Genomic DNA, 229,063 nt, shown 5'->3' with positions numbered 1-229,063 from the left:
GGCCTTGCGGGTGATCAGCCCGGCCAGGGGATAGCCGTTGCCCATCGGTTTGCCGAGGGTGACGATGTCCGGCACCACGTTGTGGGCCTGATGACCCCAGAGGTGATCGCCGGTGCGGCCGAAGCCGGATTGCACTTCATCGGCGATGAACAAACCGCCCGCCGCACGGATCAATTCAGCGGCTTTATTCACAAAACTGGCCGGTACACGCGGCAAGCCTTCATTGGCGAATAGCGTGTCGATCAGCAGCGCGGCGGGGCGAATGCCTTGGGCCTGCATCGAGGCGATGGCGGCTTTGATGTTGGCGGCATATTCCTCCGCCAGTTGCGCTTCGCTGGTGCCGGCCGGCGCGTGGTACAGGCACGGAATCGGCACGGCGCGGGCATGGGCGGCGAAGGGTTCGGGCGAGGGCAGCGCGGTGGTGACTTCGGCCAGCGAGGCCGAATTACCGTGGTAGTTGTAATCGCTGACGATGATGCCGGTGCCGCCGCTGGCAAAACGTGCCAGGCGCAGCGCCAGTTCGTTGGCTTCGCTGCCGGTGCAGGTGAACATCGCGGTATCGAGCGGCTCGGCAAAGGTCGCGGTCAGGCGTTCGGCGTAACGCACCACTTGCTCGTCGAGGTAGCGGGTGTGGATGTTCAGCGTCATCGCCTGACGGTGCATCGCTTCCACCACGTGTGGGTTGCAATGGCCGACACAGGGCACGTTGTTGTAGACGTCGAGGTAGCGCTGGCCGTCGACGTCGTACAGCCAGACGCCTTCACCGCGCACCAGGTGCAATGGCGTGTCGTAGAACAACGGTGAAGCGCTGCCAAGGACGCGATGGCGACGTTGCAGGAGCGTGTCTTCAGGCATGGTCCGGAACCTCGATGTCGGCGCTGCGGGCGGGCATCCGGGCGCGCAGCAGGAAGTTGAAAATGCACAGGACGAAAGTCACCACGAGGGCGATCAGCATCATCATGTCGAGTTGGAAGCAGGCGGCGATCACCATCAGCGTCAGGGCCAGGCCCAGCCAGGCAACCACGGTACCGCCGGCCAGACGGAACGGGCGCGGCAGATCCGGCTGGGTGCTTTTGATGCGCAGGTACGCGCCGAAAATGAACAGGTAGCAAACGTTGAGCAGCAGCACGACGGCGAGCATCACGGTGGCCGGGTCGACCGCGGACATGGGCAGGCCGATTACACCGATCAGCAGCAAGGCCGGGAACGGCGTGCCGCGCTTGCCGGTCTTGCCCAGCCACTGCGGGAACAGTCCATCGCGGGCCATGGCGAACAATTGGCGCGAAGCGGCGTAGATCAGCGAGAAGAACGTCGCGATCAAGCCGAACACCGCGCCGCAACCCACCACGTTGGCCAGCCAAGAGGCGTCGCCGTAGACGTTGGTGCTGGTCATCGCGGCGTACAGCGGATCGCCCGCCGAACCGACCAATTCGACGCCACCGGCGCCCGGTGCGCAGACCAACACCACTAACGCGGTCACCAGCAAGGTGCCGATGGCAGCGAGAATTCCCCGTGGCATGGTGCGGCCGGGGTTATGCGCTTCTTCTGCCGCCGAACCTGTTTGTTCGACCGTGATGAACAGCCAGATTGCGAACGGCACGCAGGCAAATATCCCGCCGAGGCTGACGGCTGGACCGGTAAGGGCTGCCGGCATCTTCAACAGGTTCGCCGTTTCGACGTGCGGCGCCATGGCCACGCCAAAGGTCAGCAATGCGCCGACCGCGATGACCCCGGCGATCATGGTCAGGCCCATGGCCTCTCCGACACCGCGCAGGTGGATGCCGATAATCACCGCGAACAAGGCGATTTTCACTGGCCAGCCACCGAGGCCGAAAATCGATTCGGTGTAGGCGCAAATAAAGGTGGCCGCCGCACCGGTGCCGATGGTCAGCGCTATCGCGCAGGCGACGCCGACCAGGTAACCCACGAACGGTCCGAAGGCGCTTTGTGCATAGACGAACACACCGCCGGCACTGGGTAATGCGGTCGACAATTCAGCGACGCACAACGCCAGCCCGCCGCACAGCAACGCCATTAGCACCGTGGCGATCAACATGTTCATCCAGCCGCCGGCCATCAGGCCGAAATTCCAGCCGGAGAACTGCCCGGCCACTACTAACGCAATTCCGAGGCCGGCAATCTTTGGCCAGCCCAACGCACTTTTCTTAAGCACAGAAGTCTCCCGCGACCCTGGGGTCGATTTGTTGTTTTTGGGGGTAGAAAAGGGGATCGGTTTTGATACTACGCGGGGGTGGGGACGGGGCTTGTTTGTGGGTATGCCAAGCGGTTGTTTGTGGATGCCAGAATGGGTGGGGTGAGGGTAGGGGGACCGCGATGGCGGCCTCAAATCGGAGTGCTGTTTAAAGGTGTTTAAGGATACTTCCTGAAAGCTACAACGCCTTGCGCCATTCCCTACGACTACGCCAGAATCCGCCGGCTTGTGCGCTTTGGACGCCCTCGGTAACTTGATTCCCGTCACTGATTCCCAGTGATCGGGTTTAGTAGCCCGAGGATATGAAGGCTGCACAAGCGTCTGTCAGACAGGTATTTCCATGCCTGTATTTGATGGTGGCTGTGCGCAGGGCGTCCTCGGACGCGCCGGCTTTGCCTTCGTTCTCCGGTCTACTAACCTGCGTACAGCCGCCACCCCTCGTATTAGTAGCGAGGCGTGGCTGCCCGATAAGGACGAAGGTAAATATGTTCAAGGTAACGCCATATCCGCCAGACACAGATCCGGCATCCCCCTACGAATCACTCGATTCAAAGAAGCTCCACGAAGCCGCCGAACGCGCCCTCGATCACTACCTCAACCCAGGCGCCATCAAATCCCCGGCGACCCGCAAACCCAGCACGATGTTCATGCTCGCACCGAATCTGCGGGACGAAGACCTGTTGGCCCACACCTGTGAAACATTGGCCCAGGCCAGTGTCATGACCAGCGACTTCGCGGGGTACCTGGAAGGGCCGCATCGGCATACGGCCATGGCGATCCAGCAGATCATCATGCTGGCCGAACTGGCGGCGAACCGGATGCTGGATAACGTTGAGGTGCCGAAGTAATACCCAGGCACTGCGTTATCGTTCATCGCGGGCTTGCCCGCGATGGCGGTGGGTCAGGCAACACCCATCTCAGATCCGAAAACTACCCACAAGTTGATTCAACCGATCCGCCTGCCGTTCCAGCTCAGTACACGCCCGCAACGTCGATTGCAGGTTTTCCACCCCTTGCTGATTCAGGGTGTTGATCTCGGTAATGTCGACATTCAACGCCTCAACCACCGACGTCTGCTCTTCTGTAGCGGCGGCCACCGACTGATTCACATTGTCGATCTCGCCAATCCGCTGCGTCACGCTGCTCAGGCGTTTACCGGCCAGGTTGGCGATGCTCACGCTTTCCTCGCTGTGCTGCTGGCTTTCGGTCATGGTGGTCACCGATTCGCGCGCGCCGATTTGCAGCTCTTCGATCATCTGCTGAATCTCCGCCGCCGAGGTCTGCGTACGCCCGGCGAGGCTGCGCACTTCATCGGCGACCACTGCAAAACCTCGTCCGGCTTCACCGGCACGGGCGGCTTCGATGGCGGCGTTGAGCGCCAATAAATTGGTTTGCTGCGAGATGCCCTTGATCACTTCGAGAATGTGCCCGATGTTTACGGTTTTGCCGTTGAGCACTTCGATATTGGCGCACGAGGTGCTGATTTTGCCGGACAGTTCGTTCATCACCTGGATCGTGCGCTCGACCACCTGACGCCCGTCCTCCGCTTGTTGCCGTGCGGCCGAAGCCTGTTGCGACGCATCGGAGGCGTTATGCGCAATTTCCTGCGCCGCAGCACCCAATTGATTGATCGCGGCGGCGACGCTGTTGGTGCGGGTCGATTGTTCGTCGAAATTGCTCAGCGACGAATTGGAGGCGAGCAGCACACGCTTGGCACCTTCGTTGACACCGAGTGCCGCCGAAGACACCTCGCGGATCGAATGATGAATACGTTCAACGAAGCGATTGAACGCCGTCGCCAATTGACCGATTTCATCGCGTGATTGCACCGACAGGCGCCGGGTCAAATCACCTTCGCCCAGAGAAATATCTTCCATCACTCGCGTGAGCAGTTGCAGCGGCCGGGTGATGCGAAACGCCGCATACCAGATCAGCATCAACCCCAGCAACGCCGAGCCACCGCCCAACAACAACTCCAGCGCGGTGCTTTGCACGCCTTGCGCGTCGAGTTCGTTTTGTAGCGTGGTCACCGGTGCCAGCAACACGTCTTGCGGCACACCGACCAGCACGCCCCACGGCGCCGCGCCCGCCATCGGCGCCAATGGTTCGAGGACGTTGATCTGCTGCTGATCGACAAACACCTTCGCTTGGCCCTGACGCAAGGCGTCCATCACCGGGGCATTGTCCAGCGGCTGCCCGAGGCGGCTGACGTCCTGGCTGTTGGCGGAAATCACCCCGCGCGGGCTGACGATGCTGATCTGCCCGTGACCATCGAACAGTTGATGGGCGCTGGCTTCGCTGTTGTGTTGCAGGGCGGCGAGGTTGATGTCGAGGCCGACCACGGCGATGACTTTGCCGTTGTCCATCAGCGGAAACGCGATGCTGGTCACCAGTTTGCGACTGCCGGATGCCTCGTCGAAATACGGCTCCAGCACGCAGGCCTGGCGGGTGTCGCGGGCGCAGGTATAGAACGCGTTGTACGGCGCGCCGCTGGGGCCGGGGGAGGTGTTGGCGAGCAGGGCTTCGTCACCGATCACCGCTTGCAGTTCGCCGGGTTTGCTTTGCACCCAGTACAGGGAAAAGCGGCCGGTCTCGTTGCTGCCGGTGTCCGCCTGATTGGCGAAAGCGGCGTCAGTGCCATCGAGGGCGTCGGGTTCGAAAATGACATAAAGCCCGAGCAGGTCGGGCTTGTCGATCAGGGCCTGGTGAAGCTGGGTGCTCAGCTCCTGGCGCAGTTGCGGCCGGGTCAGATGGCCCTGCTGTTGAAGTTGCCGCAAGTACAGCAAGTACCGTGACAAGCCTTGGCCGTATTCGTGAGTCTGCATGAAGGTGCGTTGCACCTGCATCGCCTGCACGGTGCCCAGCGCCTGCATGTGTTCCTTGGCGGCGTTGGCGAGCATGTCGCTGCTGGCCTTGGCCACTTGCTGGCTGCTTTGGTGGGTTTGATACAGCGACAAGCCCATCAGCAACCCCACCACCAACAACAGGCAGAGGCCGGCGAGCAGGGCGATCTTGCTCTGGATCGTCAGACATTTTGAGTGCATTGGAAACTCCGTTTCCGTTGAAAGGCCATGTACGCCTCAAGCCGGTCCCTGTCGCAACTGGCGAAGCCTGTGTCCGGCTGCTACAGGGATTGTGTTGGGCTTACAGACCTAGAACGTGGTGGCGAACACCACTTGGCTGTAGAGGTTTTTGTCGTTGTTACCCAACTGGGTGCCGCCTTGCTCGGCGCTCTTGTCCGGCTGGTACAGGCCGATCAGCGGCATCACCGTCAGGTGCTCGTTGACGTGCCATTCGGCGTACAGATCCACCTCGTGACCATCGGTGTTGCCGAGGTTGCGGGAGAGGGTGTCGTAGTTGAAATACATCGCGCCGACGTTGAGGTTCTCCAGTGGCGAGACTTTCAGCGTGACGTTCTGGATACGCGAGTTGCTGTTAAATGGACCGGCGTAGTTACCGGCCACCTCACCCTGGAACCAGGTGCCGTAACCGCGGCTGAAGCCATAGAACAAGGTGTCGTAGTTTTCCGAGAAGCGGCTGTAGCGATAGCCGACATACGGCGTCCAGATCGCATCGGAAAAGGTCCAGCCCGCTTCCAGGTACCAGGCGTCTTCGCTGCTGGTGTGCGGTTTGTCCTGCTTGGCGTATTCACCGGACAGGAACAGATTTTTCACCCCGGCATTGCCGGTCGCACGCAGGCTGTAGGTCTTCATGCCATCGCGTTCCAGCTGCAATGGCGAAGCGTATTGCTCGTCGATGTCGGTGGTGTCGATGTAGGTCAGGCCGACCGTGCCTTCTTCGGCCACATGTTCGAGGGTGCCGACGTACATTTCGGTCTTGGCCTGGGCGCGGTTATCGGACTTCAACCACATCAGGTCGCTGCGCCAGCCTTGCTTGCCACCGAGACGCAACACGGCGGTTTCGTCGAAGGCTTTACGCGCGGCGAGGTAGTAGGCGCCGCCGCGATTGAACTCGCCGTCGGCCAGGCCTTTGCCCATGTTCAGCGCGTCGCCATCGATCAGGAAGCCGTCGCCGACCACGATGTTCTGACGGCCGAAGGACAGGTCGATACCGTCATCCCCCATCGCTTTAAACAACTTGCCCGAGCGCCAGCCGAGGTAGGCGTCTTCGAACTTGGTGGTGCGTTCCGAACCGTCGCTGAAACCGGCGGCATCGCCATCGCCCCAGGTGCCGGAGCTGAGCATATTGCCGGCGCCATAAGCGGTGCCGAAGCCGGCCAGGCCTTTGTCGAAGCTCAGGCCGTACTTGATGTAACCCTCTTGCCAAGACGAAGAACCTTCACTGAGGCGGCCCGACAGTGCGTAGTTTTCCTGGCTGTGGAAGGCGCCGAAGACGGCTTCCAGCGTGGCGTTCAAATGACTGTCGTCATTGGCATAGAGTTCGTAGGCGTGGGCCTGGGTGGCACTGATCATCAGCGCGAGCGTCGAGAGACGAAGCAAGGGGGACTTGAGCATGGTGTGGCATCCATTCTTGTTCATGACCACAGGGTTGAGGTCTGTTTCGATACTAAGGCGCGGAACTTTTCCAGCCTTTTGTGTGGTTGCCAAAGAGTTGCCTGTGCTTGCCAAAATGCCCGGTTTGGCAGGCCAGCCAACACGACTGGCACGCAGGGCAAAACCTGCGCGTCACTGACCGCTGACAATCCGTCTCAACCCTGCTGTTGCTTCCCCTCACGGATTTTCAAGGTCGCTTCTTATGTTCACTTCGCAGAAATTCTCCCTCATCGGTGTGCTGACCCTGGCGCTGGCGCAAACCGTCGTCGCCGCTGACTGCGCACCGGATCAGGGCCACGGCGCCCAAGTCTTCGCCAATGAATGCGGGGTCTGCCACTCCGTGAGCAAAGGCATGGCCGGGATGATGGGGCCAAACCTGGCGGGCGTGGTCGGGCGCAAATCCGCTTCGCTCGAAGGCTTCAGCTACTCCCAGGCGATGCGCAGCAAAGACGTGACCTGGCAAGCCGAAACCATCACGCAGTTGATCACCCAACCTCAGGCCTACGTGCCTGGGACCTACATGCCCTACATGGGGCTGGCCTCCGCCGATGATCGTCAGGCGGTGGTCTGCTATCTCAAAGAACAACGCTGAACAGCCGGATTTTTCCGGGCTGACCCCCACGTTTGAATGACAGGTGAATTATGAGCAACGTTGAAATTCTGCCGCAGGTTGCTGCCTTCCTTGACCGCCGCCATGGCTGCTTTATCGATGGCCAATGGGTATTGGCCGATGGCCCGACCATTGCCGTGGTCAACCCGGCCACCGGGCAAACCCTGTGCGAAACCCTGGACGCGCCGCTGGACGTGGTTGAGCAGGCCGTGCAGTCGTCCCATAAAGCGTTCAAATCCGGCGTGTGGTCGGGCCTGCGGCCGGCCGATCGCGAACGCATCCTGCTGAATTTCACCACACTGGTTGAAGCCCACGCCGAAGAACTGGCTCAGCTCGAAACCCTGAGCCAGGGCAAGTCGATCAACATGGCCCGCGCCCTAGACTTGAACGCCACCGTGGAATTCATGCGCTACATGTCCGGCTGGGCGACCAAGATCGAAGGCCAGACCTTCGACGTGTCGATCCCGTTGCCGCCGGGCGCCAAGTTCACCGCGTTCACCAAGCGTGAGCCTGTCGGCGTGGTGGTCGGGATCGTGCCGTGGAACTTCCCGCTGCTGATCGCTGCCTGGAAACTGATGCCGGCGCTGGCCACCGGTTGCACCGTGATCATCAAGCCGGCCATGGAAACCCCGCTGACCGCCATGCGCCTCGCTGAGCTGGCGCTGGAGGCCGGCATTCCGGCCGGCGTGTTCAACGTCGTCACCGGTGGCGGCGCCTCGGTCGGCGGCGTGCTGACCGCGCATCCGCTGGTGAGCAAAGTGTCGTTCACCGGCTCCACCGCCGTCGGCAAAAGCGTTGGCGTGGCGTGCATGGAAAACATGACGCGCTTCTCGCTGGAACTGGGCGGCAAAAACCCGATGATCGTGTTGGCCGATGCCGACATCGAAAAAGCCGTGCAAGGCGCGATCCTCGGTGGCCTGCTGAACAATGGCCAGGTGTGTGCGGCGGCTTCGCGTTTCTATGTGCACCGCTCGATCCACGATCAATTTGTCGAAGCACTTGCCGCAGCGGTCTGCGCCATGCCGATCGGCGCGGGCATGAACTGCAATGCCGCGATCAACCCCCTGGTGTCGCGCAAACAGCAACAAAGCGTGCTCAATCACATCGAACTGGCCCGCCGCGAAGGTGCGCGCGTGGTGTCGGGCGGTGAGTTAGTGGAAGGCGAGGGCTTCTACGTGCAGCCGACCATTCTGGCCGACATCGACCACAGCATGGCCGTGGCCCGTGAAGAAGTGTTCGGCCCGGTGCTGGGCGTGATGCCATTCGATGATGAAGACGCGGTGATCGCGCTGGCCAACGACAACCGCTATGGCCTGGCCGCGAGCCTGTGGACCAACGACCTCGGCAAGGCGATGAACCTGGTGCCGCGTATTGAGGCCGGTACGGTGTGGGTTAACGCGCACGTGCTGCTGGACCCGGCGATGCCGTTTGGCGGGGTCAAGCAATCGGGCATGGGCCGTGAGTTCGGGCGTGCGGTGATTGAGGCGTATACCGAGTTGAAATCGGTGTGTATTGCGCACTGATTGAATGATTGAAGACGGCCCCTGCAACGGGGGCCGTTGGCTTGACTGCCTAACAGCGCCACTGGCGACGTGGAATCCATTGCTTCCGGTTAATAGGAAGCATTACTATTCACGCCCCATCCCCACAGCACACCGCAATGACCCCCAAGCTGCCCCGCAGACACGGCTTTTTCGAGCATTACGAAGAGTTGGTTGGCACCTGGACCCGTCGCCTGAGAAATCGTCAGCAGGCCGAGGATCTGGCCCACGACACCTTCGTGCGGGTGCTTGAGTCGAATTCGGCGGCGGTGGAGCAACCTCGGGCCTATTTGCACCAGACTGCGCGCAACATCGCGGTGGACGGTTATCGACGGGAGGATCGGCGTGGCGCCATGGAGTCGCAGGCGAATGATCTCAGCGTATCGTCGACCGGCGACCCGGAGCAGTACATGCAGGCGATCCAGTTGGCTGATTCGATCGAACGGGCGCTCGCCGAGCTGCCGCTCAATTGCCGCAAGGTGTTTGTGTGGCAGAAGATCGAAGGCCTGACCCAGGCTGAAATCGCCGAACGCCTGGGCCTGTCCAAGAACATGGTGGAGAAGTATATGATCCGCACGTTGCGGCACCTGCGCGACCGCCTCGACGGGTTGCAACCATGATCGGCAGCGCCTTCTCATCCCCAGGCCAACAGGACCTTCCATGATGGATACTCGTGATTGCGCGTGCGGGCATGCAACCGTTCGGGACGACGCGGCGCGCTGGTTTGTGCGGATGCAGGAACCGGCGGTGGATGTCGTCGAATACCGGCGCTTCGAGGCGTGGCTCGGCGAACACCCTCAACATCGAGAAGAATTCGAAGTCCTTCAAGGCTTGTGGGCGGCGGCTGACCTGGTGCCGGCTGCACGCTTGCAAGCTTTATGCGAAAACCCGCCGGCGCGACGCGCACGTCAGTCGTGGATGCGTTACGCGGTGGCCGCGAGTGTGGTGGCTGTGGCGCTGGGCCTGGGCTTGTTCAGCGGTTTGCATCACCCGGCGTCTTATACGGCGCAGTATTCCACTGGGTTAGGCGAGCGTCGTCATGTGGCGTTGCCCGACGGTTCGGTGATTGATATGAACAGCCGAAGCCGCATTCAGGTGCGCTTTGAAAAAGACCGGCGCGGCATCGAGCTGATTGAAGGCGAAGCGATGTTCAGCGTCGAGCACGACACCCGTCGGCCGTTTGTGGTTGATGCTGGCAACGGCCAGGTGACGGTCACCGGCACGCGTTTCGATGTGCGCCGCGATCTCAGCGAAACCCGGGTCGTGGTGGAGCAGGGCACGGTCAAGGTTCAGGGGCAGGGCGCCGATTTCGTCAACCTGACCGCCGGCCTCGGCACGCGCATTGATGCCCAAGGGACTGTCGCGACAGCCTACGCCGTCAACCCGGCAGAACTGACCGCGTGGCGCAGCGGCAAACTGGTGTTCAACAACGCCAGCCTCAGCGAGGTGGCGGCGCAAGTGTCGCGTTATCGCCAGAAGCCGCTCACCGTGGGCAGCGAAAAAGTCGGCAATCTGCGCCTGACCAGCGTGTTCAAATCCGACAACACTGACGCACTGCTCAAGGCCCTGCCGAGCATCCTGCCGGTGGCTGTGCGCACCCTCGACGACGGCAGTCAGGAAATAATCTCAAAATAAATTCAGGTTTTTTTCGCGTTCATCGTCTTCTTGTCCAACTGCAACTGGTTTGCATTAACAAACGCATTTGTTTGCGATCCACAGGACATTGTTCGACGTGAATAACACCTCTGCCAAAAACAAAAAATCCCATTGGTTGCCGCTGGCGCTCGCCTTGGCGGTCAACGCTGCGCTGCCTCAGGCGTTCGCCGCCGGTGGCATTCATATTCCGGCGCAGCCATTGGGCGAGGCCTTGAGTGAGTTGGGCCAGCAGTCTTCGTTGCAGGTTTTTTTCAGTCCTGATCTGGTCGCTGGCAAACAGGCTCCGGCCGTCGACGGCGACATCTCGCCGGAACAGGCTTTGCGCCAGTTGCTGCAAGGCAGCGGTCTGGACTACCAGATCAATGAAGGCTCGGTGACCCTGACGCCTGCAGCCACTGCCGCCGCCAACGGCCCGCTTGAACTGGGCATGACTGACATCAACGTGGTCGGCAATTGGCTCGGTGATGCCGACGCCGCCGTGGTGCAGAACCATCCCGGTGCGCGAACGGTGATTCGTCGCGAAGCGATGATCGAGCAGGGCGCGATGAACGTCGGTGATGTGCTCAAGCGTGTGCCGGGCGTGCAAGTGCAGGACGCCAACGGCACCGGCGGCAGCGATATTTCCCTGAACGTCGGCGTGCGCGGCCTGACTTCGCGCCTGTCGCCGCGCTCCACCGTGTTGATCGACGGCGTGCCGGCCGCGTTTGCGCCGTACGGCCAGCCGCAATTGTCGATGGCGCCGATTTCCTCGGGCAACCTCGACAGCATCGACGTGGTGCGTGGCGCCGGTTCCGTGCGTTACGGGCCGCAAAACGTCGGTGGCGTGATCAACTTCGTGACGCGCGCTATCCCGGAAAAAGCCACCGGTGAAATCGGCACCACCCTTGAAACTTCGCAGCACGGTGGCTGGAAACACATCGACACCGCGTTTGTCGGCGGCACGGCGGACAACGGCATCGGCATGGCGCTGTTGTATTCCGGCGTCAACGGCAACGGTTACCGCGAAAGCAACAACGGCAACGACATCGACGACGTGATCCTCAAGACCCATTGGGCGCCGACTGATGTCGACGATTTCAGCCTCAACTTTCACTACTACGACGCCAGTGCCGACATGCCCGGCGGCCTGACGCAGGCGCAATACGACGCCGACCCGTTCCAGTCCGTGCGCGACTACGACAACTTCAGCGGCCGCCGCAAGGACGTGTCGTTCAAGTGGGCGCGGCAGATTGACGACCGCACCCAGGCCGAGGTGCTGACGTACTACACCGACAGTTTTCGCGGCAGCAACATCGCCGCCCGTGACCAGAAAACCCTTAGCTCGTACCCGCGCACTTACTACACCTTCGGCATCGAGCCACGGGTGTCGCACCTGTTTGATGTAGGGCCGACCACACAGGAAGTCAGCGTCGGTTATCGCTACCTCAAAGAAGCGATGCACGAAGAATCGAGCCGTGTTGCGCTGGTGAACAATCAGCCGGTGCTGACGCCGGCCTCTGACGGCCATGTGTTCCAGGACCGGACTGGCGGCACTGAAGCCAACTCGGTGTACATCGACAACAAAATCGACGTCGGCAACTGGACCGTGACCCCGGGGATCCGCTTCGAACACATCAGCACTGACTGGCACGACCGTGCGGTGCTCGACACCGCCGGCAAGCGTGTACCGGAGAAAAACCGCAGCATTGAAAGCAACGAGCCGCTGCCGGCGCTGAGTGTGATGTATCACGTATCCGAAGAGTGGAAGCTGTTCGCCAACTACGAAACTTCGTTTGGCAGCCTGCAGTATTTCCAGCTCGGCCAAGGCGGCATCGGCGACAACACCGCCAATGGCCTGGAGCCGGAAAAAGCCAAGACCTACGAGGTCGGCACGCGTTACAACGATGGCGCATGGGGCGGGGAAATGACGCTGTTCTACATCGACTTCGATGACGAACTGCAATACATCAGCAATGACGTAGGCTGGACCAACCTCGGCGCGACCAAGCACCAGGGGCTGGAAGCGTCGGTGCATTACGACTTGGCCGCGCTGAACCCGATGCTCGATGGCCTGACCGCCAACGCCGGTTTTACCTATACTCGCGCGACTTATGAGGGTGAGATTCCCGGCTTCAAGGGCCGTGACCTGCCGTTCTACTCGCGTCAGGTGGCCACCGCCGGGTTGCGTTACGACATCAATCGCTGGACCTACAACCTCGATGCGTTTGCCCAGTCCAAGCAACGTTCGCCGGGCACCGGTGTGAACGCCGATGGCAGCTTCAACGGCAACTACATCACCGAAGGTTCGGCGGACGGTCAGTACGGCGACATTCCAGGTTACGTGACCTGGAACGCGCGCGGTGGCTATGACTTTGGTTCGCAATTGTCGAATCTGAAGCTGGGCGCCGGGGTGAAGAACATCTTCGACAAACAGTATTTCACCCGATCCAGCGACAACAACTCGGGGATGTATGTGGGGGCGCCGCGCACGTTCTTTGTGCAGGCCAGTGTGGGGTTCTAAAAACAAACCTGTGGCGAGGGGCCTACTGTGGCGAGGGGGCAAGCCCCCTCGTCACAATTCAGGCCCTCAGCACTTTGCCTCCAATGGCCACCGCCACCAGCAGCAGCGCCATCAACCCAAAGGCAAAACTCAAACTGCTGCCATGGGCGATAAACCCGATTAACGCCGGACCGGCGAGGATCCCCGCATAACCCAACGTGGTAATGGCCGGCACGGCGATGTGTTCGGGCATGACGGTCTGTTTGCCGACAGCGGTGTACAGCACCGGCACAATGTTGGAACACCCCGCACCCAACAACGCATACCCCACCAGCGCCATCTCCCAGGCCGGTACGAAGGTAGCCAATGCCAGGCCCGCTGCGGCCGTCAGACCACCGAACACCATCACCCGCGTGGAACCCAGACGTCGGACAATCCGGTCGCCGGTCAAGCGCCCGGCCGTCATGGTCAATGCAAACGCCGCATACCCCAGCCCCGCATACGCCGTGTCAATCCCGCGCTCCTGCGTCAAAAACACCGCACTCCAGTCGAGCGCCGCGCCTTCGGCGAGGAATACAATGAAGCACATTCCGCCAATAAACAGCACGATGCCGTGGGGCACCGCAAACGCCGGGCCGGTGCTTTCGCTGCCGTAAGGCAACAGGTGCGGCGCCGCTTTCAGCAGGGCCAGCAGCAGCACTGCAATCACCACCAACATCGCGCCCAGCGGTGAAATCCCGAGGCCGAGCAAGCCGCTGACCCCTGCGGCGCCGACGATCCCGCCGAGGCTGAACATCCCGTGAAACCCCGACATCATGTTCTTGCCGCTGGCCCGTTCGACGATCACCGCTTGCAGGTTCACCGTCGAATCCACCGTGCCCAGCCCGGCGCCAAACATGAACAACGTGGCGATCAACGCCGGCATTGACGACACCGTTGCCAGCAACGGCAAGGCCGCGCAGATCAGCAACGTCCCGCCCGCCGCCACGCGCCGGCAGCCGAAGCGTGACGCCAGCAACCCGGCCATCGGCATGGCCAGAATCGACCCGACCCCGAGGCACAACAGCAGCAGACCGAGCGTGCCTTCATCCAGCCCGGCCCTCGCCTTGGCGTACGGCACCAGCGGCGCCCAGGCGGCGATGCCGAGACCGGCGATGAAGAAGGCGATGCGGGTGGACATCTGCTCCAGACGGCCGGGAACAAATGAGGTTGGGGTCTTGAGGCTGGTCATATCAATCCTAGGCAAAAAACGTCGCGTCCCCAAAGGACACTGACTGATCCCGCGGGTTCTATCAGTGTCCGCAGCAATTCGCGGTGAGGCAGGTTCACATCCTTGCACAGGCTGTCGCGGTTTCGCGATATCGTCGACCAATTGATTGTTCAGACCGGAGGCGACATGACGCGGATTTACGATGCACGGGGCAATATTTATATCGTCGTGGCGCCCGAGGCTGTGCGCGATAGCGGGATCGATCTGCCTCAACGGGCTGACCTTGCCGCGCAAACCCGCGAGCAGTGGTCGGTTGCGGCCATCAAGGCATTTTGTGGCTGGACCCCCGGCACTCAGCCCCCCGGCAGCAAGGACCATCGCAGCGACGGTTTGCTGGTCGGGCCGTTTCAATCGGCGCCGCCCTATGACCTGCTGATCGTCAATACCGACGGCACCCTGGCCGAACGCAGTGGCAATGGGCTGACGATTTTCTCCCAGTCGCTCAGGGAGCAGGGCCTGATGCCGGAGGAGGGGGCGTGTCTGCTGCGGGTGCATCACGACAAGACGGACACGGTTTCGCCGGGGGAGACATCCGTGAAACCGGCGGAAGTCGATGGCGTGCAAGGGTTTTGGCTGGACCTGGGAAAGCCGACGTTCGGGCCGCAAGCCGTGGGCGCGCAGGGGGTTGAGGATGGGCTGTTGAACGGTCGGGACATCAGCCATGTCGCACCATTGTCGGCGCTGGACCCTGCCTGGAACCGCAGCCAGTTTGTGCGCGTCGGCAATCCGCATTGCGTGACGTTGGTGGCGGACGCTGCTGCGTTGCCGAGCAATGCGCAGATGCGCGAATCACCCTTGGCTGAAGGGTTGCTGCGGATTGCTTACGCCATGCCGGTCGGGGCCGGTGAGCCGTGCCCGGCGGGGGTGAATGTGCAGTGGGCGATGCTTGAATCCGAAGGCCGGGTCGTCGCGCGGGTGTTTGAGCGCGGGGAGGGGCCGACGGCGTCTTCGGGCACCAGCGCGAGTGCGGTGGCGTGTGCGGCGTGGCGGGTCGGTTGGGTTTCGGCGGGGGAGGTCAACGTGGTGATGCCGGGCGGTACGGCGCCGATTTTGCTGGAGGAAGTGGCGGGGGCGTTGAGTCGGGTCAGGTTGTTTGGTACGGCTCGGTTGAAGCGGTGAACTCAAGAAAGCTATCGCGGGAGCCACGCTCCCACATTTGGAATGCATTCCACTGTGGGAGCGTGGCTCCCGCGATGAGGCCATCAAAGTCGACGCAGTTTTCAACTCAGACCACTGAACTCCACCACCGGCATCGTCCGCTTCATCAGCAATTTGCCCTCGCGCACCGAATACAGCGGCAAACCCTGGCTGCGAATCACCTCGTAATCACTGTCCGCCGACAACACCAGCAAGTTCGCCGGCCGTCCCGCTTCCAGTCCATAACGTTCACCGAGGTTCATCGCCTTGGCACTGTTGTCCGTCACCAGGTCCAGCGCACTTTGCAGATTGCGATACCCGAGCATGTGGCAAATGTGCAGCCCGGCTTCGAGCACTCGCAGGATGTTGCCGTTGCCCAGTGGATACCACGGGTCCACGATCGAGTCCTGGCCGAAACACACGTTCATCCCGGCTTCAAGCAACTCGTTGACACGGGTCACGCCACGGCGTTTCGGGAAATTGTCGAAGCGTCCTTGCAGGTGAATGCTTTCCGTGGGGCAGGAGACAAAACTGATCCCCGAATGCCCGAGCAAGCGGAACAGTTTGGCGCAGTAGGCGTTGTCGTAAGAACCCATCGCCGTGGTGTGGCTGGCGGTGACCCGCGAACCCATGCCGCGGCTGCGCGCCTCTTCGGCCAATACTTCGAGGAAGCGTGAATGCGGGTCGTCGGTTTCGTCGCAATGCACGTCCACCAGGCAACCGGTGCGCTCGGCCAGGTCCATCAGGAATTTCACTGAACTGACGCCTTGATCACGGGTGTACTCGAAATGCGGAATGCCGCCGACCACATCGGCGCCCATACGGATGGCTTCCTCCATCAACTCGCGGCCATTGCGGTACGACTCGATACCTTCCTGCGGGAACGCGACGATTTGCAGGTCGATCAGGTGGCGGCTTTCCTCGCGCACCTCGAGCATCGCCTTGAGCGCGGTCAGCTGCGGGTCGGTGACGTCGACGTGGGTGCGCACATGCTGGATGCCGTGGGCGGCGAGGGTCTGGATGGTTTTCCTGGCGCGTGTTCTGGTGTCTTCCTCGGTGATCGTGACCTTGCGCTCGCCCCAGCACTCGATCCCTTCGAACAGCGTGCCGCTCATGTTCCAGCGCGGCTCGCCGGCGGTCAGGGTGGCGTCGAGGTGAATGTGCGGTTCGACGAAGGGCGGCACCACCAGGTTGCCACCGGCGTCCAGATCGTCGGGACCCAGGGTCGGGGCTTCGGTCTGTCGGGCGATGGTGCGGATCAGGCCGTTTTCCAGGTGCAACTCATGCAGGCCTTCTTGGTTGCGCAGGCGGGCGTTGATGATGTGCATGAGGCGAGTCCTTTGGGTTGATGACTCTAAATTAGCGCGGCAGTGGCGATCCTTGCCAGTGCCGCGTGACGAAACACAACACTGCCCTTGTAGGAGTGGGGTCATTGAGTCAGGGGCAGGAATCGCAGCAACGCCGCGACGATGGCCTCGGGCGCATCTTCCTGCACCAGATGCCCGGCATTGGGAATCGGATGAAACTGCGACCCGGGTATCAGCTGATGCAGCGCCCGGCCGCGTTCGATGGGGATCCACTGGTCGTCCTCGCCCCACAGAATCTGCACCGGGCACCGAATGCTCGGGTACAAACCTTGAGCCTCGCGGGTATAGCGCTCATCCATCTGCGCAATCTGCCGGTAGAACGCCGCTTGCCCCGGCTCCCCCAGCCACGGCCGCACGTAGGGCGCGAGTTCTGCTTCGGGGATGTCGCGTCTGATCGCCCCGCGAATGTAGGCAGGGACGATGGCTTGTTGAATGTAATCGGGTACGCCACTGAACGCCGCTTCATGCTGGCGCACATGCTGCACGAACGGTGAGCCCCACGGGGTCAGTGCCACGGGATCGATCAAGGTCAGGCTGCGGTAATCCTTGCCGTTCATCAAGTGCGTGCGCAGCGCGGTGGCACCGCCGAAATCGTGGGCCACCACGTCGGGCTGCTCGATGGCCCAGTGATCGAGCAAGCGCGCCAGCAACTCGTTCTGCACGCCCAGCGACACGTCTCCGTCGATCTTTTCGGATTGGCCATAGCCCAACAGGTCGAAGTAGTACACCCGGTGGGAGGCAATGAAGTGCGGGGCAATGCGATGCCACACATAAGAAGAGAAGGGCGTGCCATGCACGAACACCAGCGGCGGGCCGTCGCCGTGCACGGCGTAGTGAATCCGGTGCCCGTTGAAGCGGTATTGACGGTCCAGCAGCCAGTCAGCCATGCGCATGTCCTCTTGGGCGAGGCAAAAAGCATAGGCATAAAAAAGCCACCGCTGAAGGTGGCTTGATCATTCACTGACGAAACGCAGTTTTCCTTTGTAGGAGTGATATTACTCGCCGTGATAGATGCAGCCGCTGGTGCACGTCTCGTGGATGCGGATCGCGCTGAGTTCCGGCAACAGGGGCTTCAATTCATTCCAGATGAATTTGGCCAGCACTTCGCTGGTCGGGTTTTCCAGGCCGGGAATGTCGTTCAGGTAGTTGTGGTCCAGGCGCTCGTAGAGCGGCTTGAAGATCGCCTTGATTTCCGAGAAGTCACGGATCCAGCCGGTGTGCGGGTCAAGGTCGCCGCTCAAGTGGATCGCCACTTTGAACGAGTGACCGTGCAGGCGGCCGCATTTGTGGCCTTCCGGTACGTGGGGCAGGCGGTGGGCGGATTCGAACGTAAACTCTTTGAAGATTTCCACAGTGATTTCAGCTCTGTCAGGTGGCGATCGCCGCGGCGATGTGGGCAGGCGGCGAGTTTACCAGAGCTGCGGGCGAAACACTGACTAAAGGGTCAGCAAGCGCTCGCCGAGGCGACCATTGGCGGCCAGTTCGAGGAACTCATCACCCAGGCGACGGCTTTCATCCATGGTAGCGCGCCAGTATTTCTGCCGCGCCATCGCATCGCCCATGAAACGCTTGAAATCGTTACGGTCCGGCAGTTTTCCGTAGGGCAGGCGCGCCAGATACTCTTTTGACGGCGCCAGCAGCAGAACATCCTGCAAGCGTTCGGGACAGGCGCGGCGCCATGGCAAGGTCTTGTCGAACCACCCGGGAATCACCCGGTCGGTGAAATGCGGATAGAGCACGATGTCGTTGCCGCTGTAGGGCAGGTCGAGGTGATAGTCGAGCAGGCCGCCATCGCGGAATGTCCCCGCGCCGGCACCGGGCAAGTCGCGCACGCCTTCCATCACCATCGGGATTGAACCCGACGCCAGTAGCGCCTGGCGCAGGTTGTCGGCGTTCAGCGCAACAAAGCGTGAGGGGAAGTCATTCAGCGCATTGACCGGCGGGGCCAGCCGCGGGTCGTGGATGATCAGCCGTTCGAAATGCCGCGACAGTCGCGCGCGACCGCGCAGGTTGTCGGCGATCACTGATCCCAGCGCCAGCCCCAACCGGCCGCGATGATCGTCGGCCAGGTTACCGTGGCTTTTGACCACCATGATGTTCAGCCGGTAATTGGCGTTGTTCAGGATCGAGGCGTCGCGGCCGTCGAGCAATTCATCGAGCATGCGCTGCGAGCTCTGGCTGATCTGCGCCATGGTCACGCCCTTGGCGAAGTTCTGCTCGGTGTACAAATGCCCGAGGCGCCGGATGCCTTCGGCGGCGTCCGGCAGGCAGGCACTGGCGAAGCGCCAGGAACCGACCGAGGCGCCAATCAGCGAGCGTTCGCGGGGGGCGCCCGGTAACCATTCGCCAAACAACGCCAGGTCCAGACCTTGAATCCCCAACGCCTTAGGGCCGCCGGCGGCACCGGGCAGCGTGCCGACGTCGGCGGCGCTCAAGCCGTCTTTACGGATGCGCGCCAACGCACGCGGGCCGGCCTTGAAGGTCAGGGAGGGGAACTTGATGTGGATGGCGGTCATACCGGTCTCGATGGTTGGCAAGCGCAAGATTATAAACAGGCAACACGGTCATTGCAGGAGTGAGCCTGCAATGTCGTGTTGCCATCTTTCATGATGGCAATTCAGTTTCAATTAAGTTCAGCTCGCTAAGGTGCCCTTCGTAGGCAACGCATAAAAATACGGAGACACCCATGAAAATCCTGACTGCCCTGTCCGCCGCCTCGATCATTGCCATGACCGCCAGCCTCGCCCACGCCCGCGACCTCGGTCCCGACGAGGCCCTGAGGCTGCGCGACGCTGGTACCATTGTGTCTTTCGAGAAGCTCAACGCTACGGCTCTGACCGAACACCCCGGTTCGACGGTGATCCAGACCGAACTGGAAGAAGAGTATGGCAAGTACATCTATCAGGTTGAGCTGCGCGACCCACAGGGCATCGAGTGGGACCTGGAATTAGACGCCGTCAGCGGCCAGGTTCTCAAGGATCATCAGGATACGTAATGAAGGTGCGTTCATTTTCACGCATGGCGCTGGTGCTTCTGGCGTTTTGCTCGGCGGTTTTGGCCCGCGACCTCGACCAGGACGAAGCCCTGCGCCTGCGCCAGCAAGGGGTGATCCTGCCGCTGGAACAACTGCTGCAGCAGGCGCTGGATCGCTATCCCGGTTCCAAACTGCTGGAAGCCGAGCTAGAAGAAAAGCACGACGTCTACATTTATGAAGTCGAGTTGCTGACCGCCGAGGGCGTGGTCCGCGAGCTGGACATCGAGGCCGCCAGCGGCCATTTACTCAAAGACAAGGAAGACTGATCGATGCGATTGCTGCTGGTGGAAGACCACGTGCCGCTGGCCGACGAACTGATGGCCGGCCTCAATCGCCAGGGGTATGCGGTGGACTGGCTGGCCGACGGTCGCGATGCGGTCTATCAAGGCAGCAGCGAACCGTATGACTTGATCATCCTCGACCTCGGCCTGCCAGGTTTGTCGGGGCTTGAGGTGCTGAAGCAATGGCGCGATGGCAGTTTGTCAACGCCGGTGCTGATCCTCACCGCTCGCGACTCCTGGGCCGAGCGCATCGAAGGGCTCAAGGCCGGTGCCGACGATTACCTGACCAAGCCTTTCCACCCGGAAGAGTTGCACCTGCGAGTTCAGGGGTTGCTGCGCCGCTCCCACGGCCAGGCCAATCAACCGACGCTCAAGGCTGCCGGGCTGCACCTCGACGAAGGTCGTCAGTGCGTGACCCGCGATGGCGCCGACATTCAGCTGACCGCCGCCGAGTTTCGCCTGCTGCGTTATTTCATGCTGCATCCCGAACAGATCCTTTCCAAAAGCCACCTCGCCGAACACCTCTACGACGGTGAAACCGAGCGCGATTCCAACGTGCTGGAAGTTCACGTCAACCACCTGCGCCGCAAACTCGGCCGCAGCGTGATCGAAACCCGTCGCGGTCAGGGTTACCTGTTCGGCGGGACTGCTCAGTGAGGTCGATCCAGCGCCGCTTGAGCCTGGGACTGATCAGCGTCATGGTCGTCGTCGGCCTGGTGCTGGCGCAAACCAGCCTATGGCTGTTCGAAATGGGTTTGCAGCGCTACCTCGAAGCCGGGCTGCGCGACGACAGCGAAAACCTGCTGGTGGCGCTGGTCCGTGGCCCGCAAGGCTTGCAACTGGATGAGCGGCACCTGTCACCGGCCTATCAACGTCCGTTCTCCGGCCATTATTTCCGCATCGACTTCGACGATAACCACTGGCGCTCCCGTTCACTGTGGGATCAGGAGCTGCCACGGCTGGAGCATCCGGGCCTGCACAGCAACCTGCAATTGGGGCCGGAAGGGCAGCAGTTGCTGGTGTTGCGTTCCGACTATCGACGCCTGGGGCAGTCGATCTCCATCAGCGTCGCGCAGGATTACACCCCGGTGCGCGAGAGCTTCAAGCGCATGCAGCAAGTGGGCTTGGGATTGGGGCTGGCCGGATTGTTGCTGATTTTGCTGTTGCAACGCATCACCGTACGCCGCGCCTTGCGCCCGCTGGAAAAGGCCCGCGAACAGATCGCCCAGTTGCAACAAGGCCAGCGTTCGCAACTGGATGATCAGGTCCCGGTGGAACTTGAGCCGCTGGTGGCGCAGATCAACCATCTGCTCGCGCACACCGAAGACAGCCTCAAGCGTTCGCGCAATGCCTTGGGCAACCTCGGTCACGCCTTGAAAACTCCGTTGGCGGTGCTGTTGAGCCTGGCGTCCAGCGAAAGACTCGACGCTCATCCGGAATTGCGCAAGATCCTCAAGGCACAACTGGAACAGGTCCAGCAACGCCTCAACCGCGAACTCAACCGCGCCCGGTTGTCCGGCGACGCGCTGCCGGGGGCGTTGTTTGATTGTGATGAAGAACTGCCGGGGCTATTGGCGACGCTGAACATGATTCATGGCGAGCACCTGGCGCTCCGCTACCGCGCACCGGCCGGGATGCAGCTGCCCTGGGACCGTGAGGATTTGCTCGAGCTGCTCGGAAACTTGCTCGATAACGCCTGTAAATGGGCGGATGCCGAGGTTCGCTTGAGTGTGATCGAAGCGGCAGGTGGGTTTGAGTTGAGCGTGGAAGATGATGGGCCGGGGATCCCCGAGGACCAGCGGGCGCAAGTGTTCAGTCGCGGTACGCGGCTGGATGAACAGACGGATGGGCACGGGTTGGGGCTGGGGATTGTGCGCGACATTGTCGACATGTGGGGCGGGGTGCTGCAGCTGGACGAGAGCGAGTGGGGCGGGTTGAAGGTCGTGATCGAACTCCCCAAGCGCTAAGGCCAATCCAAAGCCCACCAAAGATCCCCTGTGGGAGCGAGCAGGCTCGCTCCCACATTTTGATCTTCGGCAGACGCAGTAACCGGGTCAGACGCGGAACTGATCCATCAAGCTCTGCTGCTGATTCGCCAGGCTGTTCAGCGACTGACTCACCCGCGCCGACTCATTGGCCTGCCCCGACAGCGATTCCGTCACGTCGCGAATCGTTGCCACGTTGTTGTTGATCTCCTCCGCCACGGCACTCTGTTCTTCCGCCGCTGAAGCAATCTGCAGGTTCATATCGCTGATCACCGTCACCGCATCGCCGATCTGACGCAATGCAGTCACGGCCTGGCTGACCTGCTCGACACTGCCCTGAGCCTGACGATGGCTGTTGTTCATCGAACCAACCACGTCCTGGGTGCCGCTCTGCAATTGCTCGATCACCAGGCGGGTTTCCTCGACCGACTCCTGAGTGCGGCGCGCCAGGTTGCGCACTTCATCGGCGACCACGGCAAAACCGCGTCCGGCTTCACCGGCACGGGCGGCTTCGATGGCGGCGTTGAGGGCCAACAGGTTGGTTTGCTCGGCAATCGCGCGAATCACTTCCAGCACCGAACCGATCTTCTCGCTGTTCGCCGCCAGCCCTTCGACTTGCACCATGGCCGCGCTCATGTCGGCGGCGAGGTGGTCGATGCTGGTGGTGGTCTGGTCGATCACGCTCAAACCGCGGCGCGTCGCCTGATCCGCGTCCTTGGCTGCCTGCGCGGCTTGGGCGGCGCTGCGGGCAACGTCCTGGGCGGTGGCGCTCATTTCGTGGGACGCGGTGGCGACCTGATCGACCTGACGGTATTGCTGTTCCATTCCGGCGCTGGTCTGGGTGGCGATGGCGGACGACTGGTCCGCCGTGCTGCGCGCGTCCTGCACCGAGCGTTTGACCTCGGCGATGATCGGTTGCAGCTTGTCGAGGAAACGGTTGAACCAGCCGGCCAACTGCCCCAGTTCGTCCTTTTTGTCATAGGCCAGGCGCCGGGTCAGGTCACCTTCGCCGCTGGCGATGTCTTCCAGCATGTGCGCCACGCCGAGAATCGGTTTGGTCACGCTGCGGGCCATCAGCCACACCAGCAACAGGCCGATCAACGCGGCCAGCCCGCCGAGGCTGAGCTCGATCAGGGTGCCAGCGGTGTTGCTGTCGTCGAGTTGGTTTTTCAATACCTCGGCCGGGCCAACCAGGACTTTTTCCGGCACGTCGAGCAACACGCCCCAGGACTTACCCCCAGGAATCGGCTGGAACGGCGCCAGCACTTTCAACTGGTGATCGTTGTGCAGGCTTTCGGTTTTACTGCTGCTGGCGAGCATGCGGATCAGCTCGGCACCGTTGGCCTTGTCCACGGTGTCCAGGCGCTGGCTGAGTTTGCTGGCGTCGGCGCTGTGGCCGGCGAGCAAACCGACCGGGCTGAGGATGCTGACATTGGTCTGGCCGTCATAGAGCTTCTTGCTCGCGCCCTGACTCATGGCTTGCAGGCTGTTGAGGTTGATGTCCACCGACAGCGAGGCGATCACTTTGCCGTTGACCGTCAGCGGGAACACGATGCTGGTCATCAGCACGTTCTGGCCGTCGATCACGTAGAAGTACGGTTCAATCACGCACGGTTTGAGCGAAGTGCGCGGGCAGGTGAACCAGGCGTTGGCCGGTTCGCCGCTGGGGCCGGTGCTGGTGTCGGCCATGTCACTTTCCGGCAGCGCCATGGAGGTGACCTTGCCCGGTGTCGGCTGCGACCAGTACAGGGCGAAACGGCCCTTGTCGTTGCTGCCCAGTTCCGCCTGGCCGGTGAACAGTTCGTCCTTGCCGTCCAGCGCATTGGCTTCGAACACCAGCGACAGGCCGAGCAGCTCCGGGTTGGCTTGCAGCGCCGACTTGACCTGGCGGGTCAGGTCTTCGCGCAGGTCGAAGGCGTCGAGAAAGCGCTTTTCCGCCTGATCGCGCAGGAACAGCACCTGACGCGAGAAGCCGTGGCCATATTGATAGGCGTCCATGAACTGCTGGCGAATCAGCAGGGCCTGGTTTTCGCCTTGGGATTCGATCCGCGCCTGGGCGGCTTCGGTGAGCATCTCCATGCTTGAGGCTTTCACCATCTCGGAGCTGTGCTCCATGCGGTACAGCGAAAGACCCACCAGCAGGGTCACGATGCCAGCCAGGCAAAGCCCGGCCAGCAGGGTGATTTTCCATTGGATGGAAAGTTGTCTGAGTGACATGGAGACGTCCTTTATTCGATAAATATCTGAGACTTTGCACTGTAGCGGCCGTGATCCGGCTTTCTTTATCCATGCGCTCAAATAAGACACGAAACAAAATGTGTAGAGGGATAGCGTTCGCTTTGACAAGCAATGGATGCTGCGGCACAGTGCGCGCCCTCTAATAAAACCCATTACTTAATCCGCTGGCGGCTCTTCGCAGACTGCCGGCTGAGCTCATTTCGCTTGCCTTGAGGTAACGATGATTAATGCTGTAATCGCCGCGGTCGGCATCATGCTGATCCTCAGCCTGTCCCGTGTGCACGTAGTGATCGCGCTGATTGTCGGTGCGCTGGTGGGTGGCCTGACCGGTGGCCTGGGCATCGACGCCACGCTCAAAGCCTTCAACAGCGGCCTCGGCGGCGGGGCGACGGTGGCGTTGTCCTATGCCTTGCTCGGCGCGTTCGCCGTGGCGATTGCCAAGTCCGGCATGGCCCATGCCCTGGCGGACAAGGCCCTGGCGATGGTCGATCGGCAGCACGCCAGCGGCGGCGGTCAGGTCAAGTGGCTGCTGATCGGTTTGCTGTGGGTGGTGGCCATCGCTTCGCAGAACATTCTGCCGATACATATCGCCTTTATCCCGCTGCTGGTGCCGCCGCTTTTATACGTGCTGACCAAGCTGCAACTGGATCGCCGGTTGATTGCCTGCGTCATGACCTTCGGTTTGATCACCCCGTACATGTTCCTGCCGGTGGGGTTCGGCAACATCTTTCTCAACGAGATTCTGCTGGCCAACGTCGCTCGTAGCGGTGTGGACATCAGCGGCATCAACGTCACCCACGCCATGGGCATCCCGGCGCTGGGCATGGTGTTCGGCCTGGCGGTGGCGTTTTTCAGCTACCGCAAGAAACGTGTCTACGACCTGGAAAAAATCGAGCAGGTCGAACAGGTCGCGGTGCAGTACAACCCGCTGAGCCTGATGGTGGCCGGCGTGGCCATCGTGGCCGCCTTCATTATTCAGTTGCTGCTGGACTCGATGATCATCGGCGCCTTGGCCGGGTTCCTGATTTTCTCGGTGTCGGGCATTGTGAAATGGCGTGAAACCGACGACCTGTTCACCGAAGGCATGAAGATGATGGCGATGATCGGCTTCATCATGATCGCCGCGTCAGGCTTTGCCGAAGTGATGAAAGCCACCGGCCAGGTACAGACGCTGGTGGAATCTTCGGCCTCGTGGATCAACCACAGCAAGGGCATCGGCGCGCTGCTGATGTTGCTGGTGGGCTTGCTGGTGACCATGGGCATCGGTTCGTCGTTCTCCACCGTGCCGATCCTGGCGGCGATTTTCGTGCCGCTGTGCGTGCAGCTGGGGTTCAGCCCGCTGGCCATTGTCTGCATCGTCGGCACGGCCGGCGCCTTGGGGGATGCCGGCTCGCCTGCCTCGGACTCGACGCTGGGCCCGACCTCGGGCTTGAACATCGACGGCCAGCACCACCACATCTGGGACACCGTGGTCCCGACGTTCCTGCATTACAACTTGCCGTTGCTGGCGTTTGGTTGGGTGGCGGCGATGGTTTTGTAAACACCACCGATCAACTGTAGGAGTGAGCCTGCTCGCGATCGCGGTATGTCTGTCACATAGATGTTGGATGTGCTGCCGTCATCGCGAACAGGCTCACTCCTACAAGGGACCTCATTGCCCCGGTAGCTCAACTTTTGGCCCGGCGTGCCGTTAAAGCTTTTAACCACGCCAACAAAACCAAAAGAGTGAACCGTCATGCGCATGAGCCTGAAGGCTAAAGTCCTGTCCCTTGCCGTTCTCCCGGTGTTGCTCTTTGCCCTGGTTATCAGCCTGACCACGCTGTTCGTGCTTCAGGAACAGGCGCACAAGGAAGTCGAGGAAACGCGCCAGCGCCTGCTCAACGACGCCAAGGCCACTCTGCAAAGCTACGTGGCCGTGGCCATTACCACCATCAAACCGCTCTACGACGCCGCCGCCCCCGGCGATGATGCGGCGCGGGCGCAGGTGATCAAGTTGCTGTCGAGTATCACCTATGGCAAGGAAGGCTACTTCTTCGGCTACGACTCCAATACGGTTCGCCTGTTCAAGGCCAACAGCCCCGAAGGCGTGGGCCAGAGCTTCAAGGACAACCGCGATCCGAACGGTGTCTACGTCAACCGCGACCTGGTGAAAGTCGCCAAGGACGGGACTCACTACCTGCAATACAGCTCGCCGCTGCCCGGCAACACCCAAGTGCTGGTGCCTAAACTGGGCTATACCGAATACCTGTCGAAGTGGGACATGGCGGTGGGTACGTCGGTCAACCTCGACGGCATCGAGGCGCAAGTCGCGTTGGTGGAAGCCAAGGTTCAGGAGCGCATGGAAGGCGTGCTGCTGAGCATCGTCGGGATTGCCGTGGTGGTGCTGTTGGTGATCGCGGCCGTCGGCCTGTTACTGGCCAACACCATCCTGCGCCCGCTGAACATGATGAAAGCCAACCTCGATGACATCGCGGCAGGCGAGGGTGATCTGACCCGTCGCCTGACCATCACCAGCCAGGACGAACTCGGTGAACTGGCCGGCTCGTTCAACCGCTTTGTCGACAAGATCCACAGCCTGGTGCGCCAGATCACCGAAATGACCACGCAACTGACCGGGCTGGTGAATCAGGTGTCCGATCAGGCCCAGCGCTCGGACCAGGCCATGGAGCGTCAGCGTCACGAAACCGATCAGGTTGCCACGGCGATCAACGAAATGTCGGCGGCAGCGCAAGAAGTGGCGAAAAGTGCGCAAAACGCGGCAGTGGCGGCGCAGCAGACCGACGAAGAAGGTCAGGCGGCCAAGCGTGTGGTCGCGGGCAGCATCGTCAAGATTCATGCACTGGTGGACGACATCCGCAGCAGCGGCGTGTCCCTGGACAGCCTGCAAAAAGACGTATCGTCGATTGTCAGCGTCCTCGGCGTGATCCGTTCGATTGCCGATCAGACCAACCTGTTGGCGCTCAACGCTGCGATTGAAGCGGCGCGCGCCGGTGAAGCAGGTCGTGGCTTTGCGGTGGTGGCCGATGAAGTGCGGGCGCTGGCCAGTCGCACGCAGATCAGCACCCAGGAAATCCAAAGCATGATTGACCGCTTGCAGGCCGGGACTCAATCAGCGGTGGAAGCCATGCGCCGTTCCAGCGAAGCCGGTGACGGCACGTCCGCCCAGGCCAACGAGGCGGGCGCCTCGCTGGACACCATGGCGCAGTTGATCGGCACCATCAACTCTATGAACGCGCAGATCGCCAGCGCTGCGGAAGAGCAGACGGCGGTGGCCGAAGAGATCAACCGCAGCGTGCATCAGATTGCGGTGGCCGTGGACAATGTGGCCGACGAAACCCAACTCGGCGCACAGACGTCGCGCAGCCTGGCGGACCTGGGCCAGCGCCTCGGCAAACTGGTTGGCCAGTTCCGTATCTAAGCCGTTACGCATTCCCTGTAGCAGCTGGCGCAGCGTGCGTTCGGCTGCTACAGCTTGTGTTGATGCTACGGTCTGTCCCAGTACGGCACCGCCCCAAAGCATTCAACAAAGAAATCAATCACCGTCCGCACCTTCACCGACAGCCGTCTGCTGCCCGGCCACAGCACTGCAATCTGCTGCGGCTCCAGGCTGTTGGATACCTGAAAGTCCCCCAGCACCGGCACCAGCGTGCCTTCGCGCACTGCCTCGCCAATCAGCCACGACGGAAACATCACCAACCCCAACCCTTGCTCCGCTGCTTGCACCAGGGTGTCGGCGTGGTTGCCGGTGATCGGCCCTTTGACCGAGTAGGGCGTCCAGTCCTGCTGATCCTTGCGGAAAAACCAGCGTTGCAGGCCGGTCGCGCCTTTGTAGGCCAGGCATTGATGCGCCGCGAGGTCTTCAGGGCGTTGCGGCGTGCCGTGGCGTTCGAGGTAGGCCGGGCTGGCGGCGACTTGAAAACGGTGCGGCGCGAGGATCCGTGCCTGCATGCTGGAGTCGTGCAGCGGGCCGATGCGAAACAGCAGGTCGGCGCCTTCCTGCAGTGGGTCGATGTAATGGTCGGTTTGCTGGATATCCAGTTGCAGCTTCGGATAGCGCTCGCACAATTGCCCCAGCCACGGCGTCAGGTGCCGTTGGCCGAACACCACCGGGGCGTTGATGCGCACCAGTCCGCTGGGTTCGCTTTGCTGTTCCTGCAAGGCTTGCTCGGCTTCTTCCAGTTGCACCAGCACCAGCCGCGCATGATGACCGAGCATGCGCCCGGCTTCGGTGGGCGTGACGGCGCGGGTATGGCGGTAGAGCAATTGTTGGTTAAGGGCTTGTTCCATCAATTGGATCTGCCGGGAAATCGAAGAGGGCGCCAAGCCCTCGCGCCGCGCCACTTCGGAAAAACTGCCGTGGTCGAGCACGGCGACAAACAGGCGAAGTGCCTTGAATCCGAGTTCGTTGAGACCGTGCATGGTTCATCCTGCTGTGCGGATTACGCAAAAGTGTTGTCAGGATGCTCCCATTTATCGCAAAGCTCTGCCACCGGATAATGCCGGCCATTGTTTCTACAGGCAGGTTTCCTTTATGCAAGCGTCTTCAATCGACACCGCGGTCACACCCGCGACCAAACCAGGGCTGCGGCTATTGCTGTTGCCGTTGGTGATCCTCGCGGGCATGGGCCTTTCCGTGGAGGCCGGCTTGCTCGGACCGCTCGGGGTTCGGGTCGGGCATTTATGGGCGACGTTGAGCATCTTCGGGGTCGGCTCGGCGATTCTGTTTTTGCTGCTGTTGTTCAGCGGCCCGCAACAAGGCCCGGCGTTGAACACCTTGCCACGCTGGCAGTTGATCGGCGGTTTTCTCGGGCCGATTTATGTGGTGGTGCTGACTCTGGCCACGCCGCACATCGGCATTGCGATGACCATGATCGCGATTCTCTGCGGGCAGGTCGGCAAAAGCGTACTGATCGATCACTTCGGCTGGTTCGGCGCGAGCCGCAAAAAGGTCAACGGTGAACGCTGGCTGGCGTTGCTGCTGATTGTCGTGGCACTTGTTCTGATCGCTCGGGGTTAATGATGAATCTGATTATTTTGTTGGCCGTGATCGTCGCGGCGGGTGCGGTGTTGAGTGTGCAGGCGGCGATCAATGGCCGTCTGGGCGAAACGGTGGGTGTGCTGCGCAGCAGTTTGCTGACCTTCGTGGTGGGCGCGGTGATCACCGGGCTGCTGATCCTGTTTTTCGAGCCGGCGCAGGCCGTGAGCTTGCTGGACGTGCCGAAATGGCAGCTCAGTGGCGCGCTGTTCGGCGTGGTGTACATGATGGTCATGGTCGGCGCGGTGCCCAAGGTCGGCACGGCGGTGGCGACCGTGGCGGTGATTGTCGGGCAACTGGGCATGGGCATGCTGATCGACAATTTCGGCTGGCTGGGTAATCCGGCCATCGATTTGTCGAACAGCCGGATCGTGGCAATGGTGTGCCTGGGGCTGGCGCTGGTGTTCATGTATCGCAGCAGCACCCGGCAGGCCTGACACAAACTCCTACACTGGTAAGACGGGCCGCGTGTGCGGCACCTCGACGACCACATCAATGGAGTCTGACTCATGATCAGCAGTGACAGTATCTGCGATTGTCCAAAATGCTCGTGCAAGCTGGGCGAGCATCCGATAGCGCGCCACGGTAAACACTATTGCTGCGAGGCCTGCGCCAAGCACCATGAACATGGCGAAGAATGCTCCAGCAAAGGCTGCAAGTGTGCTCACGAGAAGTAGTGCTAAAACCTGATCGGACACGCCGATCAGATCAGCCAAAGCGAACTTTGTAGCAGCTGGCGAAGCCTGCGTCCGGCTTCGCCAGCTGCTACATAGGGTGCCGTTTATTAACTCGCCGGCCGCCACTTCACATTCTCGACCCCGAATTTCTCCGCCATCGGTTTGCTGGTCTTTTGCACCTTCTCTCGGCCGAATCGCGGGATCCTGCCCACTCCGGCGTCGCAGCTTGCCCAATGCCAAGCCTCCGCGTTGTCCATCTTGTCCAGGCGGATGATGAATGACTTGGGGACGCCATGAAGGGTGTATTCAATGACGAATAGTTTTGCGTTGTTCATAAAGCCCGTATTCCTCCCTGTGGTAATAGAAGGATCATTGGGGTTACGGAAAATTCAGTCTTATTGTCAGACGGCGCCGGCCAGTGGCGACAAGGCCGTGGGCTGGTTACCATGCAAGACCTGAAAACCTCAATGATTGCTGCCCCATGGCCCTTGCCGCGCCCCCTGACCTGAGTGACACCGATGTGCCTGTGCAACCGCTGGCACGCACCTATCCGCGCGGCCTGTATATCGAGCCGCACGAGCATGTCTGGGGCCAATTGCTGTATGCGATGAGCGGGGTAATGTGGGTTGAAACGCCCCATGAGGCGCTGGTGGTGCCGCCGCAGCGGGCGGTATGGCTACCGCCGGGCATGCTTCACGGGATTCGTGTGGTTTCGGACTTGCAGATGCGCAACATCTACCTGCGGCCGTCCCTGGCCGCCACGCTGGACAACACGGTCCAGGTCATCGAAGTCGGCGGCTTGCTGCGTGAATTGATCGTCGGCTTGGTCGAACAGGGCAACGATGGTGCGTCTGAGTATTACGAAGCTCTGGTCGGCCTGGCGCTGTTGGAGCTTAGACGAGCCAGGCGCTCTCTGTTGAAAATCCCGTTGCCGGAGGGTTCCGACCGGCGCCTGATGAACCTCTGTCAGGCGGTCATGGCCGCGCCTTCGCTGGACATCCCGTTCGAACAACACGCTGAAAACGCCGGTGCCAGCGTGCGTACCCTGGCGCGGTTGTTCAAGGACGGTCTGGGCATGGGCTTCGCCGAGTGGCGACGGCAGGTGCAACTGGCGACGGCGGTGGCGGAGCTGATTCAGGGCGTGCCGGTCAGCTCAATCGCCCGCGAACTGGGTTATTCGCCGAGCAGCTTCAGCGACATGTTCCGCCGGGAACTGGGTGTCGCACCTTCACAATTTTCCAGCCATACCCAAACCTTGTAGCCGCTGGCGAAGCACTGGGATATGGGGGCGTTGGCCGAAATTCAGAAGCACTTGGCCGGTGCCCGCTGTCACCTCGCACTAGACTTTGGGCCTGTCTTCATTGCCCCGGAGTCCGCCATGAGCTACCTCATCTCGCTGGTCATCGGTCTGGGCGTCGGTTTGCTCTACGGCGCGCTGGACTTTCGTTCCCCCGCACCACCGGCCATCGCGCTGGTCGGGCTGCTCGGCATGCTGGCCGGTGAAAAGTTGTGGCCCATGGGCCGACAATTGGTCGCTGGCTGGATCTCCTGAACCGTTCATTTACTCCATGGAAACACTCATGAAAGCATTGCAGTTCGACAAAACCGGCGACCTTTCGGCCTTGCGCTACGTTGATGTGCCGACGCCCGTTCCCGGTGCCGATGAAGTGTTGGTGCAGATCAGGGCCGCCGGCCTCAACCCCAGCGACGTGAAGAATGTGCTGGGACGTTTTCCCTACACCACGTTGCCACGGATTCCCGGTCGGGATTTTGCCGGTGTCGTGGTGGAAGGTCCGCAGGCGTTGATTGGCCAGGAAGTCTGGGGCACCGGGCGTGAACTGGGGTTCTTTGCCGACGGCTCCCATGCGCAATTCGTCAAGCTGCCGTCCAACGGCGTGGCGCTCAAACCGACCCGCCTGAGTTTTGCCCAGGCCGCCAGCCTCGGCGTGCCCTACACCACCGCGTGGGATGCGTTGGAGCGCAGCCTGGTGACGGCGCAAACGCGCTTGTTGGTGATCGGTGGCGGGGCGGTGGGCAGCGCAGCGTTGGCGCTGGCCAAGGTACGCGGCGCCCAGGTGCTGGCGGCGGCGCGGCGACCGGAGCAGGTCAAGGAATTGCAGGCTCAGGGTTATCAGGCGCTGCAACTGGATAAGCCTGAGGACTTGGGTGCTCAGGTGAACGCCGTGTATCGCGGCGGTGCCGACGTTATTTTCGACACCACCGGGTTCTGGCTGCCGGCCTCGGTCGCGGCCCTGGCAACCTTCGGTCGCATCGCCATCATCGCCGCGCCGGTGGACGGCATGGTGCAACTGCCGGCCCTGGCGCTGTATCGCAAGGGCGGTTCGGTGGTGGGGATCAACTCGTTGCTGTATGGGGTTCAGGCGTGCGCGGCAATGCTTGATCAATTCGGCAGGTACTTTGATCAGGATTTGTTGCCGTTGCCCGAGGGCTTGTTTGAATCACCGCTGGCGGAAGGGCTGGAGCGGTATGCGGAAGTGAATCAGGGCAGCGGTGACAAGGTGATTCTGTTGCCATAACCGGCACTGATGCTGGTTGTGCCGGCCTCTTCGCGAGCAGGCTTACTCCTGCAACGGATCTGTGTCGAACACTGGATTTGTGTTCACTGAAGATCAAATGCAGGAGTGAACCTGTTCGCGATGGCTGTCTATCAGTACCTGCGATGCTCGTGCCTTGCTCCGGCCATGCTCTGCTAGAATCGGCCGCATTGATCCCACAAGGTGCACCCATGAGCGAGCCGATTCGTCTGACCCAATACAGCCACGGCGCAGGATGCGGTTGCAAAATCTCGCCCCAGGTTCTGGAAGTGATTCTGGCCGGTAGCGGGGCGCAGAACCTCGACCCCAAACTCTGGGTCGGCAATGCTTCACGCGATGACGCGGCGGTGTACGCCATTGATGAAGAACGCGGGGTCGTCTCGACCACGGATTTCTTCATGCCCATTGTCGACGATCCGTTCGACTTCGGCCGCATCGCCGCCACCAATGCCATCAGCGACATCTACGCCATGGGCGGCGATCCGCTGATGGCGATTGCGATTCTCGGCTGGCCGGTGAACGTGCTGGCTCCGGAGATTGCCCGTGAAGTGATTCGCGGCGGCCGCTCGGTCTGCGACGAGGCCGGGATTGCGCTGGCTGGTGGGCACTCCATCGATGCACCGGAGCCGATCTTTGGCCTGGCTGTGACCGGGCTGGTGGAAAAGCGCCACATGAAGCGCAATGACACGGCCACCGCTGGCTGCCTGCTCTATCTGACCAAGCCGCTGGGCATCGGCATCCTCACCACCGCCGAGAAGAAGGGCAAGTTGCGCACCGCCGACATCGGTCTGGCCCGCGACTGGATGTGCACCCTGAACAAACCCGGCAGCCGTTTCGGCAAGCTCGACGGCGTGACCGCGATGACTGACGTCACCGGGTTTGGTCTGCTGGGGCACCTGGTGGAAATGGCCGACGGCAGCCACCTGACCGCCCGCATCGAATACAACCGCGTGCCGCGTCTGCCGGGTGTCGAGTATTACCTCGAGCAAGGCTGCGTGCCGGGCGGGACGCTGCGCAATTTCGACAGTTACGCCAGCAAACTGGGACGACTCCAGGAACTGCACAAACGCGTGCTGTGCGATCCGCAGACCAGCGGTGGCCTGCTGATTGCGGTCACGCCTGAGGGCAATGAACGGTTCCTCGCGGTGGCGACCGAATTGGGCCTGAACCTGGAACCGATCGGTGAACTGGTTGAGCGACAGACACACGCGGTTGAGGTGTTTTGATGTCGATCGACTTCACCGATTACCGCGAGATCTTTCTTAACGACCGGCCGATGATGGATGCGCGCGCGCCGGTGGAGTTCATCAAGGGTTCATTTCCCGGCGTGGTCAACCTGCCGCTGATGAATGACAACGAGCGCCAACGCATTGGCACTTGCTACAAGCAACACGGGCAGCAGGCGGCCATCACGTTGGGGCATCAACTGGTGTCCGGCGAGATCAAGGCTGAGCGCGTCCAGGCCTGGGCCGATTTCGCCCGGGCGCACCCCGAGGGGTATCTGTATTGTTTCCGCGGCGGTTTGCGCTCGCAGATCGTCCAGCAGTGGCTCAAGGACGAGGCCGGCATTGACTATCCCCGGGTCGGTGGCGGCTACAAGGCGATGCGCACCTTCTTGCTCGACAGCCTCGATCAGGCCGTTACCCAATGCGATTTCGTCTTGCTGGGCGGCATGACCGGCACCGGCAAGACTGAGGTGCTGACGCAGTTGAGCAATGGGCTGGACCTTGAGGGCCACGCCAATCATCGCGGCTCCAGCTTCGGCAAGCGCGCGACCGGGCAGCCATCCAACATTGATTTCGAGAACCGTCTGGCGGTGGATGTTCTGAAAAAGCGCGCCCATGGAATCGAGCAGTTTGTGCTGGAAGACGAGAGCCGGGCGGTCGGCAGTTGCGCTTTGCCGTTGCCGCTGTATCAGGGCATGCAGCAGTTTCCGATGGTCTGGCTGGAAGACAGCCTTGAAGGGCGCGTCGAGCGGATTTTGCGCGACTACGTGGTAGACCTGTGTGCCGAATTCATTGGTGTGCATGGCGATGAGGGGGTTGCGCGGTTTTCCGAGCGCTTGCTGGAAAGCCTCAACAACGTGCAGAAACGCCTGGGTGGCGAACGCCATCGGCGGATGTTGGTGTTGATGGAAGAGGCCTTGGCGGAGCAGGGCCGAAGCGGCGCGGTGGACCTGCACCGGGGCTGGATCGAAGGATTGCTGCGCGAATATTACGACCCGATGTATGCGTTTCAGCGGGAGAAGAAAGGCGTGCGGATTGAGTTTGCGGGAGAGAAGGCGGCGGTTCTTGAGTACCTGCGGGAGCGGGTGAACCAGCAACATTAAGGTCGTTTTGGCCGGCCCTATCGCGAGTTTGCTCGCGATAGGGCCCTTGCAGGCGCCGAAGATCTTAGAGCAAAGCCGCCCCGATCAACCCGCTAACCACCCCGACCCCCATGGTCATCAGTGCCACACTCACCAGTACCCGCGCATCGAAATCCTTGCGTAGCATCAGCAGCGACGGCAGGCTGATGCTCGGCAGTGTCATCAGCAACGCCACGGCCGGAGCGGTGCCCATGCCCAGGGTCATCATGGTTTGTACGATCGGGATTTCCGCAGCGGTGGGAATCACAAACAACGTCCCGATGATCGCCAGCGGCACCAGCCAGAGCAGGCCGTTGGCCATGGCCCCGTCAATATGCGGAAACACCCAGACCCGCACTGCGCCCAGCACCATGACCGCCAGGATGTAGATCGGAATGGTGCTCCAGAACAATTGCCACAGGGTTTTACCCCAGCGCGTCAGGAACGGTTGCGTGTCCTTTTCACTGACTTCGGCGACCGCCTCGACAGCCGCTTCAGGCAGTGTTTCCGGACCGCTGATGCGCTGAGCGACCATCGACACCCCGAACACCAGCACAATCCCCGCGACCAGGCGCAACGCCGTGAACCCCCAACCCAGCACGAACCCCATGAACACCAGGGTTGCCGGGTTGAGTACCGGGTTGCCGATCCAGAAGGCCAGCGCCGCGCCGACCGAGACGTTTGAGCGACGCATGCTCGCGGCCACTGGCGCGGCGCAGCACGAGCACATCATCCCCGGCAGGGCGAACAGGCCGCCGCGCAAGGTCGACGCGAAGCTGGCGCGTCCGAACAGGCGCAGCAGCCAGTCCCGTGGAATCAACACTTGCAGCAGGGAGCCGAGAATCACCGCCAGTACGGCGGCTTTCCAGATCGCCAGGAAATACACCTTGGCGTAAGCCAGGGCAGCGGCCAGCGGCGCGGTTTGTTCGTCGTTGAGGATGGAGGCGCCGATGCTGTGGTTGTCAGCGGCGATGAAGGCTTTCAGGTAGTAGGGCGACCACTTGACGTAATAGAGGCCAATGCAGGCGACCAGAACGAACAGGGCGGGTTTCCACCAGAACGACCAACCCCGGGCGGGGACAGCTGCGGAAGAAAGTGACATGAAGTGAGTCCAGACAAAGGGGAGTTGGATACATGATAGCCCGCCACTTGTCGGCCGTGGTCTTCACTGCGTGTGGGAAGTTGCCGACCGCTTAGGTCGGACACGTCTGCGAGCCGTTATCCAGCCCTTGTTTGTAACTGTGGCTGACGAGGCTGGCCTTGCCGTTGTGCCAGGTCAGGGTCAGTACGTACACCGAATCGTAGTCACTGGACTCCCAGTCCTCGGTGATGTTCTGTTTCTTGCCGACCGCCTCTCCAGCGACTTTGTTGATCAACTCGGGCAGGTAGCCGTGGGACCAGGCGGTGTAGATGATGGAGTTGTGGTACTTGTCATGGAGCAGTTCGTCCGCCAGGTCGCTGGTGTCGTTGGCCGAGAACTCGATGTTGACCGGCAAGCCGAGCTTGATCGCGCTGGGGCTGATGGTCATCAGGGGACGGATGTAGCTGTAGGAATTGTCCAGTTCGCCTTCCTCGACATTGCGCGTCGGGTTGGCGGCAAACACGTAGTTGGCCTTGCCGAATTTTTCCGGCAACAAGGTGGCCAGGTTGATGGCGCGGTTGAGGCCCTGGCAATTGAGCTGGCCCAGACCGCCAGTGGGTTTTTCTGCGTGACGCAGGAACACCAGGGTCTGGGTGCCGTCCGCCGGCTGGGCGCGGCTTTCGCTGGACTCCAGCGACAAAAACAATGCGCTCGCCGCCAGCAGCGTCGGCAGGAAAATATACGCACGGTGTTTGAATCGTTTAGCGAATCTGGACAGGTTCATCATGTGAATAAGGGATCTTCAGCGCATTCAGTTAAGGCTGACAAACCTTTACACCGCCAGCTCCCAGCTTCGGGTGTTTTCCATGTCGTTGGGCCGGTCCGTGTTCGAAAGGGCATTGCTCAGAGTCCGCTGAGCCTGTTTGGTTCGATACCGGCGGGGTGCGCGGCACTTTATCGATAACCTTGAACGGGGTGCAGTCAAGGTTATCGACAAGATGTTGCGAAATTATGGACACCCTACACTTAGAGGCGCTGGCGAAGGCTGACATCTTTTGATCGTCATCATCAGCGGTTTCGATAACGCGAAAAGATCGCAACCTGCGGGCGCCAATCCTGGATTATGCTCAACGCTTTATTTGGCGATGGAGGCTACCGATGACCGATCTGTCTGCGTTCCCGATTACCCGAAAATGGCCGGCTCAATACCCCGACTGGATCCAGCTGTACTCCTTGCCGACCCCCAACGGCGTCAAGGTCTCGATCATGCTCGAAGAAATTGGACTGCCCTACGAGCCGCATCGGGTGGGCTTCGACACTCAGGATCAGATGTCCCCCGAGTTCTTGACGTTGAGCCCCAACAACAAGATCCCGGCGATCCTCGACCCCCATGGTCCCGAGGACAAACCCCTGCCATTGTTCGAGTCCGGGGCGATTCTGATTTACCTCGCCGACAAGAGCGGGCAACTGCTGGCGCAGGAATCGGCCGCGCGTTACGAGACGATTCAATGGCTGATGTTCCAGATGGGCGGCATCGGGCCGATGTTCGGCCAGGTGGGTTTCTTCAACAAGTTTGCCGGCAAGGACTACGAGGACAAACGCCCCCGCGACCGTTACGTCGAGGAAAGTAAACGGTTGTTAAAAGTTTTGGATGGACACCTTCAAGGGCGCGACTGGATCATGGGCGAGCGTTACACCATCGCCGACATCGCGACGTTTCCGTGGGTGCGCAATCTGATCGGCTTCTACGAGGCCGGCGATCTGGTGGGCATCAAAGACTTCAAGAACATCACGCGCGTGCTGGAGCGCTTTCTGGCGCGGCCGGCAGTGATGCGCGGCCTGGAAATTCCTAAATAGAATGTTTCACGAACAAGGAAGAGCATGCGTTCATTCGATTTCAAGCAAGTAGATGTCTTCAGCCGCGTCGCCCTCAAGGGCAACCCGTTGGCGGTGGTGTTCGGGGCCGACGCGCTCAGTGATGAACGCATGGCGGCATTCGCGACCTGGACCAACCTCAGTGAAACCACATTCGTTCTCGAGCCGCGCGATCCGCGGGCCGACTATCGCGTGCGGATCTTTACCACCCTGAATGAGTTACCCTTCGCCGGTCATCCGACCCTGGGCACTTGTCATGCCTGGCTTGAGGCGGGGGGCGTGCCCAAGGGCGAGGAGATCATTCAGGAGTGCGGCGTCGGGCTGGTGCGGGTCCGTCGACAAGGCGCGGAGCTGGCCTTCCTTGCGCCCCCCCTGATCAACGCCGGGCCGGTGGACGCCGAACTGGTGGAGCGCGTGCGACGCGGGCTCGGTCTGGAGGTCGGGGCGATTGTCCGGGCGCAGTGGGTGGATAACGGCGCCGGCTGGCTCGCGGTAATGCTCGCGGACCGCCAGCAAGTGCTGGACTTGCAACCGGATCACTCGCAGATGCTGGGCCTGGCGGTCGGCGTGATTGCACCGTGGAATCCCGAGCGTGATGGGGCTCAAGCGCAATTCGAAGTACGGGCCTTCATCTCCGGCGACGGCATGCCCGAAGATCCGGCCACCGGCAGTTTGAATGCCGGGATTGCGCAGTGGTTGCTTGCCGAGGGGCTGGCGCCAGCCTCCTATGTGGTCAGCCAGGGCCTGACGATGGGACGGGCGGGGCGGATTCAGGTGGATCAGGTCGGTGATGAAATCTGGATTGGTGGAGCGGTGGTGACCTGTATTTCTGGCACCCTGACGCTTTAACTTGCCCTGTAGCAACTGACGAGCCTGCTACTAGGGATGTGTTTCAGGTGGGGATTATTGCCGAGCCGGTAAGGGTTTGTTCCGCACCTGAGGTTTGTGCCCTGCGCCTTGCAGGGCATAAGCTTCACCCCCTACGACGTTAGTCTCATCCTCTGTTTTCAGGAATGCCCATGTCCAGCCAGTTCCCCGAAGCACGTCCACGCCGTCTGCGCCGCAATGCGAGCCTGCGCAGCCTGTTCCAGGAAACCGAGTTCAGCCTGAACGATCTGGTGCTGCCGATTTTCGTCGAGGAAGAAATCGACGACTTCGTGCCGATCAAAAGCATGCCCGGTGTGATGCGCATTCCGGAGTCGAAACTGGCCGGCGAGATCGAGCGCTACGCCCGCGCTGGCATCAAGTCGGTCATGACCTTCGGCGTGTCGCATCATCTGGACAGCAGCGGCAGCGACACCTGGAACGACAACGGGCTGGTTTCGCGCATGTCGCGGATCGCCAAGGATGCCGTGCCGGAAATGATCGTGATGTCCGACACCTGCTTCTGCGAATACACCGACCACGGCCATTGTGGCGTGATGCACAACCACGAAGTCGATAACGACCAGACCCTGATCAACCTTGGCAAGCAAGCCGTCGCCGCTGCTCGGGCCGGTGCCGATGTGATTGCCCCGTCGGCGGCCATGGACGGGCAGGTCCAGGCGATTCGCCGGGCGCTGGACGCCGCCGGTTTCAGCCAGACGGCGATCATGGCCTATTCGACCAAGTTCGCCTCGGCGCTCTACGGCCCGTTCCGTGAAGCCGGCGGCAGCGCGCTCAAGGGTGACCGCAAAAGCTATCAGATGAACCCGATGAACCGCCGCGAAGCAGTGCGCGAATCGCTGATGGACGAACAGGAAGGCGCGGATGCACTGATGGTCAAGCCGGCCGGCGCCTACCTCGACATCATCCGCGACATCCGCGAGGTATCGCGTTTGCCGCTGTCGGCGTATCAGGTCAGCGGCGAGTACGCGATGATCAAATTCGCCGCGCAAGCGGGGGTGATTGATGAGGACCGTGTGGTGCGCGAAAGCCTGGGAGCGATCAAGCGGGCGGGCGCGGATCTGATCTTCACCTACTTCGCGATGGACCTGGCGCTGGCCGGGATCTAAACCCAACACATAACCCTGCGGGAGCGAGCAAGCTCCCACAGTTGATTGGTGGAAACTTCAGGGCGTGCCGAAGTACGGCCGGATTCCATGATGGTTGAAGTACCGCTCAATCACCTTCGGATCGGAACACGTCTCGGCAATCGCCACATACGTATCCGGGCGCAGCAGATAAAACCCGTTACGCCCCAGCCCTGCTGCTTCAAACGCCGGTCGCCAGTCAAACACATGCAAGGGCAGATGATGCTCGATGCACCAGGCGATCATTTCGTCGCTGGTGTCGCCATACACGTGCACCTGCCAGGTCGGATTTCTCAACGAATCAAAGTTGTCGCCCTCGCCGTCATGCGCCCAGGGCAGACGATCGCCGCCGTGAACGTGCCCGGCAACGCCGGTGCTTAACGGCATGCCACGATAGTTGAGCGTGATCTGCGAGACCGTGCGAAACAGGAACTCGCGGGACGTTTCAAACGAGGCCATCTTCGGGATCAACAACGGTGCCAGTCGTGTCCTTAGCACGTCGGCCACGCGTCCCTCGGCGGTGACGAAACTGAACACCCGGTCGGTGGTCGCGACAAGTTTGCGCGCAAAGGCGATGCGCTCGGTTTCGTAGGTGTCGAGCAGTTTGGCCTCGGCACCGCCACTCAACACCGCCGCGAATTTCCACGCCAGGTTGATCGCATCGCCAATTCCGGTGTTCATGCCCTGACCACCGGCCGGGCTGTGAACGTGGGCCGCGTCGCCCAACAAAAAGGCGCGGCCGGTGCGAAAGTGATCGGCCACCCGGTGATGCACGCGATAAGTCGAGAACCAGTTCACCTGCTCGATCTGCACCTTCATGTGTTCGATGGCCCGGCTGCTGACGTCCTCGAAACGCAGGGTTTCAGCCCGGTCGGCGCGCTCGTCGCGCACGGTGCCGATCAACCGGGCACGCCCGCTGCCGGCGAGCGGAAACACGGCGAGGAAGTCCGCTTCATCAAGGTCCACATGCAATTCGCCATTGAAGGTCGGCCCGCTGGCTTGTACGTCGGCGACATAGAAAATCTGCTGGTAAGTCCCGCCTGGAAAACCGGTGTCCAGTGTCTTGCGCACAATTGACCTGGCGCCATCGCAACCCGCCAGATAACAGGCCTGGCAGGTTTCCTGTAGACCGTCGTGCAAGCGCAGTCGGGCAGTGATGCCATCGCCGGTTTCTTCGAAACTTTCCAGTTCGGTGTTGCGTTCAACGAGAATGCCGAACGCTTCAAGTCGTGCGATCAGCAGTCGTTCGTGCTCGTCCTGCGGGTAGATTTCGAGGAAGGCGTAGGGCGTCAGCCCCTCACCGACGCGGCTCAGGGGCAAACGCGCCACAGGTTCGCCCTTGACCCAGAAATTGGCTGCCGCCACGCGATGGCCGTTTTGCACCACGGCTTCGCTGAGGTCGAGCTGGCGATACAGCTCCAGCGTGCGCGCCTGGACTGCCAGCGCACGCGACGTGGTGCCGGGCGCCGACGTCTTGTCGATAATCCGCACACGGATCCCCAGTTTGCTCAACCACAGCGCCAGGACCAGTCCGGTCGGGCCGGCGCCGACGATCAGTACGTCGCTACGGTGCATGAGCCTGTCTCCTCGGTGACTGGCTCAAGTATGGTTCAGGCGCAGCCGGCCGGAAGGCTGACCGCCCAACGGAAAAAGGCCCCGCTGACATGACGATGGAACAGGGCGCGGCCGCAAGAGTCATAGCCTGCGCCATGCCATTGGTCGTATGGTTAACCCGGCTCAACGGATTTGATGGAGCACCATGCAAGCCAATCGATTGATCATGGGGGGCGCGGCGCTTTTGCTGCTGGCCGGTTGCGGCACTCAGCGCCCGCAGGAACTGCCCGCGCGCCCGCCCGCCGAGGTCAAGGCCGAAATCGTGCGTTTGCTGCCGGCCAAAACCACGGATCGCCAAGGATGGGCCACGGACATCTACGCCGCCTTCGCCGCCCAGAATATTTATCCGTCCACGCAAAACCTGTGTTCGGTGCTCGCCGTGACCGAGCAGGAATCCACCTTCCAGGTCGACCCGCCTGTGCCGGGCCTGGGCAAGATCGCCCGGGACGAAATCGACCGTCGCGCCGCTAAAGTCCACATCCCCAGCCTGTTGATCAGCGGCGCGCTGCAGGTGACATCACCCAACGGAAAAAGCTACAGCGACCGCCTCAACGCGGCGCGCAGTGAAAAGGAACTCAGCGCTATTTTCGATGATTTCATTGGCATGGTGCCCTTGGGCAAGACCCTGTTCGGTGGCTTCAATCCGGTACACACCGCCGGGCCGATGCAGGTCAGTATCGAGTTCGCCGAACAGCAGGCGAAAAACTATCCATACCCGGTGGAAGGCTCGATTCGCCATGAGGTATTCACTCGGCGCGGCGGCATGTACTTCGGCATCGCCCATTTGCTCGGTTATCCAGTGAGCTACACACAGCCGCTGTATCGCTTCGCTGATTTCAATGCCGGTTGGTACGCCAGCCGCAATGCGGCGTTTCAGAACGCGCTGAGCCGGGTGTCAGGCATCCCGTTGGCGCTGGATGGTGACTTGGTCCGGTATGACTCGATCATGCCCGGTACCACGGAAGTGGCGGTGCGCAGCCTTGGCAAGCCGTTGGGGATGCGCAATACGACCATTCGCAATCAGTTGGAAGAGGGCAAAAACCTGAAATTCGAAGAGACGGAACTCTACCAGCGAGTATTCGCGTTAGCCGATCAGGCCGAGGGCAGGGCATTGCCTCGTGCCGTGTTGCCGGGGATCGAACTGCAAAGCCCGAAGATCACCCGCAAGCTCACCACGGCATGGTTTGCCAAGCGCGTCGATGAGCGTTATCAGCGTTGCATGAAGCGGGCTGGCCAGTAACCCTGATAGAACGAGAGGCGTAAAAAAACCGGCGGGTCAGGCCGGTTTTTTCGTTGAGTACCGCAGTAAACCCCTGCATTTATGCAGCGCGGCTTTCGATCAGACGGTCGGAACCACCTTCGGCAACGCGGTTCTGCATCAGGCGATCGGAACCATCAGCGGCTACGCGGTTTTCCATCAAGTGATCCGAACCATCAGCGGCCACACGGTTCTCGATCAAACGATCCGAACCCCCTTCAGCTACACGGCTTTCAATCAGGCGATCCGAGCCGCCTTCAGCGACTACAGGTTGAGCAGAGGTTGCGGCAAAAGCGTTAACTGCAAAGACCGAGAAAGCGATAGCGATGAGGGTTTGGCGTTTCATGATGGTGTGCTCCGGGGTGTTTATGGGTTGGTATGGAGCAGATGTTACGCCGAGGATTTTTTATGAGAACTTCATTGATGTGATGGTGAACATCGACGGTATTGATAGCCCCTGTGAGTCGCCGCACGCGGACGTGATGGTTCAGTCGTCGGATGATGCGGGTGGGGCGGATCGACGCTTCTACACTGATTAGCTGGATCACCACGACCGGCAGGTGACGCCTCTAATGACCCCATTCCCGTTTCGCCAGGAGGCCGCACATGTATCAACTCTATGGACACCAGAATTCCGGCGCGGCGGCGATAGAAGCGGCGCTGGAGCTGTGTGAAATTCCTTATCGTTTCATCGACGTCGAGTTGTCCCCGGAGGCAGCCCAGGCACTGGAGAAGCTCAACCGGCTCAAGCAGATCCCGACGCTGCAACTGCCCGATGGCAGCATCCTGACCGAAAGTGCGGCGATCCTGATTCATCTCGGGCTGACCTTTCCCAAGTCGAACCTGTTGCCGACACTGGCCGCCGACCGCGATCAGGCGATCCGCGGCCTCACGTACATCGTCAGCAATTGCTACGCAGCCATCGGCATCATCGATTACCCCGAACGCTGGCTGGCCGAGACGGATGAGGCGTCCAGGCAAAACCTCATGGCCGGCGCCCGCGCGCGATTGCACTGGAGCTGGGAGCTGTTTGCCGATCAGTTTTCCGGCGAGCTGTATCTGGGGGATGAAACGCCGGGCGCACTGGATGTGCTGGCGGCGGTGGTGTCGCGGTGGGCTGGCAGCCGGGAGCATTTACGCATTGCCCGCCCCGGTTTTTCCGCGTGGCTGGAACGCATCGACCGGCACCCGACACTGGCACCGGTCTTCGCCCGGCATTGGCCAGTGTGAACACCGAATAACAACTGTAGGAGTGAGCCTGCTCGCGATTGCGGTGTATCCGTCAGCATATTCATTAACTGACATACCGCCATCGCGAGCAGGCTCACTTCTACATTTTGATCCAGGGTGTCTTCGGATTACTCGCCGCGAATGTACTGCTCCAGCTGGCGAATCAGCTCCGCCTGTTCGGCAATCGCTTCCTTGACCAGGTCTCCGATCGACAGCAAGCCAATCAACTTGCCGTTCTCCACCACCGGCAGGTGGCGCAGGCGTCGGTCGGACATGATGCCCAGGCAGGTGTCGACGGTTTGATGGGTGTCCACGGTGATCACCGGGGACACCATGATGTCGCGCACCGGCGTGCCCACCGAAGAACGGCCATGCAGCACCAGTTTGCGTGCGTAATCACGTTCACTGATGATGCCCAGCACCACGTCATTTTCCACCACCAGCAAGGCGCCGACGTTTTTCTCGGCCATCTTCATCAGCGCTTCCAGCACCATGTGATCAGGTTTGATCTGGTGCACTTCCTGATTCTTCTGATCTTTGAGCTTGAGCAGTTGGGCGACGGTTTTCATGGTGGCTTCTCGGGTGTTGTCGTTGTTCTTGAAGAATCGTAGACCCAAGCGCCGAGGGCAAGGGCGAAAGCGGCAGATAACACTCAAAAAACGCCATTCAGCGGTATTTTTTCGGTAAGCCGCGGGTAAACCGTATGAGAAAGTCGAAAGTGCCGCGCATGACGCGCTGCCCCTTGATGACGCGTAGAATTGCCGCCTGAATCAAAACGTGAGGTTGCAGTGGTGGATTTACAGCAGGGCTTCGTCCTGACCCGGCATTGGCGCGACACCCCGGCCGGCACGGAAGTCGAGTTCTGGCTGGCGACCGACAGCGGTCCCCGGCGCATCCGCCTGCCTCATCAACCGTCGGTGGCGTTCATTCCTGCCGCCCAGCGTGAACAGGCGCAAGAGGTGCTGCGCGGCGAGAAAAACGTCGAGCTCAAACCCTTGGCCCTGCTGGATTTCGAGCATCGCCCGGTGCTCGGCCTGTATTGCCAGCAGCACGGTCAGCTGATGCGCCTGGAAACCGCGCTGCGCAAGGCTGGCGTCGAGATGTTCGAGGGCGACGTTCGCCCGCCCGAGCGCTACATGATGGAACGGTTCATCACCGCGCCAGTGATCTTTGGTGGGTCGCCCGATGCGCAAGGCCTGCTGCTCGACGCGCAGATGAAACCCGACCCGAAATACCGGCCCAACCTGCGGCTGGTCTCGCTGGACATCGAAACCACCGAACAGGGCGAGTTGTATTCCATTGCCCTGGAAGGCTGCGGCGAGCGCCAGGTGTACATGCTCGGGCCGCCCAATGGCGACGCCAGTGCGGTGGATTTCCAGCTTGAATACTGCGACTCGCGAACCGTGCTGCTGAAAAAGCTCAACGAATGGTTTGCCCGCCACGACCCGGACGCGATCATCGGCTGGAACGTCGTGCAGTTCGACCTGCGCGTCCTCCACGAACACGCCCGACGCCTGGGCGTACCGCTCAAGCTTGGGCGCGGCGGCGAAGAGATGCAGTGGCGCGAACACGGCAGCCGCAACCATTACTTCGCGGCAGCCGCGGGGCGCCTGATCATCGACGGCATCGAATCCCTGCGCTCGGCAACCTGGAACTTCCCCTCGTTCAGCCTGGAGAACGTCGCGCAAACCTTGCTCGGTGAAGGCAAGGCGATCAGCACGCCGTACCAGCGCATGGACGAAATCAACCGCATGTTCGCCGAGGACAAACCGGCCCTCGCCACTTACAACCTCAAAGACTGTGAACTGGTCACACGGATTTTCGCCAAGACCGAACTGCTGACCTTCTTGCTGGAGCGGGCCAGCGTCACCGGTTTGCCGGCGGACCGCAGCGGTGGTTCGGTGGCGGCGTTCACTCACCTCTACATGCCGCTGATGCACCGCCAGGGCTTTGTGGCGCCGAACCTGGGCGGCAAGTCACCGCAGGCCAGCCCCGGCGGTTTTGTCATGGATTCGCAACCGGGTCTGTACGAATCAGTGCTAGTGCTCGACTACAAAAGCCTCTATCCGTCGATCATCCGCACTTTCCTGATCGACCCGGTGGGGCTGATCGAAGGTTTGCAGCATCCCGACGACAGTGACTCCGTACCGGGTTTTCGCGGGGCACGTTTTTCCAGAACCCGGCATTGCCTGCCGGCCATCGTCGCCCGGGTCGCCGAAGGCCGCGAAACCGCCAAGCGCGAACACAACGCGCCGCTGTCCCAGGCGCTGAAGATCATCATGAATGCCTTCTACGGCGTACTTGGCTCCAGCGGCTGCCGCTTCTTCGACACGCGCCTGGCGTCGTCGATTACCTTGCGTGGCCACGAAATCATGCTGCGCACCCGGCAGTTGATCGAAGCCCAAGGCCACACGGTGATCTACGGCGACACCGACTCCACCTTCGTCTGGCTGCGCCGCGCCCACGGTCAGGAGGAGGCCGCGCAGATCGGCCACGCGCTGGTGGACCACGTCAACCAGTGGTGGCGCGAACATGTGCACGCGGAATACGGGCTGGAAAGTGCCCTGGAATTACAGTTTGAAACCCACTACAAACGCTTTCTGATGCCAACCATCCGTGGTGCGGAGGAGGGCAGCAAGAAGCGCTACGCCGGCCTGGTTACCCGCGCCGATGGCACGGAGGAAATGGTCTACAAAGGCCTGGAAACCGTGCGCACCGACTGGTCGCCACTGGCCCGGCAATTCCAGCAGGAGCTGTACTCGCGGATCTTCCACCGCAAGCCGTATCAGGACTACGTGCGCGATTACGTGCAAAAGACCCTGGCCGGCGAGTTCGATGACCGCCTGATCTACCGCAAGCGCCTGCGTCGTACCCTCGACGACTATGAGCGCAACGTGCCGCCCCACGTGCGTGCCGCGCGCATCGCCGATGACTTCAACGACCGCCAGGGCCGTCCGCGTCAGTACCAGAACGGCGGCTGGATCAGCTACGTGATCACCGTCGCCGGCCCCGAGCCGCTGGAGATCCGCAACGCCCCGATCGACTACGACCATTACGTTACCCGGCAACTGCAACCGGTGGCAGATGCGATCCTGCCGTTTGTGGACGACGATTTCTCAACCTTGATTGGTGGGCAAATGGGCCTGTTTTAAGTCCAGCAATGAAAGCGTCCAGTCATCCCGGATGCCGTGGAAATACTGTTCCAGGGCCCGGTCAAAGAGGCTGTTGCCCGGGGCGACCTGGGCAAACAGCGTCATTGAGGAGTGGAACTTGAGGTCATCGGGATGACCGAAAATCTCGGCGATCGAGCGCTGTTTGATGTTCAGGACCAATTGCGTGCATGTACGCAATCGTGGACCCAGCAATGGATGCTGCAGATACGCCGCGGCTTCCTCTTCGGAGCGAATGGCAAAGTATCGGGACATTTCGCTGTCCCCCAACCCGGCAAGCTGCGGAAAGATGAACCACATCCAGTGACGGCGTTTTTGACCGGCACTCAGTTCTTCCTGAACCCACTCAAAGACCGGGTCTTGAGCCTGGACGAAACGTGGCAAGTTAAAAGCATCGAGCTGATCGGTGCTTCGCATGCAGAAACCCTCTGCCAATACGGCGATGGCTCAGACCATGGCCAATCGCTGTTTGTGTTGTGGCGCGTGAAACGCGTGGTCCAGCACCTCCAGATCCCCGGGTTCGAGCCGCACTTGCGCGGCTTGCGCATTCAATTGCACGTGTTCAGGTTTGACCGCTTTGGGGATGGCGATCACGCCGGGTTGCCGCAGGATCCATGCCAGCGCCACTTGAGCCGGTGTCACCCCGTGACGGGCGGCAATTTTTACCAGCGTCGGATGCGTCAGCATTTCACCGCCCTGACCGATAGGGCAGTACGCCATTAATGGCAGCTGGTGCTGTTGGCTCCAGGGCAGCAAATCAAATTCGATGCCGCGCTCCTCCAGGTTGTAGAGCACCTGATTGGTGGCGCAGGTTGATGAGTGAAGTTCGTGCAGGTCGTCCATGTCGAAATTGGACACACCCCAACGGCCAATCTTGCCGTCTTCACGCAGGCGTTCGAAGGCTTCGACGGTTTCCTCCAAGGGGTACTGGCCGCGCCAGTGCAGCAGATACAAATCGATGTAATCGGTTTTCAGGCGCCGCAGGCTGCGCTCGCACGCCTGGGGAATGCCTTGGCAACTGGCGTTGTGCGGGTAGACCTTGCTGACCACGAAAACCTGGTCACGCAGACCGCTGATGGCTTGCGCGACCACCTCCTCGGCGCCGCCTTCAGCGTACATTTCAGCGGTATCTATCAGCGTCATGCCCAACTCGATGCCTTGGCGCAGGGCTGAGACTTCTCTAGCGCGCGCCGAAGGATCTTCACCCATGTGCCAGGTGCCCTGGCCAATGACCGGTACGTTGACGCCGGCCAGTTCAAGGAACCGCATGAAAACCTCCTGTGCGCGACTCAGTGGATATTCAGTTGGCAGCAAAATAACCCGGTGGTTCCATGGCGCGCCACAATCCAGGCAAAAGCGAACACGACGAAATATCACCTTTGTGAAGGGGAAAGGCTTCGCTCATAGACCACCGGCACTGCACTTTTTTGGCATTGGTGGCTCTATGCTTGGGCAGCCGGCGGCGATCCCCACCGCTGGCCCATGCCCAAGTTCAAGAACCCATGGCTCGAGTGTTACCCCGTATCACCCCACCGATCAGCCGCCGTTGCTTGTTTCTGGCTGGCTTGGTGATGTTCTTTGTCAGCGGTTGCAGCCAGCAACAGGGCAATGACATCGTCAGCCAGTTCCGCGAAGGTCGTCCCCAGGAATTTCTGCAGACCAGCGTCGACCGCATGGCCACGCTGACGATGCGCGACAACCTCGACAGCCTCTATTTGCTGATGAGCAAGCTTTACCTGCGCAATCCCGAGGAACTGAAAAAATCCGGCTTCCTCGATGCCCGAACCGCCGGGAAGCAAGTGCGCATGGCCATCGAGCAGCAACAGCCATTGCCCACCCTCGGCGGCAAAAAAGACCTGGCGGCGCTCAGGTTTGCCATGAGCCCGGAGTTTCTCGGTGACCGGGTCGGTGCATTCATTTATGCCATCGGCAGCATGTTGGTGACCGCTCACGGCAATCGCCTGGAGTTCTACATGACGGACGCGATCAACCCGACGTTCGTCAACAACGCCGCGCGCAACATCGAGATCGCCACGTGGATTCTCAGCCAGCGGCAAAACAAACAAGGCGAACCATTGCTGTTCTCCAACGAGATCTCGGAGGAGGGCAGCAACCTGAGTTTCGCCGTGGAGTTCGGCAAGATCGTTGCCCGGCTGGATTTGCTGACGCAGATGCTCGACGAGCGCTACCGACGTATCGGCTTGAATTATGCGCAAAGCCTGCTGTTCCTGAATTTCCTGCCGGTGCAATAAACTACGACACAGCTTCCCCCGGGAAACGGGGGTTGTGGTGGCTTGGATATAACGATAGTTCGCATCGATATAAGTGGTTATAAGAAAAATCGCTATGCTGCGGGCCAGATTTCTTCTGTGGTCTTTGTGGACGTCTCAATGGATTTAGTGAACATCGGGTTGGTCGTTGCCGGGTTGGTGGTTGGCTTTATTGTCGGCATGACTGGCGTCGGTGGTGGGTCGTTGATGACCCCGATTCTGCTGTGGTTCGGCATCAACCCCGCGACGGCGGTCGGTACCGATTTGCTCTACGCGGCGATCACCAAATCCAGTGGCGTTCTGGTCCACAGGAAAAACAACAACATCGACTGGGCGATTACCGGCTGGCTGACCCTTGGCAGCGTGCCGGCGGTGGCGCTGACGCTGTGGTTCCTGAGCAGCTTGCACACCGCGCCTGAAACCATGAACGCCGTCATCAAGCAGGCACTGGGGTTCGTCCTGTTTGCCACGGCATTGGCGATTCTGTTCAAGAAGCGCTTGCTCGATTTCGCTCACAAACGCGCCGGTGGCAACTACAACCCCAGTGGCAAACGCCTCAACGGCATGACGGTGATCACCGGCCTGGTGCTGGGCACCATGGTTGCGCTGACGTCCATCGGTGCGGGCGCCCTGGGCACCGTGGCCCTGTTTATCCTGTATCCGCTGCTACCGACCCGTCGCCTCGTCGGTACCGAAATCGCCCACGCCGTGCCGTTGACCCTGGTCGCCGGGCTTGGCCATGCGAGCATGGGCAACATGGACTGGCACGTGCTGGGATTCTTGTTGATCGGCTCGTTGCCGGGGATCTGGTTGGGCAGTCATTTGACCGGCAAGATCTCTGATGAAGTGCTGCGTCCTTGCCTGGCGACGATGCTGGTGCTGATCGGTTACAAACTGGCGTTCTGACTCCAATCACCCCGCTGCTTATCTGCGATGAGATTAGCCCCGTCTGTTGCGCAATGACCGCCCTGACCTAAGCTTGGTTCAAGGCGAAACTCAATTGCGGTGCGTCACCCGGAACGAACGCCGCGATGCGCAATCATTAGAGCGTGGTTATCAAAAGGAGATGCGCATGCTCATCAGGTTTTTGACCCTGACAACCTTGCTGGCTTTCGCCGGTCCCTTGTTCGCAACCGACAGCGATTCACCCTTGGATATCGACAAAGGCCGGTCCCGGCCCTTGATTGTCATTGCGTCCAGCACCGTCGATCCGGTCTGGGTCGGGCTGAAAAAGTCACTGGACGACCCGGCCAACAAGGAGGGTATCGCCCAACGCAATATCCGGGTGTATAGCGTGCTGAATATGTTCGGCCAGCTCGACGGCAAGGACCTCGGTCAGCAGGACACCATGGCGCTGATTCGCTCGCTGAAACTCGGGGCGGGGGCGTTGCCCAAAGTGATCCTGATCGGCAAGGACGGCGAGAAGAAGCTTGAGAGTTCGGGGGCTGAGTCAAAATCGGTCGATTTGAAGAAAGTGTTCGACACCATCGATGCCCTGCCAGCAGCCGAAAAAGAAGCCACCGCGCCGCCGGTAGTGACCCCACCTGCCGAGGCCGAGCCGGTCAAAGGCGCTAAAGGCGCCAAGGCCACCAAGAATGGCAAACCCGCCAAACCAACCAAGCCCCCTGAAATGCCTGATGACTGACACCCCACCGACCCTGTAGCAGCTGGCGCAGCCTGCGTCCGGCTGCGCAACAGTCGTCAACCCTGAGTACTCCGTTGAACTTCACATGACTATCGCCGACATGTCGATGATCCACGCGGCCTTGGCGTAAGACTTCTCGGCCATGCCATTGCTGCTGATTGATACGGATGCGCCGGTGGATGTGTTGCATGACACGGCCGCTTATCGCATCGTAACGTGACCCAACGGCTGGAATCCCTCCCCATAGGAGAGGGGATGGGCCGTGATGCCTTGCTGTTGCAGGGTTTTGCCCGGGTGTTGGCGATTCCGCTGCGTGACGGTTGTGATTTGATGGACGTGATCGTACGACGATTGCAGTCGCAGTAACGACAATGGGCGATCTAACGATCGCCCATTTTTTGCGGGTGAAGTATCCGCCTTCACGGGCTTCGGAAATTTCCTTCAAGTTGTGTCGCACTTGATGAACTGGTGTCTGTCAGCGCGCACCGCTAGCCTTCATGGGAGTCCGCGACATTGAGGGACCCAAGGATGAAAACACCCGTGGAAACAAGGAACCTCGCCTGTGAAAAAGTTCAGCAAGCCTCAACCGCAAACCCCCACCGATGCGGATAATTCCGCGCCTGCGAAGGTGTGCGATAGCGCAGAAGTGGCGATTATTCCCCGCCCCAGGCGTGTTCCCTCGACCCGGCATATGTTCGCCGTTGTCCCCGGAGTCGACACACTGACCCTGCTCAAGCAAGCCAGTGAAACCCTCTCGTCCCTGAATGCCCTGCTTGAGAATTTCTCCGCAAAACTGGAAAGGCCGAACCGTGGCGAAATATTTTCGATTCAGCAGTTGGCGATGCTCGCCGAGTTATTGGTGACTCAGGCGTGGGACAACCTTGTCGCTGATGGGAATGTGTCTGTCGGCCAGCCGGAGACCCGGCATTAAACGGGCGTAAAAACGAAAATGGGTGACCTCAAAGGGTCACCCATTTTTCGTTTTGCAGCTGCTGCAAGGAATTGTGTGCTTGTCGGGTTATTCGCTCAGGGCACTCAGTATTGTGTGGGCGATTTTGATCCGCTCCGGGTTCGGGTAGTTTTTGTTGGCGAGGATCACGATGCCGATGTCCTTCGACGGCACAAACGCGACGTAAGCCCCAAAGCCCCCGGTTGAGCCGGTTTTGTTGAGCAGCACGTTTTGCGGTGGCTGCTGCGGCGGGTTCAACCACTTGACCTCGTGAGCTTCCATTGCCATCTCGGTCGAGTTGCCGGCGAGCAGTCGATCCAGTGTGAGCGGATAAGGGTAGAACTCCCAACCCAGCCCCTGTGTCATTTGACCGATCGTGTAATAACCGGTGTGAGTGGTGGCGATGGCTTGCTGCAATGACTTCTCCAGCCCTGCCGGTTTCATGTTCGCTTCAACATATCGAATCAGGTCCGAGGCACTGGTTTTCACGCCGTAGGCTTCGGAATCCAGTGCGCCTGGCCCGACACGTACCGGTTTGTCGTCCTTGTTGTAACCCTGAGCGTAAAGCCCCATCTGTGCCTGTGGGACCTTGAGGTAGGTGTGCTGGAGGCCCAGTTTTGGCAGCAAGGTTTCTTCCATCAGGTCATCGAACGGCTGGCCCATGCTGTGGGCGGCAAGATAACCGAACAGCCCTATGCTTGGGTTCGAATACAGGCGATGGGTGCCAGCAGGGTAAACCGGTGTCCATCGCTTGAAGTAATCGAGCATCGTGTCTGCATGGTCAGCGTCGTCGGGGAATTGCAGCGGCAACCCGCCAGCGGTGTAAGTGCCCAATTGCAACACACTGATATGATCGAACTCACTGCCTCGCAATGCCGGCAAAACGGTGCTGGCCGTATCGGACAGGGACAGTTTGCCGCTGGCCTGCGCATACCCGGCCAGCGTGGCGGCGAAGGTTTTACTGACCGAACCGATTTCGAACAAGGTGTCCTGGCTGACCGGTTTGCGATTCTCTTTAGAGGCCACGCCGTAATTAAAGTAATGCTGCTGACCGTTCTGGGTGATCGCGACGGCAAGGCCGGCGATGTTCTGTTGCTGAATCACGGGAGCGACGGCAGCGTTGACCATGGATTCGAGTTGTTGGTCGGACGGGGTCGCGGCAATACAGGGTGCCGCGCCGAAGATAAGGGCGAAAGCACCATAGGATGTAAGCCTTGGCAATTTGTTTGTGTACATGTCAGATCCACTCTTCATGAGTTGTGTTGATGGTAACCCGCTACACTCCATGCGCTCTTGCAAATCGGGTTACCTGATAGGCGAGCTAAATCTAGGCAGTACGCCTAGCGTCGACAAACGACGATATTTCGGGTGAGCCATTAGAAAAACTATGGAGTTGGCATGATTCGTCCTCACTTGCCGCTGAATGCGTTGCGCGCTTTCGAGGCCTCCGCACGCCATTTGAGTTTTACTCGGGCGGCGGTGGAGTTGTTCGTTACGCCTGCGGCGGTGAGTCATCAAGTCAAAAGCCTTGAAGCCCAACTCAACGTAACACTGTTCAAACGCTTGCCACGCGGGTTGATGCTGACCAGTGAGGGTGAAACCTTGCTGCCGGTCCTGCGCGAGTCGTTTGACCGAATCGCTGAAACGCTTGAGCGGTTCGAAGGCGGGCACTATCGGGATGTGTTGACTGTCGGGGCGGTGGGTACGTTCGCGGTCGGGTGGTTATTGCCGCGGCTGGCGGACTTCCAGGAGAAACATCCGTTCATAGATTTACGGCTGTCGACCCATAACAATCGGGTGGACGTGGCCGCTGAAGGGCTGGATTACGCCATTCGCTTTGGCGCTGGTGCCTGGCACGGAATTGAAGCGCTGCGGTTGATGGAAGCGCCGCTGTCGGTGCTGTGCGTTCCCGAACTGGCCCGGCAGTTAAGCGAGCCTGAGGATCTTTTGAAACAGACGTTGTTACGTTCCTACCGGACAGACGAGTGGCCCGAGTGGTTTCTGGCTTGCGGGTTGCCGCCCAACACGGCACCCACCAGGAATATTGTGTTCGACTCTTCGCTGGCGATGATGGAAGCCGCGCTTCAAGGTGCCGGCATTGCATTGGCGCCGCCGCTGATGTTTTCCCGTCAACTGGCGGCGGGTGCCATCGAGCAACCGTTCGCCATCGGCATCACCACCGGCAGTTACTGGCTTACCCGCTTGCAATCCCGCCCCGAAACGGCGGCGATGACGGCGTTCAAGGAGTGGCTACTGCAAGCGTGCGAAACGCCACCCTTGCAGGAGTGAGCCTGCTCGCGATAGCGGAGTGTCAGGCGGCATCAATGTTGAATGTGCCGGCCTCTTCGTCGGAACGCCGCCCAAAGCAGGCTCACCCCTGCAAGGAGTACAGCGGCAGAAGTCAGCGCACCAGGCACGGCCGTTTGTTATCGAATTTCCAGCCGGGGATCAGAAACTGCATCGCCACGCTGTCATCTCGCGCCCCCAGTCCCATGCCTTTGTACAGTTCATGGGCCTTGGCCAACTGGTCCATGTCCAATTCAACCCCTAGCCCCGGTTTCTTCGGCACCTGCACGCAACCGCCGACGATTTGCAGCGGGGCTTTGGTCAAGCGCTGGCCGTCCTGCCAGATCCAGTGGGTGTCGATGGCGGTGATTTCACCCGGCGCGGCCGCCGCGACGTGGGTGAACATTGCCAGCGAAATATCGAAGTGGTTGTTTGAGTGCGAACCCCAGGTCAGGCCCCATTCATGGCACATCTGCGCCACGCGAACCGAACCCTGCATGGTCCAGAAATGCGGATCGGCCAGCGGAATGTCCACCGATTGCAACTGAATGGCGTGGCCCATTTCCCGCCAGTCGGTGGCGATCATGTTGGTTGCGGTTTTCAGTCCGGTGGCACGGCGGAACTCGGCCATGACCTCACGGCCCGAGTAACCGTTTTCCGCGCCGCACGGGTCTTCGGCGTAGGCCAGAACGCGGTGCTGATCGCGGCACAAGCGAATGGCTTCCTTGAGTGACCATGCGCCATTCGGATCGAGCGTAATGCGCGCATCCGGAAAACGTTCAGCCAGCGCAGTAACCGCTTCGATTTCCTCATCACCACCGAGCACGCCACCCTTGAGCTTGAAGTCCTTGAAACCGTAGCGGGCGTGAGCGGCTTCAGCCAGACGAACCACCGCGTCAGCGGTCATGGCTTGCTCATGACGCACACGGAACCAGTCATTATCGGCGTCCGGTTCGCTGCGGTAGGCCAGGTCGGTTTGATGGTGATCACCCACGTAAAACAGGTAACCGAGCATCTTCACTTCGTCACGTTGCTGGCCTTCGCCGAGCAGGGCGGCGACCGGTACGTCCAGATGCTGGCCGAGCAGGTCGAGCAGGGCGGCCTCAAGCCCCGTGACGGCGTGAATGGTGATCCGCAGGTCGAACGTCTGCAAACCGCGCCCGCCGGCGTCGCGATCGGCAAAGGCCTGGCGCACCTGGTTGAGAATCTTCTGATACGTGCCGATCGGGCTGCCAACCACCAGCGCGCGGGCGTCTTCCAGTGTCTGGCGAATACGCTCGCCACCCGGGACTTCACCGACGCCGGTGTGGCCGGCGTTGTCCTTGAGAATCACGATATTGCGGGTAAAAAACGGACCATGGGCGCCGCTCAGGTTAAGCAGCATGCCATCGTGGCCGGCCACCGGAACCACCTCCATGCTGGTGATGATCGGGGCTTTTGCACAGTCTTGTGGTTGCATTTTCTTGTCCTTTTAAACAACGAATCAGGCGTGGTTGGGCGTTGGTTTGCCCAGCGCAACGGCCGGTGCGGTTTTGGGGGTGTTACGTGCGGCGAAGACAATGATCGCGGCAATGATCGAGGTCGCGGCCAACCCGTACAGGCCGCCCTGAATCGAACCGGTGTGCTCCTCCAGCAGGCCGAAGGTGGTCGGCGCAACGAATCCGCCGAGGTTGCCCACCGAGTTGATCAGCGCGATTACACCGGCGGCGATTCGCGCATCCAGATAGGCCTGGGGGATCGGCCAGAACAGCGACGAAGCGGACTTGAAACCCAGTGCCGCAAAGCAGATCGCAACAAAGGCAAAGATCGGCCCGCCGGTGGTCGACATGAACATCCCGGCGGCGGCAATCAACAGCGCAGCAGCCACCCACGCTTGCTGGTGTTTCCATTTGGCGGACAGAGAAGCGAAGGCGTACATGCCGATAATCGACAGCAGCCAAGGGATCGAGTTGAACAGCCCGACCTGAATGTCGCTGAGGTCGCCCATCTTCTTGATGATGCTCGGCAGCCAGAAGGTCGCGGCATAGATGGTCAGCTGAATGAAGAAGTAGATCAGGCAGAACAGGATGATCTGGCGATCCTTGAGCAGTTTGCCCAACGACGGTTTGATCGGCGTCGCGGCTTCGCGGGCCAGTTGTTCGTCCTCGATGGCGTTGACCAGCGCATCCTGTTCTTCGCGGCTCAGCCATTTGGCGTCGTGGGGTTTGGAGTCCAGCCAGAACCAGACGAACACGCACAGCCCGACGGAAAACATCCCTTCAATGAAGTACATCCATTGCCAGCCGTGCAACCCGAAACCGTCGAGTTGCAGAAGCAACCCGGACAGCGGGCCGGAGATCAGCGAGGCCACCGCCGAGCCACTGAGAAAAATGGCAATCGCCTTGCCGCGCTCAACCCCTGGCAGCCAGCGCGTGAAGTAATAAATCACTCCCGGAAAGAACCCGGCTTCGGCCACACCCAGCAGGAATCGCAGGATGTAGAAGTGGGTTTCGTTCTGGATGAACGCCATGCCGGCGGCCACCAGGCCCCAGGTCAGCATGATGCGGGTCAGCCAGATTCGTGCGCCGACTTTTTGCAGGAGAATGTTGGAGGGGACTTCGAACAGCGCGTAACCGATGAAGAACAGCCCGGCACCGAGTCCGTAGGCGGCAGCGCCGATCCCCAGGTCGTGTTCCATATGGGCGCGGACGAAGCCGATGTTCACACGGTCGATGTAGTTGACGATGAACATGATGACAAACAGCGGCAGGACATGGCGTTTCACTTTTGAGATGGCGGACTTCAGGACCGAATCGGTACCGTCGTGCATCCCTGATACGGATGTATTCACTTGGTTTCTCCCACTGATTATTTTTATGCGGGGTGTTGCGTTGTTGATAGACATCATACAACTTGGTTTTTTTAATGTGCAAGGGGTGATGTCCAACGAAAGGGTGACATTCCGGCGATTTGTTATGCTTTTTCTGGTGTTGATCTGCGGACGCCTTACCTGGAATCGGCGCAGTTGTTGAGTGTTGTCATACAAGTTGGGTGTTGTTTTCTGGAGATCCCAATCCCGCGCGGTGCTACGATTCCGTTAGCCCCGTTTCCGGATCATCGCCATGCAACCTGACCTCGATACGCCAGCCCCAAGGCGCAGCCACAACCTCGCTCACGACCTGGTCGCCAAGCTGACCCAGAGCATCTTGCTGGGCCAGATGTTGCCGGGGGACAAGTTGCCGTCGGAAAACTCGATCGTTCAGGCACACGGCGTCAGTCGCACTGTGGTGCGTGAGGCGATCTCGAAATTGCAGGCGTCGGGGCTGGTGGAAACCCGTCACGGCATCGGCACGTTTGTTATCGAGCGCGCGCCGGAGCAAGGCTTGCGGCTGAATGTCGATACAGCATTGGGAGTGCGCAGCATTCTGGAGTTGCGCATGGGCCTGGAAACCCAGGCCGCGGCGCTTGCGGCGACGCGTCGCACGGATCTGCAATTGGCTCAGATGCGTGAAGCGCTGGACGATTATCAGAGCTTGCTGGCCAACAACGACAGTTGCGTGGAGGCGGACAAGCGCTTCCACCTGTTGATTGCCGAAGCCACCGGCAATGTGTGTTTCACCGACATCATGCAGCACTTGGGCAGTGCGATGATCCCGCGCACCCGCGTCAATGCCGCCGAGCGCGGAGCGGCGGATCTGAGCAAGCTGGGGCAACTCGCCAACCTCGAACACGAGGCGATTCTCAACGCCATCAAGCGTCAGGATCCGGACGCGGCGCGGGCGGCGATGTGGTTGCACCTGACCAACAGCCGCGACCGCTTTTCCGCAGGCGGCGCCTGAGTCGCCGCTTGGGTCATGACCGGGCGGGACTCGCCGCGACTCCCGCAGGCCGGCGCTCCAGATTCAGCGCCATCACACTGATGAGCACCGCGAGGGCACCGATGCCGACCGTCAGCGTTGGCTGTTCGCCCAAGGCATAGGCCGCCATGGCCATCGCCGTCGGCGGGATCAGGTACAGCGTCATGCTGGCGCGGCTCAAGTCCACGTGCGCCAGCACAAACGCCCAGGCCAGATAAGCCAGCGCACTGGGAAACACGCCCAACGCCATCACTGCCCACTGCACATGCGTCGGTGCGCTGACGACCTCGCTGGCCAGTCCCGGCAGGTAAATCAGCAGCAGCGCCGTGCCCGACCACACCGTGTAACACACCAGTGTCAGACCGTCGTAGCGCCCGGTTTGATGCTTCTGCAAAGCGAAGTAAAAACTCCACGACACCGCCGCCAGCAGGATCAGCCATCCGTGAATGTCGACGCTGCCCAGTCCGCGATCGCCGGCCACCACAATCACCACGCCGACCAGTCCCGCCACGATGCAACCCCAGCGCCAGAAGCTGACCCGGTCCTTGAACACAAAGCGCGCCAGCAATGTGCTGAACAACGGCGTCGATTGCGCCAATACGCTGGAGGCGCCGGCGCTGACATGCTGTTGCCCGATGTTGAGCACGACGTGATGCAGGCTCACCGCGAAAAAACCGAGCACCATCAGCAGCGGCAGGTCGCGGAGCCTGGGCAGACTGATGCCTTTGAACGCGGCAACGACCGCCATGAATGCCGAGGCAATCAGAAACCTCAGCAGGGCCAGATGGCCGGGGTCGTAGGCCTGCAAGCCGATATGAATGCCCGTTGGCGAATAACCCCAGCAGGCGATGACAAAGGCCATCGCCAGGATGATTTTGAGTGGCGAGTGGGCGGGGCGGGTGAGTGGCTTCATGGTGGGGCACCTTGGGTGTATGTGCCGAGTATCTGAAGCGGAACAGCTCACCACAACTGACTTATACTGCGTCGACTGTTCATTTTTGGTGATGATTATGGAGCTGGCGCAGATTCGCATGTTCAAGACTGTGGCCGACGTCGGCAGCATCGCTCGGGCCGCCGAGTTGCTGCATTGCGTGCCGTCCAATATCACGGCGCGAATCAAGGCGCTGGAGACGGAATTGGGCGTGGCGCTGTTTCTGCGTGAGGGCCGGGGGCTGCGCATCAGCCCGGCGGGCCAGACGTTTTTGTCTTACGCTTCGAAAATCCTGGCGCTGACCGTTGAAGCCAAACGCGCACTGGACCCGTCCGCTGACCCTTCCGGGCCGCTGCGCATCGGCGCCATCGAGTCCTCGGCCACCGGCCGGCTACCGCGCCTGCTGGCGAAATTCCACACGCGCTATCCCGCAGTTGCGCTGGAACTGACCACCGGCACCTGGGGCCAACTGCTGGATGACACACTTAACCATCGGCTCGACGGTGCGATTGTCGCGGTGGATGTCGAACGCTCCCAACTCAAGCGCACGCCGATGTACCGCGAAGAGCTGTTGCTGATTGCCTCGACATCGTTGGGGGCGGTGCGTGGCATCGCGGATTTGCAGGACAAGACCGTATTCATGTGGCCCCAGGGCTGTCCGTACCGGGCGGCGCTGGAACATTGGTTGATGCGTCAGGGGCAGGCGCTGCCGATTGTCAGCCTGGCCAGTTATGGCGCGATTGTCGGGTGCGTCAGCGCGGGAGCCGGCGTCGCGCTGGTGCCTAAAGGGGTGTTTGATCAGTACGCCAAAGGGGCAGGGTGTGCTGGGTTTGAGTTTCCGGAGCTGACGGCCATCGACAACCTGTTTTACTGGCATGAAAACGCCGGGGTTCACCCGGCGCGGGAGGCGTTTGTGGCGATGTTGCGCGAGGAGTTCGCGTGATCCACAGGGTTACGCGGTGATGGCGCAGACATCCCGCATCAACAACCCGAACCTCAGATCCACCGCATCCGGAATCGGCACATACACCGTATGCCCATCCCCCGGTGCCACTTCAATGGATTCACCTCTGACGTTGTGCAGTTGATGCAAATCGAAATGAAAGTTGCCCTTGGGCGTCATCAGTTCCAGATGATCCCCCAGCGCAAACCGGTTCTTCACCTTGATCTCCGCCATCCGGTCACGCCGCTCACCGGTCAGCTCCCCGATAAACTGCTGTCGTTCAGACACCGAACTGCCATGCTGATAATTCTGGTACTCGTCATGCACGTGCCGACGCAAAAAACCTTCCGTATAGCCACGTTGCGCCAGTGACTCCAGATCGGTCATCAGGCTGCGGTCGAACTCACGCCCGGCGACGGCATCGTCGATGGCTCGGCGATACACCTGCGTGGTGCGCGCGCAATAGAAGTGGGATTTGGTCCGGCCTTCGATCTTCAGCGAATGCACGCCCATGTGCGTCAGACGCTCGACGTGTTGCACGGCGCGCAGGTCCTTGGCATTCATGATGTAAGTGCCGTGCTCGTCCTCGAAGGCGGGCATCAGCTCATCCGGCCGATTGACCTCCTGCAACAGGAACACCTGGTCGGTGGGCGTGCCGATGCCCAAGGTCGGTTCGGGCTGATACTGTTGGACGATCTCGCCCAACTGATTTTCCGTGGCCTCCTGCGCCGAATATTTCCAGCGGCAGGCGTTGGTGCAACTGCCTTGATTGGCATCGCGTTTGTTCATGTAGCCCGACAGCAGGCAGCGCCCGGAATACGCCATGCACAACGCGCCGTGGACAAACACCTCCAGTTCCATCGCCGGCACTTGCTGGCGGATTTCGCCGATTTCTTCCAGGGACAGTTCCCGCGACAGGATGATCCGGCTCAAGCCCTGTTGCTGCCAGAACTCGACACTCGCCCAGTTCACCGTGTTGGCCTGCACCGAGAGATGAATCGGCATCTGTGGGAAGTGTCGGCGCACCAGCATGATCAAGCCCGGGTCGGACATGATCAGCGCGTCCGGCGCCATGGCGATTACCGGCGCCAGGTCCTTGAGGAAGGTCTTGAGCTTGGCGTTGTGCGGCGCAATGTTCACCACCACGTAAAAGCGCTTGCCCTGGGCCTGGGCTTCCTGGATGCCGAGGGCGAGGTTGGCGTGATCGAATTCGTTATTGCGCACCCGCAAGCTGTAGCGCGGTTGGCCGGCGTACACCGCATCGGCGCCGTAAGCGAAGGCATAACGCATGTTTTTCAGGGTGCCGGCGGGGGCGAGCAGTTCGGGGGCAAGAAGAGTCATGGCGGGGGGCAGTCGCAAAAACCGTGGAGGGTAAGCGCGTTGCCAGTGGCGCTCATTGATCTGGATCTATGCTTGATGAACAAACGGATGGCACTCGCGCGAACCGTGGCGGACTAAGCAATAAGGACGGCTCTTCATTTCAGGAGTCTGAGTCCCTGCGCACTGACACGGATCGGACATGAACGAAGAAACCGTAAAAAACAAATCACTGGTGATCTTGCTGGGGCTGGTGACTGCCGCTTTTATCTGGATTTTGTTGCCGTTCTACGGCGCGGTGTTCTGGGCGGTGATCCTTGGCATCCTCTTTGCGCCGATGCAACGTCGACTGCAATTGAAGCTGGGCTGGGAGCGCAACCTGACGTCGCTGCTGACGCTGAGTATCAGCCTGCTGATTGCGATCCTGCCAGTGATCGTCCTCAGTTTCTTCCTCGTTCAGGAAGGCGCGATGCTGTACAAAAACGTCGAAAGCGGAGAATTGGACATTGCGGGTTACGTCTCGCACTTCAAGCACAGCCTGCCGCCGTACTTCCAGCACCTGCTTGACCGGTTCGGCATAGGAGAGCTGGACGGGCTGCGCGAGAAAATCATCAAGAGCGCGGTGACGGGTAATGAGTATTTCGCCACTCAGGTGTTCAGTTTCGGCCAGGGCACGTTTGATTTTGTCGTGAGCTTTTTCATCATGCTCTACCTGCTGTATTTCTTTCTGCGTGACGGCGCCGAGCTGGCACGCAAAGTCCGCGCGGCCGTGCCGTTGGAGGAACACCAGAAGCGTCGGTTGCAACTCAAGTTCAATCGCGTGGTGCGGGCGACGGTGAAGGGCAACCTGCTGGTGGCGATCACCCAGGGCGCCTTGGGTGGTTTGATTTTCTGGTTTCTGGACATCCCCAGCGCATTGCTCTGGGCGGTGCTGATGGCGTTTCTGTCGCTGTTGCCAGCGGTGGGGGCGGGGATCATCTGGGCGCCGGTGGCGGCGTTTTTCCTGCTCAGCGGGGCGATGTGGCAGGGCGTGGTACTGGGCTTGTACGGGGTTTTTGTGATCGGCCTGGTGGATAACGTGCTGCGACCGATCCTGGTGGGCAAGGACACCAAGATGCCGGATTACCTGATCCTTATCTCGACCCTCGGCGGTCTGGCGATCTTTGGCCTCAACGGCTTCGTCATCGGGCCGCTGATCGCGGCCCTGTTCATGTCGAGCTGGGCCATTTTCATTGAAACCAAACCGAAAGTGCAGTTGCCTTAGGCGCTGAGTCGGCCCTGGCCGATACGGTGCGACAAGGCCTGGGCGGCGGGCAGCGAAGTAAGTGGGCCGCTGATCGCTTCACCGTCCTGCATCAGGTACCAACAGGCGAGTAATCCCAGCTCTCTGAGCGGTGCGGGAACGGCGCTGCCAACAACGGACATGATCTGAACCTGGGACATAAGTACCTCCATCAATCGATGGAGTTACCTTACGGACCCTGCGCTGAAACGGACAATCAACGCTTTTGATAGTCGTCATTGACGCCGATGAGTATTGGCCTCAGTCGACCACCAGATCCAGCATGTGAATCACTTCCTGCTCGTTGAGCAGGCCTTTGCGTACCAGGTTTTCGGCCAGCAGCGAAAGGAACTTGGCGCTGCGATGGCCTTCCAGGTGCTTGAGTTCGGTCAAGGCGTCATACACCTTGCTGGAAGTGCACAAACCGACGTTGCGGTGCGGGTTTTGCGTGGGCATAAGGTCGTCCTTGTTGTTATCAACCTGTTATTTGCGGACAGGTCCAAGCTTGCGGACCTGACATGACATAAATATGACCGTTTGGCGCAAGGCGAGGGCGGGTCGAGTTAATCTTGCCAATTTGCGCCGCCGACGCTGTCTCCACAGCGACCTTGACGCGATTTATCCAGACGTTCGCCGACGAACGGTCACAAAAAAGCCCCGCTGTCGAGGCGGGGCCTGATGATGGTGTTACCAGTGGCCATAACCGCGGGGAGGGCCGTAGTAACCGCGCGGCGCGTAGTAACCACGTGGTGGGCCGTAGTAAACCGGTGGTGGCCCGTAATAGACCGGCTGTTGCACGTAAACCGGTGCCGGCTGGTAATAAACCGGTGGTGGTTGTTGTACATAAACCGGCGCCGGCTGGTAAACCGGTTGAGGTTGTACATAGACCGGCCGATTGGCATTAATCAGGGCCGAACCGACGATGGCCGTACCCACCAGCGCCCCAAAGACTGCTGGTCCTTGCCAACAATTACCACAACCACCGCCATGGGCTTGTGCCTGTCCTGCGACAGCGAGTGCGCCGATCAGCAAAGCAACTGTGGGGATTTTACGGATCATGATAATTCCTCGGTTCTTCGACCCGGCGCTTGCGTCTGCAATAGACCCAAGCATTGTCGCGGGGATACTTCTAAGACAGCTTTTTTTCCAGAATCAGCACAGCAAACAGGTAAATTTTGTGTAAGGTCTGTACCGGTTTCCTGACGGTTCGCACCCGTGCGCGCCGGCATGGCCTTATGATCGAACAGACCCGATGGAATGGCTAATCCCGTCCATCTGAAAGTGCTTTAGAAGGAGAAAGTTTCATGCAGATGAACCCCAACCGAGACACCCAACTGTGCATGTCGCTGTCCGGGCGCCCCGGTAACTTCGGCCTGCGCTTTCACAATCATCTGTACGAACAATTGGGCCTGAATTTCTACTACAAGGCCTTCAGCAGCCAGGATCTGCCCGGCGCCGTGGGCGGTATTCGCGCTTTGGGCATTCGTGGCTGCGGGGTGTCGATGCCGTTCAAGGAGGCGTGCATTGCGCTGGTGGATGAGTTGGATGACTCGGCGGCGGCCATTCAGTCGATCAATACCATCGTCAACACCGACGGCCACTTAAAGGCCTATAACACCGATTACATTGCCATTGAGCAACTGCTCAAGACCCACGAAGTGCCCAAGGATTCGACCTTTGCCCTGCGCGGCAGCGGCGGCATGGCCAAGGCTGTGGCCAGTGCGTTGCGCGACGGCGGTTACCAGAACGGCTTGATCGTCGCCCGAAATGAGCGCGCCGGCCGTGCCCTGGCAGGGTCGCTGGGTTATCAATGGCAAGCGCAATTGGGGGCGCAGCGCCCACAGATGCTGATCAACGTCACGCCGATCGGCATGACGGGTGGTCCGGAGGCCGATCAACTGGCGTTTGATGCTGAAACCATTGCCGCTGCCGAGACTGTGTTTGATGTGGTGGCGATCCCCTCGGAAACACCACTGATCGTGCGCGGTCGTGCGGAAGGCAAACGGGTGATTACCGGGCTGGAAGTGGTCGCCATCCAGGCGCTGGAGCAATTCGTGCTGTATACCGGTGTCCGGCCGACCGACGAGCAGTTTCACAAAGCGGTGGAATTTGCCCGCAGCTAGGCCCCGCACCCAGGAGAATCCCCATGCATCCGCGCATTCTCAACCTGAATCAGGTCGACCTTGAACCGTTGCCCGAAGCCATGGCACCCACTGGCGATACGGCCCGCCGCTATCAGCAGCGAATCGCCCGCGTCGGTCAGCAGTTGGGTGCGCAGAAGCTGGGGTATCGGTTGTACGCGCTGGAACCGGGCATGCGCGGCAGTCCGTTTCACAGCCATCGGGTCAATGAGGAGATGTTTTACGTCGTGGCCGGGGAAGGAGAGGTGCGCCTCGGTGCCGAACGTTTCCCGATCCGAACGGGCGACGTGATCGCCTGCCCGCCGGGAGGCCCGGAAGCGGCCCACCAGATTATCAACACCAGCAGCGGGGAACTGCGCTATCTGGCGGTCAGCACCCAGCAATCGCCGGAGATTTGTGAGTATCCCGATTCCGGAAAATATGCAGTGATGGACTACTTTCATGTAGATGCCGAGGGCAATGCCTCAGGCTTCGTCGCCATCGCCCGACCGGGCGACGGTGTGGATTACTGGGACGGCGAGTAACACTCAGGCTAACAAACATCCTGTAGCAGTCGAACGCAGCCTTGCGCTGCTCGTCAGCTGCTACAGGGGGCGGGTGGGTTATTCGAGGCGGGCCAGACGTTCTTCGAGAGCGGAGATTCGCGCTTCGAGCTCTTCGATCCTTTCTACCGATACTCCACCAGAAGCCCCACGTTCCACCGGATTCTGCCGCGCCGCCAGGATAACCTCTATATCCGCCGGGTCACCCAGCGCATGCATGTACCGGTCTTCCCGCTGCCCGGCCTGCTTGGGGATCAACAACGCCAACCCCCGGGCAATCAAACGCTCCAGCTGATGCACCACCTGTTCGGTGTCTTCAAATTCATGCATGCGTCCACTGCGGGTCAGCAATTCATTGACCGTCTGCGGACCGCGCAGGAACAACAACCCCGTCAGAATCACTTGGGCCGGCACCAGTTCCAGCGCCTTGTCGACCTTGTGCTCCCAGCGATCCGCGCGGCTGCCCATCACCAGTTTGGCGAAACCGCGTCCTTCCAGCGCCCGCAGGCTCTGGCCGACCTGGCCCTGGGTCAGGTTCATCACCGGTTCGCGGCTGGTTTTCTGGTTGCACGCGATGACCAGGGCATTGAGGGTCAGCGGATAGGTTTCCGGGCTGGTGGCCTGTTTTTCGATCAACGAGCCCAGAATGCGGATTTCCGTGCTGTTAAGCCGTGGCGCGTCGAAGGTCGTTTCTTGCTCAATGCTCATGGTCTGCATCCTTACCCGATTCATGTTTTTCACGTGCGTGGATGCACTTTAGATTGGCAAGCGCCAATGGCAACTGAATTCGTCGTAGCTGCTAGGCTGTGATGACGAAACATAGATGAAATATTAACGCCATTTTTACAATCGGGCAGGCACCGTAGGCGGGCCCGCGCGACCTAGTGCGTGTGCACTCAAGGCACTGTGGCCGCTGGCTGCAGCGTTCCGAGCCACTGATCCATGCATCGAGTCAATCGGTGTGCGCCACCTTTATTCGCCCCGATAACTGAAAAACAAAAAGGGCGAGAGAGACTCCATGAGCCAAGACATTTTTGTATCCGTACTGATTCCCGCCAAAAACGAAGCCAACAACCTCAAGCCGCTGCTTGAGGAAATCCGCGTGGCCCTGGCCGACGAGGCCTACGAAATCATCGTTGTCGACGATGGCAGCACCGATGCGACCCTGCACGAACTGCGGCAGATCCGGCACAACGGCCTGAGCGCCTTGCGCATCCTGCACCATGAGCGTTCGCTGGGACAGAGCACATCGCTTTACCACGCCGCGTTCGAGGCGCGCGGGCAATGGCTGGCCACCCTCGATGGCGATGGGCAAAACGACCCGGCGGACATTCCCGGCATGCTGGCGCTGGTGCGTGGCGAGCCAGGCTCGGGGGATGTGCAATTGGTCGCCGGGCATCGGGTCAACCGCCGCGATACCGCGAGCAAACGCTGGGCTTCGCGTTTCGCCAATGGCCTGCGCAGCCGCTTGCTCAAGGACGCTACGCCGGACACTGGCTGTGGGTTGAAGCTGATCGAACGCACGGCGTTTTTGCGCCTGCCGTACTTCGACCACATGCACCGTTTTATTCCGGCACTGATCCAGCGTCACAACGGCCGAATGATCGTCCACCCGGTCAACCACCGCCCGCGCACCGCCGGGGTTTCCAAGTACGGCAACCTCGACCGCGCCCTGGTGGGCATCCTCGACCTGGTCGGGGTCTGGTGGCTGATCAAGCGCACACGCCTGAACACCCATGCGCAGGAGATTGAAGGATGAACATGACCCGCGAAGCCCTGTGGCTGGTGGTCGGTTTTGTCGGCCAGATCGCTTTCACCGGGCGCTTTATCCTGCAGTGGCTGTACAGCGAATACAAAAAACGCAGCGTGATCCCGACGAGCTTCTGGTACTTGAGCATTGTCGGCAGCACGCTCTTGCTCGCGTACGCCATTTACCGGGAAGACCCGGTGTTCATCGCCGGCCAGGCCTTCGGCACCCTCGTTTATTTCCGCAATTTACAGTTGATCGCCAAAAGCAAAAACCTGAAGGAGTAGGTCATGCGCGGATCGTTATCGACCCGAAATATTACGTTGCTCGCGGCGGTCGCCATGGCGCTGCTGTTTTTCTGGGGATTGGGCAGTGTGCCGTTTCTCAGCGTCAACGAGGCGCGCCGCGCCGTCACCGTGCGGGAAATGCACGAAGCCGGGAGCTGGTTGCTGCCGTACATGAACGGCGACTTGTACCTGTCCAAGCCGCCGTTTTTCTATTGGGCCGGCCTGGTGTCGACGGCTGTGCTGGGCGGTGTTTCCGAGTGGAGCGTGCGGTTGCCTTCGGCACTGGCGGCGACTTTGTGCTGCATCGGCACTTACTGGTACGGCGTTCGGCAGGCCGGGCGCCAGGTCGGTTTGTTCGCGGTGGTGTTCCTGGCGGCGAACGGCGCGTTCAGCCTGTTCGCCCGCCGCTCCGAAATCGAGATGCTGTTGACCTTGCTGTGCTTCGGCGCGTTGTTGGCCGCGTGGCAGTTCATCTTCCAGCAGGGCCGGGTGCTGTGGAGCCGGCTCAGCTACCTGCTGTTAGGTTGCGCGCTGCTGACCAAAGGGCCGGTTTGCCTGTTGTGGGTGACCGCGCCGGTCCTGACGTACGCCTTGATCTGCCGCGATGCCCGGGCCAAAGCCTACCTGTGTGACGGCTGGGGCTGGCTGATCGCCGTGGTGCTGGGCAGTTCGTGGTACGTGGCGGTGTCGTTGAGTCAGGGCTGGGGCATCTGGTCGTCGATCATCAGCGAAGACATCATGAACAAGATCGACGGCCAGGGCGCGGAATCCTGGTACGCGTACTTGTTGTACCTGGCCGGTGATTTCTTTCCGTTCTGGCTGATTTTGTTTGTGCAGCCACGCAAGTTCTGGGCAATGATCCGCTCGCGCCGCGAAGCGGCCATGCTGCTGTGTTGCACCCTGCTGCCGCTGCTGGTTTTTTCCCTGTTCACCGAAAAGCACGGCAAGTACCTGTTGCCGGTTTACCCGTCCATGGCCTTGCTGCTGGCGATGCACTGGGCCGCCGTGCTCGAAGGCATGCAAGGACGCTGGCGCACCGGCCTGGCCACGGTTCCCTACGTGATGCTGGCCGGGTTTGTAGTGTTTTATGTGTTCGTCGAAGCGCGGGTGCTGTCCCATCGCGTGGGGGGGCTGGAACAGGTCGCCACGCTGGCCGCCGGGCAACCGGGGCAGAAGGCCTACAGCGTCGGCGAGCCGGATATCCGGCTGGTCTATTACATGGGCCGGCCGGTGGCGCCGCTGACCCTTGCGCAGCTGCAAGGGGAGGAGCGCCCGGCGGGACTGCTGTTTGTGCAAGAACCCCTCGACCCGCAATTGCAGAATCTGGCGTCGTGCAAAGTCGGCGAAGTCGAACCCTATCTGAAACCACACCGCGCCGCGCTGCTGGTGCGCATGGGCGGTGAGTGCCAGTAAGGTCTGCGGCAGCTGAAAAAGACCCATGGCAGGAGGGGCGGGCATGGCTATAATCGGCCGACGTTTCCCCTCCTGTTACCACACGAGACTGCCATGACCATTTCCCTGTACGACGCCTCCGTCCCTGTTTTCAAGCAAATGCTCACCGCTCTCAGCGATGTGCTGAACAAGGCCGAAGCCCACGCCACCGCCAAGAACATCGACCCGAACGCATTCCTGCAAGCCCGTCTGTACCCGGACATGTTCCCGCTGGTGCGTCAGGTACAGATCGCCGTTGATTTCGCCAAAGGCGTTTCTTCGCGTCTGGCCGAAGTTGAAGTGCCGAAGTACGAAGACACCGAAACCACCTTCGCCGAGCTGCAAGCGCTGCTGACCAAGGTTCTGGCCTACATCGCGCAGATCAAGCCGGAGCAGATCAACGGCAAGGAAGGCATCGAAATCGTGACCCGTCCGGGCACCCCTAAAGAGAAGCGCTTCAGTGGCCAGGCTTACCTGCTGAGCTACGGTTTGCCGCAGTTCTTCTTCCACGTCACCACTGCTTACGCATTGCTGCGTCATAACGGTGTGGAAGTGGGCAAGCGCGATTACATGGGCGCGTTCTAAACCGCCCGGGTACAAAAAAGCCCCCGCAGCCATGGGTTGCGGGGGCTTTTTCATGTTTCAGCATTCTTAACAAACACCACTGGCCCCTGTGGGAGCGGTGTTAGTCAGGCCAGGCGTTCGGCTTTGCGCTCTTCACCCAGGCAAGCCGCCGCCGTGAACAGCACATCCGTGGACGAGTTCAGCGCCGTCTCCGCCGAGTCCTGCAACACGCCGATGATGAAACCGACCGCCACCACCTGCATGGCGATCTCGCTCGGGATGCCGAACAGGCTGCACGCCAGTGGAATCAGCAGCAGCGAACCACCCGCCACACCCGAAGCGCCACAGGCGCAAATCGCCGCGACGACGCTCAGCAGGATCGCGGTCGGAATGTCCACGGCGATGCCCAAGGTATGCACCGCCGCCAGGCTCAGCACGGTAATGGTGATCGCCGCGCCGGCCATGTTGATGGTCGCGCCGAGCGGGATCGACACCGAGTAGGTGTCTTCATGCAGGCCCAGGCGCTTGCTCAATTCCAGATTGACCGGAATGTTCGCCGCCGAACTGCGGGTGAAGAACGCAGTGATGCCGCTCTCTCGCAGGCACGTCAACACCAGCGGATACGGGTTGCGGCGCAGTTTCCAGAACACGATGATCGGGTTCATCACCAGCGCCACAAACAGCATGCAACCAAGCAGCACAGCCAGCAGATGCGCGTAGCCGATCAAGGCGCCGAAACCGGAGGTGGCGAGGGTCGAGGCCACCAGGCCGAAAATCCCCAGCGGGGCAAAACGGATCACCAGGCGCACGATCACGGTCACGCCGTTGGACAAGTCGCCCAGCACTTCACGGGTGGTGTCGCCGGCATGGCGAATGGCGATGCCCATGCCGATGGCCCAGGCCAGGATGCCAATGAAGTTCGCGTTCATCAGCGCGCTGACGGGGTTATCGACCACGCTTAGCAGCAGGCTTTGCAACACTTCGCCGATACCGCCCGGTGCGGTGACCGTGACGTCTTGCGTGGACAACACCAGACTCGACGGGAACATCATGCTGGCCACCACGGCGACCACCGCCGCCGCGAACGTACCGAGCAAATACAAAAACAGAATCGGCCGGATATGGGTTTCCTGGCCGTGCTTATGGTTGGCGATCGACGCCATGACCAGCACGAACACCAGAATCGGCGCGACGGCTTTGAGTGCCGAGACGAACACCTTGCCGATAAACGCAGTGGACTTCGCCACTTCAGGCGCAAACAGGGCCAGGGCAATGCCGGCGATCAGGCCGATGATGATTTGCGTGACCAGGGTGGTGCGATTAAGGCGTTGCAATAGAGAAGGGGATGAAGCGGTCATAAACAGCATCTCTGATTTTTATAGGAGCAGGGTTTCGCAGGTATGCAGCAACAAACAGGGCAGGCCGCAGACGGGAAACCGGAAAGGGGTGTAATGCCGATCAGTTAAACCATCACACGATCTGTAGCAGCAGGCTCCGCCAGCTGCTACAGAAGTTGCGTGATGGCTTGACTGAGCGGCTTCAGCCACAGGGTGTACGTTTTCAGGGCGCGGACTTTATCACAGCGCAGGAACGATCCTTCAGACCTGTGACGATCTGCCGCCCGCACAATCCACCAGATAAGCAGGTTCATGCAACCTGCTTTGGACACACTCTGTTAAGATTCGCCATCCTCATTTTCAAGTCTGCCAGTGGGCCTTCGGGCTATTCGCTGGTGTCGTCGTTTTCTGGAGTTGTGCATGCTGTTGCCCATTCTTCTGTTGTCCGCCGCCGGTTTCACGGTGCTGACCACGGAGTTCGTCATCGTCGGCCTGTTGCCGGCCATCGCCCGCGACCTTGAAGTCAGCATCCCGCAAGCGGGTTTGCTGGTGACGTTGTTCGCCTTCACCGTCGCCGCTTTCGGGCCGTTCCTGACTGCGTACTTCGCCCGCTTTGAACGCCGCAAGCTGTTCATTTCAGTGTTGATCATGTTCGGTCTGGCCAACACCCTCGCAGCGTTTGCGCCGAATATCTGGGTGATGGCCTTCGCCCGGTTGATTCCCGCACTCGGGTTGCCGGTGTTCTGGGCCCTGGCCAGCGAGACGGCGGTGGACATTGTCGGGCCGGACTACGCCGGGCGGGCCATTGCCAAGATAGGTTTCGGCATTGTCTGCGCCACGGTGTTCGGCATTCCGGTGGGCACGCTGATTTCCGATGCGTTCGGCTGGCGCAGTGCGTTTGGCATTCTGGCGGTCATCGCCTTTGCCAAGGCCTTGCTGCTGTTTATCTATCTGCCGAAAACCAACCTGCATCAGCATCAGGTGAGTTTCCGCTCGCAATTCAAGATCCTGCGCAGCCCACTGATGATCGGCCATGTGCTGCTGTCGATTGTGGTCTTCAGCGGCATGTTTACCGCGTACACCTACCTGGCGGACATCCTTGAGCGTCTCGCCGGTTTCAACGGCACGGTGGTCGGTTGGTGCTTGATGGGCTTCGGCGCGGTCGGGTTGATCGGTAACTCGCTGGGCGGTCGCGCGGTGGACCGTCATCCGCTGATTGCTTCGGTGATGTTTTGCGCGTTCATGATTGCCGGCCTGGTGGCGCTGGTGCCGAACATTCATTCGCCCCTCGGTCTGGCGGCGGCGATGGGCATCTGGGGCGTGACGCAGGCGGCGCTGTTCCTGGTCAGCCATGTGCGCCTGATGAAAGCGGCGCCCGAAGCGCCTGCGTTCGCCGCCTCGCTGAACATTGCCGGGGCCAACCTCGGCATCGGTCTGGGCGCGATGGTCGGCGGCCGGGTGATCGACAACTTCGGTCTGCAAGGCCTTGGCTTTGCGGCCGCCGCTTTTATCCTCGCCTCAATCCTGCTGGCGATTGCGCTGATGACCTTCAAACCACGTGAAATCTGCGCCTGAAGTTTTACAGTTCGGTGAACAGCTCGCGTCGGGCACCTTCAGTAATGGCGACAATGCCAGGGTGCTTGACCTTGCGTTCCACTGAAATGGCGTAGAACGACTCGGTCACGGCGTCGGTCTGGCCAATTACCTGCACGCCATATTGGCGTTTCACTTCATCGGCAATCACGCTCGGGCCGATGAAGATCCCGCTGCCGGACTGACCAAACGCCTGCATCAACGCGCTGTCATCGAACTCGCCAACAATGCGCGGCTGAATCTGCTGCTCGGCGAACCAGCGCTGCAAGCGGTTACGCACCACGGTTTCCGGCCCCGGAATCAACAGCGGTGCACCGTGCAGGCTGCGAGGGAAATCCAGGCCGTACTGTGCGGCCAGTTCCGCCGTGGCGAAGAAGCTGATCCCGCATTCCCCGAGTTTCTGACTGTAGCCCTTGATGTCCAGGTGCGAGGGCATCGGGCTGTCGGAAATCACCATGTCCAGACGCTGGATCGCCAGGTCGGCGAGCAAGCGTTCGAGCTTGTCTTCGCGGCAGGTGATGCGCAGCGGCTCGCTCAATTCCATGGTCGGCGCGATCAGCCGATAAACGATGGACTTGGGCACAACGTCGGCGACACCGACCCGAAACTGAATCTGCTGCTCGTTGGGTTGCGCTCGCAACATCAATTCCAGTTCGCCACCCAGCTGAAACATTTGCTCGGCGTAGGGCAGGGCCTGACGCCCCGCCTCGGTGAGTTCAAGTTGCCGGCCGACCCGTTGAAACAACTCGATGCCGTAGGTCTGCTCGAGCAGGGAAATCTGCCCGCTGATGGTCTGTGGTGTCAGGTTCAACTGCTCGCAGGCGCGCACGATGCTGCCGGTCTTGGCCACCACCCAGAAATAATGCAATTGCCGATAGTTGAGCATGAAGATCTACAGTTCGTTAAAACCGAAGTATAACCGCTAAAAATACGAATTTTCCTGAAGTGTTTGCCTCCCTAGAATGCGTCGCTATCAACGGGCCATTGTATTGGTGCCGTTTGTTCTAACGAGGGAAGCATCATGAAGATCACCACCACGGCTGTGCTGTTCGCGTCTTTACTGGTACTGGCCGGTTGCGACCAGGCCGAAAAAAGCGCTCAGCAACTAATGGGCAAGGCTGCTGAAAGCGCCAAACAGGCCATCGACGATACGCACAAAGCCGCCGAACAAGCGCTCAGCGACGCCACCGGCGGCCTGATCAGCAAGAAAGAATCAGCGGGCGAAGACAAAGAAAAAACTGAAGCTTCGTCCCAGGAAATCTAACGTCTAATACGAGTCAGGACTGACCCATGGAATACCTTTTAGAACTTGCTGCAAGCCCTACCGCCTGGGTCGCCCTGGCCACGTTGATTGTCATGGAGATTGTGCTCGGCATCGATAACCTGATCTTCATCTCGATCCTGACCAATAAACTGCCCGAGCAACATCGGCAGAAAGCCCGCCGCATTGGTATCGGCATGGCGTTGATCCTGCGTTTGGGTCTGTTGAGCACCATCGCGTTTATCGTCCAGTTGACGGCGCCTGTGATCGAAGTCCTCGGCCAAGCGTTCTCCTGGAAGGACATGATCCTGATTGCCGGCGGCCTGTTCCTGCTGTGGAAAGCCACCACCGAGATCCATCACAGCATGGATCCGGCACCGGAAGATCCGAAGTCGGCGACGTCGACCGTGACCCTGGGCTTTGCCGCTGCAATCGGGCAGATCCTGATGCTGGACATGGTGTTTTCCATCGACAGCATCATTACGGCGGTCGGCATGACCGAGCATTTGCCGATCATGATCATCGCGGTGGTGGTGTCGGTGTTGGTGATGTTGCTGGCGGCTGATCCGTTGGCCAGGTTCATCAACGACAACCCGACGGTGGTGATGCTGGCGCTGGGCTTCCTGATCATGATCGGCATGACGCTGATCGCCGAAGGCTTCGGCGCCCATGTACCCAAAGGCTACGTCTATGCGGCCATGGCGTTCTCGGCAACGATCGAGTGCTTGAACATGATGTCGCGTCGGGCCAAGCAGAAGCGCATCACTGCTGATGCTTGATGGGCTGTAAATGAAAGGCCGCCTGAATACGAAAGTGTTCAGGCGGCCTTTTTTTTGAAGACGGAAATTGCCACTCAGTGCACGGTGGCGTGACGGACAGCGGACTTTTTGCTGGTTTCTTCAGGTGTTGATTGAATCGGGTGGTGATGGTGCCGCCGGGTAATGCGCAGGACTCCCCACAACATGGCGGCGGCAACGGCCAGCCAGCCGGAAATCAACATCACGATCGTCATTGTCAGGCTCATCGTGCCTCCTCTTCGCCCTGCATCGGGCACACACACTATGCCACTGACAGTCTAGTCGGTGCTGTGTGTCAGACAATTGACCAAAGGTCGCCTGTCACTAACCAGTTCGCTCTATCGAATGCAGGCAGCTGCCGGTTAAGGCTATACCGCCGTCGCGCGGCATCCTATGATCGACAGCCTAGCCGGGAGCCTGTTGCCTGGCGTCTGAACAAGAGAGTGAAGATGGAGCGGGTATTTTCTCGAATTCGCATGGCGGCGCTGATTGTGGGCTGTGTGGCCGGGTTGGCAGGATGCGCCGGGAGCGTTGCGCCGCAGATCAAGCGTCTGCCGGAACGGGTGGAACTCAGCGGTACGTTCTATCGCGGGCAAGCCTTTCAAAGCGGACCGCAAGTACTGGCCAGCCTGTTGGCGCAGCAGGGCATTGTGATTACCCCGGGATTGCTGGAAAAACCCCTGCATGTGCCGGGCGCCGAAGACCAGTTAGAGCAGAATATGCAGAACCTGGCCCGCGAATACGGGATGGTGGTTTATCCCCTCGACAGCGCGTTGCCCGCACTGCTGACTCAGGTTGCCGCCGGCTATCCGGTGATGGTGCGCTTCACTGAAGGCACCGCGCTCTGGGCTGAGCCGCGCTACGCCATTCTCGCCGGGTACAACCGCAAGAAGCAGACCGTGCTGCTGCGCGCAGGTATGAATCACCGGAACATGATGAGCTTCAGTTCGTTTGAATCGTCGTTCAAGGACGCGGGCGGCTGGGCCGTACTGATCCAGAAGCCGAACCAGATTCCGGCCAACGTCGATCAGCAGCGCTGGCTGAAGGCTGCGAATGATCTGGGGCAAGCGGGTCAGGAGCAAGCGGCGGCGCGGGCCAAGAAGGCACTGACCACGCAGTGAGTGTCCGTTCGTCATTTTGCAGGGCACTGCTGCGTGCGGCGGCTCTCTAAAGGACAGGGCCCGGATTTGTCCGGGCCATATCCAAGGAGGCGCCCATGGCACATTCCACTACCCCAGTCGGCCCGCACTCGTCTGAGCACTCTTCGGGCGATGAGTTGGGATTCGATCCCGATTCGCCGGACCTCGCCGACCCCCAGGTCGACCCCATCGGTCCTGCCAAGGCGCCCAGGGACGTGAAGCCGGGCGACAACCCCAAGGCACCAGCGAAGCCCTACGATCCCCTCGCTGACCTGAAACCCTGAGCCCTGATGAGGTGCTTATGTCTACCGATTCGAGTTTCGACGACAAACGTCCGGACAGCGTTCCTACCACGCCCCAAGAAGACATTGACCCGGTCATGGATCCGGACAGCCCGTTGCGCGATCCTCTGGCCAGGCCCGTGGTGGTGTCGACGGAACATCCGCATGATTGGAGAGATCCGAGCAAGGGAGATGGCATTCCGGATGACGATCAGATGCCGCTACCCAATGACTGACAAACGCCAGGCGAAAAAAAGCCCCGGAGGTGCGGGGCTTTTTTGTTTATTTTGAGGCTTCAACCACGCCGCTCTGGCGGTGCTTGAGGTTCTTGTCGGATTTGTACTGCAAGGCAACGGATGGAACCTCTGCGCCCTTGCCGGTTTCGACCCAGTTGCGGATACGGGTGGCGTCGGCAAAGTGGGTGTACTTGCCATAGGCATCGAGGATGACCAGCGCAACCTGGCGATTACCCATGCTGGTCACCAGCACCAGGCAGTGACCCGCTTCGTTGGTGAAGCCGGTTTTCGTCAGCTGGATATCCCAGTCCGGTTTGCGTACCAAATGGTCTGTATTGCGGAAACCCAGGCTGTAGTTGGGTTTACGGAACGACACGGTTTTTTCCTTGGTGGTACTCAGCTCGGTCAGCAGCGGGTACTTGTGCGCAGCCACCAGCAGTTTGCTCAGGTCACGGGCAGTGGACACGTTACGCGGGGACAGGCCGGTCGGTTCGACGAAGTGGGTGTTGACCATACCCAGCGCCTTGGCCTTGGCGTTCATCGCGGCGATGAAGGCAGCATAGCCGCCCGGATAGTGGTGGGCCAGGCTCGCTGCGGCGCGGTTTTCCGAAGACATCAGGGCAATCAGCAGCATTTCCTTGCGGGGCATTTCGCTGTTGAGTTTGACCCGGGAAAACACACCCTTCATTTCCGGGGTATCGCTGATATTGATGTTGATGTATTCGTCCATGTTCTGTCGGGCTTCAACGATGACCAGGCCGGTCATCAGTTTGCTGACAGACGCAATCGGCACCACCACGTCAGGGTTGCTGGCGTAGATGATTTTGTTCGTCTGCATATCCATGACTAATGAGCTGCCCGAAGCAAGTTTGAGATGTTGTGCATCTCGCGGCGCAGCGGTGGTATCGCCAGCGCTGGCGATTGGCGTGATGAAAGTCCCTGTAACTGCAAAAAATAGGCTCAGGATGGAAAGACGGATTTTCACGCTGGCAGACTCATTATGTGTTGATAAGCCGTTTTGTAACGGGCTATTTCGTAAAAGCGCGACATTCTGGAGTATGGCTGAATAACTGTCGATGGTTGTTCAAGTAACAGGTGAAAGTCCTGTGAAACATGAAAAAAATGTCATTTTCAGGCGAATGGCAGGGCTTTTTCTTCAGGCAAAAAGAACCCCGCCATGGGCGGGGTCGTTTTACATGCTTTGGAACTCAGCTGTGCAGGGTTTCCGCCGCATACAGTGTGTTTTCCAGCAGGCAGGCACGGGTCATCGGGCCAACGCCGCCAGGAACAGGGGTGATCCAGCCAGCGCGGGGCAGGGCGGTTTCGTAGATCACGTCGCCGACCAGTTTGCCATCTTCCTGGCGGTTGATCCCGACGTCGATCACGATCGCGCCTTCCTTGATCCACTCACCCTTGACCAGGCCCGGTTTGCCAGCGGCCACCACCACCAGATCGGCACGGCCCACGTGGCCGGCCAGATCCTTTGTAAAGCGGTGGGTGACGGTCACGGTGCAACCGGCCAGTAACAATTCCATCGCCATCGGGCGACCGACAATGTTGGACGCCCCGACAATCACTGCATCCATCCCGTAAAGATCGGCGCCGGTGCTTTCCAGCAGGGTCATGATGCCTTTAGGGGTGCAGGGGCGCAGCAGTGGAATACGCTGGGCCAGGCGACCGACGTTATAAGGATGGAAACCGTCGACGTCTTTGTCCGGGCGGATGCGCTCCAGCAACTTGGAGGCGTCCAGGTGTTCAGGCAGAGGAAGCTGAAGCAGAACGCCGTCGATTGCCGGGTCGTCGTTCAAGCGATCGATCAGATCGGTCAGCGCTTCTTGAGTGGTTTCGGAAGGCAGGTCATAGGCTTGGGATATAAAGCCGACCTCTTCACAGTCTTTACGCTTGTGCGAGACATAAACCTGAGAGGCGGGATCGCTGCCGACCAGGATCACCGCGAGGCCGGGTGTACGCAAGCCTTGCTCGCGACGCTCGGCAACTCGTTTGGCGATCTGCTGGCGCAGGCTGGCGGCGATCGATTTGCCGTCGATTAGTTGTGCAGTCATTGCGCGTGATTAACCATCGAGAGGGGAAAAAAAGAGAACACATTCTCGCATGTCATGAGGTGAGGGCAAAGGCGCTTGGTCTGCAAATTCCCCTAACTCCTTTAATTAAATGAATTTTTTTTAAAAAGGATTTGACGACCCTCAGGGGGCTCTATACTATTCGTCGCACTTGTCGGGCACAGCCTAGCACTGGTTAGGAAGGTCAAGCGGAGCTACGGTTTCGCGAGGCTGGAAAGCACTTAGTTTGTAGTCCTCCAAGAGTACAAATTACAAGGCGCCCGTAGCTCAGCTGGATAGAGCATCCGCCTTCTAAGCGGATGGTCGCAGGTTCGAGTCCTGCCGGGTGCGCCATTAGGCAGCTTTGGCACAAGTAGCGCAATATGGTGGGCGTAGCTCAGTTGGTAGAGCACGGGATTGTGACTCCCGTTGTCGAGGGTTCGATCCCCTTCGTCCACCCCATATTTCGAAAGGCGCCAGATTAACAGTCTGGCGCCTTTGCTTTAACAGCTTCAACCCGCGGATGTGGTGGAATTGGTAGACACACTGGATTTAGGTTCCAGCGCCGCGAGGCGTAAGAGTTCGAGTCTCTTCATCCGCACCAAATAAAGCTTCATTCATGCCGATTGGCTTGGTTGGGGTCAGCAGGGAAGTTATTTACTTCTTTGTCACGCAATATGGTGGGCGTAGCTCAGTTGGTAGAGCACGGGATTGTGACTCCCGTTGTCGAGGGTTCGATCCCCTTCGTCCACCCCATATTCGAAAGGCGCCAGACTTAACAGTCTGGCGCTTTTTTTTTGGTTTGAAAGCGGCGCGGGCCTGAAAAGTGCTGCGTCTTTTTTGTTCATGCTTTTGCGTCACGGCATCCCGTCGGTATCGCTCAGTGTTTGGCGAGGCGTAGAAGGGGGGCTGAGGTGTTGTAGCGGGGAGGGGGCGTTGCCTTGGTTGCGCCGGGAGTTAGTGCTCAATTCTTGTGCCGCCCTTCGATGAGAGGGGCGGGGTTGTGCGGTTGCGCTACCTATAGAGAGCCAGGGGCTTTCAGACCGAAGCTGGGATTAATTAGCTTGAAGTGAGAGCAGGCGTTTTGTGCGTCGATATCAATGCGAACCCGGTTGATAGTCGCGCCGGTATTCCATTTTGGTATCGTGCGAAGATCAATCTGATGTCGCCCTGTCGGGGCTGAAAATCTCGCGCTGTGCGCTTCATCGTATGAGGCTTGTCCAGCTTCAAGCCAAAATAGCTGTAGCGGAACTGATGCTGTGTTGTCAGAGCAGGTCAGGTCGATGTTCAGGTGTTGCGGGGTTGTCTGTGTGGTCGTATTTGAGAGTGCGAAATCAACAAAGGCATCGGTTCCGTTGATTTGATAATCGTTCTTGGACGGGCCTTGTATCAGGTCGTGAACGCCTACTGGCGTCGACGTTTTGGTGGCTTTGAATTCGCTGCTGTCGGCGTTGAAGGCCGGAGGTGGGTAAATGGCAAACCACGGTGTTCTCGCGGCGCGTTCGACAACAGTAACGAACACATAATCCGGCTTCCATTTTTCAACGAGTTCGGCAAAGCGGCCGCCGGGCTTGATTGCCTCGCTCCAGTGAAGTTGGAGTACTTCGCTAAACGTCGCGTCCATGAGCGGCGACAGGGAGTTGCCATATGAATCTCTCAGCCAAAGTACCTTTTTATTATTGAGTGCCCCTGCAGAAGTAACCAGTAGCGGTGTCATCGGCGAGGCAACCACTGGATTGCCACCTTTGGCAAGGATCTGTTTGGTGTCGAAATCGGTTTGAGTGGTTTCTACCGCTGGCATTGATCCGTTCAAGACTGGATTGCGTTCGGAAAGGCTTCCTTGGAGTCGAAGAAATTTCGCCAGATCGCCGCCAATCCCCGGGTCGACTCGAAGTAACTCATACGCTTTCTCTGATGGCCATCTCAGCTCGGATGTGCTTTTTTCGATCTGTTGGGAAAAGGCATGGAACGCGACTCCGGCACCCAGGGCATTCCAATGGGTATCGGTTTTGTAATATAGAACTTCTTCGTGCGTCTCTTTGGCGTTTAGTAGTGCTGGCCTGAGATCAACAAAATGCTCTCCATTCGTTTGTGCGAACAAAGTGTCAATGGGGTTGGAGGGTGTTGGCTTGGCCCAGTTCGGCATGTGTTCCGGGTAAATGGTGCCTTTGTTTGGTCCGACCATAATTCGGAAGGCCTTTACACCTTTGCTGGCAAGGTAAGCGTCCCACGCTTCTGTGGCAGCCCCGATTTCCTTGGCGAGTTGGATATCGCTCTCCGTCGCGGGACGCCTGTCATCGGACAGGGTCGCTTGATAAAGGTCTCCTAGATAAAGCCAGCCATCCTTTCCGATGATCACTTGTTTCGGATCTGTGCTGATCCCGAATGGGTACAGCGCTGACGCTGTCCAGCGGGATGCGAAGTCCATGTTGTAAAGGAAGGCCTTTTCCTGCAGGTGAATGGCGTCCCGATTCGGTGCAGTCATTATGTTGATAGCTGGAACTGCAAGCAGTGCCAGGGCAGTCGAGATTAAAAAAGCGAATACGCTACGTTTCATAGGGGGCATCAAAAGTTGAAGTAAAGGAAGACTGAGCTGGTAGCCGCTAGCGTGAAGCATATCGCCACTGAGAATAGGACGGCGCTGTAGGTCACCTTCCATCGTCCGATCGCCCCGGTTGCCATTTCCATTGAGTTCTTTTGGGCGATGATCGTAAAAGCGATGATGATTGCCGCGAAAGTAGGTAGTTGGCCGACAAGGCTTGCGGGTGTTACCTGTAATGCCAGGTCTGACAGCCATCCGCCCCAGGCCAGGTCTGATGTCGGAACGGGTGCGCTGGTGTGGCCAAAGGCGGAGCGGAAGTCGACCATTCCGCTGAGTACTCGCCACGCATCATCCATTGTTTTGGCGCGGAAAAAGACCCATGTGATGTTGACAAACATGAAGGTGACGAACCAGGCCAGTGCCGGTGTCATCGGGCGGCGCAAGCGTGCCCAGAAACGATGGATTACAAGGGCTGCGCCATGCATGGCTCCCCAAATCACGAACATCCAGGTGGCGCCGTGCCATAGGCCGCCCAGAACGAATGTGGCAAACAGGTTGAAATAAGTACGATATTCTCCAGAGCGATTTCCGCCTAAAGGAATATAAAGATAATCGCGAAGAAAGTTGCTCAGCGTGATGTGCCAGCGCCGCCAGAAGTCCTGGATACTCAGGGCTTTGTAGGGTGAGTTGAAGTTTATCGGTAGCCAGACATTAAATAGCAGGGATGCCCCGATGGCCATGTCGCAATAGCCACTGAAGTCAAAATAAAGCTGGAAGGTATAGGAAAGGCTTGTGGCCCAGGCGGCAAAGAAGCCAAGCGTCTGGCCGCCATCAAATCCTGCTGTTGCCCAGACCGCAAAATGATCTGCAATGACCACTTTTTTGAAAAGGCCTATCGAAAAGATAAACAGGCCTTTTAGGATGTTAGGATATCTGCGGGTCAGCGTCCAGCGTGAGGAGAACTGCGGCATTATCTGGCGATGATGAACGATCGGGCCGGCAATCAGGTGCGGGAAAAATGTCACGAACAGCGAGTAATTCAGCAGGTCATACTCGGCCGTTTCGCCTCTGTAGCTGTCCACCAGGTAAACAATTTGAGTGAAGGTGAAGAAACTGATAGCCAGTGGCAGCAGTATATGAGGGAGCGGGAAATTCGTGCCTGCAATAATATTAATATTACTTAGCAGAAAGTCAGTGTATTTAAAGTAGCCCAGTAACAGTAAGTTGGCGGCGATACCCGTCGTCAGAACTATTTTTCTGTTGGCGCCATGGTGGGGTTTTTTAGTCTCCCGAAGAGACTGTTCGTGCGCTTGGGCGAGTCCGGTGCCTATCGCAAAATTCAAAAAAATTGAACCAAGGATAAGGGGTAGGTACTGGACATCCCAGTACGCATAAAAGAACAGGCTTGCTGCAACCAGCCAGACCTTTCCTGCGGTAATCAGGCGTCGATGATTTAGCCAAAAGTATACAAAAAACGAAATCGGCAGAAAAATCAGAATGAACTGCCATGAGCTAAAAATCATGTGAGATGAGGCCGGCTAGGGTTTATGAGTTCGGTAGGCATATATCGAGGACCGCTCAGCAATAAACGCAGAGGGTTGTACTACCGATATGAGGGTCTGGATGCTGCATTCGAGCGGGGGGGGAGTAGTTATGCCCAACCCGTTTCGCGGCACGATTACAGTCAATTTTGGACGAGGCACATGGTATCGTCGCCTTGGGGCGAAGTCCACAATGCAGGGGGGCTTTTTGCTTGTAGGGTATCTGTGGTTAGCAGGCAGTATTGCTGGTGTGATGTTTCGCTTTTTTTCCTTGTTGTTGCCTGTTACTTGAACTTGGCAATTCCTAACTTGATGACTGAAATGGTGTTCGGAAACAGGCCGGCTTTTTCACTCTGTCTTTGTTACGGGTGATCTCGGCTGCACCTTGTCTCTGTAGGAAGTGGATGCGGCTTAAAAATGCACAGCGTACAAACGTGCGTTTTGTAAATCCATAACGTGTACAATGCCGGGCTTTTGGGGGACTGCTGGTTTTTGATGATTGGCTTATGCTGTTGATTTTTGTGGTGTTTCTATAGCTTAATAGCGCTTTGGTCCGCAACGTGGGAGATTTCTGGTCTCTCCGTCTACCCAAGCAAACAGCTGAGCTGCTAGCAGATTGCGGCGTGGTACCTGAAAAGGGCTGCGCCGTTTTTGTTCCGCAAGCCAAAATTTTGCGGCCGCGGTTTCCGGGGTTGAGAAGGGTGGAACGGGTTATCGTATTTGTGTTGCTCGATGATGCCGATTCGCCCGTCGGTCTCCTTGTGGGGTCGACTGTCAGGGGATGGATTGCCGATGCCTTCTATATATAGAAGGATTGGTGCAGAGCCCTGGCGTGACTGGCTGTATTTGCAAACAGGGCGAGGCACAACCGTTTGTCCCCGCCTATTAACTGCCTGCTGCGTTTTTACCCGTTTTCAGTAGGGTGACTTCTTGAGTTTGACCCACTAGAATGCATGCCCTTGATTCTGGGGTCGGAAACGGCCGGCTAACGTCTGTGCAACGAGGAATATCCATGCAAGTTTCTGTTGAAAATACTTCTGCTCTTGAGCGCCGCATGAGCATCACCGTGCCGGCTGAGCGCATCGAGACTCAGGTCAACAAGCGTCTGCAGCAGACTGCCCAAAAGGCCAAGATTGCTGGCTTCCGTCCAGGCAAAGTGCCAATGAGCGAAATCAAGCGCCGTTTCGGTGCTGATGCGCGTCAAGAAGCCGTGGGCGATGTGATCCAGTCTTCTTTCTACGAAGCTGTTGTTGAGCAAAAGCTGAACCCGGCTGGCGCACCTTCGATCGAGCCTAAGTCGATTGAAGCGGGCAAGGACCTGGAATACGTCGCTATTTTCGAAGTGTTCCCTGAGTTCACCGTTGCCGGTTTCGAAGGTATCACCGTAGAGCGCCTGAGCGCTGACGTGGCTGATGCCGATCTGGACAAAATGCTGGACATCCTGCGCAAGCAGAACACCCGTTTCGAAGTGACCGATCGCGCTGCCCAGAACGAAGATCAGTTGAACATCGATTTCGTCGGCAAGGTTGACGGTGAAGTGTTCGCTGGCGGTTCTGCCAAAGGTACTCAGCTGGTGCTGGGTTCCGGCCGCATGATCCCTGGCTTCGAAGACGGTCTGGTTGGCGCTAAAGCTGGCGAAGAACGTGTTCTGAACCTGACTTTCCCAGCTGACTACCAGAACCTGGATCTGGCTGGTAAGACTGCCGAGTTCACCGTAACCGTGAACACTGTTTCCGAGCCAAAACTGCCAGAGCTGAACGAAGAGTTCTTCGCTCAATTCGGCATCAAGGAAACGGGTCTGGAAGGCTTCCGCACCGAAGTGCGCAAGAACATGGAGCGCGAACTGCGTCAGGCGATCAAATCCAAGGTCAAGAATCAGGTAATGGATGGTCTGCTGACCACCAACCCGATCGAAGTGCCTAAGGCTCTGCTGTCCAACGAAGTTGACCGTCTGCGCGTGCAGGCTGTTCAGCAGTTCGGCGGCAACATCAAGCCTGACCAACTGCCGGCCGAGCTGTTCGAAGAACAAGCCAAGCGCCGCGTCGTACTGGGTCTGATCGTGGCTGAAGTGGTCAAGCAATTCGACCTCAAGCCTGACGAAACCCGCGTTCGCGAAATGATTCAGGAAATGGCTTCGGCCTACCAAGAGCCCGAGCAGGTTGTGTCCTGGTACTACAAGAACGACCAGCAACTGAACGAAGTTCGTTCGGTTGTGCTGGAAGAACAAGTTGTGGATACTGTTCTGCAGAAAGCTAGCGTGACCGACAAATCGGTCTCTTACGAAGAAGCAGTCAAGCCGGTAGAAGCTCCACAAGCCGACTGATTGTTTTTGCGGTAAGAAGCACACACCATAAGCCAGCCTTCGTGCTGGCTTATGCGTATTCAAGACATAACTATTTGGGAGTGACTGCAGAGCATGTTCCGTAATTCGTATATTCAGCAGAACTCTGATATCCAGGCCGCAGGCGGCCTGGTCCCGATGGTTGTCGAGCAGTCTGCTCGTGGCGAGCGCGCCTATGACATCTACTCGCGCCTTCTCAAGGAACGAGTGATCTTTCTGGTTGGTCCGGTAGAGGACTACATGGCCAACCTGATCTGTGCGCAATTGCTGTTCCTTGAAGCGGAAAACCCGGACAAGGACATCCATCTCTACATCAACTCGCCGGGCGGTTCGGTGACTGCGGGCATGTCGATCTACGACACCATGCAGTTCATCAAGCCAAACGTGTCGACCACCTGTATCGGTCAAGCGTGCAGCATGGGCGCGTTCCTGTTGACAGCCGGTGCGCAGGGCAAGCGTTACTGCCTGCCGAACTCGCGTGTGATGATTCACCAGCCTCTGGGCGGTTTCCAGGGCCAGGCTTCGGATATCGAAATCCATGCCAAGGAAATCCTCTTCATTCGTGAGCGCCTGAACACGCTGATGGCCAAGCATAGCGGGCGCACTCTTGAAGAAATCGAGCGCGACACCAACCGCGACAATTTCATGAGTGCAGAAGCAGCGCGTGATTACGGGTTGATCGATGAAGTGATCAGCCAGCGCCCCGCTTAAAATAAGCAGCTCAAAATAAGGTTGGTCGGCAGGTCCGACCACCTGCGGGCTTGAAAAAGCCCGCAATAGCCTTCATCTTGTGTTGCAAGCCTATCGGATTTGGATCGAACGAATGACTGACACCCGCAACGGCGAGGACAACGGCAAGCTGCTCTATTGCTCCTTCTGTGGCAAAAGCCAGCATGAAGTACGCAAATTGATTGCCGGCCCCTCGGTCTTTATCTGCGACGAGTGCGTCGACCTGTGCAATGACATCATCCGAGAGGAGGTGCAGGAAGCCCAGGCCGAAAGCAGCGCGCATAAATTGCCTTCGCCTAAAGAAATCAGCGGCATCCTTGATCAGTATGTGATTGGTCAGGAGCGTGCGAAAAAGGTTCTGGCCGTAGCGGTTTACAACCACTACAAACGCCTGAATCAGCGTGACAAAAAGAATGACGACGTCGAACTCGGCAAGAGCAACATCTTGCTGATCGGTCCGACAGGCTCGGGTAAAACCCTGCTTGCCGAAACACTGGCTCGTTTGCTGAACGTTCCGTTCACCATTGCCGACGCAACCACCCTCACCGAGGCGGGTTACGTGGGTGAAGATGTCGAGAACATCATTCAGAAGCTGCTGCAGAAGTGCGATTACGACGTAGAAAAAGCCCAGATGGGCATTGTCTACATCGACGAAATCGACAAGATTTCGCGCAAGTCTGACAACCCGTCGATCACCCGGGACGTTTCCGGTGAAGGCGTGCAGCAGGCCCTGCTCAAGTTGATCGAAGGCACGGTCGCTTCCGTTCCACCTCAGGGTGGTCGCAAGCATCCGCAGCAGGAATTCCTTCAGGTCGACACCCGTAACATCCTGTTCATCTGCGGTGGTGCGTTCTCCGGTCTGGAAAAGGTTATTCAAAACCGCTCCACCAAGGGCGGCATCGGTTTCAACGCGGAAGTGCGCAGCAAGGAAGAAGGCAAGAAAGTCGGTGAGTCCCTGCGTGAAGTCGAGCCTGACGATCTGGTCAAGTTCGGTCTGATCCCGGAGTTCGTCGGTCGTCTGCCGGTACTTGCCACACTGGACGAGCTTGATGAGGCTGCGCTGATGCAGATTCTCACCGAGCCGAAAAATGCTCTGACCAAGCAGTATGCCAAGCTGTTCGAGATGGAAGGCGTGGACCTGGAATTCCGGGCCGACGCACTGAAATCGGTCGCCAAACGTGCCCTGGAACGCAAGACCGGTGCCCGCGGACTGCGCTCGATTCTCGAAGGTGTATTGCTCGACACTATGTATGAAATCCCCTCGCAGTCCGAGGTGAGCAAAGTAGTGATCGACGAAAGCGTTATAGAAGGCAAGTCCAAGCCACTGTATATCTACGAAAACAGTGAGCCTGCTGCCAAGGCCGCGCCAGACGCTTAAGCGTCACGCAGCTGGTACAAAGCGGGGGCCTTCGGGCCCCTTTGCTTTTACTGCGTTTTATCACTGTCTTTGCGCTTGTTTTTTTTGAAGGCAGCCCCCATCTTGGTTTCAAGCTTACTTCCATCTGTTTCCGGCCTTATGGCCGCCGTAGAGGCGAAATCATGAAGACAACCATCGAATTGCCTCTCCTGCCATTGCGTGATGTTGTGGTTTATCCGCACATGGTTATCCCGCTGTTCGTGGGGCGCGAGAAATCCATCGAAGCCCTCGAGGCTGCGATGACGGGCGACAAGCAGATCCTTCTGCTGGCTCAGAGAAACCCTGCTGACGATGATCCCGGTGAAGATGCACTTTATCGCGTAGGTACGATTGCGACCGTTCTGCAGCTGCTCAAGCTGCCTGACGGCACTGTAAAGGTTCTGGTCGAAGGCGAGCAGCGGGGCGCCGTGGAGCGCTTCAGCGAAGTGGACGGCCACTGCCGTGCCGAAGTCTCGTTGATCGATGAGGTCGACGCGCCTGAGCGCGAGTCGGAAGTGTTCGTTCGCAGCCTGCTGGCTCAGTTCGAACAATATGTGCAGTTGGGCAAGAAAGTCCCCGCTGAAGTCCTGTCGTCGCTCAACAGCATCGACGAGCCAGGCCGCCTGGTCGACACCATGGCCGCTCACATGGCCCTGAAGATCGAACAGAAGCAGGAAATCCTCGAAATCATCGATTTGTCGGCCCGGGTCGAGCACGTCTTGGCGTTGCTGGATGCCGAGATCGACCTGCTGCAAGTCGAAAAACGCATTCGCGGTCGCGTCAAAAAACAAATGGAGCGCAGTCAGCGCGAGTACTACCTGAATGAGCAGATGAAGGCCATTCAGAAGGAGCTCGGCGACAGCGACGAAGGCCACAACGAAATCGAAGAGCTGAAAAAGCGCATCGATGCTGCCGGCCTGCCGAAAGATGCCTTGGCCAAAGCCCAGGGTGAGCTGAACAAGCTGAAACAAATGTCACCAATGTCCGCAGAAGCGACCGTGGTGCGTTCGTACATCGACTGGCTGGTTCAGGTGCCTTGGAAGGCTCAGAGCAAAGTGCGCCTGGATCTTGCGCGCGCTGAAGACATTCTCGATGCAGACCACTACGGTCTGGAAGAAGTCAAGGAGCGGATCCTCGAATACCTCGCCGTGCAAAAACGCGTGAAGAAAATTCGTGGCCCGGTGTTGTGCCTGGTAGGTCCTCCTGGTGTGGGTAAAACTTCGCTGGCGGAGTCGATTGCCCACGCCACCAACCGCAAATTCGTGCGCATGGCCCTCGGTGGCGTGCGTGACGAAGCCGAAATTCGTGGTCATCGCCGTACTTACATCGGTTCGATGCCAGGAAGATTGATTCAAAAGATGACAAAAGTGGGCGTTCGTAACCCGCTGTTCCTGCTCGATGAAATCGACAAAATGGGCAGCGACATGCGTGGCGATCCGGCGTCGGCGTTGCTGGAAGTGCTCGATCCCGAGCAGAACCACAACTTCAACGATCACTACCTGGAAGTCGACTACGACCTGTCCGATGTGATGTTCCTCTGCACCTCGAACTCCATGAACATTCCGCCAGCCTTGCTGGACCGGATGGAAGTGATTCGCCTGCCGGGCTACACCGAAGACGAAAAAATCAACATCGCCGTGAAATACCTCTCGCCCAAGCAGATCACTGCCAACGGCCTGAAGAAAGGCGAGCTGGAATTCGACGCCGAAGCGATCCGCGACATTATCCGCTACTACACCCGCGAAGCCGGTGTACGCGGGCTGGAGCGCCAGATTGCCAAGGTCTGCCGCAAGGCGGTCAAAGAACATGCGATGGAAAAACGCTTCTCGGTGAAAGTGACGGCCGAGATGCTCGAACACTTCCTGGGCGTGCGTAAATTCCGCTACGGCCTGGCCGAATCGCAGGACCAGATCGGTCAGGTGACCGGGTTGGCGTGGACGCAAGTAGGCGGCGAACTGCTGACGATCGAAGCCGCGGTCGTTCCGGGCAAGGGCCAGCTGATCAAGACCGGTTCCCTGGGTGATGTGATGGTCGAATCGATCACCGCAGCACTGACCGTGGTCCGCAGTCGTGCGAAGAGCCTGGGGATTCCTCTGGACTTCCACGAGAAGCGCGACACGCATATTCACATGCCGGAAGGGGCGACCCCCAAGGACGGCCCTAGCGCCGGTGTGGGCATGTGCACGGCCCTCGTGTCGGCACTGACCGGGATTCCGGTGCGCGCAGATGTTGCGATGACAGGTGAAATCACCTTGCGTGGCCAGGTGCTCGCAATTGGCGGCTTGAAGGAAAAACTGCTCGCTGCTCACCGTGGCGGGATCAAGACAGTGATCATTCCTGAAGAAAACGTACGCGATCTGAAGGAAATTCCTGACAATATCAAGCAAGATCTGCAGATTAAACCGGTTAAATGGATTGACGAGGTCCTGCAAATTGCGCTGCAATACGCGCCGGAGCCCCTGCCTGATGTGGCTCCAGAGATCGTTGCAAAGGATGAAAAACGCGAGTCTGACTCTAAGGAAAGAATTAGCACGCATTAGTACGCATTTGGCCGGGTGGCTTCCTTGACAGCTTTTTAGAGCCCTTGTTATAAAGCGGCTCTTAAGTGTCTGTAGGCCATTCAGCACTCGTTTTTGTTTTCACCAAAAAAACTTAGAATCATACTCAAATAGATATAAGGGGACTTAGAGTGAACAAGTCGGAACTGATTGATGCTATCGCCGTATCTGCGGACATCTCCAAAGCCAGCGCTGGTAAAGCCCTGGATGCAGTAATCGAATCCGTCACTGGCGCTCTCAAGGCTGGCGACTCCGTTGTTCTGGTTGGTTTCGGTACTTTCTCCGTCACTGATCGTCCAGCTCGTATCGGTCGTAACCCACAGACCGGTAAGACTCTGGAAATCGCAGCAGCCAAAAAACCAGGTTTCAAAGCCGGTAAAGCACTGAAAGAAGCTGTCAACTAAGTTCGATTCAGGTTTTTGCCTATCCGGGTCGGGGTCATGCCTGACCTGGCAGCGGAGCGGTAGTCCAGTCGGCAAGTTGCCGGTCCGAGACGCCGAGGGTCGCATGTTCGAACCCTCGGTCCGCTCCGTCAGTTACGAGAAGGCGCATCCTCGGATGCGCCTTTCTTCTATCCGGATTCTACCCACGCTCCACGGTTGCCTAATTTTGAAGTTCAACCGTTTCTGGGGGACGCATGCTGCAGAATATCAGGGACAATTCACAAGGCTGGATTGCCAAGACCATTATCGGGGTCATCGTTGCACTGATGGCTTTGACCGGTTTCGATGCCATTTTCAAGGCCACTACGCACAGCAATGATGCGGCCAAGGTCAATGGCGAAGAAATCAGCCAGAACGAGCTGAGCCAGGCGGTTGATATGCAACGCCGTCAGCTCATGCAACAGCTGGGCAAGGATTTCGACGCTTCATTGCTCGATGAAAAAATGCTGCGCGAATCGGCCCTCAAAGGCTTGATCGATCGCAAATTGCTGCTGCAAGGCGCACAGAACTCGAAGTTCGCTTTCTCCGAAGCTGCCCTGGACCAAGTGATCCTGCAGACGCCTGAATTTCAGGTCGACGGCAAGTTCAGCCCGGAGCGTTTCGACCAGGTGATCCGTCAGCTCGGCTACAGCCGTATGCAGTTCCGCCAGATGCTGGCTCAGGAAATGCTGATCGGTCAGCTGCGCGCTGGCCTGGCCGGTAGCGGTTTTGTCACTGACGCTCAGGTACTGGCCTTCGCCCGTCTGGAAAAACAGACCCGCGATTTCGCTTCCCTGAACGTCAAGGCTGACCCGGCGGCTGTGAAGCTGACCGACGAAGAAGTCAAAGCCTACTACGACGAACACGCCAAGGAGTTCATGACGCCGGATCAGGTGGTCATCGACTACCTGGAATTGAAGAAGGCTTCCTTCTTTGATCAGGTCACCGTCAAGGACGAAGACCTGCAAGCGGCGTATCAGAAAGAAACCGCGAACCTGTCCGAACAACGTCGGGCTGCGCACATTCTGATCGAAGTGAACGACAAAGTGACCGAGGCGCAAGCCAAGGCCAAGATCGAAGACGTGCAGGCACGCCTGGCTAAAGGCGAGAAATTCGAGGCACTGGCCAAAGAGTTCTCCCAGGATCCGGGTTCGGCCAACAATGGCGGTGACCTCGGTTACGCAGGTCCTGGCGTCTACGACCCGGCCTTTGAAAAAGCCCTGTATTCGCTGGCCAAGGATCAAGTTTCCGAGCCGGTTCGTACCGACTTCGGTTTCCACCTGATCAAGCTGTTGGGTGTGGAAGCACCTGAAGTGCCGACGTTTGCCAGCCTGAAAGACAAGCTGACCCGCGAGCTGAAAACCCAGCAAGTCGAGCAGCGTTTCGTCGAGGCGACCAAGCAACTGGAAGACGCCTCGTTCGAAGCGTCCGATCTGGCCCAGCCGGCGCAAGACCTGAAGCTGACCATCCACACTTCCAAGCCATTTGGTCGTGAAGGCGGTGAGGGCATTGCGGCCAACCGTGCAGTAGTAACCGCTGCGTTCAGTCCTGAAGTGCTGGATGAGGGTGCCAACAGCACCGCCATCGAACTCGATCCGGAAACCGTGATCGTGTTGCGCGCCAAGGAACACCTGAAACCCGCACAGCTGCCGCTGGAAGCCGTTAACACGGCCATCCGCACGCAATTGGCCAAGGAGCACGCCAGCTCTGCCGCCAAGACCAAGGCTGAACAGCTGATTGCCAGCCTGCGCGACGGCAAGACCCCGCTGGATAAGGCGATCGACGGCCAGAGCTGGAAAGTGACCGAAGCGGCTACCCGCGCTCAGGAAGGGGTTGACCCAACTGTGTTGCAGGCGCTGTTCCGGATGCCCAAGCCTGCCGCCAAGGACAAGCCGACCTTCAGCAACGTGACCCTGGCCGATGGTAGCCTGGTGATCGTGCGTCTGAACAACGTGAACGAAGCGGCCGCGCCGACCGAAGAAGAGAAGGCTCAATACCGCCGCTTCCTCGCCTCGCGCATTGGTCAGCAAGACTTCGCGGCTTACCGCAAGCAGCTGGAAAGCGAAGCGGACATCAAGCGTTATTGATGCCTGATTGAGCGCCTCGCTACACAAGGACCCCGGCCGAAAGGCCGGGGTTTTTTATGCCTGAACGGAACGTGAAACGGTTATCCGTCGCCGGAAACGGGTGTGGAGCGACCTTTTCCCGCCAATGGGAGTCTTTACACTTGTATCTGTTTTAAGACACTAATCGATGCTCCGCTAAGCATCGATCTGTTGCACAATACGCCCCGGACCGTTTTCCTCAGGATGTTCAATGTTTAAATCAATTCCCATGCGTCTCGTCGGGTTGGCACTGGTGCTCGCTGCTGCTGCCGGCTGCTCCTCCAAGAAAGCCGCGATTTATGAGCATGAGAACTTCGCTGACTCCGGCACCTTTTCGCGCAACTACCCCGTGAGCGATGCGCAGACCTGCGAAGCCGCCCGCCGTGCGTTGCTCAGCCAGGGTTACATCATCACCAGCAGCGACCCCAAGCTGATCAGCGGACACAAGAGTTTCCAGCAGACCGGCGACACGCACATGGAGATCAGCTTCAGTGTGGTCTGTGCCGATGACGGCAGCGAAGGGCACCACGCGACCATGTTCGCCAACGCCTTGCAGGACCGCTATGCACTGAAGAAAACCAACAACTCCGCCAGCCTGGGTGTCGGTGTGTTGGGCTCGGTGTCGATGCCGATCGGCTCATCCGACGACTCGATGGTCAAGGTCGCCAGCGAAACCGTTTCGTCGGCCAAGTTCTACGAGCGTTTTTTCACCCTGGTCGAATTGTTCCTGCCTCCGGAAGCGAAGAAAGCCGCACACATCGTCGAGAAGCCGAAGACAGACCTGGGCGTGCCTGAAGCCAAAGTGGCGCCTGCAGCGTTGACGCCAACGCCTGTGGAGCAGACGCCAGCACCAGCACCCGCACCGGCTGCTGAGCCTGCACCGGTCCCTGCGGCCTCTGAACCGATTGCTCCGCCGGCCGAGACCGCACCGATTGCCCCAGCACAAAACGGTGAACCGGCACCGACCGCAGATGCGGTCACGCCGCCACCACCGTCGGACCTGCCGCCCCCTAGCGAGCCGATTCCGGCCATGCCCATCTCTGGTCAGTAAGCGTTTATCTACGGGGTCGGGTCAGACGACACCGATCCTGTAGGCGCTAAACGTTGATCTGCGTCAGTCAGGCCTTAGTCCTACAGCCTGTATCGAAAAAATCCTGTGATAAATTCCTGACCGACTGCTACGTTTTATTGAGTAGCCGCTGAGCGGTGCGCCCGCGTCATTTTTCTTTCACGGGGGCACTTTATGCTCAAGGCGCTGGTCATTTATTCAGGCATTTTTTTAACGAGCGCTGGGGGATTCAAAAATGGACGATTATCAAGAAGAACTGCTCGAGTACCAGGCGTTTGAACTGGACCCGCTAGAGCCCGCCGAAGACGCTACAGAGCTGTAAGCGTCAAGCGGATTGGCGATGGCTGCGGCGAAACTCGCCGGGTGTCTGGCCGTTCCAGCGCTTGAAGGCCCGTTGGAAGGCTTCCGCTGAAGCGAAACCCAACAGGTAGGCGATTTCTCCGAACGCCAGTTCGGTATCGCGGATGTAGGTCATGGCTAGGTCGCGACGGGTGTCGTTGAGAATCGCACGAAATTGCGTGCCCTCTTCGGCCAGTTTGCGGCGCAAGGTCCAGGTGGGCAGCTTCAGGCGTGTCGCCACTTCTTCGAGGTCGGGTTCCCGGCCACCATTGAGCAACGGCCCCAGTAACTGAGTGATGCGTTCACGCAGGCTACGGGTGCGCGTCAGCTGCTCCAGTTCCCGTTCACAGAGTTGCAGCAAATGCCGCCAGGTGCTCGGACAGTGTTCCGGGTTGCGTTGAGCAAGGCTGGCCAGGCTCAGGCGCAGTTGATTGTGCTCGGCAGCAAACTGGATCGGGCAATCGCCCAGCAGGGCATAGGCCTCGCGGTATTGCGGTGCGTCAAATTCGATCTCGATGCGCTCTGCGCGTAGCGGGGCAGGGCTGATGCTCGACAACTGGTGCAACCAGCCGGCGATGATCGAATCCACCACAAAGCGGTTGTAGGCGTTGTAGGGGCTGATGGAATAGAAGCGCAGCCATGCGCCCTGAGCGTCTTCATGGAAGCTAGACTGACCGCGATAGTTGGAGCCGTACAAGGCTTCGAAACGAATCAGGCAGCGTGCGGCCTCCCGAACCGTCGGCGCCTGCGCGGCCGTGACGCCGGCGAGGCCGGCCTGGCTCAGGCGGCTGAGCTGGCCCATGCGCAAACCCAGCGCGGGGTCGTCCGTCAGTTGAATTGCCCCATGGCCCAAACGCATATAGCGCGGAATCGACAGCCGGGCACCGGGCTCCGCCAACCGGGCCGCGTCGAGTCCGTATTGATCGAGCAACGGTTGCGGGTCTACTCCGTGGCTGTGTACGGCATCGGCCAGGCTATGGACGAAACCCACCGATAAATCCCCGAGACGCATCGGTAGCGGTTTCATGGGTCACAACCAGAGGTTCAGCAACCGCGCGCCACGGGCATTGCCATCGGCGAACTGTTGACCATTGTTGCTGAGAAAGCTTTGCCCGGCGCTGCCCTTGTCCCAGAACTGCCCACGCAGGAACACGCTCATACCGGCAATGGCCTGGCTCGCAGGCGGTTGGGCGGTCAAGGTCAAGCGATGCCAGGCCTGACCTTCGCTCAATTCGCCGGGCTTGAGGCTGACGGAGGCGGGTGTCGGCAATCCGCGGTAACCGCGCCACGGCTTATCCCAGGTGTCGCGGCCAATGACGTATGCCGGAACGGCCACCAGTTGGACGCCCTGATCATCGAGCTTGCGGTAATTGTCCGGGTACCAGCTATCGCTGCCGATCAAAACGCCGAGGCGTCCGGCCGGTGTATCGATGACGGTGAGTGCCTGTTGTTCGTTGTCCTTGATGTCTTCAGGCTCCTCGAACACCGGGTGCATCTGGCGTTGAGGCTGGCCTATCGGCAGGCCATCACGACCAAAGATCACACTGCTGTTGTACAGCGCACCGCGGCCGATTTTCAGCGTGCCGTCGATCACGCTGGGTTCCGGCAGCACGATGGTGCCTGCCACCAGCGTCACATGAAATTCCTTCGCCAACCCGCCGAACAGAGCCTGATAATTCTTGGCCATGCCTTTGGCTTTCATCCGCAAATGGGCGTCGTCGATCCGGCTGTCGCCCTTGGCGCTGATCAGTGCACGAACGAACTGCAACGGATTGCTCGCCGCCAGCCAGTTCATCGCTTCCTGGAGCGTCGTCGCCTGGTACAGTTCATCTTTCTCGCCGCTGACCATCAGCCAGGTGCCGACATGTTCGGGCAGCACGACGATGGTCTTGTCGTTCAGCAGGCCCTGATCCTGGGCCTTTTGCAAATAGGCCGCGAGTTTGCGATGAAGGCGTTCAGGGCTTTGATAATCGGTGGGGAAGAGTTCGGGCTGGATGCCCAGCAGGTTGCCGCGATCGGCAGGTGTGCCTTGATCGATGGCCAGGTTGATGCGCAAGTCCGACAGGTAATGGCCCACCGGACGATCCGCGGCCCACATCGCGTAAGTGGTAAGGGCGGCAATGATCGCCATGGAAAAAGTCAGGTACAGAAGTTTGCGCATGGGGAAGCAGTCAACGGCCGTGTGCAGGGTTTGCGGCTAGGGTAGGCCGCCCGTCAGCGCTTGCCAAGGGGCGCTGCGCATTTTGATCATTAACTTGTCAGTTTCGGTCATTGAGTGACAGCGATGCGACTCTTAGTCTGTCCACCATGACTGATGGGAGCCGCAGAGCTCCTGCATTTTTTCCGTGATCGCTCGATGTGGAGTTACAAATGGCCGTCGCTCACTACCCGCACCTTTTGGCCCCGCTGGACCTGGGTTTTACCACGCTGCGCAACCGCACCCTGATGGGGTCGATGCACACCGGTCTTGAGGAGAAACCCGGCGGTTTCGAACGCATGGCGGCGTACTTCGCCGAACGTGCGCGCGGCGGCGTTGGCCTGATGGTGACCGGCGGCATCGGCCCTAACGACGAGGGCGGGGTGTATTCCGGTGCAGCCAAGCTGACCACCGAGGAAGAAGCGCTCAAGCACCAGATCGTGACGCGCGCCGTGCACGAGGCGGGCGGCAAGATCTGCATGCAGATCCTCCACGCCGGGCGTTATGCCTACAGCCCGAAGCAGGTCGCCCCGAGCGCCATCCAGGCGCCGATCAACCCGTTCAAACCCAAAGAGCTGGACGAGGAAGGCATCGAAAAACAGATCAGCGATTTCGTGACCTGTTCGGTACTGGCACAAACCGCCGAATACGACGGCGTCGAGATCATGGGCTCGGAAGGTTATTTCATTAACCAGTTCCTCGCCGCCCACACCAACCACCGCACCGACCGTTGGGGCGGCAGCTACGAAAACCGTATGCGCCTGCCGGTGGAAATCGTCCGTCGCGTGCGTGAAGCGGTGGGTCCGAACTTCATCATTATCTTCCGCCTGTCGATGCTCGACCTCGTGGAAGGCGGCAGCAGCTGGGAAGAAATCGTCACCCTGGCCAAGGCCATCGAACAGGCCGGTGCAACGATCATCAACACCGGTATCGGCTGGCACGAAGCGCGGATCCCGACCATCGCCACCAAAGTGCCGCGCGCGGCGTTCAGCAAAGTCACCGCCAAATTGCGTGGCTCGGTGAGCATTCCGCTGATCACCACCAACCGCATCAACACCCCGGAAGTGGCCGAGCAGATTCTGGCCGAAGGCGATGCCGACATGGTGTCCATGGCGCGTCCGTTCCTCGCCGACCCGGACTTCGTCAACAAGGCCGCTGAAGGCCGCGCAGATGAAATCAACACGTGCATCGGTTGCAACCAGGCGTGCCTGGACCATACCTTCGGCGGCAAGTTGACCAGTTGCCTGGTCAACCCGCGCGCTTGCCATGAAACCGAGCTCAACTACCTGCCGGTGCAGCAGATCAAGAAAATCGCCGTGGTCGGTGCCGGTCCTGCCGGGCTTTCCGCTGCGACGGTGGCCGCCGAGCGCGGGCATCAGGTAACGCTGTTTGATTCGGCCAGCGAAATCGGCGGTCAGTTCAACATCGCCAAGCGCGTGCCGGGCAAGGAGGAGTTCTTCGAAACCCTGCGCTATTTCAACCGAAAATTGCAGACCACCAACGTCGAGGTGTGCCTGAACACCCGCGTCGACGTGGCTCGACTGGTCGAGGGCGGTTACGACGAGATCATTCTCGCCACCGGCATCGCGCCACGGACCCCGGCGATTCCCGGCGTGGAAAACGCCAAGGTGTTGAGCTACCTGGACGTGATCCTGGAGCGCAAACCGGTGGGCAAGCGTGTTGCGGTGATCGGCGCGGGCGGTATCGGTTTCGACGTGTCGGAATTTCTCGTGCACCAGGGCGTCGCCACCAGTCAGGATCGCGACGCGTTCTGGAAGGAGTGGGGCATCGATACTCACCTTGAAGCGCGCGGTGGTGTGGCGGGCATCAAGGCTGAGCCGCATGCACCGGCGCGTGATGTGTTCCTGCTGCAGCGCAAGAAAACCAAGGTCGGCGACGGCCTCGGCAAAACCACAGGCTGGATTCACCGCACGGGGCTCAAGAACAAGCAGGTGCAGATGCTCAACAGCGTCGAGTATTTGAAGATCGACGATGAAGGTCTGCACATCCGCATCGGCGAAACAGGCGAGCCGCAAGTGCTGCCGGTGGACAATATCGTGATCTGTGCCGGGCAGGATCCGCTGCGTGAATTGCAGGACGGGTTGGTTGCGGCCGGGCAGAACGTGCATTTGATTGGTGGTGCGGACGTGGCGGCGGAGCTGGATGCCAAGCGGGCGATCAATCAGGGGTCGCGGTTGGCTGCTGAGTTGTAATCAGCAGGTTTAGCATGCCAATGGCCTTTGCGAGCAGGCTCGCTCCCACAGTGGATCTTCGATGCGATATAGATCGAGTGTGGGAGCGAGCCTGCTCGCGAAGGCGTCCTTGGAGCGATTAGAATGCCGGCTCTTTACCCAGAGCCGGCATCGATGCACCTCCCTCCCTGCGACTGGCTACCCCAAGCCTCTCTTGACCCCCTCCCACTCGACTGGCTCACCGCCGCCGGCATCGAACTCGCGATCCTGCGCCTCGACCAAATCGACCCGCTAATCAACGGTAACAAGTGGTTCAAACTCATCGAACACTTCACCGCCGCCAACCTCGCCGGCGCCAGCGGCATCATCAGCCTGGGCGGTGCTCACTCCAATCACCTGCACGCACTGGCCGCCGCCGGTAAACGCTTCGGTTTCAATACCGTGGGACTGCTGCGCGGCCACCCACAAGACACCCCGACGGTGAAGGACTTGCAGGCATTCGGCATGCAACTGCACTGGTTGGGTTACGGCGGCTACCGGGCGCGGCATGAACCGGGTTTCTGGCTACCCTGGCAGGCGCAATACCCCGACCTGTATCCAGTGCCAGAAGGGGGCGGCGGTCTGCGTGGTGCGCGAGGGTGCATCACGTTGAAGGCAATAGTCGACGATCAATTGAATCGTTTGGGATGGAGCGACTTCGACGGTTGGTGGCTGGCGTGCGGAACCGGCACCACTCTGGCCGGCCTGGTGCTGGCCGAGGCGGGTGAACGCAGTGTGTATGGCGCGATGGCGGTGCCCGAGGATCACGGCGTTGCGCAACAGGTCGAATCGATACTGCAAGAGGCCGGTGTGCCGCAGCGTAACTTCGAACTGCTGGACGCCAGTCGTGGCGGCTTTGCCAAAGTCGATCAGCCGCTACTCGACTTCATTGATCAAGCCGAACACGCCAGCGGTGTGCCCTTTGAGCCGCTGTACACCGGCAAGGCGTTGCTGATGCTCAAGGAGCAAGTCGAGGCAGGGCATTTTGAAAAGGGTACACGCTTGATCTTCATCCACACCGGCGGCTTGCAAGGCCGCCGGGGATTTCAGTAACCACCCCATCCTTGTCGCAGCAGGCTTCGCCAGCTGCTACAAGGATCGCGTTCAGCTGTGTTCAGCCGCGCTTGGGCATCATCCGCAGCAGGGTGTTATCCCGCACCACGTAATGGTGATAGATCCCGGCCAGAGCGTGCAGGCCGATCAGCCAGTAGCCAATGGTGCCGCCCAGTTCATGCCAGCCCTGGATCTGCTTGGCCAGCGCCTTGTCTTCCGAAACCAGCATCGGCAGGTCAAAGCCGTAAAACATTACTTGATTACCCTTGGCGCTGGTGACCAGCCACCCGAGAATCGGCATCGCGATCATGAAAATGTACAGCGCCCAGTGCATCAACTTCGCCAGCGTAATTTGCCACTTGGGCGAGGCGGGGAAGATCTGCGGTGCAGGCCCAAGGCTGCGGGCGAACAAGCGCAGCCAGACCAGCACGAACACGGTCAGGCCCAACATGAAGTGCGATTCAACGATCAGCGCGCGACCGCCACTGCCTTTGGGAAAGATCCCGCGAAACTCGATACAGGCGTAAACCAGCGCCAACAAGACCAGCATCAACCAATGCAGCGTGATCGATACGGTGCTGTAGCGTGATTCGGAATTCTTCCAGGGCATACGGTGCTCCTCACAGGTCTGGTCTGAAACCACCGTTCTTGACCGACGGCGTTCCTTAACTGTAATCCGCTTTGGCGGATTTGCCTTGAGTGATTGTGCCGTATGACGCACTGGGTCAGGTGATCGACATCAAAAAAGCGCCAGTTCCGTAATGGAGCTGACGCTTTTTTATGCGCAGAAAACCGCGATCAACTGCTTTGCGGCATTTCGCCATTCGCCAGGCGCTTGTTGATGTCGGCGATTACTTCCGGCAAGTCGGTGATGGTGTCGATCATGTAGTGCGGACGCGAGCCTTCGAACATCGCGTGGATGCGCTTGCGTTCGCTGTCCAGCTTATCGCTGCCGAGGGCGCGATAGCCTTCGTAGTCCAGGCCCAGCGCGTTGCCCGAACAGATCAGCGCCACGGTCCACATGCCGGCACGACGACCTTCGAGAATGCCCGGCACGGTGTCATCGATTTTCACGCAGGCGCCGACGTCGTCGATGCCCAGCGCAATCACGTTGGCCAGGGCCTGAGCCGGCCAAGGGCGACCGTTAGGGACTTCGTCCGTGGCGACCACGTGGTCGGCGACGTAACCGTTGGTGGCGGCCAGCTCGACCACTTTGTCCATGACCTGTTTCGGGTAACCGGAGCACGAGCCGATCTTGATCCCTTGTTGACGCAGGTTGGCGATGGTGTCCAGTGCGCCTGGAATCAGGGCCGAGTGTTCGGCGATTTTTTCGATTTGCAGCGGCATGAAGCGTTTGTAGATGGCGGTGACATCATCGTCAGTCGGTGCGCGGCCGAACACGGCGCGATAACGCTCAGCGACTTGTGGCTGATCGCACAGGGTACGGATGTGGTCCCACTTGCCCATGCCCATCGGTCCGCGGGCTTCTTCGATGGAGACCTGGACGTCGAATTCGGCGAACGCTTCGACGAAGATCTGGGTGGGAGCGAAGGAGCCGAAGTCCACGACGGTGCCGGCCCAGTCGAGGATCGCGGCCTGGAGTTTGGTTGGGTTTGCGTAGTTCATGTCTCAAATCCTGTCTGTTGGAATGATGAGCAAATTTGTGTAGCAGAGTGTTGTGAGTCAGATCTCTAACACTTCCATCTCGCGCAGGACTTCGGCAATCGCCGCCACCGCCGCGTGCATCTCGGCCTGATTGACGTGGCCGATGCAGCCGACGCGGAAGGTTTCAACCTGGGTCAATTTGCCGGGATAGAGGATGAACCCCTTGGCCTTGACCCGTTCGTAGAACTCCTTGAACTGGTAACGCGGGTCTTTTGGCGCGTGGAACGTGACGATGATCGGCGCCTGAATCGCGGCGGGCAGGAAGCTGCGCAGACCGAGCCGGGCCATGTCTTCAAGCAACACGTTGCAGTTGTCGGCATAGCGCTGATGCCGCGCCGGCAGGCCACCTTCTTCGTTGTATTGCAGCAACGCTTCGTGCAGCGCCGCGACCACATGGGTCGGCGGGGTGAAGCGCCATTGACCGGTCTTGGCCATGTAGGTGTGCTGGTCGAACAGGTCCATCGCCAGCGAGTGCGAGTTGCCGGCGGCGTTGGCCAACGACTCTTTGCGAGCAAAGACGAAGCCCATGCCCGGTACGCCTTCCAGGCATTTGCCCGACGCGGCGATCAGGGCGTCGAACGGCACCTGTTGCGCATCCACCGGCAGCGCGCCGAAAGAGCTCATGGCGTCGATGATCAAGCGCTTGCCGTGTTGCGCAATGACGTTGGCGATTTCCGGTAGCGGATTGAGGATGCCGGTGCTGGTTTCGCAGTGAATCAGTGCGACGTGGGTGATGCTGGCGTCGGCGTGCAGCAGACGGTCGACGTCGGCAGCGGTGGTCGGTTCGTCTTCAGCGGTTTCGAAGGTGCTGAAGGAGCGGCCGAGCACTTCGCAGATTTTCGCCAGGCGTTTGCCGTAGGCGCCGTTGATCAACACCAATACTTTGCCGTCGCGGGGTACCAGCGTCCCGATCGCTGCCTCGACCGCGAAGGTGCCGCTGCCTTGCAGGGGAACGCAGTGATGACTGGCGCCGCCGTTGATGATCGCCAGCAGTTGCTCGCACAGGCTGGCGGTCAGTTGATTGAAGCGGTCATCCCATGACCCCCAGTCGACCATCATCGCCTGACGGGTGCGGGCCGATGTGGTCAGTGGGCCGGGGGTGAGCAGGATGGGTTCGGCAGTACTCATTCTCGTGTCCTCGCATTCGATGGGATGAAGCTACGGGACATAAATTGCAATTTGCCGTGCTATCAATCAAATTGTTTGTTGTTATGCCAGCCATCAGTGAGAGTTATTCATGAACCTGTTTCAGCTTCGGGCCTTTGATGCCGTGGCCCGCGAAGGCAGCTTCACCCGTGCCGCCGCGCGGTTGTTCATCAGTCAGCCGGCGGTGACCGGACACATCAAGGCTCTGGAAGAGCATTACCAGATCACCTTGTTGCGCCGTACCGCACGACGGGTGGAGCTGACGGAGGAGGGCACCAAACTGGCCGCGATCACCCGGGCCATGTTCGGCCTGGCAGAAGAGGCGCAGGTGATGCTCGAAGCGAACCGGCAGTTGCTGACCGGACGGCTTGAAGTGGCGGCGGACGGGCCGCACATGGTCATGCCGATGCTCGCTAGTCTGCGCGCGCGTTACCCCGGCATCACCGTGAACCTGCGGCTGGGCAATGCTCAGGAAACCCTGGCGGCGTTGTTGTCCGAGCATGCCGACGTGGCGGTGTTGACCGAGGTTGAACCGCGCAAGGGCCTGCATTTACAGGCGCTGAGCGAATCACGGATTTGCGCTTTGGTGCCGCAAAGCCATCGTTGGGCGAAAGCGTCCAGCGTGAAGCTCAAGGAACTGGATCAGGTGATCATGGTGTTGCGTGAGCCGAGTTCGATTACCCGACGCACGTTCGATCAGGCTTGCGATCAGGCCAAGGTCAATCCACGGGTGTTGCTGGAGCTGGACAGTCGTGAAGCGGTGACCGAGGCGGTGGCGGCGGAGTTGGGGGTTGGGGTGGTGTCGTCGGTGGAAGTCAGCCATGACCCACGGGTGGCGGCGGTGCCGATTGTGGGCGAGGGGTTGGTTAACCGGCACATGATCGGGTGCATGGAGCGGCGGCGGGATTTGCGTTTGATTCAGGCGTTTTTTGATCTGGCGCCGGTCAGTTAGAAACGAAGTGCGGCTATCGCGGGCCTGCCTACACAAGACTCTCGCGAACCATCTCCAGAAACGTCGCCACCACCCGCCGCGAACTCTGCTCACGCAAACACACCAGCGTCTCCGTCAGCCGCCGAGTGCAATCAGTAATCGGCAACGCGCAAACCCTTGAGTCGGCACCAAACTCGGCAGCCGACACCACCCCAACCCCAATCCCGACCACCACCGCCTCCCGCGCCGCTTCCCGTCCTTCCACCTGAATCGCCGGGCGAATGCGAAACCCCGCCCGGGCCATTTCTTCTTCCAGTGTCTGGCGTGTCACCGAACCGATTTCACGCAGCACCAACGGCGTGTCATCCAGGTCCGCAAGGCAGATCGATTCGCGATCCGCCCACGGATGATGGCGTGAAACAAACGCCACCATCGGGTCATTGCGCAGGGGCAGCGAGATCAGCCGCTCATCGCTGACATCCCGGCCCAGCAACGCCAGGTCCGCCTGATAGTTGAACAGACGAAACAACGACTCATCGGTGTTGCCGGTTTCAATCTTTACACTGATGCCTGGATAGCGTTCGCAGAACCGCGCGATCTGCGGCAGGACGTGCACCGGCGCATCCACCGCGAGGATCAGGCTGCCGGTCTGCAAGGCCTGGGAGTCCTGCAAAAGCTCCTGGGCTTCGGCCTCGATCACGAACAGCCGCTGCGTGATGGCGAGCAAGCGCTCGCCCAGATCCGTCAGGCGCACCGAGCGTTTGTTGCGATGGAACAGCAACACACCGAAGCGCTCCTCAAGTTTGCGCACCTGGTCGGAAATCGCCGGTTGCGTGAGGAATAGCCGCTCGGCGGCTTTGGTAAAGCTTCCGTGGACGGCCACGGCGTGGAAGGCTTTGAGTTGGGCGTGGGAAACCGACATCGAAACCTCCAGTAACAAGCTGAGCTTATTTTGGAAATACGATAAATCGATTTCACTTATTAATCAGTAATTGTTTTTATCCATCTCAGCCCCGGTGACTGGTCAGTCGAACAGCCGCGGTGGCCATGAGTCTGTGCGTGCAACAACAGGACTCATCTGACCGGTATCGCGACAGGGAATCCGCGATACCGCAGTGCTCAACAATAAAAACACAGGCGTTTTCTTCCAATCCTGCCGGCACACTCACACCCTGAGGTCAGAACCACAATGAACAATCCCATCGGCACCATCAAGCGCTGGCGCGTGCAGATCTTCGCGATCACCTGGCTCGCCTACGCCGCTTTCTACTTCACCCGCAAAGCATTTTCCGTGGCCAAACTGGGGATCGCCGAAGACCCCACCTTCATGCTCGACAAAATGGCCATGGCCAACCTCGACGCGATCTACCTGGCGGCGTACGCCCTCGGGCAGTTCACCTGGGGCATGCTCGCCGACCGCTTTGGCCCTCGGGTCGTGGTGCTCGGCGGGTTACTGATTTCTGCGGCGGCAGCGCTGGTGATGGGCACTTACGCGACATTGCCGATCTTCGCCACCTGCATGTTGATTCAAGGGTTGGCGCAGTCCACCGGCTGGTCCGGGCTGTGCAAAAACCTCGGCAGTTTCTTCCCCGCGCAACAGCGCGGCAGAGTGCTGGGGTTATGGAGTTCCTGCTATGCCTTTGGTGGGCTGGTGGCATCGCCGTTTGCGGGCTGGTGGGCATATACGCTGATCGGCACCTGGCATGCGGCGTTCATTTCCAGTGCGGCGGTGGTTGGGCTGGTCGCCGTGCTGTTTTTTATTTTTCAACGCAACACACCGCAAGACGTCGGCCTGCCGGCGGTGGACATCGAACCCGAGTTGACCGCTGAAGAGGCTGACGCGCAAAGCAAGATCAGCATCCTGGAACCCTTGAAGGAAATCCTGCGCAACCGCACGGTGCTGGTGCTGGGCCTGGCGTACTTTCTGCTGAAACCGGCGCGTTACGCGATTCTGCTGTGGGGCCCGGTGATCGTGTTCGAGCAAATGCCGACGGTGGGCAAGGTCGGCGCGGCGATCATCCCGACCGCGTTTGAACTGGCCGGGCTGCTCGGGCCGATCCTGCTGGGTCTGGCGTCGGACAAAGTGTTCGGGGCCCGTCGCATGCCGGCCTGCGTCCTCAGCCTGTTGGCGCTGACCGTGACCCTGGCCTTGTTCATGGGCGCCTTGCACACCGGCAGCGTCTTGCTGGTGGTCGTGCTGTTGTTTGTCATGGGCCTGACCCTGTACGGGCCGGACTCGATGATCAGCGGTGCGGCAGCGATTGATTTCGGCACCGCCAAGGCGGGCGCGACGGCAGCGGGTTTCGTCAACGGTTGCGGTTCGGTCGGGGCGATTCTCGGCGGGTTGCTGCCGGGTTACTTCGACTCGGTCACCGTGTTCATTGTCTTCGCCGGTTGCGCCTTGTTCTCGGCCCTGGTGTTGATCCCCCACTGGAACAGCCGCCCGGCTGGCCTGCGTACCAACTATCCCTTCGTGCCCAATCGGGCGATGGCGATCAAACCCCTGCGTACCTGAATCCTGTCCCTCGCAGCCTGCTGCACGGGCGGCAGGCTGGCGTGTGGGCATCTGACTGGAGATTTCCCCATGAGACCCTTTTGGCTGGACCAGGCCCTAAAGGCTGATACGTCCGACACCTGCCCGGCGCTGGACGGCGATACCCGTGCAGACGTGTGCATCGTCGGTGGCGGCTACACCGGTTTGTGGACGGCGATCATGCTCAAGGAGCAGCACCCGGAACTCGATGTGGTGCTGATCGAGGCCGACATCTGCGGTGCAGGCGCCAGCGGTCGGAACGGCGGTTGTGCGTTGTCGTGGTCGGCCAAGTATTTCACCCTCGAGCGACTGTTCGGTGTCGAGGAGGCGGTACGCCTGGTCAAGGAATCCGAGCGCAGCATTTACGCGATTGGCACCTTCTGCGAACAGTATGGCGTGGAGGCCGAGTACCGCCTCGATGGCACGCTCTACACCGCGACCAATCGCGCCCAGTGTGGCTCGACCGATGCGGTGATTGCCGCGCTGGAGCGCAACGGCATCAACTCGTTCACCCAGCGCCCGGTCGCCGACGTGCAACGCATGGCCGGTTCCAGCAAGCATCTGGAGGGCTGGTTTTCCCCGGCGGCCGCCAGCGTGCAACCCGGGAAACTGGTGCGCGGTTTGCGGCGGGTGGCGTTGCAGTTGGGCGTGAGCATTCATGAGAACACTGCGATGACCGGGTTGGAGGAGGGCAAGCCAGCGGGGATTCAAACCCGCAACGGCACCGTTCGCGCAGACCGCGTGGTGCTGGCAATGAACGCCTGGATGGCCCGGGCGTTCCCGCAGTTCGAACGCAGCGTGGCGATTGTCTCCAGCGACATGTTGATCACCGAACCGCGTCCCGATCTGCTCGACGAGATCGGCCTGACCAGCGGCGTCACCGTGCTTGATTCGCGGATTTTCGTGCACTACTACCACAACACCCCGGACGGCCGGATCATGCTCGGCAAGGGCGGCAACACCTTCGCCTATGGCGGGCGGATGTTGCCGGTGTTCGATCAGCCGTCTCCGTACGCCGGGTTGTTGAAAGACAGCCTGAACGAGTTCTTTCCTGCGTTTGCCGACGCCAGGGTCGAGGCGACCTGGAATGGTCCGTCGGATCGTTCGGTCACCGGTCTGCCGTTCTTTGGCCAGATGAGCGCCAGCGGGAATGTGTTCTACGGGTTCGGTTATTCCGGCAGCGGCGTTGGCCCGTGCCACATGGGCGGGCAGATTCTGGCCTCGATGGTCCTGGGGCTGGACAATGCCTGGACCCGTTCACCATTGGTGAACGGTCCTTTAGGGTTTTTTCCGCCGGAGCCGATTCGTTACCTCGGTTCCCTGATGGTGCGCAACGCCATCCGCCGCAAGGAGCGCGCCGAAGATCACGGCCGCAGGCCACGGCACCTGGACGTACGCCTGGCCAAGTTTGCCGCGGCGGCCGGCAAGGCGGACAAGGGCTAGCGATTGATCAGCCAATCGAGCAGCAATCGCCCATCGCTGCGCGGTTGATAGGCGGCGCGGGGCTTGGTCGGGTTGAAGACGGTGGCGCACAACACCGGGCGATCCGGGTCGCTGTCGAGAAAGCTGATGAGCACTTCGGTGCCGGCGAGGGGCAGGCTGGAGGGATCAATCCCGCCTTGCGGTGTGGCGAGGGCCACGGGAAGCCACAGGCCGATGGATTCATCCGCGTCCTCTTCCAGTGCTGGCCACAGCCGCACGTGGATTCGATGTTGCTCATCCAGCGCTGCCGGTTGTCCGGCGACGCCCAGCACTAACGCCCTCTGATAGCCTGGAATGCTCGGCCGGGGTTGCGTGAGCGCGGGCCTGAATTCCGTTGACCAGGGAATGGCGGTGAACTGATTGCTGTAGCGACGGGGACATTGGTCGGCCAGGATTGAAGGCTGTTGCCCGCCGTGCTGGACGTCGGTGATCAGCCACTGATCGTTGAAGCCTGACAGGGGATGTTCCATCACTTGCACGATGCTGCCACTGCGCAAGCCGGCGTGATCACTTCGGCCTTCAATCTGTCGATGCTGGCAGCGTAGACGCTGCAGTGACCGGCGACTGAGTTGCTCGCGGTGCGCCTGCTCGGGTGCGGGGCGACCGGTGAAGGGGGATGCCTTGGCCAAGGTATGGTTGGCGGCGCCGTCACCCGATGCCTGAAATCCGCGATTGTTGGCAACGCGGCGGGTGGGCAGGGCGCGCGCGCTGTGACGTTGGGACAGCTCACTGATCACCGGCAAAGACGTCTCGCTGGGCGCATCCTCTTGAAAGGGCAGCACGAGCGGCTCCTGGGGGAATGTCTGGCTGTCATCCGCCAGGACCAGCACATGCCCATCGCACCTCTGTTCGAAGTGATAGTGGATGCCTTCTTCTTCGCACAGTCGCTGCATCAGTGTCAGGTCGGACTCTTCGTATTGAATGCAAAACGGCCGGGGCGGGTAGTGCACGGTGGCCAGTTCCAGGCGATAGCTGTCCTCGGGCAGCGCATGTTCCTGGAACAATTGACGCAGGATGGCCGGCACGCTGAGGTGATGAAACACCCGACGACAGCGGTGACGGTCGAGGGTTTGCAGGTAAGGCACCAGCACCAGGTGATAGCCGATGCAGTGCGGGCCGCGGTGTTCACGGCTGGCGCTGTGAAGAATGCCGTGAACAGCGGTGCGATCGCCCATCGTCAGCCGGGCCGGTTGTTGCAGCAACGGCTCGAGGTTCATCGCCGGTGCCAGGCCAATCACTTCAATGTCGAACCGATAGGGCCGGTTCAGGCCTTCGGTGCCACTGAACTTCAACACTTGCAGGCTTAAACCGCTGTCGAGGAGGGTCAGGGTGGAGAGACTTTCCTTGTCGTTGTGCATCGAGTGCGCTTCTGCCTTGGATTGCGGACGTGAAGGGTACGAAACCGCGCCGCTCAATGGTCTGCGCAAATCGCTGTTTCAGAATCGCCCTACGAGTGCTGGCGAAAATGTCGATCCGTGAAGCCGGTGGCCCCGGCGCATTTTTTGGTCGATTGCCAACTTTAGGCCGTATAAACTTGCGCAACGCGTCGGCCAATAGATGTCTCGGCGCCACAGATCAAGAGAGTGAGTAATGGGCGCACAGTGGAAGGTTAAACACAAAGAAGCGGCATCCAACGCCAAGGGCAAGATCTTCGGCAAACTGGTGAAAGAAATCACCATTGCTGCGCGTAACGGCGCCGATACCGCCACCAACGCACACCTGCGACTTGTGGTTGAACAGGCCAAGAAAGCCTCGATGCCCAAGGAAACCCTCGATCGCGCGATCAAGAAAGGCGCGGGCCTGTTGGGCGAAACCGTGCAATACCATCGCGTGACTTACGAAGGCTTCGCCCCGCATCAGGTGCCGCTGATCGTTGAATGCGTGACCGACAACATCAACCGCACCGTAGCGGAAATCCGCGTGGCGTTCCGTAAGGGCCAACTGGGCGCTTCCGGTTCCGTGGCGTGGGACTTCAACCATGTCGGCATGATCGAAGCGTCCCCGGACACTCCGGATGCCGATCCGGAAATGGCGGCGATTGAAGCCGGTGCCCAGGATTTTGAACCGGGTGAAGAAGAGGGCACGACCCTGTTCCTGACCGAACCTGCAGACCTGGACGCGGTGCAAAAAGCACTGCCGGAGCAAGGTTTCACGGTGTTGTCGGCGAAACTGGGCTACCAGCCGAAGAACCCGGTCAGCGGTTTGAGCGATGAGCAGATGGCTGAGGTTGAAGCGTTCCTGGAAGGCCTCGACAACCATGATGATGTGCAGGATATGTTTGTCGGTCTGGCTGGGTAATTTGTTGCCTCAGTAATACCGCTATCGCGAGCAGGCTCACTCCTACACTGCACAGATCCAATGTAGGAGTGAGCCTGTCTCCGGGCGGCGTTCCGACGATTGACCGCGCAGCGGTCACCGGTCTTGAAGTTCCCGCAAAATCTCGCCAAACCCCGGCCGCTTCAGCACCTCAGGGTGACAGCAGCGCTCCTGCAACACCTCCAGCTCCTCACGCGCAACATCGCTCAACCCCGAGTCGATGCGTTCCAGCAATTCCCCCAGCAACACCCCAAATGCCCGCACCTCGATCCGTTGCAGCGCCCGACTTTCAGGGCTGTCGCAGGTTGCGTGGAAAGACGCCGCGCCAAAATCCCCCAGCAGGCAATCACCGTCCTCGTTCCACAGGATGTTGTGGCCGTAGAGGTCGCCGTGGGTGATGCCATGCCGATGCAAATGCCTGGCCACCGAGGCGACGCCATGGGCGATACGCAATCCCACGCCCGCGCTGAAGCGGGTGTCATCGGTGTAGACGTCCCGCGTGCAGGACGCCAGGCTCGGCAGCGCGGCCAGGTTGCGATAACTCGGATCGATCAGTTGCATGACCAACCCGGCTTGTTGCTCGGGATGATCGACGATTCGGCCTTCGACGCGGATCAGGTTCGGGTGAAGGCCGGCGGTAATGCAGGCGTTCATTTCGTGCAGGGGTGAACCATCGCTGGTCATTTCGCCCTTGTAGAGCTTCACCGCGACTTGCGTGGCCGGTTGCTCCGGTTGCGCCCAGGTGGCCCGATGAATCACCCCCGAAGCGCCTTCGCCCAATGGCTGCTCCAGGTGCAGTTGCTCCCAGGGAATCCGCGGAGTGGCTTCCAATGCTGCGGCATCCGCTTCGGTTTCCAGCGGATTACCGGCATACGCCAGCCACGTCAGGCTGGGCAGGGCCAGCAGCCAGTCGGGCAGTTCCTTGAACTGATTGGCGGCGATGCGGATCAGCTCGAGTCGATGGCACTGGCTCAGGCTGCGGGGCAGGCGTTGCAAGCGGTTGCCGGCGAGCATGAGTTTTTGCAGGTACGGTCGGTCGCCCAGTTCGCTGGGCAGTTCAGTGATGCGGTTGTCAGTCAGGATCAACCAGCGCAGCAACGGCGGCAGCGCGGCGGCGGGGACCGTTTCGATGGCATTGGAGCGGAAGCCGATCATCGTCAGTGCGGCGCATTGGCCCAGGCACGCTGGCAATTCGGTGAACAGGTTGTCCGAGCAGAACAGCACGCGTAACCGCGTCAGGCGATGCAGGTCATCCGGCAGGCTGCGCAAGGCGTTGCCGCTGAGGTTGAGTACCTCAAGGGAGTCCGCCAGGTCGAAAATTTCCCGCGGGAATTCTGTCAGGCCGCAGGCCAGGTCCAGGCGGGTGATGCCAGTCAATTGGCCGGCGCGCAGTTGGGCGAGGGTATCCATTGGGCGGGTTCGCTATTGATCAGGGGAAGGCGCGGTGGCCTGGAAATGGGCGACATGATAGCGGTAAAGGAGGCGCGCTTGTCAGGCCGGTGCGCGCACTTCCAGCAACTGGCCCAAGCGGCTGCGCGTACGCGCCAGGTCGATGGCATCGCCGCCCAGGCTTTCGCGCAACGATTGCTGGCCGAGCAGTGTCAGGTGTTTGTCCTGATCGTATAGAACGTCGATCAGGTTGATAAACCGCTGCTGCGCGGCAATCGAACAGTCGGCGAGGTTGGGCAGGTCGTCGATGATCCAGTGATCAAAACGCCGGCACAGCTCCAGATAATCCATGACCGCCGTGGGGTGTTCGCACAGATCGCCAAAGGTGAACCCGATGGTCCGCTCCTCGCAATGCCGCGCTTGAAGGTGCCGGGTGCCGACCGCCAATTGCAGCGGCGGGGTGACGCGTTGGGGCAGGTTCAACGCCCGTCGTTGCGCCACGCTGCCCGGCCAGACATACCGGCCTTGGGTAAACACCTGCTGCGCATGGGTTCTGACCTGACTGCGGTAGTCATGCGGGCCACCGACTTCCATCACTTGCATGCGAGCGTGGATCAGGTCGATGACCGGCTTGAAACGTGCGTGGTAGAGGGGGTTGGGCAGCAAACCTTCCGGCGGATAATTGGACGTCACCAGCAGCAGGATGCCGCGACGAAACAGCGCCTTGAACAGCCGCGTGATGAGCATCGCGTCGCCGATGTCATGGACGTGAAACTCGTCGAAACACAGCACCCGGCAATCGCTCAGCAATTCATCGAGGGTGAAGGCCAGCGCATCGGGCTGATCGCGGTGGGTGAACATGCCCTGATGCAAGCGGGCAAAGAACTCGTGGAAGTGCAGTCGCTGTTTTTCCTCGACCGCAATCGCCTGGAAAAAACCGTCGAGCAACCAGCTCTTGCCGCGACCGACTGCGCCATGCAAATAGAGACCGGGAAGCGTTTTTGTCGACGCGCCAAGCAGCGCCGTGGCGTGTTGCGCCATGCAGTGGATCACTCGCTGCTGGCTGAGACTGAGGGTATAGCCTTGGGCATGGGCTTTCTGGCGCAAGTAATCGTGGACGGCTTTACCCGCCGCCGTGCCGCTGGCAGGGGCGGCAAGCGCCTTGCCGAAAAGGCTGCGCAAGGAGGGCAAGCGTGGAGTCAGTCGCGAACGGTTGGGCAGTCGAGCGGCCATTGTCATGTCACCCCGAAGTCGTCAGCCGGCTCCCCGAGCAGCGGCGGCGTAGTGTAACCAGATGGGTAATTGCCCATCCAGTCATGTCGACGGACGAAACGGATTAAACGCGTGATGCCTGAAATGCTAGGGTTCCTGTGGCGAGGGAGCAAGCTCCCTCGCCACAGGAACCCTCCGTCAGTTATCTAGCGTTCAATGCTGCGATTCCAGCGCGCGTTCCACGCCGGGCGCTGTTCGTTGACCTGGTCCCAATCGATGGCAATCGCTGTTTCCAGGTACTGCTTCATCGCCTCGACCTGGCCGCGCGTTTTGTCGGTGGTCGGGGTGTTCGGGTTGGACGGGATCTGGTCGCCGTCTTCAAGTGCGGCGGCTTGCGCTTCAGGCGTCAGCAAGAACGCGGCGAGTTTTTGTGCCAGTTCCGGCTGGGTGTTGTTGGCGATGGCGCACTCGGCAACGTTGAGCACCACGGCGCCTTCCTTCGGTTGCGCGTACTCGACCGACATGCCTTTGAGCTTCAGCGCGGTGACTTGAGTCGGGGTCAACGGGAACAGCGCGGCTTCGTCGGTCTGAAGCATTTCGGAAATTTTCGCCGAGCTCGGAATGTATTCCAGCACGTTGCGCCCGACGGTGTTCGGCCAGGCCTTGAAGCCCGGCTCGACGTCGGTTTCGCTGCCGCCCTGAATGCGGTTGAACATCAGGAAACCGTGCAGGCCGAAGGTCGACGAGGCCATCGACTGGAACACCAGTTTGTCCTTGAAACGCGGGTCGGCCATGTCCATCCACGACGTCGGCGCACTCCAGCCTTTTTCCTTGAACAACCGGGTGTTGTACGCCAGCCCGGTGACGCCGAGGCTCACTGCCACGGCCTGGTCCTTGATTCGGCCCTTGGCCGGAATCTGCGCCAGGGTCGGGCTGTCCTCAAGCTTGTCGCACAGGCCCATGGCGATGGCGCGGTACATGATGCCGTCGTCGAGGAACATCACGTGCAACTGCGGGTTGCCTTTGCTGGCCTGGACCTTGGCCAGGATGTCGGCGGAGGTGCCCGGCACAATGACTACTTTGACGTTGTTGGCTTTTTCGAAAACCGGCAACACCTTGTCGGCGTACAGCCGCTCCATGGTCCCGCCGTTCATGCCCAGGTAAAGCGTCGGTTCGGCATGAGCCTGGGTCACCGTGAACAGGACGCTCAGGCATGAAAATCCGAGCAGTGCAGTGCGTTTGAAATGATTCATTGGCGCGACCTTCCTCTATCAAGCTACGGAAATGGAGTGAAACCGGGTGATGGAAAATGCATCCAGCGACGTCGACGGGGCGCCGTTGCAGATGATCTCGGTGAGCGCCTGGCCCACCGCCGGCCCGATCTGGAAACCCGCGCCGGCAAAGCCGAACGCGTGCAACAGACCGGGTTGGGTGCTGCTGTGGCCGATCACCGGTTGGCGGTCGGGCAGATAACCTTCGGTGCCGCTCCAGGTGCGAATCGCCTGGGCGCCTTCAAGAAACGGATAGAGCTCGACGGCCTGGCGCAGGATTTCGATCACCGCCTGCTGGCCGGGGCGTGCGCGGGCCGCGTCGAGGGCAAAGCCCTGGCCACCGCCGAGCACGCAATTGCCGCGAGCGACCTGACGGGCATAAATGCCGCCGCCTTCGACGCCGGTGCTGGCGTTCATCACCAGTGGCAACGGCTCGGTGACCAGCATCGCCGGGTGCCCGGCGTGCATGGGCACTGCTTCGCCGAATTGTTCGGCGAGGCGGCCGGCCCAGGCGCCGGCGCAGTTCAGCAGCCATGGCGCGTGCAGTTCCAGACCGTTTTGGGCGCTGACCCGAAAGCATTGGCCGTCGTACTCCACCGCAGTGACGGCGCACTGTTCATGCACCTGTGCGCCGTGGCGCCGCGCGGCTTGGGCGAAGGCGGGGGAGACCAGTCGCGGGTTGGCGTGACCGTCGTCGGGGCAATACGAAGCACCCACGGCGACGTCGCCGACCCAGGGAAAACGTACGCGCAATTCAGCGCGATCCAGTAGCTGCAAATCGAGGCCGAAACCCTGGCTGCTGGCGGCGTAATCCTGCAACGCACGCAAGTCGTCGAGGCTGCGTGCGAGCTTCAAATGACCGCTGCGTTGATATTCACCGTCAATGCCAATCAACTGTGGCAGTTGCCCCCATATCTCGTGAGCCCGGTGCGACAAGGGTAATTGCGACAGCGGCCGACCCTGACGCCGCACGCCGCCATAGTTCACGCCGCTGGAATGCGAACCGCAAAAGTCCCGCTCCAGCAACGCCACGCGACGTCCGGCCTTGCTGAGAAACAGGGCAGCCGAGGCACCGACAATGCCGCCGCCGACGATGATGGCGTCGACTTCAATCACGATTCGATCTCCAGGCCAAACGGCAGCGGCTTGACCGGCGCCTGTGCGCGCAGCCGCCCGATTTGCGACACGGCGCGCTGGCTCTCGCAGGCAATGATTTCCGCCGTGGCCGCGCCGCACATCCGCCCCTGGCAACGGCCCATACCTGCGCGGCAATGGGCTTTGACCCGGTTGATTTCCCAGTGGCCCTCGCGCACAACCTGACGGATGTCACCGGCGCGCACTTCTTCGCAGCGACAGATCATCACCTCGTCAGCGGTTTGGGCTGCCCAGTTTTCGGGGAAGATGAAGGCCTGTTCCAGCCCTTTGCGAAAGGTGTTTATCCGGGTGAGCGATTGCTCCAATTGGACGCAGCGCTGCGAGGCAATCGGGTAGCCGCTGTCTTCGAGCACGGCCAGCGCGGCCCGTTCACCGGCCATTTCTGCAGCATCGGCGCCCATGATCCCGGCGCCGTCACCGGCCAGATAAACCTCGGCGACGCTGCTGCGCCCGGCGCTGTCACGTTGCGGTAACCAGGCGCGGTTGAGCGGGTTCCAGGCAAATTCGCAGCCGAGCAAATCGGCGAGTTGGGTTTCGCTGCGCAAGCCATGGGCGAAGGCGACGGCGTCGCATGCCATTTGATGTTCGCCCTTTGCGTCGGACCAGTTCAGCGACCGCACGCGGTGTTCGCCCTCGATGCGTTGCAAGGTGGCGCCCTGATGCACCGGGATGCCGTGAGCGCTCAGCCAGCTGCGGTAATAAATGCCTTTAGCCAGCGTGGCCGGTTGCGAGAGCAGGCCGGGCAGGGCGCGGACCTGGGCACTGAACGGCGAACTGTCGAGTACCGCGACCACCTTCGCACCGGCCTTGGCGTATTGGTACGCGACCAGGTACAGCAACGGGCCGCTGCCGACGAACACCACGCGTTCACCGATGGCGCAGCCCTGGAATTTCAGGGCGATCTGCGCGGCGCCGAGGCTGTAGACGCCTGGCACCGTCCAGCCTTGCACCGGCAGGATACGGTCGGTGGCGCCCGTGGCAACAATCACGCGGGAGAACTCAATGCGTGCGGCGCGGCTTTCATGCAGCGTGTCGAGTGCATCCGTTTCGGCGTTCCACACCAGGGTGTCGGGCCGATAGTCGAGCTGTTCGCGCAGTGTATCGAGGGTCTGATGCAGCGCCTTGGCCTTGCGTGCTTCGAAGCCATACAGCTTGACCGCCGAGCGCTTGAAGTTGGCCGGCTGACGCCGATAAATCTGCCCGCCACCGCACGCGGCCTCATCCAGCAACACCGGGCGAACGCCATGTGCCACCAGCGTGTGCGCCGCCCGAATCCCGGCGGGGCCGGCGCCGATGATAACGATGGGCTTCATACCCGCCACCCTTCAGCCAACCGCCACAAAACCCCTGTGGGAGCAAGCCTGCGGGGGATTCGGTTGCGGCAGATAGACACGGTGTTCATAGCGAGCGCCCCGGTTCGCGGGTGATGTGGTGGTCGGTTTCAAGCAGCGTCGAGCACGCGCGGACGCGTCGGCCGTCGCCCAGGCGGACCCAGCAGTCCTGGCATGCGCCCATCAGGCAAAACCCGGCGCGGGGTTCGGCGCTGAAGTCGCTGCCGCGCAAATGGTCGCTGCAGGTCAGCACCGCCGTCAGCACGGTGTCGCCGAGCAGGGCGCTGGCCGGTTGGCCGTCGAGGGTAAAGTTCACGGCCGGGCGGTCGCCCTCGGCCAGTCGTTTCAGCAAAGCCATGGCGCCCTCATTGTTTTCCCACCAGCACCCGATCAAGGCCGTAGACCCGATCAAGCAGAATCATCGTCAGCGCGGTCAGCGCGATCACCAGGGCCGACACTGCCGCCATCATTGGATCGATGGATTCGGTGGCGTACACGTACATGCGCACCGGCAGGGTTTGCGTGGCCGGCGAGGTAACGAAAATCGACAGCGTGACCTCGTCAAAGCTGTTGATGAACGCCAGCAACCAGCCCCCTGCAACGCCCGGCAGAATCATCGGCAGGGTGATTTCCCGGAACAGCGTGAAGCGCCCGGCACCGAGCGATTGCGCGGCATGCTCGGCACTGCGGTCCAGGCCAATGGCCGACGCCAGCACCAGTCGCAGCACGTACGGCGTGATCACCAGCACGTGGGCGAAAATCAGCCAGGCGAAGCTGCCGTTGACCCCCATCAGCGCAAACAGACGCAGCAAGGCAACGCCCAGCACCAGGTGCGGAATGATGATCGGCGACAGGAACAGACCGTTGAAGAAGTCCCGTCCGGGAAACTCGAAACGGGTGATCGCCAACGCCGCTGGCACTGCAATCAGGGTCGCCAGGCTGGCGGCGCAAAACGCCAGGATCAAACTGTTGTAGAACGCATCGACAAAGTCGGCGCGCTCGAACACCGCGCGGAACCAGCGCAGGGAAAACTCGGTGGTCGGCAGGCTCAGGGTGTTTTCCGGAGTGAACGCGACGAGGCAGACCACCACCAGCGGCGCAAGCATGAACAGCACCACCAGGGCATGAAACAGCAGGGCGAAAGGACCGTTCTTGGACATGACGAGTTATCCCAATGACTTCTTGTAGCGGCCTTCGATCATCCGGTTCCACGACAGCATGATCAGCAGGTTGAGCACCAACAGCGCTACAGCGATCGCCGCGCCCATCGGCCAGTTCAGCTCCGACAGGTACTGGTCGTAGATCAGCGTGGCGACCATTTTCAGGCGACGCCCGCCCAGCAAGCCGGGGATCGCAAATGAGCTGGCGGCGAGGCCGAACACGATCAAGGTGCCGGACAGAACGCCAGGCATGATCTGCGGCAGAATCACCTGGCGCATCACCGTGAAGTGACTGGCGCCGAGAGACATCGCGGCTTGTTCAGCGGCCGGGTCGAGTTTCTGCAGCGAGGTCCAGACCGGAATGATCATGAACGGCAGCATCACGTGGACCAGCGCAATCACCACCGCAAACGGCGTATACAACAGCTTCATCGGCGAACCGCCGAAGGCTTGCAGGGTTTGATTGACCAGGCCGTCGGCGCCGAGCAACAGGCTCCAGCCGAACGCGCGCACCACCACCGAAATCAGCAGCGGCGTGAGGATCAGGATCAGAAAGATCGAACGCCACGGCGCGCCCATGCGGCTGAGGATGTAAGCCTCGGGCACGCCGATCACCACGCACAGCAGGGTGGTCAGGGCGCTGATCCACAGCGTGCGCAGAAAGATTTCGTAGAAATACGGATCGCCCAGCAGGCTGCTGTAGTGACTGAGGGTGTAGGCGTCGCCCTTGATCCCCGAGCTGTAGTCGAAGACGTTGAATGACAACACCAGCGTCAGCAGCAGCGGGATGGCCAACAGGCTGATGTACAACGCCAGGGCCGGTGCCGACAACAAATAGCCCTGACGCCCCTGGCGAACGGCGGCCAACGTACTCATGCCGACACCTCGTCGACCGTCAGCACCCGCAGCAACTTTGCATCCCAGTCGAGGCCGACCGCCGTGCCTTCGTTCAACGGCGTCGAACCGTCGTTGCGGCGCACCACGCTGATGTCGCCCAAGGCCGTGGAGACGCCGTACAACCACTGGCTGCCGAGGAAGAAACGGCTGGCGATCTTGCCTTGCAGACGCCCGTGATCTTGTTCGCGCAGATCGATTTTTTCCGGGCGCAGGCTCAGGGTCAGGTCGCCGCCACTGCGCACCTGCACCACGCCGGCACTGTCACGCTCGCCGGGCAGCAGGTTGGCTTTGCCGACGAAGCCGGAAATGAACTCGGTGCGCGGATGTTCGTAGAGGGTGTAAGGCGCGTCGATTTGCGTGATGCGCCCGGCCTGCATCACCACCACGCGGTCGCTGATGGACAGGGCTTCGGATTGGTCGTGGGTGACCATCAACGTGGTGATCCCGACTTCGCGCTGGATTCGGCGGATTTCGAACTGCATCTCTTCGCGCAGATTGGCATCGAGGTTGGACAGTGGTTCGTCGAGCAGCAGTACCGGCGGCTCGATCACCAACGCCCGGGCCAATGCAACACGCTGGCGCTGACCACCGGAAAGTTCGCGGGGATAGCGCTCGGCATGTTGATCCAGGCGCACCAGTTTCAGCACCCGGGCCACGCGTTGCTGCAACTCGGCGGCAGGCACTTTGCGCATTCGCAGGCCGAAGGCGACGTTGTCCTTGACGGTCATGTGCGGGAACAGCGCGTAACTCTGGAACACCACGCCCAGTCCACGGCTGGCGGGTTTGGCGTGGGTGATGTCGCGCCCGTCGAGCAGGATGCGACCGCTGGTGACTTCGACGAAGCCGGCGATCATTTGCAGGGTGGTGGTTTTGCCGCACCCGGACGGCCCAAGCAGGGACACGAACTCGCCTTTCTCTACCGAGAGGTTAGTGGCGACGACGGCGTCGATCTCACCGTAACGTTTGCCGAGTCCTTCAAGTTGCACAAAAGCCATGACTGCGCTCCACCTGAGATTGTTATGCGTCACCCGAAGGCGCGCTTTTTTGTATGGGCAGATACGAAAAGGTCTTGCGGGGTGCGTTGGCGCTCGACTGGAGTCGGCTGCCGCTGTTGTTCGAATCGCCCCGGTGGACGCAGATTAGGACGAAGACTAGGATGGGCTCAATGGCCTATTTCACTGAAGCGATGACTATTTTCGATTTCATTCAGTGAGTAAATTTATTGTCGAGAAACCACATGTCAGATTCCACTGAGCGGAATGAAAACAAAAATGAAGTCGGTGTCGGTGCGGTCTCCCGATTGTTTGCAGTGCTGCGCAGCCTCGGCGACACGGTCGAGGGCGGGGAGCGCGTGACACAACTGGCGCAGCGCATCGGCTTGTCGCAACCGACCACGCACCGTTTGTTGCGCAGCCTGATGGACGAGGGCATGGTCGAGCAGGATGTGCGCAGCAAACGTTATCGCCTGAGCCTGGATTTTTTTGCCTTGGCGGCGCGAGCGGGCAATACCGGCAACCTGCGTGAACTGGTGCGGCCGTCGTTGCTGCGGCTCTCGGCGTCGTTGGGGGATTCTTTGTTTTTACTGGCGCGCAGCGGTTTTGACGCGATCTGCCTGGACCGCAGCGAAGGGCCGTTTCCGATCCGCACGTTCACCGGCGATATCGGCGGGCGCGTGGCGTTGGGCGTGGGCCAGGGCAGCCTGGCGATTCTGGCGTTCCTGCCGGAGGAGGAGCGCGATACGGTGATCCACTACAACTTGCCGCGACTCAAGGATTTCCATTTGTACGACGAAGTGTTCCTGCGCTCGGAGGTCGAGAACGTGCGCGCGCTGGGGTATGCGGGGCGCAACACCGGTGTGCTGCAAGGCATGGCCGGGGTGGCGGTGCCGATTCTGGATCGAGAGGGGCGGGCGGTGGCGGCGTTGAGTGTGGCGACGGTGAGTGACCGGCTGGGGCCGGATCGATTGCCGACGGTGGTGGAAATGCTCAAGCGCGAAGCGGCGATGATCGGGCCGCGGATCAATCCGTTTGATCCGCTGCTGCGACGGCCTTCGCAGGTGTTTGGGCAGGGCTGAACACATTCTTCAGATCATCGCTGAACCCCTGTGGGAGCGAGCAAGCTCGCTCCCACATTTGATCAGCGGTGTGGTCAGAACTGCTCCGTTTGCTTGAGCATCTGCGCCGTCGGCGTGTCGCTCGGGCTGACCATCGCGTAGTTGTAGCCGCTGCCGGACCAATATTCGGCCTGCAACTCGCCATCGCTGCGACTGCCTCGAGGCAGGAAAATGTTTTTCGGCCCCGGTGGGCGCACGTAGAAGCTGATCTTGTGCCCGCCCTGATCCTCGTAAACCACCATCGCCGCTGGCCCTTGCTCAGTGCTGAGCAAACGGCCGCTGACCGGTTTGAAGCCTGCGCTCGACAGGTCCGGCAGGCGATTGGCGCGGGTGAAATAACGGTCGAGCCAGCCCTGCATGTCGCCATCGTCGCTGACTGTGTAGTCGGCCGGGAGAATGCCCTGCTGGGCGATCAGCCGGTAAGCCTGCAGCGCATCGGTCATCGGCAGCGGGGGACTGGGCAGGGTCATTTGACGCGCTTGCCAGCCGCTCAACCCACCGACGCTGACGGCAATCAACAGCACCGCTGCGCTTGCCAGATGACGACGCGACTGGCGTTTGAGGCGCTGGCGAATCAGCGCCGGGTCGAGGTCCGGGTTGGCGGTGTCGTGCAGGGCGCCGCTCAGGGCTGCGCGCAGTTGTTGGGCGTCGTTCTGCCAGGCGCGCACTTGCGCGGCCGTTTCCGGGTGGCTGGCCAGATACGTTTCCACCAGACGTCGGTCGGCGTCGTTGAGTTGGTGATCGACGTAGGCGTGCAGGTCACGCTCGCTCGGGGGCATGCTGATCATTTGAGTATCCGCAAAGATGGGCTGATGATTTCGCCGTCGCTGAGCTGGCGCAAGGCCTGGCGGGCGCGGGACAGGCGGGACATCACGGTGCCGGTGGGGACGTCGAGAATCTCGGCGACCTCTTTATAACTCAAACCTTCCACCGACACCCAGAGCAGCAAGGCGCGCTGTTCGGTGGTGAGCCGGTCGAAGGCTTGCAGCGTCGATTGAGCAATCACCGTGCGTTCAACCGAAGGCTGTGCGTCGTCACGCCCGGTAAAGAATTCGAGCATCCGCGCATAGCGCCGGGAACGGCGGTGGGCATCCAGAAACTGCCGGTACAGTATCGAAAACAGCCAGGCGCGCAAGTCGCCTTCGGGGCGTTTGTCCGCCCAACTCGACAGCGCTCGCTCCAGGCTCGACTGCACCAGATCGTCGGCGCTGCTGGGATTGCGCGTCAGCGACACGGCGAATCGCCGGAGCCTGGGAATGATTTCTCTGAGTTGTTCGTCGATATCGTTCATGGGGAAGGACGGATTCTGAGTCAGTGAAGGGCGGCAGTGACAAGGAAGACGCCGCCTGAAGCAGGTTATTCCCTCTGCCCTAAAAGAAAATCCCACAGCCTACTTTTTGTAGGACTTTTCCTGATTGGTTGTAATCCATGTAACGACGTCAAGCGTCGTGGCTCAACCCTCGTAACCAGCGCAAGCGGCATTCCGTCCAGCCAGTCAATCGGCTCGGCGCACCCGTCCGGTCTTGAGCTTGAACATTGAGCCCGATGAGATTTTTGACATGCAAGAGCACGCAATCACCCTCAAACCCGCAGAGGCCTGTTCGCCGATGCCTGCGCCAGCTGTGGATCATGACCTTTGGCAGACATTGGGCCGTGGGCCGACGGTCAAGCCCGAGTTCTCCTTGATTCATCACGCAATCGAAGCGCAAGCCGTGACCCATCCACAAGGTATTGCGGCCCTTTGGCAAGGTGAATCCATCACCTACAACGAATTGAACAGGCAGGCCAATCGACTGGCGGCGGTGTTGATCGGCCAGGGCATCAAACCCGCTGATCACGTTGCCCTGTTCGTGGAACGCTCGATCCCCATGCTGGTGGGCATGTTGGCGGTATTGAAGGCGGGCGCGGCCTACATTCCCCAGCACGTGGGGATCACCCCCGCGACACAATTGCGCCACATCATGGAGGTTGCCGCCACGCGTCTTGTGCTGACGCTGTCGAACCTCGAGTCGCAGATTCCCCTGACAGCGGCGCAGCACTGCATTTGCCTTGATGCGTTCATGGCCGTCCCGACCACCTCAGCGGACGAATTGAACGTGGCCGTTACGCCGTCAACGACACCGGATCAACTGTGCTTCCTGTTGTTCACCTCCGGCACCACCGGGCAGCCCAACGGGGTTCGGGTTACCCACCGCAATGTCTGCAATATTCTGCTGACGGAACCGGGCAACCTCGGCATAAAGCCTGGGCTCAAGGTCGGGCAGATTCTGAACATCGCCTTCGATATGGCCGCGTGGGAGATCCTCGGTTGCCTGGCCCATGGCGCGACGTTGATGATCCGGGGCAGAGACATTGCTCAGACCGCCGAGCAATGCAATGTGCTGATTGCCACGCCGTCGATTCTCGGCACACTCGATCCCGCACGTTGCCAACAGGCCAAGGTCGTGGCCGTTGCCGGCGAGCCGTGCCCCCAGTCACTGGCCGATCGCTGGTCGTCGTTTTGCACGTTTTACAATGCCTGCGGCCCGACCGAGACCACCATCGTCAATACCATGCAGCGGTATCAGGCCGGAAGTCCCCTGACCATCGGCAAACCCACGCCCAATAACACGGTGTACGTACTCGATGAAGACGGTCGACCGTGTGCCATTGGGGTGCAAGGGGAAATGTGGGCGGGCGGGGATTGCGTCACGGCGGGTTACCTGGGGAATGCTGCGCTCACCGCCGAACGTTATCGACCCGATCCCTTTCTGGGTCAGGACCGGATGATGTTTCGGACTCGCGACCTGGGGCGCTGGACGGCGGAGGGCGAGCTCGAACACTTGGGGCGCGTCGATGATCAGGTCAAGGTGCGGGGGTTTCGGGTCGAACTCGACAGTGTGTCGGCGGTGCTGGAGTCGTGCGACGCCTGCGAGCGAGCGGTTACGCTGAAACTCGACAGTCGTCATCTGGTGGCCTTCGTCAGCCCGGTGTCCACTGATATCGAGGCGGCACGACGTCGCTGCGAGGCGCGCCTCGCCTACTATTGTGTCCCTTCGTTGATCATCGCTGTGGACCACATTCCCCTGACTTCACGGGGTAAAGTCGACAAGCGACTGCTGTTGGCCCAGGCGCAACAGGCCAGCCTCGATGCCAACGCTGTATCGAAGGTGAACGCATGAGCGCCGCCAGCGGTTTACCCGCCAAGCGTGCGCTGTGGCGACGCCTTGGAACGCTGTCGTTGTTTTCCCATTACAACCGTCTTGTGGCACTGGTCCTGATACTCAATGGTGTCGCGCTGGCGCACGGGTTGAGCGCCGGGCAATGGTGGACATCCTCTGGTGTGGCCCTGGAAACACTGGCGGGACTGGTCGTGGCGAATCTGTCGATGGCGATTTTGATTCGCCAGCAATACGTCATCAATCTGCTGTTCTGGCTGGCCACCCGGGCCCCCACCCATTGGCCATTGATGATTCGTCGCTCATTGGCCAAGGTCTATCACTTGGGGGGCCTGCACAGTGGCGGAGCCTTGGCCGCCATGGGTTGGTTCGTGGCATTGCTGGGCTCAATGGGATGGCATTGGATTGACGGCAGAGGCGGCGTTTCGACAGCGCTGCTTTGGGTCAATGCAGCGTTGCTGGGGGTGTTGCTGCTGGTGGCGACCATGGCGCATCCCTGGATTCGTTCGCGTTTCCACAATGGGTTCGAGCGAACTCACCGCTTCGGTGGCTGGGCCGCACTTGTCATGTTTTGGGGCTCGACCCTTTTGTTTGCTCGTGATCAGAACCCGCAAGTGCCGCTGCAAGAGGTGCTGGCCACCTCGGTGCCCTTCTGGATGCTGATGGTGCTGACGTTCAGCATCGCGTTGCCATGGTTGCGTTTGCGCAAAGTGCCGGTGCAGTTACTCAGGACGTCATCCCACGCCGTCATTGCCCGGTTCGGGCATGTCACGCCGTTTGCCGGTTCGTCCAACGCCATCAGTCTCAACCCGCTGTTGGAGTGGCATTCGTTTGCCAACATTCCCACGCCGGGGCAGGCCGGTTTTCGACTGATCATTTCCCGGGCCGGGGACTGGACCGGCGAATTCATCGAGCAAATGCCGACTCACGTCTGGGTCAAAGGCATTACCACCGCCGGCGTGGCGCACATCGAAACCCTGTTCAAGTCAGTGGTGTATGTCGCAACCGGAAGCGGTATCGGCCCGGTGCTGCCTCATCTGCTCGCAAGGCAAGTGCCGATCCATCTGATCTGGTCGACCCGCAACCCACGAAAAACCTACGGTGATGAGTTAGTAGAGGAGATTCTTCAGGCCCAGCCCGACGCCTTGATCTGGGACACCGATGTGCTCGGCAAGCCCGATCTGGTGCAACTGGCCTATGACGCGGTTCAAGCGTTCGGTGCAGAGGCCGTGATCTGCATTTCCAACCAGACACTGACTCAGCGAGTGGTCGAGGAAATGGAGAGTCGGGGCATTCCAGCCTACGGCGCGATCTGGGATTCCTGAGGTGGGCGCTGGCTATTAACCCTTCAACTATTTTTCAAAGAGGTCACCATGCACACATTGATCGAACGTCATGATCGAGTCGTCTTGATTCGTCTGAACCGCCCGCAAGCCCGGAACGCCCTGAGCGATGAGGTCATGCGCGAATTGCTGGACACCCTGCAACGGTTGGATCGGGATCCAGGGGTGGGGTGTTTCGTCCTGACCGGTACCGTGGACTATTTCGCGGCCGGTGCCGATATCAGAGAGATGAGCCAAAAGTCCTATCTGGACATGGTCCACGAGGATTATTTTGCCGGGTGGGAAGCCTTTGCCACGCTACGTACCCCCACGCTGGCCGCGGTCGCCGGTTATGCGTTTGGTGGCGGCTGCGAGTTGGCGATGATGTGCGACGTGATCTTTGCTGCCGATACGGCGCGATTTGCTCAACCGGAAATCAAACTGGGTGTAATGCCCGGCATGGGCGCTACCCAGCGTCTCACGCACCTGATCGGAAAATCGAAAGCCATGGACATGATCCTCACCGGTCGCGCGATGTCTGCCCAGGAGGCCGAACGGGCAGGGCTGGTGTCGAGAGTCATTGCCGCCGCCGACCTGATGGAAGAATCCCTGGCGGCGGCGCAGACCATTGCCGGTTTCGCCAAAACCGCCACTATGGCAGCGCGCGAAGCGGTTGATCGCGCGCTGGAGCACGGGTTACGCGAAGGCCTGCTGCACGAGAGAAGGGCGTTCCATGGGTTGTTTGCAACCCCAGGGCAAAAAGAAGGCATGCAGGCTTTTCTCGATAAACGTGAGGCGTGTTTTAACCCTGCCTGATGGGGTTTGAGTATTCGTCGCTCGCGCCGCTTTGAAAGAAACTACAGTTCAGGGGGAATAATCCTACGTGACGTTCGTCTCATAGCTCCTTCCCCCTGTGGCCGATGGCCCTGGAGTCTTTCATGGTTGATCGCTCAACACCGCCAACCGGGCCCATCCGGCCACCGCTGAGTGGCGCAAGCCTGACGTTACGCCTGACCGGCATTGCCGTGGTGGTCGCTGCGTTGGCCGGGGCCTTTGCCTACGTCAACGGCACCTTTGATCCACAACGTCTGACGCCGAAAAAACTGATCAATGTGCTGGAAACCAACAACGGCATACACCCGGGTTTCCGGCGCAATCACGCCAAAGGCGTATGCGTGATCGGCCATTTCGAAAGCAGCAGTGAAGCGCGCAATTATTCCAGTGCCCAGGTGTTCAGCGAAGCACAGACTCCGGTGGTCGGGCGGTTCGCATTGCCCGCGGGTAATCCTTACGCGCCTGACAGCGCCGTACCGATTCGCAGCATGGCGTTGCGCTTCACCCAGGCCAACGGCCAGCAGTGGCGCACCGGGATGAACAGCATGCCGGTGTTCCCGGTGGGCACGCCTGAAGCGTTCTATCAATTGCAGCAAGCCCAGTCGCCGCTTCCCGCCACGGGTAAACCTGATCCGGCGGCGGTCCCGGCATTCTTCGGCTCCCATCCGGAAGCGGCGCCGTTCCTGGCCTGGATCAAAACCGCCAAGCCGTCGGCCAGTTATGCGACCGAGACGTACAACAGCGTCAACGCGTTCTACCTGGTGAATGCGGCCGGTCAACGCCAGGCAGTGCGTTGGAACATGGTGCCGGTGGCACAGGATGCGGCGGGCGCCACAGCACCCGAAGGCAGCGATTTTCTGGAGAAAGACCTGGTTCAGCGCTTGTCGGCCGGACCGTTGCGTTGGCAGTTGATGATCACGCTGGCGAACCCGGGGGATCCGGTCAACGACGCCAGCAAGGCCTGGCCCGACGGTCGCAAAGTGCTGAACGCCGGCACCTTGGTCCTTGAACGCACCCAGCCGCAGCTCAATGGCGAATGCCGCGACATCAACTACGACCCGCTCGTGTTGCCCAGCGGTATCGAAGGTTCCGACGACCCGTTGCTCGCGGCTCGTTCAGCCGGTTATGCCAGTTCCTACTTGCGCCGCACCAGTGAAGTCAGTCAGTTGCCCGCCGCTAAACAGGAGGCTCAACAATGAGCGCCCAACCGAACCATTTCGCGCCATTGGCGCGGCTGCTGCATTGGCTGATGGCGCTGATGATCATTGCGATGCTGTTTATCGGTGCGGGGATGGTGGCCTCGGTGTCCGAGCGCCATGAGTGGTTGATCCATCTGCACAAACCGTTGGGCATTGCGATTCTGCTGCTGGTGATCGTGCGTTTGTTCGTGCGCTTTTCCACCCGACAGCCGCCGTTGCCGGCCGATTTGCCGAGCTGGCAGTCGCTGGCGGCCAAGGCCTCGCACGTCTTGCTGTATGCCTTGATGTTCGTGTTGCCGTTGCTCGGTTGGGCAATGATTTCGGCGGCGGGTGACCCGGTGATGATCAGCAGCTCGATTCAGTTGCCATCGATCCTGCCGGCCAATGCGCAGGTGTTTGCGTTTTTGCGCAAGGCGCATGGGTATCTGGCGTATTTGCTGTTTTTGACCGTGCTGCTGCATTTGGCGGCGGCGTTGTTTCACGGCTGGGTGCGGCGCGATGATGTGCTGGACAGCATGTTGCGGGGCAAGGATCGCAGCTGATCCGTTGTAGCGGCTGGCGCAGGTTGCGCTAGCCGCTACATGAACTGGGTGATCAGCGCAGGGTGTCGATCATGTCGGCGACGGTGGTCAGCACGTCTTTACCCAATTGCTTGGAGCGTTTTCCGGACCAGCCTGTCAGCGCATTCGGCGCATCGTCGTTGTCCTTGAACGGCATCTCCAGGGTCAACGACAGGCAATCGAATTTCTGACCGACGCTGTTGCAGGCCAGGGTCATGTTGGCTTTTCCCGGCTCGTCGCGGGTGTAGCCGTGCTTGGTCTGGAAATCCTTGGTCAGGTGTTTCAGATGGCTGCGGAAATGCTCTTCGAGTTTTTCGATACGTGGTGTAAAGCCCGGGTTGCCTTCGCAGCCAGCGGTGAACACGTACGGGATTTCTTCATCGCCATGGACGTCGAGGAACAGGTCGACGCCATATTTTTCCATCTGCTGTTGCGCGAACAGCACTTCCGGGCTGATCTCCTGGCTGGCGCTCTGCCAGGCACGGTTCAGGTCCTGGCCCATGGCGTTGGTGCGCAGGTGACCGTGGAAGGCGCCGTCCGGGTTCATGTTCGGGATCAGGTACAGGTCGGCGCTGGCCAGCAGTTTGTTCAACACCGGGTCGTCGTGCTTTTCCAGGCGCTCGATCACGCCTTCCATGAACCATTCGGCCATGTGTTCGCCAGGGTGTTGCTGAGCGATCATCCAGACCTTGCGCCGGCCTTCGGCACCGGTACCTTTGCGCAACAACTGAATGTCGCGCCCTTCAACACTCTTGCCGGTCGCCAGCAGCTCGGTGCCGGCCTTGGTCAGTGCCTGTTCGATCAGCCAGTCATGACGGCCACGGCTGTAAGGTTCGAAATAGGCGAACCAGGCGTGGGTGGCGGTGGCTTCGAGGCTGAAGCGCAGGCAGTCGCCTTCGAAGATAGTCGGTACGCGGAACCAGTTGACGTGGTCGTACGACGCAACAGCCTGATAACCGTCCCAGGCCTTGTTGTACGAGGACTTGCTGGCGTTGTTCAGGCGAAACCAGTGCTCCTGACCGACGTGCAGACCGCTGGCCTTGAAGTGGAACCATTGAAAATGCGGGCTGCGGGTGTCAGGTTTGATGGCCAGCAGCGCTTGAAGCGGGTTGCTGATATCCAGCACTTCAATGTTGCCGCTGTCGAAGTTTGCACTGATGTCGAAGGAAGATTTGGCCACGGTCATAGTCGGTTCCTGAATATGATTTTATGGCGGTTACTTTACACGCTCGAAAGTGATTAGGCGGATGGAAAATCGCCAATCGTGAACCCTTTATCGGCGCGTATAAATCACCATCAGGATGGCGCCCTGCATCGAGCCTGCACTGTGTGCCGCGTTCGGGGCGCGGCAACAGTAATCGCCGACGTTCAGTGTGCGGTCCTGGTCGTAGAAGGAGCCTTGCAAGACGAACAGTTGTTCCAGCTCGCCTTCATGGGTATGACTGGCGACCTGGGCGCCAGGGTCGACTTTCATCAGCATGGTTTTTTCGCCGCGTTCGCTGTCCTCGAACAGCGGCTTGATCCAGAAGCCTTCAGCCTTCGTCGGCATCCAGTCATCCATCGAGGATGAATAATAAAGAGAGCCTTCAACCGGCCCCTGGATGCCGTTTTTCCCGGCAATTTCCCACGAAGGTGTTTCATCGCCTGGCATGTTTTTCACCTGGGTTGGTTTACAAGTCCTTTACCAGTCGCAAGGCATCGTAGATCGCGGCGTGGGTGTTGCGCGCAGCCACGGCATCGCCAATGCGAAACAACTGGAATTTGCCATCCGGGTTGGTCACCACCTGTTGTGGGTTGCCAACGATCAGGTCCTGATGTTCGATCACACCGCCGTTGCTGGAGGCGGATTTCAATTCGAAATACAGTTCGTCCAGCGGTCGGGTGCCGTGGTTGACCACCACTTGATCGACGCGTCGGACCTTGCGCGCACTGCCGTAATCGCTGTCGATCGTGGCCAGCAGATCCTGACCCTCTCGCTCGACTGCGAGCAGCCTGAAGGTGACGGTGAAGGTGGTATCCAACGCTTGCAGCGAGCGCATGTACGGCACCAGATTCATCGCCATGACTTCCGGCGCGAAGGTCCGGTCCGGCGTCATGATTTCGACTTTTGCGCCACTTCTGGCGATGAATTCGGCAGCTTGCAGCGCCGCATGATCACCGGCGTCGTCGAACAGCAGGACATTGCGCCCGGGTTTCACATCCCCGGCAATAATGTCCCAGGTGGAGACCACCAACTCATTGCCTGCCGAGAGAATTTCAGTATGGGGCAGGCCGCCGGTGGCGATGATCACCACGTCCGGGTTTTCGTCGTGGACGGTGCTGGCCTCGGCCCAGGTATTGAAACGAAAACTGACGCCACGTGCCAGGCACTGGGCCATGCGCCACTCGACGATGCTGATCATTTCCCGTCGGCGTTCCGATTGCGCGGTGAGCCGAACCTGACCTCCGGCCTGGTTGGCGGCTTCGAATACCACCACTTCATGGCCGCGTTCCGCCGCCACTCGCGCCGCTTCCAGCCCGCCGACACCGGCCCCGACAATCACAATCTTGCGTTTGCTCGCCGCCTTGGGAATGTCATGGGGCATGCTGGTTTCACGACCGGTGGCCGGGTTGTGAATGCAGTAGGCCGCGCCGCCCTGATAGATCCGGTCCAGGCAATAGTTGGCGCCGACACAGGGGCGAATATCGTCTTCGCGACCTTCGATAATCTTGCGCACGATATGCGGATCGGTCATGTGCGCGCGGGTCATGCCCACCATGTCGATCTTGCCCGAGGCGATGGCATGGCGGGCGGTGGCCACGTCTGGAATCTTCGCCGCGTGAAAGGTGGGGAAGTCGGTGGCGGCGCGAATTTCTCCCGCGAAGTCCAGATGCGGTGAATTGCGCATGCCCTGGATCGGAATCAGGTCGGTCAAACCCGCGTCGGTGTCGATGTGGCCGCGGACAACATTGAGAAAGTCCACCATGCCGCTGTCTTTCAAGCGCCTGGAGATGTCCAGCCCATCCGCCGCGGTCAGCCCGCCGGGCATCAATTCATCGCCGGTATAACGCACGCCGACGATGAACTCGTGGCCGACGCGCTGGCGAATGGCGCTGAGGATGTCGAAGGTAAAGCGCAGCCGGTTGTCGATGGAGCCGCCGTAGGGGGCATCGAGGTGGTTGGTCAGTGGCGACCAGAATTGATCCATCAGGTGCCCATAGGCTTGCAGCTCGATGCCGTCCAGACCTGCAAACTTCATCCGTTCGGCGGCGTCGGCATAGTCCTTGATGATGCGTTCCACATCCCAGTCTTCCATCTTCTTCGGGAAGGAGCGATGGGAGGCTTCACGCTCGAACGAGGGTGACACCACGGGCAGCCAGTCGCCCTTGTCCCAGCGCGTGCGCCGGCCCAGGTGCGTCAACTGGATCATGACGGCCGCGCCATGTTCGTGGCAGGCGTCACTCAGGTCGCGCATCCAGCCGACCACCTCGTCCTTGTAGGCCAGGATGTTGTTGAACACCGGCGGGCTGTCCCGGGAAACCGCAGCGGAGCCTGCGGTCATGGTCAAGGCCACGCCGGCCTTCGCCCGTTCCACGTGGTAGGCGCGATAGAGTTCCTTGGGCATGCCGTCCACGGGATAAGCCGGTTCGTGGGCGGTGGTCATGATGCGATTTCGTAAGGTCAGGTGCTTCAACTGATAGGGCTGGAGGAGCGGATCATTCAGCATCGTCAAGACTCTCCGAAAGCGGGCAAGGACCTGCGTTGAAATTACGTTAGGGTGAAATGTACACCTGTGTCAATACTATGGACACAGGTGTACATTTTGCTTGCGTGGTGTTGTGTGAGCGGCTAGGATCGAGCCATGAACGAACAAACCAAAGCAGTAGAAACCGGCTGGAGAGGGTCCCTGGAAGGGTGGCTCGATGCAGCCTATGAAAGCCTGACCGAGTGCGGAGTCGACACGGTGCGGGTGATGCCGCTGGCCAAAAAGCTGGGGTTGTCGAGAACCAGCTTTTACTGGTTTTTCAAGGATCGCGAAGAGCTGCTCGCTGCTTTGATCGAGCGCTGGCGGGTGAAGAACACCGGTAATCTGGTCGCCCAGACCGAGTGTTATGCCGAGAGCATTGCCGAAGCGATGCTGAATGTTTTCGACTGTTGGTTGAACCCCGATCTGTTCGATTCACAGTTCGAATTTGCCATGCGCAGTTGGGCCTTGCAGTCCGCTGAAGTGTCCGAGCATATCCGCGTGGCCGACATTGCCCGCCGCGAAGCCTTGATCCGGATGTTCATGCGCTTCGACTACACCTACGAGGGGGCCGATGTACGGGCCCGCACGATTTACCTGACACAGATTGGCTACATCAGCACCAACACCCGAGAGGATATCGGGGAACGAATGCGGCGGATTCCCGAGTACGTGAAGATCTTCACCGGCCAGGAACCCCTGGAGCGTGAATTGAAACGCTTCTACTCCCGCCATGGGTATGTGATGGATGAGGTTTCATCGTCTACCCAGGACTGATCGCAACGTCTGACTGACGAAGGCAGGTTCACATGTACGAAGAACCCACGATAGGCATTATCGGTGGATCGGGATGGCTTGGCCGTTCGATTGCCCTGGCAATGCTCGACAAGGCATTTGTTCAGCCCGGGGCTTTGGTGCTTTCGAACCGCAGTGCGAGCAACCCGCTGACGAGTGCCAAGTGGTCACAGGTGACGGTAACGAGCGACAACCAGGAGTTGGTGGAGCGCTGCGAGGTGGTCATCGTGTCCGTGCGTCCCGAGCAGTTTGCCGAGGTAGAAATCTTCGCTGAAAACCGGCTGGTGATTTCCTTGATGGCAGGCGTTTCTCTGGAAGATGTGGTGCAGCGTACCGGCAGTCGGCAGGTGATTCGCGCCATGGCGAATGCCGCTGCCGAAATCGGCAAATCTTATACGCCCTGGCTGGCGACTCAACAGGTCAGCGAAGAGCAAAAAGCGTTCGCCCAGTGCTTGTTCGAAACCTTTGGTGGGGCCGATGAAGTCTTCAGCGAAAGGCATTTGAACTACCTGACGGCGTTGGTGGGTACAGGGCCTGCTTACCCGGCATTGTTGGCTCGCAGCCTGTTTCAGCATGCCGTGAGCAGCGGTTTGCCACCGGCAATCGCCCAGCGCGCTTCCCATGCAGTGGTGGTGCAAGCCAGTCAGTTGATTGGCGATGGGCGCTCCGTCGACGAACTCTTGCAGACGCTCATCAATTATCGCGGGGTCACGGCGGCGGGTCTCGACGCCATGCTCGCCAGCGGATTCGATAAAACAATAAAAGCAGGTCTGGATTCAGCGGCCTCGGTCGCCAGTTGCATGAATCTCTTTGCCCATTCTGCTGACACGAAAGAAGGTCCAATGACGCGGTAGTTGGCCCTCCTTAACTCTGGCCGCAATCGAGGTTAGCGTTTATGAATTTAAAGTCTTTCTCGAAAACGGGACTTGCACTCGGCATCGTCGCCTTCAGCGGTTGGGTGTCTGCGTCCGAGTGTGGTGATGTGACGATTGCCAACATGAACTGGCAATCGGCTGAAGTCATGGCCAACGTCGACAAGCTGATTCTCAATGCGGGTTACGGTTGCAATGCCGATCTGGTCACCGGGGATACGGTTCCGACCATCACCTCCATGGTCGAGAAGGGCCGGCCTGACATCGCCCCCGAAGGCTGGATCGACCTGGTTCCGGAAGTCGCCAGGAGCGGCATTCAAAGCGGCAACCTGATCCAGGCGGCGAACTCGCTATCCGACGGCGGCTCGCAAGGCTGGTGGATACCGAAGTACCTCGCCGACGCCCATCCGGACATCAAAAGCTTCGAGGATGTGAAAAAGCATCCCGAACTGTTCCCGGCCCCCGACGACAAGAAAAAAGGCGCGATCTACAACGGTCCGCAAGGTTGGGGCGGCACCGTGGTCACCAGTCAGTTCTATAAGGCATACGGCTTCGAGAAGGCAGGTTTCGTGCTGGTGGATACCGGTTCCGCTGCGGCGCTGGATGGCTCCATCGCCAAAGCCTACGAGCGCAAGGCGCCTTGGCTGGGGTTTTACTGGGAGCCGACCGCTTTATTGGGCAAGTACCCGATGGTGAAGCTGGACAATGGCCATCCGGTAGACGCGGCGGAGTGGAAACGTTGCAATACCGTCGCCGACTGTCCTGATCCCAAACCGAATGGCTGGCCGATTGATCGGGTCTACACCCTCACCACCAAAACCTTCGCCGCTCGCTCGCCAACGGTCATGGCGTACCTGAACAAGCGCGCCTGGTCCAACGAGACGGTAAACAAACTGATTGCCTGGATGACCGACAACCAGGCCACCGGTGAGGAAGGCGCCAAGTATTTCCTGAAAAACAACGAAGCGCTTTGGACTAAATGGGTCACCGCTGAAGCGAGCGGCAAGATCAAGGCCGCGCTTTAATCCGCAGGGGTCGATGCAGCTCGCCCGTTCGCGCTGCATTCAACCTCGCGCACCGATAACAATAAAAACACCCACGTATTGAAACGACCTGCCCGCTTTCTACGGTCTTCTACAAAAGGGGAATGTCATGGAGTGGTTACTCAGCTTTCCACACATGGAGGACGAAAGACTCCGGGCCTTGAAAAAGGCTATCGATGGCGCCTTTCGTAACTTCACCAGCACTTACGGCGACAGCTTTGAAGCCTTTTTCCAGCCGTTGCAGGTTTTCCTCAATCAGTCCGAAAGGTTCATGACCACGACGCCATGGCCGATCATTATTGTGCTGGTCGCCTTGATTGCCTGGTTCGCCAGCCGCAGTTGGAGAATTGTCCTGGGTTGCGTGTTCACACTGATGGCCATCGGTTATCTGGACATGTGGTCTGACACGATGAAGACCCTGTCGATGATCTTTGTCTGCACAGTGATATCCATCGTCATCGGCTTGCCGACCGGGATCGCGATGGCCCGTTCCAACCGTCTGCAGAACCTTGTCAGCCCGGTGCTGGACGTGATGCAGACCCTGCCGAGCTTTGTCTATTTGATTCCAGTGGTGATGTTGCTGGGGATTGGCAAGGTCGCGGGGCTGATTGCGGTTGTGATCTACGCCTTGCCGCCGATGATCCGCTTGACCAACCTCGGCATCCGTCACGTTGACGCCGAGATGCTGGAGTGCGCCGACGCCTTTGGCTCATCCAGTTGGCAGAAACTGAAAAACGTCCAGTTACCCTTGGCGTTGCCCTCGATCATGGCCGGTATCAACCAGACGATCATGATGGCGCTGGCCATGGTGGTCATCGCGTCGATGATCGGGGTTCAAGGCTTGGGCCAACCGGTGCTCAAGGCTATTTCCAATCAATATTTCACCCTGGGCATTTTTAACGGGCTGGCCATTGTCGGTATTGCAGTGATCTTCGACCGAGTCAGCCAAGCCTATGGCCGAAGACTGCAAAAGCATTTGGAGAGGGTTCATGGCCACTGATCTGACCAACGATTTCGGCATCGAAATCAGGCATCTCTACAAGATCTTCGGTTACCAGGCGCAGGCCAGTATCGAGCGGGTCAAACAGGGCATGAGCAAGGCTGAACTGTTGAGTCATCACAGTCATGTGCTGGGGTTGAAGGACATCAATATCAGCATGCCGTCCGGGGGGATTCAGGTGATCATGGGGCTGTCCGGTTCGGGCAAGTCGACCTTGATCCGCCATATCAACCGATTGATCGAACCCACCGCCGGCGAAGTTATCGTGGGTGGCGTGGATGTGCTCAAAATGAGCCCGACTGATTTGCGAGCGTTTCGCCGACATAAAATTTCCATGGTGTTTCAGAAGTTCGCGCTGCTGCCAAATCGCACCGTGCTCGACAATGCCGTGTATGGGCTGGAGATTCAGGGCATGTCCCGGGACAGGCAAGTAGAAATCGCCACAGGCTGGTTGGACCGGGTAGGGCTCCAGGGTTACGCGAGTCACTATCCCAATCAACTGTCCGGAGGCATGCAGCAGCGCGTCGGCCTTGCCCGGGCATTGGCCAGTGATGCGCCTATTCTGTTGATGGATGAAGCGTTCTCGGCCCTGGATCCGCTGATCCGCATGGACATGCAGTCGGTGCTGCTGGACCTGCAAAAAGAGATCAAGAAGACCATCGTGTTCATTACCCATGATCTTGATGAGGCACTGCGCATTGGTGATCGCATCGCGATCTTGCGTGACGGTGAGGTGGTGCAACAAGGCACCCGACAGGAAATCGTCATGACGCCTGCCGATGATTACATTGCCAACTTCGTCAAAGAAGTGAATCGGGGACGGGTAATCGGGGTCGAGGCAATCATGCGGCCCATTGTTCAGGTCAAAGGCGGAGCGACGCTGACCGTACCCATGGGGACGTCATTGGAGTCGGCGGTCAAAAGACTGGTTGAGGCAGGGTTCGATGAATTGGTGGTCACTGATAGCCAGGGTCAGCCGGTAGGGCAGTTGGCGCTGAAGTCGATCATCGCGACGATGGTCACCTCGGCAGTGAGTGAAGAATCGCAGGTCATTCAGCCAAGAGTAAAGTCGAAAGCGTGACGGCTTGCCGAAGTAAAACCGAGGGGAATTGCGGGGTGCTGAGGGGGCGTCTTCCATGACGCCGACGCAGCTTAGAGGCTGTGCGATTGATTCTCAAGTGCTATTTTTACAATCGTTTGGCCCAATGAAGCCGGGCTTCTCTTGCCAACCGATATTCTTTTGATATTATCCGCGCCATCGAATTTGCAGCCCCCAAAGACTTCATTAGCCTGAAGGTAAAAGCCAGAATAACTGGCAAAAAAAACCCGGCAAAAAGCCGGGTTAAAAACCGTGATTAGCCTGATGAGGAGATAGTCCAGGAGACCGGCCTAAGGTCACTTGGACAATCGACTGATCTCGCGACCAGCTGCAAGCAATAATAATCATTCTCGTTTGAGAGTCAAATGATTTTATCTGCGCGACAGGAAAGCTCTTTCCTGTCCTCCCCAGACGCTCGCCCGTTTCATGCGTTCCGATGCGCTTGCAAAGACCGATCGATCATCGCCTTCGCCATGTCGATCATGTGCACCGTCGAATAGGCCAGGTCGCGACTGGGGCCGTTCAGGTTGCTGGCTGATTCATGTGCAGTCGCCGCAGCACATCGCAACAAATCCGAGGCATGAACCAGCGCCTCTTCTGCGCTGATTCCCGGGTTCACATCGAAGAACCGCTCCACGGCAGCGGGTTCTGACACAGTTGGTTTCAAGTAATAATCCAGCGCTCGCTGTGCGGCGGCGTTGCCTTTGGGCGAGGTCAGGGTGGTATCGATTTGCATATCTGGCAGGTCATTGCTGGGTAACGTCATGACGATGGCAAGCTCCGTGATAGATTCAGATCCGTGAATCCATCCTAGTACGAACTGTATTTGTGACTGGAATTTAAATACTACAAGTTGTGTTTTGTTGGCCGGAGTACCCCACGTATCGTGCCGCACATGGATAAATGGATTGAGTTAGTCAAAGCCAAGATGAGTGACCTCAAAGTCACTCAAGAGGTACTCGCCGACCGCCTCGGGATGTCCCAGGGTGGCGTGGGTCATTGGCTGAATAAACGCCGTCAGCCGAGCATTCAAGACATGAATCGTGTCTTGCGCGCGCTCGGGATGGATTTTCTGGAAGTGGCGATGGTGGTTCGCGAGGTCTTGCAGGACGACGAGCCTTGCCTGACGCACAAGTACAACCCGTACTTCCGTTACCCGGTCAGTGACTGGCGCGAGCCGATGCAAGTGCGTGACGGCGAGTTGGCGGTCTACGGCAAGCAACGCTTCGAACTCACCGATTACCACGCCCAGGGTGAGGCGTTCTGGCTAGTGGTGGTGGGCGATGCGATGACGGCACCCACGGGCGTGAGCATCGCCGAGGGCATGATGATCCTGGTGGACCCGGCCATTGTGCCTGAGCCCGGAAAGCTGGTGATCGCGCAGTGGTCGGACAGCACCGAGGCGACGTTTCGCAAGCTGATCGACGAGGGCGGGCAGCGTTACCTGGTCCCGCTCAATCCGACGTATCCGAAAGCCCTTTATACCGATGAGTGCCGAATTCTCGGTGTAGTGGTTCAAGCAACGGCCAAATTCTAATCAGATCGGTCCTCCTGCAACGTAGGACCGATCCTCATTTCACGCTTCTTCCAGTTCGACCAATGCACTGCCTTCGCTGACCATTTCGCCTTCCTGGCAATACAAGGCCTTGATCACACCCGCGTGGGGCGCTCGAATGCTGTGCTCCATTTTCATCGCCTCCAACACCACCAATTGCGCCCCGGCTTCGACCGTTTGCCCGGCCTCTACCAACACACGCACGATGCTGCCGTTCATCGGAGCGGTGAGCCCGCCTTGATGGCTGTGGCTAGCTTCGACGGCGCTGATCGGGTCGTAGGACTCGATGCGGCGCAGCTCACCTTCCCATTGCAGATAAACACAGTCGCCACGACGGATTGCTCGGTGCTGGCGGCGCACGCCGTGGTGCTCGGTCAGCAATTGCTCGCCTTTAAGCTGGGCCGTGCAGACATCGCCCAAGGTCAACGCGCGGTCCTGGCCTTCGCAGCTCAAGTGCAAGGTGATTTCTTTCGGCAATCCGGCCCGGAAACCATTGCTGATCGCCCATGGTGAACTCGCGTCATCTGCGCGCGGTGCATTGGTTTGGCTCTGGGCAACGGCCTGAGCGGCGGCTTGCCAGAACGCGTCACTGAGATCCGCCGGCGCGGGCAACAATTGCTCCTGAAAGCGCGGGATAAACCCGGTGTCCAGTTCTGCCGCCGCAAACGCCGGGTGCGCGATGATCCGGCGCAGGAAGTTGATGTTGGTCTTGAGCCCGCCAATTGCGAACTCATCGAGCATGCTCAACAAGCGCAGTCGTGCCTGTTCGCGATCCTCACCCCAGGCAATCAGCTTGCCGAGCATCGGGTCGTAGAACGGCGAAATCTCGTCGCCTTCTTCAACACCGCTGTCGACCCGACGCCCCGGGCCTGCGGCGGATTCACGATACAGTTCCAGACGCCCGGTGGCCGGCAGGAAATCATTGGCCGGGTCCTCGGCGTACAGCCGCACTTCAATCGCGTGACCGATCAGCGGCACCTCGGCCTGGGTCATTGGCAGTGCTTCACCACGGGCCACACGAATCTGCCAGGCCACCAGGTCGAGGCCGGTGATGGCTTCGGTGACCGGGTGTTCAACCTGCAGGCGCGTGTTCATTTCCATGAAGAAGAACTCACCGCGCGAATCCAGCAAAAACTCCACGGTGCCGGCGCCGACATAACCGATGGCTTGCGCCGAACGCACGGCTGCCTCGCCCATGGCGCGGCGCAGCTCCGGACTCAATCCTGGCGCAGGAGCTTCTTCGACGACTTTCTGGTGGCGACGCTGGATCGAGCAATCGCGTTCATTCAGGTACAAGCAGTTGCCATGCTGGTCGGCGAAGACCTGGATTTCCACGTGGCGCGGTTTGAGCAGGTACTTCTCCACCAGCATCCGTGAGTCGCCGAATGAGGACTTCGCCTCACGTTGGGCCGAGGCCAGGGCTTCGGCCAACTGGCTGACATCCTCGACCACTTTCATGCCTTTGCCGCCACCGCCGGCGGTGGCCTTGAGCAGCACTGGATAACCGATGCGATCACACGCCTCGCGGAAGGTGTCGAAGTCCTGCGCTTCGCCGTGATAGCCCGGCACCAATGGCACTCCAGCAGTTTCCATCAGCGCTTTGGCGGCGGATTTGCTGCCCATCGCATCAATGGCCGAGGCGGGTGGGCCTAGGAAGATCAGGCCGGCGTCTTCAATCGCGCGGGCAAACCCGGCGTTCTCCGACAAAAAGCCGTAACCCGGGTGAATCGCCTGAGCGCCGCTGGCCTTGGCTGCGGCAATCAGCTTGTCGATTTGCAGGTAACTGTCGGCGGCTTTGCTGCCGCCGAGGTCGACGCGGATGTCCGCTTCGCGGCTGTGTCGTGCGTCACGGTCAGTGGCGCTGTGCACGGCTACGGTGGTCAGGCCCAGAGCCTTTGCGGTGCGCATGACACGGCAGGCGATTTCGCCACGGTTGGCCACCAGCAAGGTGGTGAGAACAGGTGCGCTCATCAACGTGGCTCCTTGGTGGTGGGGGCTTGCCAGCTCGGCGGACGCTTTTGCAAAAAGGCGCGCAGGCCTTCCTGGCCTTCAGGGCTGACGCGGATACGGGCGATGGCGTTTTCGGTGTAGCGGCGCAGGGCCGGGGTCAATGCGCCGTGGCCGACTTCGCGCAGCAAGTCTTTGCTGGTGCGCATGGCGGCGGGGCTGTTGAGCAGCAGGTTGTCGATCCACTGATCGACTTTCTGCTCCAGCTCCGTGGCCGGATAGCTTTCCGACAACAAACCGATTTCTCGCGCCCGTTGCCCGCCGAAACGTTCAGCGGTCAGCGCATAACGGCGGGCCGCACGCTCACCGATGGCTTGCACCACGAACGGGCTGATCACCGCTGGCGCCAGGCCAATGCGCACTTCCGACAGGCAGAACTGCGCGTCGTCGGTGCCAATCGCCATGTCGCAGCAACTGATCAGGCCCAGCGCACCGCCGAAGGCGGCGCCTTGCACCACGGCAAGGGTGGGGATTTTCAGTTTGGCGAGGTTGTACATCAACTCCGCCAGTTCCCGGGCATCGTCGAGGTTGGTGTGGTAATCGAGCTCAGCCGATTGCTGCATCCACGCCAGGTCCGCGCCGGCGCTGAAATGCTTGCCGCGTCCACGCACCAGCAGGAACCGCAGGCTGGCGTCGCTGGCCACGGTGTCCAGCGCGAGGATCAGTTCGCGGATCATTTCTGCGTTGAACGCGTTGTTCTTTTCTTCACGGCTGAGCCACAGGGTGGCGAAACCCCGTGGGTCGGTCAGCAGTTCGAGGGTCTTGAAGTCGCTCATGGTTTTCTCCCGATCACATCCGGAACACGCCGAAGCGGCTCGGTTCGATAGGCGCGTTCAACGACGCGGACAAGGCCAGGGCCAACACATCGCGGGTCTGAGCGGGGTCGATGACGCCGTCATCCCATAGCCGTGCGCTGGAATAGTAGGGGTGACCCTGTTCTTCGTATTGATCGAGGATCGGTTGCTTGATCTCGGCTTCCTGCCCGGCACTGAAGCCTTGGCCGCTGCGCTCGGCCTGCTCGCGTTTGACCTGCACCAATACGCCGGCGGCTTGCTCGGCGCCCATCACGCCGATGCGTGCGTTTGGCCACATCCACAGGAAGCGCGGGTCGTAGGCCCGACCGCACATGCCGTAGTTACCGGCACCAAAACTGCCGCCGATGATCACGGTGAATTTCGGAACCTTGGCGCACGCCACGGCGGTCACCAGTTTCGCGCCATGCTTGGCGATGCCGCCGGCCTCGTACTTCTGGCCGACCATGAAACCAGTAATGTTTTGCAGGAACAGCAGCGGAATACCGCGCTGGCAGGCCAGTTCAATGAAGTGCGCGCCTTTCTGCGCGGCTTCGGCGAACAGGATGCCGTTGTTGGCGAGGATCGCGATCGGGTAGCCATGCAAGTGGGCAAAGCCGCATACCAGCGTAGTCCCGAACAGCGCTTTGAATTCGTCGAACACCGAACCGTCGACCAGTCGCGCGATGACTTCGCGCACATCGAACGGCTGCTTGGCGTCCGCCGAGACCACGCCGTACAACTCGTCGCTGGCGTAGAGCGGGGCAATCGGGGCGCATTGTTGCAGTTCGCCGAGCTTGCGCCAGTTGAGGTTGGCGACGCTGCGTCGGGCAATCGCCAAGGCGTGTTCATCGCTCTCGGCGTAGTGGTCGGCGACCCCGGAAATCTTGCAATGCACATCGGCCCCGCCGAGGTCTTCGGCGCTGACCACTTCACCGGTCGCGGCTTTTACCAGCGGCGGGCCGGCGAGGAAAATCGTCGCTTGCTGGCGTACCATGATCGCTTCGTCGGCCATCGCTGGCACATAAGCGCCACCGGCAGTGCACGAACCCATCACCACAGCAATCTGCGGAATGCCCATGGCGCTCATGTTGGCCTGGTTGAAGAAGATCCGCCCGAAGTGCTCGCGATCCGGGAACACTTCATCCTGACGCGGCAGGTTGGCGCCACCGGAGTCCACCAGATAGATGCACGGCAGGCGATTCTGCTGGGCGATGGTCTGGGCGCGCAGGTGTTTTTTCACGGTCAGCGGGTAATACGAACCGCCTTTCACCGTGGCGTCGTTGGCGACGATCATGCACTCGACACCTTCCACGCGACCGATCCCGGCAATCACGCCAGCGGCCGGAACGTCTTCACCGTACACCTCGTAGGCCGCCAGTTGGCTGATCTCAAGAAACGGCGAGCCCGGATCGAGCAAGCGATTGATGCGTTCGCGAGGCAGCAATTTGCCTCGCGAGGTGTGGCGCTCTTGAGCCTTCGGGCCACCACCGAGCTGCACTTGGGCGAGCAGGGTGTGCAGGGCGTCGACCTGTTTGAGCATCGCCGCGCTGTTAGCCGCGAACTCCGCCGAACGGGGGTTGAGCTGGGTATGCAGGATAGCCATGGACAGCTCCGTTTAGCGGGTTTCGTTGAACAGTTCGCGACCGATCAGCATGCGACGGATCTCACTGGTGCCGGCGCCGATTTCGTACAGCTTGGCGTCACGCAGCAGACGACCGGCCGGGAATTCGTTGATGTAGCCGTTACCACCGAGAATCTGGATCGCGTCGAGGGCCATTTGCGTGGCGCGTTCGGCGCTGTAGAGGATCACGCCGGCAGCGTCCTTGCGCGTGGTTTCGCCCCGTTCGCAAGCCTGGGCCACTGCATAGAGGTAAGCGCGGCTGGCGTTGAGTTGGGTGTACATGTCGGCGACTTTGCCCTGAATCAGCTGGAATTCGCCGATGCTTTGGCCGAATTGCTTGCGGTCGTGAATGTACGGAACGATCAGGTCCATGCACGCCTGCATGATCCCGGTCGGGCCGCCGGAGAGCACGACGCGCTCGTAGTCGAGGCCGCTCATCAACACTTTCACGCCGCCGTTGAGCACGCCAAGGATGTTTTCCTCCGGTACTTCGACGTCATCGAAGAACAGCTCGCAAGTGTTGGAGCCACGCATGCCGAGCTTGTCGAACTTGTTGCTGCGGCTGAAGCCTTTCCAGTCGCGTTCGACGATGAATGCGGTGATGCCGTGCGGACCTTTTTCCAGGTCGGTCTTGGCGTAGATCACGTAGGTGTTGGCGTCAGGGCCGTTGGTGATCCAGGTCTTGCTGCCGTTGAGCACGTACTTGTCGCCGCGTTTGTCGGCGCGCAGTTTCATCGAGACCACATCGGAACCGGCGTTCGGTTCGCTCATGGCCAGGGCGCCGATGTGTTCACCGCTGATCAACTTCGGCAGGTACTTGGATTTTTGCTCGTGGTTGCCGTTGCGGTTGATCTGGTTGACGCAGAGGTTGGAGTGGGCGCCGTAGGACAAGGCCACCGACGCCGAACCGCGGCTGATTTCTTCCATCGCCACAACGTGGGCCAGGTAGCCCAGGCCAGCGCCGCCGTATTCTTCCGGTACGGTAATGCCGAGCAGGCCCATGTCGCCGAATTTACGCCACAGGTCAGCGGGGAACAGGTTGTCGATGTCGATTTGAGCGGCGCGCGGGGCGATCTCTTTGGCGACGAAGGACTGAACCTGATCGCGCAGCATGTCGATGGTTTCACCGAGGGCAAAATTCAGGGATGGGTAGCTCATGGGGCACCTTTTGGCTTTTTTGTAGGGTGGGGAGGGCAGTGATCCGGCTCTCACCTTTACGTTAACGTAAGCCTGTGACGAATGGCTGTCAATCACCCTTTACGTTAACGTCAACTTGAGCGAGAGTAGAGCCAGTTCAAGATAGAACGCGGACACCCTGTGGGGGCGCCGCCAGCCCATTAATAAAGACAATAGGGGTCATCATGGATCAACCCAGTGCAAGCCCGCAGCGCAGCTATACCCGTGGTTCCCAGGACAAAGCCTTGCTGGCGATGACCATCGGCCAGGCGTTCGATAACACCGTCGCGCAGCAGGCGACCGGGGAGGCGCTGGTCGTGCGCCATCAACAGTTGCGCTACACCTGGCAGCAACTGGCCGAGGTCGTTGACCTGCATGCCAGAGCGCTGCTCGCGCTGGGCTTGCAGGCCGGTGATCGTCTTGGCATCTGGGCGCCGAACTGCGCGCAGTGGTGCATCAGCCAGTTCGCCAGCGCGAAAATCGGCGTGATTCTGGTCAACATCAACCCGGCGTACCGCAGTTCCGAACTCGAATACGTATTGAAGCAATCCGGTTGCCAATGGCTGGTCTGCGCCGGCGCGTTCAAAACATCCAACTATCACGCAATGCTGCAAGGGCTCATTCCCGAACTGGCCGAGCAATCCATCGGACAGTTACACAGTGAGCGCCTGCCTGATTTGCGCGGCGTCATCAGCCTGGATGCGCAGCCCCCTTCGGGTTTTCTGCCGTGGTCGCAATTGGCGGATCTGGCCGCCAGTGTTTCGAATGAACAGCTGCGCGAACGCCAGGACAACCTGCATTTCGATCAACCGGTAAACATCCAGTACACCTCCGGCACCACCGGATTCCCGAAAGGCGCGACCCTCAGTCACTACAATATTCTCAACAACGGTTATATGGTCGGCGAAAGCCTCGGCTTGACCGCTAATGATCGCCTGGTGATCCCGGTGCCGCTGTATCACTGCTTCGGCATGGTCATGGGTAATCTGGGCTGCATCACCCACGGCAGCACCATGATTTACCCGAACGATGCCTTCGATCCATTGCTGACCCTGACCACTGTCGCCGAAGAAAAAGCCACGGCGCTGTATGGCGTACCGACCATGTTCATCGCCATGCTCGATCAGCCCCGGCGCGCCGAATTCGATCTGTCGAGCCTGCGCACCGGAATCATGGCCGGTGCCACGTGCCCGATCGAAGTGATGCGCCGGGTCATCAACGAAATGCACATGAACGAAGTGCAGATTGCCTACGGCATGACGGAAACAAGCCCTGTGTCGTTACAGACCGGTCCGTCAGACGAGCTGGAGTTACGCGTGACCACCGTCGGCCGCACCCAGCCGCAGCTGGAAAGCAAAATCATCGACGAGGCCGGTAATCTCGTGCCGCGCGGCACCATTGGTGAACTGTGCACCCGTGGCTACAGCGTGATGCTCGGCTACTGGAACAACCCGCAAGGCACCGCGGAAGCCATCGATCAGGCCGGCTGGATGCACACCGGCGACCTGGCGAGCATGAACGATGAAGGCTACGTGTGCATTGCCGGGCGCAACAAGGACATGATCATCCGTGGCGGCGAGAACGTTTACCCGCGGGAGCTGGAAGAGTTTTTCTTTACCCACCCGGCGGTGGCGGACGTGCAGGTGATCGGCATTCCCTGCTCGCGTTATGGCGAAGAGATAGTTGCCTGGATCAAGTTCCACCCGGGCCATAGCGCCACCGAGCAGGAACTGCAAGCCTGGTGCAAGGAGCGCATCGCGCACTTCAAGACGCCGCGTTACTTCAAGTTTGTGGAGGAGTTTCCGATGACCGTGACCGGCAAGATCCAGAAATTCCGGATGCGTGAGATCAGTATCGAGGAGCTGCGCGAAAACAAAGGCTAAACCCATCCCCATGTAGGAGTGAATCTGCTCGCGATAGCGGTGAGTCAGTCGACGTCGATGTTGGATGTACTGCCGCCATCGCGAGCAGGCTCACTCCTACAGAGAGCGGGGGAAATCACAAATCCCGGGAAGCACAAAGGGGAGCCGAAGCTCCCCTTTAATTTTGTCGTTGCGCGTGCTCTTTTTTTATTATTGAGGGGCGGTCTGTTTTTGTTTTTAGTGACCGTGACCCTTTACCGCTGTTTTTGTCGATCCCCATCCGGGATCAAGAGCAAACGTATTTTTTTGAGCGCTGATCTACTTTTTCGCTGAGCGATCCAACCAGTTCGGGAGCTACCTGAGGGTAGTTTTATTGTTCTCTGCCCGGTTGCGGGTAACTCCGAAAAGCACCCTGAAAAGCACATCCTCTCCAAAAAAATCTGTTAGCTGCGTCTCTGCCGTGTTGTTTTTGTTATGTCAGAGTCGTTACGTCTTATTTTTATTAGGGCTTGCTGCTTTTTTTGTTCTTGTTATGCAGTAGAGATAGCAGAAGCCGTGCCAACTTTTTAAAACCTTTTAAAATCAATGATTTAGAATTTTGTAGGGGTTTGCGACTCAGGGAAAACCCTGCAATCTGTTTCCGTGTTACTCGCTCGCGCGCACCTTTGTGTCCGCGCGGTAACACCCGGACACACTCACTGTGCGCTGCGAGCCTTGGCCACGCGCGAACCGGTTGGACGCCCCAGCACCGTGCAAATCTGTTGGCCGGCCAGGATCAATGCATCCAGGTCGATACCGGTCTCGATACCCAGGCCATTGAGCAGGTAAACCACGTCTTCAGTGGCAACGTTACCGCTGGCGCCCTTGGCGTACGGGCAGCCGCCGAGGCCGGCGATGGAGCTGTCGAACACCGAGATTCCTTCCAGCAGGCTGGCGTAGATGTTGGCCATGGCCTGACCGTAGGTGTCGTGGAAGTGCCCGGCGAGTTTTTCACGGGGCACGTCGGCCGCGACCACCTCGAACATCTTGCGTGTGGCGCCAGCGGTGCCGGTGCCGATCGTGTCGCCCAGCGACACTTCGTAACAGCCCATGGCATAGAGCTCGCGCGCGACCCGGGCGACTTGCTCGGGGGCGACGTGACCTTCGTAAGGGCAGCCCAGCACGCAGGACACGTAACCGCGCACGCTCACCCCGTGTTGCTTGGCGGCGTCCATGATCGGTACGAAACGCTCCAGGCTTTCGCTGATCGAGCAGTTGATGTTGCGTTGCGAGAAGGCTTCAGACGCGGCGGCGAACACCGCGACTTCCTTGACCCCGGCCGCCATCGCATCTTCAAACCCGCGCAGATTGGGGGCGAGGGCGCCATAGGTCACGCCGGGTTTGCGCTGGATTTGTGCGAAAACCTCAGCGGAACCGGCCATTTGCGGCACCCATTTGGGGGAAACGAAACTGCCGACTTCTATATAGCCGAGGCCGGCGGCGGTCAGGGCGTCGACCAGTTGAACCTTGTCGGCAACGCTGATGGGTTGGGCTTCGTTTTGCAGACCGTCGCGGGGGCCGACTTCGACCATGCGTACGTGGGTGGGAAGGGACATGGGAATCGACCTGTGCTGATTGTCTGAATGTTCAAATAACCCTGTAGGAGTGAGCCTGCTCGCGATAGCAGATTTACATTCAACACCTGTATTGACTGATCCGGCACCATCTCGAGCAGGCTCACTCCTACAAGGGGATTGTGTTGCCCTATTGAATAACCTTCTGGTTCTGGATGGTCTGCTCCAGCGCTTGAGTGCAGCGTTCCTGCGCGGTATCCAGTTCCAGCTTCATCTGCTCGATGTCGAGCATCTGCTGTTCCAGCTGCTCGCGGCGCTCGGCGATCTTGCTCAACATGGTTTGCAGTTGTTTCTGATTGCCGCCGGTGGGGTCATACAGCTCGATCAGTTCGCGGCACTCGGCCAGGGAGAAGCCGATGCGCTTGCCCCGCAGAATCAGCTTCAGGCTGACCTTGTCGCGGGGCGAGTAGATACGTTCCTGGCCGCGACGCTCGGGGCTGAGCAAGCCTTGCTCTTCATAAAAGCGGATGGCCCGCGTTGTGATGTCGAGCTCGCGGGCGAGGTCGGAAATGCTATAGGTCTGGCTGCTCATGGAAGCGCTCGAAAAAGATCATGGCGCTAAGCTAATGTCAGGTTGACGTTTACGTCAAGGGGCTGGGGCCTTCAGTGTTCTTGCTGTCTCATCGCGAGCAGGCGCACTTCTACAGGAGATCTCTGCACAGACATAGTTTGACTAGTCACCGTAGATCCCCTGTAGGTGTGAGCCTGCACGCGATGAGAGCACCTGGGTATCAAGCCCTACACCTTTTCAAGCTTCTTCTCATGCGCAGTCACCTGCTGGCACAACTCAATCATCTGCTCACGCATCCAGCGGTTTGCCGGGTCCTGGTCAGTGCTTTCGTGCCAGTAAAGATGCGTTTCCACCGGCGGCACGTCGTTGACCGGCAAGCTGAAGGCGTGCAAGTCGTTGCGACGGGCAAAGCGCTCCGGCACGGTCATGACCATGTCGGTCTGCTGCAACACTTGCGAGGCCATCAGGTAATGCTGGGAACGCAGGGCGATCTTGCGCTGAATGCCCATTTTCCCCAGTGCCAGGTCGACATGGCCTAGACCACTGCGGCGGCTGGAAATATGGATGTGGGTCAGCGACAGGTAATCATCCAGCGTGAATTTCTCTTTGCCCGCCATCGGATGGCCCTTGCGCATGGCGCACACGTAACGGTCTTCCATCAACTTGACGTGGCGCACTTGCGGGTCGGTGTTCAGCGGCGCATCCACGGCGAAGTCGAGACGGCCAGCCGCCAGTTCCTTGGTGGTTTCGCGGCGCTTGGACAGGAAACTTTCAATGATCACCGTCGGCGCCAGGCGGCGCAGGCGCTGGAACAGCGGTGGCAGAATCACCGCTTCGGTGAGGTCGGTCATGCTGATGCGGTACGTCTTGACCGCTTGCAACGGGTTGAAAATGCGGCTTTCCTGCACCGACACTCGCAACAGGGAGAGGGCGTTACGCACCGGCCCGATGATGTTCTGGGCCATGGGCGTCGGCACCATGCCTTGGGCAGTGCGCACAAACAACGGATCGTTGAAGGTCTCGCGCAAGCGGGCCAGAGCGTTCGAGACGGCTGGCTGGGTAATGCCGACAATCTGCCCGGCACGGGTCAGGTTGGCTTCGGTGTAGATCGCGTCGAAGACGATGAAAAGGTTGAGGTCGACCTTGCTCAGATTCATTGCGCTGCACTCTTATTGTTGGTTCTCAATCACTCGATCATATATCGGTGATGAATGTTAATACACGCCGAGAATAGGCTAGGTAAATTATCAACGCTGTTCTAGCATCGATACATGACCAAAAACAACCTCTGCCCAAGAAGGTAAATGCTCATGGATTTCGCTTATTCGCCCAAGGTTCAGGCACTGCGTGAGCGCGTAACTGCGTTCATGGACACTTACGTTTATCCCGCTGAAGCCGTGTTCGAGCGCCAGGTTGCCGAAGGCGATCGGTGGCAGCCGACGGCGATCATGGAAGAGCTCAAACTCAAGGCCAAGGCCGAAGGCCTGTGGAATTTGTTTCTGCCTGAGTCCGAACTCGGCGCCGGCCTGACCAACCTCGAATACGCGCCGCTCGCCGAAATCATGGGCCGCTCGTTGCTGGGGCCGGAGCCGTTCAACTGCTCCGCGCCAGACACCGGCAACATGGAAGTGTTGGTGCGCTACGCCAACGAAGAACAGAAACAACGCTGGCTCGAACCGCTGTTGCGCGGGGAAATCCGCTCGGCGTTCGCCATGACCGAGCCGGACGTTGCCTCCTCCGACGCGACCAACATGGCCGCCCGCGCCGTGCGTGATGGCGATCAGTGGGTCATCAACGGCAAAAAATGGTGGACCTCGGGCGCCTGCGATCCACGCTGCAAGATTCTGATCTTCATGGGCCTGAGCGATCCGGACGCGCCGCGCCACGCCCAGCACTCGATGATTCTGGTGCCGGTGGATACCCCGGGCGTGAAGATCGTTCGTCCATTGCCGGTGTTCGGTTATGACGATGCACCGCACGGCCACGCCGAAGTACTGTTCGAAAACGTCCGTGTGCCGTACGAAAACGTCCTGCTGGGCGAAGGACGCGGCTTCGAAATCGCTCAGGGGCGTCTTGGCCCAGGCCGGATTCACCACTGCATGCGTTCAATCGGCATGGCGGAGCGGGCACTGGAATTGATGTGCAAACGTTCGGTCAGCCGTACCGCATTCGGCAAACCGTTGGCACGTCTGGGGGGTAATATCGACAAGATCGCCGACTCGCGGATGGAAATCGACATGGCACGCCTGCTGACGCTGAAAGCGGCGTACATGATGGACACCGTGGGCAACAAAGTGGCGAAGAGCGAAATCGCGCAGATCAAAGTGGTCGCGCCGAACGTGGCCTTGCGCGTTATCGACCGGGCGATCCAGATCCACGGCGGGGCAGGGGTTTCCAACGATTTCCCGCTGGCCTACATGTATGCCATGCAGCGCACCCTGCGCCTGGCCGACGGCCCGGACGAAGTGCACCGCGCAGCGATTGGCAAGTTCGAGATCGGCAAGTATGTACCGAAAGAGATGATGCGTAGCGGGCAGTAACCAGCTGCACACAGATCGTTCCCACGCTTTGCGTGGGAATGCCTCTATGGACGCTCTGCGTCCGCTTTGAATGTGACGCGGAGCGTCACGGGATGCATTCCCACGCGGAGCGTAGGAACGATCGGCTTGGTCAATACACCCAAACCTCAACCCGCCGATTCTTGATCCGCCCTTCATCCGCACTGTTCGCCGCCACCGGCATTTCCGCACCAAAGCCGCGAATCTCGCGAAACACCACGCCGCTTTTCACCAGTTCGCGCCGCACCGCCATCGCCCTCAGCTTCGACAGCAGATCGGCGCGTGCCGGATCGCTCTTGGCATCGCCAAACCCGACCAGCGTCACCTCGCGGTTGGTTTTGTCATGCTGCTTTATATAGTCGAGCACCCGCGTCAGGTCCTGTTGCGCCTTGTTGTCGAGCGTTGCGCTGCCTTCTTCAAAGCGGAAATTCACCGACAGCCGCTGCGCGTGACGACTGAGTGCCTGATAGCCCTCCGGCATCAACGCATTCGGCGTGACCGTGATGGCCTGGACCGTCTGGGCGATAAAACCGTTGGCCGCGACAATCGCCTGGCCTTTGCTGCTTTGCGTGAACACCGCCAGGGCCTCGGCCCAAGGGTTTTTCCCGTGGGGCGGCAGGTAGAAAAACAGTCGGCGGGACAACGGATAGTCTTCCGTGGCGATCAGGCTGTTAAGCGGCAGCATCGCCTGGGATTGGCCGTCGACGATTGCCACGGCTTTGGCCTGGCGCACATACGGCAGGCCGATGAATCCGATACCTTGCGGGTCAAGGCTGACGGAGTCGGACAATTGTTCACTGGACTCGAAGCGTTTCGCGGCGCGGTTCAGGGTTTTTCCGCGACGGCTGAGGACTAATTCCTTGAACGTGTCGTAGGTGCCCGACTGGTCATCCCGAGCATATAAATGAATCACGCCACCGCTGCCGCCGAGTTCTTCCCAGGTTTTGGCTTCGCCACTGAAGATTCGCGCCAGTTGTTCGGTGTTGAGCTGGTTCAACGGGTTTTGCGGGTGAAGGATGATCGCCAGGCCATCGATGGCGATGACTTGTTCGGCGTCAGGGCTTTTGAAGTCGCCCAAGGGTTCGAGGTCCACCACTTCGCTGTCCTTGATCGGGCGCGAAGAGGTGGCGAGGTCTGCATTGGCATTCTTCAGCGCGGTGAAGCCGGTGCTGGAGCCATGCGCTGCCACCTCCACTACAACGCGATGGCCTAGTGCCGTTTCGCCGACGATGCGCAGTTCGTTCGCGGTGTCCGGTGCTTCGCTGTGAACCTTGAGCAGGCCCTGTTCGCGCAACAGCCCCTCCACCAACGCCGGGCCCAATGCCGCACCGATGGTGTTAGAGCCCTGGATGCGCAGCACCGGGCCATTGGAGGGTGTCGGTAAATCAGCGGCCGCTGCCGTCAAGGGCAGGCCGGCGAACAGCATCCATAGAAACAAAACGCGCAGCGTCATGCCCGCACCTTAAAAAATCAAAGAAAGTGCGGGGAGAATAAGTCAGTAAGATTTCCGAAAGATGACAGCTATTTATAACCGGGGGAGCGAGCAGGTTCGCTCCCACAGGTTTTGTATTGAGGTTTAGAGATCAGCTCAATTCAAGCCAGATCGGCGCATGATCGGAGGGTTTTTCCATTCCGCGCAGGTCGTAATCCACGCCCGCATCCTTGACCCGTGGCAACAGGCCATGGGACGCCATGATCAGGTCGATCCGCAGCCCGCGCTTGGGTTCGTCTTCAAACCCACGGCTACGGTAGTCGAACCAACTGAAACGGTCGGCCACGTCCGGGTTCAGGTGACGGAAACTGTCCACCAGGCCCCAGTTTTTCAGGCGGGCCATCCACTCGCGTTCTTCCGGCAGGAAGCTGCACTTACCGGTTTTCAGCCAGCGTTTCATATTGTCCGGACCGATGCCGATGTCGCAATCTTCCGGGGAAATATTCACGTCGCCCATGACTACCACCGGCTGATCGTTGCTGAACTGGCTTTCCAGCAGTTGCTGCAGATCGCTGTAGAAGCGTTCCTTGGCCGGAAACTTGGTCGGGTGGTCGCGGCTTTCGCCCTGTGGGAAATAGCCGTTCATGATCGTCACCGGCACGCCGTTGGCGTCGGCGAACGTGCCCCAGATGAAGCGGCGCTGAGCGTCTTCTTCATCGGTGGCGAAGCCTTTGTGCAGGGCCAGCGGTTCTTTGCGTGAGAGCAGGGCGACGCCGTAATGGCCTTTCTGCCCATGAAAATAAACGTGATAGCCCAGCGCCTGTACTTCGGCCAGCGGGAACTGGTCGTCGTGAACCTTGGTTTCCTGGAGGCCGATGACGTCTGGCTGGTGTTTTTCGATCAGCGCCGCCAGCTGATGCGGGCGAGCGCGCAGCCCGTTGATGTTGAAGGAGACGATCTTCATGGTCGGCAGTCCTGGCAAAAGGGCGATGCTAGCTGACATGTAGGCATCGGGCCAGTCTGGGGTGAGGGGATTCGTGTTCGGCGGTAGGCCTTTCATCGCTGATGCGGGCCGCATCGCGAGCAGGCTCACTCCTACCGTCCAAGTCTGGTCTATACCTTTGTGGGAGCGAGCTTGCTAGCGATGGCGACATCACAGTCAACACTGATATCGATCAGTAGGGAACTGTGTCAGCACCGATAGGCTCGTACCAAGAAGAGCACAGCCATTTGAGCTGTACCGGGGAGATCAACCGTTATGCCTGAAACCTCGACCGCCATCGCCGACATTCACATGCTCGACAGCGGCTATGCCCACGAAGCGCGCTCCCTGCTGTACCACGCCTACCGGCACGAGCCGACCTTTGGTTACCTGTTTGAGGCCGAACGTCCCGGGTATGAACATCGTGTGCGGGCCACCGTGCGTGAATTGGTCAAACAGCATTTCCTTCAGGATTTGCCAGCCATCGGCTTGCTGGTCAATGACCGTTTGATCGGCATCGCGCTGATCGCGCCACCGCAACGACGCCTGGGCATCACCGAAAGTTGGGCCTGGCGTTTGCGCATGGTGCTCAGCGCCGGGTTTCGCTGCACCCGTCGCTACCTCGATTACCACGCCGCCGTCGCGGCCTGCGTGCCGAGTGATTCGGTCCACGTGCTGCCGCTGCTGGGGATTCACCCGCAATTCCAGGGCAAACACTTCGGCGAACAACTGCTGCAAGCGGTGCATAACTGGTGCGCAGTCGATGAAACCTCTCAAGGGGTGATGCTCGACACAGGGAATCCTCGCTATCTGGAATTCTATAAGCGTCAAGGTTATGAGGAAATCGGCGAGGTCGCGGTAGGACCGATTCGCGAACACGTGTTTTTTCACGCCAATCCGCAGGTGTTGCAAACCGCAACGGCATAAACGGTAGAACTTTAACGCCAAGCGAGGCTCTATCACGCTCCCAAGCTCGTGATAGCATCCGCGCCTATGAAATTTCCAGGAAGAATGACCAGTGGCGCGTTGATGCTGTTCACCAGCTGCGCGGCGCTGGCGCAAAGTGAATTGGATGTGCGGATAAAACCGTCCAACGATGAACTGAAAGCCAATATAGAGGGCTATATCGGCAACCTCGGCGATCGTGACGAAGAAGCGTTGCTGCGCTTCAGTCGTGGCGCCGAGGATCAGGCGCGCAAGGCCGCCCAGGCCTTGGGGTATTACCAGCCGCAGATCGACAGCGATGTGAAGGGCGGCAAGACGCCGCGCCTGGTGCTCAACATCGACCCCGGTGAGCCGGTGCACCTGCGCACTGTCACGATTCGCGTCGACGGCCCGGCGGCCTCCCTCAAATCCTTTCGTGTGCCTCAGGGCGGGTCGCTGAAAACCGGTGCGGTGCTCAATCATGGTCACTACGAAGACGCCAAGCGCCTGATCCAGAATCAGGCCTCGCGCTTCGGTTTTTTCAGTGGTCACTTCACCAGTCAGAAATTATCGGTAGACCCGCGTGCCGGCGTGGCCGATATCGAACTAATCTACGACAGCGGCCCGCGCTACACCTTGGGCAAGGTCAGTTTCGAAGGCGACACGCCGTTTGACGAAGACCTGTTGCAACGAATGGTGCCGTTCAAGCAAGGCACGCCTTACGACTCCGAACTCATCGCCGAACTCAACCAGGCGCTGCAATCGAGTGGCTATTTTGAAGGTGTGCGCGTCGATGCAGCACCGACGGCGTCCAAGAACGACGTGATCCCGGTGGAGGTCAAACTCGAAACGCGCAAGCCGCGAACCATGGGCCTGGGCCTGGGTTATTCCACGGACGTCGGTCCCCGGGTCAAGGCCAACTGGACTCGGCACTGGGTCAATCCGCAGGGACACAGTTATGGCTGGGAAGCCGAGCTGTCGGCGCCCCGGCAAAACGTCGGGCTGTTCTACGACATCCCGCTCGACCCTCCGCTGACCGACAAACTGCGTTTTGCCGGTGGTTACCAGAACGAAGACATCGCCGGCACTGACACCCACAGCAAGCTGCTGACCATCGGCCCGGAATGGCACAGCAAATTGCCCAGTGGCTGGCAGCGTGTGGTGTCGTTGAAATGGCAGCGTGAGGATTACTCCCTGGGCGACGACTCGGGTTTGAGTACGTTGTTGATGCCCGGCGTCAGCTATTCCTACCTGAAAAGTGATAACCGCATCGACCCGCACAACGGCTATCGCCTGCAATTCGAGTCCAAAGTAGCAAAAGAAGGCCTGGGTTCAGACAGCAACTTGCTCTACGGCACCGCGTTGGTGAAAGGCTTGACCACGGTCTTTGACAAACACCGTTTTCTCGGCCGGGTTCAGGTGGGCGGCAGCGCCACCAACGGCTTCAGTTCAGTCCCGCCGTCGCTGCGGTTTTTCGCCGGTGGCGATCAGAGCGTGCGCGGTTACGACTATCAAAGCCTGTCCCCGGAGAACTCCGAGGGTGACCGCATTGGCGGGCGCTACATGGTCGCGGCCAGCGCCGAATACCAATATTCCATCGCCGAGAAGTGGCGGGTCGCGACCTTCGTGGACCAGGGCAACTCTTTCAATACACTCGAACTGCCAAACCTCAAGACCGGGGTAGGCATCGGCGTGCGTTGGGTCTCGCCGGTGGGGCCGATCCGCCTCGACCTGGCCCACGCGCTGGACGATGACGGCGGCATTCGGCTGCACTTTTCCATGGGGCCTGAGCTGTGAATCGTGGTTTGAAAATAACGCTGCTGGCGATTCTGGCGCTGCTGATGCTGGTTGTCCTGAGCATCGCCTCGGTGCTGGGCACGGCCACGGGCAGTCGCTGGGCGTTAGGCTTCGTGCCGGGTTTGACCGTCGAGAATTTCCAGGGCCGTTTGGGCGGGCAGTGGAGCGCCGATCATGTGCTGTGGCAGCAAGACACCAGCCGGGTTGAGCTGAGCAAGGTGATTTTCGCCTGGTCGCCGCTGTGCCTGACACGCATGACGTTGTGCCTTGAGCAAGTGAAGGCCGATCAAGTCAGCCTGCAATTTCCGCCCGGTACTGAAGAAGAAAGCAGCGGGCCGATCAGCCTTCCGGATCTGAAGCTACCCCTGGCCATCGAACTGGGTGATGTGCAGATCGGCAGCCTGCTGTTCAACGGCAGTGAAGCACTCAAGGGCCTGCAACTGGCGGCGCACTGGACCGCGCAAGGGATGCAGATCGACTCGGTGAAGTTGCAGCGCGATGACCTGAGCCTGAACCTCTCCGGCTTGCTGCAACCCACCGGCAACTGGCCGCTCAAGGTTGAAGGTCAACTGACCCTGTCAGCCCCCGCGCCCTGGACGCTGGCGCTGAAGGTCGACGGCGACCTGCTGAAAACCCTGAACCTGAAAGCCGACAGCAGCGGTTACTTGAACGGACAGTTGACCGGCGAGCTGCAACCGCTGGCGGACAACTTGCCGGCCAAGGTACGCATCACCGCCGACGGCTTCAAACCCGCCGCCGACCTGCCAGACACCCTGCAACTCAATCAACTGGAACTCACCGGCGACGGCGATCTGAAAAACGGTTACCAATTGCTCGGTAAAGCCACGCTGCCCGCCGAACAAGGCCCGGTTGCGTTGCTGCTGCAAGGCAAGGTCGACGCCAAGGGCGCCCAGATCGTCGCCCTCGACCTCACCGCCAACGACAAGCAAAACCTCAAGCTCAGCGGCACCCTCGACTGGAGCAAAGGCCTGAGCGCCGACGCAAAAATCGCCTGGCTGGATTTCCCGTGGCACCGCCTCTATCCGCTGATCGACGAACCGGAAGTGGCGTTGCGCAGCTTCAACGGTGACATCTCCTACACCGACGGCAAGTACCTCGGCAGCTTCCAGGCGGCGGCGGATGGCCCGGCTGGCGCTTTCACGCTGAACAGCCCGTTCAGCGGCGACCTGACGAAAATCTACCTGCAACAAATCCAGCTCCAGGCCGGGCAGGGCAAGGCCGAAGGGCACCTGAACCTGCAATTCGCCGACGGCATTGCGTGGGACACCGCGCTCGACCTGTCGGCGATCAACCCGGCGTACTGGGTGGCGCAATTGCCGGGCACACTGGCCGGACCGCTGCGCAGCAAAGGCGAGATGAAAAATGACACACTCAGCCTCACTGCCGACCTCGACCTGAAAGGCAAACTGCGCGGGCAACCTGCCGTGATCCAGGCCAAGGCGGATGGCGGCGGCGAGCAATGGAACCTCAACGCGCTGCAAATCCGCCTCGGCGACAACAGCATCAACGGCAAGGGCAGCCTGCAACAGAAACTCACCGGCCAGATCGACATCAAGATGCCGCACCTGGCCCAACTCTGGCCGCAACTGCGGGGGCAACTGAACGGCCGCATCGATGTCGCCGGTACGCTCAAAGCGCCGCAAGGCAAGCTCGGCCTGCAAGGCACGCAATTGGCGTTCGACGACAATCGCTTGCAAAGCCTCAATCTCGACGCCACCCTCGACAGCGCGCAACGGGCGAAAATCGACCTCAAGGGCAGCGGCATCCAGGCCGGTGAAACCTCACTGGGCACGCTGACCGCCAGCGGCCAGGGTGACATCAAAAACCAGAAACTCAGCCTCGACCTGCAAGGCCCGCAGCTGAAACTGGCGCTCGGTCTCGACGGTGCGCTGGACAAAGGCAACTGGCGCGGGCGCCTGGCCAGCGGTGATATCCAGACCGGTGGGCAAGACTGGAAGCTGCAAGGCCCGGCGAAACTGGAGCGGCTGGCGGACGGCAAAATCAACTTCGGCGCCCACTGCTGGATGTCCGGCCCGGCCAGCCTGTGCGGTGAAGACCAGCGTTTAATGCCGGAGCCGAAGCTGCGTTTCCACCTCAAGCAATTCCCGATTGAAAGCCTGGCGCAGTGGCTGCCGAAGGATTTCGCCTGGAAGGGCAGCCTCAACGCCGACCTGCAACTGGACCTGCCGGCCAGCGGCCCGAACGGCCAGATCAGCATCGACGCCAGCGGCGGCACGTTGCGCATGAAGGAGAAGGACCAGTGGCTGGACTTCCCGTACCAGACGCTGAAACTCACCAGCAAACTCACGCCGAAACGCATCGACACTGATCTCAACTTCGTCGGCGGCAAACTGGGCGAACTGATGGTGCAGGCGCAGATCAACCCGTTGCCAAAAAACAAACCGCTCACCGGTTCGTTCCGCTTGAGCGGGCTGGACCTGTCGGTGGCACGGCCGTTCGTCCCGATGGTCGAGAAGCTCACCGGGCGCTTGAATGGCAGCGGCACGATTTCCGGTGGCCTGTTGGCGCCGCAGGTCAACGGCAGCCTGCTGCTCAGCGACGGTGAGGTCTCCGGGGCGGAACTGCCGATGGCGCTGCACGCCTTGCAACTCAGGGCAGTGATTGTCGGTGAAACCGTGCAATTGAACGGCGACTGGAAAAGCGGCAAGGCCGGGCAGGGCACCCTCAACGGCAACATCGCCTGGGGACAGGCGCTGGTGGTGGACCTGGCGCTCAAGGGCTCGCAGTTACCGGTGACGGTCGAGCCTTACGCCAAGCTGGAAGTCGCGCCGGACTTGAACATCTCGATGAAGGGCGATGAGTTGGCGATCGCCGGCAAAGTGCTGGTGCCCAGAGGCGAGATCACCATTCGCGAGTTGCCGCCTTCCACGGTAAAAATCTCCGATGACGTAGTGATCGTCGGCCAACAGACCGAAGAAGGCAAACCGCCCTTGGCCATGAAGATGGACATTGATGTGGTGGTCGGCGAAGACAAGCTGAGCTTTGCCGGGTTTGGCCTGACCGCGAATGTGCAGGGGCATGTGCACATTGGCGACAACCTGGACACACGCGGCGAACTGTGGCTCAACGACGGGCGTTATCGCGCCTACGGTCAGCGCCTGACCGTGCGCCGGGCGCGCTTGTTGTTTGCCGGCCCACTCGATCAGCCGTACCTGGACGTCGAGGCGATTCGCCAGACTGACGATGTGATCGCCGGTATTCGCCTGAGCGGCAGTGCCGAGCAGCCGACCACGCAGATCTTCTCCGAACCGGCCATGAGCCAGGAACAGGCCTTGTCCTATCTGGTGCTGGGGCGCCCGCTGAGCAGCAACGGCGAAGACAACAACATGCTCGCCCAGGCTGCACTTGGCTTGGGTTTGATGGGCAGTTCCGGGGTGACCGGCGGGTTGGCCAAAGAGCTGGGAATCCAGGATTTCCAACTGGACACCGAGGGCAGCGGCACTGCCACCAGCGTCGTGGCCAGCGGCAATATCTCCGAGAAACTCAGTTTGCGTTATGGCGTGGGCGTGTTTGAACCGGCCAACACCATTGCCCTGCGTTACAAGCTGAGCAAGAAGGTCTACCTCGAAGCGGCGAGCGGCGTGGCGAGTTCGCTGGATATCTTTTACAAGCGGGATTTTTGATTTAATAACTTCAAATGCTCCCTCCTCTTCATGTAATAACAATGTGAAGTAAGGAGGGGGGTTTTAGTGTGTGGGGATATTCACTATAAGGAATAAGAAACGTTGTCGCGGTTTGAGGGATTAACTTTGTTGTTCTCGTAGGGCGAGTGGATGTTTCCTTGTGGGAAACTGTCTGTTTGTCTTTTTTGTGAGGCATGTGCTGATGAGGGTTTGATCGCTTTAGGTGTTGAGGATATTGATGTCTAGGGGTTTGGCTGTCAGTTTGGATTTTATTTTTTTATTATTTGTTATTGTTTTGTAGTGGGGTAAGTTGACACGTTTTGATGTTTTTTTTACTCATCTCTGCTATTTGTTGAAATGAGTTTCTGTACTAGGATGCGTCATCGCAATTGATGCGATCAATTGATTTGTCTGACTGGGCTAATAACAAGTCGTAGATGGATGATGACTAATTTTTAAGTGCACATGGAGTAACAAGCATGACCGGTATTACCAACAAATTTTCCGCTGGCGTAGTTGTAATGATGGCTTTGATGGCTAATGCCTATGCCGGCAACGCTTGCCCGACTGTCGGGGCGATCCAGCAAACAGCGATGAAAGACGGCGGCTTTGTCTACACCGCAGCTGCCAGTAAAGGTCTGCAATGGACAGGCGAGAACCCGATAGCTGCAAAGGAGGATCTGATAGCCGTAGCCTTCGAGGAAGCGTATGTCGTCAACGCGAAAAACTTCGTAGCCTGCGATTACGTGGGACCAAAACGCGAAGGTGTGCGAATGACGTTGAAATCCGCTGACGCGGTGAAGCCAGTGGGCGCTGCCTGGACCAACCAGACCCAGGCCGATGGCAGCGTGCTGCCTCGTTGCGCGGGCGTGGCGCCGGAGCAGTGCACGTTTGAGTAAGTAGCCTCGCGCCGACTTGGTTCAAGCCTGGGTCGGCCACTGCGGCAACGTTCTAAGCAAAAAGCATAAAGATCGCAGTCCTGCGGCAGCTTCTACAGGGGTACATAAAAACCTGAAGAAGCTGCCGTAGGCTGCGATTTTTTGCTTTTGTGCTGCGCCATTTATCTGTCAAATACAAAGCAACCTAACTATTGCGTTGACATTGTCTGCCTAGGCAGTAACATCTCGTCATACATTCACTGCTTAGGCAGTTATTAGGTGAGCAAATGAAACATTTCACCCCGGACGATTTCGAAAACTGCCACCTCGGCCTCCTGCTGGGACGTGCCGCGCTGCTCAAGGACCGGATCATCGACACCCACATGGAACCCCACGGCATCACCGCCGCGCAGTTCAAGGTGATGATTATCGTGGCCCAGTACGGCGTCGATACCCCGGCCGAGTTGTGCCGTCACCTGTCGCTCGACAGCGGCTCGATGACCCGCATGCTTGATCGTCTGGAACAGAAAGGTTTCCTCATTCGCCAACGCTCCGAGGCGGATCGTCGCCAGGTTCAACTGGTGCTGACCGCAGAAGGCCAGAGCCTCGCCGACCGCCTGCCGCATATCGGCGCCGACGCCATGAACGAATTGGCCGGCGCCATCACCCCGGACGAACTGAAAACCCTGGAACAGATCCTCAAGAAAATTCTGGTAGCCGCCGGTGATTCGATCACCCTGCTACGGGTAGGTGACAAATGAACAGTCAAACCCTGCGCACCGGGCTGGGCCTGGTCCTGGCCGCCATGACCCTGGCCGGTTGCGCCAGCTACAGTGGCCTGACCACCGAAGGCAAAAGTCTCGATGCAAAAAACCTCAAGGCCGGACAATCCCTCAGCGGCGTCACCCTATCGCCAGCGGCCTGGCCAAAAAGTGACTGGTGGAAAAACCTCGGCGACCCGCAGCTCGACGGTCTGATCCGCGAAGCCCTGCACGACAGCCCCGACATGCAAATTGCCGACGCCCGTGCGCATCAGGCCAGCGCTGCTGCCTATGCCGCCGACGCCGCGCGCATGCCGACCCTCGATGCGAGCGCCGGCGTCAGCCGTTCGCGTCTGTCGCGGGATCAAGACCCGAGCGGGCAGGGCGGCACTTACGCCACCGTGCGCAATATTGGCGCCAGCTTCAATTACAACTTCGACCTCTGGGGCGGTCAGCGTGACGCCTGGGAAGCTGCATTGGGCCAGGCTCGCGCCGCCGAAGTCGATCAACAGGCCGCGCAGTTGACCCTGTCCGCCGACGTCGCCCGCGCCTACAGCAACTTGGGGCAGGCGCACATCGTCTACGACCTGGCCAATGAAGACCTCAAGCGCACTAAACAAATGCTCGATTTGGGTCAGCGTCGCCTGAGCTCGGGCATCGACAGTCAGTACCAGTTCCAGCAGACCCAAAGCCTGGAAGCCACGTCCGAAGCCAGCCTGATCGACGCCGAAAAACGCCTGAACAGCGCCAAAATCGCCCTGGCGGTGCTGCTCGGCAAAGGTCCGGACCGCGGCAACGAAATCGCCCGACCGAAAATTCTTCAGGCCAGCGCAGTCGCTTTGCCATCGGTGCTGCCCGCCGAGTTGCTCGGCCGTCGTCCCGACCTGGTGGCCGCTAGGTGGCGGGTCGAAGCCGCGAGCAAGAACATCGCTGCCGGCAAAACCCAGTTCTATCCCAACTTGAACCTCAGCGCCGCTGCCGGTGCCGAATCGCTGTTGGGGGATGCAATGTTTGGTTCGGCGAGCCGTTTCTTCAACATCGCCCCCACGATTTCTGTGCCGATTTTCGACGGTGGCCGCCTGCGCGCCGACCTCGATTCCCGCGACGCCGATTACGACCTCGCGGTGGCGCAGTACAACAAAAACCTGGTGAAAGCGCTCGGCGATGTCAGCGACACCATTAACCAGTTGCGCGATATCGGCCGGCAAATCGGTGCCCAGCAGCATGCTACCGACATTGCCCAGGATTCTTACAACACCGTGGTCCAGCGGTACGGTTCCGGCATCGGCAACTACCTGGACGTGCTCAGCATCGAACAGCAATTGCTCCAGGCCCAGCGTCAGTTGGCCAACCTGAATGCCGAGCAGATCGACCTGTCGATCCAATTGATGCAAGCGCTGGGCGGCGGTTTTCAGGGCGAGACCCTGACCGCAGCCAACGCCCTCCCAGCCACGCAGCACAACTAATTCAAGGTATTTGTCATGGCTACTGCCGAAACAACACCAACCCCTGACAACGCACAAGACACCAGCAACCCGCGTAAACGCAAAGTCATGCTGGTCGTTCTGGCCATCGTGGTCGTCCTCGCCGGTGTCGGCGTCTGGGGTTATCACGAACTCTTCGGGCGCTGGAACGAAAGCACCGATGACGCCTATGTGAACGGCAACGTGGTGGAAATCACCCCGCTGGTCACCGGTACCGTGGTCAGCATCGGCGCCGATGACGGTGACCTGGTCCACGAAGGCCAGGTGCTGATCAACTTCGACCCGAACGACGCCGAAGTCGGCCTGCAAAGTGCCCAGGCCAATCTGGCCCGCACCGTGCGCCAGGTACGGGGTTTGTACAGCAACGTCGACGGCATGAAAGCCCAGGTCAACGCGCAGCAAGCCGAAGTGCAGAAGGCCCAGGACAACTTCAATCGCCGGAAAAACCTCGCCGCCGGCGGTGCGATTTCCCAGGAAGAGCTGTCCCACGCTCGCGACGACCTGACCTCGGCGCAAAACGCCCTGGCCAACGCCAGGCAGCAATTGAAAACCACCAGTGCGCTGGTCGATGACACTGTGGTCTCGTCGCACCCGGACGTGATGTCGGCCGCCGCACAACTGCGTCAGGCCTACCTGAACAACTCGCGCAGCACCTTGATCGCGCCGGTCACCGGTTACGTGGCCAAGCGCTCTGTGCAATTGGGCCAGCGGGTTCAGCCGGGCACTGCGCTGATGGCGGTGATTCCGCTGGATCAGCTGTGGATCGACGCCAACTTCAAGGAAACCCAACTGCGTCACATGCGCATCGGTCAGCCGGTGGACATCCAGGCCGACCTGTACGGCAGCGACGTGAAATTCAGCGGCACCATCGACAGCCTCGGCGCGGGTACCGGCAGCGCGTTTGCCCTGCTGCCGGCGCAAAACGCCACCGGTAACTGGATCAAGATCGTCCAGCGGGTGCCGGTGCGGATCCACATCAACGCCGAAGAACTGGCCAAGCACCCGTTGCGCGTCGGTTTGTCGACTCAGGTTGATGTGAACCTGCACGACCAGAGCGGCCCGGTGCTGGCGCAACAGCCCCCGCAAAAGGCCTCGTTCAGCACCAACGTCTACGACCGCCAGTTGGCTGAAGCCGATGCGATGATCACTCAGTTGATCCACGACAACAGCGCGGCGGTCAGCAAGACCGCGCAACGCTGATTCGCCAATCCATCAGCGGCGCCCGGTTAAAGGGTGCCGCGCCCATCCGGTTTCAAAGGATTTGCGATGAGCAATAACGCCTCTTTCACGCCACCCAGCCTGTTGCTCAGCACCATCGGCCTGTCGCTGGCGACCTTCATGCAAGTGCTCGACACCACCATCGCCAACGTGGCGCTGCCGACCATTTCCGGCAACCTGGGCGTGAGTTCGGAGCAGGGCACGTGGGTGATTACTTCCTTTGCCGTGAGCAACGCGATTGCGCTGCCGCTGACGGGTTGGCTAAGCCGCCGCTTTGGTGAAGTGAAGCTGTTTCTCTGGGCCACGGTGCTGTTTGTGCTGGCCTCGTTTCTCTGCGGTATCTCGACCTCGATGCCGGAACTGATCGGTTTTCGGGTGCTGCAAGGCCTGGTGGCCGGTCCTTTGTACCCGATGACCCAGACGCTGCTGATCGCGGTCTATCCGCCCGCGAGGCGCGGTATGGCCCTGGCGTTGCTGGCGATGGTCACGGTGGTGGCGCCCATAGCAGGGCCGATCCTTGGCGGCTGGATTACCGACAGCTATAGCTGGCCGTGGATTTTTTTCATCAACGTGCCGATCGGTGTCTTCGCAGTGATGGTGGTGCGCCAGCAACTCAAGGCGCGCCCGGTGGAAACCAGCCGCCAACCGATGGATTACGTGGGATTGATCACGTTGATCATTGGCGTCGGTGCGTTGCAGATTATCCTCGACAAGGGCAATGACCTGGACTGGTTCGAGTCGAATTTCATCCTGATTGGCGCGGCCATCTCCGTGATCGCGCTGGCGGTGTTCATCATCTGGGAAATGACCGATAAGCACCCGGTGGTGAACCTGCGGCTGTTCGCGTATCGCAACTTCCGCATCGGCACGCTGGTGCTGGTGCTCGGCTACGCCGGGTTCTTCGGCATCAACCTGATCCTGCCGCAATGGCTGCAAACCCAGATGGGCTACACCGCGACCTGGGCGGGGTTGGCCGTGGCGCCGATCGGGATTCTGCCAGTGCTGATGTCGCCGTTTGTCGGCAAGTACGCGCACAAGTTCGACCTGCGACTGCTGGCCGGGCTGGCGTTCCTGGCCATTGGCCTGAGCTGCTTCATGCGTGCCGGGTTCAACAATGAAGTGGACTTCCAGCACATCGCCCTGGTGCAACTGTTCATGGGCATTGGCGTAGCGCTGTTCTTCATGCCGACCCTGAGCATCTTGATGTCGGACCTGCCACCGAGCCAGATCGCCGACGGCGCGGGCCTGGCGACGTTCCTGCGCACACTGGGCGGCAGTTTTGCGGCGTCGCTGACCACCTGGATCTGGATTCGCCGGGCGGATCAGCATCACGCGTATCTGAGCGAAAGCATCACCACATTCGACCCGGCCACCCGTGATGCACTGAACACGCTGGGCGGGGCGGGGAGTCCGGCCTATGCGCAGCTCGATCATGTGCTGACGAGTCAGGCGTACATGCTCTCCACCGTGGATTACTTCACGTTGCTGGGCTGGGGATTCATGGGGTTGATTCTGATTGTGTGGCTGGCGAAACCGCCGTTCGCAGCGAAAGCGGGTCCTGCTGCCTCGGGCCACTAAGCCAAACACAAAACCCTGTGGTGGCCTGTCAGTTCGCAGGAGCGGCCAATCGCGGTGGCGGGGTGAAGTCGAAGGGGGCCAGCGCAAACCCGTTCTCATCCACCTGCAACGCCCAGCCCTGGCGATCCCAATCCCCCAGCACAATGCGTTTGGCCGCCTGCTCACCCAACTGCAACTTGTGGATGGCCGGGCGATGGGTATGGCCGTGGATCAAGGTTTTCACGCCGTATTCCTGCATGATCCGCGGAATTTCCTCCGGTGTGACATCCACGATATCGTTGGCCTTCATCCGCGTTTGCGCACGGCTTTCACTGCGCAGCTTGCGCGCCAGCTTATGCCGGGTGCGCAGCGGTAAATTTCGCAGGATGAACAGGCTGATCGGGTTGCGCAGGTAGCGACGCAGCTTCATATAGGCTTCGTCGCGGGTGCAGAGGCTGTCGCCGTGCATCAATAGCACCGGCTCGTCATAAAACTGCACGACACTCGGGTCCTTCAACAGCGTGCAGCCGGCCTGCTTGCAGAAGGCCTGGCCGAGCATGAAGTCGCGGTTGCCGTGCATCAGAAAAATGGCCGTGCCGCTGTCGCTCAATTCGCGCAGGGCCTGGCAGATGGAACGCTGAAAGGGCGTCATGGCGTCGTCGCCAATCCACGCTTCGAAAAAGTCGCCCAGGATGTACAACGCACTCGCCGAGCGGGCGCGTCCGGCGAGCAAATCCAGAAACGCCCGGGTGATGTCCGGGCGCTCCTCTTCCAGATGCAAGTCTGAAATCAGCAGTATCACGCTTCGATGATCTCGGCTTTCTCGATGATCACGTCTTCTGCTGGCACGTCCTGGTGGCCGGATTTCATGGTGGTGGAAACACCTTTGATCTTGTCGACAACGTCGGTGCCTGCAACGACTTTGGCGAACACGGCGTAGCCCCAGCCCTGAGTGGTCTTGGCGCTGTGGTTCAGGAAGCTGTTGTCAGCCACGTTGATGAAGAACTGGGCGGATGCCGAATGCGGCTCCATGGTGCGAGCCATGGCCACGCTGTACTTCTCGTTCGGCAGACCGTTGTCTGCTTCGTTCTGGATGCTTGGACGCTTGTCTTTCTTTTCTTTCATGCCTGGCTCGAAACCGCCGCCCTGGATCATGAAGTTACCGATGACACGGTGGAAAACGGTGTTTTCGTAGTGACCGGCTTTGACGTACTCGATGAAGTTGGCCACGGTGATCGGGGCTTTTTCAGCGTTCAGTTCCAGGACGATGTCGCCATGGTTGGTGGTCAGTTTGACTTGGGTCATGATCGGTACTCTTTAATGAATTCGTGGGTTTTGGGGCGTCAGGGCCCTTAACCGGTCCGGCCAACAGCAGCCAAGGTGCGCAGTTTAGCGCGACAGGCGTTAATTTCGAGGCTGTTTTTCAAAACAGGTGCATTAAACGCACCTGTTTTAGGGCCCGCTCTGTCAGCAGCTTGACAGCATCGGCTATGATAGCGGCTTTGTTTTGTCAGGCCTTTCGTTCCGGCCACGCACTTGTACGTTCAAGGATCCTATGAGCAAGCCCACTGTCGACCCTACCTCGAATGCCAAGACCGGCCCTGCCGTGCCGGTCAATTTCCTGCGCCCGATCATCCAGGCGGACCTGGACTCGGGTAAGCACACGCAGATCGTCACCCGTTTCCCGCCTGAGCCCAACGGCTACCTGCACATCGGTCACGCCAAGTCGATCTGTGTGAACTTCGGCCTGGCCCAGGAATTCGGCGGCGTCACCCACCTGCGTTTCGACGACACCAACCCGGCCAAGGAAGACCAGGAATACATCGACGCGATCGAAAGCGACATCAAATGGCTGGGCTTCGAATGGTCCGGCGACGTGCGCTTCGCCTCGCAGTATTTCGACCAGTTGCACGACTGGGCCGTCGAGCTGATCAAGGCCGGCAAGGCCTACGTTGACGACCTGAGCCCGGAACAGGCCAAGGAATACCGTGGCACCTTGACCGAGCCGGGCAAGAACAGCCCGTTCCGTGATCGCTCCGTGGAAGAAAACCTCGACTGGTTCGCCCGCATGCGTGCCGGCGAGTTCCCGGACGGCGCCCGTGTGTTGCGGGCCAAGATCGACATGGCCTCGCCGAACATGAACCTGCGCGACCCGATCATGTACCGCATCCGTCACGCGCATCACCACCAGACCGGCGACAAGTGGTGCATCTACCCGAACTACGACTTCACCCATGGTCAGTCGGACGCCATCGAAGGCATCACCCACTCGATCTGCACCCTGGAGTTCGAAAGCCATCGACCGCTGTACGACTGGTTCCTGGACGCGCTGCCAGTACCGGCGCACCCGCGTCAGTACGAATTCAGCCGCCTGAACCTGAACTACACCATCACCAGCAAGCGCAAGCTCAAGCAACTGGTCGATGAAAAGCACGTGTTCGGTTGGGACGATCCGCGCATGTCCACGCTGTCGGGCTTCCGCCGCCGTGGTTACACGCCTGCGTCGATCCGCAATTTCTGCGACATGGTCGGCACCAACCGTTCTGACGGCGTCGTCGATTTCGGCATGCTCGAGTTCAGCATCCGTCAGGATCTGGACCAGAACGCTCCGCGCGCCATGTGCGTGCTGCGTCCGTTGAAGGTGGTGATCACCAACTATCCGGAAGACCAGGTCGAGAACCTCGAACTGCCGCGTCATCCGCAGAAAGAAGAACTGGGTGTGCGCAAGCTGCCGTTCGCCCGTGAAATCTACATCGACCACGATGACTTCATGGAAGAGCCGCCAAAAGGCTACAAACGCCTGGAACCCAACGGCGAAGTGCGTCTGCGCGGCAGCTACGTGATCCGTGCCGACGAAGCGATCAAGGACGCCGATGGCAACATCGTCGAACTGCGTTGCTCCTACGACCCGGAAACCCTGGGCAAGAACCCTGAAGGCCGCAAGGTCAAAGGCGTGGTGCACTGGGTGCCGGCTGCTGCCAGCGTCGAATGCGAAGTGCGTCTGTACGATCGCCTGTTCCGTTCGGCCAACCCTGAGAAGGCCGAAGACAGCGCCAGTTTCCTGGACAACATCAACCCTGACTCGCTGCAGGTACTCACCGGTTGTCGTGCCGAGCCTTCGCTTGGCAATGCACAGCCGGAAGACCGTTTCCAGTTCGAGCGCGAAGGTTACTTCGTCGCGGATATCAAGGACTCGAAACCGGGCGCTCCGGTATTCAACCGTACCGTGACCCTGCGTGATTCGTGGGGCCAGTGATTCAAGGATTTAACGTGCTTACGATCTACAACACGCTCACCAAGAGCAAAGAAGTTTTCAAACCCTTGGATGGCAACAAGGTGCGCATGTACGTCTGCGGGATGACCGTGTACGACTACTGCCACCTGGGTCACGGCCGCAGCATGGTCGCGTTCGACCTGGTGACCCGCTGGTTGCGGTTCAGTGGCTATGACCTGACTTATGTGCGCAACATCACCGACATTGACGACAAGATCATCAATCGGGCCAACGAGAACGGCGAGTCGTTCGAAGCGTTGACCGAGCGCATGATCGCGGCGATGCACGAAGACGAAGCGCGCCTGAACATCAAGAAGCCGGACATGGAACCGCGCGCCACCGGTCATATTCCCGGCATGCACGCGATGATCCAGACCCTGATCGACAAGGGTTACGCCTACGCCCCGGGCAATGGCGACGTGTACTACCGCGTCGCCAAGTTCATGGGCTACGGCAAGCTGTCGCGCAAGAAAATCGAAGACCTGCGCATCGGTGCGCGGATCGAAGTCGACGAGTCGAAACAGGACCCGCTGGACTTCGTTTTGTGGAAAGGTGCCAAGCCGGGCGAGCCGAGCTGGCCTTCGCCGTGGGGCGACGGTCGTCCAGGCTGGCACATCGAATGCTCGGTGATGTCGACCTGCTGCCTCGGCGAGACTTTCGACATTCATGGCGGCGGCAGCGACCTCGAGTTCCCGCACCACGAAAACGAAATCGCCCAGAGCGAAGCGGCCACCGGCAAGACCTACGCCAACGCGTGGATGCATTGCGGCATGATTCGCATCAATGGCGAGAAGATGTCCAAGTCCTTGAACAACTTCTTCACCATTCGCGATGTGCTGGAAAAGTACCACCCGGAAGTCGTGCGTTACCTGCTGGTGTCGAGCCACTACCGCAGCGCGATCAACTACTCGGAAGACAACCTCAAGGACGCCAAAGGCGCGCTCGAGCGTTTCTACCACGCGCTCAAAGGCCTGCCGAACGTGGCACCGGCTGGCGGCGAAGCCTTTGTCGAGCGCTTCACCCAGGTGATGAACGACGACTTCGGCACGCCGGAAGCTTGCGCGGTGCTGTTCGAGATGGTGCGCGAGATCAACCGTCTGCGTGAGAGCGATCTCAATGCGGCGGCGGGCCTGGCAGCGCGCTTGAAGGAACTGGCGAGCGTGCTGGGCGTGTTGCAGCTTGAGGCCGATGACTTCTTGCAGGCTGGCGCTGAAGGGCGTGTGGATGCCGCTGAAGTGGACGCGCTGATTGCTGCGCGTCTGGCGGCTCGTGCCGGTAAAGACTGGGCCGAATCCGACCGCATCCGCGACCAGCTCACCGCCATGGGCGTGGTGCTGGAAGACGGCAAGGGCGGCACGACCTGGCGTTTGGCTGACTGATGATCGTTCCCACGCTCCGCGTGGGAATGCATCTGGGGACGCTCCGCGTCCCATCCCAGAGCCGAACGCGGAGCGTTCGTTCAGGCATTCCCACGCGGAGCGTAGGAACGATCCCTTGTCATTCAGCCTGGCGCAGTCGTTTGTAGAGGGTATTTCGGCTTACCCCCAACCTACGCGCCAGATGCGAAATATTCCCCCCAACTGCCCGTAACTGCCGATTCAAATCCTCGATATCATTCAAATCCACCGCCAGTACCTCAGGCGAATCCACCGGCTCCATCTCCAGATCGACAAAAAAGTCATCCGGCAAATGCTCCGGTCGTACCGGCTGCTCCTCGGCCATGGCCAGCGCCACCTGCATCACGCTGCTGACCTGGCGCAAATTCCCCGGCCACGGATGACGGCCGAACAGTTCCAGCACCTCGCGGCTCAACCCGGCCCACTGCGATGGCTCGCGGTGCTGCTCCCATAAACGTTTGAACAACGCCTGCTTGTCGCTGCGTTCGCGCAGGGGCGGTAGTTCCAGGGTCAAACCGCCGATCCGGTAATACAGGTCTTCGCGGAACCGTCCCAGTTGCACTTGCTCACGCAACGCACGGTTGGTCGCCGAAATAATCCGGATATCGACCGGGAACAGCTCGCTGCTGCCCACCGGTTGTACGCAACGTTCCTGCAATACCCTCAATAACCGGGCCTGGGTCGGCAGCGGCATGTCGCCGATTTCATCGAGAAACAGGGTGCCTTTATCAGCTTTGCGGATCAGCCCGATGCTGCCTTTCTGGTTGGCACCGGTGAACGCGCCTTTCTCGTAGCCGAATAGCTCGGATTCCACCAGTTCGGCGGGGATCGCCGCACAGTTGACCGCAATGAACGGTTGTTTGCTGCGGGAGCTGGCCTGGTGCAGGGCTTTGACGAAGACTTCCTTGCCGACCCCGGTTTCGCCGTGGATCAACAGCGGAATGTCTTTTTCCAGCAGGCGTTCAGCCTGACGCACGGCTTTTTCCACGCGGCTGTCGCCGAAGTGCAGGGTGGTGAGGCTGATCGTTTCGGCTGCCGCCACGACCACCGGTTCAGCGCTCTTGGGTTCAGAAAACAGTCGCGGTTGAATCGGTACTTGTTTCGGCCGCCTCAGCAGGCACTGGAAGCGGTTGCGTCCCGAAGCTTGCAGGGCAAACGGCAGGCCATCGGGCTGGTTCAGCAGTTCCAGCAGGGACACCTTGAACAGACTCTCGATGCTGACCCGCGACAGGCTGATGCCCAACAAGTTATCGGCCCGGCGATTGGCGGACAGCACCTGGCCCGTCTCATCGAAAATCAGCAACCCCGCCCATTGGCTATCCAGGTTGTTCAACCCGGTGTTGAACGTCAGTTGAAAGTGTTGACCATGGAACAGGTTGAGAATCAACCGGTTCTCCACGGTCTGGCTCATCATCTTGACCATGCCAAGGGTGTGGGACGGCGGCAGGTAGCTGTCGCTGGACACGTCCAGCACCGCGATCACTTTGCGCTCGGCATCGAAAATCGGCGCGGCGGAACCGGTCATGAAGCGATTGGCTTTCAGGAAGTGTTCATCGTGTTCGATGTGCACGGCCTGCTCGCAGGCGAGGGCGGTGCCGATGGCGTTGGTGCCGCTGCAACGCTCCATCCAGCTGGCGCCGGCGCTGAAACCACGGGTCAGGCTCGGCTCGATAAAGCGCTGGGTGCCCCACGACGTGAGGACCTGGCCTTGATTGTCGGCGAGCATGATCAGGCAGTTGGAATTGCTCAGGATGTTTTCGTAATACGGCAAGACTTCCTGATGCGTGGTTTGCACCAGGGAATGCTGGCTCTCCAGCAATTGTGCGATGCCTTCGGCCGGCAGCTGATCAAACGCGGGTGCACTCTGATGATCAAGCCCGAAGGCGCGGCAACGCTTCCATGAGTCCTGAATGACGGCGTCGTGGGAGAGCGGCGAGGCGGGTGCGGCCATGGCAGTCGATCTCTGAACATTATTATTTTTGTTGTGGGTAACGCCGTGCGTAATTCGGAATATTTCGCAGTAAAACGGTGTGTAGAGTGTTGTTCACTATTGTTCATTGTCAACCAGCGGATTGTTCAGTTGTTCAGCCTCGGTTGTTCATTTCTGTTCAGCAACGAAAGTGCTCACACCCTTCACTGAAGGATTTTCAAACCAGATCAATAGCTTGCAATTTCTGGCACGAAACTCGCTCTGTAGCTCTGGTCGCTTGACTCCAAATAATAAAAAGGCCGAGCCATGTCATTAACCCTGGAGCACGTCAGCCGCACCGTCGAGGGCCAGACCTGGATCGACGATGCCTGCCTGAGTTTTGAACCCGGTTCCTTCAATGTTTTGCTCGGGCGCACGCTGTCCGGCAAAACCAGCCTGATGCGCCTGATGGCCGGTCTGGACAAGCCCGACAGCGGCCGCATCCTCATGAACGGCGTCGATGTGACCCAGCGCCCGGTGCGTTTGCGCAACGTGTCGATGGTTTATCAGCAGTTCATCAATTACCCGACCATGACTGTCTTCGAAAACATTGCCTCGCCGTTGCGCCAGGGCGGTGTGTCCAATGAGCTGATCCAGAGCAAAGTGCTGGAAACCGCGAAGATGCTGCGCATCGAGAAGTTTCTCCAGCGCCATCCCCTTGAACTCTCCGGCGGCCAGCAACAGCGCACGGCCATGGCCCGCGCGCTGGTCAAGGACGCCGAGCTGATCCTGTTCGATGAGCCGCTGGTCAACCTCGACTACAAACTGCGCGAAGAACTGCGTCAGGAAATGCGCGAGCTGTTCAAGGCCCGCCACACCATCGCCATCTATGCCACCACCGAACCCAACGAAGCCCTGGCGCTGGGCGGCACCACGACCATTCTTCACGAAGGTCGGGTGATCCAGAGCGGCAAGTCGTCCGAGGTCTATCACCAGCCGCAAAGCGTGCTCGCGGCAGAGCTGTTCTCCGAGCCGCCGATCAACCTGATGCCGGGGCGCATTGCCGGCAACGAAGTCAGCTTCGCCAATTTCGTGCACTTCCCGTTGAACGTGGATTTGCGGCCGGTGGGCGAGGGCGAATTCCGCTTTGGCGTGCGGCCGAGCCACATCTCGCTGGTGCCGAGCAACGACGATGACCTGGAGCTGGCCGTGACCGTCGAGGTCGCCGAGATCAGTGGTTCGGAAACCTTCCTGCACGTGCGCAACGAGCACTTCCTGCTGGTGCTGCACTTACCCGGCGTTCACGAGTACGACGTCGACGCACCGATCCGCATCTATATCCCGACCCATAAACTGTTTGTGTTCGATGCGCAGGGACGCCTGGTCCAGGCGCCCGGTCGCCGTATCGCGAGGGTTGCCTGATGGCCGAAATCCGTTTGCAGAACCTCGCCCACAGTTACACCAAAACCCCCAACGGCCCTGAGGATTACGCGATCCGCGAGATGGATCACATCTGGGAGCAGGGCGGCGCCTATGCGTTGCTCGGGCCATCGGGGTGCGGCAAGTCGACCTTACTCAACATCATTTCCGGGCTGCTCAGCCCCTCGCAGGGGCATGTGTTGTTCGACGGCAAAGCGGTCAACGACCTGACGCCGGAGAAGCGCAACATCGCCCAGGTTTTTCAGTTCCCGGTGGTCTACGACACCATGACGGTGTTCGATAACCTGGCGTTTCCGCTGCGTAATCAGGGCATGGCCGAGGCGAGAATTCACAGCAAGGTGCAGGAAATCGCCGAGGTGTTGGACCTGCAGGCGCTGCTGAGCAAAAAGGCCAGCAACCTCACCGCTGACGAAAAGCAGAAAGTTTCCATGGGCCGTGGGCTGGTGCGCGATGACGTCTCGGCGATCCTGTTCGACGAACCGCTGACCGTGATCGATCCACACCTGAAGTGGAAGCTGCGGCGCAAGCTCAAGCAGATTCACGAGCAGTTCAACATCACCATGGTCTACGTCACCCACGATCAGTTGGAGGCTTCGACCTTCGCTGACAAAATTGCGGTGATGTACGGCGGGCAGATCGTGCAATTCGGTACGCCGCGGGAATTGTTCGAACGGCCGAGCCACACCTTTGTCGGCTATTTCATCGGCAGCCCGGGGATGAACCTGATCGAGGTCACGCCGCAACCGGGTGGCGTGGGGTTCGCCTCGACGCACCTGCCGCTGTCCGAGGCGCAACAGCAGCGCATCGCCGAGTCCGAGTGGAAAACCCTGAAAGTCGGCATCCGTCCGGAGTTCGTCCACGTGTGGGAAGAACCCTTTGATGACGCGATGCAGGCACAGGTCGTACACATCGAAGACCTGGGCACCTACAAGATCCTGACCCTGAACCTCGACGGCGCGCCGCTGAAAGTGCGCCTGGCCGAAGACAAACCGGTGCCGGAAGGCACGGCGTACATCAGTTTTCCGGCGCAGTGGTTGATGGTCTATGCCGATGATTACCTGCTGGAGACACAGCCATGAACAAGGTGCAAAACAACAAGGCCTGGTGGCTGGTGTTGCCGGTGTTCCTGCTGGTGGCCTTCAGTGCGGTGATCCCGATGATGACGGTGGTCAACTATTCGGTGCAGGACATTTTCGATCAGTCCAGCCGCTACTTCGTCGGCGCCGACTGGTACAAGCAAGTGCTGCTCGATCCGCGCCTGCATGACTCGCTGCTGCGGCAGTTCATCTACTCGGCCTGCGTGCTGCTGATCGAAATCCCGCTGGGCATCGCCATCGCCCTGACCATGCCGACCAAGGGGCGCTGGTCATCGCTGGTGCTGATCATCCTGGCCATTCCGTTGCTGATTCCATGGAACGTGGTCGGCACCATCTGGCAGATTTTCGGCCGTGCCGACATCGGCCTGCTGGGTTCGAGCCTGAATGCCATGGGCATCAACTACAACTATGCGTCGAACACCATGGACGCCTGGGTCACGGTGCTGGTGATGGACGTGTGGCACTGGACGTCGCTGGTGGCGCTGTTGTGCTTCTCCGGGCTGCGGGCGATTCCGGACGTGTATTACCAGGCGGCGCGGATTGACCGGGCCTCGGCCTGGGCGGTGTTCCGGCACATCCAGTTGCCCAAGCTGAAAAGCGTGCTGCTGATCGCGGTGATGCTGCGCTTCATGGACAGTTTCATGATTTACACCGAGCCGTTCGTGTTGACCGGTGGCGGGCCGGGGAATGCCACGACGTTCCTCAGTCAGACGTTGACCCAGATGGCCGTAGGGCAATTCGACCTGGGACCGGCAGCGGCGTTTTCGCTGGTGTACTTCCTGATCATCCTGTTGGTGTCCTGGCTGTTCTATACCGCCATGACTCACTCTGACGCCAACCGCTGAGGTCTGCCATGAGCAAGAGAAAGCTGATTCCACTGCTGATCTACATCCTGTTCCTGCTGGTGCCGATCTACTGGCTGCTGAACATGTCCTTCAAGAGCAACACCGAAATCCTCGGCGGCCTGACGCTGTTTCCCTCGGACTTCACCTTGCATAACTACAAGGTGATCTTCACCGATCCGAGCTGGTACACCGGCTACCTTAACTCGCTGTATTACGTGAGCCTGAACACGGTGATTTCCCTGAGCGTGGCGCTGCCGGCGGCGTATGCGTTTTCGCGCTATCGCTTCCTCGGTGACAAGCACCTGTTCTTCTGGTTGCTGACCAACCGCATGGCACCGCCGGCGGTGTTCCTGCTGCCGTTCTTCCAGCTGTATTCCTCGATCGGGCTGTTCGACACCCACATCGCTGTAGCGCTGGCTCACTGCCTGTTTAACGTGCCGTTGGCGGTGTGGATTCTTGAGGGCTTCATGTCCGGTGTTCCCAAGGAAATCGACGAAACTGCCTACATCGACGGCTACAGTTTTCCCAAGTTCTTCGTGAAGATTTTCATCCCGCTGATCGGTTCCGGGATCGGCGTCACGGCGTTTTTCTGCTTCATGTTTTCCTGGGTCGAGTTGCTGTTGGCGCGCACGCTGACGTCGGTCAACGCCAAGCCGATTGCGGCGGTGATGACGCGCACGGTGTCGGCTTCCGGCATCGATTGGGGCGTGCTGGCGGCGGCGGGGGTGTTGACCATCCTGCCGGGCATGCTGGTGATCTGGTTTGTTCGCAACCACGTGGCCAAGGGCTTTGCCCTCGGCCGGGTCTGAGGAGCTGATGATGGAATGGATGAGTTGGACGGTCCCGACTGCGGCGTTCTTCATTGTCATTGGCCTGATTCTGGTGGGCATGACGACCTGGGAATTACGTTCGCCGAGCATTCTTCGGCGGGGTTTGTTGCCGATTGCCACCACCCGTGGCGATCGGCTGTTTATCGGTCTTCTCGGCAGCGCCTACCTGCATTTGCTGGTAATCGGCGTCACCGACTGGAGCATCTGGGTAGCGTCCGCGTTGTCCCTGGTGTGGCTGTTGGCTGTGATGCGTTGGGGCTAGTCGAATCGCTCGGCAATGTTGCTCCGAAAATCAAACAGGAGGTCTCTATGTTCGACAAAAACAATAAGCTGCGACATAGCATTTCATTGGCAGCCATGCTGGCACTCAGTGGGTTGAGCGCTGCGGCCTGGGCCGACGCCTATGAAGACGCTGCGAAGAAATGGATTGGCGCCGAATTCAAACCGTCCACCCTGACGGCCGACCAGCAGCTCGCGGAATTGAAGTGGTTCATCAAGGCGGCCGAGCCGTTTCGCGGGATGGACATCAAAGTCGTATCCGAAACCCTGACCACCCACGAATACGAGTCCAAGGTGCTGGCCAAGGCCTTTACCGAGATCACCGGGATCAAGGTGACCCACGACCTGCTGCAAGAAGGCGACGTGGTGGAAAAACTGCAGACCGTGATGCAGTCGGACAAGAGCATCTATGACGGCTGGGTCAACGACTCGGACCTGATCGGTACACACTTCCGCTATGGCAAGACGGAGGCGATCACCGACCTGATGGCCAATGAAGGCAAGAACTTCACCTCGCCGACCCTGGACCTGAAGGACTTCATTGGTATTTCCTTCACTACCGCCCCGGACGGCAAGCTCTATCAATTGCCTGACCAACAGTTCGCCAACCTGTACTGGTTCCGCGCCGACTGGTTCGAACGGCCGGAGCTGAAAGCCAAGTTCAAGGAAAAGTACGGCTACGAATTGGGCGTGCCGGTGAACTGGTCGGCCTATGAAGACATCGCCAAATTCTTCAGCGAAGACGTCAAGGAAATCGACGGCAAGCGGGTCTACGGGCACATGGACTACGGCAAGAAAGACCCGTCCCTGGGCTGGCGCTTCACCGATGCCTGGTTCTCCATGGCCGGTGGCGGCGACAAAGGCCTGCCGAACGGTTTGCCGGTGGACGAGTGGGGCATCCGCGTCGAGGATTGCCACCCGGTGGGCTCCAGTGTGACCCGCGGCGGCGACACCAACGGCCCGGCGGCAGTCTTTGCCACGCAGAAATACGTCGACTGGCTCAAGGCCTATGCGCCACCGGAAGCCGCCGGTATGACCTTCTCCGAGTCGGGGCCGGTGCCGTCCCAGGGCAACATCGCCCAACAGATCTTCTGGTACACCGCGTTCACCGCCGACATGACCAAGCCGGGCCTGCCGGTGGTCAATGCCGATGGCACGCCGAAGTGGCGCATGGCGCCATCGCCGCGCGGTCCGTATTGGGAAGAGGGCATGAAGCTGGGGTATCAGGACGTGGGTTCGTGGACGTTCATGAAGTCCACGCCTGAGAAACAGAAACTGGCGGCGTGGCTGTATGCGCAGTTCGTGACCTCGAAAACCGTGTCGCTGAAGAAAACCATCGTCGGCCTGACGCCGATTCGCGAGTCGGACATCAACTCGCAAGCGATGACCGACCTGGCACCGAAACTCGGTGGCCTGGTCGAGTTCTACCGCAGCCCGGCCCGGGTGCAATGGACCCCGACCGGGACCAACGTGCCGGACTATCCGCGGCTGGCGCAACTGTGGTGGAGCCACATCGCCGAAGCGGCCAGCGGCGAGAAAACCCCGCAACAGGCACTTGATGGTCTGGCCAAGGACCAGGATGCGATCATGTCCCGTCTGGAACGTTCGAAGGCGCAAACCACCTGCGCCCCGAAAATGAACCCCGAGCGCGATGCGCAATACTGGTTCGATCAACCGGGTGCACCGAAGCCCAAGTTGGCGAACGAGAAGCCGAAGGGCGAAACCGTGAGCTACAACGAGCTACTGAAATCCTGGGCGGATGCGCGTAAGTAAACCTCTGTACTGATTAAGGCGAACGGCACCGGAAGGTGCCGTTTTTGTTGGTGCCTGACCCACCGCGATGAGGGCGGCCCTGGCAGCGGATATCTGAAGTCCGATGCTTCAGTGCGCCAGCCCCTCAATCGCAGGAAACCCCAACCGAAACACCGTCATCACTCCCGGCAAGCTCTTAACCTCCGCCCCGCCCTGATGCAGGCTCATGATCGAGCGCACGATGGCCAGGCCCAGTCCGGTGCTGCCTTGTGAACGGCTGCGGCTGCTGTCGACGCGGTAAAAGCGGTCGAACAGATGCGGCAGATGCTGCGCCTCGATGCCCGCACCGGGGTTGCTGACCAGCAGGGAAACCTGCGTCGCGCCTTGTTCAATCAGCAGCGACACCGTTTGCCCGGCGGGGCAGTGGCGCAGGGCGTTGGACAGCAGGTTCGAGATCGCCCGCTGGATCATCAGCCGGTCGCCCATCACCCGGGCACTGCCAATGACAGTCAACTGAATCTGCTTGTCCTGTGCGCACAGGGAAAACAGGTCGGCGACTTTCAGGGCTTCATCTTCCAGCGCAATCAGCTCGAAAGGCGTCAGCGCCGCCGGGTGGCTGACCTGTGCCAGAAACAGCATGTCCGAGACAATCCGCGCAAGGCGATCCAGTTCTTCGGTACACGACACCAAAACGTCCTTGTACTCATCCGTCGTGCGCTCACGGGAGAGCGTCACCTGTGCCTTGCCCATCAGGTTGTTGATCGGCGAGCGCAGTTCGTGGGCCAGGTCATCGGAGAATTGCGACAACTGCTGCACGCCGCTGTCGAGGCGATGCAGCATGAAATTGATGCCCTGCGCCAGTTCACTGAGTTCCTGCGGCATGTTCACCATCGAGAGTCGATGGTCGAGGTCTTGCGTCGACACCATCTCCGCCACTTTACGAAACTCGCGCATCGGTGCCAGGCCACGCTGCACGGCCGCCCAGGCACAGAGGCCGATGAGGATCAGCAGCAACGGCAACGCCATCAGCGTCGTGCGCAGATAGGCACTGAGCAATGCCTGATCGTGGGCATTGTCCATCGACAGCATTACCGGGACGCTGGTGCCGTCCTTCAAGCGGATCAATCGGGAAGCGGTCAGAAACTTTACGCCTTGGGCATCGGTGCTGGTGGAGTAAGCCAGCTGATCGGTGGCCGCCCGCATGACCTTCAGTTCGACGCGCGGGTCGGCCATGCCGGAGCCGGACTTCAACAGCGGTGATCGCAGGTTCGAGCGGTCATAAATCGTTAGCGTCAGGTTGTCATGCCCCATGACCTGATCGAGCAGAATGTGCGGTTTGCCACTGACTTCATTGGCATCGATGTACATCGACAGGCTGTGTTCCACCTGCGCCATTTTCTTTTCCAGACTGTCCCGGGAGAGCGAATTGAGCTCATGGGTCAGGGCGAAATACGCCAAGCTCGCCAGAAACACCACCAACAGCGCCCCGAGAATACTGACCGTCAGTCCCAGGCGCAGCGACAGGCTCATCGGCCTCATTCCCGCGCCTCCAACACATAGCCGACACCGCGCAGGGTATGAATCAACTTGTTGTCGAAGGGGTCATCGATTTTCGCCCGCAAGCGCCGGATCGAGACTTCGACCACGTTAGTGTCACAGTCGAAGTTCATGTCCCACACCAGCGAAATGATCTGGGTGCGGGTGAGCACCTCGCCGGACTGGCGCATCAGCAGATGCAGCAGCGCGAACTCCTTGGTGGTCAGGTCGATGCGCTGCTCGCCGCGAAAGGCGCGGTGGCGTCCCGGGTCGAGTTCGAGGTCGGCGACTTTGAGCACCTGTGGCACCGGAATGTTTTCGCTGCGGCGCATCAAGGTGCGTACCCGCGCCAGCAATTCCGGAAACTCGAATGGCTTGACCAGGTAGTCATCGGCGCCCAGGTCCAGGCCACGAATCTTGTCGGCCAGTCGACCGCGCGCGGTCAACATCATCACCCGGGTAGAGCGGGAATGCCGCAGTTGTTCAAGTACACCCCAGCCATCCAGTTCGGGCAGATTCACGTCCAGGATCACCAGGTCATAAACCTGTTGCAGGGCCAGATGCAGTCCATCGGCCCCTGTTGCCGCGTGGTCAACGATGTAACCACTTTCCGTCAGTCCCTGATGTAAATATTCGGCACTTTTAAGCTCGTCCTCGACGACAAGGATTCGCATGATTAATCACCATTTCTGTTTAAAGGATATGTAACTAAGTTGGTCGGGAAAGTTATTGGTTTTGTAAGGGCGTCCGGACGGGTTTCAATAACGGCGAATTGTACGGGTTTCGTATTTTGCTTCAGCGGTTCTCCGTATCAAGGTGTGCAAGGTAAAGGTTGTAGTGGCTATAGGGTCAACCAAAAACATCGCTGCTGTGCCTTTAAACCGGCCCTATGCGACGGCTTGTCGCAGTGCGTGTGTCCAGGATTTCATCCGCTGCATGAGAACTTAGTTTGGGCAAGTACTGTTCGGCGGATAACCACCGAGCATTTGTTTCTGTGTATTGCGATGTTGATTTTTGTACTTTGCATGCTAGAGCAAAACAACTTGCCAGAACCGTGGATAACGGATTTGTAATGTTCCAGTCACCTTGTCGATAAGTTCAGAACTTTACCGTGGCGGCACCGAAGATTCTTGATTTAAGGAAGTATGCCATTGCCCGGTTTAAGAGAACTGACGGCGCGATCACGCCTGAAAAAAACGCGGCGGGTGGTGAGTGCCACCTGTTTTTTATGGCTGGCCGGTCCAGGTTTCGCAGCGGACTTGCCCGGCTCGACGCTGACGCTGGATCAGGCCCTGCAAACGGCGTTCGCCGGCAACCCTGACCTGGCGGCAGCGCAGTGGGAAATCGGCATCGCCCAAGGGGACCGACAGCAGGCCGGCTTGATTCCCAACCCCGAAGTGTCGTGGGAGGCTGAAGACACCCGGCGCGATTCGCGCACCACCACGGTGATGCTCAGCCAGCCGATTGAACTGGGTGGCAAGCGCGGCGCACGTATCGAGGTTGCCAGCCGTGCGCAGGACGCCGCCGGAATCGAGCTGGAGCGCCAGCGCAATGCCTTGCGTGCCGATGTGATCCAGGCGTTTACCGGCGCCCAGACCGCCCGGCAGCGGTTGCAGTTGTCCCGTCAGTCGCTGCAACTCGCCGAGCAGGGTGTGCGCGTGGCGCAAGGGCGTATCGAGGCGGGCAAATCGTCACCGGTCGAAGGCACGCGGGCGCAGGTGCAATTGTCGGAAGTGCGGCTGGAGGTGAGCCGGTCCGAACGCGATCAGAGCAATGCCTATCAGCAATTGGCGCAGGTCATGGGCTCACCGCTGCCGACCTCGGTGAATGTGCAGGCCGCTCCTCAAGGCATGCCCGCCGTACCGCCGCCGACCCGGTTGCTCGAACGCCTGAACGAAACCGCCGAGCTGCGGCTGGCCAAATTGCAGATCGATCAGCGTGAAGCTTCTTTGGGGCTGGAGAAAGCACAGCGGATGCCCGATCTGACCGTCAGTGTCGGCAGCCAGTACAGCGAAACGGAGCGCGAGCGAGTGAACGTGGTGGGGCTGTCGATGCCGATTCCGCTGTTCAACCGCAATCAGGGCAACGTGCTGGCCGCCGCGCGCCGCGCTGATCAGGCGCGGGACCTGCGCAATGCCACCGAGCTGCGCTTGCGCACCGAAATCCAGACCACCCTGGAGCAATGGCAGACCGCCAACGGCGAAGTCAACGCGTTCAACCAGACCATCCTGCCCGCCGCGCAAAGTGCCGTCGACAGCGCCACCCGCGGTTTCGAAATGGGCAAGTTCGGCTTCCTCGACGTGCTCGATGCCCAGCGCACCTTGATCAGTGCCCGCACCCAATACATCCAGGCCGTTGCCGAGGCGACGGACGCTCGGGTGCGCATCGAACGCATTTTTGGCGATCTGGCCGTCAGCCCTTGAATTTCACCTTTTACCTGACTGCGCGATGGTCTGACGCAGAGGAGTTTCCATGGATAAAAAACTGATTGTTGTCGCTGCAGCGACGTTGGCACTGGGCATTGGCATCGGTTCGATGTGGACGGGCAATGCCTCCATCGACGCCCATGCCGATGAGGCGGCGGAACATGCCGGCCACGCCGAAGCAGGCGCCGCTGCCGATGGCGAACAGGCCGAAGGCGAAGAAGGCCACCTGACGTTGAGCGCCGAGCAAATGGCTACAGCGGGCATTCAATTGGCCGAAGCCGGGGCGCAGAACATCAGCCTCGGTTTGTCGTTTCCCGGCGAAGTACGCTTCGACGAAGACCGCACCGCCCACGTTGTGCCACGCGTGCCGGGGGTGGTCGAGTCGGTGTCGGTCAATCTCGGGCAGCCGGTGAAAAAGGGGCAGTTGCTGGCGGTGATCGCCAGTCAGCAGATCTCCGATCAACGCAGTGAGCAGGCTGCCGCACAGCGGCGCCTGACATTGGCGCGCACCACTTACGAGCGCGAGAAGCAGTTGTGGCAGGACAAGATTTCCGCCGAGCAGGATTTCCTTCAGGCGCGCCAGGCGCTGGAGGAAGCCGAAATCGCCCTGAACAATGCCCGGCAGAAGATCAGCGTGCTCAGCGGCAGCGTGGTCGCCACCGGCGGTAATCGCTATGAGTTGCGCGCGCCGTTCGATGGCGTGGTGGTGGAAAAACACCTGACGCCGGGGGAGGTGGTTGACGAAACCACGGCGGCTTTCACGCTCTCGGATCTGTCGCGGGTGTGGGTGACCTTCGGCGTGTCGCCCAAGGACTTGAACCAGGTGCAAGTGGGCAAAACAGTCACCGTCAGCGCCCCGGAATTGAACGCCGAAGTCGTCGGCACCGTGGCTTTCGTCGGCAGCTTGCTCGGCGAACAGACGCGTACCGCGACGGTCCGCGTCACTCTGCAGAACCCGCAAGGCTCCTGGCGTCCGGGGCTGTTCGTCGCTGCCCGGGTCGCCACCGACAGCCGCCAGGCCAAGGTCGTCATCCCGGAAACCGCGATCCAGACGGTCGAGGACAAACCCACGGTGTTCGTGCGCACCGACGACGGCTTCAAGGCACAAGCGGTGGAGCTGGGCAGTCGCGCGGCCGGTCAGGTGGAAATCACCCAGGGGCTGGAGCCGGGCGTGCAGGTCGCTGCTGCCGGCAGCTTCATCCTCAAATCGGAACTGGGCAAAGCCTCGGCTGAGCACGCTCACTAAAGACGCTCACCGCAGACAGTGACTGAAGACTCCCACCGATACGCCCCCTCGACGAGAAGGTTCTCATGTTCGAACGCCTGATCCAGTTTGCCATCGAGCAGCGCATCATCGTGCTGCTCGCCGTTTTGCTCATGGCCGGCCTCGGCATCGCCAGTTATCAAAAACTGCCGATCGACGCCGTGCCGGATATCACCAACGTCCAGGTGCAAATCAACACCGGCGCCGCCGGGTTCTCACCGCTGGAAACCGAGCAGCGCATCACCTTCCCGATTGAAACCGCGATGGCTGGTTTGCCGGCGCTGGAGCAGACCCGTTCACTGTCGCGCTCGGGGCTGTCGCAGGTCACGGTGATCTTCAAGGACGGCACCGACCTGTTCTTCGCCCGGCAACTGGTCAACGAGCGATTGCAGATCGCCAGGGAACAATTGCCCGAGGGCGCGGAGGCGGTGATGGGGCCGATTTCCACCGGTCTCGGCGAGATTTTCCTGTGGACGGTGGAAGCGCAGGACGGGGCGTTGAAGGACGACGGCACGCCGTACACGCCGACCGATCTGCGGGTGATTCAGGACTGGATCATCAAGCCGCAATTGCGCAACGTGCCGGGTGTCGCCGAGATCAACACCATCGGCGGCTTCTCCAAGGAATACCAGATTGCTCCCGATCCGAAACGGCTGGCGGCTTACAAGTTGACCCTCACCGATCTGGTCACGGCGCTGGAGCGCAACAACGCCAACGTCGGTGCCGGTTACATCGAACGCAGCGGCGAGCAATTGTTGATTCGTGCGCCGGGGCAAGTGGCGAGCACCGAGGACATCGCCAACATTGTCATGGCCAATGTCGACGGCACGCCGATCCGGGTGAAGAACGTCGCGAACGTGGACATCGGCCGCGAATTGCGCAGTGGTGCCGCCACCGAAAACGGTCGCGAAGTGGTGCTGGGCACGGTGTTCATGCTGATCGGCGAAAACAGCCGAACCGTCTCGCAAGCGGTTGCCGGCAAGCTTGAACAGATCAACAAATCCCTGCCCAAAGGCGTGATCGCGGTGCCGGTGTACGACCGCACGCACCTGGTGAACAAAGCCATCGCCACGGTGAAGAAAAACCTGGTTGAAGGCGCGATTCTGGTGATCGCGATTCTGTTCCTGTTTCTCGGCAACATCCGCGCGGCGCTGATTACCGCGATGGTGATTCCGCTGTCGATGCTCTTCACCTTCTCCGGCATGTTCAGCAACAAGGTCAGCGCCAACCTGATGAGTCTTGGCGCCCTGGACTTCGGGATCATCGTCGATGGCGCCGTGGTGATCGTTGAAAACACCTTGCGACGTCTGGCCCATGCGCAGCAGCATCACGGGCGATTGCTGACCCGTTCCGAACGGTTTCATGAAGTGTTTGCAGCCGCCAAAGAAGCGCGGCGTCCGCTGATTTTCGGCCAGTTGATCATCATGGTTGTGTACCTGCCGATCTTCGCCTTGAGCGGTGTCGAAGGGAAAATGTTCCACCCGATGGCGTTCACCGTGGTCATTGCGTTGTTGGGCGCCATGCTGTTGTCGGTGACGTTTGTTCCGGCAGCCATTGCGCTGTTCGTGACCGGTAAGGTCAAGGAAGAGGAGGGTGTGGTCATGCGCGGCGCGCGCCAGGTTTATGCGCCGGCGTTGGCCTGGGTGATGAGCCATCGGGCGCTGGCCGTGGGCATGGCCTTGGGCGTGATTGCGCTCAGCGGGGTCATGACCAGCCGCATGGGCAGCGAGTTTGTACCCAGCCTCAGCGAAGGTGACTTTGCCCTGCAAGCCCTGCGCGTGCCAGGCACCAGCCTCACCCAGTCGGTCGACATGCAGCAGCGTCTGGAAACCCTGATCCTTGGCAAAGTGCCGGAAGTCGAGCGTGTGTTCGCCCGCACTGGCACCGCCGAAATCGCTTCCGACCCGATGCCGCCAAACATCTCCGACAGCTACGTGATGCTCAAGCCGAAAGAGCAGTGGCCGGACCCCGGCAAGTCCCGTGAAACCCTCATGGCCGAACTGCAACAAGCCGCCGCGACGTTGCCGGGCAGCAACTATGAACTGTCGCAGCCGATCCAGTTGCGCTTCAACGAACTGATTTCCGGCGTGCGCAGCGACGTGGCGGTCAAGGTGTTCGGCGACGACATGGGTGTGCTCAACGCCACGGCGGCGAAGGTGGCCGCAGCGTTGCAGAAGGTCGATGGCGCCTCCGAGGTCAAGGTTGAACAAACCACCGGCCTGCCGGTGCTGACCATCAACATCGACCGCGACAAGGCCGCGCGTTATGGCCTCAACGTGGGCGATGTGCAGGACACCATTGCGGTGGCGGTCGGCGGGCGCAAGGTCGGGACGCTGTACGAAGGCGACCGGCGTTTTGACATGGTGGTGCGCCTGTCCGATGCCATGCGCAAGGACATCGACGGCCTGTCGGCGCTGCTGATCCCGGTGCCGGCGCTGCTCAATGGCGCGGCCGGTCAGATTGGCTTTATCGCGCTCAAGGACGTCGCCAGCCTCGACCTGGTGCTCGGACCCAATCAGGTCAGTCGCGAAAATGGCAAACGGCTGGTAATTGTCAGCGCCAACGTGCGTGGGCGCGACATTGGATCGTTCGTCAGAGAGGCGGGCGAGGTGATCGAGCGCGATGTGCAGGTTCCGGCGGGCTACTGGACCAGTTGGGGCGGGCAGTTCGAGCAGTTGCAGTCGGCGGCCAGACGCTTGCAGATCGTGGTGCCGGTGGCGCTGCTGTTGGTGTTCGGCTTGTTGTTCATGATGTTCAACAACCTCAAGGATGGGCTGCTGGTGTTCACCGGGATTCCGTTTGCCTTGACCGGTGGCGTCATGGCGTTGTGGTTGCGGGACATCCCGCTGTCGATCTCGGCTGGCGTCGGATTCATCGCGTTGTCGGGGGTGGCGGTGCTCAACGGCCTGGTGATGATCTCGTTCATCCGCAATTTGCGTGAGGAGGGGCGTTCGCTGTCTGATGCGATCAACGTGGGTGCGCTGACGCGGTTGCGGCCGGTGTTGATGACGGCCCTGGTGGCGTCGCTGGGCTTCATTCCGATGGCGCTGGCGACCGGCACCGGGGCGGAGGTGCAGCGGCCGCTGGCGACGGTAGTGATCGGCGGAATCGTGTCCTCGACCCTCCTCACGTTGCTGATCTTGCCGGCGCTGTACCAGCTCGCCCATCGCAGGGATGAGGACCCCCACTGACCCCTTGTAGAAGCGAGCCTGGCACATAACGGATATGTAATTTGCGCGCCACCGTCACGAAAGGTTCGGATTGTTACCTTGATCCCGTTAGTTAATTAAACGAGGAATCAAAGATGAAACTTGTAAAACTGGGTGCGTTTGCGGCGGCGTTGGTGATGTCTTCTGTGGTCATGGCGGCCGGTGGCGGCGACAGGACATTCGCAAGAATGATGGCGGCCAAAGACCGTTCCGTTGAGCTGTTCGTCGCCAAGGAACAGGCCCGCGACACCGTCGTCATCAATGAAAAGAAGGACGATAAAACCAAAGATTTGTAAGCGTGCCGCACTGGAACAAGCCCGTCATCGAATTCCGGTGATGGGCTTTTTTATGGAGGTAATGAACATGAAATTGATCAAGTTGATGACGTTCGCCAGCGTGATGGCGATATCCCTGAATGTGTTTGCTGAAGGTGGGGGGGATCGCACGTTTGAGCGGGCGCTCAGCGCCAATGCCAAAGCCATGGAACAGTACGCCGCCGACCAGGGTAAAGCCGCGCCGGTGGTGAAGGATTATGCGTACGGGATGACGCTGGACGTGGTGAAAGTGGTCAGTGTGGTGCGCCCGCCAGTGGCTTGCGCTGCGGTGCCGGCCGCAATGACCTATGAGGACTCCAAGGGCCAACTCAACACCCTCAAATACACCGTGGCTGGGGATTGTCCTAGGCGCGAAGGGTAAGGCTTACATTGCGTGTTTCAATTCGCGATGTTTAAGGCTGTGGAAGGCACCCACCGCAGGACGTTGCTGGGCATCGCGCGGGGCGTCATGCTCGGCGAACTGGCGGTGAACAAGGCACTGGAAAACATTGATCCAGTCGGCTAATCACCGCTGACCCCCTGTAGGAGTGAGCCGGCCCGCGATAGCGTTGGGGCAGTCAAAGAACATGCTGGATGAGCCCGCCAAATCCGGGTGCAAAAAAAGGCGCCCCAAAGGACGCCAAAAAATTCACCTCTTACCAAAGGAGCCAGGAGCTTCTAAAGGTGAATGCATATAACCCGGTGAAGTCAGAGAATCGCCAGTGGGTACTCGACTATTACCCGCACTTCATCCAGATCCGATTCATATGCAGTGGCGCGGGTATTGGCCTGGCGCAGGCGCAATGACAGGTCTTTGAGCGAGCCGGTCTGCACCACGTATTTGATTTCGATGTCGCGTTCCCAGCGCTTCTGGTCGGTCAGCGGATTGCCGTCGGCATCGCGACGCATGTACACCGCGTTGGCGTTGGAATAGTCGGCGTCGGTGCCACGGGCGTAGCGGGTCATGAACGACAATCCCGGCACGCCATAGGTCGTCATGTCGAGGTCGTAACGCACCATCCACGAACGTTCCTTGGGCGAGTTGAAGTCGCTGTACTGGATGGAGTTGTCGAGGAAGATCGAGTCGGACTGGCGCAGGTAGTCGAAGTCGTCATTACCGTTGTTGCGCTGGTGCGACAACGCCACGGAATGCGCACCGAATTTGACGCCAGCCCGGCCGCTCCAGATGTTGTTGTCGAACTGGCCGAGCAACTGTTTACCTTCATCGACTGCCTTGTAATAGTTGAGACCGCCAAACAACGACAGGTCGTCCGACAGCGGATACGTCCACGCGGTGCCGGCGTAATACTGATTCCAGGCATCCTTGAGGCGGCTGGAGTACAGGCTGACGCTGAGGTTCTTGTTCAGCGCATAGTCACCGCCACCGTAAGCGATCCACGGTGAATTGACCGGGCCGGCGTAAAACGTCGCGAAGTTTTCGCGCATGTCACTGGACACCGGTTGACTCATCGCATGCAGGCGTCCGCCCTGAACCGACAATCCCTCGAGGCTGGTGTTGGTCGCCGTGACGCCGCGAAAGCTTTCCGGCAGCAATCGTGAATCACCTGCTGCGACGACCGGGGCGGCCGGGAACACATCACCGACCTTGACTACCGTATCGAAGGCCCGGATTTTGGCGGCGCCTCCGACCTTGGTGTATTCATCCCGCGCTTCGCCTTCACTGTTGACCGGCAGCACGTCGAACGAACTGCGGCCACCGTTGCGGCCGTCACCGGTATCGAGCTTCAGGCCAATCATTGCAAATGCATCAACACCGACTCCGACGGTGCCTTGAGTAAACCCGGATTCGAACTTGCTGATGATGGCTTGGGCCCAGGCCTCGGAATATCCATTGCCGGTAGGGCTCGACTGGCCATGGCGGTAATCCCGATTGAAGTAGAAGTTGCGGTTGAGCACCGTCAGGCTGCTGCCTTCGATAAACCCCTCGGCCTTATCTTCCGCCAGGACCATGGACGGCCCTGAGCCGACCACTACAGCCAACGCGGCCATCGAGATTTTTGTATTGTTAACCATCAGTCACTCCTTGGGATCGGCAGAACGGGAACGTGCATCGGCGTGGGTTTTATTGTTCGGCGGGCATCGGCCCGCCGGCATGGTCGCCGGGTCACATCGTTGCAAGCTGCGGATAACGCTAGGGTGATGAGGGCATTACAATTTCGTCATGTCGCAGGCGCCTGCGCATACGCGCGTTTCAACGACAGGTGCACGGCTTTCAATACCGGCAACTCGAATGCGTTGTGCCCGGCGTGTAGCAGGCGGCAGTGAATGGGCTGGCGCTCGCGCAACCAGCGCAGGCTGGACAGACCGAAGGTGTCTTTGACGCCTTGTATCACCAGGGTGTCGGCGTTGAGCGAGAGGTTTTCGTCATCCACGCTGAAGAAGTACCGGTTGACGTGGTAGTGCAATTCCAGGCGGATGCCGCGCACGGCGTCGTCATCTACGAAGTCTTCGAGTGCACCAGGGGGCATCGATTGTCCGTTCAATTGCAACGCCGCCCGCAACCAGTGAAGCGCCGCATGACGCTGCTGTGTTGAACAGCCGTTGTTCAGGGCCTGGTAGATCGCCTCCGCACTGGCGGCGCAGGTTTCATGAGGCATTGCCGACAAGCCGTCACTCAGGGCTTTATCGTAGGCACTTACATTGGCCGCAAACGGCACGAACACAGAGACCAACGTGGTTTTCAGAACAGCCTCTGGATGGCGTTGTTGGTACTGGATGGCCAGCCAGGTTCCCCAGGAGACGCCGAGCAGGCTGATTTTTTCGAAGCCCAGGTGCTGGCGCAGGGCTTCGATGTCTTGGACACAAAGCCAGGTATTGTTGTGCTGGAGTTCGCCTTGGGGAAGGGAGCGTCCGCAGCCACGCTGGTCGAACAGAATGATGTCGAAACAACGCTCATCGAAAAACTCCAGGTGATGGCGGTTGCTGCGACCACCCGGTCCGCCATGCAGAAAAAATATCGGTTCGCCACCTGGCGTACCGTATCGCTCCCAATAGAGATGATGGCCGTCGTCTGTCGGGTAGTAGCCGTTTCTGACCATCAGAGGGGCATCCTCAGCCGGTAAAACTGAAACAGTTCCGTGTGGCCTGGACGGGCCGCAACGCAGGACATCAGCTCAAGCTTGAGCAACTGCGCCATGTAAGGCACCGCGATCAACACCGGTGTATGGCCGAAAAGAAGAAGGGTACCTCCCGGCTTAACGCATGCCGCCAACTCGCGGAACGCTTTCTGTGCGTCCTCGCGCGTCATCACTTCGGCATTGAGGAAACGCAGTATCAGCACATCGCATGTGATGCCGGCTGTTGCGACGTTGCGGGCGTCGGCACAGTAGAACCGCACGGGTGACGTGCCGTGACGTGTTTTGGCATGTTCGATCATCGACGCTGCGCGATCAGAGCCCAGACACTGACGGTCCGGGAGTTCGGTGGCCAGGTGCGCGATGAATTCGCCCGTCGAACACGCCGGATCAAGGATCACTGCTCCAGGATCTGACAGGGTCTTGAGCAGGCTTGCGCAATACTCGCGAAAATGTGTTTCGTCGGCATTCAACTGTGTGGCGAGTGACTCGTTGCACTGCCAATACTCGGGCGGGCATACCGATTCAACACCCCTGTCATCCATGGCCGGAAACGGGAAACGCACTTCGCCGTCAGGTTGCGCCACTGCGTTGGTGAACGCCGTTTCCTTCTCCTGCAAAGACACCGCACGGAAATAGATCACTGCGCCTTGATTGCCCCACTGCCATTCAGCCAACGGCCCGAGCAGCATCCAGGGCTGGAGCAGGCTGCTGATGTGCCAGCCGTCAGTGTCGCGGTGTTGCAGGACTTTGCGACCGACCCAATCGTTGCCGTTCACGCGTAAAACGAACAGATGGTGCAGGCCCGGGCCGAAGGGTTCGATGTGGACATCGAGTTCGTCTGGCATTGCTTTGCGATGGGCGAAGGCATGAGTGAGGTGGCGCTCTCGACGAAAGGCAGGGGTCATGCTGCCACTTCCTGATGTTTTTGCAGGCGCCGTCCGCGTGCCTGCGGGATCACTACATTGCCACTGGATATCACGAAAAACCGTTCCAGCCCCGGAATGACCACATTCACCAGCGTGGTCCCCAGTTGGGTCTGATGCAGCTGGGTTACCCCGAGCGTGCGCCCATGCCGCTGCAGGTCGTTGGCCAGCAAGTTGATTTGCTCCGCCAACGGGCGCTCATTGACCGCGTCGGGTAATTGAACCGTGAGTTGCTCGCACAGACTCAGCAGTGGAGACAGATCGAATTGCAGGCAGCGAAGCAGGCGCGGAAATTTGCTCAGGTGCCGTTGCGCGTTACTCAGGAAATACTGCAGTTCTGGCTCCGAGGCGGTGTGATGCAGCTGGACGAGTTCGGTCAACGCCCGCCATGCGCCATGCCGGGGGCTGATCGAGCAACCGCTCCCGAACACGTTGGGGTGGGTGCCAGGTACGGTAGAGAAAGCCAGGAACGTGTGTGGCAGGAATTCGGTGCTGATGTCGACCAGGGCGATTTCTGCTCCGATCTCCGATTCGGCATCTCGCCATAATCGGCCCAGTTCTTCGTCATCCGTCACTCGAGCGACCCGGCGCAGCGCTGGCTGGTTTTCGTAGTAAAAATGTTCCAGCAGAAACAACGAGACCGCATCGCGTTCGATGCATTCATTGGCGGCATGCAAGACGGCTTCGTTGTAACTGGCGCCAATGGCTGTTCCACTGTTAGAGGCGTAACGTCGCAACACACCGTAGTATGTTGTGTCTTGTTTCAGTGGGTTGGATGAATAGTCGGGAGTGCATAAAGCAACCGGGTAATAGAATGAAGTTTGTTTGAAAACGTCCGAATAAGTTCTGCAGGCTGTCAATGCGTTGTTTTGTTCGATCAGGGGTGAAAGGACGGTGTCATCGATAAATAATTCAGACTCGGCAAAATAACACGGGGCGATGCAATCAATGTCGGACGTATTGAAGTGATCGCTTAAATAATGCTCCAGTGTTTCGTAAAGCGCTCCAACATGGGCGTGAGGCTGATAACCCTTGCCCGCCCCCCGGGCGATGACGCGCTGGTTGCCGGAACTGGCACAGACCTGCACCGCGACGATCTGTTGGCCTAATACGCGGGGCTCGGCGCGAAGTCCCAGATTCTCCAGTTCGGCGTAAATCCGTTCTTCGGCCTGCGCAAGGGGGAGGTCTCGTTCAGCAGGTGTGAAACTGTCCATGGTTTGCTCCCTTGAAAAACGGGGGGCATTTGCCCCCCCGTTTTTTTAAACGGCTTCCAGTTCGGCCTGTTCAGTCTCGGTCAGTTGCAGTTCTTCAATTTGCTCTGCAGTAGGGGCGTCCTGTTGTTCAAGGTCGATGACCTTGTTGGCGTTCCAGCTTACGAGATAACCCATGTTTAGACTCTCTTTGTTGTTGGTTGGTGAGTGTGCCAAATCAAGCACGAAGCCACTGTATGAGTTGGAAATTGATCGGTCAAAAATGTCTGAAAGTTTCAGTGTTGTTATTGTCGCTGTAATGAAATAAGTGCACATCAATCGGCGATTGACGATGGTGATACGTAAATAGGGATGGAGCCCGGGTTGATGATGCATTCGCGTCCGCAATTGGGTCGAATGCCCTGAGGGAAAGTTCAGCCCGTTTAGTACGGTAAATCGCAACAATTAGCGGATTAACAATTTTTTCTGGATGGGCGTAGAGACTTTTCCTATCGTGTTTGAAGTCTCTTCAGACAGCCGTACCAAATCCCACAAACGCAAAAACGGCACCCGAAGGTGCCGTTTCTGTTTTCGACCGGGTGTCGCTTAAGCGATCAACCCGCCAAGCCGGCCTGTTGAACCAGGACCAGCAATGGCTGCGGGTAAACGCCGAGAAAGAACGCCACCACAGCGATAGCCAGCAGCATCACGCCGCCTGCACGTTGTTCCCAGTGCAGTTGCGCATCGTGGCGACGCAGGTTCGGCTCGATCAGGTACAAAGTGACCATCACACGCAGGTAGTAGAACACGCCGATGGCGCTGCCCAGTACCAGGGAACCGACCAGCCACCATTGATGCGATTCGACACCGGTGGCGATGATGTAGAACTTGCCGATGAAGCCCGCGGTCAGCGGGATACCGGCCAGGGACAACATCATCACGGTCAGTACGGCGGTCAGGTACGGACGGCGCCAGAACAGGCCGCGGTATTCGTACAGGGCGTCTGCGTCACGGCCGTTGTACGGCGAGGACATCAGCGTGATCACGCCGAACGCGCCGAGGCTGGTGATCACGTAGGTGACCAGGTACACGCCGATGGCTTCCACGGCCAGACCTTTGCTCGCGACCAGGGCAATCAGCAGGTAGCCGAAGTGGGCGATGGACGAGTAACCCAGCAGACGCTTGAGGTTGCTCTGGGTCAGTGCCAGCAGGTTACCGAACAGGATCGACGCGATGGCGATGATGGTCAGTACGTCGCTCAGCACACCACTGCTTGCCGCCGGAGAGATCTGGAACAGACGCACCATCACCGCGAACACCGCGACTTTGGAGGCGGTTGCCAGGAACGCAGCCACCGGTGCCGGAGCACCTTCGTACACGTCCGGGGTCCAGAGGTGGAACGGTACCAGCGACAGCTTGAACGCCAGACCGATCAGCATCATGCCCAGGCCCAGTTGCGCCAGCGAGCTTGGCAGGCCCGTGGCGGCCAGCGCCTGGCCGATACCGACGAAGCTCAGGCTGCCCGAATCGGCGTACAGCAGGGCCATACCGAACAACAGGAACGCAGAACCGGCGGCCGACAGCACCATGTACTTGATACCGGCTTCCAGCGAACGCTTGTTGAAGAAGGCGTAGGCCACCAGACCGTAGACCGGCACCGACAGCAGTTCCAGACCGATGAACAACCCGGCCAGGTGCTGCGCGCTGACCAGAACCAGGCCACCGGCGGCGGACATCAGGATCAGCAGGTACAGTTCTTCACGGTTGCCCGGGTAACCCGAACCGCCATCGCCGAGGTAGGCGTGGGCGAGGGTCACACAAGCGAGGGTGGCGACCAGGATCAGCGCCATGTACAAGCAGGCAAAGCTATCGATTTGCAGCAACGGGGTCACGGCCAATGGCGCGACTTTCAGGGCTGGCAGGATCGACAGCAACGCGAGGTTCAGGCCCGCCACGGAAATCAGGAAGGTCTGCGAGTGGTTGCGGCGCCAGGCAATCGCCAGCATCACCACGATGATCGTGGCGCTGGTGATCAACAACGGCGCTAGCGCGATAAAGTGTTGAGTCGTGAATTCCATAGCGCTCTTACCGGGCCGAAGCGAGTTGAGTGAAGGCGGAGCCGAGCCACTGCTGCACGCCATGCATCGTCGCGGCAGAGGTGTCGAGGAACGGTTGCGGGTACACGCCGATGTAAATCAGCAGCGCCGCCAGACCGACCACCATGATCAGTTCGCGACCATCCATGCCATGCAGCACCGCGTCCGACTTGGACGGGCCGAAGTAGGCACGGTGGATCATGATCAGCGAGTAGACCGAACCGAACACCAGGCCCGACGTTGCGATCGCAGTGATCCACGGCGCCGCGGCGAAGGTGCCGATCAGGATCAGGAACTCGCCGACGAAGTTACCGGTACCCGGCAAGCCCAGGGACGCCGCAGCGAAGAACAGGCTGATGGCTGGCAGGTAAGCAATCTTCGACCACAGGCCCCCCATTTCACGCATGTCGCGGGTGTGGGTGCGCTCGTACAACTGACCGCTGAGGATAAAGAGTGCCGCCGCCGACAGACCATGCGCCAGCATCTGCATCACCGCGCCCTGCAGCGCCAGTTGGCTGCCGGAATAAATGCCGATCAACACGAAGCCCATGTGGGAAACGGAGGAGTAGGCGATCAGACGCTTGATGTCGGTCTGGGCGAAGGCCAGGAACGCACCGTAGAAGATCCCGATCAGACCCAGGGTCATGGCAATCGGCGCGAACTCGGCCGAGGCATTCGGGAACAGCGGCAGGGCGAAACGCAGCAGACCGTAAGCCGCCGTCTTCAACAAGATACCGGCCAGGTCGACCGAACCTGCGGTTGGCGCCTGGGCGTGAGCGTCAGGCAACCACGAGTGGAACGGTACGACCGGCAGCTTCACCGCGAAGGCGATGAAGAAACCGAGCATCAGAATGTACTCGGTGGTCATCGACATCTTGGTCTTCAACAGGTCGGCGTAGTTGAAGGTAATCACGCCGGTGTTGTTGAAGTTGACCAGCACCAGACCCAGGATCGCCACCAACATGATCAGGCCGGACGCCTGAGTGAAGATGAAGAACTTGGTCGCCGCGTAGATCCGGGTTTTCTTGCCGTCCGAAGAACTGTGACCCCAGAGCGCGATGAGGAAGTACATCGGCACCAGCATCATTTCCCAGAAGAAGAAGAACATGAACAGATCGAGGGCGAGGAACACGCCGACGACACCGCCCAGGATCCACATCAGGTTCAGGTGGAAGAAGCCAACGTGACGTTGAATCTCTTTCCACGAGCACAGGACCGAGAGGATACCCAGCAGACCGGTCAGCAGGATCATCAGCAGCGACAGGCCGTCGAGGGCCAGGTGCACGCTGATGCCGAAACGCTGGATCCAGATGTGCTTGAATTCAAGCGCCCAGGTCGGATCGGCGCCAGGCGCCGGAGCAAATGAATAGTTACCGTGGGCCCACAGCCAGAGGCCGAGTGCGAGTTCCAGGGTCATGGTCAACAGCGCAATCCAGCGGGGGAGGGTGGCGCCGAAGCGCTCACCCATCCAGCACAGCAGGCCGCCGATGAAGGGGATCAGGATTAGCCAAGGCAGAATCATGACGGGCTCAATTCCTTTCGCAAGTTCGCAAGGTTCATATTCAGACCGCTACCAGCACGATGGCGCCGATGACCAGCACGGAGCCGGCTGCCATCGAGGCCGCGTACCAACGCAGTTGACCGGTTTCGGTACGGCTCAGGGCGGTGTGGCCGCCTTTGGCCATACGCGGGATCAGACCGATAGTCTGGTCGAGCGGGTCTCTGCGCAGTACGTGGCTGATCGCAAGGTATGGCTTGACGAACAGTTTGTCGTAGATCCAGTCGAAGCCCCAGGCAGCGAACCACCAGGCCGAAAGGAAGCGGCCGATGCCGCTGTTGGCGATAGCAGTGACGAAACGACGCTTGCCGAGGAACAGCAGCGCGGCCAGCAGGATACCGGCCAGGGCGATGGCGCCCGAGGCGATTTCCAGACTGTGCTTGGCTTCGCCGCCGGCATGGCCGACGCTTTCCGGCAGCACGCCGTGCAGTGGCGGAACGATCATGGCGCCGACGAAGGTCGACAGCACGATCAGCACCGACAGTGGCAGCCAGTGAGCGATACCGTGACCGGCGTGCGCTTCGGTCTTCGCTTCACCGTGGAAGGCGATGAAGATCAGGCGGAAGGTGTACAGCGAGGTCATGAACGCGCCGACCAGACCTGCGTACAGCAGACCGTGATTGCCGCTGGCGAACGCTTCCCAGAGGATCTCGTCCTTGGAGTAGAAGCCTGCAGTCACCAGTGGCAGGGCAGACAGTGCCGCGCCGCCGACGATGAAGCTGGTGTAGGCCAGCGGCAGTTTCTTCCACAGGCCGCCCATTTTGAAGATGTTCTGCTCGTGGTGGCAGGCAACGATCACCGCACCGGAGGCAAGGAACAGCAGCGCCTTGAAGAAGGCGTGGGTCATCAGGTGGAAGATCGCGCCTTCCCATGCGCCAACGCCCAGTGCCAGGAACATGTAGCCGATCTGGCTCATGGTCGAGTAGGCGAGGATACGTTTGATGTCGGTCTGAACCAGTGCCGCGAAACCGGCGAGCACCAGGGTCACGCCGCCGACGATGCCGACGAGGTGCAGGATGTCCGGCGCCAACGCAAACAGGCCGTGGGTACGGGCGATCAGGTAAACACCAGCGGTCACCATGGTTGCGGCGTGGATCAGTGCCGAAACCGGAGTAGGACCGGCCATCGCATCCGCCAGCCAGGTTTGCAGCGGCAGTTGCGCGGATTTACCGACAGCGCCGCCCAGCAGCATCAGGGTCGCCAGAACGATCCAGAAGTCGCCGACCTTGAAGTGCTCAGGTGCCTTGACCAGCAACTCCTGGATGTTCAGCGTGCCCAACTGTTGGAACAGGATGAACAGGCCGATGGCCATGAACACGTCGCCGATGCGGGTGACGATAAAGGCTTTGAGTGCCGCGTTACCGTTGTTGCGGTTGCTGTAGTAGAAACCGATCAACAGGTACGAGCACAGGCCCACGCCTTCCCAGCCGAAGTACAGGAACAACAGGTTATCGCCCAGGACCAGGAACAGCATGCTGGCGATGAACAGGTTGGTGTAGGCGAAGAAGCGTGAGTAACCGGCTTCACCGCGCATGTACCAGGACGCGAACAGGTGGATCAGGAAGCCGACGCCGACGACCACACCGAGCATGGTGACCGACAGGCCATCCAGATACAGCGCGAAGTTCGGCGTAAAGCCTTCAACCGCCATCCACTGCCACAACACCTGGGTGTAGTGACCGCCCTCAGGCGGGGCGACGTTGAATTGCCAGATCACGTAAGCCGTGACGATGGCCGACAGACCGATGGAACCGACGCCGATCAGCGCCGACAGGTTTTCCGAGAGTCGCCCGCGTGAGAACGCCAGCAGCAGGAAACCTATGAGAGGGAATACGAAAGTCAGATAGAGAAGATTCATCCGCGCATCTCGCTGGCAGCGTCGATATCGAGAGTGTGGAAGCGGCGATACAGCTGCAACAGGATCGCCAGGCCAATACTGGCCTCGGCGGCTGCCAGGCTGATCACCAGGATGAACATGATCTGTCCATCCGGCTGCGCCCAGCGGCTACCGGCAACGATGAACGCCAGTGCGGAGGCATTCATCATGACCTCCAGGCTCATCAGCACGAAAAGGATGTTGCGGCGGACCATCAGGCCGACCAGACCGAGGCAGAACAGGATGCCGGCGACCGCCAGACCATGCTCCATAGGGATAGCAGGCATCGTCATTGCTCCTTGGCTTCGTTGCGGCCCAAGTGGAACGCCGTGACGGCTGCAGCGAGCAGCAGCATCGAGGCGAGTTCGACCACCAGCAGGTACGGACCGAACAGGCTGATGCCCACGGCCTTGGCGTCTACGGTGGTGTGGCCGATGGCCTGGCCGCTCTGATGAGCGAACAGGACGTACAGCAGTTCAGCCAGCAGCAGGGCGCCGAGTACCACCGGGCCGAGCCAGATGCCGGGCTTGAGCCAGACGCGCTCTTGCTGAACCGAGGCGGGCCCCAGGTTCAGCATCATCACCACGAACACGAACAGCACCATGATGGCGCCAGCGTAGGCGATCACTTCCAGGACACCGGCAAACGGTGCGCCGAGGGCGAAGAACGTCATGGCCACGGCGATCAGCGAAATGATCAGGTAGAGCAGGGCGTGCACAGGGTTGGTGTTGGTGATCACGCGAAGCGTGGACACCACAGCGATACCCGATGCGAAATAGAAAGCGAATTCCATCTTTCTTCCTTAAGGCAGCAAGCTCTTCACGTTGATCGGCTGGGCTTCGTTCTGCGCGGAGCCTTTCGGCTTCCCGGCAATCGCCATACCTGCAACACGATAGAAGTTGTAATCAGGGTTTTTGCCGGGGCCGGAGATCAGCAGATCTTCTTTCTCGTACACCAGGTCCTGACGTTTGAACTCGGCCATCTCGAAATCCGGTGTCAGCTGGATTGCGGTGGTCGGGCAGGCTTCCTCGCAGAGGCCGCAAAAGATGCAGCGCGAGAAGTTGATGCGGAAGAAGTCCGGGTACCAGCGACCGTCTTCGGTTTCAGCTTTCTGCAGCGAGATGCAACCCACCGGGCACGCCACGGCGCACAGGTTGCAGGCTACACAACGCTCTTCGCCGTCAGGGTCACGGGTCAGGACGATACGGCCACGGTAGCGCGGCGGCAGGTACACGGCTTCTTCCGGGTACTGCAGCGTGTCGCGCTTGCGGAAGGCGTGGCCGAAGATCATCACCAGGCTGCGAAGCTGGGTGAAGAAGCCATGCACGATGTCAAATATGTACTTCATGATTCTCTATCCTCACTGAGCCGCGACGGCGGGCGTGTTGAGCAACACGATCGCAGCGGTCACCAGCATGTTGACGAGGGTCAGCGGCAGGCAGAACTTCCAGCTGAAATCCATCACTTGGTCATACCGTGGGCGCGGAATCGAAGCGCGCAGCAGGATGAAGATCATGATGAAGAACGCGGTTTTCAGTGCAAACCAGATGAACGGGATCTGCGGCAGGATATCGAACGGACCGTGCCAGCCACCGAAGAACAAGGTCACCAGCAGCGCCGAAATCAGCACGATGCCGATGTACTCACCGACGAAGAACATGCCCCATTTCATGCCGGCGTATTCAATGTGGTAACCGTCGGCCAGTTCCTGTTCCGCTTCCGGCTGGTCGAACGGGTGACGGTGAGTCACGGCGACGCCAGCGATGAAGAAGGTCAGGAAACCGAAGATCTGCGGAATGATGAACCATAGGTGCTGGGCCTGGTAATCAACGATGTCGCGCATGTTGAACGAGCCGACCTGGATCACGATGCCCATCAGCGACAGGCCCATGAACACTTCGTACGACACGGTTTGTGCCGAGGCCCGCAAGCTGCCCAACAGGGCGAACTTGTTGTTACTCGACCAACCGGCGAACAACACCGCGTAGACCGACAGACCGGCCATGGCGAAGAAGAACAGGATACCGATGTTCAGGTCCGCCACACCCCAGGTCGGGGTGATCGGGATGATCGCGAAGGCAATCAGCAGGGCGCTCATGGCCACGACCGGTGCCAACGTGAAGATCATCTTGTCGGCGAACGGCGGGGTCCAGTCTTCCTTGAAGAACATCTTGATCATGTCGGCCGCGATCTGGAACGCGCCGAACGGGCCGACGCGGTTCGGACCGTAACGGTCCTGCCAGAGGGCGAGCAGACGACGCTCGACCCAGCTGAGCAACGCGCCGCACACCACCACGGCGAGGAGGATCACGATGGCCTGGATGACCGAGATGATCACGGCGATCACTTCAGGAGTGAACCAAGTCATTGCGCTGCCTCCTGCAGACCGTCAACGGTTTTGCCAAAGATCGCTGGCGGAATGCCGGCGATGCCCGCAGGCAATGCAACCAGACCGGCACCCAGTTCTTCGTTGATGCGCAGTGGCAGACGCAGGGTCTGGCCAGCGACGTTCAAGCTGAGCATGGCGCCGTTATTGACACCCAGGCGATCGGCTTCGGACTTGGCCAAGGCAACGTAAGCGGCCGGGATGCGTTCCTGAACCGGCGCGGCTTTGGAAGAGGTCTCTTCGCTGCCCAGCAGGTGGAAGAACGGCACAACTTGCCAGGTGCCCGGAGCCGGATTGAACGCACGCGGCACAGCGGCGAACCAGTTCAGCGAGTCACCGGTGCTTTCGATCAGGCGGGTGCCCGGGTCGCCAGCGCGGATGTGACCACCGACTTCGTCCTGGAACTTGTTCCAGGCTTGCGGCGAGTTCCAGCCCGGAGACCAGGCGAATGGCACTTGCTGACGCGGTTCGACCGAGCCCGAGTAACCTTCCATCGAGAAGTTGAACGCGGTGTCGATGTCTTGCGGGGTACGCGGTTCGTGCACGCTGATGTCAGCACGCATGGCGGTGCGACCGGAATAACGCAGCGGTTCGCGGGCCAGTTTCATGCCCTTGATGCGGAACGCGGCGGACGGTGCGGCATCAACGATGCGCGCCAGTTGCGGCGTGCTCGAAGCGACGGCAGCGGTGACGTGGTCCAGTTGGGTCCAGTCGATCGGCTGGTTCAGCAGGGTCGCGCGCAGGGCATGCAGCCAGCGCCAGCCTTCGTGAACCAGAATGCTCGCGTCCATGTACTTCGGATCAAACACCTGGAAGAAGCGCTGGGCGCGGCCTTCCTGGCTGACCAAGGTACCGTCGCCTTCAGCGAAGCTGGCGGCTGGCAGAACCAGGTGTGCGCGATCGCTGGTGGCGGTTTTTTGATGGTCGGCAACGATCACCACTTTCGCGGCGGTCAGGGCGGCATCAACCTTGGCTTTGTCGGTACGGGTGTACAGATCGTTTTCCAGCACGACGATGGCGTCGGCCTTGCCGTCGATCACTGCTTGCAGCGCGGCGTCGACCGAGTCGCCACCGAGCATGGCCAGGCCGAGGCTGTTGGCCTCTGGCACGATCAGGCTGATGGAACCGTTCTTCTCGCGCAGCTTCAGGGCTTTGGCGATGTTCGCAGCAGCTTCGATCAGCGCCTTGGAACCCAACGAGGTGCCGGCAATGATCAATGGACGCTTGGCCGCGAGCAGGGCGTCGGCGATGCGCTTGGCCAGTTCGAGGGCTTCAGCGTCCAGGCCTTCAACGGCGGGAGCGCTGGCGTCGAGGGCGTGAGCCACGGCGAAACCGATGCGGGCCAGGTCGTCCGGTGCTGCGTGAACGCATTCTTCGGCGACGTCGTCGAGTTTGGTTTCAGCCAGGCTGGCGATGAACAGTGGGTTCAGCGCGTGCTGACCGATGTTCTTCACGGCGGCGTCGAGCCAAGGCTGAACGCGCATGGCGTCGGCCATGTCTTCTGCCTTGCCTTTGACCGATTGACGCAGGGACAGGGCCATACGCGCTGCAGTCTGGGTCAGGTCTTCGCCGAGGACGAAAATCGCGTCATGGTCTTCGATGTCGCGCATGTTCGGGATCGGCAGCGGGCTGTCTTTGAGCACCTGCATGACCAGACGGATGCGCTCCAGCTCAGCCGCTTCGATACCGGAGTAGAAGTGCTCGGCGCCGACCAGTTCGCGCAACGCGTAGTTGCTCTCAAGGCTGGCACGCGGCGAACCGATACCGACGATGTTGCGACCGCGCAGCAGGTCAGCGGCTTTATCCAGCGCTTCGTCGAGGCTCAGCTTGGCGCCGTTGGCCAGCAGAGGCTGACGCGGGCGGTCTTCACGGTTGACGTAGCCATAGCCGAAACGGCCACGGTCGCACAGGAAGTACTGGTTGACCGAACCGTTGAAACGGTTTTCGATACGACGCAGTTCACCGTAGCGCTCGCCCGGGGAGATGTTGCAACCGCTGGAGCAGCCATGGCAGATGCTCGGCGAGAACTGCATGTCCCACTTGCGGTTGTAGCGCTCGGAGTGGGTCTTGTCGGTGAACACACCGGTCGGGCAGACCTCGGTGAGGTTGCCGGAGAACTCGCTTTCGAGGGTGCCGTCTTCAACGCGACCGAAGTACACGTTGTCGTGGGCGCCGAATACACCGAGGTCGGTGCCGCCAGCGTAATCCTTATAGAAGCGCACGCAGCGGTAGCAAGCGATGCAGCGGTTCATTTCGTGGGAAATGAACGGGCCCAGTTGCTGGTTCTGGTGGGTGCGCTTGGTGAAGCGGTAACGGCGCTCGTTGTGGCCGGTCATTACCGTCATGTCTTGCAGGTGGCAGTGACCGCCTTCTTCACAGACCGGGCAGTCGTGAGGGTGGTTGGTCATCAGCCATTCGACGACGCTGGCGCGAAACACTTTCGCTTCTTCGTCGTCGATGGAGATCCAGCTGCCGTCGGTGGCGGGGGTCATGCAGGACATGACGATCCGACCACGCTTGTCGTTTTCGTCGGTGTACTGCTTGACCGCGCACTGGCGGCAAGCGCCAACGCTGCCAAGGGCTGGGTGCCAGCAGAAATAAGGGATATCGAGGCCTAGCGACAGACATGCCTGTAACAGGTTGTCTGCCCCATCGACTTCGAGCTCTTTGCCGTCTACGTGGATAGTGGCCATGGTTCAAAGTTCTTCGTTGGCCCGGTGTCAGCGGGCGTGGCTAATGGAATCTTGTTATTCGTCCGAATCCAAACAGCCCATAAAAGGCGTCATCGAACGAGAAGGCGAAGGGCACGGACCCTTCGCCTTTTTAAGCGTTTACGCGCCGACTACGATCGGCCTTGCCAGAGGCGGGACGACGGCGCTGACAGGCGCGATGCCGGCTTCGAACTCATGGCGGAAGTATTTGATTGCGCTGCCCAACGGCTCCACGGCGCCCGGTGCGTGAGCACAGAAGGTCTTGCCAGGGCCGAGGAAACCGACCAGACCCAGCAGGGTCTCGATATCGCCGGCTTGCCCTTCACCGTTCTCGATCGCACGCAGGAGCTTGACGCTCCACGGCAAGCCGTCACGGCACGGGGTGCAGAAACCGCACGACTCACGGGAGAAGAACTCTTCCATGTTGCGCAGCAGGGACACCATGTTGACGCTGTCGTCCACCGCCATGGCCAGGCCGGTACCCATACGGGTGCCCACCTTGGCGATGCCGCCGGCGTACATTTGTGCGTCCAGGTGTTCCGGCAACAGGAAACCGGTACCGGCGCCGCCGGGCTGCCAGCACTTGAGCTTGAAGCCGTCGCGCATGCCGCCGGCGTAGTCTTCGAACAACTCACGACCGGTGACGCCAAATGGCAGTTCCCACAGGCCCGGGTTCTTGACCTTGCCGGAGAAGCCCATGAGCTTGGTGCCCATGTCTTCACTGCCTTCACGGGACAACGATTTGTACCAGTCCACGCCGTCGGCAATGATCGCCGGCACGTTGCACAGGGTTTCAACGTTGTTCACGCAGGTCGGCTTGCCCCACACGCCAACGGCGGCAGGGAAGGGCGGCTTGGAGCGCGGGTTGGCGCGGCGGCCTTCGAGGGAATTGATCAGTGCGGTTTCTTCACCGCAGATGTAACGCCCGGCGCCGGTGTGGACGAACAGCTCGAAATCGAAGCCGCTGCCCAGAATGTTTTTACCCAGCAGGCCCGCTGCCTTGGCTTCTTCCACGGCACGGTTCAGGTGCTTGGCGGCGGTGGTGTATTCGCCACGCAGGAAGATATAGCCACGGTAGGTTTTCAGCGCGCGAGCACTGATCAGCATGCCTTCGATCAGCAGATGGGGCAGTTGCTCCATCAGCATGCGGTCTTTCCAGGTGTTCGGCTCCATCTCGTCCGCGTTGCACAGCAGGTAGCGGATGTTGATGGATTCGTCTTTGGGCATCAGGCCCCACTTGACGCCCGTGGGGAAGCCTGCACCGCCGCGACCTTTCAAGCCGGAATCTTTCACGGTCTGGACGATATCGTCCTGAGCCATGTCGGCGAAGGCCTTGCGCGCAGCGGCGTAACCGTTCTTGGCCTGGTACTCGTCGAGCCACACGGCTTCGCCGTCGTCACGCAGACGCCAGGTCAGCGGATGAGTCTCGGCCGAACGCTTGATGCGGTTGGCAGGACCGAAGGAAGTCAGGGTCATACGTAGCCCTCGAGCAATTTGGCAACGCCGGCAGGCTGCACATCACCGAAAGTGTCGTCGTCGATCATCAACGCCGGCGCCTTGTCGCAGTTGCCGAGGCAGCAGACTGGCAGCAGGGTGAAACGACCGTCGGCGGTGGTTTGACCCAGGCCGATGCCCAGCTTGCTCTGGATTTCGCTGACCACGGATTCGTGACCACCGATGTAGCAGACCATGCTGTCGCAAACGCGAATGATGTGACGGCCCACCGGCTGACGGAAGATCTGGCTATAGAAAGTAGCCACACCTTCAACGTCGCTCGCCGGGATGCCGAGGATTTCGCCGATGGCGTACAGAGCGCCGTCCGGCACCCAGCCACGTTCCTTCTGGACGATCTTCAGGGCTTCGATCGACGCCGCGCGCGGGTCTTCGTAGTGATGCAACTCGTGCTCGATGGCCGAGCGCTCGGTTTCACTCAAGGTGAAACGGTCTGTCTGGATAAGCGTGCTGTTCATGCTTAGCGGTCCACGTCGGCCATAACGAAATCGATACTACCCAGGTACGCAATCAAGTCCGCGACCATGCTGCCTTTGATCACCGAAGGGATCTGCTGCAGGTGCGGGAAGCTTGGGGTACGAATCCGGGTGCGGTAGCTCATGGTGCCGCCATCGCTCGTCAGGTAATAACTGTTGATGCCCTTGGTCGCTTCGATCATCTGGAAGGATTCGTTGGCCGGCATGACCGGGCCCCACGAAACTTGCAGGAAGTGCGTGATCAGGGTCTCGATGTGCTGCAGCGTGCGCTCTTTGGGCGGCGGCGTGGTCAGCGGGTGATCCGCCTTGTACGGGCCTTCCGGCATGTTGCGCATGCACTGCTCGATGATCTTGATGCTCTGGCGCATTTCTTCGACGCGCACGATGCAACGATCGTAGGCATCGCCATTGGCGGCCAGCGGCACTTCGAATTCGAAGTTTTCGTAACCGGAGTATGGACGTGCCTTACGCAGGTCGAAGTCGCAACCGGTCGAACGCAGGCCGGCACCGGTGACGCCCCATTCCAGGGCCTCTTTGGTGTTGTAGGCAGCGACGCCGATGGTCCGGCCACGCAGGATGCTGTTGTCCAGGGCGGCTTTCTGGTATTCGTCCAGACGCTTTGGCATCCACTCGACGAAGTCTTTCACCAGTTTTTCCCAGCCGCGCGGCAGGTCGTGGGCGACGCCACCGATGCGGTACCAGGCCGGGTGCAGACGGAAACCGGTAATGGCTTCGATCACCGTGTACGCCTTTTGACGGTCGGTGAACGTGAAGAACACCGGGGTCATGGCGCCGACGTCCTGGATGTAGGTACCCAGGAACAGCAGGTGGCTGGTGATCCGGAAGAACTCGGCCATCATGATTCGGATGACGTCGACCTTCTCAGGCACTTTGATGCCGGCCAGCTTCTCGACCGAGAGCACGTACGGCAGGTTGTTCATCACGCCGCCGAGGTAGTCGATACGGTCGGTGTACGGGATGAAGCTGTGCCAGGACTGACGCTCTGCCATCTTCTCGGCACCACGGTGGTGGTAGCCAACGTCCGGTACGCAATCGACGATCTCTTCACCGTCCAACTGCAGGATGATGCGGAACGCACCGTGCGCGGAAGGGTGGTTAGGACCGAGGTTGAGGAACATGTAGTCCTCGTTCGCACCGGAACGCTTCATGCCCCAGTCTTCAGGCTTGAAGCGCGCGGCTTCTTCCTCAAGCTGTTGCTTGGCCAGGTTCAGGGTGAACGGATCGAACTCGGTGGCGCGGGCCGGGAAGTCCTTGCGCAGCGGGTGACCTTCCCAGGTCGGCGGCATCATAATGCGGGTCAGGTGCGGGTGACCGGCAAAGTTGATGCCGTACATGTCCCACACTTCACGCTCGTACCAGTTGGCGTTCGGCCACAGACCGGTCACGGTCGGTACGTTGAGGTCGCTCTCGGACAAGGCGACCTTGATCATCACGTCACTATTACGTTCGATCGACATCAAGTGATAGAACACAGTGAAGTCGGCGCCGTTTGGCAGCCCTTGACGCTTGGTGCGCAGACGCTCGTCCACGCCGTGCAGGTCATAGAGCATGACGTACGGCTTGGGCAGGTTACGCAGGAAGGTCAGGACTTCGACGAGTTTGGCGCGCGCAACCCAAAGCACCGGCATGCCGGTGCGGGTAGGCTGGGCGGTGAACGCGTCCGCGCCAAAACGGTTGTTCAGTTCAACGACCACATCCTGGTCGTCTGCCTTATAAGGCGGGATGTACAGAGCACTGCCTGTAGTCATGGTTATTTATCGCTTTCGGTCAACGTAAAGAATGAAGCCAGTGTCTCGTTCTATTAAAGAAGCAGATCTGGATCAGACTTCGTCGGGGCTGCGCAGGTTGGTGACTGCGATTCGCTGTTCGCGGCGCTTTTCCTTCTCGGAAGGCATCTCGGCGCGATAAACGCCTTGATCCCCAACGACCCAGGAAAGCGGGCGACGCTCCTGTCCAATCGACTCTTGCAAGAGCATCAAGCCTTGCAGGAAAGCTTCAGGACGGGGCGGGCAGCCAGGCACGTAGACGTCCACGGGCAGGAACTTGTCCACCCCTTGAACGACAGAGTAGATGTCGTACATGCCACCGGAGTTGGCGCACGAACCCATGGAGATGACCCATTTAGGTTCGAGCATTTGCTCGTAGAGACGCTGAATGATCGGCGCCATCTTGATGAAGCAGGTACCGGCGATAACCATGAAATCCGCCTGGCGCGGCGATGCCCGGATAACCTCGGCGCCAAAGCGCGCGATGTCGTGGGGCGCCGTGAAGGCGGTGGTCATTTCCACGTAGCAGCACGAAAGACCGAAGTTATACGGCCACAGGGAGTTCTTGCGCCCCCAGTTGATCGTGCCGTTAAGCACGTCTTCGAGCTTGCCCATGAAGATGTTTTTGTGGACTTGATCTTCTAACGGATCGGAAACGGTTTCCCGTTCGCCAATCGGATACTGCTCGTTAGGAGCATCGGGGTCGATCCTGGTGAGATTGTATTGCATTGCCAAAGCCTCATTGTTTCAGCTTCGCTTGCCGCTTACGACGAGCTTCCGGAGCCCAGTCAAGGGCGCCCACTCGGAATAGGTAGACAAGGCCTGCCAACAGAATTGCTATGAAAACGAGAGCTTCGACGAATCCGGTCCAGCCGCTTTCGCGGACGGACACAGACCATGCAAAGAGAAAGAGGGCTTCGATATCGAAGATCACGAAGAGCATCGCGACCAGATAGAATTTGGCTGAGAGCCGCAGACGGGCGCCACCTGTAGGCAGCATGCCGGATTCGAACGGTTCGTTTTTGCTGCGGCCCCAGGCTTTTGACCCGAGGAGGCTGGAGACGCCGAGCATGAAGGCGCAGAGGCCGACAACGCCCAGAAGGAAAATGGCAAAGCCCCAGTTGTGGGCCATGAGTCCTGTCGCTTCGGGCATGCTGGTAATCCTTAACAGAGAGCAAAGGTCTCTGAGCTTGAAAAGAAACAAAGCAGTGACGATATGTCGCAGCAATCAATCCCGCTGATTTTATGGCACAACACTCAGCAAGTAAAATTCCTATAGCGAAATTATTTACAGGAATAAGGACATAGCGCATCTCCAAAGCCCCTCAGCCCATGCGTTGCGGGCATTAGCCGGGTTTTCATCAATATTGTTTTGTAGGGAATGTAACGAACATAGTTGCGGCTAAATGATAATCAGTATTATTTGTGGTGGTTTTTAAACGGGTTATCCGGTTTGAGGTAGGGAAGTTGTCTTTTATGTGCGTTACAGCAAGTAGTGACGGCGACTGTTTTAGCGGATTTTTCTGACGCCGATACCGCGCTGGATCAATGTTTTGCCTGTCTCACTCCTGCAGGGTCGGGGCGTGTCAGGGAGGAATCACAGGCAAAAAAAACGCCCCGAACCAGTCGGGGCGTCAGATGTGCGGCGTTGCGGTTAGCTTTCTAGTCGGTCCGCAGCGGCCGATCGATCAGGCGAAGCAGATCAGTGGAACTGTTCTTCTTCGGTCGAACCGGTCAGTGCGGTTACCGAAGACGTGCCACCTTGAATCACAGTGGTCATGTCGTCGAAGTAGCCGGTGCCCACTTCCTGCTGGTGAGCCACGAAGGTGTAGCCCTTCGCCGCGTCAGCGAACTCTTGCTCTTGCAGTTTCACGTAGGCAGTCATGTCGTTGCGGGCGTAGTCGTGCGCCAGGTTGAACATGCTGTGCCACATGTTGTGAATGCCGGCCAGGGTAATGAACTGGTGCTTGTAACCCATGGCGGACAGTTCGCGCTGGAACTTGGCGATGGTCGCGTCGTCCAGGTTTTTCTTCCAGTTGAAGGAAGGCGAGCAGTTGTACGACAGCAGTTGATCCGGGTATTCCTTTTTGATCGCTTCAGCGAAGCGACGAGCCTCGTCCAGATCCGGCTTGGCGGTTTCGCACCAGATCAGGTCGGCGTACGGAGCGTAAGCCAGGCCGCGAGCGATGGCCTGGTCCAGACCGGCGCGCACTTTGTAGAAGCCTTCCTGGGTACGTTCGCCAGTCACGAATGGCTGGTCGTACGGGTCGCAGTCGGAAGTCAGCAGGTCAGCAGCGTTAGCGTCGGTGCGGGCCAGAATGATGGTCGGCGTACCGGCAACGTCGGCTGCCAGACGGGCAGCGGTCAGCTTCTGTACAGCTTCCTGGGTAGGAACCAGTACCTTGCCGCCCATGTGGCCGCATTTTTTCACGGAAGCCAGTTGGTCTTCGAAGTGAACGCCGGCGGCGCCTGCTTCGATCATGCTCTTCATCAGCTCGTAAGCGTTCAGAACGCCGCCGAAACCGGCTTCAGCGTCAGCCACGATTGGAGCGAAGTAGTCGATGTAGCCTTCGTCGCCCGGGCCTTTTCCGGCTTTCCACTGGATCTGGTCAGCGCGACGGAACGAGTTGTTGATGCGCTTGACCACGGTTGGAACGGAGTCCACCGGGTACAGCGACTGGTCCGGGTACATCGATTCGGCGGAGTTGTTGTCCGCAGCAACTTGCCAGCCCGACAGGTAGATCGCCTGGATACCGGCTTTAACTTGCTGTACAGCCTGGCCGCCAGTCAGGGCGCCCATGCAGTTGACGAAATCTTTCTCAGGGCGGAAGGATGGCTTGGCGCCCTGGGTGACCAGGTTCCACAGCTTTTCGGCGCCCATTTTTGCAAAGGTGTGCTCAGGTTGAACCGAGCCACGCAGGCGGACGACGTCAGCAGCGGAGTAAGCGCGAGTCACGCCTTTCCAGCGTGGGTTTTCAGCCCAGTCTTTTTCGAGGGCTGCAATTTGCTGTTCGCGTGTCAGTGCCATGGAGATAAACCTCGTCGCGTCTTTTACGGAAAGTTGTTCTGCGGTGGAAAATTCATGCGCTCGCTGACCAGAAGCTAGGTGGTCAAGTCGAATTTGGCGGGGGTGTCGACAGGATGAACGATGGGCTCGAGGGGAAGTGAGCAGGTAAGGGCAAACTGGCGAACGCATTGGGGCATCGTGGGCCTTGGTGCAAACTTCAGTGTGAAGCCGGGTTACCTAATTACGCTTCCGTCCCTCGGGACAACTTCGTTCCAGTCGGCAACCTCGTCAAACACACCTTGTGGGCGGTACAGACACGAAGCGGCTCGCGGGGTAGGTGCGAGCATCGCTTCGAAGGCCCTTTCCAGGGCCCCTGATTAGCGGGAGCGAGGCCATCATGCCTTTGCTTTTTTCGATCGTCAAACGTTTTGTAGTGCTTTTTTTCAGGCACTACATCTTTGGTCTAATACGACTAATCAGTCAGTTTTCGGTGGTTTAGTCCAAAGTATCGACTTTCACCCGCAGGGTCATGTCATCCCGGCCTTGAGTAGCGTAGTTGCGGCTCGTGCCCTGTTTGTCGGCTTGGGTCTGGCGATTGACGCCGGCCAGCAGGATCCATTCGCCGAGGCGGCCCGTGACAGTTGTGTCGGTACTTTGCACGTTCACTACATCGGGACGTTCCTGGCTCATGCGGTCACGGTTGGTGCTGATCGCCAAGTGAACGATGTCGCCGGTGACGCTGGCGGTGACGTAGAAACCTTGAGTGACGTTGCGGTATTCGGTCTGGCTGCGCAGATCACCGTAGGAATCGGTCTGTGAGCTGGTGAGTGGCACGCTTTGGCCGACTTGAATCAGTGCGGGGGTGCCTTCGCTGGCCTGAATCTGCTGGATGCCACCGTCACGGCTGTCGGTACTGTAATTGATGATTCGTGTCTGACTTGGTTTGGCACCGTTGACCGAGGCGCCCTGATCGCCCTGGAAGTTGTTTTCATTGGTGTCGACGGTAATCAACAAGCGTTTGGCGGCGACGTCGAGCTGGCTGATCAGGGTTTTAAGTTCGTCGATCTTGCGTTGATCTGCGTTGACGATCAGCTGGTTGCCATAGGCGCTGACTTGGCCTTCCTTGCCAATGAAATCCTGTGCCATGGGCAGCATGTCGGCGCTGGTGCGAAAGTTCAGGGGCACGATCTCGGTGGCAGCCATGGCTGAAAAACTGCCGGTCAGCAACAGGGTAGTGAGCAGGGTGCGTAGGGACATATCCGTTATCTCCGACTTCTAATGCCTTGATAGTGCCAGTTTGTCGGCCTGGCGTGGTGCAAGTTGAATCGTAGACAGCAAAACGCCCCGACATCCGAAAATGGCGGGGCGTTTTGTGGTGTTCTTGCGGAAATCATCGCGAGCAGCTCGGCTCCTGCAGAGACCCTGTAGGAGCCGAGCTCGCGATGGGGGTGCCGCGGTATCAGGCCGAGTGACGCACCATATCCACATGCGGAATCCCGGCTTCCAGGAATTCCTCGCTGAGGATGTGAAAACCCAGGCGCTCATAGAACGCCGTGGCCTGCACTTGCGCGCTGAGTTGCTGCTGCTTCAGCCCGCGTTTCTCTGCTTCACCAATCACGGCATGCATCAGTGCATCGCCGACCTTCAAGCCGCGCCAGTCCTTGAGCACCGAAACCCGGCCGATGTGACCATCGGGCAGCAGGCGAGCGGTGCCAATCGGGAAGTCGCCTTCGAAGGCCAGGAAATGCACCGCGGTGGCGTCATCGGCATCCCATTCCAGCTCAGGTGGAACGGATTGCTCGGCGATGAATACCGTTTCACGAATGCGCCGGATCTCGGCGATGTCCTTCTGCCAGTCTGCGACACGTACGTGAATTTTATTCATCAGCAAACCCCAGGCTGCCTTGCTTGATCAATTCGCAGATCAGACCACGACCGTCTTCGTCTATCAGCCACTCGCCGAGGTTGTCGATGTGCAGCGCGTCAGCGGCGCAAATCATTTTCAACAGTTCGCGCAACTTGCCCGGCAGGTAACGGCTCTGGCCGCTGGCGAACAGCAGCAGGTCGTCATCGACTTCGGACCACGCGAGTCGGGCGCTTGGGTTGCGGATCAGAACGGCGCCTTGCTCAAGGCTGGCGAGCAGGTCGTCTTCCTCGATCTCTTCCGGGCCAACCACCAGTTCCGGGTAGCGCGGCTCGGTCATGTACTGGCCAAACCAGGTCAGCAGCAGGCGCTCGTCGCTCATGTGTTCGGCCAGCAGGCTTTTCAGGCGATCAAGGGCGTCGTGCTGGATCTGGTGTGGATCGACCGCAGGCACGGCGTCGGCGTCGGTATAGCGCTCTTCGTCCGTCAGGAACTGGCTGAGGAAGTCTGTGAAGTGGGTCAGCACTTCAGCGGCGCTCGGTGCACGGAAGCCCACCGAGTACGTCATGCAGTCATCGACCGCGACGCCGCAGTGAGCCAGGCGTGGTGGCAAGTACAGCATGTCGCCCGGTTCAAGAACCCACTCTTCGGTGGCTTCGAATTCAGCGAGGATGCGCAGGTCTGCGTGGGGCAGCAGCTTGCTGTCGGCATCGCACATCTGGCCGATTTTCCAGTTGCGCTTGCCGTGGCCTTGCAGCAGGAACACGTCGTAGTTGTCGAAGTGCGGGCCGACGCTGCCACCGGGGGCGGCGAAGCTGATCATCACATCGTCTACGCGCCAGCTCGGCAGAAAGCGGAAGTTTTCCAGCAGTTCGCTGACTTCCGGCACAAACTGATCGACCGCTTGAACCAGCAGGGTCCAGTCACGTTCCGGCAGTTTGCTGAATTCGTCTTCGGCGAACGGGCCGCGGCGCAATTCCCATGGGCGCTCGCCGTTCTCGATCACCAGGCGCGATTCGACTTCTTCTTCCAGCGCCAGGCCGGCCAGTTCGTCGGCGTCGATCGGGCTTTCGAAATCAGGAATCGCCTGGCGGATCAGCAGCGGTTTTTTCTGCCAGTAGTCGCGCAGGAATTCGCGCGCCGTGATGCCGCCCAGAAGTTGAAGAGGAATGTCAGGATTCATGTGTAACCTATTGAAAAAAACTACTTTTTAGACAGGAATAAAAACGCCCGGCGCGGCCGGGCGTCTCAAGCAGGTCCAGCGGTCAATCAGATACGTTTGGCTTGCTCTACAGCGTTGCCGATGTAGTTCGCCGGGGTGAGCAATTTCAGCTCGGCCTTGGCGGCGGCTGGCATGTCCAGGCCGTCGATGAAAGTCTGTAGCGCTTCTGGGCTGATGCCTTTGCCGCGGGTCAGTTCTTTCAGCTTTTCGTACGGGTTTTCGATGTTGTAGCGGCGCATCACGGTCTGGATCGGCTCGGCCAGCACTTCCCAGCAAGCGTCCAGGTCGGCAGCGATCTTCTGAGCGTTCAGCTCAAGCTTGCTAATGCCTTTGAGGCTGGCTTCGTACGCAATCACGCTGTGGGCGAAGCCGACACCTAGGTTGCGCAGCACGGTGGAGTCTGTCAGGTCACGCTGCCAGCGGGAGATTGGCAGTTTGCTCGCCAAATGCTGGAACAGTGCATTGGCGATGCCCAGGTTGCCTTCGGAGTTTTCGAAGTCGATCGGGTTGACCTTGTGCGGCATGGTCGACGAACCGATTTCACCAGCGATGGTGCGCTGTTTGAAATAACCCAGGGAAATGTAGCCCCAGATGTCACGGTCGAAGTCGATCAGGATGGTGTTGAAGCGCGCGATCGCGTCGAACAGCTCGGCGATGTAGTCGTGCGGTTCGATTTGCGTGGTGTACGGGTTGAAACCCAGGCCCAGTTCGTCTTCGATGAAGGCGCGGGCGTTTTCTTCCCAGTCGATCTCAGGGTAGGCCGACAGGTGAGCGTTGTAGTTGCCGACAGCGCCGTTGATCTTGCCCAGCAGCGGAACAGCAGCGACCTGAGCGATTTGACGCTCCAGACGGTAAACCACGTTCGCCAGCTCTTTGCCCAGGGTGGTCGGCGAGGCCGGTTGACCGTGGGTGCGCGACAGCATCGGCACGTCAGCGAAACGGATGGCCAGTTCGCGGATGGCTTCGGCGGTCTGGCGCATCAACGGCAGCATCACGTCATCACGGCCTTCGCGCAGCATCAGGGCGTGGGACAGGTTGTTGATGTCCTCGCTGGTGCAGGCAAAGTGGATGAACTCGCTGACGGCAGCCAGTTCAGGCAGCTTGGCCGCTTGCTCTTTGAGCAGGTATTCGATGGCTTTGACGTCGTGGTTGGTGGTGCGCTCGATCTCTTTGACACGCTCGGCGTGCTCCAGAGCGAAGTTTTCCGCCAGGGTGTTCAGCACAGCGTTGGCTTCGGCGGAGAACGCCGGCACTTCGCTGATACCAGGGTGAGCGGCCAGGCGCTGGAGCCAGCGCACTTCAACCAGAACGCGAGCACGGATCAGGCCGTATTCGCTGAAAATCGGGCGCAGGGCCTGGGTTTTGCCGGCGTAGCGGCCGTCAACAGGGGAAACCGCAGTGAGCGAAGAAAGCTGCATGGGGTGTTCTCGGACAGTCGGGCAACGAAATGGGGCGCGTATCATACATGAAAAAATCCGTCGGTCCGTTGCCAACTGACCGGCGTATTACGCGTAATGCGGAGTAAAACTTGTCTGCGCGACTTATTCGTTACGCATCAAGGGGTAAAGCTCTTTCAACAATTTGCGTCGGCTGATCACCAGCTGCCAGCGATGACCGCCCAACTGCCGCCACAGGCGCGCCGAGCGAATTCCGGCCAGCAGCAGGGCGCGGATTTTCGAGGCATTGCTTGGCTGTTGCAGGTTGCGCATGTCGCCGTGGACCTGAATCCGTTGGCGCAGCGTGCTCAGGGTGTCCTGGTACAGTGCGCCACACGCGGCGATCACGTTTTCGTGGGCCGGGCCGAAGTGTTCGACCTGGGATTGAATCTGCGGCAAGCGCTTGCCGATTACGTCCAGCATGTCGCCACGCTTGGCCAGTTGACGCTCCAGACCGAGCATCGCCAGGGCGTAACGCAAAGGTTCGCGTTGAAGGGCGCTCGGGTCGCGTTCAAGTGCGCCCACCAAAGCGCGATAGCCTTCGCGCAGATTGAGGTCGTCACCGCCGTAGACTTCCAGCGTGTCCTTGGGGTCGCGAATCAGCAGGCTGCCGAGCATGCAGGTCAGGCCGGCTTCGGTGGTCTGGCCGGTCTTGGCAATCTTGTCGACGAGGACGGCGGCGAGAAACACGCCGCCCAGCGCCGTCAGTTGCTCCTGAGTCGGGCTCATTGTGGCTGGCCTTTGCTGGTCCACGGCTCGGCAATTTCGATAACGCCGCCACCCAGGCAGATTTCACCGTCGTAAAACACCACGGATTGCCCTGGGGTGACCGCGCGCTGCGGGTCATCGAAGGTCGCGCGGTAGCCGGTAGCGGTTTTCTCCAGCGTGCAGGGCTGGTCGCTTTGGCGATAGCGGACCTTGGCGGTCAGCTTGCGCGGCTCGGTCAGATCAATCGGGTTGACCCAATAGATGTCCGAAGCGAGCAGGGCGCGGGAGAACAGGTACGGGTGGTCATTGCCCTGGCCAACGATCAGTTCGTTGTGTTCCAGGTCCTTGATCAGCACGTACCACGGCTCGTCACTGGCGTCTTTCAAGCCGCCGATGCCCAAGCCCTGGCGCTGGCCGATGGTGTGGTACATCAAGCCGTGGTGGCGGCCGATCACTTCGCCCTCGGTGGTCTTGATCTCGCCGGGCTGCGCTGGCAGGTACTGCTTGAGGAAATCGCTGAAACGGCGTTCGCCGATAAAGCAGATACCGGTGGAGTCCTTTTTCTTCGCGGTCGCCAGCTCGTATTTCTCGGCAATCGCACGGACTTCAGGCTTTTCCAGCTCGCCGACCGGGAACAGGGTCTTGGCGATCTGTTCGCCGCCGACGGCGTGCAGGAAGTAGCTCTGGTCCTTGTTTGCGTCCAGGCCCTTGAGCAGCTCGGTGCGACCGTCGATATCGCGGCGGCGCACGTAGTGACCGGTGGCGATCAGGTCGGCGCCGAGCATCATGGCGTAGTCGAGGAACGCCTTGAACTTGATCTCGCGGTTGCACAGGATGTCCGGGTTCGGCGTGCGACCGGCCTTGTATTCGGCGAGGAAGTGCTCGAACACGTTGTCCCAGTACTCGGCGGCGAAGTTGGCGGTGTGCAGCTTGATACCGATTTTGTCGCACACAGCCTGCGCATCCGCCAGGTCGTCCATGGCGGTGCAGTATTCCGTTCCATCGTCTTCTTCCCAGTTCTTCATGAACAGGCCTTCCACCTCATAACCCTGCTCGATCAGCAGGAGAGCGGAAACGGAAGAGTCCACGCCGCCGGACATGCCGACAATGACGCGCTTCTTTTGTGTGTCAGAAGGGGCTGGATCACGCATAGGGATTCAATGAGTGTCTTGAAAAAGGACGCGATTCTAGCAGGCTGGAGCCCGCAAGGCTAAAGAGAAGGGCGGATCAGTTCGAGACCGAAGTGATTGCCGTCCAGATAATCATCAATACAGCGGATGATCAGCTCACTGCGCCAGTTTGCGCGCTGTTCCAGCAGTTCGTCACGTGTCAGCCACTTGGCGCCGACGATGCCGTCGTCCAGCTGATAGTCCGGGTGGTGTTTGAGCGGTTTTGCCGTGAAGCAGACACGCTGGTAAGTCACGCCGTTGCTCGGGGCGGTGTAGAGGTAAATGCCGACTACACCCGTGGCTTCAACGTCCCAGCCGGTTTCTTCGAGGGTTTCGCGTACCGCGGCTTCGATCAGGGTTTCATTCGGGTCGAGGTGGCCGGCGGGCTGATTGAGTACGACGCGGTCGTGCTTGAGTTCTTCGACCATCAGGAAGCGGCCGTTGTCCTCGACGATGGTGGCGACGGTGATGTGGGGTTTCCAGTCCATAAAACACCTCAATTTCCAATGTTGGAATACGGTCAAAAGTAGGAGTGAGCCTGCTCGCGATGGCGTTGCGTCAGTCACCATCAAAGTTGAATGGTGTACCGCAATCGCAAGCAGGCTCGCTTCTACAGAGGTCGTGTGAATTCTAAAAACACAAACCCCGGCACGAGGCCGGGGTTTGTGATGTTCCCTTACAACCTTAAACCAACGCAGCGATCGCGGCGTTGAAGGTGTTGCTTGGGCGCATGGCCTTGCTGATCAGCTCGGCATTGGCGTGGTAGTAACCGCCGATGTCCACTGGCTTGCCCTGAACGGCGTTGAGCTCGGCAACGATGGTTGCTTCGTTCTCGGTCAGGGTTTTGGCCAGGGTCGCGAACTGCGCTTGCAGTGCAGCGTCTTCAGTCTGGGCGGCCAGGGCCTGAGCCCAGTACAGCGCCAGGTAGAAGTGGCTGCCGCGGTTGTCGATGTTGCCGACTTTGCGCGATGGCGACTTGTTGTTGTCCAGGAACTGGCCGGTGGCCTGATCCAGGGTCTTGGCCAGAACCAGTGCCTTAGGGTTGTTGTACGTCACGCCCAGGTGCTCAAGGGAAGCGGCCAGGGCCAGGAACTCGCCCAGGGAATCCCAACGCAAGAAGTTTTCTTCCAGCAGTTGTTGCACGTGCTTCGGCGCCGAACCGCCAGCGCCGGTTTCGAACAGGCCGCCACCATTCATCAGCGGAACGATCGACAGCATCTTGGCGCTGGTGCCCAGTTCCATGATCGGGAACAGGTCAGTCAGGTAGTCGCGCAATACGTTGCCGGTCACCGAGATGGTGTCCTTGCCTTCGCGAGTGCGCTGCAGGGTGAACTTCATCGCGTCGACAGGCGCCATGATCTGGATGTCCAGGCCGGCGGTGTCGTGATCCTTCAGGTAAGCCTGAACTTTTTCGATCACTACACCGTCGTGGGCGCGCATCGGGTCCAGCCAGAAAATCGCCGGGGTGCTGCTGGCGCGAGCACGGTTGACGGCCAGTTTGACCCAGTCCTGGATCGGCGCGTCTTTGGTCTGGCACATGCGGAAGGTGTCGCCGGCTTCAACCGACTGTTCCAGCAGGGTGCGACCAGCGCTGTCGGAAACCCGAACCACACCGTTGGTCTTGATCTGGAAAGTCTTGTCGTGCGAACCGTACTCTTCGGCTTTCTTCGCCATCAGGCCAACGTTCGGCACGCTGCCCATGGTGGTTGGGTCGAAAGCACCGTTGACTTTGCAGTCTTCGATCACGGCCTGGTAGATGGTTGCGTAGCAGCGATCCGGGATCACCGCCTTGGTGTCGTGCAGCTGGCCGTCGGTGCCCCACATTTTGCCGGAGTCACGGATCATCGCCGGCATCGAGGCGTCGACGATGACGTCGCTCGGCACGTGCAGGTTGGTGATGCCTTTGTCGGAGTTGACCATGGCCAACGACGGACGAACGGCGTAGACCGCCTGGATGTCCGCTTCGATCTGCGCTTGTTGCTCGGCCGGCAGGGCCTTGATGCGAGCGTACAGGTCGCCGATGCCGTTGTTCAGGTTGAAACCGATCTGTGCCAGCACGTCAGCGTGCTTGGCCAGTGCGTCTTTATAGAACTCGGCAACGATCTGGCCGAACATGATCGGATCGGAGACCTTCATCATGGTGGCTTTGAGGTGAACCGACAGCAGCACGCCTTTGGCTTTGGCGTCTTCGATCTCGGCAGCGATGAAGCTGCGCAGAGCGTTTTTGCTCATGACCGCGCAATCGAGGATCTCACCGGCTTGTACGGTGGTTTTTTCTTTCAGGACGGTGGTGGTGCCGTCTTGAGCGATCAGTTCGATTTTGACGGCGTCAGCGGCTTCGATCAGGGCGGCTTTTTCGCTGCCGTAGAAATCACCGGAGCTCATGTGCGCGACGTGAGACTTGGAGTCTTTAGCCCAGGCGCCCATTTTGTGCGGGTGCTTGCGAGCGTAATTCTTGACCGACAGCGGTGCACGACGATCGGAGTTACCTTCGCGCAGTACCGGGTTTACGGCGCTGCCCTTGATCTTGTCGTAGCGCGACTTGGCGAGCTTGTCGGCGTCGCTGGTCACGGTTTCCGGGTAGTCAGGAACAGCGAAGCCTTGGGCTTGCAGTTCTTTGATGGCGGCTTGTAGCTGCGGTACGGAGGCACTGATGTTCGGCAGCTTGATGATGTTGGCTTCAGGCGTAACGGCCAGGTCGCCCAGTTCGGCGAGGTGGTCGGCTACGGCTTTGTCACCCAGTTGCTCGGGGAAGCTAGCCAGAATGCGTCCTGCAAGAGAGATATCGCGGGTTTCAACGGCGATATCGGCCGAGGCGGTGAAGGCCTCTACGATAGGCAACAGTGAATAGGTGGCGAGGGCAGGGGCTTCGTCGGTGAAGGTATAGATGATCTTCGAGCGGGTGGGCATATTCGGATTAACTCTCTCTTCTTTGCTAAAGCGTGCGCAGAAACTCGAGGGGCGCCGGGTAAGCGCGTTCGTTCAAAGTCATCCATGAGCCGAATATCGAGGTTTCGTTGCTGTGATGTTGGGTGCATCAGTAGGGCGTCAAGCATTCGGACTGCGGTAACAGACCGGCTTATAGGGCGGAAAGTCTCGTCATAGAGCCTCTCCACCGTCGTGACCCTTTAGTCAGCGGCGGCATTATACATAGGTAGCTGGCAATCTGCCGATGGTTCATGAGTAAGGAATATCGTCCATTGGTCTAAAGGTCGCAGGGGCGAGTGGGGCGTAGAGTCGTTCGTCGTGCTCGACTTTGGCGCTTTTCCCTTTGCTTTCAGGCTTGTAGCCCGCGAGGAATGCAGCTTTGCGGCAGATGGTTGGAACATAGGGTTTGCGCGCCGATTTAACTGGGTTACGCTCGAACGAAGCCAGATGTTCAATCCAAACAATGGAGTTCAGCATGGGATACAAGAAGATTCAGGTTCCAGCAGTCGGCGACAAAATCACCGTCAACGCGGACCATTCTCTCAATGTTCCTAACAACCCGATCATTCCCTTCATCGAAGGCGATGGTATTGGCGTTGATATCAGCCCGGTCATGATCAAGGTTGTCGATGCTGCTGTTAAGAAGGCTTACGGCGGCGAGCGCAAAATTTCCTGGATGGAAGTCTACGCTGGGGAAAAAGCGACTCAGGTTTACGACCAGGACACCTGGCTACCTCAGGAAACCCTGGACGCAGTTAAAGATTACGTGGTTTCCATCAAGGGTCCTCTGACCACCCCGGTCGGTGGCGGCATTCGTTCCCTGAACGTGGCCCTGCGTCAGCAACTCGACCTTTATGTGTGCCTGCGCCCTGTGCGCTGGTTCGAAGGCGTGCCTAGCCCGGTGAAAAAGCCAGGCGACGTCGACATGACGATCTTCCGTGAGAACTCGGAAGACATCTACGCCGGTATCGAGTGGAAAGCCGGTTCGCCGGAAGCGACCAAAGTCATCAAGTTCCTTAAAGATGAAATGGGTGTCACCAAGATCCGTTTCGACGAAAACTGCGGTATCGGCATCAAGCCGGTTTCGCTGCAAGGCACCAAGCGTCTGGCACGCAAGGCCCTGCAGTACGTGGTCGACAACGATCGCGACTCGCTGACCATCGTGCACAAAGGCAACATCATGAAGTTCACCGAAGGTGCCTTCAAGGAATGGGCCTACGAAGTGGCGGCTGAAGAGTTCGGCGCGACCCTGCTCGACGGCGGTCCGTGGATGCAGTTCAAGAACCCGAAAACCGGCAAGAACGTCATCGTCAAGGACGCCATCGCCGACGCCATGCTCCAGCAGATCCTGCTGCGCCCGGCCGAATACGATGTGATCGCGACCCTGAACCTGAACGGCGACTACCTCTCCGACGCCCTGGCGGCGGAAGTGGGCGGTATCGGTATCGCACCGGGTGCCAACCTGTCCGACACCATTGCCATGTTCGAAGCGACCCACGGTACTGCGCCGAAGTACGCCGGCAAGGACCAGGTCAACCCGGGCTCGCTGATTCTGTCTGCTGAAATGATGCTGCGGCACATGGGCTGGACCGAAGCGGCCGACCTGATCATCAAGGGCACTAACGGCGCGATTTCCGCCAAGACCGTGACCTATGACTTCGAACGCCTGATGGACGGCGCGAAGCTGGTGTCGTCTTCCGGCTTTGGTGATGCGCTGATCTCGCATATGTAAGCGAAAAGCAGCTGCAATAAAACCGCCCGGCTCGAGTGATCGAGTCGGGCGTTTTTTATGGTCGGATGCCTTGAATCCTGGGAATCAGCTCACGACATTAACATGGGTGCTGGTAGCGGCTGCTGCGGCGCTGGCGGCGTCAACCGCCGCTTTGTCCTTGATTTTGTGGGCGTGCAGCCCTTTGGGGCCCTGAACGATATCGAAGTAAACGATCTGTCCGGCCTTGAGGGTCTTGTAGCCGCCCATATCGATGGCTGAATAGTGGGCAAAGAAATCGATTTCCTTGCCATCCTCGTCACGACCTTCTCTGGCGTCGGTGTTGATGAAACCGAATCCCTTGGCGTTGTTGAACCATTTCACCTTGCCAACTGCCATGCTCATATCCCTCTGCAACAGACTCCATCACTGGAGTATCATCCAGTACATCCGCAGTCTAATCTTCGAATTAAGATTGACTCCGCGGACCTTTTTTACCCACTGTGGGCTCTATTGGTTGTAACACCGTTTTCCCGATAGTCAAGGTGACCGGGCGGTCGATGTTGAAATCGTCCCCGGGCGCCCCCACCACTGTATTAGCACAACTGACGAACCTTTCTTTCCATGCATGCAATCAGCCAGATTCGACTAACATTCAATCAGGATCATCCTGATTCACACGACGACGATTCAGCGGGTATTGCTGTTCAGGAGGCAAAGCCTGCGTTACAGGCGCCGCCGATGTACAAGGTGGTTTTGTTCAACGATGACTACACACCGATGGATTTCGTCGTCGAAGTGCTCGAGGTGTTTTTTAACCTGAATCGGGAGCTGGCGACCAAGGTCATGCTGGCCGTCCATACAGAAGGGCGGGCAGTATGTGGAGTGTTTACCCGCGACATCGCCGAGACAAAGGCCATGCAGGTCAACCAGTACGCCAGGGAAAGCCAGCATCCGCTACTCTGTGAAATCGAGAAGGACGGTTAATCGCCGACCACTTGGGTATGAGGTGAAGCTATGTTAAACCGCGAGCTCGAAGTCACCCTCAATCTAGCCTTCAAGGAGGCCCGTTCGAAGCGTCATGAATTCATGACCGTCGAACACCTCCTGCTGGCCCTATTGGACAATGAGGCTGCCGCCACTGTTTTGCGTGCGTGCGGCGCAAACCTCGACAAACTCAAGCATGACCTGCAGGAGTTCATCGACTCCACCACGCCATTGATCCCCGTCCATGACGAGGATCGTGAAACCCAGCCAACCCTGGGCTTCCAGCGTGTACTGCAACGTGCTGTTTTTCACGTACAGAGCTCGGGCAAACGCGAAGTGACTGGCGCCAACGTGCTGGTCGCGATCTTCAGTGAGCAAGAGAGTCAGGCAGTGTTCCTGCTGAAACAGCAGAGCGTTGCGCGCATCGATGTCGTCAACTACATCGCCCATGGCATTTCCAAAGTGCCTGGGCATGGCGATCACTCTGAAGGTGAGCAAGATATGCAGGACGACGAGGGCGGTGAGTCTTCATCTTCAGGCAATCCTCTGGATGCTTATGCCAGCAACCTCAATGAACTCGCGCGCCAGGGTCGAATCGATCCACTGGTAGGCCGTGAGCTGGAAGTCGAACGCGTTGCGCAGATTCTGGCGCGCCGTCGTAAAAACAATCCGCTGCTGGTGGGCGAGGCGGGCGTGGGTAAAACCGCGATTGCCGAAGGCCTGGCCAAACGCATTGTCGACAACCAGGTGCCGGATTTGCTGGCCAACAGCGTGGTGTATTCCCTCGACTTGGGCGCCTTGCTGGCCGGGACCAAATACCGTGGTGATTTCGAGAAGCGCTTCAAGGCGCTGCTCAATGAGCTGAAAAAACGTCCGCAGGCGATCCTGTTCATCGACGAAATCCACACCATCATCGGTGCGGGTGCTGCGTCCGGTGGCGTCATGGATGCCTCGAACCTGCTCAAGCCGCTGCTGTCCTCGGGCGATATCCGTTGCATCGGTTCGACCACGTTCCAGGAATTCCGCGGGATCTTCGAGAAGGACCGTGCCCTGGCGCGACGCTTCCAGAAGGTCGATGTGTCGGAGCCTTCGGTGGAAGACACCATTGGCATCCTGCGCGGCCTGAAAGGGCGTTTCGAAGCGCATCACAACATCGAATACAGTGATGAGGCGCTGCGTGCGGCGGCTGAGCTGGCTTCGCGCTATATCAATGACCGGCACATGCCGGACAAGGCGATCGACGTTATCGACGAGGCGGGCGCCTATCAGCGTCTGCAGCCAATCGAGAAGCGTGTGAAGCGCATCGAGGTGCCTCAGGTCGAGGACATCGTGGCGAAAATCGCCCGAATTCCGCCCAAGCACGTCACCAGCTCCGACAAAGAGTTGCTGCGTAACCTTGAGCGTGACCTGAAACTGACCGTATTTGGCCAGGATGCCGCCATCGACTCGTTGTCGACGGCGATCAAACTGTCCCGTGCGGGCCTCAAGTCGCCCGACAAACCTGTCGGTTCGTTCCTGTTCGCAGGGCCTACCGGTGTTGGTAAAACCGAAGCGGCGCGTCAACTGGCCAAGGCGTTGGGCATCGAACTGGTTCGCTTCGACATGTCCGAGTACATGGAGCGCCACACCGTATCGCGTCTGATCGGTGCACCTCCAGGCTACGTCGGGTTCGATCAGGGCGGTCTGCTGACCGAAGCCATTACCAAGCAGCCTCACTGCGTGCTGTTGCTCGATGAGATCGAGAAGGCGCATCCGGAAGTCTTTAACCTGCTGCTGCAGGTCATGGACCACGGTACGCTGACCGATAACAACGGGCGCAAGGCGGATTTCCGTAACGTGATCGTCATCATGACGACCAACGCCGGTGCCGAAACAGCGGCGCGTGCTTCGATCGGTTTCACCCATCAGGACCACTCGTCCGATGCGATGGAAGTGATCAAGAAGAGCTTCACGCCAGAGTTCCGCAACCGTCTGGACACCATTATCCAGTTTGGTCGCCTCAGCCATGAGGTCATCAAAAGCGTGGTGGACAAGTTCCTCACCGAGCTTCAGGCGCAGCTGGAAGACAAGCGCGTGCAGCTGGAAGTAACGGACGCAGCGCGCGGCTGGCTGGCGGTGGGTGGCTACGACACGGCAATGGGGGCGCGTCCAATGGCACGTTTGATCCAGGACAAGATCAAGCGTCCACTGGCCGAAGAGATCCTCTTTGGCGAACTGGCCGACCATGGTGGCGTGGTGCATATCGATCTGAAGGACGGCGAGCTGACCTTCGAGTTCGAGACCACGGCTGAAATGGCCTGACGTTAACCGCTACAAAGCAAAAGGCGCCGAAAGGCGCCTTTTTGCTGTCTGCTGACTTTGATCGTCCCCACGCAGAGCGTGGAAACGATCGGCAAACAAAAACGCCCGGCAGAGCCGGGCGTTTTGTATTGACTTGATTAGCGAGCGCGGTAAGTGATGCGCCCTTTGCTCAAGTCATAGGGCGTCAGCTCGACGCGCACTTTGTCACCGGTAAGAATACGAATGTAGTTCTTGCGCATCTTGCCGGAGATATGCGCGGTTACGACGTGCCCATTTTCCAACTCCACACGAAACATGGTGTTGGGCAGGGTGTCGACGACAGTGCCTTCCATTTCGAAGCTGTCTTCTTTCGACATGCAGTAAAGCCCTCGGTGTCCAATGAATGGCCCGGTGCAACTGCGCCAGGCAAAAGCGGCGTGCATTGTGCCCGAAAAATGGGGTTTAAGCCAAGGGGTTCTAGTTCAGGATGACCCAACGTTGATTAATCAGCAGTTCGATCGGCCGATATTGGGTCTTGTAGCTCATCTTTTTGCAGTTTTTGATCCAGTAGCCGAGGTAGACGGCCTCCAGTCCAAGGCGCCGGGTCTCGCCGATCTGCCACAGGATCGCAAAACGCCCCAGGCTGCGACGTTCTTCGGACGGTTCGTAAAAGGTGTAAACCGCCGACAGACCGTTCGGCAACAAGTCGGTGACGGCCACCGCCAGCAGTCGCCCTTCGAGACGAAATTCGTAAAAGCGCGAGAACGGCAGATCCCTCACGAGGAACGTGGAGAATTGATCACGACTCGGCGGATACATGTCGCCATCAGCGTGGCGCTGTTCGATGTAGCGCTGGTAGAGGTCGAAATATTCTTCGCTGAACTGCGCCCTGGCGGGGCGAACCTGCAGGTCGGCATTGCGTTTGAAAATGCGCTTCTGTTGGCGATTGGGGGTGAATTGCGCCACAGGGATGCGCGCCGGGACGCACGCGTTGCAGTTCTGGCAATGAGGCCGGTAGAGGTGGTCGCCGCTGCGCCGAAAACCCATTTCAGACAAATCTGCATAGACATGCACATCCATGGGCTGGCTAGGGTCGAGAAACAGGGTTGTCGCCTGTTCATCTGGCAGATAGCTGCAAGAGTGGGGCTGAGTGGCATAGAACTTCAAACGCGCCAACTCGGTCATGATCAACCCTCGGGAAAAAGCTTTGAATTAAGTGTAAGCCACCCGCGCGAAAGTCGCTCAGCAAACCCATGTGGCGCGGTTGGGTTGATCCAGATGCTGCGCCAGATAGCCGGCAAATTCGCGGCGTGGGATCGCTCGTGCGCCAAGGCTGTGCAGATGATCGGTCGGCATCTGGCAGTCGATCAGCACAAAACCCGAGTCTTTCAGATGTCGCACCAATGTGGCAAAGCCAAATTTGGAGGCGTTGTCGGCGCGGCTGAACATGGACTCGCCGAAGAACAACTGCCCCATCGCCAGGCCGTACAGCCCGCCAACCAACTCGTCCTGATCCCAGACTTCCACTGAATGCGCATGGCCGCGCCGGTGCAGTTCAATGTAAGCGTCCTGCATGGCCTGGGTGATCCAGGTGCCGTCGGCGTAATCACGCGGCGCGGCGCAGGCACGGATGACGGCGGCGAAATCCTGATCGAAGGTCACTTGATAGCGCTGTTGGCGCAGCAATTTGCCCAGGCTGCGGGAAACATGCAGTTCGTCGGGAAACAATACGGTGCGCGGATCCGGCGACCACCAGAGAATCGGCTGGCCTTCGGAAAACCATGGAAAGCAGCCGTGGCGATAGGCCTGAATCAGACGATCGGCAGACAGATCGCCCCCGGCAGCCAAGAGCCCGTTGGGGTCGCGCATGGCTTTTTCCAGCGGGGGGAAGGTCAGGGTATTGCGTTGTAACCAAGTCAGCATGGCATCCGGGCTTGCAGAAGGGGAGGGCGGTGACGGGCTGGTAGGCCCGCCGTAAAGTGTGCCGTTAAACGGTGGGAATGTCGTCGAGGTATTTTTCGGCGTCCAGTGCGGCCATGCAACCGGCCCCGGCGGACGTGACGGCCTGGCGGTAAACGTGATCGGCGACATCGCCAGCGGCAAACACGCCGGGGATTGTGGTGGCGGTGGCGTCGCCTTCGTTGCCGCTTTTGACCCTCAGATAACCGTCGCGCATCGGCAGTTGATCTATAAACAGATCGGTATTGGGTTTGTGGCCGATGGCGATGAAGACGCCGGCCAGCGCCAATTCACGGGTCTTGCCGGTCAGGCTGTCGCGCAGGCGGGCGCCGGTCACGCCGCTGGCATCGCCCAGCACTTCATCCAGATGCTGATTCCAGTGCAGGCGAATATTGCCGTTGGCGGCTTTCTCGAACAGTTTGTCCTGGAGGATTTTCTCCGAGCGCAGCTTATCGCGACGGTGAATCAGATGGACTTCCTTGGCGATGTTCGACAGATACAGGGCCTCTTCAACGGCGGTATTGCCGCCACCGATCACCGCCACCACCTGATTGCGGTAGAAAAAGCCGTCGCAGGTCGCGCAGGCGGAAACCCCTCGGCCGGCGAACGTCTCTTCCGAGGGCAGGCCCAGGTATTGCGCCGAAGCGCCGGTGGCGATGATCAGGGCGTCGCAGGTGTAGGTGCCGCCGTCGCCAATCAGTTCAAACGGGCGCTGTTGCAACTTGGCGGTGTGGATGTGGTCGTAAACGATCTCTGTGTCAAAGCGTTCGGCGTGTTTTTGCATGCGCTCCATCAGCGCCGGGCCGGTGAGCCCTTCGACGTCGCCGGGCCAGTTGTCGACTTCGACAGTGGTGGTGAGCTGGCCACCTGCCTGTATGCCGGTAATGACAACGGGCTTGAGGTTGGCGCGGGCGGCATAAACGGCTGCGCTGTAACCGGCAGGGCCGGAACCCAGAATGATCAGGCGTGAATGCTTCGCTTCGCTCATAAAAACACCTCATAAGCCTTTGTCACGAAAGAGAATGCATGCTCAAATTGGCCGCATATACCGGCACTTTTTGGCTATGCTGTACCCAGTGCCTCACGCATGTTATCGGGCGAACAAACCCGTACAATGCCTGCGTGCAAAGGGGGTTGTAACAAAATAAGCAGTGCTCACCGTGTTTATAAAAGACGGGGTGCAGTGTTAAAAGTAGTCCCGGTTGCGCCTGTTCACTTTTTTACCTGCCTGGATTGGGCAGTTTTTTATAGTCATTCAACAGATGGACGCGCCTCGGGCGCAGGAAAAGAAGCGTTTTGAAGAAATCCACCGCAGCACCCAAAACAGTCGTTCCGCTCTGGCGCCAGCATTTGCACTACCGGCTCAAGGAAGGTGCATTGATCGCCATTGGCGCCTTGTGCCTGTTCCTGATGATGGCCTTGCTGACTTACGGCAAGGACGATCCGGGCTGGAGTCACAACAGCAAGATTGATGACGTGCAGAATTTCGGCGGCCCCGCCGGTTCCTACAGCGCCGACATCCTGTTCATGGTGCTGGGTTATTTCGCCTACATCTTCCCGTTGCTGCTCGCGGTCAAGGTCTATCAGATCTTCCGTCAGCGCCACGAGCCGTGGCAGTGGAGCGGCTGGCTGTTCTCCTGGCGCCTGATCGGCCTGGTGTTTCTGGTGCTGTCTGGCGCCGCCCTGGCGCACATCCATTTCCATGCCGCCACAGGCCTGCCGGCGGGTGCTGGCGGCGCGCTGGGCGAAAGCCTTGGTGACCTGGCCAAGAATGCATTGAACATCCAGGGCAGCACGCTGCTGTTCATCGCGCTGTTCCTGTTCGGCCTGACGGTGTTCACCGACCTGTCGTGGTTCAAGGTGATGGACGTCACCGGCAAGATCACCCTTGACCTGTTCGAACTGTTCCAGGGCGCGGCCAATCGCTGGTGGGCAGCCCGCACCGAGCGCAAGCAACTGGTGGCGCAACTGCGTGAAGTCGACGATCGCGTGCATGACGTGGTTGCACCGACCGTCACCGACAAGCGCGAGCAGGCCAAGGTAAAGGAACGCCTGATCGAACGCGAACAGGCCCTGAGCAAGCACATGTCGGAACGCGAGAAGCAGGTACCGCCGGTCATTGCGCCAGCGCCGCCGAAACCCGCTGCACCGAGCAAGCGTGTGGAGAAAGAGAAACAGGCGCCGCTGTTCGTCGACAGCGCCGTGGAAGGCACCTTGCCGCCGATCTCGATCCTCGACCCTGCGGAAAAGAAACAACTCAATTACTCGCCCGAATCCCTGGCTGCGGTTGGCCATTTGCTGGAAATCAAGCTCAAGGAATTCGGCGTCGAAGTCTCGGTGGATTCGATCCACCCGGGCCCGGTGATTACCCGTTACGAAATTCAACCGGCGGCAGGCGTGAAAGTCAGCCGCATCGCCAACCTGGCGAAAGACCTGGCGCGTTCCCTGGCCGTGACCAGTGTGCGTGTGGTTGAAGTGATTCCCGGCAAGACTACCGTCGGTATCGAGATCCCCAACGAAGACCGCCAGATCGTGCGTTTCTCCGAAGTGCTGTCGACTCCCGAGTACGACAACTTCAAATCGCCGGTCACCCTGGCCCTCGGTCATGACATTGGCGGCAAGCCGGTCATCACTGACCTGGCGAAAATGCCGCACTTGCTGGTGGCCGGTACGACCGGGTCCGGTAAGTCGGTGGGCGTGAACGCGATGATCCTGTCGATCCTGTTCAAGTCCGGCCCGGAAGACGCCAAGCTGATCATGATCGACCCGAAAATGCTCGAGCTGTCGATCTACGAGGGCATTCCGCACTTGCTGTGCCCGGTCGTGACCGACATGAAGGACGCGGCCAACGCCCTGCGCTGGAGCGTGGCGGAGATGGAGCGTCGCTACAAACTGATGGCGAAGATGGGCGTACGTAACCTGTCCGGCTTCAACGCCAAGGTCAAGGAAGCCCAGGACGCCGGCACGCCGCTGACCGATCCACTGTACAAGCGCGAAAGCATTCACGACGAAGCGCCGCTGCTGACCAAGCTGCCGACCATCGTCGTGGTCGTCGACGAATTTGCCGACATGATGATGATCGTCGGCAAGAAGGTTGAAGAACTGATTGCCCGTATCGCGCAGAAGGCCCGTGCTGCCGGTATTCACTTGATCCTGGCGACCCAGCGTCCGTCGGTGGACGTGATCACCGGTCTGATCAAGGCGAACATTCCGACGCGTATGGCGTTCCAGGTGTCGAGCAAGATCGACTCCCGGACCATCATCGATCAGGGCGGCGCCGAGCAATTGCTGGGTCACGGTGACATGCTCTACATGCCGCCGGGTACCAGTTTGCCGATTCGTGTGCATGGCGCGTTCGTGTCCGATGACGAGGTTCACCGCGTGGTCGAAGCCTGGAAACTGCGCGGCGCACCGGAATACAACGACGAAATCCTCGCCGGTGTCGAAGAAGCCGGCAGCGGTTTTGAGAATGGCGGCGGTGGTGGCGACGATGATGCTGAAACCGATGCGCTCTACGACGAAGCGGTACAGTTCGTCCTGGAAAGCCGTCGCGCGTCCATCTCGGCTGTTCAGCGCAAACTGAAAATCGGCTACAACCGCGCCGCACGCATGATCGAAGCCATGGAAATGGCCGGGGTCGTGACGTCCATGAACACCAACGGTTCGCGTGAAGTCCTGGCGCCTGGCCCGGTACGCGACTGATTTGCTTTGAAGCAGGGTGGCGCAGTGACGCGCCACTCGCCCCCCCCACGAATATCAAGAGGACTCCCATGCGTCTTATCCGCATGTTGTTGCTGCCGGTACTGGCTTTGACCACGCTCTCGGCCCACGCCGATGACAAGGACGTGGCGCGCCTGACCCAATTGCTGGAAAAATCCCAGACATTGACCGCACGTTTCTCCCAGCTGACGCTTGATGGCAGCGGCACCCAGTTGCAGGAAACCGCTGGTGATATGTCGTTGCAGCGCCCGGGCCTGTTCTACTGGCACACCAATGCGCCGGCTGAACAAACCATGGTGTCCGACGGCAAGAAGGTCACCCTGTGGGACCCGGATCTGGAGCAGGTCACTATCAAGACCCTCGACATGCGTCTGACCCAGACCCCGGCGCTGCTGCTGTCTGGTGATGTGTCCAAGATCAGCCAGAGCTTTGACATCAGCGCCAAGGAAGCCGGCGGCGTGATCGACTTCACCCTGAAGCCGAAAACCAAGGACACCCTGTTCGACAGCCTGCGTCTGTCGTTCCGTAACGGTCTGGTCAACGACATGCAACTGATCGACAGCGTCGGTCAGCGCACCAATATCCTGTTCACCGGTGTGAAGGCCAACGAGCCGATCCCGGCGTCCAAGTTCAAGTTCGACATCCCTAAAGGGGCGGACGTGATCCAGGAATAAACCGCAATACCTGTAGGAGTGAGCCTGCAGTGTTCAAGTAGTGAGGTTTCGCAAGTCGTGATGGACCTGTTTCGCAGCGCCCCGATTGCTCAGCCCTTGGCCGCCCGCCTGCGTGCGGCCAATCTGGACGAGTACGTCGGTCAGGAACACCTGCTCGCTCGCGGCAAGCCTTTGCGTGAAGCGCTGGAGCAGGGCGCCCTGCATTCGATGATTTTCTGGGGCCCGCCGGGCGTGGGCAAAACCACCCTGGCGCGGTTGCTGGCGGAAGTCTCGGATGCGCACTTCGAAACGGTTTCGGCGGTGCTGGCCGGCGTGAAGGAAATCCGTCAGGCGGTGGAAATCGCCAAGCAACAGGCCGGGCAGTATGGCAAACGTACGATCCTGTTTGTCGACGAAGTTCACCGCTTCAACAAATCCCAGCAGGATGCGTTCCTGCCGTACGTTGAAGACGGCACGCTGATTTTCATCGGCGCGACCACCGAAAACCCTTCGTTCGAACTCAACAACGCCTTGCTCTCGCGGGCCCGCGTCTATGTGCTCAAGAGCCTCGACGAAGCGGCCCTGCGCAAATTGGTGCATCGCGCGCTGACCGAGGAGCGAGGTTTGGGCAAGCGCCAGCTGACACTCAGCGATGAAGGCTTCCAGATGCTGTTGTCCGCCGCCGATGGCGATGGCCGGCGGCTGCTCAATCTGCTCGAAAACGCCTCGGACCTGGCCGAAGACAACAGCGAGATCGGCGTCGATCTCCTGCAAAGTCTGCTCGGCGATACCCGTCGGCGTTTCGACAAGGGCGGCGAAGCGTTCTACGACCAGATTTCCGCGCTGCATAAATCGGTGCGCGGTTCCAACCCGGACGGCGCGTTGTACTGGTTCGCGCGGATGATCGACGGCGGTTGCGATCCGCTGTACCTGGCCCGGCGCGTGGTGCGCATGGCCAGCGAAGACATCGGCAATGCCGACCCGCGCGCCCTGAGCCTGTGCCTGGCTGCGTGGGAAGTGCAGGAGCGCCTCGGCAGCCCCGAAGGTGAATTGGCGGT

The 229,063-nt window shown here is 59.8% G+C and carries 204 protein-coding genes, 4 tRNA genes and 6 pseudogenes (2 of these 214 running past the window's edge); 108 read left to right on the top strand and 106 right to left on the bottom strand.

The genetic code is table 11. The features are described 5' to 3' along the window. Positions 1-855: the 5' portion of an aspartate aminotransferase family protein gene (locus tag J2X66_RS25360; RefSeq protein ID WP_310270114.1), read on the bottom strand. It extends 426 nt beyond the left edge of the window; 855 of the gene's 1,281 nt are visible here — the first part of the coding sequence; it begins with the start codon at positions 853-855; its stop codon lies off the left edge, out of view. Further along, a complete protein-coding gene (locus J2X66_RS25355; RefSeq protein WP_310270112.1) occupies positions 848-2,173 on the bottom strand; it encodes an amino acid permease in 1,326 nt (441 codons plus the stop codon). The genes J2X66_RS25360 and J2X66_RS25355 overlap by 8 nt, the downstream gene beginning before the upstream one ends. A 524-nt stretch (positions 2,174-2,697) precedes the next feature. Here J2X66_RS25355 and J2X66_RS25350 point away from each other — a divergent pair. Continuing rightward, on the top strand, positions 2,698-3,060 hold the full coding sequence (locus tag J2X66_RS25350; protein WP_310270109.1) for a DUF6124 family protein: 363 nt from the start codon (positions 2,698-2,700) through the stop codon (positions 3,058-3,060). Positions 3,061-3,129: 69 nt separating this feature from the next. On the opposite strand, the pseudogene J2X66_RS30355 reads toward J2X66_RS25350, so the two are convergent. The 3 genes and pseudogenes from J2X66_RS30355 to J2X66_RS25340 all read right to left on the bottom strand — a co-directional run. Beyond that, a pseudogene (locus tag J2X66_RS30355) lies at positions 3,130-3,726 on the bottom strand (methyl-accepting chemotaxis protein); the annotation flags it as partial. A gap of 261 nt (positions 3,727-3,987) precedes the next feature. Continuing rightward, positions 3,988-5,037: pseudogene (locus tag J2X66_RS30350) on the bottom strand (HAMP domain-containing protein); the annotation flags it as partial. A gap of 327 nt (positions 5,038-5,364) precedes the next feature. Continuing rightward, the gene (locus tag J2X66_RS25340; RefSeq protein WP_310270103.1) at positions 5,365-6,687 is read right to left on the bottom strand and encodes a hypothetical protein; all 1,323 of its coding nucleotides are present in this window, start codon (positions 6,685-6,687) and stop codon (positions 5,365-5,367) included. Positions 6,688-6,928: 241 nt separating this feature from the next. Between J2X66_RS25340 and J2X66_RS25335 the strand changes: the two genes are divergently transcribed. From J2X66_RS25335 to J2X66_RS25315, 5 genes are all read left to right on the top strand, one after another. Next, entirely contained in the window at positions 6,929-7,318 is a 390-nt protein-coding gene (locus J2X66_RS25335; RefSeq protein WP_310270101.1) for a c-type cytochrome, read from the top strand. Positions 7,319-7,368: 50 nt separating this feature from the next. Beyond that, a complete protein-coding gene (locus J2X66_RS25330) occupies positions 7,369-8,859 on the top strand; it encodes an aldehyde dehydrogenase family protein (protein WP_310270098.1) in 1,491 nt (496 codons plus the stop codon). A 137-nt stretch (positions 8,860-8,996) separates the two neighbouring features. Next, positions 8,997-9,497, top strand: coding sequence for a sigma-70 family RNA polymerase sigma factor (locus tag J2X66_RS25325; protein WP_310270095.1), 501 nt, complete (start codon positions 8,997-8,999; stop codon positions 9,495-9,497). A gap of 40 nt (positions 9,498-9,537) precedes the next feature. Then, positions 9,538-10,512, top strand: a complete 975-nt coding sequence (locus tag J2X66_RS25320) for a FecR family protein (RefSeq protein WP_310270093.1) — start codon at positions 9,538-9,540, stop codon at positions 10,510-10,512. 97 nt (positions 10,513-10,609) lie between these two features. Beyond that, on the top strand, positions 10,610-13,033 hold the full coding sequence (locus tag J2X66_RS25315) for a TonB-dependent siderophore receptor (RefSeq protein WP_310270090.1): 2,424 nt from the start codon (positions 10,610-10,612) through the stop codon (positions 13,031-13,033). Positions 13,034-13,091: 58 nt separating this feature from the next. Here J2X66_RS25315 and J2X66_RS25310 read toward each other — a convergent pair whose 3' ends face one another. Then, the gene (locus J2X66_RS25310) at positions 13,092-14,243 is read right to left on the bottom strand and encodes an MFS transporter (protein WP_310270087.1); all 1,152 of its coding nucleotides are present in this window, start codon (positions 14,241-14,243) and stop codon (positions 13,092-13,094) included. A 165-nt stretch (positions 14,244-14,408) separates the two neighbouring features. On the opposite strand from J2X66_RS25310, the gene J2X66_RS25305 reads away from it, so the two are divergent. Further along, complete coding sequence (locus J2X66_RS25305) at positions 14,409-15,401, top strand: diaminopimelate epimerase (RefSeq protein ID WP_310270085.1); 993 nt, start codon at positions 14,409-14,411, stop codon at positions 15,399-15,401. Positions 15,402-15,502: 101 nt separating this feature from the next. On the opposite strand, the gene codA is transcribed toward J2X66_RS25305, so the two are convergent. From codA to J2X66_RS25285, 4 genes are all read right to left on the bottom strand, one after another. Then, positions 15,503-16,747 carry a cytosine deaminase gene (codA, locus tag J2X66_RS25300; RefSeq protein WP_310270082.1) on the bottom strand — a complete coding sequence of 415 codons (1,245 nt, stop codon included), beginning with the start codon at positions 16,745-16,747 and terminating at the stop codon, positions 15,503-15,505. A gap of 101 nt (positions 16,748-16,848) precedes the next feature. After that, on the bottom strand, positions 16,849-17,673 hold the full coding sequence (locus J2X66_RS25295) for an alpha/beta hydrolase (protein WP_310270079.1): 825 nt from the start codon (positions 17,671-17,673) through the stop codon (positions 16,849-16,851). A gap of 108 nt (positions 17,674-17,781) precedes the next feature. Then, positions 17,782-18,138, bottom strand: coding sequence for a 6-carboxytetrahydropterin synthase QueD (queD, locus tag J2X66_RS25290; RefSeq protein WP_081744008.1), 357 nt, complete (start codon positions 18,136-18,138; stop codon positions 17,782-17,784). A gap of 84 nt (positions 18,139-18,222) precedes the next feature. Then, positions 18,223-19,302 (bottom strand): patatin-like phospholipase family protein, encoded by a 1,080-nt coding sequence (locus J2X66_RS25285; RefSeq protein WP_310270072.1) that lies wholly within the window; start codon positions 19,300-19,302, stop codon positions 18,223-18,225. 170 nt (positions 19,303-19,472) lie between these two features. Between J2X66_RS25285 and J2X66_RS25280 the strand changes: the two genes are divergently transcribed. Genes J2X66_RS25280 through J2X66_RS25265 form a run of 4 tightly spaced genes read left to right on the top strand, consistent with a single transcriptional unit; the run spans position 19,473 to position 22,068 of the window. Continuing rightward, positions 19,473-19,781, top strand: coding sequence for a PepSY domain-containing protein (locus J2X66_RS25280; protein WP_310270069.1), 309 nt, complete (start codon positions 19,473-19,475; stop codon positions 19,779-19,781). Then, positions 19,781-20,086: a PepSY domain-containing protein gene (locus J2X66_RS25275; RefSeq protein WP_310270066.1), complete on the top strand. Its 306-nt coding sequence runs from the start codon at positions 19,781-19,783 to the stop codon at positions 20,084-20,086. Before J2X66_RS25280 ends, J2X66_RS25275 begins: the two co-directional genes overlap by 1 nt. Positions 20,087-20,089: 3 nt before the next feature. After that, positions 20,090-20,758, top strand: a complete 669-nt coding sequence (locus J2X66_RS25270; protein WP_310270064.1) for a response regulator transcription factor — start codon at positions 20,090-20,092, stop codon at positions 20,756-20,758. Further along, a complete protein-coding gene (locus tag J2X66_RS25265; protein ID WP_310270061.1) occupies positions 20,755-22,068 on the top strand; it encodes an ATP-binding protein in 1,314 nt (437 codons plus the stop codon). Before J2X66_RS25270 ends, J2X66_RS25265 begins: the two co-directional genes overlap by 4 nt. 87 nt (positions 22,069-22,155) lie before the next feature. Here the strand turns inward: J2X66_RS25265 and J2X66_RS30345 are convergent, their stop codons facing one another. After that, on the bottom strand, positions 22,156-22,911 hold the full coding sequence (locus J2X66_RS30345) for a methyl-accepting chemotaxis protein (RefSeq protein WP_405046806.1): 756 nt from the start codon (positions 22,909-22,911) through the stop codon (positions 22,156-22,158). 102 nt (positions 22,912-23,013) lie between these two features. Next, positions 23,014-23,160, bottom strand: a pseudogene (locus J2X66_RS30340) (HAMP domain-containing protein); the annotation flags it as partial. A 1,387-nt stretch (positions 23,161-24,547) separates the two neighbouring features. Here J2X66_RS30340 and J2X66_RS25255 point away from each other — a divergent pair. The 3 genes and pseudogenes from J2X66_RS25255 to J2X66_RS30330 all read left to right on the top strand — a co-directional run bounded on the left by J2X66_RS25255 (position 24,548) and on the right by J2X66_RS30330 (position 27,742). Next, positions 24,548-25,864, top strand: a complete 1,317-nt coding sequence (locus J2X66_RS25255; protein WP_310270276.1) for a Na+/H+ antiporter NhaC family protein — start codon at positions 24,548-24,550, stop codon at positions 25,862-25,864. A gap of 195 nt (positions 25,865-26,059) precedes the next feature. Beyond that, a pseudogene (locus J2X66_RS30335) lies at positions 26,060-26,836 on the top strand (cache domain-containing protein); the annotation flags it as partial. A gap of 84 nt (positions 26,837-26,920) precedes the next feature. Beyond that, positions 26,921-27,742, top strand: a complete 822-nt coding sequence (locus tag J2X66_RS30330) for a methyl-accepting chemotaxis protein (protein ID WP_371258961.1) — start codon at positions 26,921-26,923, stop codon at positions 27,740-27,742. A 65-nt stretch (positions 27,743-27,807) separates the two neighbouring features. On the opposite strand, the gene J2X66_RS25245 is transcribed toward J2X66_RS30330, so the two are convergent. Beyond that, entirely contained in the window at positions 27,808-28,743 is a 936-nt protein-coding gene (locus tag J2X66_RS25245; protein ID WP_310270048.1) for a LysR family transcriptional regulator, read from the bottom strand. 112 nt (positions 28,744-28,855) lie between these two features. On the opposite strand from J2X66_RS25245, the gene J2X66_RS25240 reads away from it, so the two are divergent. The 3 genes from J2X66_RS25240 (at position 28,856) to J2X66_RS25230 (ending at position 30,036) form a co-directional block, all read left to right on the top strand. Further along, positions 28,856-29,341: a DMT family transporter gene (locus tag J2X66_RS25240; RefSeq protein ID WP_310270044.1), complete on the top strand. Its 486-nt coding sequence runs from the start codon at positions 28,856-28,858 to the stop codon at positions 29,339-29,341. Beyond that, positions 29,341-29,796 (top strand): DMT family transporter, encoded by a 456-nt coding sequence (locus J2X66_RS25235; protein WP_310270041.1) that lies wholly within the window; start codon positions 29,341-29,343, stop codon positions 29,794-29,796. The genes J2X66_RS25240 and J2X66_RS25235 overlap by 1 nt, the downstream gene beginning before the upstream one ends. A 72-nt stretch (positions 29,797-29,868) precedes the next feature. Next, positions 29,869-30,036 carry a metallothionein gene (locus J2X66_RS25230; protein ID WP_081744005.1) on the top strand — a complete coding sequence of 56 codons (168 nt, stop codon included), beginning with the start codon at positions 29,869-29,871 and terminating at the stop codon, positions 30,034-30,036. A 107-nt stretch (positions 30,037-30,143) separates the two neighbouring features. Here J2X66_RS25230 and J2X66_RS25225 read toward each other — a convergent pair whose 3' ends face one another. Continuing rightward, entirely contained in the window at positions 30,144-30,371 is a 228-nt protein-coding gene (locus J2X66_RS25225) for a DUF6555 family protein (protein ID WP_027925433.1), read from the bottom strand. Between the two features lie 146 nt (positions 30,372-30,517). On the opposite strand from J2X66_RS25225, the gene J2X66_RS25220 reads away from it, so the two are divergent. The 5 genes from J2X66_RS25220 (at position 30,518) to mnmH (ending at position 34,920) form a co-directional block, all read left to right on the top strand. After that, positions 30,518-31,297, top strand: a complete 780-nt coding sequence (locus J2X66_RS25220) for a helix-turn-helix transcriptional regulator (RefSeq protein ID WP_310270036.1) — start codon at positions 30,518-30,520, stop codon at positions 31,295-31,297. 117 nt (positions 31,298-31,414) lie between these two features. Continuing rightward, entirely contained in the window at positions 31,415-31,588 is a 174-nt protein-coding gene (locus tag J2X66_RS25215; protein ID WP_081744004.1) for a DUF1427 family protein, read from the top strand. Positions 31,589-31,616: 28 nt separating this feature from the next. After that, a complete protein-coding gene (locus J2X66_RS25210; protein WP_310270032.1) occupies positions 31,617-32,573 on the top strand; it encodes a zinc-binding alcohol dehydrogenase family protein in 957 nt (318 codons plus the stop codon). A gap of 209 nt (positions 32,574-32,782) precedes the next feature. Continuing rightward, positions 32,783-33,817, top strand: a complete 1,035-nt coding sequence (selD, locus tag J2X66_RS25205; RefSeq protein ID WP_310270029.1) for a selenide, water dikinase SelD — start codon at positions 32,783-32,785, stop codon at positions 33,815-33,817. Next, entirely contained in the window at positions 33,817-34,920 is a 1,104-nt protein-coding gene (mnmH, locus tag J2X66_RS25200; RefSeq protein ID WP_310270027.1) for a tRNA 2-selenouridine(34) synthase MnmH, read from the top strand. Before selD ends, mnmH begins: the two co-directional genes overlap by 1 nt. Before the next feature lie 64 nt (positions 34,921-34,984). Here the strand turns inward: mnmH and J2X66_RS25195 are convergent, their stop codons facing one another. Both J2X66_RS25195 and J2X66_RS25190 read right to left on the bottom strand, forming a co-directional pair. Continuing rightward, on the bottom strand, positions 34,985-36,040 hold the full coding sequence (locus J2X66_RS25195; RefSeq protein ID WP_310270024.1) for a permease: 1,056 nt from the start codon (positions 36,038-36,040) through the stop codon (positions 34,985-34,987). 91 nt (positions 36,041-36,131) lie between these two features. Continuing rightward, on the bottom strand, positions 36,132-36,803 hold the full coding sequence (locus J2X66_RS25190) for a histidine phosphatase family protein (RefSeq protein WP_405046804.1): 672 nt from the start codon (positions 36,801-36,803) through the stop codon (positions 36,132-36,134). A 374-nt stretch (positions 36,804-37,177) separates the two neighbouring features. Here J2X66_RS25190 and J2X66_RS25185 point away from each other — a divergent pair, with 374 nt between their 5' ends. From J2X66_RS25185 to hemB, 3 genes are all read left to right on the top strand, one after another. Then, positions 37,178-37,876, top strand: a complete 699-nt coding sequence (locus tag J2X66_RS25185; protein WP_310270020.1) for a glutathione binding-like protein — start codon at positions 37,178-37,180, stop codon at positions 37,874-37,876. A gap of 24 nt (positions 37,877-37,900) precedes the next feature. Continuing rightward, positions 37,901-38,743, top strand: a complete 843-nt coding sequence (locus J2X66_RS25180) for a PhzF family phenazine biosynthesis protein (RefSeq protein WP_310270016.1) — start codon at positions 37,901-37,903, stop codon at positions 38,741-38,743. Positions 38,744-38,913: 170 nt separating this feature from the next. Then, the gene (hemB, locus tag J2X66_RS25175; RefSeq protein ID WP_310270013.1) at positions 38,914-39,888 is read left to right on the top strand and encodes a porphobilinogen synthase; all 975 of its coding nucleotides are present in this window, start codon (positions 38,914-38,916) and stop codon (positions 39,886-39,888) included. Between the two features lie 57 nt (positions 39,889-39,945). Here the strand turns inward: hemB and J2X66_RS25170 are convergent, their stop codons facing one another. Further along, the gene (locus tag J2X66_RS25170) at positions 39,946-41,481 is read right to left on the bottom strand and encodes an FAD-dependent oxidoreductase (protein ID WP_310270009.1); all 1,536 of its coding nucleotides are present in this window, start codon (positions 41,479-41,481) and stop codon (positions 39,946-39,948) included. A 184-nt stretch (positions 41,482-41,665) separates the two neighbouring features. Between J2X66_RS25170 and J2X66_RS25165 the strand changes: the two genes are divergently transcribed. Next, a complete protein-coding gene (locus tag J2X66_RS25165) occupies positions 41,666-42,760 on the top strand; it encodes a DUF1615 domain-containing protein (protein WP_310270005.1) in 1,095 nt (364 codons plus the stop codon). Positions 42,761-42,842: 82 nt separating this feature from the next. Here the strand turns inward: J2X66_RS25165 and J2X66_RS25160 are convergent. Further along, positions 42,843-43,124: pseudogene (locus J2X66_RS25160) on the bottom strand (hypothetical protein); the annotation flags it as partial. Positions 43,125-43,384: 260 nt separating this feature from the next. Between J2X66_RS25160 and J2X66_RS25155 the strand changes: the two are divergent. Next, complete coding sequence (locus J2X66_RS25155) at positions 43,385-44,008, top strand: glutathione S-transferase N-terminal domain-containing protein (protein ID WP_310270002.1); 624 nt, start codon at positions 43,385-43,387, stop codon at positions 44,006-44,008. A 128-nt stretch (positions 44,009-44,136) separates the two neighbouring features. On the opposite strand, the gene J2X66_RS25150 is transcribed toward J2X66_RS25155, so the two are convergent. After that, positions 44,137-44,577 (bottom strand): CBS domain-containing protein, encoded by a 441-nt coding sequence (locus J2X66_RS25150; RefSeq protein WP_310270000.1) that lies wholly within the window; start codon positions 44,575-44,577, stop codon positions 44,137-44,139. A gap of 222 nt (positions 44,578-44,799) precedes the next feature. On the opposite strand from J2X66_RS25150, the gene J2X66_RS25145 reads away from it, so the two are divergent. Next, the gene (locus tag J2X66_RS25145; RefSeq protein ID WP_310269997.1) at positions 44,800-47,160 is read left to right on the top strand and encodes a DNA polymerase II; all 2,361 of its coding nucleotides are present in this window, start codon (positions 44,800-44,802) and stop codon (positions 47,158-47,160) included. Here J2X66_RS25145 and J2X66_RS25140 read toward each other — a convergent pair. Together J2X66_RS25140 and J2X66_RS25135 are read right to left on the bottom strand one after the other, a co-directional pair. Continuing rightward, complete coding sequence (locus tag J2X66_RS25140; RefSeq protein ID WP_310269995.1) at positions 47,125-47,595, bottom strand: DUF1810 domain-containing protein; 471 nt, start codon at positions 47,593-47,595, stop codon at positions 47,125-47,127. The two genes, J2X66_RS25145 and J2X66_RS25140, sit on opposite strands and share 36 nt — an antisense overlap. Before the next feature lie 30 nt (positions 47,596-47,625). Next, positions 47,626-48,447 (bottom strand): aldo/keto reductase, encoded by an 822-nt coding sequence (locus J2X66_RS25135; protein ID WP_310269992.1) that lies wholly within the window; start codon positions 48,445-48,447, stop codon positions 47,626-47,628. 233 nt (positions 48,448-48,680) lie between these two features. Here J2X66_RS25135 and J2X66_RS25130 point away from each other — a divergent pair, with 233 nt between their 5' ends. The 5 genes and pseudogenes from J2X66_RS25130 to J2X66_RS25110 all read left to right on the top strand — a co-directional run bounded on the left by J2X66_RS25130 (position 48,681) and on the right by J2X66_RS25110 (position 52,024). Further along, positions 48,681-49,430 (top strand): hypothetical protein, encoded by a 750-nt coding sequence (locus tag J2X66_RS25130; protein ID WP_310269990.1) that lies wholly within the window; start codon positions 48,681-48,683, stop codon positions 49,428-49,430. Between the two features lie 138 nt (positions 49,431-49,568). Then, complete coding sequence (locus J2X66_RS25125; protein WP_310269986.1) at positions 49,569-50,354, top strand: sulfite exporter TauE/SafE family protein; 786 nt, start codon at positions 49,569-49,571, stop codon at positions 50,352-50,354. A gap of 166 nt (positions 50,355-50,520) precedes the next feature. Then, a complete protein-coding gene (locus tag J2X66_RS25120) occupies positions 50,521-51,093 on the top strand; it encodes a DUF4174 domain-containing protein (protein ID WP_310269983.1) in 573 nt (190 codons plus the stop codon). A 142-nt stretch (positions 51,094-51,235) separates the two neighbouring features. Further along, positions 51,236-51,459 (top strand): annotated as a pseudogene (locus tag J2X66_RS25115) (hypothetical protein). 196 nt (positions 51,460-51,655) lie between these two features. Then, positions 51,656-52,024: a DUF6124 family protein gene (locus tag J2X66_RS25110; RefSeq protein ID WP_310269981.1), complete on the top strand. Its 369-nt coding sequence runs from the start codon at positions 51,656-51,658 to the stop codon at positions 52,022-52,024. An 87-nt stretch (positions 52,025-52,111) separates the two neighbouring features. Here J2X66_RS25110 and ampC read toward each other — a convergent pair whose 3' ends face one another. After that, positions 52,112-53,278 (bottom strand): class C beta-lactamase, encoded by a 1,167-nt coding sequence (gene ampC, locus J2X66_RS25105; RefSeq protein WP_310269978.1) that lies wholly within the window; start codon positions 53,276-53,278, stop codon positions 52,112-52,114. Positions 53,279-53,440: 162 nt separating this feature from the next. On the opposite strand from ampC, the gene J2X66_RS25100 reads away from it, so the two are divergent. Next, on the top strand, positions 53,441-54,331 hold the full coding sequence (locus J2X66_RS25100) for a LysR family transcriptional regulator (protein ID WP_310269976.1): 891 nt from the start codon (positions 53,441-53,443) through the stop codon (positions 54,329-54,331). A gap of 112 nt (positions 54,332-54,443) precedes the next feature. Here J2X66_RS25100 and gudD read toward each other — a convergent pair whose 3' ends face one another. Both gudD and J2X66_RS25090 read right to left on the bottom strand, forming a co-directional pair. Then, positions 54,444-55,787, bottom strand: coding sequence for a glucarate dehydratase (gene gudD / locus J2X66_RS25095; RefSeq protein WP_310269973.1), 1,344 nt, complete (start codon positions 55,785-55,787; stop codon positions 54,444-54,446). A gap of 24 nt (positions 55,788-55,811) precedes the next feature. After that, complete coding sequence (locus tag J2X66_RS25090; protein WP_310269970.1) at positions 55,812-57,158, bottom strand: MFS transporter; 1,347 nt, start codon at positions 57,156-57,158, stop codon at positions 55,812-55,814. Between the two features lie 271 nt (positions 57,159-57,429). Here J2X66_RS25090 and J2X66_RS25085 point away from each other — a divergent pair, with 271 nt between their 5' ends. After that, positions 57,430-58,146: a FadR/GntR family transcriptional regulator gene (locus tag J2X66_RS25085; RefSeq protein ID WP_310269967.1), complete on the top strand. Its 717-nt coding sequence runs from the start codon at positions 57,430-57,432 to the stop codon at positions 58,144-58,146. A 13-nt stretch (positions 58,147-58,159) separates the two neighbouring features. Here the strand turns inward: J2X66_RS25085 and J2X66_RS25080 are convergent, their stop codons facing one another. Beyond that, entirely contained in the window at positions 58,160-59,077 is a 918-nt protein-coding gene (locus tag J2X66_RS25080; protein WP_310269964.1) for a DMT family transporter, read from the bottom strand. 97 nt (positions 59,078-59,174) lie between these two features. Between J2X66_RS25080 and J2X66_RS25075 the strand changes: the two genes are divergently transcribed. Next, complete coding sequence (locus J2X66_RS25075; protein WP_310269961.1) at positions 59,175-60,038, top strand: LysR substrate-binding domain-containing protein; 864 nt, start codon at positions 59,175-59,177, stop codon at positions 60,036-60,038. Between the two features lie 9 nt (positions 60,039-60,047). On the opposite strand, the gene yegQ is transcribed toward J2X66_RS25075, so the two are convergent. Next, the gene (gene yegQ, locus J2X66_RS25070) at positions 60,048-61,379 is read right to left on the bottom strand and encodes a tRNA 5-hydroxyuridine modification protein YegQ (RefSeq protein WP_310269959.1); all 1,332 of its coding nucleotides are present in this window, start codon (positions 61,377-61,379) and stop codon (positions 60,048-60,050) included. A 178-nt stretch (positions 61,380-61,557) separates the two neighbouring features. Here yegQ and J2X66_RS25065 point away from each other — a divergent pair, with 178 nt between their 5' ends. Further along, entirely contained in the window at positions 61,558-62,619 is a 1,062-nt protein-coding gene (locus J2X66_RS25065) for an AI-2E family transporter (protein ID WP_310269956.1), read from the top strand. Here the strand turns inward: J2X66_RS25065 and J2X66_RS25060 are convergent. The 3 genes from J2X66_RS25060 to J2X66_RS25050 all read right to left on the bottom strand — a co-directional run bounded on the left by J2X66_RS25060 (position 62,616) and on the right by J2X66_RS25050 (position 63,696). Next, entirely contained in the window at positions 62,616-62,798 is a 183-nt protein-coding gene (locus J2X66_RS25060; protein ID WP_027925400.1) for a hypothetical protein, read from the bottom strand. The genes J2X66_RS25065 and J2X66_RS25060 overlap by 4 nt on opposite strands. A 100-nt stretch (positions 62,799-62,898) precedes the next feature. After that, a complete protein-coding gene (locus J2X66_RS25055; protein WP_310269953.1) occupies positions 62,899-63,093 on the bottom strand; it encodes a hypothetical protein in 195 nt (64 codons plus the stop codon). 231 nt (positions 63,094-63,324) lie between these two features. Then, complete coding sequence (locus J2X66_RS25050; RefSeq protein WP_027925398.1) at positions 63,325-63,696, bottom strand: hypothetical protein; 372 nt, start codon at positions 63,694-63,696, stop codon at positions 63,325-63,327. Between the two features lie 245 nt (positions 63,697-63,941). Here J2X66_RS25050 and J2X66_RS25045 point away from each other — a divergent pair, with 245 nt between their 5' ends. Both J2X66_RS25045 and J2X66_RS25040 read left to right on the top strand, forming a co-directional pair. Then, positions 63,942-64,760: a shikimate 5-dehydrogenase gene (locus tag J2X66_RS25045; RefSeq protein WP_310269949.1), complete on the top strand. Its 819-nt coding sequence runs from the start codon at positions 63,942-63,944 to the stop codon at positions 64,758-64,760. 23 nt (positions 64,761-64,783) lie between these two features. Further along, positions 64,784-65,302 carry a cupin domain-containing protein gene (locus J2X66_RS25040; RefSeq protein ID WP_310269946.1) on the top strand — a complete coding sequence of 173 codons (519 nt, stop codon included), beginning with the start codon at positions 64,784-64,786 and terminating at the stop codon, positions 65,300-65,302. Positions 65,303-65,380: 78 nt separating this feature from the next. Here J2X66_RS25040 and J2X66_RS25035 read toward each other — a convergent pair whose 3' ends face one another. Next, entirely contained in the window at positions 65,381-66,028 is a 648-nt protein-coding gene (locus J2X66_RS25035; RefSeq protein ID WP_310269943.1) for a DUF480 domain-containing protein, read from the bottom strand. A gap of 310 nt (positions 66,029-66,338) precedes the next feature. Between J2X66_RS25035 and J2X66_RS25030 the strand changes: the two genes are divergently transcribed. The 4 genes from J2X66_RS25030 to J2X66_RS25015 all read left to right on the top strand — a co-directional run bounded on the left by J2X66_RS25030 (position 66,339) and on the right by J2X66_RS25015 (position 69,370). Beyond that, on the top strand, positions 66,339-67,079 hold the full coding sequence (locus J2X66_RS25030) for a glycosyltransferase family 2 protein (RefSeq protein ID WP_310269940.1): 741 nt from the start codon (positions 66,339-66,341) through the stop codon (positions 67,077-67,079). Continuing rightward, positions 67,076-67,354 (top strand): lipid-A-disaccharide synthase N-terminal domain-containing protein, encoded by a 279-nt coding sequence (locus tag J2X66_RS25025; RefSeq protein ID WP_310269938.1) that lies wholly within the window; start codon positions 67,076-67,078, stop codon positions 67,352-67,354. Before J2X66_RS25030 ends, J2X66_RS25025 begins: the two co-directional genes overlap by 4 nt. A 3-nt stretch (positions 67,355-67,357) precedes the next feature. After that, positions 67,358-68,767, top strand: coding sequence for a glycosyltransferase family 39 protein (locus J2X66_RS25020; RefSeq protein ID WP_310269935.1), 1,410 nt, complete (start codon positions 67,358-67,360; stop codon positions 68,765-68,767). 93 nt (positions 68,768-68,860) lie between these two features. Next, positions 68,861-69,370 carry a DUF1993 domain-containing protein gene (locus J2X66_RS25015; RefSeq protein WP_310269934.1) on the top strand — a complete coding sequence of 170 codons (510 nt, stop codon included), beginning with the start codon at positions 68,861-68,863 and terminating at the stop codon, positions 69,368-69,370. 104 nt (positions 69,371-69,474) lie between these two features. On the opposite strand, the gene sstT is transcribed toward J2X66_RS25015, so the two are convergent. Beyond that, entirely contained in the window at positions 69,475-70,707 is a 1,233-nt protein-coding gene (gene sstT, locus J2X66_RS25010; RefSeq protein ID WP_310269931.1) for a serine/threonine transporter SstT, read from the bottom strand. A 399-nt stretch (positions 70,708-71,106) separates the two neighbouring features. Here sstT and J2X66_RS25005 point away from each other — a divergent pair, with 399 nt between their 5' ends. Next, a complete protein-coding gene (locus J2X66_RS25005; RefSeq protein ID WP_027925389.1) occupies positions 71,107-72,261 on the top strand; it encodes an MFS transporter in 1,155 nt (384 codons plus the stop codon). 4 nt (positions 72,262-72,265) lie between these two features. Here J2X66_RS25005 and nhaR read toward each other — a convergent pair whose 3' ends face one another. Further along, complete coding sequence (gene nhaR, locus J2X66_RS25000) at positions 72,266-73,165, bottom strand: transcriptional activator NhaR (RefSeq protein ID WP_310269926.1); 900 nt, start codon at positions 73,163-73,165, stop codon at positions 72,266-72,268. Between the two features lie 135 nt (positions 73,166-73,300). Here nhaR and J2X66_RS24995 point away from each other — a divergent pair, with 135 nt between their 5' ends. Both J2X66_RS24995 and J2X66_RS24990 read left to right on the top strand, forming a co-directional pair. Continuing rightward, positions 73,301-73,543 carry a hypothetical protein gene (locus tag J2X66_RS24995; protein ID WP_140667852.1) on the top strand — a complete coding sequence of 81 codons (243 nt, stop codon included), beginning with the start codon at positions 73,301-73,303 and terminating at the stop codon, positions 73,541-73,543. 26 nt (positions 73,544-73,569) lie between these two features. After that, positions 73,570-74,319, top strand: coding sequence for a TerC family protein (locus tag J2X66_RS24990; RefSeq protein WP_310269922.1), 750 nt, complete (start codon positions 73,570-73,572; stop codon positions 74,317-74,319). Positions 74,320-74,393: 74 nt separating this feature from the next. Here J2X66_RS24990 and J2X66_RS24985 read toward each other — a convergent pair whose 3' ends face one another. Continuing rightward, positions 74,394-74,564, bottom strand: coding sequence for a hypothetical protein (locus J2X66_RS24985; protein ID WP_310269919.1), 171 nt, complete (start codon positions 74,562-74,564; stop codon positions 74,394-74,396). 222 nt (positions 74,565-74,786) lie between these two features. Here J2X66_RS24985 and J2X66_RS24980 point away from each other — a divergent pair, with 222 nt between their 5' ends. The 3 genes from J2X66_RS24980 to J2X66_RS24970 all read left to right on the top strand — a co-directional run bounded on the left by J2X66_RS24980 (position 74,787) and on the right by J2X66_RS24970 (position 75,993). Then, positions 74,787-75,458 (top strand): peptidase C39 family protein, encoded by a 672-nt coding sequence (locus J2X66_RS24980; RefSeq protein ID WP_310269916.1) that lies wholly within the window; start codon positions 74,787-74,789, stop codon positions 75,456-75,458. Between the two features lie 95 nt (positions 75,459-75,553). Next, positions 75,554-75,760, top strand: coding sequence for a DUF6021 family protein (locus J2X66_RS24975; protein ID WP_027925384.1), 207 nt, complete (start codon positions 75,554-75,556; stop codon positions 75,758-75,760). 17 nt (positions 75,761-75,777) lie between these two features. Next, positions 75,778-75,993 (top strand): hypothetical protein, encoded by a 216-nt coding sequence (locus tag J2X66_RS24970; protein ID WP_310269913.1) that lies wholly within the window; start codon positions 75,778-75,780, stop codon positions 75,991-75,993. 46 nt (positions 75,994-76,039) lie between these two features. On the opposite strand, the gene pbpG is transcribed toward J2X66_RS24970, so the two are convergent. Both pbpG and folD read right to left on the bottom strand, forming a co-directional pair. Continuing rightward, positions 76,040-76,978 (bottom strand): D-alanyl-D-alanine endopeptidase, encoded by a 939-nt coding sequence (pbpG, locus tag J2X66_RS24965; RefSeq protein WP_310269907.1) that lies wholly within the window; start codon positions 76,976-76,978, stop codon positions 76,040-76,042. 223 nt (positions 76,979-77,201) lie between these two features. Further along, positions 77,202-78,056 (bottom strand): bifunctional methylenetetrahydrofolate dehydrogenase/methenyltetrahydrofolate cyclohydrolase FolD, encoded by an 855-nt coding sequence (gene folD / locus J2X66_RS24960; RefSeq protein ID WP_027925381.1) that lies wholly within the window; start codon positions 78,054-78,056, stop codon positions 77,202-77,204. A 274-nt stretch (positions 78,057-78,330) separates the two neighbouring features. Here folD and J2X66_RS24955 point away from each other — a divergent pair. The 4 genes from J2X66_RS24955 (at position 78,331) to J2X66_RS24940 (ending at position 78,809) form a co-directional block, all read left to right on the top strand. Beyond that, positions 78,331-78,407 (top strand) — tRNA-Arg (locus tag J2X66_RS24955). 32 nt (positions 78,408-78,439) lie between these two features. Then, a tRNA-His gene (locus J2X66_RS24950) sits at positions 78,440-78,515 on the top strand. A gap of 57 nt (positions 78,516-78,572) precedes the next feature. Next, a tRNA-Leu gene (locus J2X66_RS24945) sits at positions 78,573-78,657 on the top strand. 76 nt (positions 78,658-78,733) lie between these two features. Further along, positions 78,734-78,809 (top strand) — tRNA-His (locus tag J2X66_RS24940). Positions 78,810-79,071: 262 nt separating this feature from the next. On the opposite strand, the gene J2X66_RS24935 is transcribed toward J2X66_RS24940, so the two are convergent. Beyond that, a complete protein-coding gene (locus J2X66_RS24935; protein ID WP_310269902.1) occupies positions 79,072-80,610 on the bottom strand; it encodes an alginate O-acetyltransferase AlgX-related protein in 1,539 nt (512 codons plus the stop codon). An 8-nt stretch (positions 80,611-80,618) separates the two neighbouring features. Further along, positions 80,619-82,118: an MBOAT family protein gene (locus J2X66_RS24930; protein ID WP_310269899.1), complete on the bottom strand. Its 1,500-nt coding sequence runs from the start codon at positions 82,116-82,118 to the stop codon at positions 80,619-80,621. A gap of 1,030 nt (positions 82,119-83,148) precedes the next feature. Between J2X66_RS24930 and tig the strand changes: the two genes are divergently transcribed. From tig to J2X66_RS24895, 7 genes are all read left to right on the top strand, one after another. Continuing rightward, complete coding sequence (gene tig, locus J2X66_RS24925; protein WP_310269897.1) at positions 83,149-84,459, top strand: trigger factor; 1,311 nt, start codon at positions 83,149-83,151, stop codon at positions 84,457-84,459. Between the two features lie 93 nt (positions 84,460-84,552). Further along, positions 84,553-85,188 (top strand): ATP-dependent Clp endopeptidase proteolytic subunit ClpP, encoded by a 636-nt coding sequence (clpP, locus tag J2X66_RS24920; protein ID WP_027926070.1) that lies wholly within the window; start codon positions 84,553-84,555, stop codon positions 85,186-85,188. A gap of 112 nt (positions 85,189-85,300) precedes the next feature. Further along, the gene (gene clpX, locus J2X66_RS24915; RefSeq protein ID WP_007946893.1) at positions 85,301-86,584 is read left to right on the top strand and encodes an ATP-dependent Clp protease ATP-binding subunit ClpX; all 1,284 of its coding nucleotides are present in this window, start codon (positions 85,301-85,303) and stop codon (positions 86,582-86,584) included. A 161-nt stretch (positions 86,585-86,745) separates the two neighbouring features. Then, positions 86,746-89,142, top strand: coding sequence for an endopeptidase La (gene lon, locus J2X66_RS24910; RefSeq protein ID WP_027926069.1), 2,397 nt, complete (start codon positions 86,746-86,748; stop codon positions 89,140-89,142). Positions 89,143-89,291: 149 nt separating this feature from the next. Next, complete coding sequence (locus J2X66_RS24905; RefSeq protein ID WP_027926068.1) at positions 89,292-89,564, top strand: HU family DNA-binding protein; 273 nt, start codon at positions 89,292-89,294, stop codon at positions 89,562-89,564. Between the two features lie 233 nt (positions 89,565-89,797). Continuing rightward, a complete protein-coding gene (locus J2X66_RS24900) occupies positions 89,798-91,669 on the top strand; it encodes a SurA N-terminal domain-containing protein (RefSeq protein ID WP_310269886.1) in 1,872 nt (623 codons plus the stop codon). Positions 91,670-91,898: 229 nt separating this feature from the next. Continuing rightward, entirely contained in the window at positions 91,899-92,738 is an 840-nt protein-coding gene (locus J2X66_RS24895) for a DUF2242 domain-containing protein (RefSeq protein WP_310269882.1), read from the top strand. Between the two features lie 343 nt (positions 92,739-93,081). Here the strand turns inward: J2X66_RS24895 and J2X66_RS24890 are convergent, their stop codons facing one another. Both J2X66_RS24890 and J2X66_RS24885 read right to left on the bottom strand, forming a co-directional pair. Further along, a complete protein-coding gene (locus J2X66_RS24890) occupies positions 93,082-94,122 on the bottom strand; it encodes an AraC family transcriptional regulator (RefSeq protein ID WP_310269879.1) in 1,041 nt (346 codons plus the stop codon). A gap of 3 nt (positions 94,123-94,125) precedes the next feature. After that, a complete protein-coding gene (locus tag J2X66_RS24885; protein ID WP_310269875.1) occupies positions 94,126-95,256 on the bottom strand; it encodes a carbon-nitrogen hydrolase family protein in 1,131 nt (376 codons plus the stop codon). Between the two features lie 209 nt (positions 95,257-95,465). On the opposite strand from J2X66_RS24885, the gene J2X66_RS24880 reads away from it, so the two are divergent. Further along, a complete protein-coding gene (locus J2X66_RS24880; RefSeq protein ID WP_310269872.1) occupies positions 95,466-97,505 on the top strand; it encodes an NADPH-dependent 2,4-dienoyl-CoA reductase in 2,040 nt (679 codons plus the stop codon). A 153-nt stretch (positions 97,506-97,658) separates the two neighbouring features. After that, on the top strand, positions 97,659-98,576 hold the full coding sequence (locus J2X66_RS24875) for a pyridoxal-phosphate dependent enzyme (RefSeq protein ID WP_310269869.1): 918 nt from the start codon (positions 97,659-97,661) through the stop codon (positions 98,574-98,576). Positions 98,577-98,637: 61 nt separating this feature from the next. On the opposite strand, the gene J2X66_RS24870 is transcribed toward J2X66_RS24875, so the two are convergent. From J2X66_RS24870 to J2X66_RS24860, 3 genes are all read right to left on the bottom strand, one after another. Continuing rightward, positions 98,638-99,186: a cytochrome b gene (locus J2X66_RS24870; RefSeq protein ID WP_123432321.1), complete on the bottom strand. Its 549-nt coding sequence runs from the start codon at positions 99,184-99,186 to the stop codon at positions 98,638-98,640. A gap of 188 nt (positions 99,187-99,374) precedes the next feature. Further along, entirely contained in the window at positions 99,375-100,202 is an 828-nt protein-coding gene (gene phnX, locus J2X66_RS24865) for a phosphonoacetaldehyde hydrolase (protein WP_310269864.1), read from the bottom strand. 57 nt (positions 100,203-100,259) lie between these two features. Continuing rightward, a complete protein-coding gene (locus tag J2X66_RS24860) occupies positions 100,260-101,369 on the bottom strand; it encodes a 2-aminoethylphosphonate--pyruvate transaminase (RefSeq protein ID WP_310269861.1) in 1,110 nt (369 codons plus the stop codon). 109 nt (positions 101,370-101,478) lie between these two features. On the opposite strand from J2X66_RS24860, the gene J2X66_RS24855 reads away from it, so the two are divergent. Then, positions 101,479-102,339: a LysR substrate-binding domain-containing protein gene (locus J2X66_RS24855; RefSeq protein ID WP_310269856.1), complete on the top strand. Its 861-nt coding sequence runs from the start codon at positions 101,479-101,481 to the stop codon at positions 102,337-102,339. A gap of 28 nt (positions 102,340-102,367) precedes the next feature. Here J2X66_RS24855 and J2X66_RS24850 read toward each other — a convergent pair whose 3' ends face one another. Then, positions 102,368-103,240, bottom strand: coding sequence for a LysR family transcriptional regulator (locus J2X66_RS24850; RefSeq protein WP_123432317.1), 873 nt, complete (start codon positions 103,238-103,240; stop codon positions 102,368-102,370). Positions 103,241-103,507: 267 nt separating this feature from the next. On the opposite strand from J2X66_RS24850, the gene J2X66_RS24845 reads away from it, so the two are divergent. Then, positions 103,508-104,833: an MFS transporter gene (locus J2X66_RS24845; RefSeq protein ID WP_027925035.1), complete on the top strand. Its 1,326-nt coding sequence runs from the start codon at positions 103,508-103,510 to the stop codon at positions 104,831-104,833. A 69-nt stretch (positions 104,834-104,902) separates the two neighbouring features. After that, on the top strand, positions 104,903-106,294 hold the full coding sequence (locus tag J2X66_RS24840; RefSeq protein ID WP_310269849.1) for an FAD-dependent oxidoreductase: 1,392 nt from the start codon (positions 104,903-104,905) through the stop codon (positions 106,292-106,294). On the opposite strand, the gene J2X66_RS24835 is transcribed toward J2X66_RS24840, so the two are convergent. Then, positions 106,291-107,691, bottom strand: coding sequence for a type VI secretion system tip protein TssI/VgrG (locus tag J2X66_RS24835; protein ID WP_310269846.1), 1,401 nt, complete (start codon positions 107,689-107,691; stop codon positions 106,291-106,293). The genes J2X66_RS24840 and J2X66_RS24835 overlap by 4 nt on opposite strands. Positions 107,692-107,923: 232 nt before the next feature. Here J2X66_RS24835 and J2X66_RS24830 point away from each other — a divergent pair, with 232 nt between their 5' ends. After that, positions 107,924-108,631: a YebC/PmpR family DNA-binding transcriptional regulator gene (locus tag J2X66_RS24830; RefSeq protein ID WP_027925038.1), complete on the top strand. Its 708-nt coding sequence runs from the start codon at positions 107,924-107,926 to the stop codon at positions 108,629-108,631. Positions 108,632-108,745: 114 nt separating this feature from the next. On the opposite strand, the gene J2X66_RS24825 is transcribed toward J2X66_RS24830, so the two are convergent. From J2X66_RS24825 to J2X66_RS24785, 9 genes are all read right to left on the bottom strand, one after another. Further along, positions 108,746-110,059, bottom strand: coding sequence for a leucine-rich repeat-containing protein kinase family protein (locus tag J2X66_RS24825; RefSeq protein ID WP_310269842.1), 1,314 nt, complete (start codon positions 110,057-110,059; stop codon positions 108,746-108,748). An 81-nt stretch (positions 110,060-110,140) separates the two neighbouring features. Beyond that, positions 110,141-111,271 (bottom strand): cell division protein ZapE, encoded by a 1,131-nt coding sequence (gene zapE / locus J2X66_RS24820; RefSeq protein ID WP_310269838.1) that lies wholly within the window; start codon positions 111,269-111,271, stop codon positions 110,141-110,143. A 185-nt stretch (positions 111,272-111,456) separates the two neighbouring features. Further along, complete coding sequence (locus J2X66_RS24815; protein ID WP_310269835.1) at positions 111,457-112,503, bottom strand: ABC transporter substrate-binding protein; 1,047 nt, start codon at positions 112,501-112,503, stop codon at positions 111,457-111,459. A gap of 18 nt (positions 112,504-112,521) precedes the next feature. Beyond that, complete coding sequence (locus J2X66_RS24810) at positions 112,522-113,637, bottom strand: FAD-dependent oxidoreductase (RefSeq protein WP_310269832.1); 1,116 nt, start codon at positions 113,635-113,637, stop codon at positions 112,522-112,524. Beyond that, positions 113,634-114,989: an FAD/NAD(P)-binding oxidoreductase gene (locus tag J2X66_RS24805; RefSeq protein ID WP_310269829.1), complete on the bottom strand. Its 1,356-nt coding sequence runs from the start codon at positions 114,987-114,989 to the stop codon at positions 113,634-113,636. Before J2X66_RS24805 ends, J2X66_RS24810 begins: the two co-directional genes overlap by 4 nt. 85 nt (positions 114,990-115,074) lie before the next feature. After that, a complete protein-coding gene (locus J2X66_RS24800) occupies positions 115,075-115,365 on the bottom strand; it encodes a (2Fe-2S)-binding protein (RefSeq protein ID WP_310269826.1) in 291 nt (96 codons plus the stop codon). A 7-nt stretch (positions 115,366-115,372) separates the two neighbouring features. After that, positions 115,373-116,167, bottom strand: coding sequence for an ABC transporter permease (locus J2X66_RS24795; protein ID WP_027925045.1), 795 nt, complete (start codon positions 116,165-116,167; stop codon positions 115,373-115,375). A 6-nt stretch (positions 116,168-116,173) separates the two neighbouring features. Beyond that, positions 116,174-117,043, bottom strand: coding sequence for an ABC transporter permease (locus J2X66_RS24790; RefSeq protein WP_310269823.1), 870 nt, complete (start codon positions 117,041-117,043; stop codon positions 116,174-116,176). Continuing rightward, a complete protein-coding gene (locus tag J2X66_RS24785) occupies positions 117,040-118,059 on the bottom strand; it encodes an ABC transporter ATP-binding protein (protein WP_027925047.1) in 1,020 nt (339 codons plus the stop codon). Before J2X66_RS24785 ends, J2X66_RS24790 begins: the two co-directional genes overlap by 4 nt. A 242-nt stretch (positions 118,060-118,301) precedes the next feature. Between J2X66_RS24785 and J2X66_RS24780 the strand changes: the two genes are divergently transcribed. Beyond that, a complete protein-coding gene (locus J2X66_RS24780; protein WP_027925048.1) occupies positions 118,302-119,138 on the top strand; it encodes an IclR family transcriptional regulator in 837 nt (278 codons plus the stop codon). A 74-nt stretch (positions 119,139-119,212) separates the two neighbouring features. On the opposite strand, the gene J2X66_RS24775 is transcribed toward J2X66_RS24780, so the two are convergent. Further along, positions 119,213-119,965, bottom strand: coding sequence for an anti-sigma factor (locus J2X66_RS24775; protein WP_310269817.1), 753 nt, complete (start codon positions 119,963-119,965; stop codon positions 119,213-119,215). Then, positions 119,962-120,468 (bottom strand): RNA polymerase sigma factor, encoded by a 507-nt coding sequence (locus J2X66_RS24770; protein WP_027925050.1) that lies wholly within the window; start codon positions 120,466-120,468, stop codon positions 119,962-119,964. The genes J2X66_RS24775 and J2X66_RS24770 overlap by 4 nt, the downstream gene beginning before the upstream one ends. Positions 120,469-120,736: 268 nt before the next feature. On the opposite strand from J2X66_RS24770, the gene J2X66_RS24765 reads away from it, so the two are divergent. From J2X66_RS24765 to J2X66_RS24745, 5 genes are all read left to right on the top strand, one after another. Continuing rightward, a complete protein-coding gene (locus tag J2X66_RS24765) occupies positions 120,737-122,338 on the top strand; it encodes an amino acid adenylation domain-containing protein (protein WP_405046803.1) in 1,602 nt (533 codons plus the stop codon). Continuing rightward, the gene (locus tag J2X66_RS24760; RefSeq protein WP_310269812.1) at positions 122,335-123,660 is read left to right on the top strand and encodes a hypothetical protein; all 1,326 of its coding nucleotides are present in this window, start codon (positions 122,335-122,337) and stop codon (positions 123,658-123,660) included. Before J2X66_RS24765 ends, J2X66_RS24760 begins: the two co-directional genes overlap by 4 nt. A 48-nt stretch (positions 123,661-123,708) precedes the next feature. Then, positions 123,709-124,473: an enoyl-CoA hydratase-related protein gene (locus tag J2X66_RS24755; RefSeq protein ID WP_310269810.1), complete on the top strand. Its 765-nt coding sequence runs from the start codon at positions 123,709-123,711 to the stop codon at positions 124,471-124,473. Between the two features lie 122 nt (positions 124,474-124,595). Beyond that, positions 124,596-125,690, top strand: coding sequence for a catalase family peroxidase (locus J2X66_RS24750; RefSeq protein ID WP_310269807.1), 1,095 nt, complete (start codon positions 124,596-124,598; stop codon positions 125,688-125,690). Continuing rightward, positions 125,687-126,232, top strand: coding sequence for a cytochrome b (locus J2X66_RS24745; RefSeq protein ID WP_310269804.1), 546 nt, complete (start codon positions 125,687-125,689; stop codon positions 126,230-126,232). Before J2X66_RS24750 ends, J2X66_RS24745 begins: the two co-directional genes overlap by 4 nt. A 52-nt stretch (positions 126,233-126,284) precedes the next feature. Here the strand turns inward: J2X66_RS24745 and J2X66_RS24740 are convergent, their stop codons facing one another. The 3 genes from J2X66_RS24740 to J2X66_RS24730 form a co-directional block, all read right to left on the bottom strand. Further along, positions 126,285-127,436: a M14-type cytosolic carboxypeptidase gene (locus J2X66_RS24740; protein ID WP_310269801.1), complete on the bottom strand. Its 1,152-nt coding sequence runs from the start codon at positions 127,434-127,436 to the stop codon at positions 126,285-126,287. 87 nt (positions 127,437-127,523) lie between these two features. Next, positions 127,524-127,901: a cupin domain-containing protein gene (locus J2X66_RS24735; protein WP_310269798.1), complete on the bottom strand. Its 378-nt coding sequence runs from the start codon at positions 127,899-127,901 to the stop codon at positions 127,524-127,526. Between the two features lie 19 nt (positions 127,902-127,920). Beyond that, the gene (locus tag J2X66_RS24730) at positions 127,921-129,957 is read right to left on the bottom strand and encodes an NADH:flavin oxidoreductase (protein ID WP_310269795.1); all 2,037 of its coding nucleotides are present in this window, start codon (positions 129,955-129,957) and stop codon (positions 127,921-127,923) included. 135 nt (positions 129,958-130,092) lie between these two features. On the opposite strand from J2X66_RS24730, the gene J2X66_RS24725 reads away from it, so the two are divergent. The 5 genes from J2X66_RS24725 to J2X66_RS24705 all read left to right on the top strand — a co-directional run bounded on the left by J2X66_RS24725 (position 130,093) and on the right by J2X66_RS24705 (position 134,766). Then, the gene (locus J2X66_RS24725; RefSeq protein ID WP_032833623.1) at positions 130,093-130,752 is read left to right on the top strand and encodes a TetR/AcrR family transcriptional regulator; all 660 of its coding nucleotides are present in this window, start codon (positions 130,093-130,095) and stop codon (positions 130,750-130,752) included. Positions 130,753-130,784: 32 nt separating this feature from the next. Next, positions 130,785-131,624: a pyrroline-5-carboxylate reductase dimerization domain-containing protein gene (locus J2X66_RS24720; RefSeq protein WP_310269792.1), complete on the top strand. Its 840-nt coding sequence runs from the start codon at positions 130,785-130,787 to the stop codon at positions 131,622-131,624. Positions 131,625-131,665: 41 nt separating this feature from the next. After that, on the top strand, positions 131,666-132,667 hold the full coding sequence (locus tag J2X66_RS24715) for an ABC transporter substrate-binding protein (protein WP_310269789.1): 1,002 nt from the start codon (positions 131,666-131,668) through the stop codon (positions 132,665-132,667). A 154-nt stretch (positions 132,668-132,821) separates the two neighbouring features. After that, positions 132,822-133,685: an ABC transporter permease gene (locus J2X66_RS24710; RefSeq protein WP_371258955.1), complete on the top strand. Its 864-nt coding sequence runs from the start codon at positions 132,822-132,824 to the stop codon at positions 133,683-133,685. Further along, positions 133,675-134,766 (top strand): glycine betaine/L-proline ABC transporter ATP-binding protein, encoded by a 1,092-nt coding sequence (locus tag J2X66_RS24705; protein ID WP_310269786.1) that lies wholly within the window; start codon positions 133,675-133,677, stop codon positions 134,764-134,766. Before J2X66_RS24710 ends, J2X66_RS24705 begins: the two co-directional genes overlap by 11 nt. Positions 134,767-135,208: 442 nt before the next feature. Here J2X66_RS24705 and J2X66_RS24700 read toward each other — a convergent pair whose 3' ends face one another. Continuing rightward, complete coding sequence (locus tag J2X66_RS24700; RefSeq protein ID WP_310269783.1) at positions 135,209-135,550, bottom strand: DUF6124 family protein; 342 nt, start codon at positions 135,548-135,550, stop codon at positions 135,209-135,211. Between the two features lie 129 nt (positions 135,551-135,679). Here J2X66_RS24700 and J2X66_RS24695 point away from each other — a divergent pair, with 129 nt between their 5' ends. Beyond that, positions 135,680-136,321 (top strand): S24 family peptidase, encoded by a 642-nt coding sequence (locus tag J2X66_RS24695; protein WP_310269780.1) that lies wholly within the window; start codon positions 135,680-135,682, stop codon positions 136,319-136,321. 39 nt (positions 136,322-136,360) lie between these two features. Here J2X66_RS24695 and J2X66_RS24690 read toward each other — a convergent pair whose 3' ends face one another. The 4 genes from J2X66_RS24690 to J2X66_RS24675 are packed head-to-tail and all read right to left on the bottom strand — an operon-like array spanning position 136,361 to position 141,919. Then, positions 136,361-138,310: an acetyl/propionyl/methylcrotonyl-CoA carboxylase subunit alpha gene (locus tag J2X66_RS24690; protein ID WP_310269777.1), complete on the bottom strand. Its 1,950-nt coding sequence runs from the start codon at positions 138,308-138,310 to the stop codon at positions 136,361-136,363. Then, the gene (locus tag J2X66_RS24685; protein ID WP_310269773.1) at positions 138,310-139,122 is read right to left on the bottom strand and encodes a gamma-carboxygeranoyl-CoA hydratase; all 813 of its coding nucleotides are present in this window, start codon (positions 139,120-139,122) and stop codon (positions 138,310-138,312) included. Before J2X66_RS24685 ends, J2X66_RS24690 begins: the two co-directional genes overlap by 1 nt. A gap of 13 nt (positions 139,123-139,135) precedes the next feature. Further along, entirely contained in the window at positions 139,136-140,743 is a 1,608-nt protein-coding gene (locus J2X66_RS24680; protein WP_310269771.1) for a carboxyl transferase domain-containing protein, read from the bottom strand. Between the two features lie 12 nt (positions 140,744-140,755). Next, positions 140,756-141,919, bottom strand: coding sequence for an isovaleryl-CoA dehydrogenase (locus J2X66_RS24675; protein WP_007946948.1), 1,164 nt, complete (start codon positions 141,917-141,919; stop codon positions 140,756-140,758). A gap of 203 nt (positions 141,920-142,122) precedes the next feature. Between J2X66_RS24675 and J2X66_RS24670 the strand changes: the two genes are divergently transcribed. Further along, the gene (locus tag J2X66_RS24670; RefSeq protein ID WP_310269766.1) at positions 142,123-143,820 is read left to right on the top strand and encodes an AMP-binding protein; all 1,698 of its coding nucleotides are present in this window, start codon (positions 142,123-142,125) and stop codon (positions 143,818-143,820) included. 674 nt (positions 143,821-144,494) lie between these two features. Here the strand turns inward: J2X66_RS24670 and J2X66_RS24665 are convergent. The 3 genes from J2X66_RS24665 to J2X66_RS24655 all read right to left on the bottom strand — a co-directional run bounded on the left by J2X66_RS24665 (position 144,495) and on the right by J2X66_RS24655 (position 147,080). After that, complete coding sequence (locus J2X66_RS24665) at positions 144,495-145,394, bottom strand: hydroxymethylglutaryl-CoA lyase (protein ID WP_310269764.1); 900 nt, start codon at positions 145,392-145,394, stop codon at positions 144,495-144,497. Positions 145,395-145,542: 148 nt separating this feature from the next. Beyond that, positions 145,543-145,944, bottom strand: coding sequence for a MerR family DNA-binding transcriptional regulator (locus J2X66_RS24660; RefSeq protein WP_027925069.1), 402 nt, complete (start codon positions 145,942-145,944; stop codon positions 145,543-145,545). A 206-nt stretch (positions 145,945-146,150) separates the two neighbouring features. Then, the gene (locus tag J2X66_RS24655) at positions 146,151-147,080 is read right to left on the bottom strand and encodes a LysR family transcriptional regulator (RefSeq protein WP_027925070.1); all 930 of its coding nucleotides are present in this window, start codon (positions 147,078-147,080) and stop codon (positions 146,151-146,153) included. 153 nt (positions 147,081-147,233) lie between these two features. Between J2X66_RS24655 and J2X66_RS24650 the strand changes: the two genes are divergently transcribed. Next, entirely contained in the window at positions 147,234-148,463 is a 1,230-nt protein-coding gene (locus J2X66_RS24650; protein WP_310269760.1) for an acyl-CoA dehydrogenase, read from the top strand. Positions 148,464-148,593: 130 nt separating this feature from the next. Here the strand turns inward: J2X66_RS24650 and J2X66_RS24645 are convergent, their stop codons facing one another. Together J2X66_RS24645 and xthA are read right to left on the bottom strand one after the other, a co-directional pair. Next, on the bottom strand, positions 148,594-149,934 hold the full coding sequence (locus tag J2X66_RS24645; RefSeq protein ID WP_310269757.1) for a phosphate ABC transporter substrate-binding/OmpA family protein: 1,341 nt from the start codon (positions 149,932-149,934) through the stop codon (positions 148,594-148,596). A 130-nt stretch (positions 149,935-150,064) separates the two neighbouring features. Continuing rightward, positions 150,065-150,877 (bottom strand): exodeoxyribonuclease III, encoded by an 813-nt coding sequence (xthA, locus tag J2X66_RS24640; RefSeq protein WP_027925073.1) that lies wholly within the window; start codon positions 150,875-150,877, stop codon positions 150,065-150,067. Between the two features lie 294 nt (positions 150,878-151,171). Between xthA and J2X66_RS24635 the strand changes: the two genes are divergently transcribed. The 8 genes from J2X66_RS24635 to J2X66_RS24600 all read left to right on the top strand — a co-directional run bounded on the left by J2X66_RS24635 (position 151,172) and on the right by J2X66_RS24600 (position 163,200). After that, positions 151,172-151,822 (top strand): GNAT family N-acetyltransferase, encoded by a 651-nt coding sequence (locus J2X66_RS24635; RefSeq protein ID WP_310269753.1) that lies wholly within the window; start codon positions 151,172-151,174, stop codon positions 151,820-151,822. A 66-nt stretch (positions 151,823-151,888) separates the two neighbouring features. Next, entirely contained in the window at positions 151,889-153,616 is a 1,728-nt protein-coding gene (locus J2X66_RS24630; RefSeq protein ID WP_310269751.1) for an autotransporter assembly complex family protein, read from the top strand. Then, positions 153,613-157,281, top strand: coding sequence for a translocation/assembly module TamB domain-containing protein (locus J2X66_RS24625; RefSeq protein ID WP_310269750.1), 3,669 nt, complete (start codon positions 153,613-153,615; stop codon positions 157,279-157,281). The genes J2X66_RS24630 and J2X66_RS24625 overlap by 4 nt, the downstream gene beginning before the upstream one ends. 479 nt (positions 157,282-157,760) lie before the next feature. Continuing rightward, positions 157,761-158,180 (top strand): DUF3757 domain-containing protein, encoded by a 420-nt coding sequence (locus J2X66_RS24620; RefSeq protein WP_197622302.1) that lies wholly within the window; start codon positions 157,761-157,763, stop codon positions 158,178-158,180. Between the two features lie 266 nt (positions 158,181-158,446). Beyond that, positions 158,447-158,920, top strand: coding sequence for a MarR family transcriptional regulator (locus J2X66_RS24615; protein WP_310269741.1), 474 nt, complete (start codon positions 158,447-158,449; stop codon positions 158,918-158,920). Further along, on the top strand, positions 158,917-160,386 hold the full coding sequence (locus J2X66_RS24610; RefSeq protein ID WP_310269739.1) for an efflux transporter outer membrane subunit: 1,470 nt from the start codon (positions 158,917-158,919) through the stop codon (positions 160,384-160,386). Before J2X66_RS24615 ends, J2X66_RS24610 begins: the two co-directional genes overlap by 4 nt. 15 nt (positions 160,387-160,401) lie before the next feature. Then, entirely contained in the window at positions 160,402-161,604 is a 1,203-nt protein-coding gene (locus tag J2X66_RS24605) for an efflux RND transporter periplasmic adaptor subunit (RefSeq protein WP_310269737.1), read from the top strand. A gap of 66 nt (positions 161,605-161,670) precedes the next feature. Then, positions 161,671-163,200 carry a DHA2 family efflux MFS transporter permease subunit gene (locus J2X66_RS24600; protein ID WP_310269735.1) on the top strand — a complete coding sequence of 510 codons (1,530 nt, stop codon included), beginning with the start codon at positions 161,671-161,673 and terminating at the stop codon, positions 163,198-163,200. A 28-nt stretch (positions 163,201-163,228) separates the two neighbouring features. On the opposite strand, the gene lpxH is transcribed toward J2X66_RS24600, so the two are convergent. Together lpxH and J2X66_RS24590 are read right to left on the bottom strand one after the other, a co-directional pair. Then, entirely contained in the window at positions 163,229-163,981 is a 753-nt protein-coding gene (gene lpxH / locus J2X66_RS24595) for a UDP-2,3-diacylglucosamine diphosphatase (RefSeq protein ID WP_310269733.1), read from the bottom strand. Further along, complete coding sequence (locus tag J2X66_RS24590; protein WP_310269731.1) at positions 163,978-164,484, bottom strand: peptidylprolyl isomerase; 507 nt, start codon at positions 164,482-164,484, stop codon at positions 163,978-163,980. The genes lpxH and J2X66_RS24590 overlap by 4 nt, the downstream gene beginning before the upstream one ends. Before the next feature lie 250 nt (positions 164,485-164,734). On the opposite strand from J2X66_RS24590, the gene J2X66_RS24585 reads away from it, so the two are divergent. Beyond that, entirely contained in the window at positions 164,735-166,435 is a 1,701-nt protein-coding gene (locus J2X66_RS24585; RefSeq protein ID WP_310269729.1) for a glutamine--tRNA ligase/YqeY domain fusion protein, read from the top strand. 14 nt (positions 166,436-166,449) lie between these two features. After that, complete coding sequence (cysS, locus tag J2X66_RS24580) at positions 166,450-167,832, top strand: cysteine--tRNA ligase (RefSeq protein ID WP_310269726.1); 1,383 nt, start codon at positions 166,450-166,452, stop codon at positions 167,830-167,832. 118 nt (positions 167,833-167,950) lie between these two features. Here the strand turns inward: cysS and J2X66_RS24575 are convergent, their stop codons facing one another. Then, positions 167,951-169,801, bottom strand: a complete 1,851-nt coding sequence (locus J2X66_RS24575) for a sigma-54-dependent Fis family transcriptional regulator (protein ID WP_310269723.1) — start codon at positions 169,799-169,801, stop codon at positions 167,951-167,953. 285 nt (positions 169,802-170,086) lie between these two features. Between J2X66_RS24575 and J2X66_RS24570 the strand changes: the two genes are divergently transcribed. The 6 genes from J2X66_RS24570 to J2X66_RS24545 are packed head-to-tail and all read left to right on the top strand — an operon-like array spanning position 170,087 to position 176,023. Further along, positions 170,087-171,181, top strand: coding sequence for an ABC transporter ATP-binding protein (locus J2X66_RS24570; protein ID WP_027925087.1), 1,095 nt, complete (start codon positions 170,087-170,089; stop codon positions 171,179-171,181). Then, complete coding sequence (locus J2X66_RS24565) at positions 171,181-172,278, top strand: ABC transporter ATP-binding protein (protein ID WP_310269718.1); 1,098 nt, start codon at positions 171,181-171,183, stop codon at positions 172,276-172,278. The genes J2X66_RS24570 and J2X66_RS24565 overlap by 1 nt, the downstream gene beginning before the upstream one ends. Next, positions 172,275-173,141, top strand: coding sequence for a carbohydrate ABC transporter permease (locus J2X66_RS24560; protein ID WP_027925089.1), 867 nt, complete (start codon positions 172,275-172,277; stop codon positions 173,139-173,141). The genes J2X66_RS24565 and J2X66_RS24560 overlap by 4 nt, the downstream gene beginning before the upstream one ends. Before the next feature lie 8 nt (positions 173,142-173,149). Beyond that, positions 173,150-173,950 carry a carbohydrate ABC transporter permease gene (locus J2X66_RS24555; RefSeq protein WP_027925090.1) on the top strand — a complete coding sequence of 267 codons (801 nt, stop codon included), beginning with the start codon at positions 173,150-173,152 and terminating at the stop codon, positions 173,948-173,950. Between the two features lie 10 nt (positions 173,951-173,960). Then, positions 173,961-174,233 carry a DUF2160 domain-containing protein gene (locus tag J2X66_RS24550; protein WP_027925091.1) on the top strand — a complete coding sequence of 91 codons (273 nt, stop codon included), beginning with the start codon at positions 173,961-173,963 and terminating at the stop codon, positions 174,231-174,233. A gap of 47 nt (positions 174,234-174,280) precedes the next feature. Next, a complete protein-coding gene (locus J2X66_RS24545) occupies positions 174,281-176,023 on the top strand; it encodes an ABC transporter substrate-binding protein (protein WP_310269713.1) in 1,743 nt (580 codons plus the stop codon). A 108-nt stretch (positions 176,024-176,131) separates the two neighbouring features. Here the strand turns inward: J2X66_RS24545 and J2X66_RS24540 are convergent, their stop codons facing one another. Then, positions 176,132-177,541 carry a heavy metal sensor histidine kinase gene (locus J2X66_RS24540; protein ID WP_310269710.1) on the bottom strand — a complete coding sequence of 470 codons (1,410 nt, stop codon included), beginning with the start codon at positions 177,539-177,541 and terminating at the stop codon, positions 176,132-176,134. Continuing rightward, a complete protein-coding gene (locus tag J2X66_RS24535) occupies positions 177,538-178,212 on the bottom strand; it encodes a heavy metal response regulator transcription factor (protein WP_310269707.1) in 675 nt (224 codons plus the stop codon). The genes J2X66_RS24540 and J2X66_RS24535 overlap by 4 nt, the downstream gene beginning before the upstream one ends. 477 nt (positions 178,213-178,689) lie before the next feature. Between J2X66_RS24535 and J2X66_RS24530 the strand changes: the two genes are divergently transcribed. From J2X66_RS24530 to J2X66_RS24505, 6 genes are all read left to right on the top strand, one after another. Next, positions 178,690-179,961: a TolC family protein gene (locus J2X66_RS24530; RefSeq protein ID WP_310269705.1), complete on the top strand. Its 1,272-nt coding sequence runs from the start codon at positions 178,690-178,692 to the stop codon at positions 179,959-179,961. A 49-nt stretch (positions 179,962-180,010) separates the two neighbouring features. After that, positions 180,011-181,210, top strand: coding sequence for an efflux RND transporter periplasmic adaptor subunit (locus J2X66_RS24525; protein ID WP_310269704.1), 1,200 nt, complete (start codon positions 180,011-180,013; stop codon positions 181,208-181,210). A 65-nt stretch (positions 181,211-181,275) separates the two neighbouring features. Further along, positions 181,276-184,419, top strand: a complete 3,144-nt coding sequence (locus tag J2X66_RS24520) for a CusA/CzcA family heavy metal efflux RND transporter (protein WP_310269701.1) — start codon at positions 181,276-181,278, stop codon at positions 184,417-184,419. Positions 184,420-184,532: 113 nt separating this feature from the next. After that, on the top strand, positions 184,533-184,733 hold the full coding sequence (locus J2X66_RS24515; protein ID WP_310269697.1) for a co-regulatory protein PtrA N-terminal domain-containing protein: 201 nt from the start codon (positions 184,533-184,535) through the stop codon (positions 184,731-184,733). Between the two features lie 67 nt (positions 184,734-184,800). Beyond that, positions 184,801-185,133 (top strand): DUF2790 domain-containing protein, encoded by a 333-nt coding sequence (locus J2X66_RS24510; protein ID WP_310269694.1) that lies wholly within the window; start codon positions 184,801-184,803, stop codon positions 185,131-185,133. Between the two features lie 12 nt (positions 185,134-185,145). Continuing rightward, the gene (locus J2X66_RS24505) at positions 185,146-185,277 is read left to right on the top strand and encodes a hypothetical protein (protein ID WP_310270282.1); all 132 of its coding nucleotides are present in this window, start codon (positions 185,146-185,148) and stop codon (positions 185,275-185,277) included. A gap of 182 nt (positions 185,278-185,459) precedes the next feature. On the opposite strand, the gene J2X66_RS24500 is transcribed toward J2X66_RS24505, so the two are convergent. The 28 genes from J2X66_RS24500 to J2X66_RS24365 form a co-directional block, all read right to left on the bottom strand. Beyond that, the gene (locus tag J2X66_RS24500) at positions 185,460-186,785 is read right to left on the bottom strand and encodes an OprD family porin (protein ID WP_310269691.1); all 1,326 of its coding nucleotides are present in this window, start codon (positions 186,783-186,785) and stop codon (positions 185,460-185,462) included. 146 nt (positions 186,786-186,931) lie between these two features. Continuing rightward, the gene (locus tag J2X66_RS24495; RefSeq protein WP_310269688.1) at positions 186,932-187,810 is read right to left on the bottom strand and encodes an alpha/beta fold hydrolase; all 879 of its coding nucleotides are present in this window, start codon (positions 187,808-187,810) and stop codon (positions 186,932-186,934) included. Further along, positions 187,810-188,754, bottom strand: a complete 945-nt coding sequence (locus J2X66_RS24490) for a class I SAM-dependent methyltransferase (protein WP_310269685.1) — start codon at positions 188,752-188,754, stop codon at positions 187,810-187,812. Before J2X66_RS24490 ends, J2X66_RS24495 begins: the two co-directional genes overlap by 1 nt. Further along, entirely contained in the window at positions 188,751-189,986 is a 1,236-nt protein-coding gene (locus tag J2X66_RS24485; RefSeq protein WP_310269682.1) for a YcaO-like family protein, read from the bottom strand. Before J2X66_RS24485 ends, J2X66_RS24490 begins: the two co-directional genes overlap by 4 nt. A 45-nt stretch (positions 189,987-190,031) precedes the next feature. After that, a complete protein-coding gene (locus J2X66_RS24480) occupies positions 190,032-190,160 on the bottom strand; it encodes a hypothetical protein (protein ID WP_256218451.1) in 129 nt (42 codons plus the stop codon). 416 nt (positions 190,161-190,576) lie between these two features. Then, positions 190,577-192,040: an NADH-quinone oxidoreductase subunit NuoN gene (nuoN, locus tag J2X66_RS24475; RefSeq protein ID WP_123432260.1), complete on the bottom strand. Its 1,464-nt coding sequence runs from the start codon at positions 192,038-192,040 to the stop codon at positions 190,577-190,579. Positions 192,041-192,047: 7 nt separating this feature from the next. Further along, on the bottom strand, positions 192,048-193,580 hold the full coding sequence (gene nuoM / locus J2X66_RS24470) for an NADH-quinone oxidoreductase subunit M (RefSeq protein ID WP_027925105.1): 1,533 nt from the start codon (positions 193,578-193,580) through the stop codon (positions 192,048-192,050). A gap of 40 nt (positions 193,581-193,620) precedes the next feature. Next, the gene (gene nuoL, locus J2X66_RS24465; RefSeq protein ID WP_310269670.1) at positions 193,621-195,474 is read right to left on the bottom strand and encodes an NADH-quinone oxidoreductase subunit L; all 1,854 of its coding nucleotides are present in this window, start codon (positions 195,472-195,474) and stop codon (positions 193,621-193,623) included. Next, complete coding sequence (gene nuoK / locus J2X66_RS24460; RefSeq protein WP_007946416.1) at positions 195,471-195,779, bottom strand: NADH-quinone oxidoreductase subunit NuoK; 309 nt, start codon at positions 195,777-195,779, stop codon at positions 195,471-195,473. Before nuoK ends, nuoL begins: the two co-directional genes overlap by 4 nt. 2 nt (positions 195,780-195,781) lie before the next feature. After that, complete coding sequence (gene nuoJ / locus J2X66_RS24455) at positions 195,782-196,285, bottom strand: NADH-quinone oxidoreductase subunit J (protein WP_310269667.1); 504 nt, start codon at positions 196,283-196,285, stop codon at positions 195,782-195,784. A 9-nt stretch (positions 196,286-196,294) separates the two neighbouring features. Further along, positions 196,295-196,840: an NADH-quinone oxidoreductase subunit NuoI gene (gene nuoI / locus J2X66_RS24450; RefSeq protein ID WP_007946418.1), complete on the bottom strand. Its 546-nt coding sequence runs from the start codon at positions 196,838-196,840 to the stop codon at positions 196,295-196,297. A 12-nt stretch (positions 196,841-196,852) separates the two neighbouring features. Next, positions 196,853-197,860, bottom strand: coding sequence for an NADH-quinone oxidoreductase subunit NuoH (gene nuoH, locus J2X66_RS24445; RefSeq protein ID WP_046032492.1), 1,008 nt, complete (start codon positions 197,858-197,860; stop codon positions 196,853-196,855). Further along, complete coding sequence (gene nuoG / locus J2X66_RS24440) at positions 197,857-200,571, bottom strand: NADH-quinone oxidoreductase subunit NuoG (protein WP_310269660.1); 2,715 nt, start codon at positions 200,569-200,571, stop codon at positions 197,857-197,859. Before nuoG ends, nuoH begins: the two co-directional genes overlap by 4 nt. Before the next feature lie 138 nt (positions 200,572-200,709). After that, the gene (gene nuoF, locus J2X66_RS24435) at positions 200,710-202,065 is read right to left on the bottom strand and encodes an NADH-quinone oxidoreductase subunit NuoF (RefSeq protein ID WP_059182581.1); all 1,356 of its coding nucleotides are present in this window, start codon (positions 202,063-202,065) and stop codon (positions 200,710-200,712) included. Further along, positions 202,062-202,559, bottom strand: coding sequence for an NADH-quinone oxidoreductase subunit NuoE (nuoE, locus tag J2X66_RS24430; protein ID WP_008020715.1), 498 nt, complete (start codon positions 202,557-202,559; stop codon positions 202,062-202,064). Before nuoE ends, nuoF begins: the two co-directional genes overlap by 4 nt. A gap of 2 nt (positions 202,560-202,561) precedes the next feature. Next, on the bottom strand, positions 202,562-204,346 hold the full coding sequence (nuoC, locus tag J2X66_RS24425; protein ID WP_310269653.1) for an NADH-quinone oxidoreductase subunit C/D: 1,785 nt from the start codon (positions 204,344-204,346) through the stop codon (positions 202,562-202,564). 72 nt (positions 204,347-204,418) lie between these two features. Beyond that, complete coding sequence (locus tag J2X66_RS24420) at positions 204,419-205,093, bottom strand: NADH-quinone oxidoreductase subunit B family protein (RefSeq protein ID WP_007946424.1); 675 nt, start codon at positions 205,091-205,093, stop codon at positions 204,419-204,421. A gap of 10 nt (positions 205,094-205,103) precedes the next feature. Continuing rightward, positions 205,104-205,517 carry an NADH-quinone oxidoreductase subunit A gene (locus tag J2X66_RS24415; protein WP_003223812.1) on the bottom strand — a complete coding sequence of 138 codons (414 nt, stop codon included), beginning with the start codon at positions 205,515-205,517 and terminating at the stop codon, positions 205,104-205,106. Between the two features lie 549 nt (positions 205,518-206,066). Then, positions 206,067-207,392 carry an isocitrate lyase gene (aceA, locus tag J2X66_RS24410; protein WP_027925113.1) on the bottom strand — a complete coding sequence of 442 codons (1,326 nt, stop codon included), beginning with the start codon at positions 207,390-207,392 and terminating at the stop codon, positions 206,067-206,069. A 474-nt stretch (positions 207,393-207,866) separates the two neighbouring features. Continuing rightward, complete coding sequence (locus tag J2X66_RS24405; protein WP_310269648.1) at positions 207,867-208,628, bottom strand: secretin N-terminal domain-containing protein; 762 nt, start codon at positions 208,626-208,628, stop codon at positions 207,867-207,869. A gap of 202 nt (positions 208,629-208,830) precedes the next feature. Then, on the bottom strand, positions 208,831-209,256 hold the full coding sequence (locus J2X66_RS24400) for a GNAT family N-acetyltransferase (RefSeq protein ID WP_027925115.1): 426 nt from the start codon (positions 209,254-209,256) through the stop codon (positions 208,831-208,833). After that, complete coding sequence (locus J2X66_RS24395; RefSeq protein ID WP_310269642.1) at positions 209,249-210,418, bottom strand: cupin domain-containing protein; 1,170 nt, start codon at positions 210,416-210,418, stop codon at positions 209,249-209,251. The genes J2X66_RS24400 and J2X66_RS24395 overlap by 8 nt, the downstream gene beginning before the upstream one ends. 86 nt (positions 210,419-210,504) lie before the next feature. Next, positions 210,505-211,875 carry an adenylosuccinate lyase gene (purB, locus tag J2X66_RS24390; RefSeq protein WP_027925117.1) on the bottom strand — a complete coding sequence of 457 codons (1,371 nt, stop codon included), beginning with the start codon at positions 211,873-211,875 and terminating at the stop codon, positions 210,505-210,507. Between the two features lie 123 nt (positions 211,876-211,998). Further along, entirely contained in the window at positions 211,999-212,622 is a 624-nt protein-coding gene (gene hflD / locus J2X66_RS24385) for a high frequency lysogenization protein HflD (protein WP_027925118.1), read from the bottom strand. After that, positions 212,619-213,752 carry a tRNA 2-thiouridine(34) synthase MnmA gene (gene mnmA / locus J2X66_RS24380; RefSeq protein ID WP_046032483.1) on the bottom strand — a complete coding sequence of 378 codons (1,134 nt, stop codon included), beginning with the start codon at positions 213,750-213,752 and terminating at the stop codon, positions 212,619-212,621. Before mnmA ends, hflD begins: the two co-directional genes overlap by 4 nt. A 59-nt stretch (positions 213,753-213,811) precedes the next feature. Next, complete coding sequence (locus tag J2X66_RS24375) at positions 213,812-214,258, bottom strand: NUDIX hydrolase (RefSeq protein ID WP_310269635.1); 447 nt, start codon at positions 214,256-214,258, stop codon at positions 213,812-213,814. A 196-nt stretch (positions 214,259-214,454) separates the two neighbouring features. Continuing rightward, a complete protein-coding gene (locus tag J2X66_RS24370; RefSeq protein WP_310269632.1) occupies positions 214,455-216,680 on the bottom strand; it encodes an NADP-dependent isocitrate dehydrogenase in 2,226 nt (741 codons plus the stop codon). Positions 216,681-216,947: 267 nt separating this feature from the next. Further along, entirely contained in the window at positions 216,948-217,175 is a 228-nt protein-coding gene (locus J2X66_RS24365) for a hypothetical protein (RefSeq protein WP_310269629.1), read from the bottom strand. On the opposite strand from J2X66_RS24365, the gene icd reads away from it, so the two are divergent. After that, a complete protein-coding gene (icd, locus tag J2X66_RS24360) occupies positions 217,174-218,430 on the top strand; it encodes an NADP-dependent isocitrate dehydrogenase (protein WP_027925122.1) in 1,257 nt (418 codons plus the stop codon). The genes J2X66_RS24365 and icd overlap by 2 nt on opposite strands. 84 nt (positions 218,431-218,514) lie before the next feature. Here icd and J2X66_RS24355 read toward each other — a convergent pair whose 3' ends face one another. Beyond that, positions 218,515-218,805 (bottom strand): cold shock domain-containing protein, encoded by a 291-nt coding sequence (locus J2X66_RS24355; RefSeq protein WP_310269625.1) that lies wholly within the window; start codon positions 218,803-218,805, stop codon positions 218,515-218,517. 225 nt (positions 218,806-219,030) lie between these two features. Here J2X66_RS24355 and clpS point away from each other — a divergent pair, with 225 nt between their 5' ends. Both clpS and clpA read left to right on the top strand, forming a co-directional pair. Continuing rightward, on the top strand, positions 219,031-219,393 hold the full coding sequence (gene clpS / locus J2X66_RS24350) for an ATP-dependent Clp protease adapter ClpS (RefSeq protein ID WP_027925124.1): 363 nt from the start codon (positions 219,031-219,033) through the stop codon (positions 219,391-219,393). 30 nt (positions 219,394-219,423) lie between these two features. After that, positions 219,424-221,694: an ATP-dependent Clp protease ATP-binding subunit ClpA gene (gene clpA / locus J2X66_RS24345; protein ID WP_027925125.1), complete on the top strand. Its 2,271-nt coding sequence runs from the start codon at positions 219,424-219,426 to the stop codon at positions 221,692-221,694. 137 nt (positions 221,695-221,831) lie between these two features. Here clpA and infA read toward each other — a convergent pair whose 3' ends face one another. The 4 genes from infA to trxB all read right to left on the bottom strand — a co-directional run bounded on the left by infA (position 221,832) and on the right by trxB (position 224,620). After that, positions 221,832-222,050 carry a translation initiation factor IF-1 gene (infA, locus tag J2X66_RS24340; RefSeq protein ID WP_002553999.1) on the bottom strand — a complete coding sequence of 73 codons (219 nt, stop codon included), beginning with the start codon at positions 222,048-222,050 and terminating at the stop codon, positions 221,832-221,834. 100 nt (positions 222,051-222,150) lie between these two features. Continuing rightward, entirely contained in the window at positions 222,151-222,858 is a 708-nt protein-coding gene (locus J2X66_RS24335) for an arginyltransferase (RefSeq protein ID WP_123432247.1), read from the bottom strand. A 57-nt stretch (positions 222,859-222,915) separates the two neighbouring features. Beyond that, the gene (gene aat / locus J2X66_RS24330; RefSeq protein ID WP_310269619.1) at positions 222,916-223,596 is read right to left on the bottom strand and encodes a leucyl/phenylalanyl-tRNA--protein transferase; all 681 of its coding nucleotides are present in this window, start codon (positions 223,594-223,596) and stop codon (positions 222,916-222,918) included. Positions 223,597-223,660: 64 nt separating this feature from the next. After that, complete coding sequence (gene trxB, locus J2X66_RS24325; RefSeq protein ID WP_310269616.1) at positions 223,661-224,620, bottom strand: thioredoxin-disulfide reductase; 960 nt, start codon at positions 224,618-224,620, stop codon at positions 223,661-223,663. 308 nt (positions 224,621-224,928) lie between these two features. On the opposite strand from trxB, the gene J2X66_RS24320 reads away from it, so the two are divergent. The 3 genes from J2X66_RS24320 to J2X66_RS24310 all read left to right on the top strand — a co-directional run. Next, positions 224,929-227,334 carry a DNA translocase FtsK gene (locus J2X66_RS24320; protein WP_027925131.1) on the top strand — a complete coding sequence of 802 codons (2,406 nt, stop codon included), beginning with the start codon at positions 224,929-224,931 and terminating at the stop codon, positions 227,332-227,334. Between the two features lie 68 nt (positions 227,335-227,402). After that, positions 227,403-228,026: an outer membrane lipoprotein chaperone LolA gene (gene lolA, locus J2X66_RS24315; protein WP_027925132.1), complete on the top strand. Its 624-nt coding sequence runs from the start codon at positions 227,403-227,405 to the stop codon at positions 228,024-228,026. 60 nt (positions 228,027-228,086) lie between these two features. Continuing rightward, positions 228,087-229,063, top strand: the 5' portion of a protein-coding gene (locus J2X66_RS24310) for a replication-associated recombination protein A (protein WP_027925133.1). It continues 346 nt past the right edge of the window; only the first 977 of its 1,323 coding nucleotides appear in the window; it begins with the start codon at positions 228,087-228,089; the stop codon falls past the right edge of the window.

This window comes from Pseudomonas sp. 3296 (assembly GCF_031456615.1).
Lineage (GTDB): Bacteria > Pseudomonadota > Gammaproteobacteria > Pseudomonadales > Pseudomonadaceae > Aquipseudomonas > Aquipseudomonas mucoides.
The sequence above is the reverse complement of the archived record's forward strand: the minus strand, read 5'-3'. Positions and strand labels throughout refer to the sequence as shown.

Bases quoted from the DNA above. Each gene is read 5' to 3' on its own strand.
- J2X66_RS25350 (WP_310270109.1), top strand. From the start codon at position 2,698: ATGTTCAAGGTAACGCCATATCCGCCAGACACAGATCCGGCATCCCCC.
- J2X66_RS25340 (WP_310270103.1), bottom strand. From the start codon at position 6,687: ATGCTCAAGTCCCCCTTGCTTCGTCTCTCGACGCTCGCGCTGATGATC.
- J2X66_RS25335 (WP_310270101.1), top strand. From the start codon at position 6,929: ATGTTCACTTCGCAGAAATTCTCCCTCATCGGTGTGCTGACCCTGGCG.
- J2X66_RS25330 (WP_310270098.1), top strand. From the start codon at position 7,369: ATGAGCAACGTTGAAATTCTGCCGCAGGTTGCTGCCTTCCTTGACCGC.
- J2X66_RS25325 (WP_310270095.1), top strand. From the start codon at position 8,997: ATGACCCCCAAGCTGCCCCGCAGACACGGCTTTTTCGAGCATTACGAA.
- J2X66_RS25320 (WP_310270093.1), top strand. From the start codon at position 9,538: ATGATGGATACTCGTGATTGCGCGTGCGGGCATGCAACCGTTCGGGAC.
- J2X66_RS25310 (WP_310270087.1), bottom strand. From the start codon at position 14,243: ATGACCAGCCTCAAGACCCCAACCTCATTTGTTCCCGGCCGTCTGGAG.
- J2X66_RS25305 (WP_310270085.1), top strand. From the start codon at position 14,409: ATGACGCGGATTTACGATGCACGGGGCAATATTTATATCGTCGTGGCG.
- codA (WP_310270082.1), bottom strand. From the start codon at position 16,747: ATGCACATCATCAACGCCCGCCTGCGCAACCAAGAAGGCCTGCATGAG.
- J2X66_RS25295 (WP_310270079.1), bottom strand. From the start codon at position 17,673: ATGGCTGACTGGCTGCTGGACCGTCAATACCGCTTCAACGGGCACCGG.
- J2X66_RS25285 (WP_310270072.1), bottom strand. From the start codon at position 19,302: ATGACCGCCATCCACATCAAGTTCCCCTCCCTGACCTTCAAGGCCGGC.
- J2X66_RS25280 (WP_310270069.1), top strand. From the start codon at position 19,473: ATGAAAATCCTGACTGCCCTGTCCGCCGCCTCGATCATTGCCATGACC.
- J2X66_RS25275 (WP_310270066.1), top strand. From the start codon at position 19,781: ATGAAGGTGCGTTCATTTTCACGCATGGCGCTGGTGCTTCTGGCGTTT.
- J2X66_RS25270 (WP_310270064.1), top strand. From the start codon at position 20,090: ATGCGATTGCTGCTGGTGGAAGACCACGTGCCGCTGGCCGACGAACTG.
- J2X66_RS30345 (WP_405046806.1), bottom strand. From the start codon at position 22,911: ATGGAACAGCAATACCGTCAGGTCGATCAGGTCGCCACCGCGTCCCAC.
- J2X66_RS30330 (WP_371258961.1), top strand. From the start codon at position 26,921: ATGACCACGCAACTGACCGGGCTGGTGAATCAGGTGTCCGATCAGGCC.
- J2X66_RS25245 (WP_310270048.1), bottom strand. From the start codon at position 28,743: ATGCACGGTCTCAACGAACTCGGATTCAAGGCACTTCGCCTGTTTGTC.
- J2X66_RS25240 (WP_310270044.1), top strand. From the start codon at position 28,856: ATGCAAGCGTCTTCAATCGACACCGCGGTCACACCCGCGACCAAACCA.
- J2X66_RS25235 (WP_310270041.1), top strand. From the start codon at position 29,341: ATGATGAATCTGATTATTTTGTTGGCCGTGATCGTCGCGGCGGGTGCG.
- J2X66_RS25230 (WP_081744005.1), top strand. From the start codon at position 29,869: ATGATCAGCAGTGACAGTATCTGCGATTGTCCAAAATGCTCGTGCAAG.
- J2X66_RS25225 (WP_027925433.1), bottom strand. From the start codon at position 30,371: ATGAACAACGCAAAACTATTCGTCATTGAATACACCCTTCATGGCGTC.
- J2X66_RS25220 (WP_310270036.1), top strand. From the start codon at position 30,518: ATGGCCCTTGCCGCGCCCCCTGACCTGAGTGACACCGATGTGCCTGTG.
- J2X66_RS25215 (WP_081744004.1), top strand. From the start codon at position 31,415: ATGAGCTACCTCATCTCGCTGGTCATCGGTCTGGGCGTCGGTTTGCTC.
- J2X66_RS25210 (WP_310270032.1), top strand. From the start codon at position 31,617: ATGAAAGCATTGCAGTTCGACAAAACCGGCGACCTTTCGGCCTTGCGC.
- selD (WP_310270029.1), top strand. From the start codon at position 32,783: ATGAGCGAGCCGATTCGTCTGACCCAATACAGCCACGGCGCAGGATGC.
- mnmH (WP_310270027.1), top strand. From the start codon at position 33,817: ATGTCGATCGACTTCACCGATTACCGCGAGATCTTTCTTAACGACCGG.
- J2X66_RS25195 (WP_310270024.1), bottom strand. From the start codon at position 36,040: ATGTCACTTTCTTCCGCAGCTGTCCCCGCCCGGGGTTGGTCGTTCTGG.
- J2X66_RS25190 (WP_405046804.1), bottom strand. From the start codon at position 36,803: ATGAACCTGTCCAGATTCGCTAAACGATTCAAACACCGTGCGTATATT.
- J2X66_RS25185 (WP_310270020.1), top strand. From the start codon at position 37,178: ATGACCGATCTGTCTGCGTTCCCGATTACCCGAAAATGGCCGGCTCAA.
- J2X66_RS25180 (WP_310270016.1), top strand. From the start codon at position 37,901: ATGCGTTCATTCGATTTCAAGCAAGTAGATGTCTTCAGCCGCGTCGCC.
- hemB (WP_310270013.1), top strand. From the start codon at position 38,914: ATGTCCAGCCAGTTCCCCGAAGCACGTCCACGCCGTCTGCGCCGCAAT.
- J2X66_RS25170 (WP_310270009.1), bottom strand. From the start codon at position 41,481: ATGCACCGTAGCGACGTACTGATCGTCGGCGCCGGCCCGACCGGACTG.
- J2X66_RS25165 (WP_310270005.1), top strand. From the start codon at position 41,666: ATGCAAGCCAATCGATTGATCATGGGGGGCGCGGCGCTTTTGCTGCTG.
- J2X66_RS25155 (WP_310270002.1), top strand. From the start codon at position 43,385: ATGTATCAACTCTATGGACACCAGAATTCCGGCGCGGCGGCGATAGAA.
- J2X66_RS25150 (WP_310270000.1), bottom strand. From the start codon at position 44,577: ATGAAAACCGTCGCCCAACTGCTCAAGCTCAAAGATCAGAAGAATCAG.
- J2X66_RS25140 (WP_310269995.1), bottom strand. From the start codon at position 47,595: ATGCGAAGCACCGATCAGCTCGATGCTTTTAACTTGCCACGTTTCGTC.
- J2X66_RS25135 (WP_310269992.1), bottom strand. From the start codon at position 48,447: ATGCGGTTCCTTGAACTGGCCGGCGTCAACGTACCGGTCATTGGCCAG.
- J2X66_RS25130 (WP_310269990.1), top strand. From the start codon at position 48,681: ATGGCTCGAGTGTTACCCCGTATCACCCCACCGATCAGCCGCCGTTGC.
- J2X66_RS25125 (WP_310269986.1), top strand. From the start codon at position 49,569: ATGGATTTAGTGAACATCGGGTTGGTCGTTGCCGGGTTGGTGGTTGGC.
- J2X66_RS25120 (WP_310269983.1), top strand. From the start codon at position 50,521: ATGCTCATCAGGTTTTTGACCCTGACAACCTTGCTGGCTTTCGCCGGT.
- ampC (WP_310269978.1), bottom strand. From the start codon at position 53,278: ATGTACACAAACAAATTGCCAAGGCTTACATCCTATGGTGCTTTCGCC.
- J2X66_RS25100 (WP_310269976.1), top strand. From the start codon at position 53,441: ATGATTCGTCCTCACTTGCCGCTGAATGCGTTGCGCGCTTTCGAGGCC.
- gudD (WP_310269973.1), bottom strand. From the start codon at position 55,787: ATGCAACCACAAGACTGTGCAAAAGCCCCGATCATCACCAGCATGGAG.
- J2X66_RS25085 (WP_310269967.1), top strand. From the start codon at position 57,430: ATGCAACCTGACCTCGATACGCCAGCCCCAAGGCGCAGCCACAACCTC.
- J2X66_RS25080 (WP_310269964.1), bottom strand. From the start codon at position 59,077: ATGAAGCCACTCACCCGCCCCGCCCACTCGCCACTCAAAATCATCCTG.
- J2X66_RS25075 (WP_310269961.1), top strand. From the start codon at position 59,175: ATGGAGCTGGCGCAGATTCGCATGTTCAAGACTGTGGCCGACGTCGGC.
- yegQ (WP_310269959.1), bottom strand. From the start codon at position 61,379: ATGACTCTTCTTGCCCCCGAACTGCTCGCCCCCGCCGGCACCCTGAAA.
- J2X66_RS25065 (WP_310269956.1), top strand. From the start codon at position 61,558: ATGAACGAAGAAACCGTAAAAAACAAATCACTGGTGATCTTGCTGGGG.
- J2X66_RS25060 (WP_027925400.1), bottom strand. From the start codon at position 62,798: ATGTCCCAGGTTCAGATCATGTCCGTTGTTGGCAGCGCCGTTCCCGCA.
- J2X66_RS25055 (WP_310269953.1), bottom strand. From the start codon at position 63,093: ATGCCCACGCAAAACCCGCACCGCAACGTCGGTTTGTGCACTTCCAGC.
- J2X66_RS25050 (WP_027925398.1), bottom strand. From the start codon at position 63,696: ATGATCCGTAAAATCCCCACAGTTGCTTTGCTGATCGGCGCACTCGCT.
- J2X66_RS25045 (WP_310269949.1), top strand. From the start codon at position 63,942: ATGCAGATGAACCCCAACCGAGACACCCAACTGTGCATGTCGCTGTCC.
- J2X66_RS25040 (WP_310269946.1), top strand. From the start codon at position 64,784: ATGCATCCGCGCATTCTCAACCTGAATCAGGTCGACCTTGAACCGTTG.
- J2X66_RS25035 (WP_310269943.1), bottom strand. From the start codon at position 66,028: ATGAGCATTGAGCAAGAAACGACCTTCGACGCGCCACGGCTTAACAGC.
- J2X66_RS25030 (WP_310269940.1), top strand. From the start codon at position 66,339: ATGAGCCAAGACATTTTTGTATCCGTACTGATTCCCGCCAAAAACGAA.
- J2X66_RS25025 (WP_310269938.1), top strand. From the start codon at position 67,076: ATGAACATGACCCGCGAAGCCCTGTGGCTGGTGGTCGGTTTTGTCGGC.
- J2X66_RS25020 (WP_310269935.1), top strand. From the start codon at position 67,358: ATGCGCGGATCGTTATCGACCCGAAATATTACGTTGCTCGCGGCGGTC.
- J2X66_RS25015 (WP_310269934.1), top strand. From the start codon at position 68,861: ATGACCATTTCCCTGTACGACGCCTCCGTCCCTGTTTTCAAGCAAATG.
- sstT (WP_310269931.1), bottom strand. From the start codon at position 70,707: ATGACCGCTTCATCCCCTTCTCTATTGCAACGCCTTAATCGCACCACC.
- J2X66_RS25005 (WP_027925389.1), top strand. From the start codon at position 71,107: ATGCTGTTGCCCATTCTTCTGTTGTCCGCCGCCGGTTTCACGGTGCTG.
- nhaR (WP_310269926.1), bottom strand. From the start codon at position 73,165: ATGCTCAACTATCGGCAATTGCATTATTTCTGGGTGGTGGCCAAGACC.
- J2X66_RS24995 (WP_140667852.1), top strand. From the start codon at position 73,301: ATGAAGATCACCACCACGGCTGTGCTGTTCGCGTCTTTACTGGTACTG.
- J2X66_RS24990 (WP_310269922.1), top strand. From the start codon at position 73,570: ATGGAATACCTTTTAGAACTTGCTGCAAGCCCTACCGCCTGGGTCGCC.
- J2X66_RS24985 (WP_310269919.1), bottom strand. From the start codon at position 74,564: ATGAGCCTGACAATGACGATCGTGATGTTGATTTCCGGCTGGCTGGCC.
- J2X66_RS24980 (WP_310269916.1), top strand. From the start codon at position 74,787: ATGGAGCGGGTATTTTCTCGAATTCGCATGGCGGCGCTGATTGTGGGC.
- J2X66_RS24975 (WP_027925384.1), top strand. From the start codon at position 75,554: ATGGCACATTCCACTACCCCAGTCGGCCCGCACTCGTCTGAGCACTCT.
- J2X66_RS24970 (WP_310269913.1), top strand. From the start codon at position 75,778: ATGTCTACCGATTCGAGTTTCGACGACAAACGTCCGGACAGCGTTCCT.
- folD (WP_027925381.1), bottom strand. From the start codon at position 78,056: ATGACTGCACAACTAATCGACGGCAAATCGATCGCCGCCAGCCTGCGC.
- J2X66_RS24935 (WP_310269902.1), bottom strand. From the start codon at position 80,610: ATGAAACGTAGCGTATTCGCTTTTTTAATCTCGACTGCCCTGGCACTG.
- J2X66_RS24930 (WP_310269899.1), bottom strand. From the start codon at position 82,118: ATGATTTTTAGCTCATGGCAGTTCATTCTGATTTTTCTGCCGATTTCG.
- tig (WP_310269897.1), top strand. From the start codon at position 83,149: ATGCAAGTTTCTGTTGAAAATACTTCTGCTCTTGAGCGCCGCATGAGC.
- clpP (WP_027926070.1), top strand. From the start codon at position 84,553: ATGTTCCGTAATTCGTATATTCAGCAGAACTCTGATATCCAGGCCGCA.
- clpX (WP_007946893.1), top strand. From the start codon at position 85,301: ATGACTGACACCCGCAACGGCGAGGACAACGGCAAGCTGCTCTATTGC.
- lon (WP_027926069.1), top strand. From the start codon at position 86,746: ATGAAGACAACCATCGAATTGCCTCTCCTGCCATTGCGTGATGTTGTG.
- J2X66_RS24900 (WP_310269886.1), top strand. From the start codon at position 89,798: ATGCTGCAGAATATCAGGGACAATTCACAAGGCTGGATTGCCAAGACC.
- J2X66_RS24895 (WP_310269882.1), top strand. From the start codon at position 91,899: ATGTTTAAATCAATTCCCATGCGTCTCGTCGGGTTGGCACTGGTGCTC.
- J2X66_RS24890 (WP_310269879.1), bottom strand. From the start codon at position 94,122: ATGAAACCGCTACCGATGCGTCTCGGGGATTTATCGGTGGGTTTCGTC.
- J2X66_RS24885 (WP_310269875.1), bottom strand. From the start codon at position 95,256: ATGCGCAAACTTCTGTACCTGACTTTTTCCATGGCGATCATTGCCGCC.
- J2X66_RS24880 (WP_310269872.1), top strand. From the start codon at position 95,466: ATGGCCGTCGCTCACTACCCGCACCTTTTGGCCCCGCTGGACCTGGGT.
- J2X66_RS24875 (WP_310269869.1), top strand. From the start codon at position 97,659: ATGCACCTCCCTCCCTGCGACTGGCTACCCCAAGCCTCTCTTGACCCC.
- J2X66_RS24870 (WP_123432321.1), bottom strand. From the start codon at position 99,186: ATGCCCTGGAAGAATTCCGAATCACGCTACAGCACCGTATCGATCACG.
- phnX (WP_310269864.1), bottom strand. From the start codon at position 100,202: ATGAACTACGCAAACCCAACCAAACTCCAGGCCGCGATCCTCGACTGG.
- J2X66_RS24860 (WP_310269861.1), bottom strand. From the start codon at position 101,369: ATGAGTACTGCCGAACCCATCCTGCTCACCCCCGGCCCACTGACCACA.
- J2X66_RS24855 (WP_310269856.1), top strand. From the start codon at position 101,479: ATGAACCTGTTTCAGCTTCGGGCCTTTGATGCCGTGGCCCGCGAAGGC.
- J2X66_RS24850 (WP_123432317.1), bottom strand. From the start codon at position 103,240: ATGTCGGTTTCCCACGCCCAACTCAAAGCCTTCCACGCCGTGGCCGTC.
- J2X66_RS24845 (WP_027925035.1), top strand. From the start codon at position 103,508: ATGAACAATCCCATCGGCACCATCAAGCGCTGGCGCGTGCAGATCTTC.
- J2X66_RS24840 (WP_310269849.1), top strand. From the start codon at position 104,903: ATGAGACCCTTTTGGCTGGACCAGGCCCTAAAGGCTGATACGTCCGAC.
- J2X66_RS24835 (WP_310269846.1), bottom strand. From the start codon at position 107,691: ATGCACAACGACAAGGAAAGTCTCTCCACCCTGACCCTCCTCGACAGC.
- J2X66_RS24830 (WP_027925038.1), top strand. From the start codon at position 107,924: ATGGGCGCACAGTGGAAGGTTAAACACAAAGAAGCGGCATCCAACGCC.
- J2X66_RS24825 (WP_310269842.1), bottom strand. From the start codon at position 110,059: ATGGATACCCTCGCCCAACTGCGCGCCGGCCAATTGACTGGCATCACC.
- zapE (WP_310269838.1), bottom strand. From the start codon at position 111,271: ATGGCCGCTCGACTGCCCAACCGTTCGCGACTGACTCCACGCTTGCCC.
- J2X66_RS24815 (WP_310269835.1), bottom strand. From the start codon at position 112,503: ATGAATCATTTCAAACGCACTGCACTGCTCGGATTTTCATGCCTGAGC.
- J2X66_RS24805 (WP_310269829.1), bottom strand. From the start codon at position 114,989: ATGAAGCCCATCGTTATCATCGGCGCCGGCCCCGCCGGGATTCGGGCG.
- J2X66_RS24800 (WP_310269826.1), bottom strand. From the start codon at position 115,365: ATGGCTTTGCTGAAACGACTGGCCGAGGGCGACCGCCCGGCCGTGAAC.
- J2X66_RS24795 (WP_027925045.1), bottom strand. From the start codon at position 116,167: ATGTCCAAGAACGGTCCTTTCGCCCTGCTGTTTCATGCCCTGGTGGTG.
- J2X66_RS24790 (WP_310269823.1), bottom strand. From the start codon at position 117,043: ATGAGTACGTTGGCCGCCGTTCGCCAGGGGCGTCAGGGCTATTTGTTG.
- J2X66_RS24785 (WP_027925047.1), bottom strand. From the start codon at position 118,059: ATGGCTTTTGTGCAACTTGAAGGACTCGGCAAACGTTACGGTGAGATC.
- J2X66_RS24780 (WP_027925048.1), top strand. From the start codon at position 118,302: ATGTCAGATTCCACTGAGCGGAATGAAAACAAAAATGAAGTCGGTGTC.
- J2X66_RS24775 (WP_310269817.1), bottom strand. From the start codon at position 119,965: ATGATCAGCATGCCCCCGAGCGAGCGTGACCTGCACGCCTACGTCGAT.
- J2X66_RS24770 (WP_027925050.1), bottom strand. From the start codon at position 120,468: ATGAACGATATCGACGAACAACTCAGAGAAATCATTCCCAGGCTCCGG.
- J2X66_RS24765 (WP_405046803.1), top strand. From the start codon at position 120,737: ATGCAAGAGCACGCAATCACCCTCAAACCCGCAGAGGCCTGTTCGCCG.
- J2X66_RS24760 (WP_310269812.1), top strand. From the start codon at position 122,335: ATGAGCGCCGCCAGCGGTTTACCCGCCAAGCGTGCGCTGTGGCGACGC.
- J2X66_RS24755 (WP_310269810.1), top strand. From the start codon at position 123,709: ATGCACACATTGATCGAACGTCATGATCGAGTCGTCTTGATTCGTCTG.
- J2X66_RS24750 (WP_310269807.1), top strand. From the start codon at position 124,596: ATGGTTGATCGCTCAACACCGCCAACCGGGCCCATCCGGCCACCGCTG.
- J2X66_RS24745 (WP_310269804.1), top strand. From the start codon at position 125,687: ATGAGCGCCCAACCGAACCATTTCGCGCCATTGGCGCGGCTGCTGCAT.
- J2X66_RS24740 (WP_310269801.1), bottom strand. From the start codon at position 127,436: ATGACCGTGGCCAAATCTTCCTTCGACATCAGTGCAAACTTCGACAGC.
- J2X66_RS24735 (WP_310269798.1), bottom strand. From the start codon at position 127,901: ATGCCAGGCGATGAAACACCTTCGTGGGAAATTGCCGGGAAAAACGGC.
- J2X66_RS24730 (WP_310269795.1), bottom strand. From the start codon at position 129,957: ATGCTGAATGATCCGCTCCTCCAGCCCTATCAGTTGAAGCACCTGACC.
- J2X66_RS24725 (WP_032833623.1), top strand. From the start codon at position 130,093: ATGAACGAACAAACCAAAGCAGTAGAAACCGGCTGGAGAGGGTCCCTG.
- J2X66_RS24720 (WP_310269792.1), top strand. From the start codon at position 130,785: ATGTACGAAGAACCCACGATAGGCATTATCGGTGGATCGGGATGGCTT.
- J2X66_RS24715 (WP_310269789.1), top strand. From the start codon at position 131,666: ATGAATTTAAAGTCTTTCTCGAAAACGGGACTTGCACTCGGCATCGTC.
- J2X66_RS24710 (WP_371258955.1), top strand. From the start codon at position 132,822: ATGGAGGACGAAAGACTCCGGGCCTTGAAAAAGGCTATCGATGGCGCC.
- J2X66_RS24705 (WP_310269786.1), top strand. From the start codon at position 133,675: ATGGCCACTGATCTGACCAACGATTTCGGCATCGAAATCAGGCATCTC.
- J2X66_RS24700 (WP_310269783.1), bottom strand. From the start codon at position 135,550: ATGACGTTACCCAGCAATGACCTGCCAGATATGCAAATCGATACCACC.
- J2X66_RS24695 (WP_310269780.1), top strand. From the start codon at position 135,680: ATGGATAAATGGATTGAGTTAGTCAAAGCCAAGATGAGTGACCTCAAA.
- J2X66_RS24690 (WP_310269777.1), bottom strand. From the start codon at position 138,310: ATGAGCGCACCTGTTCTCACCACCTTGCTGGTGGCCAACCGTGGCGAA.
- J2X66_RS24685 (WP_310269773.1), bottom strand. From the start codon at position 139,122: ATGAGCGACTTCAAGACCCTCGAACTGCTGACCGACCCACGGGGTTTC.
- J2X66_RS24680 (WP_310269771.1), bottom strand. From the start codon at position 140,743: ATGGCTATCCTGCATACCCAGCTCAACCCCCGTTCGGCGGAGTTCGCG.
- J2X66_RS24675 (WP_007946948.1), bottom strand. From the start codon at position 141,919: ATGAGCTACCCATCCCTGAATTTTGCCCTCGGTGAAACCATCGACATG.
- J2X66_RS24670 (WP_310269766.1), top strand. From the start codon at position 142,123: ATGGATCAACCCAGTGCAAGCCCGCAGCGCAGCTATACCCGTGGTTCC.
- J2X66_RS24665 (WP_310269764.1), bottom strand. From the start codon at position 145,394: ATGTCCCTTCCCACCCACGTACGCATGGTCGAAGTCGGCCCCCGCGAC.
- J2X66_RS24660 (WP_027925069.1), bottom strand. From the start codon at position 145,944: ATGAGCAGCCAGACCTATAGCATTTCCGACCTCGCCCGCGAGCTCGAC.
- J2X66_RS24655 (WP_027925070.1), bottom strand. From the start codon at position 147,080: ATGAATCTGAGCAAGGTCGACCTCAACCTTTTCATCGTCTTCGACGCG.
- J2X66_RS24650 (WP_310269760.1), top strand. From the start codon at position 147,234: ATGGATTTCGCTTATTCGCCCAAGGTTCAGGCACTGCGTGAGCGCGTA.
- J2X66_RS24645 (WP_310269757.1), bottom strand. From the start codon at position 149,934: ATGACGCTGCGCGTTTTGTTTCTATGGATGCTGTTCGCCGGCCTGCCC.
- xthA (WP_027925073.1), bottom strand. From the start codon at position 150,877: ATGAAGATCGTCTCCTTCAACATCAACGGGCTGCGCGCTCGCCCGCAT.
- J2X66_RS24635 (WP_310269753.1), top strand. From the start codon at position 151,172: ATGCCTGAAACCTCGACCGCCATCGCCGACATTCACATGCTCGACAGC.
- J2X66_RS24630 (WP_310269751.1), top strand. From the start codon at position 151,889: ATGAAATTTCCAGGAAGAATGACCAGTGGCGCGTTGATGCTGTTCACC.
- J2X66_RS24620 (WP_197622302.1), top strand. From the start codon at position 157,761: ATGACCGGTATTACCAACAAATTTTCCGCTGGCGTAGTTGTAATGATG.
- J2X66_RS24615 (WP_310269741.1), top strand. From the start codon at position 158,447: ATGAAACATTTCACCCCGGACGATTTCGAAAACTGCCACCTCGGCCTC.
- J2X66_RS24610 (WP_310269739.1), top strand. From the start codon at position 158,917: ATGAACAGTCAAACCCTGCGCACCGGGCTGGGCCTGGTCCTGGCCGCC.
- J2X66_RS24605 (WP_310269737.1), top strand. From the start codon at position 160,402: ATGGCTACTGCCGAAACAACACCAACCCCTGACAACGCACAAGACACC.
- J2X66_RS24600 (WP_310269735.1), top strand. From the start codon at position 161,671: ATGAGCAATAACGCCTCTTTCACGCCACCCAGCCTGTTGCTCAGCACC.
- J2X66_RS24590 (WP_310269731.1), bottom strand. From the start codon at position 164,484: ATGACCCAAGTCAAACTGACCACCAACCATGGCGACATCGTCCTGGAA.
- J2X66_RS24585 (WP_310269729.1), top strand. From the start codon at position 164,735: ATGAGCAAGCCCACTGTCGACCCTACCTCGAATGCCAAGACCGGCCCT.
- J2X66_RS24575 (WP_310269723.1), bottom strand. From the start codon at position 169,801: ATGGCCGCACCCGCCTCGCCGCTCTCCCACGACGCCGTCATTCAGGAC.
- J2X66_RS24570 (WP_027925087.1), top strand. From the start codon at position 170,087: ATGTCATTAACCCTGGAGCACGTCAGCCGCACCGTCGAGGGCCAGACC.
- J2X66_RS24565 (WP_310269718.1), top strand. From the start codon at position 171,181: ATGGCCGAAATCCGTTTGCAGAACCTCGCCCACAGTTACACCAAAACC.
- J2X66_RS24560 (WP_027925089.1), top strand. From the start codon at position 172,275: ATGAACAAGGTGCAAAACAACAAGGCCTGGTGGCTGGTGTTGCCGGTG.
- J2X66_RS24555 (WP_027925090.1), top strand. From the start codon at position 173,150: ATGAGCAAGAGAAAGCTGATTCCACTGCTGATCTACATCCTGTTCCTG.
- J2X66_RS24550 (WP_027925091.1), top strand. From the start codon at position 173,961: ATGGAATGGATGAGTTGGACGGTCCCGACTGCGGCGTTCTTCATTGTC.
- J2X66_RS24545 (WP_310269713.1), top strand. From the start codon at position 174,281: ATGTTCGACAAAAACAATAAGCTGCGACATAGCATTTCATTGGCAGCC.
- J2X66_RS24540 (WP_310269710.1), bottom strand. From the start codon at position 177,541: ATGAGGCCGATGAGCCTGTCGCTGCGCCTGGGACTGACGGTCAGTATT.
- J2X66_RS24535 (WP_310269707.1), bottom strand. From the start codon at position 178,212: ATGCGAATCCTTGTCGTCGAGGACGAGCTTAAAAGTGCCGAATATTTA.
- J2X66_RS24525 (WP_310269704.1), top strand. From the start codon at position 180,011: ATGGATAAAAAACTGATTGTTGTCGCTGCAGCGACGTTGGCACTGGGC.
- J2X66_RS24520 (WP_310269701.1), top strand. From the start codon at position 181,276: ATGTTCGAACGCCTGATCCAGTTTGCCATCGAGCAGCGCATCATCGTG.
- J2X66_RS24515 (WP_310269697.1), top strand. From the start codon at position 184,533: ATGAAACTTGTAAAACTGGGTGCGTTTGCGGCGGCGTTGGTGATGTCT.
- J2X66_RS24510 (WP_310269694.1), top strand. From the start codon at position 184,801: ATGAAATTGATCAAGTTGATGACGTTCGCCAGCGTGATGGCGATATCC.
- J2X66_RS24500 (WP_310269691.1), bottom strand. From the start codon at position 186,785: ATGGTTAACAATACAAAAATCTCGATGGCCGCGTTGGCTGTAGTGGTC.
- J2X66_RS24495 (WP_310269688.1), bottom strand. From the start codon at position 187,810: ATGGTCAGAAACGGCTACTACCCGACAGACGACGGCCATCATCTCTAT.
- J2X66_RS24490 (WP_310269685.1), bottom strand. From the start codon at position 188,754: ATGACCCCTGCCTTTCGTCGAGAGCGCCACCTCACTCATGCCTTCGCC.
- J2X66_RS24485 (WP_310269682.1), bottom strand. From the start codon at position 189,986: ATGGACAGTTTCACACCTGCTGAACGAGACCTCCCCCTTGCGCAGGCC.
- J2X66_RS24480 (WP_256218451.1), bottom strand. From the start codon at position 190,160: ATGGGTTATCTCGTAAGCTGGAACGCCAACAAGGTCATCGACCTTGAA.
- nuoN (WP_123432260.1), bottom strand. From the start codon at position 192,040: ATGGAATTCACGACTCAACACTTTATCGCGCTAGCGCCGTTGTTGATC.
- nuoM (WP_027925105.1), bottom strand. From the start codon at position 193,580: ATGATTCTGCCTTGGCTAATCCTGATCCCCTTCATCGGCGGCCTGCTG.
- nuoL (WP_310269670.1), bottom strand. From the start codon at position 195,474: ATGAATCTTCTCTATCTGACTTTCGTATTCCCTCTCATAGGTTTCCTG.
- nuoK (WP_007946416.1), bottom strand. From the start codon at position 195,779: ATGCCTGCTATCCCTATGGAGCATGGTCTGGCGGTCGCCGGCATCCTG.
- nuoJ (WP_310269667.1), bottom strand. From the start codon at position 196,285: ATGGAATTCGCTTTCTATTTCGCATCGGGTATCGCTGTGGTGTCCACG.
- nuoI (WP_007946418.1), bottom strand. From the start codon at position 196,840: ATGAAGTACATATTTGACATCGTGCATGGCTTCTTCACCCAGCTTCGC.
- nuoH (WP_046032492.1), bottom strand. From the start codon at position 197,860: ATGACTTGGTTCACTCCTGAAGTGATCGCCGTGATCATCTCGGTCATC.
- nuoG (WP_310269660.1), bottom strand. From the start codon at position 200,571: ATGGCCACTATCCACGTAGACGGCAAAGAGCTCGAAGTCGATGGGGCA.
- nuoF (WP_059182581.1), bottom strand. From the start codon at position 202,065: ATGACCCTGACTTCCTTCGGTCCTGCCAACCGCATCAAGCGTTCGGCC.
- nuoE (WP_008020715.1), bottom strand. From the start codon at position 202,559: ATGAACAGCACGCTTATCCAGACAGACCGTTTCACCTTGAGTGAAACC.
- nuoC (WP_310269653.1), bottom strand. From the start codon at position 204,346: ATGACTACAGGCAGTGCTCTGTACATCCCGCCTTATAAGGCAGACGAC.
- J2X66_RS24420 (WP_007946424.1), bottom strand. From the start codon at position 205,093: ATGCAATACAATCTCACCAGGATCGACCCCGATGCTCCTAACGAGCAG.
- J2X66_RS24415 (WP_003223812.1), bottom strand. From the start codon at position 205,517: ATGCCCGAAGCGACAGGACTCATGGCCCACAACTGGGGCTTTGCCATT.
- aceA (WP_027925113.1), bottom strand. From the start codon at position 207,392: ATGGCACTGACACGCGAACAGCAAATTGCAGCCCTCGAAAAAGACTGG.
- J2X66_RS24405 (WP_310269648.1), bottom strand. From the start codon at position 208,628: ATGTCCCTACGCACCCTGCTCACTACCCTGTTGCTGACCGGCAGTTTT.
- J2X66_RS24400 (WP_027925115.1), bottom strand. From the start codon at position 209,256: ATGAATAAAATTCACGTACGTGTCGCAGACTGGCAGAAGGACATCGCC.
- J2X66_RS24395 (WP_310269642.1), bottom strand. From the start codon at position 210,418: ATGAATCCTGACATTCCTCTTCAACTTCTGGGCGGCATCACGGCGCGC.
- purB (WP_027925117.1), bottom strand. From the start codon at position 211,875: ATGCAGCTTTCTTCGCTCACTGCGGTTTCCCCTGTTGACGGCCGCTAC.
- hflD (WP_027925118.1), bottom strand. From the start codon at position 212,622: ATGAGCCCGACTCAGGAGCAACTGACGGCGCTGGGCGGCGTGTTTCTC.
- mnmA (WP_046032483.1), bottom strand. From the start codon at position 213,752: ATGCGTGATCCAGCCCCTTCTGACACACAAAAGAAGCGCGTCATTGTC.
- J2X66_RS24375 (WP_310269635.1), bottom strand. From the start codon at position 214,258: ATGGACTGGAAACCCCACATCACCGTCGCCACCATCGTCGAGGACAAC.
- J2X66_RS24370 (WP_310269632.1), bottom strand. From the start codon at position 216,680: ATGCCCACCCGCTCGAAGATCATCTATACCTTCACCGACGAAGCCCCT.
- icd (WP_027925122.1), top strand. From the start codon at position 217,174: ATGGGATACAAGAAGATTCAGGTTCCAGCAGTCGGCGACAAAATCACC.
- J2X66_RS24365 (WP_310269629.1), bottom strand. From the start codon at position 217,175: ATGCTGAACTCCATTGTTTGGATTGAACATCTGGCTTCGTTCGAGCGT.
- J2X66_RS24355 (WP_310269625.1), bottom strand. From the start codon at position 218,805: ATGGCAGTTGGCAAGGTGAAATGGTTCAACAACGCCAAGGGATTCGGT.
- clpS (WP_027925124.1), top strand. From the start codon at position 219,031: ATGCATGCAATCAGCCAGATTCGACTAACATTCAATCAGGATCATCCT.
- clpA (WP_027925125.1), top strand. From the start codon at position 219,424: ATGTTAAACCGCGAGCTCGAAGTCACCCTCAATCTAGCCTTCAAGGAG.
- infA (WP_002553999.1), bottom strand. From the start codon at position 222,050: ATGTCGAAAGAAGACAGCTTCGAAATGGAAGGCACTGTCGTCGACACC.
- J2X66_RS24335 (WP_123432247.1), bottom strand. From the start codon at position 222,858: ATGACCGAGTTGGCGCGTTTGAAGTTCTATGCCACTCAGCCCCACTCT.
- aat (WP_310269619.1), bottom strand. From the start codon at position 223,596: ATGCTGACTTGGTTACAACGCAATACCCTGACCTTCCCCCCGCTGGAA.
- trxB (WP_310269616.1), bottom strand. From the start codon at position 224,620: ATGAGCGAAGCGAAGCATTCACGCCTGATCATTCTGGGTTCCGGCCCT.
- lolA (WP_027925132.1), top strand. From the start codon at position 227,403: ATGCGTCTTATCCGCATGTTGTTGCTGCCGGTACTGGCTTTGACCACG.